Genomic DNA, 230,686 nt, shown 5'->3' with positions numbered 1-230,686 from the left:
GGAGTTGTATCCTGATGATTCAAATTATGATGGGCGTTTACTGCGCCTTAAACAAGAGTACTTCTTTGTTTCTGCTGGACTTCAACGGATCTTGCATCATTATAAAGTAAACAATAGAGGCCCCATCACAGACATTGCAGAATATATAGCCGTTCATATCAATGATACCCATCCAGCCCTTTGTGTACCTGAATTCATGCGTTTATTGATGGATGAAAATGCTGTATCTTGGGACGAAGCATGGGATATTACCGTAAAAGTGATGAGTTATACCAACCATACTCTTTTGTCTGAAGCGCTTGAAAAATGGCCGGAAGAGATGATTCAGACGCTTTTACCGCGAATTTATCAAATCATTAATGAAATTGATCGCCGTCGGACAGAAGAACTACTCCCGCTTGTAGGGGCGCGCTTGGTTCATCATACCCGTATCGTGAAAGACGGACAGATTCATATGGCTAATCTGGCAATTATTGGTTCGCACTCAACAAATGGAGTGGCTAAGTTACATTCGGATCTTCTTAAAGATGTGGAATTGCATGATTTCTACCAGTTATATCCAGAGCGTTTTAATAATAAGACCAATGGGATAGCAGATCGTCGCTGGATCCAGATTTCGAATGAACGTTTATCAAAACTTATTGATGAAAAGATTGGGCAGGAGTGGCGTCATGATTTGATGAAGTTGGAAGCTCTTAAAGCTTTTGTTGATGACGAGGAGCTGTTAGACCAGTTGGCCGCAGTCAAGTTAGAAAATAAAAAAGATCTGGCTACACTCATTGCGGAAAAAAATGGCATTAAAGTTAATCCTGAAGCTATTTTTGATGTTCAAGTCAAGCGACTCCATGCTTACAAGCGTCAGCTTTTAAATGTACTGCATATTTTGAAGCTTTATTTTGATATTAAAGATCAGCCAAATCTGAAGATGGTTCCACGTGTCTTTATCTTTGGAGCAAAAGCAGCACCTGGATACCATTATGCGAAAGCGATTATCAAAATTATTAATGAAATAGCTGTGATGATTAACAAAGACCCAGAAGTTAAAGATCGTTTGAAAGTGGTCTTTATGGAAAATTATAATGTGAGTTTGGCAGAAAACATTATTCCAGCTGCTGATGTGGGGGAACAAATTTCCTTGGCTTCGAAAGAAGCTTCGGGAACTTCAAACATGAAGTTTATGCTTAATGGAGCTTTGACGATGGCAACATTGGATGGAGCAAATATTGAAATTAAAGATGCTTGTGGTGACGAAAATATCTTTATCTTTGGCTTAACGAAAGACGAAGTTTACGAGTACTACAAAAACAGAAACTACAATGCACGGGATATCTATGAACAAAATCCCGTGGTGCATCGCATCTTGAACGCTTTTATCGATGGCACGATTCCAAATATTACGAATGAAGGGCCAGAAATTTTTGATTCACTCACAGCTTTCAATGATGAATATTTTCTTTTACGTGATTTCAATGACTATGTGCGGGCTCAAAAAGAGTTGGAAACTCTTTATAAGGATTCGAGAGCTTGGTCACGTGCGAGTTTGATGAATATTGCTACATCGGGTATCTTCTCCTCAGATCGTACAGTAGGTCAGTATGCAGAGGAAATCTGGTTTATTGAACCTAAAAAATAAATAAAATATTCAGGATATAAGAGGAAAGGGCTTGCCTTTCCTTTTTCGCTTACACTTGAATATGGTAAAATGACTTAAAGGCTACTCGTCCCTTAAAGGGGAGGGGACATAATGTTGGGAGGTTATCTCAACAAGCGGGCGAAAAGGAAACGAAAAAAGATGTATTATTATAATTCTTGGGATGCAGACTTTAAGCAACCCTTTGGAGCCATACGCGTTGGGCAAATTATGAAGGTTAATCTCAAGACCGATAAGGAAAATGTTACTGTTAAGTTCATTATTCGACGAGATTTTGGGGCACGTTCTGAATTTGACATGCAAAAAATAGAGCCAGGTATTTTTAGCTCTTCCGTAAAGTTTGATGTTGGTCAAGGCTTGTATTACTATTATTTTGAAATCAGTGAGCCCACAGACTGGGGCATCACTAAATTTTATTATGGATGTAGTGGGCTTGGAGGCGAGGGTGTACTTTATATGAATGAAAATGATGTCCGCCCTTATCAGGCGACTGTTTTCTCAAAAGCAGATCCGGCTCCAGATTGGTACCGTCAAGCAGTCTTTTATCAGATTTTTCCTGACCGCTTTTATAACGGAAATTCAGATGAAAAAATCAACCATCCAAAACCAAACTCTTTTATATATGCGACTAAGGAAGACACACCGCTTTATGTGAAAGATGAGAAGGGGGATGTGATTCGCTGGGATTTTTTTGGAGGGAATATTCGAGGTATTATTAAAAAAATCTCTTACTTAAAAGAGTTAGGAGTGAACGCACTCTACCTTAATCCCATTTTTTCAGCAACAACAAATCATCGTTATGATACCAATGATTATCTACAAATCGACAGTATGCTAGGTACAGAAGAAGATTTTCAAGAGTTGGTTCATCTCTTGCATTCAGAGAAAATGCATCTGATCTTAGATGGTGTTTTTTCTCACGTAGGAAAAGATTCACGTTATTTTAATATCTCTGGCCAATACGGCAGTGATGTAGGAGCAGCCAAAAATCCTAACAGTCGTTATATCGATTGGTTCAAATTTACGGAATATCCTGTGGATTATAAATCATGGTGGGGGATTAAAGACTTGCCAGAGGTGGATAAAGATAACGCTTCTTTTCGTAATTTTATCTATGGCGAGACAGACTCTGTGCTTGCCAAATGGAACCAGTTAGGAGTTGACGGCTGGAGGTTAGATGTAGCAGATGAGCTCCCAGATAGTTTTATTCGTGGGATACGGAAAAATTTAGCTCGCTATCCAGACACGGTACTCATCGGAGAAGTTTGGGAAGATGCTTCGAACAAGATTTCTTACGGGCATCGTCGTGATTATATTTTAGGCGACAGCTTACATGGAGTCATGAATTATCCTTTTCGTGAGTTGATTATTGGCTATCTTACCTTAGTTAAAAGTGCTCAAGATCTCGCCTATCAGATGATGGTTCTCAGTGAAAATTACCCACAAGATATTTTTTATAATAACTTGAATAATTTAGGTACTCATGATACAGAGCGTATTTTAACCATGGTGGGCGATGAAGCAAATGACTTGGCAGTGGGCATGCTCTTTAGTTTGCCCGGAGTACCCTGTATTTATTATGGGGATGAGGCGGGCTTAACTGGACGAAAGGATCCTAAAAATAGAAAATTTTTCCCATGGGAAAATATTCATGAACCTTCTTATAAGCTTTACAAAGAATGGGCAGCAAAGCGCCGAGGAGAAAAAGCCCTGTATCAAGGCAAGTTTACTCCCTTTTTTCAGGAAAATATTTTGGGAATCTTACGGTATACAGAATCTGAGGCTTTTATTTATGTGATTAATCCCACAGAAGCAGAGGTGACGATTTCTTTTGGAGATATTCATTTTTTACAGAAAGTTGCTTTCAAAGACTTGCTTGAGGAATGCTTGGATAAGCAAGTTCTTCCTGCAAAGTCGGGTAAGGACTTTAAAGTTGTTAAAGTGAGCAATAAAATTTAAGCGAGTAACATAAAAAACCACGCATTTTTAGTGGTTTTTTATGTTACTTTCTTTAACGATGTAGTTTGGACGGTTTTTGGTTTCTAGAAAAACTTTGGCAAGATATTTTCCTATAATACCAAGTGAGAGAAGCTGCAAGCCCCCAAGTAGAAGGACAATTATCACTAAAGTTGGAAATCCAGCGACCGGATCCCCCCATAGGAGAGTACGGATAAAATAGAATCCGCCCATTATAAGTGATGCTATAAAGCTAAGAAAGCCGACAAAGGTAGCAAGGGTAAGGGGTGTATCCGAAAAGTTGACGATGCCATCAATGGAATACTTGATTAAACCCCAGAAATTCCAAGACGTTTTACCTGCTACGCGTTCATGGTTTTCATAAGGAAGATACATTGTTTTAAAGCCAACCCAACTAAAAATACCTTTCGAAAAACGGTTGTGCTCACCAAGTTCAAGGATATTATCAACAACTTGACGCGTCATCAAGCGGTAATCACGTGCTCCATCCACCATCTCAGTATCCGAAATTTTGTTGATGATTTGATAAAACTTTTTGGCGAAAAAAGAGCGAAGAAGAGGCTCTCCCTCTCGTGATATGCGGCGCGTACCTACTACATCATAGCCTTGCAGTATCTTTTCATACATCTCATTTAACATTTGCGGTGGATCCTGCAAGTCAGCATCCATCACGGTGATAAGATCACCATCGGCAGCTTTTAAACCTGCTAATAATGCAGCCTCTTTTCCAAAATTTCTTGAAAAAGAGATGTATTTAATGTTAGGAGCTTGAGAAAGTTTTTTTAGTACCTTTAAAGTTCCATCCGATGAACCATCATCGACAAAATAAAAGACTTTTTCGAGAGGCAAATTTGCGGTTTGCTTATTGACTTCCTCAACGAAGAGTTCGACAGTTTCTTCTTCATTATAGGCCGGAACTACTATTGAAAGCTTCTTCACCGATTTACCTCCCTTTATTGTTACAGTTTAGTATAATATTCTAATTAAAATTACACATATATCATTCTCATAAATTATAACGTAACTAAAGTATTTAAGCAAATTTACAGAGCCTTAAAATTAAGTGCGAGCCTTGTAATTTACTCTGTTTGTAAAAGTGAGAATTATTTTAATTTCAGGATATTTCTTGCACAGAATTAAGGATACAAATAGGTTTTGTAATATATGCAATAAATATTTTAAAAGCCCTAATCACCTGTATTTAAGCACTAAAGTAAGTGATAAAGCCGAAAAATATTTGAATCTTAAATTTATAAACAAATTTCTTTTCGGTCTGCTTTCATAGTGTTACAATGAGATGTAATTAATTTTTGTTAGTCTCGAAAATTGTGTATTTTTACCTTTCTTCGAGCAATAGGAGGCTTTATGTTGACAATTGAAACTCTCGCACGTTTTCAGTTTGGCATGACCACAATCTTCCACTTTTTCTTTGTCCCGCTCTCAATTGGGCTGACATTGATGGCCTTTATCATGGAAGCATTGTATGTCAAAACGGGCGATGAGAAATGGAAAACACGTACTAAATTCTTTGGTACAATCATGCTATTATCTTTTGCTGTAGGTGTCGTAACAGGGATCATTCAAGAATTCCAGTTTGGTATGAACTGGTCGGATTATTCCCGTTTTGTCGGAGACATCTTTGGTGCACCATTGGCTGTTGAGGCCCTGCTGGCTTTCTTCATGGAATCCACTTTCTTAGGTGTATGGATATTTGGTTGGGATCGACTCGGCAAGAAATTGCACTTAGCTGCACTTGGCTTGGTCATGGTCGGAACCTGGCTCTCATCACTTTGGATCTTGGCAGCCAACAGTTTCATGCAAAATCCTGTGGGTTATGAAGTTATTGATGGTCGTGCAACTTTAACGAGTTTTACTTCATTATTGACTAATCCACAGACGACTTTAGAATTTACCCATGTTATCACGGGTGCCTTTTTGACAGGTGGTTTTGCTGTTGCAGGTATCTCAGCCTTTCAAATTTTGAAAAAACGGGAAGTAGATTTTTTCAAACCAGCTTTACGCTTAGGTCTTTTGGTGGCTTTATTAGGAGCCATGGGTAACTTTGTTGCTGGAGATCAGCAAATGCTGGAAGTCCGAAATACACAACCTATGAAATTCTCAGCAACAGAAGGTGTGTACGAGAAGACAGAGGATCCCGCTGCTTGGGACATGGTTGCTTTCTTTAATGAAGCCGACCACAAATCCCTCTTTGGGGTACGTATCCCTTATCTGTTATCTATCCTGACTTATCATCGCCCTTCTGGAGCAGTAGAAGGTATGAATGACATTAATAAAGAGCTTCAGGCCAAATATGGTGATCATCAAAACTATTACCCACCCGTTACGGTACTCTTCTATACTTTCCGTATCATGGCTGGATTAAGTATGTACTTCATGCTTATCTCAGCACTAGGACTTTTCTGGACACGCCGTAAGAAACCATGGATGTACGAAAAACCGGGTATGATGCGCCTGTATGGCTGGTCAATGTTCTTGCCGTTTGTTGCTATTACTTCAGGTTGGCTGGTAACGGAGCTCGGGCGTTATCCGTGGACAGTCTATGGTTTGTTTACGATTAAAGACTCTGTTTCACCGAACGTTTCAGTCGGAAGCTTACTCTTCTCAAATATCGTTTATTTTATTCTCTTCTGTGTCTTAGGGACAATCATGATTATTTTAAGCCGTCGCGTCATGCGTGAAAGTGCGCATAAAGCGGAAACAGCTTATGTTGACTTGGATCCCTTTAGTAGTGCCAATCTCAAAGAGAAAAAAGAAAAGTCTGAATCTAAAGAAGGACAAGAACAAGAAGAGGAGGCTTTGAAATGAGTGGATTACAATTATTTTGGTTTATCTTAATTGCAGTGCTCTTTGGGGGATTTTTCTTCCTCGAAGGTTTCGACTTTGGTGTGGGGATGAGTGTGATAACTTTGGCGCGTAATAAGCGTGAAGTCAATCAAGCAATTGCTACCATCGGTCCCTTCTGGGATATGAATGAGGTTTGGCTTTTGACTGCTGGTGGCGGAATGTTTGCAAGCTTCCCTTACTGGTATGCCTCTCTTTTCTCAGGCTATTACAATATATTGTTATTGATTTTAGCCTGTTTGATCTTACGCGGGGTAACTTTTGAGTTCCGTCACCGCAGTGAGACAGAAAAAGTAGAACGTGCCTGGGAAATTATACTTGGTGTGACAAGCTTTGCTATTCCTTTCTTATTTGGTCTGATGTTTACCAGCTTGATCCAAGGTGTCCCGATGGATGCGCGCGGTGATATCTACGCAAGCTTTACAACTTATGTTAACCCACTGTCTATCGTAGGGGGTGTCGCAGTCGCCTTGATGAGTTTCCTACACGGATTGAACTACATTGCCTTAAAGACAGAAGGTAGCATGCGTAAACGTGCAAATGATTGGGCTAACAAGCTTTACTTCATTCTTTATGCAGGAGAAGTTGCTTTTGCAGTCTTGATTGCACTCTACACTGACTTTATTGAAAAGCATGCGGTTTTGACCATTGGGTTGTTGGCAGTCATTGTACTTCTGACTGTGTTAGCTCATGTTTCAGTATCGAAGAAACGTGAGATGTCCGCATTTTTGTCATCTGGGTTAACATTCTTAGCATTGGTTGCTTTACTTTTCCAAGGTCTGTTCCCTCGTGTGATGATTGCAGAAAATCCTGCTTACAGCATTTTGATAAAAGATGCAAGTTCAACACACTATACTTTGTCAACTATGTCAATAATCACAATAGCAATCTTGCCATTTGTGCTTGCTTACATGGCATGGACTTACTATATTTTCAAAAAACGTGTGAGCGAATAATTGAAAGAAAAGTTCCTTCATAAGGAGCTTTTTATTATATAACTAAGAATGAATTTATAAGCAGTATCAAAGGTTTGCACCTCATATTTTGCTATAATAAAAGTTATTAAATGAATAAGAATAGGTAATTAAAAATGATTGATAGAACTCTATTTACTCTCCCAGGAGTACGTAAGATTCTTCCCGCCCTTGGAGGTCTTGCCTTACTTCAAGCGCTATGTATTTTAGGGCAAGCATTGTTCTTGTCTCAAGCTATAACAGGGCTTTGGCAAGGACAAAAGTTAACAGAGGTTTTGTGGTATATTATAGGCTTTTTTGTGAGCTTTTTTGGGCGTGAAGTGGTTAACTTTTTACGCCAGTATATGCTGGATCGGGTGTCCTACCGTATCGCTTCAAACTTACGTGGTCAAATTCTTTCAAAGGCTTTTAATCTAGGCCCAGCGGTCTCACGAGAAATGGGAACAGGTAACCTCACCTCCACCGTTATTTCAGGTATTGATGAGGTGGAGACATATATCAAACTGGTTTTGTCAAAGGTTTTGAATATGATGATTATCCCCATCCTCTTACTTGTAGCCATTGCTTTCTTAGATTTACAGACAGCCATTGTTTTAGCTATCGCTTTTCCTTTTGCGATTATTTTTATGATTTTGTTAGGATATGCCGCACAAGGCCAAGCCGATAAGCAGTATAAGACATTTCAGATTTTGTCAAATCACTTTTTAGACTCCCTCCGCGGTATTTCTACTCTCAAATATTTTGGACTTTCAAAGACCTATGCAAACTCGATTTTTCAGACTTCCGAACGTTTCCGTAAAGCTACCATGGCAACGTTGCGTGTTGCGATTTTGTCTACTTTTGCCTTGGATTTCTTTGCGACCTTGTCTGTAGCCACAGTGGCCCTCTTTTTAGGACTAAGGTTGATGGACGGTTCCATCCTCTTGTTTCCAGCCCTTGCTGCTTTGATATTAGCACCAGAATATTTCTTGCCCTTACGTGATTTTGCCTCTGATTATCATGCGACCTTGAATGGGAAAAATGCTTATGTGAGTGTGAATGAAGTCTTAAATACTGAAGAACATCTGACTGATGTGCTGCCTGAAGTGATAAGATGGGATGAAAACTCACGTTTAACACTCAGCCATTTAAGTAAAATATTTGAAACAGGGCGTGGTGTTTCAGATATTAATGTTGACATTCAAGGCTTTAAAAAGGTAGCGATTGTGGGTGCATCGGGTTCAGGGAAATCAACACTTTTAAGTATGCTTTCAGGATTTCTTATGCCCAGTGCTGGTGAGATACAACTTAATGAATACCAGTTGACATCGCTTAACGACGAAAAATTCCGTCATTCTTTACAGTTTATTCCTCAAAATACTTATATTTTTGCGGGCACTTTACGAGACAATCTTGCTTTTTATCAACCCGAAGCTTCAGATGAGGAAATTATCCATGCTGCAAGTTTAGCAGGCTTAAAAGATTTACTAGAAGACATAGGCTTAGCAGCACATATCGGTTCTGGTGGACGTACATTGTCTGGAGGGCAAATGCAGCGGGTGGCTTTGACACGGGCCTTTCTCTCTCACCAAAGAAATATACTTTTCTTAGACGAGCCAACGGCTCATCTGGATGTGGAAACGGAATTGGAAATTAAAGAAAATATTCTGCCTCTCTTTGAGAAGAAGTTAGTCTTCTTAGCCACTCACCGACTACATTGGTTGCCTCAGATGGATTTGATACTTGTCTTAAATGAAGGCAAGTTAGAAGCCATAGGCTCACACCAAGAACTCTTGACTACAAATGCTTATTATCAAGAGCTCTTGCAAGAAATGAGAGGCTAGACCACTTAATTGTAAAAGCAATGGAGAAAAAATGAAAAAGATTCTTTTCAATAATGATTGGATCACACCTTTTTTGCGTAAATATCGTGTGGGGATGATTTTAGCGATTATCCTTGGTACCATCACGATGTTTTGTGCAGGTTTGCTTATGTTTTCAGCAGGCTATGTGATTTCGAAATCAGCAACGAAACCCCAAAATATTTTGATAATTTATGTTCCGGTACTGATGGTGCGTGTTTTTGGTATCTCACGACCAGTTGTCCGCTATATCGAGCGCTTAACTTCACACAACTGGATTTTACGTATTACCAGTAACCTCCGTCGAAAACTTTATTTGAGATTGGAGAAATCCGCCATTGGCTTATCTGATCGTTATAAATTGGGTGACTTACTAGGCTTACTGAATGAAGATATTGCCAATATTCAAGACTTATTTTTACGTACTATATTTCCGTTAATGATTGTCGGTAGCTTATCTGTGGCTCTGATCATCGCGTCTGGAGTTTTCTCGATAGCCTTGGCCTTGGGTATTGCCTTTTTCTTAGGTCTTATGGTGATTGTTTTACCCTATGTATCCTTAAAGGTCTCGGCTAAGTATGACCGTGATTTAAAAAACTATCGAAATCAACTCTTTTCCAATCTGACAGATGATATTTTAGGACTGCAAGATTGGGTTTTATCTGACAGAAAGGATGATTTTTTAGGAGACTATCAAGCTTCAGAGCAAGCAGCACGTCAAATACAAGAAAAAATGTTGAGCTATGTACGGAAGCGTAATTTAGTTTTGCAACTTATATTTGCCTTACTTGTTGTTTATCTAATCGTATGGTCAGGAACTAGCTTGCAGGGAGGAGATGCTCCAAACTATATTGCAGCTGTTTCTTTGGCGGCGTTTCCCCTTTTTGATGCGTTTGCTCCTTTATCTGATGCGGTTGTTGAAACACAACGTTATGGTGATTCTGTACAACGTCTCAACGACTTGTCTGATGTTAAGGAAGATGTACGACAAGAAAGGATTTTGGCTACTGATTTACAAATCTCTGAATTAAACTTTGCTTTTGGAGATAAAGTGATTTTTGAAGATTTAAGCCTTCACATTAAAGAAGGAGAACATGTCGCTATTTTAGGACGTTCTGGTGTAGGAAAGTCAACCTTAGCGAGTTTGATACGGGGTGATCTCATCGCCCAATCGGGGCGGATAGATCTTTCAGGTGTTGAGCCAGCCTACGCTAATAACGTCGAAGAAAAAATTGGTGTCATCAATCAAAATCCATATATTTTTAACGCAAGTATCCGCTCTAACCTTAGTTTGGCTCGTTTGGATGCAAGTGATGAGGAAATCTGGAATGCCTTGGACTTGGTTGGACTTAAGAAAATGGTTGCTTCCCTTCCAAACCAGCTCAACGAAGTTGTTGATGAAGCAGGGCAGCGTTTTTCAGGCGGTGAACGCCAACGTTTAGCTTTAGCCCGGATTTTATTATCTGATGTTGAGCTAGTTATTCTTGATGAACCCACAGTTTCGCTTGATCCGATTACGGAAAATCAACTATTACGACTTTTCTTCGAGCGCTTAAAAGATAAAACCATTATCTTTATCACACACCATCTTCTTGGTGTTCAACACATGGATCGTGTCATCTTTTTTGAAAATGGAAAAATTAAACTGGATGACCAACCAGAATACCTTCTTCAACATAATGAAGACTTCCAAAAACTGTATCAAATGGACTTAGGAACTAACGACTTTTAAAAGTCGTTAGTTTTTATATTGACAAAACGAAATAAATATATTAAAATATATTTTGTTAGCTTATTGTTATAATAAACTAATTAAAGGAGAACAACTATGTCAGCAGAAACAAATAAATTACTTCATCTCTTTTCAAAATTATTGCGCAATCCTCAACTTATCATGGCTTTGCATATGGAAAGAATGTCAAATAAACTCGGTGAGAAAAAATCACGTACAGGTGCCCAAGGGCTTTTAGTAGAGCTGTGGAAAGCAGATGGGCTCACAAATGCAGAAATTGCAGAACTTCTTGATATTCGTCCTTCAAGTGTTACAGCTCAAGTAAAAACTTTGGAGCAAAAAGGCTTAGTAAAACGGGTCACGGATGAAAATGACAAACGCGTAAGTCGTGTTTTCTTGACAGAGGAGGGGAAACAAGCCAAAATTGAACGACGAGAAAGTCAAGATGATTTATCAGAAGGTATCTTTGGTACTTTAACTGAAGAAGAACAAACACAGTTAATTTCTATCTTAGAAAAACTAGAAGAAAACAATATTTCACACGAAGATTGTGATTTCCACTTTGGTGGTATGCGACCTGGAGGCTTTGATCCACGAATGATGCACCATATGGGACGAGAGATGGAACAAAAAATGAGAAAAGAAATGCGCCGTCAAATGAGAGATGCGCATAATCCTTGGAACTTCGGTCATAATCCACGTAGCAGAAAAGATGAAAACTGGGATGATTTCTAAGGCAAAGCAAATCAGCCTAAGGTCCTAAATTTTTTGGTAAAATTTAAGGTATAATAGATATATCTTTATTGTAGAAAGAAGAACTTATGCCCGTATTAGAATTAAAAAATATTAGAAAATCCTACTTTTTAGGCAAAGATGAATTTCCCGTCCTTAAAGGAATTAATCTTGAGTTTGAACGGGGTGACTTTGTCAGTCTGCTTGGCGAATCAGGTGGTGGTAAGTCCACATTGATGAATATCATCGGGGGACTTGACCGTGAATATGATGGGGATGTCCTTATTGACGGCGTGGCCCAAAAAGCGAAGAAGGAAAAAGACATGGATGCGTACCGCCGTGATACTATCGGTTTTATCTTCCAATCTTTCAATCTCATTAACTACCTGAGCGTTCTGGACAATATTCTCATTAGTTTAAAAATGACGAGCTTATCTGAGAAAGAACGTATCGAACGTGCGACAGAATTGACCAAGCAAGTTGGGCTCTACGAGCATCGCAAGAAAAAACCTGCCCAGCTTTCTGGTGGCCAAAAACAAAGGGTGGCTATTGCACGTGCTTTGGCCAGTGATCCTGAAGTCATCCTTGCTGATGAGCCAACAGGTGCACTTGATTCACAAAATACCAAAGAAGTCTTAGCACTTTTGCGTCAGATTGCTCAGTCAGGTAAAACAGTTATCGTCGTGACACACTCACAAGAAGTGGCGGACTACGGTACACGGACGATTCGTTTAGCGGATGGACAAATCATTGGTGACGAACGCGATAAACCAGCTTATCCGGTACCTGATGAGGCTAAGTCATTCAAGACTAAAGCACTTTCGTATGGAGATGTGATTAAAACAGCCTTTAAGCACTTTACAAATACGTGGAAAATAAATCTTCTTATCGCTATTGGTACAGCCATTGGTTTATTCTCTGTTATTTTCTTCCTTGGGCTAGGTACTGGGGCAACCAAATATATGAATGATCAGGTTACAAGTTTAGCCAATCCTAATATTATTTCAGTTGTTAAAAGGGACCCTGCTAATAATCAAGGCAAAGATAACGAAGAAGCCTATTCAAAGGCCCAACAAACAATGCTTGGTATCACAGATGAGAATATCAACAAATTGAAAGATTTGGATAATGTAGAGACAGTAGATGCTGGAATAACAAAAGCAGGTGCTGTGACACTGGACTACAGTGGACAGACAACAAGTAGCCAAGCAATTATGTCTTGGACGCCAATGATTCAAACATCAACCTTACATGCTGGGACAGAGCCAAAAGGCAATCAAATTGTTATTTCTGAAGCAGACATGAAGAAGTTTGACCAAAAAGCATTTGAAGCTAAAGATTGGAAAGCAGTCATTGGTAAAACTGTGAAAGTTAGCTTCCAAACTATTGACAAAAATAATGCACCTGTGACTATCACACAAGATATGGAAATCTCTGGTGTCTTACAAGACTTGCCAATGGTTGGGGTTTTAACTTCAACAGAAGCCCTAAAAACAATGCTTTCTGATAATAACATCGATTCGTTGCCAAATATGGCCTATGTGACAGTTACAGACACAGATAAGGTCAAAGATGTAACTAAAGCAATCAATAATCTCAAAGACAATGATAAACTTGTGTTTGCATCTACAAATATCGGTAGTATGCTTGACACAATTACCGATATCACAGGTATCGTTTCCACTGTTTTAGCTGCCATTGCTGGTATTAGTTTAATCGTCTCAATCTTTATGATTGTTGTGACAACTTACATGTCAGTAGCAGAACGTACAAAAGAAATTGGTGTACTTCGTGCCCTTGGTGGTCGTCGTAAAGATGTATCACGTATGTTCACTGCTGAAAGTGTTATCCTTGGATTATCATCAGCTGTGATTGCTATTGGCCTTGCTTTTGCCGGTCAAGCTATCATCAACAAATCACTTCATAGCTTAGTGGGTGGTAATATCGTTCAAATCACTACGGGCCATGTTATCTTTGCAGTGATTATTGCGATAATCATAGCTTTGCTTTCAAGTCTCGCTCCAGCTGCGCGTGCTGCACGTTTGAACACAATCGAAGCCTTAGCTGCGGATTAACATAATAAACAACAGTAAGTTCTGCTTTTGGCAGGACTTATTTTTTATAGACGTCAGACGTAACCACCCAACTGTTCATCATCTAAAAATCTAGCTCTTAAGTTTTTAGATAACAAAACTTATCTGAGACAATACACATTGTCCATAACAGGCCAAATCGTGAAGCGTCAAACACTAAGCCCCATGAGGTTTTGTTAGGCCCTCAGCGAAAAATAATTGTTTTCGTTAAAGGAGGAGTAATTACTAAATGTGGTGTCATGAGTTGTGCTATAATTGAGAAAAAGAAACGAGGGTCAAGTATGGCATATAAAGTTAATTTTAAAGAAGGACAAGTTGAGACTACAGGCTTAGAAAGTTCGCCTGTAGCAGAAAGCTTAGCAGGATTACGTGCGAACGAAGCACGCTATTTCTGGAATAAATATAAGTTTGAGTATATCACTTACCCGGCATCAGAAAAAAAGAAAGAGGTCGCTTGGCTTGAAAAATTATTGAAAGAAGAGCGCGATCTCGTTTTTTCAGCCCCCATTTTAGAAGTGGCAGTTTATGAGAGTGATACACTCTACTGGCCAGAATTTTATTTTGAAGATGGCTTAGTCATCAATGTCCTCTATGAAAAAACGGCAGAAGAAGGGAAAAAACCTAAACATGCTGTAGGTTTCAAACTAGCTTCAGGAATGGAAGTCCCTAAAGAACTTGAAGGAAAATTTAAATTCGCCCGTCAACGTTCAAAGCTAGCGGGAGATATCCGAGGGTCATTTTTTGTTCTGAAACAGGAATGGCTTTAAAGGATACAGACGCTCCATTGAGGATAGAAGCTATTGAAACAGGCCTTACGGGATGAAGTGAGGCCTGTTTTATATAGTGATATGACAGAGGTATGGGAAAGTTAAAGTGATATAAAGATTCCAAATAAAAGTACAAGTATTTTTTCTGGATAATGCTATACTTGAATAAGTAAGACAATAAGGAGGAAATTTGTAGTGGAAAAACTATCAAAAGAAGAGTTGAAACAAAAATTATCCGATATTGAATATGCAGTGACACAGGAAAATGCCACAGAACGTCCTTTTTCTGGAAAGTATGATGACTTCTATCAAGATGGAATCTATGTTGATATTGTCAGCGGAGAGCCGCTTTTTAGCTCTACTGATAAATATGATGCAGGCTGTGGTTGGCCATCTTTTACGCGCCCCATAGAAAAACGAGGAGTTAAAGAAAAAGCAGATTTTTCATTAGGGATGCACCGCATTGAAGTCCGAAGTAAGGATGCAGATTCACACCTCGGGCATGTATTTACAGACGGACCGCAAGATCAAGGTGGCCTCCGTTATTGTATCAATGCAGCAGCCTTAAAATTTGTTCCTGTAGAAAAATTAGATGAAGAAGGATATGGAGAATATAAATCTTTGTTTGAATAAATGATAAACCATTTGATATTTTATTATATTAGATGGTTTTTTTATTCATGACATTTCCACTTTAGGATGCTGAAACTTTATCAGAGAGTACGTTCAGATGAAGTGTGGACTACACTAGAACAGATGCTTTTATTTCCAATATAGAAACACAAATCTTAATATTTATGGTAAAATTACTGGGATTAATTTGAAATACAAAAAACAAATTAAAAACGATATCTCTAGGATGGAGTAAATGAGATAATTTATAAAAAAATATTATATCTATTTAGAAGGAAGAGAAATTATGGCTGATTCGCTGTTCATTCAGTATTTAGAAAAAGATATCTATAGAAAATCAGAAATAGTCACAATGCTTTGGGAAAATGAACACTTAACATCAAAAGAGAAGGCTTTGAATTTACAAGTGACTACAGCAACAATTAAAGCAGATGTGAAAAGCATAAACCAAGAGTATTGTGATTCCCAAGAACCGATAATACTGGCAAATACAGTGGGTTATTATATTCCTAATAAGAAAAAGAAGAATAAAAGAGAGTTTTTGAAGCAAATGTATCAAGATTCCTTGTTTGTTCGTGCTTGTTGCTTCTTTCTCAAAAATAATATTAAACACGTTGATGTTTTTGCAGAAAAAGAATGGATTTCTATAGCAAAAGCTTATAGAGTAAGAAACACTGTAGTAGAATATTTGGCAAGACTTAATATAAGTTTGTCCGACGAGGAAATAATCAATAACGAATGCCGAATTCGCTTTTTAATGGCTTTTTACCAATGGAAAGTTGGTATAGATTTAATTGAAATTATACCTCAGCGGCAACTTATATTTAATCAGTTGTTCAGTGAGATAGAGGAAGTGGAAAAATGCTTGTTTTCACAGTCTTCCAAAGAATATGCCAGTCTTCTCTTACAGCTGAGTTTTAGTAGAGAAAAGAAAACTCCGATATTTTTTGATGAAGATTCTGTACAGATTTTGAAAAAAACTAAAATTTATCAAAGATTATCTGGTCCAATAGAGATATTTTTGAAAAAAAATATGTATAAACAAGTTACAGAACATGAAGTTTTTTATTTTGCGCTTGTCTTTAATATTATGAATGCAAATTATTATGATAATCAAAGACTGAGTGAAACTTATGATTCTTATGCAGAGCTTATTAAAACATCTCCGAGACTCTACTATAAACAACTGGTTGAGAAGTTTGAGACAAAATACAACATATCTTTAGTGTCAGATAGCCTATTTGAAGTTTCTCTCATTAGCTTTTTGAGAAAATGTTTGTTTAATTTGCAAATACTTATTCCCGAAGAGCATTTAGAACGCGGACATATTGCACGTGTTCCCGCAGAATTTTTAGAAGAAATTAAAGAAATTCTAGAAGATTGGAATATGGAAGCTAGACGAAATCTTATTTTCTCTAATGCACACTTTCAATATTTAGCGTCAAAATTATTCTTTGTTCTCAATAAAAAAACACGTCCTAAACGCCTTTTTCTATTGTCTAGCTTTTATGCAGACTACTTACTCGCAAAAGAAGTAATTACACATGAATATGGGGCTTTGGTAAAGATACAGCAGTTTAATCCCCAAATGAAAACAACGGAATATAATAGTGAGGACTTGATTCTTTACGATACTGACTATGATATTTTAAAGAAAATACACTCTAAGAAGTTACAAATAGGTTTTGTTTTTGATCTTGAAGAATTACAAAATATTCGAGAAGAACTTTTTGAATACGAACTGAGTAAAATCACAAATATTGAATGAGGAGAGGAAAGTCAAAAAGTATTGTATAAGCAATACTTTTTTCACTTTCCTTTTCTTTATCTCTTAGACAGTGCAGAAAAGGTTGAGTAGAGGAGTAGAAACTAAAGGTGAGGATGCTTTTATGCTCGTATATAACATTATCTATAAGTTCCAAGGGGACTTATTTTTTATTATAAAAAATTTTACCGTACTGTGCAAAAGTAGATAAAAATATTGGGTATTTCTGGTATATAATAATTTCATCAATAAGAGAGGGGCGCAGATGAAGAAAGATATTGGAAGACAGAAAAGAGCAGAAATTATTTTCATTAACAAAATTGATTCTCGTGATCGGGCTTCTGGTGGGACTAGGAACTCTATCGTTAAAGTATCAACGTGTGTATGGAAATAGTACTTCTACAGCAGTTGGATATGAAGCTATTATAAATAATTCTAGAGAAACTGGGCATTCTGAAAAAATACAACAGAGCACTAGGAAACAAGAAACACAAACACAAACGAATGACATTGTTTCTAAGAGGAATTTACCTGATTTGGGAAGTGAGCACAAGTTAGATCTAATAATTCTAGGAATAGTAGTATGTCTATTTGGAACAATTTTATATTTGAGAAGGAGAGAAAATGATTGAAGGAAAGCAAACAGTCGCAGAGAGTACACAAAGTAGTGAAGAAAAGAAAAAGAAAAAACGATGGTTTCTGTTGTTACTGCTCCTGTTCTTTATCTTTGTAGGTGGTTTCCTTTGGTGGCGCAGTCATTCCTCTAACTTTGATAATAATGCCCACGCCTATGATGACCCCATCCGAGTTGGTAAGCAATGGAAAGCAGGAGATTTAGTTATAGCAGGTTTTGGCGAAGTCCCTGTTAATCATAAAGATAAGAACATAAAAATGACGCTTGGTAATTCTAAAATTAATAAAGCTTATTTTAAATATAAAGTTACCGTTCAAGAAGGTAAGAGAGAGATTACTGTTTTGGATAGTAAACTCATCAAGCCAGGGAATGCAATCACGGAAGTTCCAACAAAAAAATTGTCTCTTAAACCAGGCAAGTATCCTATGACTATTACAACATCTGCTTTTTCTTTGAAAGATGGTAAGTCACCATTGAATGGTTCCTCCGTGGATGCGGTATTAGTAGTGCAATAATTATGGTAATTGAGAGAATAGCCTCTTTTTACAAATAAATAAACAAAAAAGTAAAGGAAACATAAGATGAAAAAAATTGCTACTTTAGGTGCAACAACATTGACTGCACTTACACTTTTAGGCGCAGCACAGCCTTTGGTGCATGCGTCGCAGGTTGTAGAAACGGAAAACCATGTAGCACTAAAAAACAAAGCTACTGTAGCAGAGGCAACTACAGCCGTTAATTATCTGTTCTCAGATGGAGCAGCAGCAACTAAATTAAAAACAAATATGTATAGAGCCGATTTAAAAAGTGCTTTAGATAAGGTTTTGACCTTGGATGATACTGAACCAGATAAGGCTACATTACTCACGAAGATTGGGACAGCTTGGGACTTGCACGGGCCACTTCACGATGTCGATAGTACAAAGAAAATTTTTACCGCAGCATCTGGTAAAGCGAGTGATTATATTGAAAATGTTTTTACAGATTCTACACATACTAAGCTCAAATCCGGCTATGTTACAGCCATTATCGGTTTATCCAAGACGGTTTCTGAACAGTATGTGAATGCTTCTGGGTACACTACTATTGACTGGGAGTATCAAGGCTCATTTACGACATTCTTAGATAATTTAGCTCAAGCTAAAACACTCGCAGATGTCCCGGAAACAGCAGCACAAGACCTTGTAGATGCTTTATTTAAAGATACGACATATGTTGAACTTAATACCGGCACAAAACTAGAGAAGATCGAAGACGCACGTAAAGCAGTTAATGCTTTGAACGACAGTGCTGAAAAAACCGGAATGCTCAAACTTATTGGAGATGCATATGGCATGTACTTCATCGTTGATGCAAACGGGATGACAGCGGGGGATGCTCTAGGAGATAAAGTAAAAGAAAATCCCAATATGAAAACCTTGCATGATTTTGTAGAAGCAGCGACAGATTTTGAAGCAGAGGCGACAAAAGCCCATTCAAACAAAGCAGCAAAGACTGGTACCTATGACTATGTACGCAGTGGCTGGTCGAAGGCCGTAGCGACAGCAGTATCACGCGTTGACTCATATGTTGCGGGTACGGACTTATCTCAAGCAGGCTTGGGCGGTTTCTCAACAGACGTTGCTAACTTGAAAACGGCAGCTTCTGTCATTCAAGCCGATCAACAAGATTTGACAAATGACAAGGTAGAAGTAGAATACAACTATACTGCACAAGCTCCGGGAGAGCCGGGCTGGTATGGTATTGTCCCATCCGCTGTAACTTTAACCGATGCCAACCGAGGCACAGGTGAAGTGGCAAATGTAGAACTAAAAAATGCCACTAAAGTTAGCGGAGCGTACGTCCCTTATGATGGAGGCAAGACAGTTGAAGTCTTTGTCAAGTCAGATAATGGTTACAAACTGAACGACGATCAAGGTGATCCTTCAGTGGATTACAAGATGAACTATGTAGATAATACAGGTACTCATGATGTTGACCAAGATAGTAAAGAACACAAGATTGGTGAACTTAAAGCAGGTAGTGCAACGATTAACTCACATATTGACTTGATTGGAAATGCGACGAAGTCAGGAAGATATGTGGATACTCTTTTCTACCATTTCTCTGAAAAATAATAAAAACAACAATAGAAGGATAATAGAATGAAAAAAATTGTAACTTTAGGAGCCACAATTTTAACGGCACTCACTCTTTTGGGGGCAGTGCAACCCTTAGCGCATGCAAATCAAACTCATGTTACACCGAAACAAACGCAAGTTAAGCTTACTTCCATCCAAAACAAAGATGACGCAGATATTATTAATATTCCAGATGCTAATCTAAAGAAATTACTCAATAATAAAATTGATCCTACACGTCCAGCTACACAAGATATTACAGTTGGAGAAGCTAAAGCCTGTACAGCAGGTATTGCCTATACGGACGCTACAGTTGCTAATCAAATTCATGACCTAACGGGAATTGAAAATTTTGTAAATTTAATACAATTGGGGTTTGCAAGCCAAGATTTTTCAGATGTAAGTAAAATACCCGACTTATCAGGAATGACTAACTTGAATGCATTAAATGCGAGTAATTGTAAATTGAATCAAGGAGGATTTGAAAAAATTATGAATGCAGGCACAGTCAGTAACTCATGGGTATATTTTGACAAAAATCATATTACTGATATGTCGTTGATTGGGGGTCGTACGAGTTGGACAAATTATAAATTGGGTGGTCAAACTGTAGATGAAGCAAGTCAACAAGCTGTTGATGGTAAAGTTGAAATACCAAAACAAAATCTAAAAAATACAGATGGCTCTGCTCCAACTTTAACTATTAGTAATGGTGGAGTAGAAGAAAATGGTAATATTGTTTGGGATAGATTACCAGGTTCTACAACAACTGTAAATTATATTTGGGTAGGAAAAAATACATTCTCAGGTACAGTAACAGTCCCTGTCACTTGGGCAAGCGATGAAGATAAAGCACAAGCTGATGTAAATCTTCTTTTCAAAGATAATACTCGTACAGAACTCAATACTGGTCTAAAACTTCAAAAGATTGAAGATGCTCGTAAAGAAGTTGATGCTTTGAATAATAGCGATAAAAAAACAGAGTTATTAGGGCAAATCGGAGATGCTTATGGCATGTACTTCATCGTTGATGCAAAAGGGATGACAGCGGGAGACGCTCTAGGAGATAAAGTCAAGGCAGATACTAACATGAAAACTTTGCATGATTTTGTAGAAGCAGCGACAGATTTTGAAGCAGAGGCGACAAAAGCGCAAACGACCAAGTCGGCAAATGCTGGTACTTATGACTATGTACGCAGTGGCTGGTCGAAGGCCGTAGCGACAGCAGTATCACGCGTTGACTCATATGTTTCGGGTACGGACTTGTCTCAAGCAGGCTTGGGCGGTTTCTCAACAGACGTTGCTAACTTGAAAACGGCAGCTTCTGTCATTCAAGCCGATCAACAAGATTTGACAAATGACAAGGTAGAAGTAGAATACAACTATACTGCACAAGCTCCGGGAGAGCCGGGCTGGTATGGTATTGTCCCATCCGCTGTAACTTTAACCGATGCCAACCGAGGCACAGGTGAAGTGGCAAATGTAGAACTAAAAAATGCCACTAAAGTTAGCGGAGCGTACGTCCCTTATGATGGAGGCAAGACAGTTGAAGTCTTTGTCAAGTCAGATAATGGTTACAAACTGAACGACGATCAAGGTGATCCTTCAGTGGATTACAAGATGAACTATGTAGATAATACAGGTACTCATGATGTCGACCAAGATAGTAAAGAGCACAAGATTGGTGAACTTAAAGCAGGTAGTGCAACGATTAACTCACATATTGACTTGATTGGAAATGCGACGAAGTCAGGAAGATATGTGGATAATCTTTTCTACCATTTCTCTGAAAAATAAATCTTTTTAATTAAGTGTATGACAATCTAACTTACAATATATAATATAATTCAAATTTTCTAAAAAGATTCTGCATATATAAAAGTAGAATCTTTTAAAATATAAAAGTGTGAGAAAAAACTAGTTTAAATAAATATATAGAATCATGGAGGAGACATGTTCATCAAAAACGAAAGAGAAGTCACTATCTCTAAAAGCGAATACCATGCTGTAAATTTTATGTTTATGGTGTGTGGAATAAGCTTTGGAGTAATTCTTGGCTATATAATGTTTGTTATTTTAAATATACGATAAATGCATATTATCTTTTATGATAGGTAATGATAGGATAAAAGATTATTAATAGCTTTCCTAAATATGAACAATTCGTTGCTTAGAAAACTATTGGGGAGTACAAATTAATCTCATAATATTATAGAAAGTAGTTCGACAAGTTGAACGAGAGATGAGAAAGAAAAAGATAGAGCAGTAATTTCTACTTTATTGTATAAGATTTTGTAATTCTATACGTGAATTGTCTAGACAATTTTCCCGAAAAAAGAGGTTGATTTTGTAAAAAAGATGTTGTACCTTAGTACTCTCAGAGAGAACATAATGAAAGAAACTCTAAAATACTAAGCACTTAATATGGCATATTAAGTTATGAAATAATAGTGCATTCCTATATAAAATCCAGAAATATTTTTTGAAACTAATTCTGGTGTCCTAGAGTCATAGAAGAGGAGAAAATTATGGCAAAGAAAAAAATAAGTGCTCACGTTTTATTAGGAGCTACGCTTTTAAGTGGGGTTAATCCTGCCATTGTTGAAGCTAAAACAGAAGGGAGAGTCACATCGCCAACCATAGAACGTGTGGTTGAGGTTGAAGATACAGAGGTTATCAAAACAGAGGAGGAAACAGAAAATAAAGAAAAAGTAAAAAATAAAAAGACAGTAGCGGATACGAAAAATATGAGTGTAGAAACAGTTCAAACAGAAGAGGTTGCTCTTCCAACAAGCGCTATTTCACTCGATGAGTGGATGCCTGATCCTCTTCTTCAAGAACTAGTCGCAGAACAGTTCGGGATTGATAAGAGTCAACTCACCCAAGATTTTTTGAAAAATCAACAAGTGTATTTTGATTATGCTGAGGATAACCGTCCCTTTTATTTGTCCTCTTATGCTGGATTAGAATATGCGGGAGAAGTTGAACTCTATATTTCTGCTCAAAGCTACAATAGCTCACTCTTTTCTTTAAAAGAAAGTCCAATTTCATGGGATGTACTAGGGACACTGTCGAATTTAAACATTTCTATGGATGGCGACTTAACCGCAATCTTCCCCCAAGGGATTGATATGACGGATGATCGTATTCATATTGACCCTCACAATATATATTTTAGCCATGATGTTTTTCTCAATCAAACCAATTATCAGTCTTTCTATCTGAGTTACACAGACTTAAAATATTTAAATATAAATGGTTCATTCTTTGAGGAGAATACCTACATTGGAAATGTCTATTTTGGCAATGGAGAATATGTACCTAAAATTCTAGATGAGGGAATTGAATTTACTCTTGTTAGTCCGCTTGAGTATTCAACCTTAGCGGGAAAGAATTTTATTAATACAGACGACCAACAGTCCTTTCCTGATGGACCATATTTGCAGTTAGGTTTATCCAATAAATATATCAACTCAAGAATTAACCTTCATTTTGCAATGCCTGGGGGAGATGTTACTTCTCGTTATGTCGACAGTGAGGGAAATGAAATCAGTGATTCTGTTTTATATAGTGGAGGAGTAGGAGAAAATTACACCACAGAGCATAAACAGATCCCTGGTTACATCTTACAGGACATCCAAGGCACAGAGAGTGGAAAATTTACGGAAGAGCCACAAACAATCACTTACGTTTATAAAAACGAGATTCATGAAGAGATTCAAATTAAAGATGTGAAATTAGAAGTGAATCCTGCGATTGCTTGGTTTACTGAGAGTAAAGAAGTACAAACAGAAATGTTCAAACCAATGGTTATACATCCCATCACGCAGCAGAAGCTTGATGTAGAAGCTTTAGAAGCTTTAGGATTTACTCTAAGGTATGAACTATTGAAAGCTCCGCAAATTGGGGAAAATCAAGTTAAAATTATCATGAGCAACGGGGTAGAAGAAAAAGAAGCACGCACTGTTCTTTATCTTGGAGAGCCACAGGTCCGTGTCAATGACAGTAAGTTTATCAAAGCCAGTGAATCTCATGATATGAATTTAGTCAATACACTCGCTCAGTCAACAGTTGAAGTTGTGGCTAATTTTGGACAAGCGCAGCCTGAAAAAGTTGGGCTTTCTCTAGAAATCAAAGATTTTAAAGCTACTGAATATGACCAAAAGAATAAACTTACAGTTTTGGTCAATTTAGGCACTTCCAGTCAAAAACTTGTAGCCGAGGGTGCTTTAAATTTAGGAGAAGAGTCATGGGAATTGTCAGGCCAGCGCCACTATGGTGTAGCTATCCTTTCTCCAACCTACCAGCTTGGTAGTTTAGAACATCGCCTTGCAAGTCATGATACACTTGGACAAAATATTAGGCTATTTCAGGCCACTCCAGCGGGACGAATAGAACTGAGTACAAGTCAATCAGCAGACTTCTTAGCCTTCAAAGAGGCGGATATAACAGCATATAAAGACAGTAATAAACGAGGTGCACAGGAAATAGCTTTTGAATTCGGAAAAAATGAGGGGACTCTACAAAAACACCGGGAAGGTCAAGCCATATTGAAGATTAACTTAGTAGAAAATCCAGTAATAGATGGGACTAATACCTCAAGTAATCCTAAAACTGAGACTACTTATAATGTATCCGATCCTAGAGTGGCGACGCATTCCACACCGACGCTTTTAAGCAGGAGCACTGAACAATCTAGACAAAAACTTGGAGAATTCGGATCCAGAGATCAAAAAATACTAGGTACAATGGGTACACTTGCTCTCGTAGGCTCTGCTTTACTTGTATGGCTTAAAAAGCGGAGATAGTATTTTCATAACAAACTCCTTTCAACTCGCAGTACTTTTAGTTAAAAAAGTCCATGAGAACTTATGAAAATAAAGACAAACATACATAAACATTTACGAAAATTTTAGAGGGGATAGAGTGGTAAAAATATATTACACATTAGCGAATGCTTCTTCAAAAAAAGCATTACAATGGTTGAAAAAACAGAAACTAGATTATGAAAAAATTAATTGGAGTTCTACAACAAAAATGACTCAAAGTGAATTTTTTAAAATTCTTTCATTGACCGAAAGGGGAACCACAGATATACTTGCTCAAAAATCTTTGGCTTATTCGCATTTAGCACCATTTATGAATGAACTGACTCTTGTTGAATTATTGGGATGGGTTAACAGTAATAAAAGTTTACTACGCCTGCCCTTGATTATAGATGATTCTCATTTACAAGTAGGATACAATGAAGAAAACATACGACAATTTATTCCTCAGAATAGGAGAAAAATAAAAAAATTTGAAAGTGATGAGCTTTTTGAGCAGTAATCATTTTAAATATAGTTCAGTTCTGTGAGGGAAAACAGGATTCGTTAGTATGCTAAATGAAAAATAAATATCAGTGCTATATACGATAGTATATGATACCGAAGAAGAAAATAAAACTCCTAGGTAACTTATCTAGGAGTTTTATTACTTGTTAATTTTAAGGGAGGATCTACAGCATTCCGTTATATTGTTCCACCGTACATTTATAATCCTAAAAGAGATTCAAAGCTATTACCAGATGATTAATGCTATAATAAGAAAATGAATTTAAGTCTCAAGATGTTTAGTAAATAAGCGATTGTAGGACTATAAAATTATAATTAACCAAAAAACTAACCAAGCAATTAAAATGTGTGTAATAAAATTTATAAAATAAAGGGTTGCTGATTAAAACTTTTCAGTAGCTTTTTACTTTGCAAATTTTTTAGTATCCTATATTGTACTCATTTAAAAGTTTAAAGAGTGACTGATATGCTCATTTTTTATAACATAAATCTAAACTATTTAGGAAGAGGGAACTATATTTACTTCAGATATGGAGTAATGTAGTATAACTCCAGAATTAGTACAGTATAATAGATAAAAAATAATTTAGTGGGCAAAAGGTGGGCAGAATAAAAATTGATAAATGTATAAAATTAAGTCTCGCTTCTTATATCATTATGTTATCGGAGATATTAGTGTTATACTAAACTAGTTGTAGGTCAGTGCTTATGTCAAAAATTTGTACTTTCCTATGACTTATAAAATATCTAGCTATAGAGCGTAATCTATAGCTAGATTATTTATCAGAAAAGAGGCATCTCTCACATATCGGATGTCTCTTTTCTGTATGATTAGGCATTATACAAATATTTTAATCTATAAGGTTTACATCATTTTAAATATATTAAAAATATTTCAAAAGTCAGTTGAGTTTCTGACTGTTGGCATTTAATTCATGAACGAAGATTTTTTATATCAATTTGACAAAAACAAATAAGCATGATACTATGTACTAAGTAAGTTTAGTCAAAGTTATATATTTTAAATGTTTTCTTTAACCATAATGATTTACAATCTAGTTGAAAGGAAATATATATACTATGACAAAAGGAACAGTAAAATGGTTTAATGATGCTAAAGGATTTGGCTTCATTACAGCTGAAGATGGAGCAGATGTGTTCGCACATTTCTCAGAAATCCAAAGTAACGGCTTCAAAAAACTTGAAGAAGGTGAAAAAGTTACATTTGATATGGGCGAAGGTCAACGTGGACCACAAGCTACAAATATTAATAAAGCTTAATTGTAAGGCACTCTTTGGAGTGCTTTTTTTAACCAAAGCCCAAGGGAGAGTACTATTAGTCTTAAAATATATTGGCGAAAAAATTGTGCTTCTAGTAAGCAGGCACTCTTATGGTTTGAAACGCATAGAATTGCAATAGAATGTATCGAGATCACAAAAATAACTCATAACGAATTAATAAAACTATTATTATTAACGGATGGTGGGTTTGATGATATTTTAAAAAATAGACTTACGATGAAGGGGAAGACAAAAGCAGCTATTAAGACCCTAGATTTAATGTCATTTGAAGAGGCTATAGACTATCTAGAGGAGCATGTGGAAATATTACAAACTCCAATTATTATTGATAAAAACCAACTTTTTGTAGGTTTCAATGGAAGCGAAATACGTCAGTTTATACCAAGTATTAATAGAAAACTCGATATGAGAAGAAATAATGACCAAGGTAATGAAGACTAGGATTATAGAAGGAGAACAATGTTAAGAAATTTTATACTGAAGAGATGTGAAGAAAAAGTTAAAGTTGAAAATAAACAGCTAAGGGGAATTAATAACAAATTACTCAAAAAAGTGAAACGATTGGAAGTAGAGAATAATATCATTAGAAGTAAGTTTATGAATTTAAAATAATACGTTTATTGGGAAATTAGGTTAATTTAGTTAAGTGTGCTACAATGAGGATAGTATTTGAATAACATCCATTAAGGTAGTGGACTTATATAGAACAATGTTACTTTGTGGAGTTTGTTAGCTTTTATTTATTAACGCGGGGTGGAGCAGCTAGGTAGCTCGTCGGGCTCATAACCCGAAGGTCGTAGGTTCAAATCCTACTCCCGCAATATGAAGATGATTTCCCTGCTTCGTCGGGGATTTTTATATATATTGGTTTGGATATAAAATAATAATTTGTTATATATTAAGAAGACGTAGCTTACAAATAAGATAGAATAGCTGATAAAATACATAAATGTAAAATAGACGAGGAATGAAAGGAGGAGATATATGGGAATAGCAAGAACGAAACAACAGATATCAGTAATATTTGAAAAACCATTGAGTTTAGTAAATTATGAATTAGCAACGATGAGGAAAAACATAAATTTTAAAGAATACATATTTGATTCTAGATATAAAAAGCAAACCTATGTGAATATGTACGGCTACTATAAGTATTTAAATTATTGTGAATAACTTTAATTTCAAGTATTGATTGGAAAATTTGTAGTAAGTAGGTTTACTATTTCATTAAAGGATTTTTTACTCAAAAAGAAGTACTTCAGAAAGGATAAGTAAGATGCAAAAAGGAGATATCATTAAATTATCAAACGGACAAAAAGCAACAGTAGTTACAGCAGATACTGATAAATTTAAAAATATTATCATTGTAGAGCTTGAAGATCATGATGTACGGGTGGTTGATCGCGAGACGTTAACCCTTGCACCTGCTAAATACCATGATAATTTCGGCTCTCACAGCAAAATATGGTAATATAAAGCTTTATCTTAAAGTTGTGTTTAGTCCAGTAAACATGGCTTTATAAAAAACATAGCGTAAAAATAACCAAGAAATTAACCAAGCAGTTAATGTGTGTAGATAAAATTTATAAAATAAAGGATTGCTGTTATTTTTTCAGCAATTTTTTACTTTGTAAATGTTTTTTTCTTTTAATATATTTGTGCTTTAGAAACTACATGTAGAATTAACATTTTTAATTTAATTATAGGAAGAAAGTTATTTTTTTATCTTTACATATATGGACTTAGGTAAGAATAAAATGTTAAAATAAAGGAAATGAGATTTACTAGTAACAAAATCTTTATTCAAAATATGAATTTTATAAAAATATCCATTATTGGAGGAGAAAGTGAAGATGTTGGAATGACAATAAAAGTTTTTGATATTAATGAAAATGTGTATGAGGAGCAACTCGTTCCTGAAGACGTCGATAACATCCAAAAGATTTTTAATAAAATTTTTGCTTCAAGTAATACTGATCATCAAAAAATTGAATGTTTTACAAGTGATAGTTCAATAATAAAAAAGTATCATGATAGTGAAAATTTTGATTTGACATTTTTTGCAAATGAATTATTAAAGGCTGAAAAAAAGAAAGATAGTACGAGAAATAAGCAGATTACACGTGGATTTTTATTTGTAAAAAAAGAATCAGATGTTTTGCAACTTTTAAAACTTGAAAGTATAGAGACGATTGACAAAGACCAACATTATAAAATGCGTGATTCTTTTTCAACTGTGTCAAATTATTATAAAGGCTGTCTTTTTTCAGGAAATTTGAAAAATGTGACTGTAATTGATAAGAATACTACAGTAGCAGGTTTTTGGCGTGACAAGTTTTTAGGGTTAGAACTTAATCGAAATGAATATCAGGATTCAATGGAATTGATTTCATTAATTCACGAAGATGAATTGTTTTCCGAACAAATAAAAAATCAGGAAAATTTTCAGGAGATTAAAAGTAAAACTGAAGATTTTTTATTTGGTAATGAAAATTTTGACAAAACCCAACTTGCTGATAATTTACGAAGAAATAATTTGATTGAATTAACAGATTTAAACAAGATTTATTCTGAAGAATCTAAAAAATTGAATGCCCAATTTCAGATTTCAAACAAAGCGATTGCTAAAAGCTATAAAAAAACAATTCAAGTTTCAAAAGAGACTAAAATCTTTACTGATAATTATGCGCAATTGAAGAAGCGGAATGGAATAAAATTTGAGAATGGTAGACTTATTTTAACAGTTTCTGAGGCATTTTTAAAAAATATTCCAGATGAGTTGATGAAATGAGTCCTAAAGGAAATTTTAATTTCACTTCTTTTGAATTTTTAAAAAATCAAATTCCTGACGCTGTATTAGATTTCACAGAAGATAGTATTTTACATAATCAAGAAAATTTATTATTCCTAGAAGAACGTTATATTGAAGAAAATAGCCAATTTCTAAATATCACAGAAAAATTAAGCGAGAAGAAGTTTAACAGTCAGCTTAAAATTTATGAAAATAACAATCTAAAAGAAGTTAATGATTATAGTCAAGAAATTGAATTGTTTAAACTGATATTATTAGAAAATAATATTGATGGATTATCCAAATCTGATTTGATAGTTTCTGTAAAGCATTTTGAAAATTATGAACAAACAGAAAAAGTTAAACTCGTCCAAAATATTTATATTTTAATATTTTTATCAAATGTCATTGAATACAAAAATAATGAATTTGTATTCGAAGTCAAGGGTGATGAAAATAATACTACAGCTAAGTTAGATGATGTAAACACTGATTTGATTGAGTTTTATAATTGGATAGTTGAGAGTAAAGATAACTTGTATACTCGATTAAAAATTATTCGTGAACTTATTCTAAAAAAAGGCTCTTTTAAGCTTAATATCTCTGATTTAAATAGTGCTAAGTCAATGTTTAATCGAATAATCAAGGAGGAAACTGATAAATATTTTGATCAAATAAATATTCTAAAAGATGATTTTTTGCAGTTAAGTGATCAAAAAAGGAAAAGCTATAATTCATTACATATTAAATTCTTAGGGTGGATTAGCTCCATTGGTTTATTTGTATACGAACAGTTGAAAGATAAACCCAGTGAGAATTTGATTTATAACTTGTTTTTTGAGATAAATGACAAAATACGAGTTTTTTTGGTAATTTTTATCTTAGCTTTGATTATTATTTGGGTGATTTTTGTTAAAGAAATGGTGGATAATCAGGAAGAATATGAAAAAATAAAAGATTTTTATACAAAAAAATTGTTTTTAGACGAGAAAGATATTATTTACTATTTGAAGAAGCCTGAGATAAGATGTTCGTATAAAGTTATAGTTATTCTTCTTATAATTTGTTTTTTTGTCAGGATTTTTGTTTGAAATTTTGTAAAGTATTTTCAATGATTATAAATCCATTTGTGATTTATAAGAGAATAGTAGCTTAAATAGTATATACACTTTTGTATAATGAAATAATGTGATTTAACCTCTTTAGTAGTTCTGTGATAGCACATAGATATTTTAGTGGCAAAAGTGGTTAGAATCAAAATTATAATATAAAAAAAGGAGTGGCTGAACTTTAATTTTTGGCAATTTTTTACTTTGTATATCTTGTGTAATGAATTATATATTGTAATTAGTTAGAGTATTACGCTTCTCAATAAGTGCTGATATAATGGTAAAATGAATTTAGGGGCTGAGTTACCCTAGTAAACAGGCAATTATAAGATTAAAGAAAGAAAAGCTAACCAAGAAACTAACCAAGCAGTTAATGTGTGTAAATAAAATTTATAAAATAAAGGGTCGCTAGAAATTTCTAACGATTTTTTATTTTATAAATTTGCGAACATTACAATTCAAAAAAATAAATATAAACAATCATTTATGTTTGACATTATATAAATAATCGTTTATATTTATATACATAAACGATTATTTATATTAAAGGAAGGAGTAATATGGATTATGAAAATATGGTGGTAGGGTTTAAAGCTTTAGCTGAGCCAAATCGCTTGAAGATTGTTGATTTGCTTTCATGTGGGACAAAATGTGCATGCGACCTTTTAGAACACTTTGATTTCTCTCAGCCAGCACTTTCACATCATATGAAAGTGTTAGAAAAAGCTGGAATAATCACAGTTGAAAAAAAAGCAACATGGAATTACTATACATTGAGCGAGGAATTTACACATGATTTTCAAGCTTTATGTAAGTCACTTTTTTCTCATGATGAAGAGACATGTATATGTGGAACAGGGAAAAATGACTGTTCTTGTAGCAAATAAAGAAGGGAATAAATTAAAATGCAAAAAATTGAAATATTTGAACCAGCAATGTGTTGTTCTACAGGAGTATGCGGTCCGTCAGTTGATTCAGAGTTATTACGTATCACAACTTTGATGGATAGTTTAAAAGATAATAAAGAAATCAAAGCATATCGCTATAATTTGACAAGTAATCCTCAAGTGTTTGTTGTCAATGAAACTATTTTGAACCTCCTTCAAAGCAAAGGTAATGAAATACTACCTGTAACTATGGTAGATGGTACAGTGATAAAAACTGGTAGCTATCCAACAATTACAGAACTTCAAGCACACTGTGAAACTCTTGATGAAGTAGAGAATAACACTTGTTGCGATAGCACAGAAGGTTGTTGTGCTGTTGATGAAAAAAAAGAGGTAGAAGTTAAAGCACAAACTAAAGGTTCTTGTTGTGGTGGAAATACAGGATGTTGTTAATTGAGGAGGAATAAATGAAGTTATATAATCCAAAAAATATAGGTTTAACAAAATATCTCTTTTTTACTGGTAAAGGTGGAGTTGGTAAAACAACTTCTGCATGTGCGACAGCCGTTAATCTCGCAGATTCAGGAAAAAAAGTAATTCTTGTAAGTACTGATCCTGCTTCAAATCTTCAAGATGTTTTTCAAACAGAATTAACAAATAAACCAAAAGTAATTGATCAAATTCCAAATTTAAAAGTTGCTAATTTTGATCCTGTCACAGCTGCCAACGATTATAAAGAAAGTATTGTAGGTCCTTATAGAGGAGTTCTTCCAGATTCTGCAGTTGAAAATATGGAAGAACAATTATCTGGCTCTTGTACAGTAGAAATTGCTGCATTCAATGAGTTTGTAGGATTTCTAACTGATAAGTCAGTTGAGAGCGAGTACGACTATGTTGTTTTTGATACAGCCCCAACAGGTCACACTTTAAGGATGCTTGCCTTACCTTCTGCGTGGTCTAATTATTTAGATGAAAATGATACAGGAGTTTCTTGCTTAGGTCAACTTTCTGGACTAGGTGATAAAAAAGATAGCTATGAACAGGCTGTGAAAACATTATCTGACGGTACTTTAACTACCTTAATGCTTGTCACTCGTCCACAAAAAGCAGCAATTCAAGAGGCAAGTAGAGCTTCAAAGGAACTTTCTGATTTAGGTATTCATAATCAAAAATTAATCATCAATGGCCTGTTAGATAGTGCAGACGATGAAATTTCAGAAATTATTTATAATCAACAAAGAAATGATTTGGATAACCTACCTCAAGAATTAAAAGACTACGAACAGCTTTATATACCGTTACGACCATATCATGTCACTGGTTTAGATAAAATACGTGTACTTCTATCTGAAAAACAGCCAGAGATTGCATTAACAAATTCAAACTCTATAGATTATCCAGATATATCCGATATTATTAATGATTTTGTTAAGACGGATAAGAAAATAATTTTTACAATGGGTAAAGGTGGAGTTGGTAAAACAACAATTGCAATTAAAATAGCACAAGCATTGAAAGAACGTGGAAAAAAAGTTCATCTAGCAACGACAGACCCTGCAGACCATCTTAATTTTTATTTAGGTGATACCTCAGGCTTATCTCTTAGTCATATTGATGAAGAGAAAGAGCTTCGAGAATACAAAGAAGAAGTATTAGCTAAAGCACGAGAAACTATGTCAGGGGATGATTTTGATTATGTCAAAGAAGATTTAGAATCACCTTGTACACAAGAAATCGCTGTGTTCCGTGCTTTTGCAGAAATTGTAGAAAAAGCTGATGATGAAATTGTTGTTATCGATACCGCACCAACAGGTCATACATTGCTACTTTTAGAATCTACTCAGAGTTATGCTAAAGAAGTTGAAAGAACAAGCGGTGAAGTTCCTGAAGCAATTCAGAAACTACTCCCTCGTTTACAAAATCCTGATGAAACAGAAGTTCTTATGGTTACATTACCGGAGACAACTCCTGTTTATGAATCTATGAGACTTGCTGATGATTTAGATAGAGCAAATATTGCTCATACTTGGTGGTTAGTTAACCAAAGTATGGTTGTGACTCATACCACGAATGCTGTTTTGAAAGCTAGAGCTTCAAATGAAATCGAATGGATTGAAAAGGTTGCTAAGCTTTCTGATAATAAATATGCTGTTGAAAAATGGCAACCAGACTTTGAAAAATAGGGAAATGGAATATTTCTATGAAAATAATTATTATTGGATCAGTCGCTTCTGGAACTAGTGTAGCTGCTAAAGCACGTCGAAACACAGAAAGTGCAGAGATTACTCTTTATGATAAAGATACTGATATTTCATATGCTGTATGTGGGATTCCTTATGCAATTGGTGGAGAAATAGCAGATTTTGAAGAGTTAACACCACGTGATGCAAAGTGGTTTAAAAAACGCTATAACGTTGATATACACACCTCACATGAAGTATTAAGTATTAATCATTCTACAAAAACACTAACAGTTAAAAACCTATTATCTGGAGAAGTGTTTGAAGATAACTATGATATTTTAGTTTTTGCTACAGGAGCAACATATCGTACTCCTGATGTATTTTCAGGTAAACATTTTGAAAATGTTTTTCAAGTCAGAAATATCAATAGTGGAAAAGAAATCAAATCCTTTATAGAAAATAAAAAACCTATGACTGCTGCAGTTGTAGGGGCAGGGTATATAGGTCTTGAAGTTGCTGAACAACTAAAGGAACGTGGAATTGAAGTTACAATTCTTCAACGTGGTAAACATCCCATGTCACATTTAGACTGGGATATGTCTATTCGTATTGAAGACGAAATGATAAAACAAGGTATTGATTTCCGCCCTGAAGAAACAATACAAACCTTGATTGGTGAAACTCAACTTGATGAAGCAATCACTAGCAAGGGAACAAAAATATCTGCAGATATGTATGTATTAGCAACTGGTGTCCAACCTAATGTATCTCTAGCTCAGTCCATTGGAGTGAAAATTGGAGAAACAGGGGCTATTGCTACAGATAATACACTTCAAACAAATATACCTGATGTATACGCAGTGGGTGATGCAGCTGAGAGCTTCCACATTATTACCGGAAAGCCTACCTATCGTCCTTTAGCTTCTACCGCAAATAAGATGGGTAGAATTGCTGGAGACGCTATGACAGGTGGCCCACTTCGTTTTCAAGGTATTTTAGGAACTGGTATTTTGCGTTTCTTTGATTTAACAATTGCTCAAACTGGATTAACAGAAAAAGAAGCTTTAGCTGAAGGTTATGAAGTTGCAGTACTGTTTAATATTAAGCCAGATAAACCAGACTATATGCACGGTAAAGAAATGGTTATTAAGGCAGTGGCTGATAAGCTCACTCATCGTATTTTGGGTGTGCAAATTATTGGTCCTCAAGGAGTTGATAAAAGAATTGATGTTTTTGCTTCAACAATAACTTTAGGAGTTACTGCAGAAGATTTATTCCACATGGACTTAGCTTATGCACCACCATTTTCTACTACAAAAGACCCAGTAGCATATACAGGTATGGCATTAACCAATGCACTCACAACAGCTCCACTTATTACTCCGCATGACTTAATGGAACTTCAAAAAAACAATGAAAATATTACAATTATTGATACTCGAGCTCCAAAAAGTTATGAAAAAAATCATGTACCTAATGCTATTAACATACCATTAGCAGAGCTCCGAGAAAAGGCTTCAACACTTGATAAAAATAAGAAAACAATTGTTTATTGTAATAAAGGAGTGACAGGCAATGCTTCTCAGAACGTATTGAGAAATGAAGGGTTTAAAGAAGTTTATAACTTATCAGGTGGAAATAAGAATTATCAAGAGTTGGCAAAGAAACAACAAAATTAGGAGAAAAGTAAAAAATGAATCAAGTAACTAAGAAGCTCTCATTCTTAGATCGTTACCTCACATTATGGATTTTTGTAGCGATGGCTGTTGGTGTAGCTTTGGGATATTTTGTACCGAGCGTTGCAACAACAATTAACGACTTATCAATCGGTACTACATCTATACCTATTGCTATCGGTTTAATTCTCATGATGTATCCTCCATTGGCAAAAGTGAAATATGGAGAAATGGGGAAAGTATTTAAAGATTGGAAAGTACTTTTACTTTCTCTTATTCAAAACTGGATTATTGGTCCAGTATTGATGTTTGTCCTTGCAATTGTATTTTTACAAGGTTATCCTAGCTACATGGTTGGTTTAATTATGATAGGACTTGCTCGTTGTATTGCTATGGTTCTTGTTTGGACAGACTTAGCACATGGAGATAGCGAGTATACTGCAGGGCTTGTAGCTTTCAACTCTCTTTTCCAAGTATTCTTTTATTCTATCTTTGCATATTTCTTTGTCACTTTGCTTCCAAAATGGTTGGGATTAGGAGATTATGCCGTACATATCACAATTGGTGAAATAGCAACTTCAGTGTTTATTTACCTAGGGATTCCTTTCATTGCAGGGATTATTTCCCACTTTGGATTGATAAAGCTTAAAGGTAAAACATGGTTTGAAGAAAAATTTATTCCCAAAATAAGTCGTCTTACATTGATTGCTCTTTTATTTACAATTATCATTATGTTTGCAGTAAAAGGAGATAAAGTAGTAGAATTACCACTTGATGTAGTAAGAATTGCTATTCCCCTTCTTTTATACTTTGTCTTGATGTTCTTTATATCTTTCTTTATGTCTAAGAAAATGGGAGCAAGCTATCCAGTAGCAACATCTCTTTCCTTTACAGCAGGAAGTAATAACTTTGAGCTTGCGATTGCTGTAGCTGTTGGTGTATTTGGGATTAACTCAGGTGAAGCTTTTGCTGCTGTAATTGGTCCACTTGTGGAAGTGCCTGTAATGATTGCTTTGGTTAACGTTGCACTTAAAATGAAAAACAAATACTTTGCTGAAAAACGATAGAAGGAGTAGTTTCAAATGAAATTCAAATTTAAATCTCTTTCTTCATTTGAAGAAAAATCATTACCCAATTTTACAGGTGAGAACAATGGTTCTAGCATTATAAAAGAATTTAATAGCATGGATGAAGCAATTAGACATGTAGCAGAAAATCATGGATTTGTAAAAACAGAAGATGAACTTCATTCATTTGTAGTGAGAAGTATTTCTGAGGTTAAATGAAGCTATATAAAATCAAAAGTTGTTAGGATTTTCTAACGACTTTTTACTTTGCAAGTTTTATTTGATAGAATATATTTAAAATATGAAAGATTTAGAAATAGTATGGATATAAGAGAAAATTCTTTGGATTATTTATCAAAAGTTGGAAAAACTTTAAAACCGTTTTATGACTTCGAAACAAAAGTATACGGTTTTCAAAATGAAGGAAAGAGAGCAAAAATTGGCTTTCTTATCATTGGAATCATCTTTATTGTTTGGGGAGTACTAGTAGGAAGTGTGGGTGTTTTTGTAGCTTATACAGAACAAGTTACAACTCAAAATGTATTATCTAGATATATAGTAGCTATTCTACCAATTTTGTTTTTCTGTGGAATAGGTTCATTTTTCTTAATACAGTTTTTCAAGGGGATTAAAAAATATGATACTTTACAAAAGAAAAATAAAGAACTACAACTTTTGAGGGAACAGGATTCTTTAAAATTGAAACCATTTATTCAAAGTTATAAAAAATATGAAGCAGAATTTCCAATAGAATTTTATAATTACAGAGATGTAGCAAGCCTGTATAATTTGATAAAAACACAACAAGCCGATAATTTGAAAGAAGCATTTCAAGTTTTAAGAACTAGAAAATTTCAACAAGAGCAACAACAAAAATTGAATAGTATTCAACAACAACAAAATATAATTCAACGCAAACAAAATTTAGCCTTAGTTTCTCAATTATTAATGAGTAATAAACAAAATACTATGCAAAAAGATATTAATAAATTAAAAAAACGCTAGTTTTAGCGTTTTTTATTTTGTTTGTTTTTTATAATATTCTTCCATAACAAGTTGTTCGAGTAAATGATTATGTGTGGCGTGTGCATATTCTAGTTCTAAAATTAGTTCTTTGGAACTTTTACCTTGTAGATATTTATAGCATTCACTTTGGGTGACAGATAGACCACTACTCATTTTTATGAAGATATTTTTAGAAATTATAGCTTGATTTTTTTGAGAAATAATTGTTTTAAGCTCATAAGAAGCTTTTTTTTCACCTTCTCTAAGTTTTAAAACATAGTCCAGAGCTTGCTGATAGCTCATAGTGAGTATATGTTGGAAATAGTTTAATAATCTATTATGCAACGCTGATTTACTCATACAGGTTTGAGAGCAGATATAGCTAAAAGATGATTTTCGAAGTAGAAATGTTTCCAATTGTTCTGTTGAACAAAAGAGTAGTGAAGCAATAACATTAGCTTCATCTTCAAAGGGTATCATTTCTGATGGGTATACTCCAGAAAATTTTGAAGCAAAAATTAAGTGTTTTTTTTGATTGGTATTATGAAAGTGCAAGTGAACCAATTCATGTAAGATTGTAAAAATTATTCGTTGTTTAGGCATGACTTGATTAAGCATAATTATAATTTTATTGTTATGCTTATTCGGTATAGTTACACCAGATATTTTACTTGCTAGATCATCGTCAAGAAATTTAAATTTTTCATTTCTAACTAGGTCTTTATGCTTAATTAAATCAGTCGAGGGAATAATTTTATTGTTCTTCTTTACTTCAAAGAAAGTAAAAAGAATATCGTATGTATTTTCAAAATAAGAAATAATATCAGAGTATATAATATATTTCTTCTTTTTGTTTGAATAGCATGCAATATCATCTAATAATATTGAAGCCATCTCCATATACTCTTTGTATGATGAAGCACTAACTTTTCTGTACTCAATACTTGCCATATAAAAATTGCTTTCTATTTTTTCCAGTTAGAATCATCATCAAACAATTCTCTCGCAATTTTCATCATATTTTTGACAGATTGATTAAATTTAGCTTGCTCTTCTTTAGTCATATCTTCGCTTTCCATACGAAAAGCAGCAAGAAGTTCGCTTTCTTCTTCAGTTAAGTCATTCTCTATTTTATTTTTTTCACGTCCAAGGAGATAGTCAGTACTTACACCAAAATATTCTGCAATCTCTGCAGTACGTTTAGCTGAAGGAATATTTCCTTTTTTATAGTCATTCAGTGCATTTCTAGGATAACCCAATTCTCTTTCGATTTGATTCAATGATTTAGAACGCTCTGCGGCTAATGATTTTAGTATTTCATAAAACATATTTTTCTCCTAAAAATTTTTTATTAAATATATGATTTATCTCTTGACATTAAGACGGAAATATCCTACAATAATAGGTGTAGGGAAAATCCTACAAGATAAATAAGCAAATAGCCCCAATAAATGGAGCATTTGCAACATTTTAAATAACTCAATTAAGTAAACAAGAAAGTTAAACCTAATTGTGCTACTAATAGTACATGAACACTACTATTATAGCATGAAGAAGTATTTGCTTCAAGTGTGATTAATTGACTGATGGTGGGTACGCAACAGTAAAGTGAGATAATGTGTACAATCTGCAGGTGAATGAAAGATACGACTGAGCGGAGCAACTTCAGAGAGATAGGAGAGCCTAGAAAATCTGAAGGAGTATAAAGGTGGCAGGAAACTGCCCTTTGGGATATAGGATTCATGCTAGCATTATGCAATAGCAGAAGAACTCGTGTGAATCGGAAACCAAACCAACTTTCATTGTGTTTGTTATCCCAAAAGTCCGTGCCTTTCTTGCTCTTGGTGACAAGGGGTTAACAAGTCACTCAAACAAAAAACTAATAAGACTGCTGAGTTTCAGGGTATAATATCCACGCTTTCTCAGCTAAAACAAAAATATTTAAAGAAATAGTGATAATGTTGAACGATTGATTACATTATCTGGATATTGAGTTTCAGGGTATCTTCCACGCTTTCTCAATTCAATCAAAAATATCTAAAGAAAAGAAAGAATATCTGACCTTCTGAAATAATAGATAGGGCTTGTTCTGAAAAACAGTAAAAACTTAAGTCAATGAACAACTAAATAGATTGTGTTTGTTCTTTTTATTTATAAAGAGAAACTTAAGTCAATGAGTTACTCCTAGGGTAATGTTTGTTTTACTGGCAGCAATGTATGATGAAGATATTTTAATAGTATATGTTATAAATTTAAAAAAATCGGCTTTTATAGCTGATTTTATAATGACTGTTAGTTTAATGTAAAACATCTTTGGTTTTCATCAGAGTACCAAAGAAAATATAGGTTCGATTCCTGTACGGTCAATAGTGAATGTCTAAAGGCTTCACACTCTCTTTCTTCTTGGTCGTGGAAAGAGCTTTTTTTGTTTTTCAAACCTTGAACTATTTGCTAGTACGGCAGACGGAGGGCAGTAGTCGATAAGCACTGAAAATCAAAAATATAACGCAAAGATAAAATCTAAAAGAAAGTAGGACAGTTTATAGAGTTATAAAGCTATGGTATAATCAAAGTAGAAAAAGTAAAGGAGATAAGTTATGGCTATGCTGAATATATCACGTGAGGAAATGGTTACCATTTCTAAAAGAGAATATGACGACATGCAGGATGAACTGCGAAAGCTCCGTAATCGAGTTATCCTAGATGGTAAACTTATGGAGGGCTTATCTTCTGCTTACAGAGAAGGGACAGTAGATGCTGATGAAGCATTGGGAAGATTAAAGGTTAAAGATGAACAACGTACGTTTATCGACTAAAGCAGTTCGTGACCTAGAACGCTTAAGGGACTTCCTTTACTATCAAACAAGGTCAAGACAAGTTTTAAGAAAATTTGATAGAGAGTTTGAAAATGCTAAGGATAGTATTTCAAAAAATCCATCAGGTTACCCTTTACTTGAACACAATAAAAAAATACGTAAAAAATACCAATGGAAATATTGGTATTTTTTTATTGATTATTCAGATGAAGTTGTTATTCAAAGGATTTTTCATGAGAGTGAGAACTGGTTGAATAATTTAGAATAAGAGAGGAAACTATTTGACAGAAATTGAGCGACGTTGCAATTTGATATATGATAATTTTCATATGGACTGTTGTTTACGTTATGACCAAAGAACAGCCTTGCAACTGTCGTATAAAAAAGCGATAGATCAGCTACAAAAAATAAAAGCTTCCAGTAATGACTGGGGCTTTTTGAATGCAGAACGAACTTTAACACGTGTTAAAGCAACATATAAAAAATTTATGTTTTAAGTAAATATATATTGAGGTTATGAAAATATGATTTATGATTATTATGAAATGCCAAATGAAGACGAAGAAAATGTTTCTTTAGTGATTATATTAATGGCTATGGTCATTTCAATTGTGTTCTTACCATTAATAATTTTCAAATTCATATTTAACTTGAAAAAAATGATGTCCTAACTTTGTCTGCTATGACATTAACTAGTAAAAATACATTAATCTTAAGGAGAAAAAATGATTAAAATTCCAATTAAAGCAAAAAGTTTCCTAGGTGAAAAAATCACCGTTGATAAAAAAATCGAAATTGTTCCTAAACGTGGTGTTGAATCAGGTTATACCTTATATCATGCCACAAGTAAACTTCATCCAGAAGGCTTTGAAATCCGTGTCGAAGGTTCTAGTGCCGCAAAACCTACACGCCGTCAAGAAGTAGCGTTAACAGGTGTTAAACTGGCACAAGTTCGTAATCGTACTCAAAAAGGAAAGTTTGTTTATGAGTATGTAATTTATGCCGAATCATTGAAACTAGTCTAAAAGGAGAAATATATATGACATTGAAATTAAGTACAGTATTTGAAAAACAAAATGTATTGACTGAAGAAATTGCGGATTTTGATAAAGCGCTTGGGAAATTGCTCTTTATGTCTGCAGAGCCGCAAATGGTTTTTGAAGATTATGAAGCAGAAGGAGGCGAAATCAAGAGCCGTATTACTGAAGAAGTGGATTATTACAATGTGAAATTGTACTCTGAAGCTATGGAAGAACAAATTGAAGTTAAAATGTCTGCATCCACAAAATTTGATGGTATTGACTATGAAGATGAAGTTAAGCTCGGCAATCGTTCTGCTTTCTTCTGGAATGATAAAGAAGTAACGACTTATGCTGGTCAAAACCGTACAAATTACTATGATGGTGTGAAGTTCCGTGCCGATAGTATTGAAAAAGCAAGCAAAGTTAATCACTCCAATCAAACTGCTGCTCCAAAACCTGAAAATAAATCAGAAAATAAAGCTGCAGACCAAAAATAATAGTCTATGGGACAAAAAAATGTGTCTAAGGGTTCTCGTTTAAGACTGTCTGATAAATATGACCGTCAAAGTTTTGTAGGTATTGTAGGGCTTATTTTGAGTAGTCCTAGTGCAGCTTTTTATAAAGATTTGCAAGCAATGGATTCTAAAATGCTCGCTCTTGTTTTGACAGGCGTTTTTTTTGTTGCTTTTTCTTTGGGATTTGGATTGCTTGTATTCACGTATGGTCATTTTAGAAGTTTTTCTATGAAAAATTATAAAAGGCTTTTATTGAATTATCTTGTGCAACACAATCTTATTGAGAAAGTGACGGTTAAAACAGATAAAGGAACAAGGGAACGGCATAAACTTGCTCGAATCTATGTAAAACAGCCCAATTCTTATGAATTACATACTTATTTTCCAATTGATGGAGGGACACATCAAGAAAAATTCTTATCTCTTTCTGCAGAACTCGAAACAACCTTCTTTGCGGACTTTCAAGAACAAAATTTTATTGATGAAAATAGGATTTTGGCTAAAAGGTCTTATGTAGAATATGTGTTTGCGATTGATGGAGAACGAAATAGAATTGGTGTTGATGATGTTGTTATCGATAAGAAATTAGGTTTGAAACTCATGAATGGGGTGTACTGGAATTATGAATCAGACCCACATTTATTGATTGCAGGCGGTACAGGGGGAGGTAAGACAGTACTTTTAATGTCCTTACTCTCAGCCTTGGCTCGTGTAGGCAGAGTGAGTATCTGTGACCCTAAGCGTTCAGATTTTGTCGGTTTAATGGATGTTCCAGTTTTTAAAGACCGTGTTTTCATCGATAAAGAAAGTATGATGAATTGCTTAAGGCAAGCTGTTGAATTTATGGATCAGCGCTATGATACCATGACCAGTCATCCAGAATATAAGCCAGGCAAACGATATTCAGATTATGGATTGCCTCCTGACTTTATTCTTTTTGATGAATGGGCAGCCTTCATTGCAAGTTTATCTTATCAAGAATATGATGAAGTGATTCAATGGGTCACTCAAATTGTCTTAAAAGGTCGTGCTTCAGGTGTATTTCTTATCTTGGCTATGCAACGCCCTGATGGGGAATATCTTAAAACAGCACTACGTGATAACTTCATGAAACGTTTGGCGGTTGGTCGTTTAACGGCTTCAGGTTATCGTATGATTTTTGGGGATGAAAACGAAAAGAAAACCTTTAAATATATTAAAGGGAAAATCGGTCGTGGCTATGTTTCAAATAACGGTGAATTGGCACGTGAATTTTATAGTCCACTTGTGCCTATTGCGGAAGGGTATGATTTTATCTCAGAGCTTGCAAAACTTCCTGTGTTGGGAGAAGTTCAACCTGTTCAGCTAGAAGCACCTCCTATCTCAAATATGGAGCAAGAACGTGCAGAAGCAGGACAATTAGAAGAAAAAACTTATACCATCACATCTTTAAGCCGCAAATTGGAACAGCCAAATAAAACTGTAAAAACAGTGATTGAGCGTTTAGCTGCAGGGGGATTTTCTATTCGAGAGGAAGCTCCTTATACTGAAGATGATTATTATGCCATTCAGGCTGTCTTTTCTGCCAAAGAAGCAGGAGAGTTGACCTTGAATGCGGCTATTGATGAAATCTTGGCGGATGAAGCGGAGTACAAAAAAGATTTTGAGAATTTTAATAAGCCTACGCCTTAGATTCATTCAAAAAAATTGATAAAACCTGCAGTCGGCGGTGCGTAAATTATAGGACTTGTCCGTCTGTCCGAAGGACGACTTGCCAAAGGCAAGCAATTTTCCACGGTCGTACTGCCCTCACAAACGGTAGTGCGTGACAGCAGTTTCCACTTATTAAGGAGCTGTTCTTCTCTATTTGGATTTAATGCGTGCAGTAGCGTAAGCATAGCTCCGTGCGAAGCGTAAGGAGTGAGCGTGCGAATGCACGGAGTGGTGGCGTAAGCCGCCACTCGATAAACCCCCAGAGTGCTAATGAGGGGGGTAAGAAGTGACACTACCTTAACAATCCCAGTAAACAAGCGAGTTCAGCAGGTGTCACCTGTTAAATTATAAGGAGGTTTAATGTTAGAAGAAATTCTTAAAGAATTGAGAAACAATCGAGGTTTAACTCAGTTTGAAGTAGCCAAAGGTTTGGGTGTTACACAACCTACTTATCAGCAATGGGAAACTGGCAAACGTTCACCTACTAGCGAAACGTTATCAAAACTTGCAAACTACTTTGGAGTTACAACTGATAGTTTATTAGGTAGGACAGGCTATGATTTTCTAAAACTTAAAGATCTTCTTAATGTACTTACACCAAGAAATGAAAATCTTGATGTGAAAATTTATTGTTTTGACCCTAATATTGAAATTAGCCCCTTAACGTTTAAAGATGGTAAATTATTGTTCAGTTCCTTTGACCTTTGCTTAAAAGATAATTATTGGTTTGGATTTAAAAACCTAAAAGATGATATTATATCCAAAACTGAAGAATGGCATAATCGTGAAGTTGTTCTTGTAGATACATATCCTCGTAACCGTGTGAATGGTGATTGGTGGCTAATTGCAATTAGATAGTGATTAAATAAATTTTATTAGAAGGAGGTCGACAAAAATTGATGCAAAATCTGTAAGGAAAGGCGCTCATGTTACACAACAATTTATGTCTGATGTTCTTGGTATTTCTCTAAGTTATTATAGAAAAATCGAGAAAGGGATTAAACCTCTTACTCCTGAATTAAAGGAAAAGATAAAAATGGCTTTCTTTAAAAGATTTGATAGTCACTACAAAATTATTGCAACGATTGACTATGTGAATATTCGATTCCAAACTTTAAATGTCAATGAAGTGATAAAAGAAGTTTTGGGTTTAAAAATCGAAAATTTTCACTTGAATGATATGAAACGTTACAATTATCCCTTCTTTCTTAATTATGGGCATATCAATGTTTACTATCATGATAAAGACCCTAAAGCAGGTGTCTTGATTGAAATGAGTGGTCAAGCGTGCCGTGAATTAGAATACGAGTTTGAATATCACCAAAATAAGAAAACATGGTATGACTTCTTTTCAAATGCTATTGATTATGGGTTAAGAAAAGCGCCTGAAAATGAAAATTTTGTAAAAGTAACACGTTTTGACTTGGCACTTGATGAACAGTATAACGAAAAAGAAGGAAACTTCGATTTGTTTAGCTTATTGAGTGCTGCACGTGATGGACGGTGGAACGGTCGTAAAAAAAGTTATGCGGCTATTTTGGGAGGAAGAAGAACTGCAGAGGGATTAGTCAATGATGGCTTATCTCTTTATTTTGGCTCAAAACGTACACACTTATTTTTTCGTTTCTATGAAAAAGATTATGAACGTGCAGAACAAGAAAAAGTTTCAGTCGAATCTGTTCGAGATCTCTACGGTTTAAAAAATCGTTATGAAATAGTCATGCGTAAAGAAATTTCTAATGCTTTTGTGGAGCGTTTTGTCAATGAAAATTTTAATTTTGCGGAAGAAGGGGTCAAGTTGATTAATGATAACTTGACCTTTTATGATAAAGAAGGCAATTTGGATATGGACTGGTATAAGTTGATGGGAACAATGAATGCTTATCACTTTACTGTGCAGCCTGAAGAACCTGATGTCAATAGTATGTTTCATTGGTTTGAAAATGGTGGACCTGCTTCAACATATTTATTATTGAGTAAATATGATGAAATGATGGGAGATAGTCGTTTACAAGAAATCATAGAATCTGCGGAAATAACAGAAAGAAATGAAAAAATACTGGAACAACTCGAACTTATCAAAGGAGGTTAGCCATAGAAACTAATTTGAAATACTTTCACAAAATGCAGGAAAAGCGGCTTTCAAATCATGCAAGATTGCTGAAGATAACTTTAAGCAGTTATACGTTTGATAAAGAAAAGTATAATAATAAAGTTCATGATTCTTTGTACTTTCAACTTATTGATGAAGAATCGGCTTTAAAGACTTTAGATGAAATAGGCTTAATGTTTCCTCATGAAGCGCAACTTTCAAGAAAAAGTTATTATGAAAAACATAAAAATCAAAAAATAGGAACATTGCCCTATGGTTATAGGTTAGCTATTTATTTTTTAATTGATAATGGCTATGCAGAAGCTGTTTTGTAGAAAGGAGAGCCATTATGAATATTATGGATAAAATCTTAATAATCATTTTATTATTTAACTTGATATTGAGTAGCTTAAAAGATAGGGATAAAGTACGGTTATTTTTATGGGCAGCTGTACTTGTAATGCAAATTCTTAGTATTTTAAGTGAGGTATTGAAATGATAACAGATGTAATTTTTACTGCTTTTCTAGATTTCTTAGGTACGCCAATAGCAATACTAATAATTATTTTATTGATTATATCTGTTATTGTTAGAGATATGTGATAGTGAATAAAAATCTCTTAAAAAAGAGTAAAGCTGAAGTAATGAGCAGCTTTTCAAAATAAAATAATAACATTCAAAGTAAGAGAAGAGATAATCTCTATTTTTTATTTAGAACGGAGGTCAAAGTGTTATTTTATCAGAGAAAGAATATACGGAATTAATGGAAAAAATTCAAGCTGGAGGAGAATTGACTGATCGAGAATATCGTTTAATATTTTCTAGCTTGGATAAACGCCTAGGTTACAATGCAGACGGTACAAGCCGTATTATAGAAGTTTTTGCGGAACGTTGGACTGCTGAAATTTTTGGATAAACATTTTTTATTGAATAATTTCAGATGTGTGAAGGCAAAATCAGAGGAGGGAAAAAATAGAAAGAATAGGAAAAAAATATGCCAACACTATCACAAGAAATTAAATCACTTCAAGCAGAAGTAAACGACATTGAAGCACTCTTTGCTGCAGGAAACGCTTTTCAAGAAGCAGCTCAAAAGCTTAAAGGAAAAGGTAAAGTTTTACGAACAGTTGAAAATGACACAACAATTTTGGACGATACAATTGAAATTATTGCAAATCGCACAAATGATGTCATTAAAAACTTGGTTAAAGCTTCATCATCTTACAATTTTTCAAAAAAATCTTTCAATGAATTGAAAGCAAAACTTGAAGATGTACAAGCGCAAGCTCGCCGTAGCGCAAAATAAAAAAACAGCGAAAATAGTATAAAAAATGGGTGGGATTTTGCTTTCACACATTTGAAATTATATTAAAAAAAGTACCGTTAAACCCTGTATTTACAAGGGGAAAATGGTATAATAGTTATATAAATAAAGCCGAGCAATAATAGCTTCTCGAAGGTGTGGATTTGGGCAAAAACACCGTTTATTTTCAATAAAAAATGAAAATGGAGAAACTCTGATGAAATTAAACAAAAAACAAACTATTGTAGGTGTTAGCTTGGCAATTCTTTTGCTTGGTGGTGCTGCAGGCGCTACATATTCTCATAATGTTAAAGCTGAAAAGGCTAAACAAGTCCAACAGGAGAAAGAGAAAAAACAAGCAGATAAAGAATTATTGATAAAAGCTAAAGCAAGTCTTGCTGAAGCACAAAAAAATCCTAGTGCTAATAATTTAGAACTTGCTAAAAAAGCTATCTCTCAGGTAAAAGATGATAAAGCAGCTCAACAATTAACGAAAGAATTAGACGGTATCAAAAATCGTGTGAAACTTGAAACGGAAGCTAAAAAAGCAGTCGCAGATTATCAAAAGGATGCTACAAATGCAGATAAATTGAAAAAAGCACAAACTACTGTATCAAAATTGACTTCTGATTATAGCAAGACTTTAAAAGCAAAATTGACAAAAGATATTGCAGCTTCAAAAGCACAGGCAGATAAAGCTAAAAAAGCAGAAGCAGCTAAGGTTGTATCTTCTGATGTAAAATCAGTCGATAATTCTAATAAGACAACAAAAAGTAATAATTCAGAAATAAATCAATCACAAGCTGAAAATTCAGTTGTGACTGATCCTGCCCCTGTAAATAATGGTGCAGCTACAAATGATAATGTTAATGCTTATCAACCTACACCTCAAACTCCACAAGCTCCTTCAGGTGGTGGCAATTCAGGAAGTGGAAACACTTCAAATCCTAATCCACCAAGCACAGGTGGCGGTAATACAGTAACTCCACCAACAGGAGGAGGTAACTCAGGCGGTAATGGCAATACAGGTGGAAATAATGGGGGTGGAACTGTAACTCCTCCTCCTGCGGAAACATTTACTGGATGGGTAAGAAGAAATGGTGTCATCGTCTGGTCACAAGGTGGTTTTAGCTCTTTAGCAGAAGCAGGTCGTGCAGCTGCAGCTTGGGCTAATGCACATATGGATTTTGATGGTGATTGGTCATCAGGTGCTTATTAATTAATATAAAAAAGAAAGCGGTAGTTTCTTATGAAACTGCCGTTTTTTATATTCAGCCCTCAATCAAGGCATAAAAAGGATTTTAGAATGGGGGGGATAATAATTTAATAACTAATCTAAAGCGTGAAAAGCACGCTTTTTTGTTTTGTGTAGAATCAAAAAGAAAAATAGGAGAAAATGATGTCGAAATTCAAAAAGAAAAAATTACAAAAAGCTCTCACAGAAGAAAAAAATACACGTTTCCGTATGCATAAAAGAGGGAAGCATATGGTCACAATGTCTATGCTTGTACTCACTGTAGGTGGTTCTCTCGCAGGTCTTGCACAAGCAGATGTTTTAAATATCAGCCCATTTTCAAGCCCTGCACGTTCAATCTCACTTCCTGATAAAGGGCCAGTCAACTATAAGTTTTCAGGTACTGGTACGGTCAAATGGTCGAACGGTCATGAAGCTTCCGCAAACTTTATGGAAGTTAATGGTGCAACAACGTTCTGTTTGGAGCCATTTGTAGATGTCTTTAATGGTGCTTATGCGACTAAAGCAGGTCAAAATGAAGCAGTCTATAAGTTATGGAATGAGATGACAGAGTATCAACGTAATCTCATTAATAACATTACTTACATTGGTGAAGTGAATAATGCAGAAGCAGATAAAAACATTAACCTTGCGACACAGTTTGCTATGTGGCTCGTTGAAGCAGGTCAAAATGAGGTTTCAGGACTGCTTCCTAAAGTTTCAGAAGTTGACACTTCAAAATTGAATAACGTTGTTGGTGGACATAAAATTACAGGCTTAGAGTCTACTGGTGCGGATATTAATAAGGTCATTGAACATGCGACAGTTATTCTTAAGCAAGCAGTCGCAAGCTCTAAAAATCCAGATTTTAACCCTAATCCTTTGACAGTTGTTGCAGGTTCAAGTGCAACTGCCACAGATAAGGCAGGAGTTATTGCAGGAAATGCAGGGGGCTATGGTACACCTTTTGATATGATACAAGCTTCAAAAGGACTTACGGCTAAACGAAATGGAAATTCTTTGGAAGTTTCTGCTACTCCTAGTGCGATTGGAGATAATGGTTCAGTTAAAGTTAGAAACTACATTAATGAAGATTTTCAACCTAGCTATATTTACGGTACAATCAATCCAGACAGTACCGTAGGACAAACACTTTTTGCAACTTCTGACCCTGCCAATCTGAAAGGGGAATTGAAAGTTAAAACTATTGGTCTTGGTAAGTCAACCCTTCTGAAACAAGACGCTGATACTGGCTCTGCTGAAACACAAGGTGCTGCACATCTTGAAAACTCTGAGTGGGGGTATTTCTATAAGTCAGACGACAAACCAGTTACTTGGAAAGATGGTTATGAAGGCTATCCTATTACTGCAGTCGCAGGCGAAAAAGTCGCAGGTGATAATGTCGTCCTTCGTATGACGGATGTTTCTAAAGGAATTAGTGTTAAAAACTTGAAATTCCCAGATAAAGTTTACATCAAGGAAACAAAAGCACCAGAAGGCTATGAGCTTTCAACGAAAAAATATGATGTTGAATTTGATGAAAATGACAAGTTCGATAAAGATACTAAAAATTACATTGAAGAAGCCACAGCCAAAGACCGTGTAGGTAAGTTTGGGGTGGTTTGGTCAAAAGCACAAGATGTCAATGGTTCACTTACTGGATTGAATGGTGCAGTCTTTGAAGCCAAACCAATCAATGATACAAAAGGTGAGCCTGTAAGAGTGACTTCTAAAGCAGTCACTGACCCTAGCACAGGGATTACAACCAATGGTGTCGTAGATTTCAAAGATTTACTTACTTTTGGGGATTATGAGTTTACAGAAGTTGAAACACCAGATGGCTTACAACCGATTAATCCATTTACGGTTACGCATACGACAAATCGTGATAAGGACGGTAACATTGCAAGTTATACGTTTGTCTTTAAAGATACAGTCACAGGTCAAATTATCTCTACAAATGATGTTGATGTGTCACACATGACAGATAACAATATCATGTTCAACTTGAACCTTGGTACGTTTACAGACAAACCAGAAGAAAAACCAACACCAACCATTACGACTACTGCTAAGGATAAAGCAGATGGTGATAAGACACTTGGTGTAGGTCAGGCACAAGTTACAGATATGGCTCAAATGTCAAATCTTCCTGCTTCTAAAGAGCTGAATCTCAAAGGTAAAGTTGTTTACAAAGATTCAGGTAAAGAAGTAAAAGATGATAAAGGTAAAGCTATTACTGCAGAAAAGAAATTTACAACGGACGAAAACGGTAGTGCCACAGTTCAGTTGGATTTCCCAGTCATTAACACGGTGAAAGACCAAAACAAAGATTATACCGTCACTGAGCTTGTCACAGATGAAGAAGGAAACAAAGTCGTTGAAGAAAACAACTACAAAGACAATCCTTCTCAAACGGTCAAAGTAGATGAAGCAGATGGGCATACGGAAGTTCAGGATAAGGAAATTACGCCTGAAACAACCACAGTGACGGACAAATTCTTCTATGAAGGCTTGGTTAAAGGCGATACTTACACGGTTAAAATCACACAAGCTTATGACCATAACTTGAAAAAAGTAATTGATGTAGACGGTAGTTTGACATTCAAAGCTGAAGATACTTCAGGTACTGTGGAAGTTCCTGTCAAAGTAGATGCGAAGCAATATGCAGGGCATAAGATTACCTTCTATGAGGACGCATGGCATGGTGAGAAACCAAATGAAGAAGAGCCACCACTGATCTCTCACCATAACAAAGATGATGAAAAGGAAACATTTACAGTGAAAAAACCTGAAACACCTAAAAAAGAAACACCAAAAACTCCTGACACTCCAAAGAGTATTCTCCCTTCAACAGGTGAAGAAAAAGCTGTTTGGAGCTTAGTAGGTATTGGTGCAATCCTTGTAGCATTGGGAGTAGCTCGTCGTGATAAAATTAAAGCCTTCTTTAACAAAGATAAAAAATAATAAATATTGACCGTAAGAATCGGTGAAGTGGTGGGATGGTGGAGTAAAAAAATATGGAGGTAACATTTGAAAATTTATGAACTGGCAAGAGAATTGGGTGTGGATAGAGAAGCGCTCCTTTTTTTTGCTCAAAATCAAAAAATTGAAGTCAAAAGTATCGCTGCAGAGTTAACATCTGAAGAAAAAGATTTGCTACTTTTGGCTTTTGATGAAGCAGGAGAAAAATTAGAGCCTGTGATACCTGAAGGACTGATAACAACTGGTGCGACAGGTAAAGAAGAAGGGGCAGGGAAACAAAGTATTTTTAAGGGATTTTTCTCTGGTTTAAAAAAATATGAGAAAAAGCCCAAAGAACCTGAAATTCCCAAAACTAAAACAGTAAAAGAAGGTAAAGCACTGCGTATTTACCGTCTCGTTGTTATCCTGATTATTGGTTTATTTGTAGGATTAGGTTATTCCGCTTACAATGCCAATGTTCAAGTTACTGATTTGACACAAAAAGTTAACGAAACTACTCAAACCTTAGGTGAAAATCAAAAAGCTGTATCAAAGGAAAATGAAAAGTTACTAGAGCGTGTGAAAGTTTTAGAAAATGGAAATAAAAAGTCAGAATCTACTTCAAAAAGTACGGATAAGAAGGCTTCAACTCCTAAGGCTAAAACACAACCCTCTCAAAATAAAAAATAGAAAGTTGGATTAAAATATGAATTTTGATGATATTAAGGCAGGATTTGTTGTTCTACTTGCTGTTATTGCAGGGATTATGATTTTTAAACATTGGAAAAATGGTGCATGGGTGGAAATCATCTCTGTTCTTGCTATTGGTGGTATTATGTGGGCGTTGTTCACAGGGAAGGATATATTTGCCATTATGTGGGACTTTATCACAGCTATCCTAAAAGTCTTTGGCGTAAATATTGCGTGATTGCCTATGGAAAAACAACATTATGATTATGCGATAGGTTTAGAAACACCTTATTGGATTCAAGAAATCAGACTGCGAGGCAAAGTCTATTGGACTTTCCAAACACCCTTATCTGTGCCTTTTTTAGGGGTTACAGCTTTGAGCGTAGTTGCGGTTTTTCTTTTTATCCATCCGCTACTTCCAGTTCTTAGATACGTTCCTTTTGTACCTGTTGCTTTGTGTACAATATTACCTTGGTTTATAGGTAAATCTTATGTAGAAAAAGAGCCTGACGGTAAAAAAATGCATTACTATATTTATGGTGTGTTTCGCTTTATTAAAAATTTTGGTTTTGATAAACGTTGTATTTATGCTGAAGAACGGAGGGAAGAAGTGCAAGAAAAGATTGTATTTGAAAAAGTTATGCTTTAAATAGAGCTAGAAAGAGGAATATGAAACTTAGTTACCCAATTGAACAATATAAGGAGAATTTAGTATTAACCAAAGAAAGAGAAGTGATGGCTTTTTACACGATCCCTTACTTTTCTTCTTCTCCGATTAATTTCAAGAAAAAGAAAGAAACAAAGGAAACAATAGAAAAAGCGGTAAGAAAACTTATACCGAACGCCTATTTTGAACTTTCTTTAGTATCACGTGATTTTCTTTTGGAAGAAAAAATGTCAGACCTTGCAAAAACTTTTGTATCTGAAAATAAAAAATCTGGAGAAGTTTATCTTAAAGAAATAACGGAACGTTATACAAAAGAGATGGAAATCCCTTATAAGTATTTTTGGTTGCTAGGGGTCTATATCTCTAAAGAAATGAAAGATATGTCTTTCAAAGAACTTGTGAAAAATGCAATCACAAAACAAACTGCAGCGTTGATGAACGCTTTTGGACGATACGTTCAGGTGGGAGAAGATTGGGCAGAAAATTGGTATCATGCAGAAATGGAATTGAGACAAACTCTTTCACCATTGAAACCTGTACCTTTATCTGATGACCAAACCTACTATTATCAAAAGCTGCAGTTCCTGCCTTACATTCCACATTTGTATATGGATGTTTTAGAATCACGTACTATTAACAATATTACAGATACCATGATTTATGCGAATAATATGGGAGAGTTACAGTTTGTAAGTCCTTATGGTACAAGCTATCTCACTATATTACCTATTGGAAAGTCCAATGGACTTTTGAGCAATAATCATATTGGTGAAGTTGTGCAGTCTTTCAACTTCCCTATTGGCTTAAAAATAAAAGCTCATTTTCCTGATATGAAAAGCTCATTCGGTTATAAATCTAAAATGAGCCAAAGTTTAGTGCGTTCCAAAACGATTATGCGTGAGACTGCAAATACAGGAAACGTTATGCACGACCGTATTATTATTGGGCGTAAAGGTTTAAACGATATGGCAAAAAAAGTTCAAGCGAAAGAGCCTATTATTGAATATGGCGCTTTTTTATTTATCGCAGCTTCAAGCCGTGAACAATTAAGAAGTCGTGTAAAAACAGCCATCAGTGCGTTTGAAAATAAATTTGTATTGGAACGAGCACGTATGGATCAAGCTTATCTTTTCCAATCGTTACTTTATGGTGCAAAATTAGACCGCACGACACGTTTTTGGTATCACTCTTCAGATTCTGCAGGTTTTTCTCAACACTTGCCTTTTACGACAACAAAAAGTGGGTCGGATTCAGGTTTTCCTTTAGGACGAGTAGATACAAATTATCACAAGTGGGAAGATTTAAACCAAGCTATTCATGCTTCAAGAAATATTGTCCTCTATAACCCTATGCTTGCCAATAAAGAGGGGATTGCAGGAAAGGTGACTAAAAATCTTTTAACGACAATCACAGGTATGACAGGTTCTGGGAAGACAATTCTTGCACAAAATCAATTCTTACAAAATGTACACTCTAAAATTAAGACACTTTATATTGACCCTAAGCACAACATCAGGGCACAATGGCTGAGTGTATCGCAAAATCCAGTATGGCGTAAGAAAAATCCGGAACTGGCAGCGGTAATTGATAGTATTAACTTTGTAACACTTGATTATCAAAAACCAGAAAATGAAGGTGTTCTTGACCCTATTGTGTTTTTGAATCCAGAAGATGCTTTGACAGTGGCTAAAACCATGCTTAAGTATTTAGGAGAGGGTACGTGGAAGAAAGAAGAAACAACAGCTATTTCTAAAGCTGTAAAGGCAGTTGTGAAACGTAAAATTGAAGGTGAAACAGTTGGCTTTATGCACGTGATTGATATTTTGAGAGATTCAAAAAATGAAGCTGTACAAGCTGCAGGGGAATATCTTTTTGAAGCAGTCGAAGGTTCTATTTTATCTTTAGCTTTTTCTTACGGTAATGTTGAAGGGATTTCTTTTGAAGAACATGCTACACTTTTAGAAATTGCGGACTTAGAACTTCCTGAATCAGATTCAGATGATGAACTTTCAGAAGAAGAACGTAATTCTGTTGCTTTGATGATGGCTTTAGGTACATTCTGTAAACGATTTGGTTCAATGAATGACCAAGAAGAAACGGTTGAATTTATGGATGAAGTTTGGGTAATTATGACTTCAAAAGAAGGAAAACGAATCATCAAGTCCATGAAACGTGTCGGTCGTTCCCAGAATAATAAGCTTGTTCTTATTTCACAGTCGGTCAATGATGTGAAAGATTCGAACGATACCACAGGTGCAGGTGAACGTTTTTGTTTCTATGAGGACGGAGAAGAAGAACAAATTTTACGTACCTTGAAATTAGAAGTTAATGAAACCAATATCCAATGGATTAGAAACATGAATCAAGGACAATGTGTGTATTTAGATGTCTTTGGGAACATCAACCGTATTTCAATTGAAATCCCTGAAGCGTGGTTAGAATTATTTGCACCTAACAATGATTCAGAACAATCTCAGTTAGAAAAACAATACCAAAAACGTTAGGAGGTGAAATTATGAATTTTAGTGTCTTATATAAAAGCATAATGAACTATGGTATTTATCATGAAACTGTACATGGTAAAATTGTTGAACCAGTTCCTATGTTTTGGAATTTCATCTCAGGTATAATCATCGGTATGCCGTTTCAGCTTTTCCAAATTCAGGCGCTTATTGTTAGCTTTCTTACAAATCTTCTTAACATTTCGGGATCCTTGAAATCTGTTCAAGTCACCATGATGAACAATGCTAAAACAATCTTTCTAGGGTTTATTGGTGGTTCAAATGGAACAATAGCACAGGCTTCAGGAGCAGGGATGTTACTTGCGATTACAGGTTTTTACCTGTTTTATCAATATACCAATGGTAAGGGCAATTTTATGCGGTCATTCATTCATCTGATGGCAGTTGTTGCGACTATGTTTTTCTTTTTTGGAAATTTTACAGTAAGAACACCAAACGGACAGTTCAAAACTGAAATGGGTGGACAAATCCTATTTGATACAGTAACCAATGTTGCGGATACTGCCAAAAAAGAGATTAACAATGGTATGACTGGATTTTCGAATGCGGAACAGTCAGGTGATTTTATTGAGAATTATGTGGTTAAACCTACCGCAAACTTTATTAATACAGGTAATCCTGCCGGTGTAGTCGATTCTGAAACAGGAAAAACATTTGACTATGATAAAGCAAAAGGCAGCGGAGGTCAAGCATATGTAGATGACCTTGCAAAGGGCTCAAAAGGTAATCCTTACCTTAAAAATGATGGCAAACAGCTTGGCTTTCAAATTGCTGCAGGCGTTATGGGTGGTATGAATTTATGGATATATTCTGTTCCTATAATTGCAGTGAATTCAACTATATCTGCACTTTCACTCTTGGTATGCGTGTTTATCATTCTTATCCCTTTGAGCGCTCTATTGAGTTTTATTCCGTGGTTTAGAAATGCCTTCTTTACGACAATAAAAACAACGCTTGGTTTATTGGTTGCACCGTCTATTTTAAGCGTTATGCTTGGTTTTCTCTTTTTCTTAATGACACAAATTGATTATGGTGTTTTAAGTATGATTATTGGAAAACCTCAAACCAATTTAGAAGCTGCAGTATCAGGGTTGGGTAGTATTGAGTTCCTTATATTTTTACCAGTAGTTTTTATCTTGAAAATAGTATTCATGATTGTATTATGGAAAAATCGTTCAGGGATTTCTCAAAAGATTTCAGGTACAAATATGGCTGCAGGAAATGCGGAGCTTTCCCATATGAAGATGGAGTGGGAAAATCTTAAAAATGGATTTAAAGAAAAAGCAGAAGGTGGTGCTAAGGTTGCGGTAGGAGCTGCGACAGAAAATCCAGCACTTATCGCTGATGGGGCTTCCATGGTTGCGCCTAATATGACGAATGGCTTTAATCGTTTCCAAGATATGAAAGAGCAACGTTCTGAAGAAATACCAGAACCAGAAGTTGAAGAAAACAAAGAAGAAACTTCAGAAAATATGCAAGTGGATGAAATCCCTTCAGAAGAAAGTCAAGAGATTGAAGTACCGTCTGAAGTAGATGTGTTCCCAGATGAAGTGGATAGTTTAGAACCAGAGCATACAGAAAACTTTATTTCTGAAGAAAATCAAACCATTGAAACGCTTGAAACAGAAGAAACAGATGAACCAGTGGATGTTCAGAATTTACAAGATGATTCCCTTGTTGAAACATCATTCGCGATGGAAGAAACGCCTGTTAATGATGATGTAGTGATTGATGAAAAAGATTTAATCAGTTGGGAAGAAGCGAGCCATGATCTCCAAGAAGTGAGGGTATAGCATGAAGAAAATAGGGTTACTTATTGCAGGAGTTCTTACTTCTGCATTTATTTTCTTTGGATTGATACTGGTATTGTTTAGTTCAATGTTAAGTATTGGAAGTCAAGAAGATACACCAGATATTTCAGGAAATGGTACACCACCAGTCACAGGTCAAGCCCTTGAAGTGGCGACAAAAACGTATCAGCACTTGATGAAAGAACACAAGTTTACTTCGGCAGGTGCTTCAGGGGCGCTTGCGGTAGGTCAGCGTGAAAGTATTTTTGACCCACAAGCTATCAATCCTGCGGGAGGTGTTGCAGGACTTTTCCAATGGTCTGGATGGGGGAGTTTTATTAATGGCGACCGAATTCATTCAGAAGGTTCGATTCAAGGCATGGACTTGTCTACTCTGACACTTGATAATGAGTTTAAACTAATGGATAAAGAGTTAAATGGTTCTTATTCAAAAGTAAAAACATTATTAAGCAAATCCAAAGACCCTGTACAGGCAGCCAAAGATTGGTCGCTTTACTATGAAGGTGTTAGCCTATCAGATGGGCAAACAAATTTGGAGATGATTTCTCAGTTAGCGAATCAATGGTACGCCTACTTTAACGGTTCAGCTTCTTCAGGAGGAGATATAAAGCTCCTTAACGATGTACTTGGTCAAAAGGTAGGTACAGGACAATGTTATGCTTTATCGGATTACTATGTGAATAGTATTAGCGGTTTTCATCTTCAAGGGTTGTGTGCCTTTAATATTGGTTCAGACAATTTTAGTGCATTTACTTCTCACGGTTGGAAGGTCATTATGAAACCAAAAGCGAGTGAACTTGTAGCAGGTGCGGTTGTCAATTGGGGTTTTGGACCAGTCGCAGGTTCGGCAAGTGAGAATCCTTACGGTCATACTGGTGTCATCAGTACAGTAAAAGGAAATAGTTTTACCACCTATGAGCAAAATGTAGGGGGTGTACAAATTGTTCAGAAAATGGATAGAACATGGGATGACAGTATTACAAACATTGCCATACCACCACAAGGAGATAAAAAGTGAAAAAAGTAAATTTATTAATATTTGGAGTTTCCTCATTATTGTTACTTTCAGCTTGTGGCAATAATGAAATTGTTAAGCCAGATAAAGTAGAAGTTTCATCTTCGCAACAAATAAAAAAATCATCTTCAGATGAAAAGATGGAATCGAATAAACCTTCTAAAAGTACATCAACTTCTGAAGATAAATTTGAAGCAGCAAAAGCAAAAGATGTAGTCGGAGAATTTCTTGGCAGTTATTACAATTATGATTCAGAAAACAAGCGTAATGAATTGACGAAAGCTTTTTGTACTTCAGAGGTTCAGAAGAAGCTGCACTTAGTCAAAGTGGATAAAGAAATAAAAATGGAATCATCCATTATTTCTTCAGATATTTATGAAGGAGAAGAAGGACAATACTTGGCTTTGATTACCTATTCGCTTAATGGCAATCAGGTGACACCACAGGTATTAAAAATAAATGTGGAGCAAAAAAACAATCATTATTTAATCTCTAGTGTTGATTTTCCATTAATGAATTGAGGAGGATATTTTGAGTACAAATAGAATAAGAGATGAATCATGAGGTTCATTTCATATAAAGATTAAGAAGTAAAGACTTGTCGTGGAACAAGTCTTTTTTGTTTTAAAGGAGAAGATATGGAAACACCAAAAATATATATTGTAAACTTAAGTAGCTACAATAATGGTAATACAAGGGGCAAGTGGTACGAACTGCCAGTTGATATGGGAAGAGTTGAACGAGAATTGCAGCTTGATCCAGAGCATGGGGAAGAATATGCAATTCATGATTTCGAAAATTTTTATGGATTTTCAGTAGGCGAATACTCTTCTATTAGTGAACTTAATGATTATGCGGAAAAACTAGAAGAAATCTCCGATTTAGACCATATCAAAGAATTTCTGGAAATATATTCAATAGATGATATTATTTCTTGTAAAGATGACTTGGAATTTGTAGAAGCTGAAGATGATGAAGATTTAGCTGCAGAATTGGTTGCACAAATGGGAGGAGTAGAAACTCTAAGCCAAGCAACTTTAGAACAGTATTTCAACTATGCAGCTTATGGTCGTGACTTAGCAATAAGTGATTATTCTCAAACATCACATGGCTATGTACGTAACATTTAAGAAATTAGTTTAGGCAGTGTTAATTGCTACAATGTAAAAATAAAATCGGTGAATATTAAGGACGAGAGAAATCTTGTCCTTCTTTTTTTGTATAAAGGAGGGAGAAAGTGTTAGTAGATTTAAAAACTAAGTATCAGCTTGCGACTATTTTTCAATGGTCTGTGAAAACAGTAGAAAAACATTTAACTGAAATGTCTAAAACGGAATATTCAAAATATATTTTAGAACCAAGTAGGGATTTAAGGCGTATCAGTTTATCAGGATATTATCAATTCATGAGATATAAAGAAGAGCAACACAAGAAAATGTTATAATCAATACACACACATTTTCTTGCTTGTAAGAGGAAAAAAGATGTTTTATAAAAAATTAGCAAGCGGAAAATATCGATATTTTGAGAAATATTTTGATGAAAATCAAGGAAAGTGGCGACAAGTCACGGTAACTATGTACTCAAAAAGTCGTGCTTCACAATCTGAAGCTAAAAATAGATTGAATAAAAAAATAGAAAAAAGTTTATCAAAAAGCGAAAAAAAGAATGTACTATCTGTTCAAGAAATATATACAGAATGGCGACAGTTAAGAAATGAAGAGATAAAGGCTTCCACTCGTAATGTCGAGGAGAATGCTTTTAAAAAGTTTATAAGAAAATTTGGCAATAATAATATTTCGGAGATTACTTCACAGAAAATACAGCATTTTCTTTTAAACTCAGGGCTTTCAGGGGCAACAAGATCCTTACGTAAATCTTACTATAAACTATTTTTTGAGTATGCTGTAGGGATGGGGTATATAGAAACCAATCCTATAAGTCAAGTTATTTTACCTAGAAGTAGGGCTACACTGGAGGAGATTCAAAGAAAGCAAAATAAATTTTTGACTACAGAAGAAATGAAGATAGTCCTTAATTATATTTCTAAATATGATATACATGATAGAAAAAGATTGTTATTTGAATTTTTGTTTTTAACTGGATTGCGCATAGGCGAAGCTCTTGCATTGAGATGGCAAAATGTAGATGTAGAAAATAAATTATTAGATATCCATCATACATTAAATTGCCATGGTTACGTGCCTAATGATCGTCAACTATTATCTCCTAAGACAATTTACTCTTATCGTACAATTTCAATAAATGACAGATGTGTTGAAATATTAAAGTATTTCCATAAGACAATGTCAGATGATGAATTTCTTTTTTTAAGCAATAGAGGGAAAATTTTTAACACAAATCACCTAACTTATGTGTTTAAAAAAATGTGTCGAGAATGTTTAGGAGAAGAAACTGAAAATCGTAAATATAACTTACATATGTTAAGACATTCTCATATCACTTTGTTGGTTGAAATGAATGTACCTATTAAACTTATTATGGAGAGAGTAGGACATTCTGACGAGAAAATGATTTTACAAGTCTATAGCCATGTGACTAAAAATATGAAAGAAAATTTAGACGAGAAGTTAAATAATTTGTCTGTATAAAAACTAACCAAATATTAACCAAAAGTAATAGGAAGTGAGAGGATTTGGAAGGAAAATAAAGTTTTTCCAATAAACTATAGATTGGGAAATGGGAGTATATAGTAGTATGGGGGCGCTAAAGCAGAGCAAGCATGATATAATAAGTATATGAACACTGAAACGAGAGAAAAACTAAGAGTTGCTTCCCTCTTAGCTATGAATGCGGGATTTATGGATGCTTTTTCCTTTTTCCATTTTAATGGGCGTTTCATAGGTATGCAGACGGGGAACATGATACAAGCAGCTGTATATTTAGCCAAAGGTAACTTTGTACGTGTGGCGGATTTTATGATTCCGGTTCTCTTCTTTTCTTGTGGCGTGATATTTAAAAATATTTATGCCTATTATTTGAGAAAAAAACATAAACCAGATACCATTTATCTGCTTTTACTGCAGTGGTCTGGAATAACTATTTTCACACTGCTTTATGCGACAGTTTTGAAGTTGCCCGTTTCTATCTTTGTCGGCTTTCTATCCTTCTTTATGGCGATTCAGCACGACACGTTTAGTAAAACGAGAGGGCTTCCTTATGGGAGTATCATGATGACCGGTAATTTGAAGTCAACCATGGTTAATTTAACCAACTATACCTTGACCCATGAACGACAATATTTGCAGAACTTTAAAGTATTCGCGAGTTTGGTTGGAGCCTTCTTCTTAGGGACAATACTCGGAACTTATAGTGCAGATATCTTTGGAAACTGGACCTTGCTTGTGTCTAGCACCTTTTTAATTATTGTTTACTTTATGTTGAGATTTGAAAGAGAGGAAAAAATATGAAATTAACAGCACTTGGTGTCTGGGGAGGATATCCAACCCGCGATGCCGGAACAACATCGTATTTATTACAAAGTCAAGATGGCTTCAACCTTTTACTGGATGCAGGCTCACGTGCGGTAACTGAGCTTGAACATGAGCTTTCTCCTAATGATTTGGATGCCATCATTTTGAGCCACTATCATGAAGATCACATTGCTGACCTCGGGGCCTTACGTCAATACCGTCAACTGCAAGCAGATAAACCAGATATCTTACCCATCTATGGTCATGATGAGAATGAATATGAATTTTCAAAACTCACTTTGGAAAATGTCAGCAAGGGGATTGCATACGATATAGAAAAGGGCACTTCTCTTGGCCCCTTTGATATTCAGTTTTTGAAAACGGTCCACCCAGTCACTTGTTATGCGATGCGTATTGTAGAGCGAGAAACAGGTGAGGTTTTGGTTTATACTGGCGACACTGGATATTTTGACGCACTTGTAGAATTTTCAAAAGATGCGGATATCTTGCTTGCGGATGTTTACTTTTTCCGAGATAAAGCCAATATGCCTAATCACTTGTCCAGTGTGGAAGCAGGAAAGATTGCAGCTCAGGCAAATGTCAAACGGCTTATCTTAACTCACCTACCCCAAGTTGGTGATTTAGAAGTACTGCGTGATGAAGCGCAAGAAATTGCAGGAGATATTTCCGTAAACTTAGCTCGACCACATGAGAGATGGACGGTGTAATGGAGTTTAGTCAGGAAGAAAAAGAGTACTTTATGGGTCAGGCCTTGATTGAGGCCGAAAAGGCAGCAGCAAATGAAGAAGTCCCTATTGGTGTAGTTATTGTCCATGAAGGTAAAATCATCGCACGGGGCTTCAATCGACGTGAGCTGGATGCACGTGCCACTCACCATGCCGAGATTTGTGCGATTGAAGCAGCAAATGAAGCTGTCGGTAATTGGCGTTTGCTTGACTGTGCTTTATTTGTCACGATTGAACCCTGTGTCATGTGTGCGGGAGCTATCGGCTTAGCTCGAATACCTGAGGTTTACTTTGGCGCAACCAACCCTAAGTTTGGGGCGACAGTGAGCTTGTACCAAATACTGGAAGATAAACGTCTCAATCATAGAGTCTCCGTTGAAGGAGGAGTTTTGGAAGAAGAATGTGCAAATATCATGAAAGATTTTTTCCAAAATCGAAGAAAAAAAAATAAAGAAAAAAAAGAACAGAACTAACTGTTCTTTTTTTGAAAAAACGTCAAGCTTGCTTTGTAAAATAAAGGATATTTTGCTAACATAGACAAGAACTAATAAAAAGACTGAGGACAACATAATGGAAGTAGAAAAAACACCAAAACAACGTTATAAAGAAGAAACAGCACCTTACCGAGCATGGTTAAATAGTATCAGTATCCCTATTGGGCTTATCGTACTTTTTCTTGCTGTCTTCTTTGGATTTACCATTAATGCAGCGGGCATGATTATTTTTGTCTTTGCTATTATTACTCATGTAAATTATAAACGTATTCACGCATCTAAAATCTGCCATGTGGCACCTATTTTATATTATGTTTATAATGTTTTATCTATTTTTTATCTTATCAGTATCATTGCTAATCCTCAAGGTAGTCCTCTTGCGGTCGTCCTTTCTCTACTGAATTTTATATTATTAATCTTAGTTATTGTCTTTTATTTTATTGGAGCCAATGCAATTAAAAAGCAATTTCCCACAATGAAAGAGGACTACGAACGCGCAGTGGCAATCTATAAATCAAAAAAATAAAAATTTAAAAGAGTTTTCTCACGGCCACAACTTGTCAAAATAAGAAGAAGTATGTTATAATAAATTTCGGAGCAATAAGTTTCTTACGAAGCGTGTCAGGACCTGACGGTAGCAGCACTAAGTATGGGACTTATGTGCTCTTTTTTGTGCTCACAATTAGAGGAAAGAAAAAAGCCTGATAAGTATATAAACTTATTAGGCTTTTTACGGTATGTTAAAAAGTGAGTTTAATTACAAAACAGATATTGTTGTAACATTTATGAAAAAAATGAGATAATTAATATAATATAAAAATAAATAATAAGTAGAAAGGAAAGAAAATGGATAAACGACAAAAGATTGCACATACAGTGATTAGAACAGCAATGTTAAGTGCCGCCTTAGGAGGAAATACCAAAGGGTTAGGGAAGATTCTGGCCAAAGCTGAAGATACATCGACTGGGGCGCATCTGGCTTTACAAGTAGAAGCCGCAAGCGAATCAGACACAGAATTTTTAGATCGCTTGATGCAAACTCAAGACAAAATAGTGTCACTTGTTTCGGAGTATTCAGCAACTTGGTCAATGGAGGCTGAAGCAAGGTTCAGTGAGGCAATTGCGGCATACAATACGGATGTGTCAGCTTATAATACGCGACTTGCTGTCTTTAACGCAGATAAGCAAAACTATGAAGCCTTAAAAACACTTGCAGATCGTGATGCGCTTGAGGCGATTATTGAAATGCTGGAACAAGAGTATAAAGCCTTGAATATGGCTTATGACATCTTACTCTCCGACTACAAGGCCTTACTTTGGACACAAGAGCAACGTGATAACTTTTTTGGTTCTGACGGTGATATTACCGCCTGGATACTGGCAGAAATGGGCTACAACTATGAGGGAAACCAACTCTATAAAGTAAATTATACTTACAACCCATCCGAATGGCGCAGAGTTTTCTCGGTACCAGAAGGGCATGCCTGGAGCACAAAGGGGTTTGCTGATATTTTTGATATGAGCATCTCTCCTCAGGGAATAGAGGGTGCTTTGCCTATACCTTCTTTCTGCGCTTACTTAGGATCACATCATTTTTCAGGTGAGGGAGAAATGAATACGGGGATTGGTTACTTGCTTGATGTAAATCCTTTTGACAATAACTTTGCTGCACAAGGTGGACGAGATATGACACCAGAGCAGTATAAACGTATCGTCTCAGCTTATAATTATCTTGTTGATGCTTATGGTCAACTTGATGGCGAATATCGGGTAATTACACAGGTTATCACATGGATGCTTTTAGATGAGCAATTTAACTTTAACTCAATCATGGAAGGAGATGGAGGTACACTCGAAGTTCTTGAGCAAAATGGTCATGATCCAATATATGGTGGTTTAACTGCGAGAGAAAAAATTGTCATTGAAGACGTACTGGTAGCAGTAAATAACGGCTATCAAGGTCTAGGTCAAATTTACGCTTTTCTGTATCTCGTGGGAATAAATGAAGATGGGACAACTTTATCAGATCCGATTCAAGCACAGCCTCAGATAGTACCTATATATACAGTTGATGTCCCGAATGTTACTGAATTTTTAGCACCTGACCTTGCAACAATGGATATTTCCTTACTAGAAGACGAAGTAGACCCACCTGTCAAAGAAAAAGAAGAAGAAAAAGTTAGGCCTGAAACGCCACCTGTTGAGCAGAACAAAAAAGATGAACCAAAAGTTGCGCCTAAAGCGCCTAAAGTGAAAATTGAGGAAGAAGTTAGTCCAGAATTACCTACTGATTTACTTACAAGTGAAGAGGAGAAGAAAGTTGAGGCTCTTCCTACTGTTTCTGAAGTTTTAGAAGAAACTACTGATTTACCAGACACAGGTGAAAAAGATCCTTTGACAATAACAGGGGCCCTAGGCCTGACAGCTTTGATGCTGGCATTGTACAGGATGAAAAAGAAGGATAAGCATACATTATAATCAATAATTAAAAAACAGAAAGTATCCTAGCAAGGGTTTGATACTCTCTGTTTTTTTGATTTATTGAATCTTATCTTAAGGATTTTTTTCGAGTAAAATTTGCTTTATTTCTCTGAGTTCTCTTTTGGCTCGGCTTACATCAAGTGCAGATGAAACCATGCTCCCTACTAGGAGATAGTTTTCATCTTCGGAAAAGGCTGAATATACTACCCCATACGTATAGTCATCAAGTCCTATAATTACTTTTTTCAAATGTTTTTCCTGAAACAACTAATAAGCAGTAGGAAAGATGTGCCTATTGAACTACATCACTCTACAACTATTTGTTTTGGATTTCCCGCACTTCCTGAAAAGTCAATGCTTAAAGTGTGCGTGGCTTCATCAAAGTTCATGCCCTCGCTCATTGAAAGAATCTGCTTGAAATCTTTTGACAACTGGATATGAGCTATCTCATTGATTTGAGTTGGATTTGCAATGGTGTATGTGGTTTTAGACTGCTTTGTTTGCTTTAACAAGGAGATAGGCTTGTCCGTTGTGATGTCTGCTATGGTACCTCCTGTAGCAGCCCAAAAATTAATTCCTAAATAACCAGCATTCTCCATTTGCACAGCTTGAATACTTTCAGTGTTTTCAAGAATTTTAAGGGCATTTTCTTGAGTATAGTTTTTAAGACTTTCTTGCGTTGCTTCTGGAAGAATAACATAAGCATAGCTAGCATTTTGAGGATGCTGCCCGTGGTTTATCAAGAATTTACGATATTCACCGTTATAAATTTTGTTACTTGGAAAGGCGCTATTGATATCACTATAAGTTCCTGTTCTTTTTTCACTTTGCACAGTAATGTCTGAAGAATCAGGGAAATAATAACCAATCGAAGCATTTTGATGGTCTGACTGCAGGAGCAGCCAATCTTTTTTACTTACTTCCAAAGCATCAGAGATAGGGCCCTTGTTCGAAAACACTTGATATTGGTATGACTCATTAAGTAAGCGATTGTCAACAACTGTTTCAATTGATGCTTCAGTGTCACCATTAATTCCTGCACCCAAAGCAACTGTCTGGTCTTCAAGAACAAACCATGATTTTTTAGCACGAAGATTCATCGGAAGGACAGCACCGTTGTTTTTGGTACCTTGTTTATTAAGTGCCATTCCCATCACGGCTTCATTTTCTGAAGCTACTCCCCCGACCCATGATTCGGGAGAAGTTACAGTAGTAAAAGATGAATTTTCATCTTGAAGTGTCACAGTATCCACGGTTGTCCCCGGCAATCGATAGGGATCAACAGTTGGCCAATAGTTGTTACTGAATTGGACGCCGTCGTTATTATAGAGATAAAACATGCCATCAGCTGTATGCCAACCACGTTTGTTTTCACCATTACCTGCTTCAAAAGAAGAAGTACGTTTGGAGTACAAACTGAGACTCGTCATATAATTTGGATTACTTTGAACAAAACGGTCCATTGAGGCGAAAACTTTTGTTCCCGTAAATGGAAGCGTGTCTCCAGTAATTGCAGTATTTGCCATTAAAGAAAGGGTCAGTTGTAAATCATTATAGTCTCTTGTGTTATTGAGATAATAATCAGGATTTGCTTGCATCCAATATTTCACTGCTTCTTGCAGTTTCTTTTAACTTTCTACAGGTGCTAAATGAGTAACGATAAGCAAATTATACATTGTGGTTGAACCGTAGCCCATCTGCGTATCTTTTGGTGCGCGTGATATGGAGCGCCCATTGACACCTGGAAGCATTGCTCCTTGATAAATGAGGGGGATAAAAGATTGTTCAACAGTAGAGACAAATTTTGAGACAGTTTGACTGTCCATTTCAAAGCCTGAACCTTTTGTGATGGCAAGAATTTGCCCGACACCTTTAACAAGAACATTCCCGTAAGAACCGGTATAAGGGATATTATTGTGTTGAATAAAAGAGCCATCAGGATAGAAACCATCACCTTTGGTGACGGTTTGAAAGACTTCTTTAATACTGTTTGAAGCCAGTTCGATTTTACTTTCATCTTTTTGTAAAATTCCTAGTCCAAGCACGGATAAGGCTAAATCTGTTCTATTTGCACCTGTAGTCGTAAAATTAGGAATAAAAGCTAAATCAACAAATACATTTTGTGCTTTAGTATAGAGTTGCTGATAGGGATTAGGGATATAGGACTGGATTGCTTTGGTATATTCTTGTATTTTATCTGTTGGTAGTATATCACCAATAATCATTAAACTGCCAATAAATTTTTGGGGGATACCAACTTGCCAATCCCACCAATTGCCATAGTATTTTTGTCCATTAAAGCCTTTTTGATGCACCATAAAATCAAGGCCAGACTGAATATCAGTGAGCAGTTCTGTATTGAGATAGTAATCTGTCCCTTTAGTGCCATAAGCCTGTGAGAGAAGGTAGAGGTTAGAAAATTGGGTCGTTAGATTTGCAGATGCGGTATCACCAGCTTTCAAAGGCCATAAATCTTTTCGATTAGGGCTACGATCCATACTTTGGTAAAGGGTTTTAGCATCCTTGGACAAAGTACTTACATATTGGACGAGTGCTGAATTGTTTGAATCATAATTTTCAGTAACTAATTGTTGTTTCCACTTGTCACGTAAGTTTATAAATTGTTGCGCATCTAAAATTTCAGGTATGCTGTTCACATCTCCAGCTTTTATCGATAAGAGTGAAAGCTGACTTAGATTTCCAAAAAGTCGTAAACCTACGAATCCGGTCCAGTCCCCATTAATGGTTGAACCATCACTGTAAGTGACGTGGGGATTATCATAGATTATCTTCCCATTAAGATAAGCTTTAACACTTGTACCCTGATAACGTAGAAGTAGCTTATAGGTTTGCCCAGAAACTAGACTTTGACTGTGTATATCTGTAATCCATTTGCCACCTGGCTGACCAAGTTGCCAGTTGCCATTATTCATATAAGCAAATGACTGATAATTTTTGGTGCTTTCTGCGCCAGCGCGAAAGGCTAGTCCAAAATTTGTTTGTCCATTGTATACAAAAGTTACTTGCACATCTCCAGAACTACGATTTCCTGCATCTGTATTGAGCGAAATACTCTCATATCCTGTACTGAGCTTTTGATTGGCTACAGTCAGTTGTCCTTGATTGATTTTTCTATCGGCTTGACCAACAAGATCCTTCCATGTCCCCAGTTGATTACAGAAATCAGAAGTATAGCTTTCTGCCCTAGCTTGTTGACTGAATGTGAAAGTTATCGAAATATTCACAAGTAAGAAAGCAATAAAATAAAATAGTTTTTTTATCATTCCATGTTCTCCATACATTTATTCATTTTCCTAATACTCTTTTAAGGTAACCTAAAAGAGATTTAGAGCAGTTGTCCTAAATCTTTCCAATGTTTTCAGCTCAATCCTCCTATATTAAGTAGTATAATTTAACATGTTATCTCATCTATGGGTTAGTATATAATATGTTAAGAGCTTTGTCAATGAAAAAGATAGCGCTTACTGCTGAGTCGATTGCCAGTTACAAAATTATAAAATAAGAGAGATAATATAAAGTTTCTTCCTAACGTTAAAAACTAATTTTCCTAAACAAAGAATTTCTTGCTATTTTCTCAAGTAAAAGTTATAATATAACATGTTAATATATTAAGAAAGGTTGAGTTATGAATACGAATAAAGAAAAACTAATTCAGCTCGGTCAGAATATAGACCAAGCTTGGCTGGATAGACAAATAAAGAAAATTATTTCAAAAATTGAAAGAAACATGGAACGTTTTGGCACTGATTTCCCCTCAGCTTGCGCCACCGATGGGAAATATCGTATCAAAGGAAATGACGACTGGACCAATGGCTTTTGGACAGGGATGTTAGCTTTGGCTTATGAACATACAGGAGATTCAAAATTTTTACATCTGGTAGAGGCCAACATGGTAAGTTTCCAAAAAAGATTAGAGGACCATTTTGTGTTAGACCATCATGACATTGGCTTTCTATATAGTCTGTCAGCGGGAGCGGCCTACAAGTTAACTGGAAATAAGACTTATCAAGCCACATTCATTCAAGCAGCAGATGTCTTGCTTCACCGTTTTCAAGAAAAAGGCAACTTTATTCAAGCATGGGGCAAGTATGGAGACCCTAAAGAATATCGTGTCATTATTGATTCATTCATCAATCTCCCCTTGCTTTTTGCAGCTACGGAATTTTCGGGTAAAACGATTTATAAAGAAGTAGCACTAAAGCATTATACGACTTTACTCAAAACCGTTTTCCGTGACAATGCGAGTACTTATCATACTTACTATTTTGATGTACAAACGGGCCAACCTGCATATGGAGCTACACATCAAGGGCATAGTGATACATCAACTTGGGCGCGTGGGCAAGCTTGGGCTATTTTAGGTATTCCGCTTAATGAAAGCTATGTTCATTCCGCTATTTTTCCTGAGGTATATCCTTCTGTGGTGGAAGTTTTCTTGAAAAACTTGCCTGAAGATCTTATCCCATATTGGGATTTTGATTATACGGATACAGAACCATCAGCTAAAGACAGCTCAGCTGCTGCCATTGCAGCGTGTGGCTTCTTAGAAGCAGCTCAGCAAAAAGCTTATCCTGAAGCAGAAGGTATTGCGAAGGGACTTGTTTATCAGATGGGAGAACTTTACACAGAGGCAACAGAAGAGAATGAAGGCTTACTGCAACATGGCGTATATGCTTTTGCAGAAGGTAAAGGTATTGATGAACCTAATCTTTGGGGAGATTATTTCTACTTTGAAGCGCTCATGCGCTTAACGAATGGCAATTGGAACCGATACTGGTAAGGAGAAGTAGTGAAAACATTTCAAGTAAAAGAAGAATTTATGCTGGATAACCAGCCAGTTAAAATAATAAGTGGTGCTATTCATTACTTTAGAATCCCCCAAAGTCAGTGGGAAGACAGCCTTTATAACCTGAAAGCACTGGGTGCAAATACTGTGGAAACTTATATTCCTTGGAATATTCATGAACCTGAAGAAGGAGTATTTGATTTTGAAGGCATGAAAGATATCCATACTTTCGTCAAACTGGCTGAAAGTTTAGGACTCATGGTTATTTTACGACCTTCTGTTTATATCTGTGCAGAGTGGGAATTTGGTGGCCTGCCTGCCTGGTTACTGAAAGGACCAGAAATGCGACTTCGCTCCACAGATTCACGATTTATGACCAAGGTTGAAAACTACTTTAAGGTTTTGCTTCCTTATATATCATCTTTGCAAATCACTGCAGGCGGTCCTGTCATCATGATGCAAGTTGAAAACGAATATGGTTCTTATGGAATGGAGAAGGATTATCTTCGCCAAACGATGTCACTTATGGAAAAATATGGGATTAATGTACCCTTGTTTACTTCAGATGGTGCCTGGCAAGCAGCCCTTGATGCGGGTTCTTTGATTGAAGATGATGTTTTGGTCACAGGAAACTTTGGGAGCCGTTCCAAAGAAAATGCGGCAGTGCTCGCGGACTTTATGAAAGAACACGGTAAAAAATGGCCGCTCATGTGTATGGAATATTGGGATGGCTGGTTTAATCGTTGGGGAGAACCAATCATTAAACGTGAGCCACAAGACTTAGCAGATGAAGTTAAAGCTATGCTGGAGATTGGTTCGCTTAATCTTTATATGTTCCACGGTGGTACTAACTTTGGCTTTTATAATGGATGCTCTGCGCGTGATACGGGAAATCTACCGCAAATCACCAGCTATGATTACGATGCTCTTCTGACAGAAGCAGGTGAGCCAACAGCCAAATATTATGCAGTTCAAAAGGCAATCAAAGAAGTGTGTCCAGAAGTTTGGCAAGCGCAGCCTCGTGTCAAGGAGGTCGCAAACCTTGGTACTTTTAAAGTTTCAGAGAGTGTGTCTTTGTTTAAGACCAAAGACAGCATGATGAAGGCTTTAACCACAACTTATCCTCTCACCTTAGAAGAAGTAGGCACAGGATATGGTTATATGCTTTATTCTACTGCTTTGAAAAACTATGGCAAAGAGACCAAGTTAAAGATTATTGAAGCAAGCGATCGCTTGGAAATCTATCTAGATGGTGAACACAAGCACACACAATACCAAGAAGAAATTGGTCAAGAAATATTGCTTGATGTAGCGGAAAATCAAGAAGAGATTCAAGTGGACTGTTTAGTAGAGAACTTAGGGCGTGTCAACTATGGCTTTAAGTTTAATCATCCAAGTCAACGAAAAGGAATCCGTGGTGGTATGATGCACGATATACATTTTCATCAAGGCTATACCCATTATCCATTAGATTTTTCTGCAGAACAGTTAAGTGGAATTGACTTTAGTGCGGGAAAAAATCCAGATCACCCTTCTTTTTATCGTTTTAATATCAACTTGACCAAGGTGTCAGATACTTTTATCGATTGCTCAAACTATGGTAAAGGTGTAGTTATTGTGAATGGCAAGAATCTGGGGCGCTATTGGAACCAAGGGCCTGTGTATAGTTTGTATTGTCCTAAGGACTTCCTTTACGAAGGAGAGAATGAAGTTCTTGTGTTTGAAACAGAAGCTGTAGAAGTTACAAGTTTAAATTTTTCAAGCCAACCGGTATTTGATACACTAAAACAAGAATAAAAACAGAAGTAAAAGTCGATGCTATTCGGCATCCACTTCTATTTTTGTTTTAAAGTATTTCCAATGTTTGTAACTGACGATATATTCAGCAACACTCTTATCCACAAGATAAGTGTGTTTGACTTGTTTAACCACAGGTTCCCGGAAACTTAAGTTGAGCGCATTTAACAGCTCACTTTCATCCGGAAAAATAATTTCATTTGTTTCGACAGAGGACATGGAATAAAGATCTATGCCAAAGTCTTTGTTCACTCTCTCATAGACACTCGAATAGTCTTCCAAATGAGCTGAAACAGGTTCTTTGACTAAAGTTTTGGGGAGGTGTGTAAAGTGTAAGAGAAAAGGTGTGCCATCGAAATAACGTACCCGAACGATTTTATAATAACTTTGGTCTGCACTAAGTCCAAGTTCTTTTAGGATTGTAGACTCATTTTCCTCTTTTATTGACAAAACCTTGACTGTTTCATGATCTTGAGAATGCAATTCAATATCTGAGAACTTAACATTTTGGGAAATTTTTGATTTAGAAACGTAGGTTCCTTTTCCTTGAACACGATAGAGGTAACCCGCACTGGTTAATTGATTTAAAGCTTTCACTGCAGTGATGGAACTTACTTCATATTTTCGTTTAATATCGGCTTCTGAGTAAAATTTATCTCCAGGGATAAATTTATGATTTTTGATTTCAGATAATAAGTCTTGCTTGATTTGTTCATACTTTGGAATCAATAGAAATACTCCTATCTATATAACTTATATTAGAATAATAACATGTTAAGTTAGAATATGCAAGCTGTATATACAAGGCTTTATAACGCACTTTAACGGGGATTTTACAAAAAAATATGTAACCGTGTACATTTTCTCTTGACAAGCTACTTAATATGTTATATACTGATAATGCAAGAAGATAACATGTTAAATAAAAGAGCGCTTGCGTGATTGATAAGGAGTCAAATGAGAAACATAGTATTGATTAGCCATGGTTCGATGGCTGCCGGGGTGAAAGAAAGCCTCGAGATGATCATCGGACGGCAAGAACAGATGCACGTGGTAAGTATGCCCGAGGATAGTGATAATATCCAGTTTGAACAAGAACTATTAGAAAAAATGGAGACATTAGAGGGTGAAACTTTAATCATTGCCGATTTACTTGGAGGAACACCTTGTAATGTGGCGTTAAAACATTTTACAGATAATGATGATGTTTCAATCATCGCTGGAATGAATCTCTCTCTTGTTTTAGAAGCTGCAGTGAGCGATACTGCTTCAGCTGATGACTTGGTTACTTCTAGCAGAACAACGCTTGTGAATGCGAAAAACATGCTGAATGAAGCAAAGGCCCAAGAAGCAGTAACGCTTAATTTGAAAGACTATTCGGAGTATCAAGGTAAAGCAAAAATCGTTAATACGCGCATTGATGAGCGCTTGATTCATGGACAAGTTGCGGGGATTTGGTCCTCAAGTTTGGGAACACAACGCATCATTGTTGCAAATGATGAAGCAGCCACAGACGACTTGCAGAAATCATCATTACGTATGGCTTGTCCATCAGCAATGCGTCTCTCTGTTATCCCAGTAGCTCAAGCAGCAGAAAATATTAATGCGGGAAAATATGGCTTACAACGGATTTTTCTCCTCTTTAAAAAGCCTGCCGATGTTTTAAAATTTATTCAAGCAGGTGGGAAACTTGAAAGTCTCAATGTAGGGAACATGAGCTATAAAGAAGGCTCAAAAGAAGTTACAAAGAGCATCAAAGTCATGCCTGAAGAAGAAAATATCTTCCAAGAAATAGCCGCTGGTGGCGTTAAAATCACGGCCCAATTAGTCCCAAGTGAGCCAGCCGTTGACTTTATGGAAAAACTTAACAAAATAGGAGAACGATAAAATGCATTTAACAGTCCTACAAATCATTTTAATTACAATTTTTGCTTTTATTGCAATCAATGATTCATTGATTTCGAATTCGTTAACTCAGCCCGCCATTGCCGGTATGATTTCTGGTTTAATCATGGGTGATTTGAAAACTGGTTTAATGGTCGGTGGTACCCTCCAGCTTATGCGCTTAGGTATTGCAGCCTTTGGTGGAGCTTCTGTACCTGACTATTTCACAGGTGCCGTACTTGGTACAGCTTTTGCTATTATTTCAGGGAAAGGTGCAGCTTATGGTATTGGTTTAGCTGTTCCTGTCTCCCTCCTGATGCTCCAACTCGATGTTGTGGCACGTTTCTGTAATGTTTTCCTGCTCCACCGAGTAGACAAAGCCATTGACAAAGAACAATACGGCCGTATCCCACGTTTGGTTCTCTCAGGTTCATTTCTTTGGGGACTTTCTCGTGCAATTCCAATTTTACTCATGCTCATCGTGGGTGACGCTGCTGTAACAACCTTGACCAATGCAATGCCGGAGTGGTTGATGACCGGCCTTCAAGTTGCTGGGGGCACATTGCCTGTGGTCGGTGTAGCGATACTTCTACGTTACTTGCCAACTAAACAATATATCCCCTACCTTATGGTCGGCTTCTTCCTTGCAGCATATTTACAAGTTCCTATGATGGGGATTGCAATTGTCGGAGTAGTCGCAGCACTCTTGGTGTTTAAACGTGACAGCGCAAAACCTGCACAAGCTGCGGCAGGCACAACAAATGGCCAAAACTTTGAAGGAGGCTTTGACGGTGATGAATAACAATAAAGAAATAGTTACAAAAAAAGATTTAAATAAAATTAGCTGGCGTTATATCTTGGGGAGTCAGCTCAACTGGAACTATGAACGTATGATGAGTTCAGGTTATCTTTACGGTATCATGCCTGTTCTCAAAAAGCTTTATAAAGACGATAAAGAACTCAAAGATATGGCTAAAACACATAACCAATTCTTCAATACCAATGCTATTTTTGGCAACTTGATTATGGGGATTGATGTAGCCATTGAAGAAAAAGAAGGTTACAAAGCGAAGGAAACTGTGGCGGCTTTGAAAACAGCCCTCATGGGATCGCTCGCAGGAGTCGGAGATTCACTTTTCCATGTTATTTGGGGAACCATTTTTGGTTCGGTTGCTGGAACCTTAGCTCAACAAGGCTCAACTGTTGGCTGTCTCCTTTGGATTGCTGCAAATATTGCCTTACTCTTTGGTCGCGCTGCCTTGCTTCCACTCGGGTACAAGCAAGGGGTTAAGTTAGTAACCACTTTAAAAGATAAACTCTCTGCTTTTACTAATGCAGCAACTGTTTTAGGGGTGACTGTAATTGGTGCCTTGATTCCAACCGTTATCAAAGTAGCTACTCCACTGGTTTATACAAATAACGGTGTCAAGCTAGAAATGCAAGCGACATTAGATGGTATCTTGCCAGCCTTAATCCCAGTTCTGCTCACTTTGTTGACTTACTGGATGTTGGGCCAAAAGAAACTGAACTCGACACGTGTTATCTGGCTGGTCTTAATTTTCACGATTGTCCTCAGCGCACTCGGTATCTTGGGCTTACCTGTACCACCAGCAAAATAAATATTACACACATTGTATAAGGCATCCGTCTTGCACGGTGTGTGAAGAATTTTCGGATGACTTACCTCACTTACACAATTCCGAGTCATTGGAAAATTTTTCATAGACCGTATAAGCACAAAAGGTTCATATTGCATATGAACCTGCTTTTTAATAAGAAAAGGAATAAAAGATGACAGATAATATTTTAAAATTATTCAGCATGAAGGAAAAAATTGTCCTCATCACAGGAGGCGCACATGGGATTGGGTACTCTCTTGGTATTGCTTACGCCCAAGCAGGCGCAAGGATTGTTTTTAATGCGAGACATCAAGCGGGGGTTGAAGCAGGACTAGCAGCCTACGAAAAAGAAGGAATTAAGGTTTATGGCTATGTCTGTGATGTCACAGATGAAACAGCAGTGGCGACTATGATACAGCATATTGAAGAAGAAGTAGGAAGCGTAGATGTTTTGGTGAATAATGCAGGCATCATCGCACGGCAGCCCATGCTTGACATGACGGCAAGCGACTTTCGTCAGGTTGTGGATGTTGATCTCACTGGTCCTTTTATCATGTCCAAAGCTGTTCTTCCTGCGATGATTCAAAAAGGAGGCGGCAAGATTATCAATATCTGCTCTATGATGTCGGAGCTTGGCCGTGAAACTGTTTCGGCTTATGCAGCAGCTAAGGGTGGCCTGAAAATGCTGACGAAGAATATCGCCTCTGAGTATGGTAAGTACAATATCCAATGTAATGGTATTGGCCCTGGATATATTGCTACCGAACAAACGCAGCCTCTGCGTGAACGACAAGTTGATGGTTCTCGTCACCCTTTTGATGCTTTTATTATGGCTAAAACACCGGCTGAGCGCTGGGGAGAACCGGAGGATTTACAAGGTACAGCTATCTTCCTTGCCTCAGCTGCTTCCAACTTTGTCAATGGACATATCCTGTATGTTGATGGCGGAATTCTTGCCTATATTGGCAAACAACCTGAATAAAGAAAACTGAGGAACAAAGAATGATAAAAATTGAATTGCTTAATAAGGACAAAGAAAATATTTCTGGAAAATTCGACCACGAGAAAGAGTATGCACCATTGATGGCGCAAGGAGACCAATTATGCGCCCTAGGAATCAAGGAATATGAGTATCAAGCGGGAGACAAGATTCGTGTTACAGTAGATGAAGCTCCAGGCTATTATATGGTTCAGCTCGATGAAACACTTGCTCCATCACTCCTTTATTTTACTCAAGAAGAATGGTTATATGAAATCCCTTTAGCAGAAAATTTGCGTAAGTCCTCTGTTGATACGGCATTCAAATCCGCGCGCCATAGTTTGACTGTGCGTAAAGCTCAGCCTTTTGAAATTGCAAACTATCAAAATCTTTCTTTTAATCCGCATGACCAAAAAGAGTCTTCAGGAATCTATCCACATGCTTCGGCCAACGTCGAGACACGTGATGAGTCGGTCTTTTTCGCAAAAAATGCCATAGATGGCAAGCTGGCCAACCTGTCCCATGGTTCTTATCCTTTTGCCTCATGGGGGATTAATCAGCAGGCAGATGCAGAATTAAATATTGATTTTGGGCGTAATGTTGAAGTAGATCAGCTGAACTTACTTTTCCGCTGTGATTTCCCACATGACAGTTATTGGCAAAGTGTACAAGTTACATTTTCTAATGGAAATTGTTTGACCTTTGACACAGAAAAGTATGCAGAATTTCAAAACTTTAAATTTTCCACACAGCAGACCACTTTCCTCAGATTGGGGCATTTAAAAAAAGCACTGGATGATTCGCCTTTTCCTGCGCTGACACAAATAGAAGTTTTTGGTAAAAATAGCCTTATATAATAAAAAGAGATAAAATGCTAGAAAAGAAATTAAATAATTTAAACTGGGACAGTTATGAAGATATATCGATTGGTTTGAAATTAATGCTTGAACCCCTCAAAGAAAAAATGAACGGTTCTGGTCATATTGACTTAGGGAACAGTCATGGTGCTATTTATGATGAGGAGACAAGTCAGATGGAAACATTTAGTCGTTTAGTCTGGGCGATTGGACCTTATCTAAGTCAAAATAAAGATAAATTTTTAAAAGAAGAAATTCATGCTTCCTTTGTAGCTGGAGCAGATCCTACAAGCAAGCATTATTTTGGCAAACTCGCGGACTATGATCAAAAATTTGTCGAAATGGCAGCTTTAGCGACCTGTTTGCTGCTCAATAAAGACACCCTCTGGCAAGAGTTTAGCACGCAAGAAAAAGAAAATATAGCCCGTTGGCTGCTCCAAATCAATGAAAGCAAAATCCCTAAAAATAACTGGCGTTTTTTTCGTATCTTGGTTAATGTTACTATGAAAAACTTAGGTATGTCTTATTCACAAGAGATAATCAACCAAGAGTTTAGTTTCATAGACAGTTGTTATCAAGGAAAGGGCTGGTATTGTGACGGTAAGGAAAGTCAGCTGGATTATTATATTCCTTGGGCTTTTCATTACTATAGCTTGCTCATCTCAAAATTTTTACATCCTCTTGAGGATGCAGAAAGGATAAGAGAGATTAGAAAAAGAGCGACTTTATTCGCGCAGGATTATCAGTATTGGTTTGACTGTAAAGGACGAGCGGTACCTTTTGGACGAAGTCTGACTTATCGTTTTGCACAAGGAGCTTTTTGGTCTGCCTTAGTTTTTGCAGATGTGGAAGCTTTGCCTTGGCCCAAGGTTAAAGCTCTCTTTTCAAACCATATGCAAACCTGGTTGCGCGAGGCAATTTTTACTGAAAATGGTATCTTGAATGTCGGCTACGCTTACCCTAATCTCAATATGGCAGAAAGTTATAACGCAGCAGGATCCTCTTATTGGGCTTTTAAGGCTTTCTTACTTTTAGCAGTGGATCAGAATCACCCCTTTTGGCAAGCCGAAAAGCAGTCACTACACTTATCACGAAAGCGAACAGCTTCTAAAGAAATGCGGGCTTTCGTTGAACACAGCGCCCATTCTGAACAAGTCCTGTTTTATCCAGCGGGACAGTTTATCGAAAATCAGAGTCATGCACCAGCCAAATATGGCAAGTTTGTTTACTCGTCACAGTTTGGCTTTAGTGTACCCAAAGGCGCTTATTTTTACGCTGAAGGTGCCTTTGATAACACGCTAGCTTTGAGCGAAGATGGTTTTTATTTTCGGGCTCATGCGCAAGACGATACCTTTGAAATCTTCGAAGATCGTGTGGTGCATTACTGGTCGCCCATGCCAGCCGTTCACATCAAAAGTACGATTATTCCTTTAGGTCAAGCTCACCTGCGTATCCACGATATACAAACGGACAAAGCATTGTTTGTAGCAGAAGGCGGTTTTTCCACAAAGATTGAAGGCAGCTCAACTTTTTCTGATGATAAATTTGCTCAGATAGACTCGCCATTAGGAATAAGTAGTATTAGAGCCATCAAAGGGTATGATGAGGCACAAATTGTTCGCCCAGAAGTGAATACAAATGTGCTGTATCCACGCAGTCTTTTCCCTAGTCTTCAGGGAAAGATTCAGCCCGGTCAACATCGCTTGATATGTTTGGTTACTGGAACAACAGCACTAAAGCAAGGTTAAAAAAGGAGCATAGAAAGTGAAAAATATCTTTTTTCTTATTATTTTTTTTCAAAGTATCGTATAATAAGGGCATATGACTAAAAAAGTAACGATCAACGATATCGCAAAGTTAACTGGGGTATCAAAATCAACGATATCCAATTTTTTAAATGGTAAATTTGCAGGGATGTCAGAGGAGACACGGCAACGGATTCAAGATAAAATTGAAGAACTCGACTATCGTCCGAATCGTCAAGCGCGTGCTTTAAAGTCCAGTTATTCTTCACTCATCGGAATCTCAGTGACTGACATTTCCAATCTTTATACGTCACGTTTATTAAAAGGGATGATGGAAAGATTGCAAAATACCAAGTACTATACGCTTATCATGAACTCGGACCTCGATGAGGTGTATGAACAATATAATATCGAAAAATTATTAGACGAGAAAGTTGACGGTATCATCCTTCAGCCTCTTAAAGCTAGCGCGGACGATTACAAGACGATTGATACAGACTTGCCTCTAGTCCAAGTCGACCGCTACCTTCAACCCCTTACTTGGCCAGCTGTTGTCTCTGATAATCGTGAGCAATCCAAAATTCTGGCTGAGAAGATTGTCAAAGAAGGATATCAAAGAATTATCATTTTAACTCCGCCAATGAAGAATTCTTCAACCCGCCTAAAACGCTACGAAGGAATCAACGAGGCAATAAAAGATACAGACATTGAGCTGGAAGAAGTATTTACTGAGGAAGTTAAAGATCTCTTTACCAGTGATCCAGCGATTTGGGAAAAGATTGAGCTTTTCTGTAAAGATGATAAAAAGACAGTCATCTATGCCTTTAATGGTGGTCTGCTTTATGGAGCTATTAAAATCCTAAAAGATAAGCAAATTGCGGTGCCAGAACAAGTAGGAGTGGTAGGTTATGATGACGGTGCTCTGGGAGAGCTTATTAGTCCAGGGCTGACTGCTATTGTTCAAGATCCCGTAAAGATAGGCTATACAGCTGCGGATCTTTTAGTGAAAAATATTGAAGCCAAAGCGCAAAAAGCAGAACTTACAGTTGTTAACTCCGATCTAAAAATCAGACATTCACTTTAAAATATCAGAGGAAAAATATCCTTTGGTGTTTTTTTTATTTTTTAAACTTGACAAAACAACTGAAAGCGAATACAATAGGTATTAGTAAATCGGTTTAGTAAATCGGTTCATTAATTTTAAAAATCACGAATAAAAAGGAGCAGCAGATGAACAATCAAACAATGGACACCCGTTATACACACTCCCCAAAGGATATTGCGCAGTTTACAACACAAGAGCTACGCGAAGAATTTGCAGTAGAGACAATCTTTGAACCTAACTTTATTCATTTGGTTTATTCGCACAATGACCGCTTGATTTTTGGCGGAGTTGAGCCTACAGAAGAACCTTTGGAAATCGTCTTAGACAAGGTATTGGGTGTTGAGTATTTCTTAGAACGCCGAGAACTTGGTGTTATTAACATTGGTGGTGACGGTAGCATTATTATCGACGGACAAGAAGATGAAGTTTTGCATCGTGATGGCTACTATATCGGAAAAGGGACGAAAGAAGTTATCTTTAAATCCAAAGATCCGCAAAACCCAGCAAAATTCTACGTAGCCTCAGCGCCAGCACATCAAAAATATCCGAATAAGAAAATCGCTTTGGCCAATATCAATCCTTTAACCCCAGGAGATGACGAACATATGAATAAACGTAAAATCAATCAATATGTTCATCCAAACCAAGTTGAATCTTGCCAACTCCAAATGGGTTTAACATCACTTGCTCCTGGCTCTGCATGGAACACAATGCCGTGTCATACGCATGAGCGTCGTATGGAAGCTTATCTGTACTTTGAGTTGCCAGAAGACAATGCCATTTTCCACTTTATGGGTAAACCTGAGGAAACAAAACATTTAGTGCTTCAAAACGAGCAAGCAGCAATCAGCCCAAGTTGGTCTATCCACACAGGAGTCGCCACAAGTAATTACTCCTTTATCTGGGCAATGTGTGGCGAAAATATCACTTATGATGATATGGATATAGTCCCAATGAACGAACTTAAATAATAAAAAATAAGCAAAAAAAGAAAGAGAAAATTATGACTGAGAATATTTTAAATGCCTTTTCACTTAAAGGAAAAATCGCCCTCATAACAGGAGCGACTTACGGTATCGGCTTTGCCCTTGCATCAAGCTACGCCAAAGCAGGTGCAACCATTGTATTTAATGACATCAACCAAGAAGCAGTTGATCGTGGTATGGCAGCCTACAAAGAAGAAGGTATTACAGCGTACGGTTATGTTTGTGATGTGACAGATGAAGCAGGAATTAATGCCATGGTTGAGCAAATTGAAAGGGAAGTCGGTATCATTGATATCTTGGTCAACAATGCTGGTATCATCAAACGTACACCGATGATTGAAATGTCAGCTGAAGATTTCCGTCAAGTGATTGATATTGATTTGAATGGTCCATTTATCGTTTCTAAAGCTGTTATTCCGGGCATGATAAAGAAAGGCGGCGGAAAAATTATCAATATCTGCTCAATGATGTCAGAGCTAGGACGTGAAACTGTTTCTGCTTATGCCGCTGCTAAAGGTGGCTTGAAAATGCTGACGAAGAATATTGCTTCGGAATACGGTAAATATAATATCCAATGTAATGGTATCGGCCCTGGCTACATTGCAACACCTCAAACAGCCCCATTACGTGAGTTACAAGAAGATGGTTCACGTCATCCTTTTGATTCATTTATTATTGCCAAAACGCCAGCAGAGCGTTGGGGCGAAGCAGAAGATCTTGAAGGTCCAGCAGTCTTTTTAGCTTCTAAGGCTTCTGACTTTGTCAACGGACATATCCTCTACGTCGATGGTGGAATCTTGGCCTATATTGGCAAGCAGCCATAAAATAAAGAGCTGAACTTTGGAGAAAGAATTATGCCAAAATTTATAACAATAGGTGAACCTCTGGTTGTGATGGCCTCGCAAGACATGGATGTCAGCTTAGATGAGGCGGTGCATTTCAAGAAATACCTCGCGGGAGCAGAATTTAATGTTGCACTTGGTATCAAGCGTTTAGGTCACAGTGCAGGATACGTATCCAAAGTTGGCGCAGATACTTTTGGACGGTTTATCACTGAGGCTGCACAAGAAGCGGGATTGGATACGCAAAACTTGATTTGCGATGAAAACTTTTTGACGGGTGTTTATTTGAAACAATACGTCAGTACGGGGGATCCGGTTACTTCCTATTTTCGGAAAAATTCAGCAGCTTCAAACTTAAAGATGGACGAAATTGATTTGTCTGCTGTAGCGGATGTTCAGCTTGCACATCTTTCAGGTATCTTTCCAGCATTATCGCCAACAACACTTCAAACTTTTAGAGAATTTAATGAGAAGCTTCAGGAAAACAAGGTCTTCACAGTCTTTGACCCGAATCTGCGACCAGCGCTTTGGAAAAGTCAAAAAGAAATGGTAGATACTCTCAATAACTTAGCGAAGAACAGCCAGATAGTTTTACCAGGTATCAATGAAGGTCAGATACTCATGGGTTCAAGTGATCCAGAAAAAATTGCTGATTTTTATTTGAGTCAAAGCAATTTTACCGAAAGTGTCGTGGTGAAACTTGGATCAGCAGGTGCATTTGTTAAAACGAAAGCAAGTGATACTTATACGGTTTCTGGCTTTAAAGTAGATAAAGTCGTTGATACAGTAGGTGCAGGTGATGGCTTTGCTGTCGGCTTAGAATCTGCTTTGCTTGAAGGAAAAACACTGGAAGTTGCTGTGCATCGCGCTTGTGCTATTGGGGCTTTGGCGGTCCAAAGTGCAGGAGACAGTGAAGGCTATCCCGATCGTGAGCAGTTAATTGAGTTTTATAAGACATATAATTATCAAGGAGATTTATAATGCAGAGAGCAGACTTGTTAGAAAAGGTAATTAAGTCGGGCGTTGTTTCAGTGGTACGTGCTAACAGTGTCGAAGATGCCATCAAAATAGTAGAAGCAGTTGTAGACGGCGGGATTAAAAGCATTGAGCTGACTTATTCAGTGCCTCGCGCAAATGACGTGATTGCAGACCTTGTAGCTACATATGCAGGAACTGATGTAATGATTGGTGCAGGGACTGTTTTAGAAGCGACCTCAGCACGATTGGCTATTATTGCAGGTGCGCAATTTATTGTGAGCCCAACTTTTAACAAAGAAGTTGCCAAAATCTGTAACCTGTATCAAATTCCTTATATTCCAGGAGTTATGACACCGCTAGAAGCACAGACGGCGATGGAATATGGCTCTGAACTCATCAAACTCTTCCCTGGTGATATCGCTGGCCCAGCTATGATCAAAGACCTTAAAGGGCCATTTCCTTATATCAATGTGATGCCCTCTGGTGGTGTCAATGAAACAAACGTAGCAGAATGGTTTAAAGTCGGAGCGAGTGCTGTAAGTGCAGGAGGTGGTGTGACAGCTCCTGCCTTAACGGGTGATTTTGCAGGCGTTAAAGTGAATGCTGAGAAGTTTATGCGTGCGTATGAAGCAGTAGGAAAATAAAAGAAAAGCTTATATCGTATTGATATAAGCTTTTTTTACTTTCATTCCTTTTTTAAAAGAATTTGTTTAATTTCCCGAAGTTCTCTTTTAGTACGGCTTTGATCAAGTGCTAATGATATGACACCAAGAGCTAAGAAAAAATTTGCGATTTCGGATAGGATTGTAAATAATTCAGTCATTGATTAACGCCCGAGTCAGTCCACTCGCCCCGAATAAACATAATACTCCTCAACATCATCCTCCAAAACTTCCGCATTATTATTCCAAGTGAAGCGCTCTGCTGCGATTCTTTTTAAGCCTTTTTTCTCATAAAACGGATAGTTGGAGTAGCTGTCAGTTAGTAGGAAGAAGGTTTTTGCCTTATTTTTCTTTAGGTAATCAAGGAAAAGCTGATAGAGTTTGCTTCCAATGCCCAAACCTTTATAGTTTTCGTTCAAGATTAAGAGGTTTAAGGTAGCATCAAACTTTTCATCGTTTTGCTGTATCAGCCGTTCATTTAACTTCAGGGTTTCCAAGTAAAAGTCAAAAACGGTTTCTGGTTTTCCTTGGTTGATAATTAAGCTCAGTGCTTCAAGTTGCCGATATCGTATCCGACTTTTAGGGAGTAAGTCAGGCGTAAGAGCTGCAGTTGCTACACCAATAATTGTTTCTCCATCTTTAGCCACGAAAATTTTAGAGGAATTCAATAGAACTGTTTCAAGAAAAAAGTCAGCCATAGGCAAGACATTTTCTTGTTTATTCCAATCTTGATAAGCCCATGTGTCAATAATCAATTGGTTGATATGCGCAAGTTCTTTTTCATTTATATCCACCAATTCTGTAAATATTACGTTGTCTTTATTCATGTTTTTTTCCCACGATAGCGTTTGTTACAGTGACTTGTGCCACTAAAACCTCACGCGCATCTGTAAACTTAATCTCCCAGACGTGCGTGCGCCCACCTTTGTGCAAAAGAAGACCTTGGGCAAAGAGCATTCCTGATGCTTTAGTCGGGTTCAAATGGTTGCCATTGACCGCTTGGCCGACAGCAAAATGAATATCATCAAGCAAGAGATTACTTGCCATACCAGCAGAAATCTCAGCAAAGGCAAGCGTTGCACCACCATTCAAGAAACCTTGGGGCTGTGCGTGAAAATCGTTTAAAGCCATTTGGGCAGTAAAACCTGTTTGAGTTAAAGCAACGTTTTGAATGCCCAGTTGTTCAATCATAGTCATCGAAATATCTCCTTTTTCACAGTATAATGCTCAAGTGCTTCATGATTAATAGTTACGCCCAAGCCTTTACCACGAGGCCTTTTCATTTTTCCTCGGATAAATTTAAGCCCCGGTATAATTAAATCTTCTGGAAAATAATAGGCCGAATCTGACAGATCCCCTGGCATAACATTATCACTCAAGGTTGCCAGTTGCGCATGCAATATCTTGGAAATGCCACTTTCGACCATACTCCCAATCCAGAAAGAAATGTCATGCTGACGGCAAAAATCAATAGCTTCCTTTGTCTGATAAAGTCCACCTAGACGTCCAATCTTGATGTTAAGCATTTTGTGCCCTTTCAAAAGTGCGACTTGTTTCAATTCATCCAAGTTCTGAACATTTTCATCGAAGCAAATAGGCGTAGAAAGTTCTGGCATTATTGCTTGATAATCAGAGATATTGTTGGTTGAAAGAGGCTCCTCAATACAGACGAGGCCTAGAGAATCTAGCTCTTTCAGTTGATTCAAGTTATTAAAACCATAAGAGCGGTTCGCATCAACAGCCCATTGGACCTGTGGATAGCGACTAACAGCAAATCGAATGCGTTCAAAGCCATCCTCAGGCTTGATTTTGAGCTTTATTCTTTGAACGCCATCTGCCAGTAATCCCTCTATTTTTTCTGAAAGTTCTTCACGTGGGATGTCTCCCAGAACAGCTCCACGCGCTAAGTTATCTTCTAAAGGTTCTGGAAAAAGGGAAGCAATGGTGTTCTCTTCTCTTGCTTTATAATACAGATCTAACAAAGCGTTTTCCAACCCAGCCATTGCCATAGGTAATGGAGTTTCAAAAAAGCTATGAATCTCAAAGGGATGCTCAAAAGTGGTAGCCAATACTTTTGGGATATAAAACTCTGCTAGCTGTTCCCACGAACGCTCAAATGTTTCTTGGGTATAAAAGGGCGTGGTAAAACTCACACACTCTCCGTATCCATAATTTCCATTAATATCTTCAGCAATGATAATGATTGTATCACGCAATTTGAGCTGTCCTTTAGCTGTTTTAAAGTTGAAGTTCATGGGTAACTGAACATGTTGGAGACTAATCGATTTAAGCTTCATTTTTAAGATTTTTCCTAAGAATTTTACCTGAGGCATTTTTGGGTAACGCATTTAACTTTATGATTTGTCGGGGGAGCTTATATTTGGCCAACTTGGTACTGAGAAAGTCAAACACTTCTTGGCTTTCAGGAGTACCCGCATAGAAAAGTAGGGGCACTTGTCCCCAAGTTTCATCTTGCTGTGGCACAAGGGCGCATTCGATAATTCCTGGTAAGCTGTAGAGTAAATCCTCAACCTCTTTGGGATAAATATTTTCCCCGCCTGAGATGATGATATCTTTGCGACGGTTGAGGATGTAAAGGAAATTGTCTTCATCAAGATAGCCAATATCACCAGTGTTGAAAAGTTGAACGTCTTCTTGATAGAGATAGCCCTTCATGAGCATCGGTGATTTTAAGTGGATTTCGCCCGCTTGCTCGGCATCAGAATGTGAAATTTCAATCTCCACCCCGGGAAGTGCTTGACCTACCGAAGTCAGCTTGTCTGGATGTTCCAAAATATTGAAAGTAACAGACTGAGAAAAAGTTTCAGTCATCCCATAAGTTTTGTACACAGGTAAACCTTGTGCGAAACAAGCCTGTATCAAAGGCTGTGGAATAAATTCGCCCCCTAATAAGATGACACGAATATTTTTTGGAGAAATTCTCTCATAAACACGTTTGAGCATAGTGGGAACCATGGAAGCCATGTTCACAGAACTGTCATTGATAAGGCTGAGGAGCTCTTCTTCATCAAAAGAAGCGCGGATGGTTGCCTGTGTTGCATTATAAAGACTTCTCATGATGATGGATAAACCACTCACATGAAACATCGGAAGCATAACCAGCCAGTTATCTTCAGGGAGGACGCCCATAGTAGCAGCAGAAGCAGCCACATGTGCCGCAATCATTTTCCAAGTGATAGGTACTGATTTGAATTTTCCAGTTGTCGCACTGGTGTTCATGATAACTGCGATTTTATCAGGAGCTGGCTGCCAATTAAGCACAGCTGAGCTACTTTCTAAGCTGACAATTTCAGAAAAAGCTAAATCAGCAGGAAAGTTTTGCTGGTCAGAAGCGATAAGAAGCTCAACATCGAGTTCGGTAAGTTGCTCTTTGATTTCAATATCGGTCAGATGCGTATTGAGCAAGAGGACTTCCTTGTCCAAAGCCAATAAAGCAAAGAGGACGATTGCCATTTCTGGCGAATTCTCTGAAAGAAGAGCTAGGCGGTTTTGCCTAGCTATTTCTTTGTTTAAATGTTGGGCTGTCTGAACAGTTTTATCGTAGACTTCTTTAAAAGTCAGTTGATTTAAGAAAAGTTTGTTTGGCGATTTTTCAGCCTGTTCTTTTAACCATTTCATCGCTTATGGGAATTTAGGGAATTGATCAAAGTCAGGTTTGCGTTTTTCTTTGAAAGCGTCACGCCCTTCTTTAGCTTCATCACTGAGGTAGTACATAAGCGTTGCATCACCCGCAAACTGTTGCAAGCCAGCGAGACCGTCTGTTGCCGCATTCATTGAGCCCTTAAGCATGCGAAGTGCCATTGGTGACAAGGCAAGCATTTCTTCAGCCCATTTAACTGTTTCATCTTCAAGTTGATCAAATGGTACAACAGTGTTGACCATGCCCATATCCATTGCTTCCTGCGCAGTGTATTGACGGCAGAGGAACCAGATTTCACGGGCTTTCTTTTGGCCGACCATAGCTGCCAAGAGTCCAGCACCATAACCTGCATCAAATGAACCAACACGAGGCCCTGTTTGACCGAATTTAGCATTTTCAGAAGCAATGGTCAAGTCACAAACAATGTGGAGGACATGTCCGCCACCGATTGCGAAACCATTAACCATGGCAATAACAGGCTTAGGTGTGATACGGATAAGATGCTGCAAGTCTAAAACGTTAAGACGAGGAATTTGGTCTTCACCAACATATCCACCATCGCCACGCACTTTTTGGTCACCACCAGAACAGAAGGCTTCTTTGTCTTCGCCTTGTCCATGGTTCGCTCCAGTTAAGACAATGACACCTACAGAAGTATCATCACGAGCCACAGTAAATGCATCGATAAGTTCGACAACTGTTTTAGGACGAAAAGCATTACGAACTTCAGGACGATTAATCGTGATTTTTGCGATACCGTTATAAGTTTCGTAAATGACATCTTCATACTTGCGGTCTAAAGCAAGCCAGTTATATTTTGACATAGTTTGTCTCCTTTTTTAGTGTTTATTCATTCATTATAGCATGGTTTTACCCTGCAAATGAGTCGTTAAGATTAAATTAAAGTGCTCAGGAAGTTCCAGATGTACATTGTGTCCCGCACCTTCAACGATCAAGCATTGTGTATTTTGACGTGTCATAAAGCTTCTCGCAATTTGTGAATACTTTTCATCCAAAGCACCTGTAATATAGAGCAGAGGAAATTTCAAAGTTTGGAGGGCTTCAGAGATATCGGGAAGAGATCCTTGTCCCGTTGCCCTCAAAGTATGTGCTAAAGCATGGGGATTGTTGAGGGCGCGGCTGGACCAAACTTTATCTTGAAGCTTTTGAGGCAGTTGTTTTTGACTTTCAAAGATGGGCAGAGAACCCCAGTAGTCTGCGAACCAACGTGCACCATTCTTTTCGATTTGAGCTGCTAATTGAGAGTCAGACTGTTGGCGTTTCTCACGTTGAACAGGATCAGAAATCCCTGGTGCTGCCGATTCGAGAATGAGTTCATCGATTGGTTGTTCAGGGAAAAGATGCGCAAACTGTAAGGCAATCCGTCCGCCCATCGAATAACCTAAGAGCGTGTAGCTTTTTCCGTGAAAAAGAAGAGCTACCAGTTCTTGAAGCTGTTGACAGATACTGGAAAGACTATAATTGTCTAAGGCTTCAGGTTTACTTGACTCCCCATGACCTATCAAATCTAAAGCAAAGATTTGATAACCAGTGATGTCTAAACTTTCCCACGTGAGCGCAGATTGACTAAAGCCGTGCAAGGCTAAGAGTGGCTTGCCCTCTCCGTGTACTCTGACATGAAAGTGATGGGCTCCAATCTGAATATATCTATCTTCAAATATCATAAAGCGTATATTTCTTGTGTAATTCTAGGCTTACATCCTTATCTGTTTTGACTTCCAACAGGTGCATACCTTTTTCGGCCAAACTTTGGTTAAATATTTGCTCAAAATCTTGATAGTCCGTGACCAGATGATAATCAAGTCCCATCAACTGAGCTAACCCTCCGAAATCGAGCCCATGTGGTGTCGAAAAGAGGTAGTCAAAGTGAGGTTGTCCTTTTTGAGCTAAGTGATGGAAAATACCACCACCATCATTGTTAAAGAGGACAATGGTCAAGTCCAACTGGTGAGTTTTACCAACTATCAAGCCATTAATATCGTGAAGCATGGAGAGATCACCCGTTAAGAGTACAGTGGGTTTCCCAGCTGTAGAAATCCCTAATGCCGTTGATTCTTGCCCATCGATGCCATTTGTACCCCGATTTCCTAAAAGATGGATATCCGCTTCCTGACTGCGCCAGAAGTAGTCAACATCTCGAATCGCCATGGAGTTTGAAATCAAGAGCTGTGAGTGGTCTGGAAGAAGTTTTTGCAATATGTGAACGTAACGTCCCTCAAAAGGAGCAGTTTCTTTTTCGACAGTACTTAGCTTTTGACGCATCACTTTTTGGAGCTCCTGCCACTTCGAAAGATGTTCTGAAGCATTCGACACAGGTTTCACAGCCTGACAAAAAGCATTAATATCGGCTTGGATGACTTGGGTTGTTGTTTGACTGGGATTACGATAGTCTAAAGCAGCATCAATTTGGATGTATTCTGCAGCTGGATTTTGACCAATCAGTTGCAGCACACGCTTAGAAACAGGAATTTGGCCAAACTGCAGGAAGTAATCGACTTTTAGTGATTTTATAAGCTGAGGATGAGCTAAAAAAGCATCATAGGCATCAATAATATTTGGATGGTTAAAATTACGTAAATTAGAAAGGGGATCAGCTAATATCGGAGCATTGAGCTTCTCCGACAGTGACAAGAGTGATTTCTGATAGTCGGAATTACTGTCCGGTCCTGCAAAGATGAGGACATTGCCCTTTAATTCTGGGATAAATGTGGGCTGCAGCTTACCTTTATGCAGTGAAAACTCTTTTCGTCCCTGTGGATAATTTTCAGGGCTTAAGTCAGGGATTAAAGGCTCACTGATGGGGACATTGATTTGAACAGCAGCAGCAGGAGGGTTTACTGCTGCCATAAAAGCGCGCTGTGCAACTTTGCGGGGATAAGTCCAAAAATTAATCTCGGTTGGTCTATTCAACTCTTCATAATGATTAACAAATTTACCAAAATAATCCGTCTGATTCACAGTTTGAGCTGCCCCGACAAATTGCAAATCATTGGGACGATCGGCACTGAGAACTATTAAAGGTATGCGGCTGTGTTTGGCTTCGGTAATTGCTGGCAAGTAATGTGCAGCAGCCGAACCAGAAGTACAGATGAGAACAACGGGACGCTGTTGTGACTTTGCAATGCCTAAAGCAAAGAAGGCAGCTGAGCGCTCATCAATGTTTACGTAGGTATCATATTTTCCATATTCTTCAAAAAGCATCGCAAGAGCCGTTGAGCGAGAACCAGGGCTAAACACGGCTTCTTGTACTCCCAAAAGGTAAAGTTCATCGACTAGTGGAGCTAGATATTCATTGTTCATCTTCAAGTGCCTCAAGTATTGTTTTTAATTTTATCTTTGTTTCATCAAATTCAGAACGGCAATCAGAGTCAGCGACAATGCCGCAGCCCGCATAAGCATAACAAGTATTCTCCATAAAAAGTGCAGAGCGAATGGCGACGATGAGTGTTCCGTTGCCATACTTGTCAATAAGGCCAAGCGGTGCAGCATATAAACCGCGTTCGTGTTTTTCATTTTCCCTTAAGAAGGAGAGAGCGGGCTGACTTGGCTCTCCCCCTAAAGCGGGTGTCGGGTGAAGATGCTTGGACCAGTCTATTATGGAGTGCTGCTTATCTGTAGTTGTAAGAAGAGTGCGCAAGTGATAGATATTTTTCAAAGCCATTGTACTGGTTTCACCGATACTGACATCTGATGATTTTTCTAGCATTTTTTCTTTGATTTTCTGGACAACTATTTGATGTTCAAGGCGATTTTTAGGGTCCTTCAATAACAGTTCTGCAGCATGCTTAACAGTTCGTGGCATCGTTCCTGCCAAAGCGTAACTCAGAATTTTATCCCCTTCTTTTTGGACCAATATTTCAGGAGATGCACCTAGGAAAGTTTTACCCGCTTTATGATAAGCAAAGACAAAAGCACCAGGGTTATTTTGCATCAGGCGCTTAATAATAGCTTCGATTTCAAAGGCACGCGAAGCAGTAAACTTTATTTCACGCGAAGCGACGATTTTTACCGTTTTCCCGCTTGTGATGCTTTCCTGAAGTTTATTGTAAAGCTCCTGCCAGGATGGATAATCATCAGGCTCTTCTTTGTAGTTATTTTTATTTTCTTTAATTTCTTCATCTTTCATATCAGGAAGATTGTCACAAGTTAAGACATAAGATTCAGTTGGCGTTTGAACAAAATAATGCTTAAAAGCAACAAGTTCATTACCGAAATCTTGCCAAAGTTCACCCTCTACTTCATTAAAAAAGCTTTGGCTGTAGAAGACATAGGGATAGTTTTCAATATCTTCTTCTTGAAGAGTGGTCAGTCTTTCACTCGCAATAATTAAAGTTTGCTTCTGGCTATCGTACCAAAAAAAACGCTCACTTGGGTCAGGAAAGGCAGACCAAAAGGCAAGCGGATGCTTTAAGTTGAGATTTTTCCGTCTATAATTCATAGTAATGAAATTATATCACAGATGAAGGAAGGAACGTGTTATAATAGGCTTGTTAAAAAAAATAAAGAAAACTGGAAAGCCTAAATGAATATCTATGTGAAGCTTGCTAAACAGCAAGAAATAGAAACGACAAGACTTCGGCTTCGTCCTTTTTCGATGAAAGACACAGAGGACATGTTTGAATACAGCTCTGTAAAGTCTAATCTGGAATTCGTTTTCCCCGCTCATCGCACAAAGCTACAGGTTGAAGCATTCATTGCAAATCATTTTATGAAACAACCGCTTGGGAAGTGGGCGATAGAGTTAAAAACTGAGCAAAAAATGATTGGTTTTATCCAGTTTACAAAGTTAGCTGAGCAAGACTCTGAACTTTCTTATGTTCTGAATAAAAACTACTGGAAACAAGGCCTGATGACTGAAGCACTTGAGACGCTGACCGACATCTGCTTGCATGAGATTGGTTTAAAAGCAATTTCACTCCATTGCGACAGTAGAAATTACGGCTCTATCCAAGTGGCTAAAAAAGTAGGTTATAAAAGAGCAGGGCAATACAAAGCCAGCAACCAATATAATATAGGTCGTATCTCACAATTTGAAAAATATACAATAAAAAATGGAAACAGTTAGTAGGAGTATTTCATGTCTAAACACGAAGAAATTCTAACTTATATAGAAAAACTTGACATTGGGAAGCAGGTCAGTGTACGTGGAATTGCTAACCGCTTAAAAGTAGCAGATGGTACTGCTTACCGTGCCATAAAAGAAGCTGAAAATCGCGGACTCGTAGCAGTTAACGATCGCTCTGGTACAATTCGGGTCTCAATTAAAGGTCAGAAAAGGAGCAATAAACTTACTTTTGGAAAAATTGCAGAAATAGCCAGCGCGGAAATTCTAGGTGGACATGCTGGACTTGATGTTGAATTTAGCCGTTTTTCCATCGGTGCAATGCAACCCGAAAGTGTCAAAAAATTTCTCATGAAAAACAGTTTGATGATTGTCGGTGATCGTAAAGACATTCAAAGTATGGCGCTTCATGGACAAAGCGCAGTGCTTGTTACAGGTGGTTTTGATGTGGACAAAGATGTCATTGACTATGCCAATGAAATGGGTATACCATTGATGCGCGCAACTTATGACACCTTTACTGTGGCTAACCGCATCAGTCATGCCTTGGCTAATGAGTTGATTAAAAAAGATATTATCACTGTAGCAGAAATCTCGCACGATCATCGACCAGCACTTCGAGAAGAAGATACGGTCAAAGACTTTATGGAAGTGATGAAGCGGACTAATTTGAGTCGCTTTGCTGTTGTTAACCCACACCGCGTCGTAGTTGGAGTGATAAGTATGCGCGATATCGCTCATAAAAGTCTGGATACACAGATTAATAAATTGATGAATTACCCCGACGTTGCTAAGCAAAAAATGACAGTTGCGAGTATTTCTCAAAAAATGATACACGAAGGCTACGATATAATGCCAATTGTGAACAAAGATTATACTTATGCAGGTGTGGTCACTAAGTCAGAAGTTTTGGAAAGCCTGCAAAGAAGTCAAGAGGAGAGCCAAGTCACTCATACTTTTAGTGAAGATATGTCCAGTAAAATCAGTGAAAAAGGGTCTGCTTATACTGTTATGATTGAACCTCTCATGGTTAACAATGTGGGGAATATCTCTAGCGCTGCCTTGAGTGAGATTGTGACCATTGTGGTTCAGAGAACATTGGATAAAAGACGGCGAAGAAATGTCATTCTAGAGTCTATAAATTTACACGTGATGGGTACAGTTGCTATTGATAATCTTTTGGAAATTTATCCAAAAGTGATCAATGAAACACGTCTAGGAGCAGTTGTTGATATCGAAATTTATTATATCAATACCATCATCGCAAAAGCTGTCGTCAATCTACAAATTACATAAGGAAAAGAAGATGAAAGAAATTATTACAAAAATCAAAGAATACGATACGATTCTTATTCACCGTCATAAAAATCCAGATCCCGATGCACTCGGTTCACAATGCGGACTTCGTGCCATTTTAAGAGAGAATTTTCCAGAGAAGAAAATCTATGCGGTCGGCTATGATGAGCCGACTCTGACATATTTAGCAGAAATGGATCAGGTAGAGCTTGATTCTGGAACATCTTATCTCAGCATTATCTGTGATACAGCCAATACTCCCCGCATTGATGATGACCGCTGGCAAAAAGCAGATTATGTCATCAAAATAGACCATCATCCAAATGAAGATGCCTATGGGGACTTGCTTTTAGTGGAACCTGAACGCAGCTCGGCCTCCGAAATCATTACTGACTTAGCTTTGACAGAAGGGTTAGCTCTGAATACTGAAGCAGCACGTCTTCTTTACGGCGGAATTGTTGGGGATACGGGTCGCTTCCTTTATCCTGCTACATCAGCGCAAACCCTGTATCTCGCGAGTAAGCTGGCTGAATTTGACTTTGATAGACCAGCACTGGGACGGGAAATGACTTCCTTTGATATGAAGGTGGCACGTTTACAAGGCTATGTTTATGAAAACTTAGAAATTTCCGAAAATGGTGCAGGCCGTGTGATTTTGAGCAGAGAAGTATTGGATAAATTTAACTTGCGTGATGCTGAAACTTCAAGCATTGTGGGTACACCAGGTAGTATCCGGGACGTAAAATCATGGGCTATCTTTGTGGAACAAGCTGATGGACACTATCGTGTACGTATGCGTTCGAAAACAGTTCCCATTAATGAGATTGCCAAAAGACATGATGGGGGCGGACATGCTTTAGCCTCAGGGGCAAATTCATATTCTTTAGAAGAAAACGAACAAATTTGGCAAGAGTTACAAGATAATCTAAATTAAAAAACTGATGGATAGAGTATCCATCAGTTTTTTTTAATTTTCAACAAAGTTCTTAAGTTTATCACCCGTTAAACCACCATTCAAGCCAATGAGCAGTTTAATCCGCGCTTTTTGTGAATTTACCTCAGGCGCAAACATAACACCTGCATCTGCTAACCTAGAGCCACCCCCTTCATAAGCATAGACGGGTTCGGCAATACCATTGAAGCAGCGTGACACGAGAACAACAGGGATATTAAGCTCCACAATTTTCATCAATTTTTGAGAAGCAGTTGGAGGGAGATTTCCTGCACCTAGGGCTTCAATAACGAGACCATCAAGACTACTTAGATCAAAAAGGTCAAAGACTTCCCCCGTCATACCTGCATAGGCTTTGACGATAGGTACTTTTCCTTCAACTGAAGAAACATCAAGGTGCTGATTTTCACCATCCGTATGGAAATAAAAAAGCTTATGCTTTGTAGCTAAGCCGACAGGCCCATGGGTTGGTGTCTGAAAAGTTGAAACATTCGTTGTATGAGTCTTAGTAACGTAACGTGCAGAATGAATCTCGTCATTCATAACGACGAGGACTCCACGATTACGAGAGGCATCATCTGCAGCGACACGAAGAGCACTCAGGAAGTTATAAATGCCGTCCGTGCCTAATTCATTGCTTGATCGCATTGCGCCAGTAAGGACTATCGGCATGCCACGAGGAATCGTTGAATCCAAGAAGAAAGCTGTTTCTTCAAGAGTATCTGTACCATGGGTGATAACAACACCATCAAATTCTTCATGATCAAAAGCTTTATTAATCCGGGTTTTAATCAACAGCATTTCTTTTGGTGTAATATGCGGACTTGGGAGATTAAAAATATCTTCCGTAATTACATGAATCGAGTCAAGGTGCATATCCACAGAATTCATGGGATTAACTGCGTTAGGAGCAACATGTCCATCGGCATCCTCAGCCATGGATATAGTTCCACCAGTATGCAACACTAAAATCTTTTTCATTACTCATAATTCCTTTCGAACTTCCATAAATTAAATTTATTATAGCATATTCTATAAAGTGTGCACCTCCACAAAAATAAAAATAACTGCTTTTTTTACTGCAAAAATTAGTGGAATTTCTCAAAGATTTGCCTTGAAAACAGGTAGTATTCATGGAATTTCAGAGGAAAAACCTGTATAATTAATAAGATAGAAAGTCTGAAAAGCAAAAGAAAAAACAGACCAAAAGCAAATTTAACACGTAGAATTTATATAAGGCAAGATAATGGACATAAAAGCAGTATTTTTTGATTTAGATGGCACACTTTTTACAGGTACAAGATCTGTTGCTCCAAGTACAAGGGTGGCGATTGATGAATTAAAACGTAAAGATATATTAGTAGGGATTGCCACAGGGCGAGGCCCTGCTTTTGCGTTACCTTTGATGGAAGAGCTCCATTTAGACTTTGCTGTAACTTACAATGGTCAATATATATTCACGCCGAAAGCAGTTTTGCATGCCGAAGAAATCGATAAGAGAACCTTGCGTAAAATCGTACGCTTTGCTAAAGATAATCACCGTGATATTTCATTGGGAGCCGCACATGGGGTTAACGGCTCAAAACTTTTAAAGTTTGGTGAGACGCGCGTGGCAGGTATCATTTCGGGGATACTGCCTTCTGGTACCTCAGGCATTGCTAGAAATAGTTTCAAGCATATAGTACGTCGGGTAATGCCTCAATCTAACTTTTTAAGTATTTTACGTGAGCCAATTTACCAAGTAATGATGGTGGCTACCGAATCGGAAACAGAAATGTTGGAAAATGAATTTCCTAATTTAATGATTACGCGTAGTAACCCTTATTCAGTAGATATGATTCCTTGTAATTCAGGAAAATTACGTGGTATAAAAATGATTGGCGAACAGTATGGCTTTGATGAGCAGCAAGTTATGGCATTTGGAGATTCTGAAAATGATTTGGAAATGCTGACACATGTGGAGTATGGTATTGCTATGGGTAATGCCTCAGACCATGTCAAAGAAAAGGCTATTCATGTCACAACAAGCAATAATCATGACGGAATAGCGAAAGCTCTAGCACATTATGGTTTGATAGATTTTTCTACAACCAATAACTTTATTTCACGGGACCAAAACTTTAATAAAGTCAAAGAATTCCATAAGATGATGGATGGGCGGAGTCAAGAAATTCCTCGCGCATTTCCGCCGATGGAAGCTGGCTATCGGGCTGGGTTCAAAGTAGAAGAGATTGTAGAATTCCTCTATGCCTCAGCGAATGGTGACATAGATAAGTTTGATGAATTAACACAAAATATGCATGCAGATATCGATAAGGCTGTAAGTAAGGTTAAACGTAAAGCTAAGGAAGAAGCACCCTTGATTGGAGAAGTGGATGCGTTGATTGACCTGCTTTATTTTACTTATGGTAGCTTGGTGCTTGCCGGTGTAGATCCTTATGATATCTTTAATTTCGTCCATGCTGCAAATATGGGCAAAATTTTCCCAGATGGTCAACCGCACTTTGATCCCGAAACACACAAGGTTTTGAAACCCGAGGATTGGGAGGAAAAATATGCCCCCGAAGGAAAAATTGAACGTGAGTTAGAAAGACAGAAAAGAATCGCCTTGCGGAAAGCACGTTTGCGTGAAGAAGATAATAAGAGAAAATAAAAATATTAAATCGCTGCACGGCGGTTTTTGTCTATTCTATGTTTGGGCCCCAAACTCCAAATAAAAAATATGTTATAATGGAGCAGATATAAGCAGATGATTAGGGAGTTTTAGGTAAAAATGAATAAGTTTAAAGCGGTGATTTTTGACATGGACGGTGTCCTCGTTGACACAGAACAATTCTATGCTCAAAGACGCGAAGAATTCTTTAGCAGTCACAAAATTTCAATCAGCCATATGAATCATTCAGATTTCATTGGAGGAAATATGCGAGAAATCTGGCCGCAGATTTTAGGGGTGGACTTTGATCAAGAAGAAGCTGCAATTTTACATGCTGCTTATCTGGATTCAAAAAATAAAAATCCTCTACCTTACAAAGACTTACTTTTCCCTGATGTTAAAGACGTTTTGGATGCTTTGCAAAATGACCATTTTAAAATTGGTCTTGCTTCAAGCTCTTCCATGCAGGATATTAATGAAATGATCAGTACACATGGTTTACGCTCTTATTTCCAGTCAATTCTTTCAGGAAACGATTTGAAGGCAACTAAGCCGGATCCAGAAATTTATCAATTAAGTATGAAAGCTCTCGATGTTAAGCCTGAGGAAACTTTAATTATTGAAGATTCGGAAAAGGGTATCACCGCGGGTAAAGCTGCAGGGGCAACGGTATGGGCGATCAAAGACACACGCTTTGGGATGAATCAATCAGCTGCCGATGCGTGGTTTCCTAATTTGACAACAATTAAAGAAGCGCTGGAAAATAACTAAGTAGACTTATATAAAATCATGAAGGAGTAGAAAATGAAAATTGTACAGAGGTTTTCACCAGTAACAATTGTGCTAGCTATGGCTATCGTGCAAGCATTGGAAAGTTTCTTGCTTATCTTTTCAGGTTCACGATTGGTGGCAGTGTTCTACCTTTTTCTTATGAATGTCATTATCACAACGGTTATTTTGATACAAGCACGAAATTACCGTTTAAGAAGAGTAGAATTCATCAGAAAAATTAATGATGAAGCAGAAAACTCCCTTAATGCAACACTGGACAATATGCCCATTGGGGTTATCCGTTATAATAAAGACACCTATGAACCAGAGTGGTTTAATCCGTTTATTGACTTGATTTATCATGGTGATGATCGTGTTCTCGATAAAGATGAAGTAAAAGAAATTATTCAAAAGTATCATGATGAAAGAAATCAATTTTTTACAATTGAGAAGAAGAAATATTTTATTACTCTTGATGAGGAAAAAAACCTTCTTTATCTCGCAGATGCTACATCCGAGGCAAATAGTCGTGAAAGTCTTCAAGAAAGCCGTGCCGTAATTGGCAGTATTTCTGTTGACAACTATGACGATGTTACTGATTTGATTACGGATAGCGAACGCACTAAAGTAAATAGCTTGATTGCGAGTAACTTAGAGAGCTTTGCTATTAAATATGGCGTTTATTTACGCCGTGTATCAAGTAGCCGTTATTATTTTTTCTGTGACTATCGTATTTTAAACAGAATGATCGAAGATAAGTTTTCTTTATTGAAAGACTTTCGTAAGAATTCCGCTGAGAGTAAGATACCGCTAACTTTATCTGTAGGTGTTTCTTATGGATGGAATGATTTTCCTAGTATTGGGAAAACTTCCCTTAATAATTTGGAGCTTGCCTTAGTTCGTGGGGGTGACCAGGCTGTTCTGAGAGAAAATACTCCCCAAGCTAAAACCGTTTATTTTGGAGGTAACTCCCAAAGTCGCACTCAAAAATCAAGAACACGCGCACGGGCCATCTCGACAGCACTCCAAACGATTATCAGTGAAAGCGAAGATGTCTTTATCGTAGGGCACCGCTTCCCAGATATGGATGCTCTTGGGGCAGCCATCGCGATGAAAAACTTTGTCAATATGTCTGGCAAAGAAGCTTATGTGGTATATGACCCAGAGCAACTTATGCCTGAAGTAAGTCGTGCAATTGATTTAGTAAATGAAACAGAAGAAGGATATGCGCATATCATTAAGCTTGATACGGCCTTTGATATGAAAACTCCTAATTCTTTATTGATTATGGTTGACCATTCGAAGACAAGTCAAACTTTAAATCTTGATTTTTACAAATCATTTACTAAACTGGTAGTTATTGACCATCACCGACGTGACGATGACTTCCCTGAACATGCTCTACTTTCATATATTGAATCTAGTGCAAGCTCAGCTAGTGAATTAGCTGTTGAATTATTGCAGTTCCATGAATATAACGCTAAAATGACCGTGACTGATGCCAGCATCGCCCTCGCAGGAATTGAGTTAGACACAAAACACTTTACGAAAGCGACGACATCACGTACCTTTGAAGTGGCAGCTTATCTACGCTCCCAAGGTGCCGACAACAACTTGATTAAAGGAATTTTAGCGACAGAGTTTGAGAAATACAAAAAAATTAATGAAATTATTCTCAATTCAGAGTTTGTCGCTCCAGGTGTTGTTGTAGCTTTAGGTAAACCAGAACATAAATACGATAATGTTGCTACAGCTAAAGCAGCAGATACCTTATTGGATATGGCAGGAGTTCAGGTTGCTTTTGCGATTACAAACCATCAAAATGGTTATGTATCGATTTCTGCCCGATCATTTAAAGATTATAACGTTCAGACTATCATGGAAGCTATGGGCGGCGGCGGACATTTTAATGCAGCCGCAACTCAAATATATGAACGAAATATTAGCGAAGTCAAAGAAGACCTAATAACAGTAATTAAGGAAAGAGAGAACGAACAATGAAAGTAGTATTTTTATCAGATGTAAAAGGACAAGGAAAAAAAGGCGAAATCAAAGAAGTACCGACAGGCTATGCAAATAATTTTCTTCTTAAAAAAAATCTAGCTAAAGTTGCAACAAGTGCAGCTGTGGCAGAACTTCAAGGAAAGACTAAAGCGAAAGAAAAGGAAGAAGCCGAAGAACTTGCTGCAGCAAAAGAGTTGAAAAAATTCCTTGAAAAAGATGATGTCATGGTTGAAATCAAGATGAAGGTTGGGACTACAGGTCATACATTTGGTGCTGTGGACAAAGCAGACATCGCTAAAGCACTTCAAGGACAGTTGGATGTCAAAGTTGATAAACGTAAGATTCAATTGATCAATAAAATTCAAGCTCTTGGAATTAAAGATGTTCCAATCAAATTGCATCGTGATGTAACTGCTATAGTGAAAGTCAAAGTAAGCGAGAGATAAAAATGCCTGATATTGATATTATCAAAGCACCACCACAAGATTTAGCCGCCGAACAAGCTGTTTTGGGGGCTATTTTCCTCGATAGTGAACGCTTGATTGAAGTAAAAGAATTCCTCTCAACGGATGACTTTTATAAAAATGCGCATAAGATTATTTTTCGCGCAATGGAACATTTGTCAGACAATCGTGAAGCTATAGATGTTTTGACCGTGCGCTCACTCCTTGAAAATCAAAATGATTTGGAAACCATCGGGGGTATTGCTTACATCGCTGAGCTGGCAACGGCTACACCGACGGCAGCTAATGCCTCTTATTATGCAAAGATTGTCGCTGAGAAGTCTTTATTACGCCAGCTGATTAATAAATTAACACAGAGTGTTGAAAAGGCTTATAGCCAAGAAGATCCAGCTGAGGACGTGCTCGCCGAAGCAGAGAAAGCCTTGATTGATGTCCAGCAAGGACGGAATACATCAAGTTTTCGTCGCATTTCAGAAGTTTTGTCAATGAATCTGGATGACTTGGAAGAGCGGGCGAAGCAAAAGTCAACGATTACTGGTATTGCTACAGGCTATCCAGCCTTAGATGCAATGACAACAGGTCTGCACGAAGAAGAGCTAATTATTCTTGCGGCGCGTCCCGCCGTTGGTAAAACAGCCTTTGCCCTTAATATTGCACAGAATATTGGAACGAAGCAAGATAAAACAGTCGCTATTTTCTCTTTGGAAATGGGTGCTGAAAGTTTGGTTAACCGGATGCTTGCGGCCGAAGGTACGATTGAATCGCATAACTTACGTACCGGTCAGCTTAATGATGAAGAATGGAACCAGTATTTTATTGCTATGGGAACACTCTCGAAGGCGAGTATCTATATTGATGACACACCTGGTATTAAAATCACTGAGATCCGTGCACGATCACGTAAACTCGCCCAAGAAACCGGAAACTTAGGATTGATTGTCATTGACTACTTGCAGCTCATTTCTGGTACTGGACGTGAAAATCGTCAACAAGAGGTCTCTGAAATTTCTCGTCAGTTAAAGATTTTGGCAAAGGAACTCAAAGTTCCTGTTATTGCCTTAAGTCAGCTTTCACGTGGGGTCGAACAACGCCAGGATAAACGTCCTGTACTATCTGATATACGTGAATCTGGATCTATTGAACAAGATGCTGATATTGTTGCTTTCCTCTACCGTGATGATTATTATGATCGTGCGGGCGCAGACGATGAGGATGATGGGTTTAATGAAGTTCCAGAAATTGACAATAAAGTCGAAGTTATTATCGAAAAAAACCGTTCAGGAAGTCGTGGTACTGTGGAATTACTCTTCCTGAAAGAGTATAATAAATTTGCTAGTATCGATAACCGATATGCAGACTAGCATTTCTAGTGCTATTCATGTTATAATGGATAAGATTTAAAATTTAAAATGGTAAGCTAGGCGGAAAACGCCTGTCTTTGCATTTCTAGAGAAAAATTGGAGAGTAAAATGGATAACCAAAATCAAAGCCAAGAAGTAGGAAAAATCGTAGATATTAGAAAACAAGTTGAAGAACATGTTGGCCAAACCATTGAAATTACATCACAATTTGGACGTAAACGTGAAAACCGTCATAAAGTCAACCTGATTGAAACTTATGCTACTCACTTTGTGATTGAGAACATCCCGGCTCGTGGGCCAAAAACAACAGAGTCTTATCAATATGCTGATATCCTGACTCAAACTATTTTGATTCACTACCCAAATAAATAATTAAAATCCCGCGGCGATTCTATTCTTGAGAGAGTGAATTTCTTGCTTCAGGATTCCAACCTCACTCAACAATAATTTGTTTTGTAAAATCCAAAGAAAGGAGAAAATATGACATCTTCAAGCCTCTCAATGATACCTGTCAAAGGTGGTTCAGGCAATGCTTATGTCGGCGAAAGTGATAATAAGCGTGTTTTTATTAAAAAAAATTGTAGCCCTTTTTTGACGAGTGTCTATCTTGAAGGTATTACGCCACAAGTCCTGTGGACAAAGCGTACAGCAGAAGGTGACATGTTAGCTGCACAACCTTGGATTAATGGTCATACATTGAAACCTGATGAAATGAATGATCATCGAATCGGACAAATTTTGCGACATCTACACCAAAGTGAAAAACTCATTGAGGCGTGTAGAAAGTTAGGAAATGAGGTTATGCTTCCAGCAGATCTCTTGGATCAGGTACTGAGTAAAAGTTCAATCTTTGAGACAAATGGTTTTTTAGCAAATGTAGTTGTTGAGCTATCAGAAAATCTTCCTGAGTTAGAAGCAAAGGATATTACAGTTGTCCATGGAGATGTGAACCATAAAAACTGGCTGGTTGATGATGAGAGTGATAAGGTCTATCTCGTAGATTGGGATACAGTGCTTTTGAGCAGTTCACTGGTTGACATTGCGCATGTTCTGACCCACTACATAGAACCAGAAAATTGGGAAGAATGGTTGAAACATTCAGGATATGGCTCTTTCCCGAATATGGAAAAAGATCTGATATGGTATGGAAAACTCTCTTTTCTACGCCAAATATCAGAATATATGGCAAGGGATCAACTCAAGGAAACGGAGCAAGAAATAGCACGTTTTCAGAATTTTTGTCGTTTGTTTTAAAAAATTAGATAATGAAATAGGAGGCTTGCCTTCTTATTTTTTCAATAAATAGGAGAAAAAATGCGCGTAAGAAACCGTAAAGGCGCTGCTGAACACTTAGAAAATAACGCACATGTTGTTGTGGAAAACCCCGCAGACTTTAAAGGCCGTTGGGCGGAACGCTTTGGGAATGACCATCCCATTCATATTGAAGTTGGTTGTGGTAAAGGTGGTTTTATTACCGGGATGGCTGCTCAAAACCCTGATATAAACTATATTGCTATTGATATGCAACTGTCTGTTTTATCCCATGCCCTAGATAAAGCTCTAGAAGCGGAATTACCTAATGTACAGATGATGCTGGTTGATGGAGCAGCATTAACAGAATATTTTGAAGATGCAGAAGTATCAAGAGTTTATCTGAATTTTAGTGATCCATGGCCAAAAACACGCCATGAGAAACGCCGTTTGACTTACAAGTCGTTCTTAGAAACTTATGAACAAATCTTGCCAAAAGAAGGAGAAATTCATTTCAAAACCGACAATCGTGGACTTTTTGAATATTCCTTAGCAAGTATGAGTCAATATGGTATGATTTTAGAAAAAGTATGGTTGGACTTGCATGCAGATGAAGAATTTGCCAAAGTCAATGTAATGACAGAATATGAAGCAAAATTTTCAAGTAAAGGGCAAGTAATTTACCGTTTAGAAGCAAAATTTCCAAAGAGAGGTTAAGCCATGAGATGTCCAAAATGTCAATCTGAATCATCGAGAGTAGTTGATTCACGTCAAGCAGACAACATGATCCGTCGTCGCCGTGAATGTGAAAGCTGTGGCAATCGCTTCACAACTTTTGAACGTATTGAAGAAATGCCACTTTTGGTCATTAAACGTGACGATACTCGCGAAATATTTAACAGAGATAAAATTATTACAGGTGTTGTACGTAGTGCACGTAAACGTCCCGTGAGTAGTGAAGCCATCGAGAAGCTGGTTGATCGGGTGGAACAAAGAGTACGTAAATTAGAAAAAAATGAAGTACATACAGAAGTGATTGGCGAGTTCGTTATGGAAGAATTAATGGATTTGGATGACATCACTTATGTACGTTTTGCTAGTGTTTATCGCTCATTTAAAGATGTAAGTGAATTAGAAGATTTACTTAAAAATATTACCAAAAAAGATTAAGAAAGCTTTAGTTTAAGAGAAAAAGGATTAAATATGAGACCAGGCGATTCATTTAGTATTCTAAATCGAGGAAAAATCAGCTTTGATGCCGATACTTTTTCGCTACTTTACTTGCCAATTATTGGGCGAGATGCTTTTGGACTTTATCAACTCTTGCGCGTTTTTTCAACGGGCAAGATTTCTCATTTTTTGGAGTACCTTGATTTTGGTCTTAATCCCTTCATTGATGCCTTAGATAAACTTTCAGGTATAGGACTGGTTCGGGTTTTTGACAAACAACCTGGCTATCTTTTAGAAGTCAAGAGTCCCTTGAATTTTGAAGAATTTTTGGCGGATGACTTCTATAAACAATTATTAATTTCTCGTATTGGAGAAAATAAAGTCAATGCTCTGGCTACTAAAAATGAACCAGATGCTTTAGAAGTTACTAAAAAATTTCATGAAGTCTATTCGGTGAAGTTTGAACCTACCTATACCGTCGCACAAACGGAAAGGTTTGATCTGAGTTCCTTTAAAAGCATTATGGAAAATCAACATTTGACTTTTGCCAATGAAACTCAAGATATTCTTGTGCTCTATAGTTTAGCTGAAAAATTTGATTTGAACTGGTATGAACTTTTTAAAGCAGCAGAACGAACGGCTAATGCAGATAAAACTTTGAATACAGCCAATCTTACGAGAATGTTAGCTGGTAAGTCAGAACCTTTGCCAGCACTGTCTGAATTTCCTCAAGGCTTCCAAGATTTGATTGTTATTAGTAAAGAAGTTAGCCCTAGAGATTTCCTAACCAAACTTAAGCAGCAGGCTGGCGGATATGCTTCACAAGAAGAAATAAAAATCCTTAATAATCTAAGCAAGCAAAATATTGTGGATGAAGTTCAAAATATTTTGATACACTATGTCTTGATTCAGCAAGAAAATTCTAGTCTTAATGCGCGTTTTGTAAATACTCTGGCTAACGACTGGCTTCGACACAAGGTTTATAATGCAGAAGCTGCAGTAAAACGTATCTTAGCGCGTCAACAGCAGGCAAAAGAAAAACAAACCTCTAATAAGACACATAAAAGTCAAGGAAAACTGGTGAAAAAAGCACCTGAATGGTCAAATGCAAGTTATGTCAATACGACCAGTGCAGAAGAAATTGCAAAGTTTGAGCAATATAAAGCTTCACGTCGTAAGAACAAGAAGGAGAAGTGAACATGGAATCAATCGGAGAACTTTTAAGTAAGCGCCCAGATGTGCGCGGAAACTTTGATAAACTTGTGGCTGAAGTGATGAAAAATGAGCAAGTTCAGGCTTTTATTTCAGAAAATCAAATGACTGAAGATGAAATTCAACGCAGTTATTCCAAATTTTATGAGTTTGTTAAGGAACGTAAAAAATTCGAAGAACACGAGAAGATGGCAGCAGAAGGTTATGAGCCAGTTTTAACCATGAATCACGGTTATGCAGATGTAGCCTATCAGACAACGGCAGAGCTTGCGGCTCGTCAAGAAGCAAGCAGCCAGTTACGTCGTGTCAAAATTATTGGTCTCCCTAAAGAAATGAAGCATATTGATTTTTATGGAGATGTCTTCACTGATAATCAAAATCAATTTGATCTGTTTCGCAAGGTTGAGAACTTTATTGATAATTTTCCTCAAGAAAAGGGACTTTATATCTATGGGGATTTTGGTGTCGGAAAATCCTTTATTATGGCTGCTATGGCTAATGAGCTTTCTTCTAAAAAAGGCGCCTCAACGACATTATTGCACTATCCAACTTTTATTTCGGATTTAGATTTTGACAATGCCAAATATTGGGTTAATGAAATCAAAAAAGTTGAAGTCTTAGTTTTAGATGATATTGGTGCTGAGATGAATAATGCTTGGGTACGAGACAGTATCCTTCAAGTTATTTTACAGCACCGTATGCAGGAAAATCTACCAACATTTTTCACATCAAATTTAAATATGGCTGAGCTTGAATTGCATTTGGCTGAGACAAAAAAGACAGATGAAATATGGCCAGCCAAGCGTGTTATGGAACGCGTAAAATATTTAGCCTCTGAGGTTCATCTAGAAGGAGTGAATCGTCGTCATGAATGAAACAATCAATTTGATGATGCAACACAGTTCAGTTCGTAACTTTACGGATGAAAAAATTCCAGAAGAAGTTTTAAAAACAATTATTGATGCTGGCCGTGCGGCGCCTAACTGGAAAAACTTCCAATCTTATTCGATTATTGTTGTACAATCCCAAGAGCAAAAAGATGCCATTTTTGCACATCAACCACAGAAAGCAATTAAAAATTGCGCAGCATTCTTAGTTTTTGTAGGGGATTTAAACCGAGCTCAAACGGCAGTACAAATGAATGGTGGAGCTTTTCAACCCGAGGGTGTAGAATCACTTCTAATTACATCTGTGGATGCTGCAGTAGCAGGGCAAAATGCCTTACTTGCAGCACAGTCATTGGGCTATGGTGGAGTAATGGTTGGTTTGATTCGTGACCAATCTGCTGAACTGTCCAAAATCTTGGAGCTGCCGGATTATACGTATCCCATTTTTGCTATTGCTTTAGGTAAAGCAGCACGTGTAAATCCTGTGAAACCTAGATTACCCCACGATGCTGTGGTTTTCCCAGAAAAATATATCCATCAAGATGAAGAAGTGATTCGTCAGTATGATAAGCTTCAGGATGATTATGCAGGTGCTCGTCGTTTGAATTCGACTTGGTCAAGTCGTATGGCTGACCAGTGGGGGAAACCAGAAATTAGCTCCTCTACGGAAAACTTGAAGGAGAAAAAACTTCTATGAAGAAAATTTTAGCTCCCAAGTTATTAGCAGAACTGGATAGTGTAGAATTTGCTGATTTAGAAGACAATGAAGCTTATCAAGTAGAGCTTAAAAATCAGGAGATTTTGATAGAAAACCGCCAATTATTTAGTGGTTGTCGTTTGCAAAACATTAGTTTTGAGCTTTCCGTAACAGCAGATTTAGAATTTACGGATTGTGTTTTTGAAAAGTGTGATTTTTCTAATCTTGCTTTTTCCAAATTTGGTTTTTATCGTTGTCTTTTTAAAGACTGTAAATTATTAGGAACTGAATTTACAAATTCTTTCTTACAAGATGTACAGTTCCAGAATAGTCTTCTCAACTATGTGAACTTTTCAAGTGCACGGTTGAAAAGTGTGTGTTTCTCAGATAATATGATGAAAGAAAGTCTTTTTATTGCTTGTCAGTTTAAACAGGTCAAATTTGAAGGAAATGATTTAGAACAGACGAATTTTTGGGAAACCTCACTTTCAGGTATTGACTTTTCAACAAATCAGTTTGAAAGACTCGATGTAAGTCCAGAGCTGGCCAAAAATATCAAAGTCAATTTGAGTCAGGCTTCTTTTTTTGCTGCTTTGCATGGGATTGATATTGTTTAAGTCTTTAATTTTCGAGACTTTTTCTTTCTCAATCCGTTGGAGTATATCAACTAAATACAAAATCGCTTTTTCATTAAAGCGATTTTTAAAATAGGCAAAATTAAATTTTTAAGGAACAGTCCAATCTTTAAAGAAAACGTTTTCTTGTTTTGGACTTAAGTTGTGATTTTACCTAAAAAAATTACGCTATAATTTAAATGTGAGGAAAAAAGATGCTTAGTTATAACTTAGATATCCTACTATTTTCAGAAAGACGTTTCTGGAAACTTGAAAAAGTCCTTGAACTTACGGGCCTTCACGCGCAAGAATTTCAAAGACAACTTGTTGAGCTCAATAAGACATTGCAAGAGCGAAACCAAAGACCCTTAGAATTTAAAGATGAGGTATTAGCCCTTCCCGAGAAAATAGAAAACTTTGAAGAAATTCGGTTTAAATTGCAAGAAAATGCACTTACACTGAGTGAATCTAAAAGACAATGTCTCATTTTTCTGCTCAGCTTTTCCCAACTCTCTTCATTATCTATTAGTGATTTCCAACTTCTTCTTAATGTCAGTCGAAATACTATTTTATCCGACATTAAAAAATTGCGAAACCGCCTAGCGAAAACAAATCTTAGCTTGGAATACTCACGTAAAGCAGGCTTCTGTTTATTAGGTGATGAACAAGAATTACGTCGCACAGCTTGGAACTTTTTGCAAGTACTGAAAGATGAGGAAGATTATTATGTTCTCTCCAAATATCTGAATAATAAAAATCAGTTGTTTATTTATGAGATAGGACAAAAAACGAGTCTTTTTATGGAAGAGCTTAGCGTTCAGGTGGTGCATAGCCGTTATATTCCCATGCTGATTTATCTTGCCCTACTTCAAGCACGTCTTGGGAGCCAAGACCTGTTTCAGCAAAATTTGAAAGAAATTGAAGCTCTCATAATGGCTATGAGTGACGGCAATTTTGAAAAAAAAGGTTTTGATTTCCTTTACCGTATCGGTTTTGAAATCATGGAAAATGTTATGAAATTAACAGCAGTAGAGTTCGAAGATTTTACAAAGACTTTTTCTGCTTTGCGGGCGCATCTTGTTCCAGCATATTTTCGTCTAAAGTATCATTACGAGATTGATAATGTCCTTTTAACCAAAATCAAAACAGAATATGCCTCACTATTTGAATTAATGGATTTGGCCTTAATGCCTCTTCGTGAAGCCTGTGGTGAAATTTCGGAAGGAGAACGTGCCTACTTTGTAATTCTTTTTGGAGGAGAAATTTATAAGAAAAAATATACACAAAACATACGAGCTATTGTTTTATGTGTGAATGGGATTAGCTCCAGTTTGATTATGCGTAAACGGTTGGAAAATATGTTTCCGAGTATGACCTTTCTTCTGAGCTCAGCTGCTTCAGACCTAGACAAAATTCCTGCAAGTTCTTATGACATTATTTTTTCAACTGTTCCTGTTCTAACGGAAAAGAAACTCTATGTGATGTCTGCATTTCCAGATATTGAAGAAGAAACAAAGCTTTATAATCAAATTTCACAAGATTTTGATTTGCCAGGTTTTTATAAACCCAATGCTCAAGCCATCCTACGTGCTATAGAGCCCTATGTTGACATTAAAAGCAATGCCACTAAAAAGCAACTGACGCGCATCATAGATCGCAAACTTAATAATAAAAAAACAGAAAGTGAGGCATTAGGAGTAATGCTTTCAGATTTATTAACTAAAGAAAAAATACAATTTACAGAACAAAAGCTGGATTGGAAATCGGCAATCGAGCTTGCTGCTCAGCCTTTACTCACTCAGGGTGAAATTGAGGAATCCTATATTTCCGCGATTATTAACCGTGTAGATGAGTTTGGCCCTTATATTGATCTTGGTATGGGGATTGCGCTGCCTCATGCTCGTCCAGAAGATGGTGTAAATAAGCTAGGAATGTCCTTCTTAAGATGTGACCAGCCTGTTTATTTACAAGATGATCCAAAGCATGAAATTAAAGTATTTATTGTGTTAGCAGCAATCGATAATGAAACACATCTCAAAGCATTATCAACCCTGACACAGATTTTATCAAATAAAGAAGAATTAAATAAAATGCTCACGGCAGAGACGGTAGCAGAACTTGAACAAATATTTTCAGAAAAAGAAGGAGAATAATATGAAAATCGCATGTGTATGTCAATCAGGATTAGGAACAAGCTTCATGGTACAAATGAATCTACAAGCACTTTTACAAGAGATGGGCTTGGACATCAATGAATTTGAATTGGATCATATGGATGTAGGTTCAGCTACTCCTGACTCAGCCGACTATTTCTTTGTAGAAGCCACTTTGACGACAGCATTACCAAATCTTCCGGAAGAAAAAATTGTTCCTCTCTCTTCAATTATTGACCGTGAGGCAGCGCGTGAAGCTCTGGTGAAGGTGTTGGATGAAAGAGGAATTGCGCACAGCTGATCCAAATTTGAAAAATAATTTGAAAAAATAAACTTAGGAGAACAAACAAAATGAATGGAGTTTTAAACTTTATTGTCTCTGTCGCGACAACACCCGCTCTTTTGGTCGGATTGATTGCGATGCTCGGTCTTATTTTACAAAAGAAACCAGCTACAGCTGTTATTCAAGGTTCTGTCAAAACCTTTGCTGGATTCTTAGTTTTAGTTGGAGGAGCCGGAATCTTAGTAGGAGCTCTTGCACCCTTTGCCGATATGTTCCAACATGCCTTCCATGTGAAAGGGATTGTTCCAACAAATGAAGGCGTCGTTGCTCTAGCTCTTGTTGAGTATGGCACACCAACAGCATTGATTATGCTTGTCGGGATGATTGTGAATATCTTACTGGCACGTTTCACAAGATTTAAATATATTTTCTTGACTGGCCAAGCAATGCTGTATGTTTCTTGTATGGCAGCAGTTATTCTTGTTTCTGCAGGTATGGGGGAAAGCTGGCAGACAATCCTTCTTGGAGGAATTTTTGAAGGGACACTCTTAACAGTTACACCAGCACTGTGCCAACCTTTCATGCGAAAGATTACAGGAACAGACAACGTAGCTATGGGCCATACCGGGAACATGGGCTATGCTCTTGCGGGTTGGTTAGGAAAAACGTTTGGAGATTCTGATCCAGAAAAATCAACCGAAAAACTTAATATTCCTAAATCACTAGGTTTCTTACGTGATTCAACTGTTTCGATTTCATTATTGATGGCGGTTGTCTATATTCTTTTGGCTATTGCTGCAGGTCCTGCTTATGTAGAAGCAGAACTGTCTGGAGGGACAAACTTTGTTATCTTTTCATTGGTTCAAGCTGGAACTTTTGCTGCCGGTTTCGTCGTCGTCCTGCAAGGGGTACGTATGATTTTGGCAGAAATCGTTCCTGCATTCCAAGGGATCGCACAAAAATTAGTACCTAACTCTAAACCCGCCTTAGATGTTCCAATCGTCTTTCCCTATGCACCAAATGCGGTATTGATTGGTTTCTTCGTTTCATTTATCACAGGCTGCTTGTCAATGGTTGTCATGCTCGCTATGGGGATAACAGTTATCATTCCAGGGGTTGTAGGACATTTCTTCTGCGGAGCAGCTGCAGCTATCTTTGGTAATGCTAATGGTGGACGTCGTGGTGCCGTAATCGGCTCTTTCGCAAACGGCCTCCTCTTGTCTTGGTTGCCACTTTTCATTATTCCATCACTCGGAGCTTTCGGTGCAGATGCATCAGCAACCTTTGCGGATACGGATTATCTGATTCCAGGTATTGTTATCGGTCGTGTTGGGGAAATGGGATCCGGGGCAATTACTGCACTTATCCTTGGTTTCTTGGCTATCGTCTTAATACTGAGTGCAGTCTTGAATGCACGCGACAAATCAAAAGCCTAACCTAATGTAAACGTTTACAAAAATCAGCTTTCGTTCAGGAAAACTGATTTTTTAGTAAAGTGAAAATAAAAAACGTTTTCAATTATGTTATAATATAATGTATTATTAAAAGATTAAATGGAGATAAATATGTTTGACTACACTGATCAATTGGCTGTAAATTCAATCCGTACATTGTCAATGGATGCAATCCAAAAAGCAAACTCTGGCCACCCAGGTTTACCAATGGGTGCAGCACCGATGGCTTACGTACTTTGGAGCAAATTCTTGAACGTGAACCCACAAACAGGACGTAAGTGGTCTAACCGTGACCGTTTTGTACTGTCTGCAGGTCATGGTTCAGCAATGCTCTATAGCCTTTTACACTTGGCAGGTTACAAAGTATCAATCGAAGATTTGACAAACTTCCGTCAATGGGAATCAAAAACTCCAGGACATCCAGAAGTGAACTGGACAGATGGTGTAGAAGCAACTACAGGTCCTTTGGGGCAAGGTATTGCTAATGCTGTAGGTATGGCAATGGCTGAAGCTCATTTGGCAGCTACATATAATAAACCAGGATTTGAAATCGTTGACCATTATACATATGCCCTTAACGGTGATGGTGACCTTATGGAAGGTGTCTCACAAGAAGCAGCTTCTTTGGCAGGTAAATTGAAACTTGGAAAACTTGTTCTTTTCTATGACTCAAATAATATCTCTCTTGATGGTGACTTGGATAAGTCATTTATTGACGATATTAAAATGCGTTTTGAAAGCTATGGTTGGCAACACCTTTTGGTTAAAGATGGCAATGATATGACTGAAATCGCAGCAGCGATTGAACATGCAAAAGCTGAAACAGACAAACCAACAATTATCGAAGTGAAAACTGTAATCGGTTATGGCTCTGAAAAACAAGGAACATCTGCTGTTCATGGCGCTCCTCTTGGTGCTGAAGGTATTGCATTCACTAAAAAGGCTTACGGCTGGGATTATCCTGAATTCACTGTACCTGAAGAAGTAACAGAACGTTTCCGTCAAACGCTTAATACGCGTGGTGAAGCTATGGAAAAAATCTGGAACGATACTTTCGAAGCTTATTCTGAAAAATATCCAGAACTTGCCGAACAATATGTTAAAGCTTTTGAAAATGAAACACCTGAGTTAGATTTAACAAAACACGAATTAGGCTCAAGCAAAGCATCACGTGTCACATCACAAGAAGCTATCCAAGAACTTTCAGCACAAATGCCAAACCTTTGGGGTGGCTCAGCTGACTTATCAGCTTCAAACAACACAATGGCTAAAAATGATACAGACTTTATGCCAGATAACTATGCAGGCCGTAACATCTGGTTTGGTGTCCGTGAGTTTGCTATGGGAGCAATCATGAATGGTATCGCTCTTCATGGTGGTTCACGTGTATATGGTGGGACTTTCTTTGTCTTCAGTAACTACATGTTGCCAGCAGTACGTATGGCCGCTTTGCAAGAATTGCCAGTAACATACGTATGGACCCATGATTCTATCGCTGTTGGTGAAGATGGTCCGACACATGAGCCTGTAGAACAATTAGCAGCAGTACGTTCTATGCCAAACTTGGACACTATCCGACCAGCAGACGGAAATGAAGTGATTGCTGCATGGCGTCGTGCAGCTTCAAGCAAAGATCGTCCAACAGCACTTGTCTTAACACGCCAAAACTTACCTGTACTTGAAGGCACAGCGCAATTAGCAGAAGAAGGTTTAAACCGCGGCGCTTACATCCTCTCTAAAGAAGAAGGTGAGTTAGAAGGCATTATCATCGCTACAGGTTCAGAAGTTGCACTTGCTATGGAAGCTAAGAAAGAACTTGGCAAGGGTATTCGTGTTGTCTCTATGCCATCAATGAATATCTTCGATGAGCAATCGGCTGAATATAAAGAAGAAATTCTTCCTAAAAATGTTTGCTGCCGCTTAGCTGTGGAAGCAGGAACAAGTTTTGGTTGGGCTAAATATATTGGCTTGGCAGGAGCTACTGTAACAGTAGACACATGGGGAGCTTCAGCTCCAGCAAGTGTTGTCTTATCTGAGTATGGCTTCACAGTTGAAAATGTTGTGAAAACATATAAAGAAATGAAAAACTCTTGCTCTAAATAAAGATAAATACTGAATCTACTCATCAAAAGTAAAATTATGTTATAATGAATTTATGCGATGAGTCGATTATCTACTTAGGTAGATTATTGAAGCACAGGAGTTCTGGAACATTGAGTTGTTCGTGCAGGAAGCATGAGAACTTGTCAGCGTGTGTGAACCTCTCTGACACAACGCAAGTTGCCTGAAAAGGCCTCCTCTTTGGGGAGGTCTTTTACTTTGAAAAAAGATAAGAAAGCTCTTGTTTCCTTCTGAATTAGTGATATAATATACTCGTATGAAGCTACTTATTATAATTTAGGAGAAACTATTGAGCGTAAAGATGTACAGTCTTTTTGATGTTGAAGGAGATGCTGAATCTATCATATCTTATACAGAACATGCAATGTTACTGGAAGGTAAGACTTCAGAGGAAATCGCGATGTATAAGGCTGAAGTAGAAAACTGTGATTATCACTCTCTTGTCAGTGTATCTGTGAGTATGTTGGATGAACTTAATGGTATACACACTCGACAAGAAGTTAGGCATATAGAATAATGTAAGAAAAAACGAGTAACTAACAGTTTAAAACTGTTAGTTTTTTTATAAAGAAATCTATATTATTCTTTTAAAGTTATTTGAGTTTTGTTAGAATAAGTTGTCTAAGTTTTTCACAAAACTTGATATTTAGTTTTTAAGGAGAAATAAATGATTCAACTTAATATAGATGCCAGACTTTATGATTTGGCCACACAATATCCTAAAATAGTGGATATCATGGATGAGCTGGGCTTCCATGAAATAAAAGTCGCTGGTATGCTTCAAACTGCTGGACGCATGGTGACGATCCCAGTGGGAGCGAAAATGAAGCATATTGATTGGGATGAAATTGTTCGAGTATTTGCTGCAAACGGGTTTGAGTTTACTGATGAGGGAGATAAATAATGGAGGTTCAGGCAAAAAAATCAACCACTATTGACCGTCAAAAAAGGATTGTAGAAATATTAACATTATTGCATGAGGGCGGCTCTTTTGAAGAGGCCAAAAAAATTTTTAATGAAGAATTTGATGGTGTTGATGTTTCAGAGATTACGAGCGCCGAGAAGGCTCTCATCCAAGGTGGATTAAATCCTTCAGAAATTCAACGCTTGTGCAATGTCCATGCTGCAGTATTTAAGGGTTCCATTAAAGAAATTCATCAGTCTTCTTTAGAGGAAAATACGCCAGGACATCCTATTCACACTCTAAAATTGGAAAATCAAGTGATAACTTCATTGCTGAATGATGAGATACGTTGGGTTTTTGCGAAGATTGAAAAAGGTGACTGGTCCTTAAAGAATCGCCTACTTGCAGCTGTTGAAGATTTGTACAATATTGATAAACACTATACTCGCAAAGAAACTTTAATCTTTTCTTTTATGGAAAAATATGAAATTACAGCACCACCAAAGGTAATGTGGGGTGTAGATGATGCTGTACGTGAAATGATTAAAGAAACAATTGATTATCTGAAATCAGATAAAGTAGCATTGAATCCTTTGCGTGACTTACTTGAAGATATGACCACTGAAATCGAGGAAATGATTTTTAAAGAAGAAGCAATAATGATTCCTATGTGCTTAGAAGTATTTTCTTTAGACGATTGGGAACAAATTGAGCAAGATTCGACAGAAATTGGTTATTCCTTTATCGCCGAACCTCTAAAATGGAGAGCTTCAAAAGAAGCGCGTGATAAAGAAGAAGAACGTGAACCAGCACGTTTAGCAGCGATTGAGTCCGCAAAAGAGATGACATCTGCAATTGCGGCAGATACTACTAATGAGATGGTAAAGCCTAAGCGAATTAAGCGCCAATATGACTGGGAGAAGGCTAAGGGAGATGGTGTGGTTGTCCTTCCAACAGGAATTATGCATTTAAATGAACTGACTGCTTTATTCAATGTCCTTCCTGTAGATTTAAGCTTTGTCGATCAAGATGATATTGTTCGCTTTTTCTCTGGGGGAGAGCGAATCTTCCCCCGTGCGAAATCTGTTATTGGGCGTCGTGTTATCGATTGTCATCCGCCTAAATCGATGGATGCCGTGGAAAAGATTTTAAAGGACTTCAAGGAAGGAATAAGGGATCAAGCAGACTTTTGGATTGATTTACACCGGTTTAATAAAAAAGTATACATTCGTTACTTTGCGATGCGTGATGAAGAAACAGGAGAATATCTTGGCTGTTTAGAAGTTTCTCAGGATATTACAGCTATTCAAAACTTAGAGGGCGAAAAACGCTTAGATGGACACGATCAAACACCTTCAGAATATGAAAACCAAGTAGCCAAATCGATGGACAAGGCTAAAGGTACTGAAATGCCTGAGTTCGTGAAAAAAATGCTCGCTGAAAAAGCAAAAAACGAGTAAAGTTTATGTTTCGAGAAAATATGAGAAAACGAAAGATAGCTCAAGTTTTCTTGAATATTGGATAATTTACTGGAGTGCCTACCTTTTGGGATGGGCACTTTTTAGTGTTTTCAAGTAGTTTGTATTTTGGTACACTTTGTGAAGTTCGTGAATTCACAAACTTCACAAGCGCTTACAAAAGTATTATAAGGTAAGTGTGCTAAACTATTATTGTAAAAACTTTTACAATAAAAAAAGGAGATTTTCCAACATGAAAATCGTTATTATAGGCACAAATCACGCCGGCATTGCCGCTGCAAATACATTGTTAGACAACTATTCAGGCCACGAGATTGTGATGATAGATCGTAACAGCAATATGAGTTATCTAGGCTGTGGAACCGCACTGTGGGTTGGTCGTCAAATTGAACAACCTCATGAACTCTTTTATGCACGTCCAGATGATTTTGAGACAAAAGGAGCGAAAGTATTGACTGAAACAGAAGTTTCATCAATTGATTTTGAGGGGAAAAAAGTACATGCTACAACAAAATCAGGAGAAGAGTTAGTTGAAGAATATGATAAGCTTATTCTTGCCATGGGTTCTCGTCCAATCATTCCTAAAATTCTAGGTAATGAACTATCTGGGATTCATTTTCTAAAACTTTTCCAAGAAGGACAAGCAGTTGATGAAGAGTTTGCGAAAGAGGAAGTAAAGCGTGTAGCAGTTATCGGTGCAGGCTATATTGGAACAGAAATTGCAGAAGCGGCACAACGTCGCGGAAAAGAAGTATTACTTTTTGATGCAGAATCAACCTCTCTTGCTTCATATTATGATGAATCCTTTGCTCAGAGAATGGATGAAAATCTTTCAAATCACGGTGTTGAGCTGCATTTTGGTGAAACTGCACAAGAATTTAAAGGAACAAATGGGCATGTTTCGCAAATTGTAACCAATAAAGATACTTATGATGTTGATATGGTTATAAATTGTATTGGTTTTACAGCAAACAGTGCCCTTGCAAGTGATAAACTTGATACTCTAAAAAATGGAGCAATTAAGGTCAATAAACATCAACAAACAAGTGACCCTAATGTCTATGCAGTTGGAGATGTAGCCACAATTTATTCTAATGCTTTACAAGACTTCACATATATTGCCTTGGCTTCAAATGCTGTACGTTCAGGAATTGTTGCAGGACATAATATGGGCGGGAATCCTTTGGAAGCTCCTGGTGTACAAGGCTCAAATGGTATTTCGATTTTTGGCTACAATATGACTTCAACAGGTTTTTCCGTGAAAGCCGCTCAAAAGTTTGGCTTGGATGTAGCCTATACAGATTTTGAAGATAAGCAAAAAGCTTGGTTTTTACACGAGGATAACGATACCGTCAAAATTCGTATTGTTTATGAAAAAGAAAGCAGACGAATTGTCGGCGCACAATTGGCGAGTTATAGTGAAATTATCGCAGGTAATATCAATATGTTTAGCTTAGCGATTCAAGATAAAAAAACAATAGATGAACTCGCACTTCTAGATTTATTCTTTTTACCGCATTTCAATAGCCCTTATAATTACATGACAATGGCTGCTTTAAAGGCTGAGTAATCGACAGATATAGAAGTCATTTAAAACAAAAATCACTAAGTTTTTTACTAGTGATTTTTTCATTTGTTTCATTTACATTTGTTCAATATTATATAATGTTATATAATAGAAAAAAATTAAGTGTAGTAACTGGAGGAAGGTTTAGTGTTAAAATATTTAGACGAAGATGATTTTAAAAAGCTTAAAATCTTATATTATTTAGAAAATCATCACCTTTCGACAGTACTTTTTGACGATTTAATTGAAGAATTAAAAATTAATAACTACCAAGTAAAAAAACTATTAACAGAAATAAAGACAGAAATAAAAGCTTGGAAATTAGAAAATCACTATCTTATTGACTTACATACACAAAAAAGTTATGTCCGTTATGAAAGAAAAACTCAAGGCAACATAATGTTACTCTTAAATCATTATGCAAAGCGTTCCCAGATGCAGGCCCTTGTCAGAGCAATATTTACAGAAGAAGTTAATAAAATATCTGACTTAGAAGAAGTTGTCTTTTTATCTAAATCTGCGACTTATAAACTCGTTAAAAAGTTTTCGGAGTTATCTGTAGCGTATGGGATATCCATTGATAAAAATATGAAATTTTCAGGTGAAGAATGGATGATCAGAGAATTTCTTTATAACTTTTATCTTTCTTTGTATGGTGATCTTTATCAAAGTTTTTCCAAGGATGTCTCAAATGATCTTAAACAAATGTTGAGAAACTTGGAAAAAATAGAAGGGCTCTTCTCACAACCGTTAAGTCTAACAGATAAGACTAAAATACTCTATCGTCTTTTTGTAATCTATACTCGAAATTATCTAGGAAATAAAGCACAAGTCACTGGTTTTATGAAAGTTAACGGTGATTTTGTATGGCCTATACAAGAGCTTCTAAGTGATTTTTTAGACGAATCAGTAGAAGAAGTACTTGATGAAGCCTATGAACTCCTTTATTTTCTCTCAAGTGAAGGCATAGCTTCGGTGTGCAATTTTGAGCTACCTGAAAATGTAAGAAGATTGACAGGACTTTTCACTAAGACCTTCATTGATAAATTTTCTGGACATGAATTTGAGATAAATCAGAAAAAAACACAGGCTGAATTAAACAATATCCATCTCCGACTACTTATCTCTTTAAGAGCAAACTTTGATTCATCCAGCCTAAATGATTTCAAGTTTATGGGAGAAAATTATGAAGAAATAGAATTGTTCTGTCGAAATTTTGCAGATCAAATGCTTTTAGATACACAATATAGAAATTTATTTCAAGAAAAGCATGAGGCACTTATCCGCGAATATATGTTTTTGCTCTTATGCTATACGACAGTACATAAGACGAGACGGTCGGTTAAAATATGTGTCGATTTTTCCTATGGTATATCCTATAATCGCTATATACTAGAAAATATAATGTCCTTAGGATTCTTAAATATTGAAGCCAGTTTAGGAAGAAACGACGAAAATATTGATATTTACTTGTCAAATCTCCCTTCACTAGAAGTAGATGCAGAGCAGATTATTTGGGCATCTCCACCAACATCTTATGACTGGGAATTTTTTGGTAATTGTGTAGTAAAAATCAAGAAAGACAACTTCAACGCCTAGTTGTTTTTTTATTTTTTTTTGAAAATGGAAAAAAAGAATGACTTCTTGAATTCTAAATGTTAAAATTATCATAAATAGATGCTTAGATGAGGGAAGATTCCTATGAAGAGAATTATTAGAAAATTATCAGTTATATTTGTATTGTCGTTATTCTCATTTAGTTTTATGAGTGTTTCAATTTCTGCTGCTACTTATGAAGGTTATGGACAAACGGGATTTTATGGTGAATATCAGCCAGCTAAAGATACAATTAAGAGCTTACCTCCTGAGGAATTAGTAGCATCGGGAATGTTAGAGAGTGAAAAAATACCAGATGCAGGAGATTCCTCATTCCTTACGTATCTTCTCTTGGCTTTATTACCGCTTCTCCTAGGTGGAATCTTGATAAAACATTTGAAACAAGAAAAATATAGAAATTAATATAGACGGGAAATCACTAGAAAGGAGAAGTGTTGAATATAAAAGTTTTAATTTTTTTAATATGTCTTTTCACCTCTATTCACATAACTCAAAGAGTAAGTGCTGATGAAAATACAGTGGATTATAATAGTAAAGCAGGTATTGTCTATCTTCCTTTTAGTGGTGTAACTCCTCCAGTTAATCCTGAAAGTCCTAATACTTCAGTAGACCCAATAAATCCTGATGGTACAAAACCTAACCAAGGTACAGGGGGCGAGCTTTCAATCGACTTTGCAAGTAGCCTTGATTTTGGTATGAATGAGATTTCAAATAAAAATCAAGTTTATTTCGCCCAAGCGCAAAAATATTATAAGTCCTCATTAATTACTCCCAATTTCATACAAGTAACAGATAACCGTGGGACTTTAAAAGGTTGGACTCTAAAGGTTTATGAAAAAGTACAATTAAGAGCTCAGAAAGCACCTAAATATGAAGAATTAAAAGGAGCTTCTATGTCCTTTTTGAAGCCAACATTAGTAACAAATGGTGACGCAAAGTCACCCAAATCTTATGAAGTGATGGACTTAATACCAGGAGTGGAAACACTAATTGCACAAGCAGATTCTGGGGAAGGTGGAGGCACTTGGCTAGTTCGTTGGGGAAGTAAAAAAGAGTTGTTCAAAAAAGAACTTCTTGCAGGGGAAGAGAATATAGAAAGATATTTTACCTCAGCCGTGAGTCTCTATGTTCCTGGTTCAACGCCTAAAGAAGCAGCCGATTACCGTACAAATTTAACATGGATACTAAGTGAGCTTCCAGATAATCAATAAAATATAAAGGAGTATCTTTGATGAAAAAAACAAATAGAGGAGCGACAAAGATTACTTATTTGTTTGTCTGTGGGTTAGTATTATTATCTTTTAGCTTAACAGGACCAGGTGCACAAAGCACATCTGAAGCAGCAGAAGTGCTAAATCCACTTTCGCCAGAATCGAAAGTGACACCTCAGGAGCCCGAAGCGATACCTGCTCCGAAACCTCCATTAAAATCAGAAGAACCTAAGAAGGAACCTCATAAACCTGTTCATAAAGAGGAAGAAAAGAAGAAAGGTAAAACAAGGAAAAAGAAAATCTTTTTTGCGCCAGATACTACCGTTGCACTTGAAAATTCCCAAAAAGTAAGAATACTAGACGGTGAATCTTCTTTAACAACAAGTACTGGGAAAGTTCTTTCATGCATGTCGGGAAGACTTCTCTTTGGGACTAGATAGCATATAATATTATGAAAAGCAAAAAAATCACCAAATGGATGATTTTTTTTTACTTTAATAAAGAGAGTTATAACTTCCAAATATAAATTAAAAATAATACAGTCATAACCAGTGTAATGAACAAAGGTAAAAGAAATTTTATCCAATAAGACTTGGTATGCGCTTCTTTGATGACTTTTTGTTCATGAGTAAAGGAGGCTTGAAGGTGTTGAGAGGGGACAGTTACTTTTTTGGCAGTAACAAGGACTCGATAAGGTGTTTGGGTAGCTGTATTACAAGTAATCAAATAGAGGTAATTTGCTCCCTTATCTTGTAGGGCCTCCAGATCTGTTTCTTTAATAATACGATTGGACTCCACCTTATAAACATAATATTTATCAAAATATCGAATGTAAATTTCGGCATCTTTTTTTAACTCTTGAACACCACCAAAAAGGAGGCTGGAGTCATATTGGACATGATGCCCAATTACTGTCAAAGTTTGCTGGCTCGGGTCACGTTTTGGAAAAAGGCTGACAGTTCCTTGCGCCATATTATCTTTTGTTAACCCTACAAAAATTGGTTGGCTGACAGAAACACTGGGAGCAACAATTTGCCCAATAGCCGCATTGTTTTGTTTGCCATAAGCATTAATAACATCTTGCAAATCAGGAGCCTTAATTGTTTCAGAATCAGGGATAACACGAGGCAGGTTATTTTTTACGACTTCCGTTTTTGTCAGCTGAGAATGTGTTGCTATTCCAAAATATTTAGAAAAAGGAACAGAAAGAGTTCCTAACATTAAAAGAATAAGGATAGTAATTAATATTTTTAAGTGTGGTTTCTTCATTTTTATTCATTTCTTATTTTTTTTCAATCATAACAAAATGAAAATATTTTGTAAATGTATTTTCGATGCTTAGAGAAAAATTGTATAAAATAATATTTGCGAAAAGAAAAGGCATAAGCAGTAAAACATTGATGTTATCTACTTTAACATCTTCTTTTTTTATTTTTTTTTTTGAAAAAAATAAAAAATAAAAAAATCATTAAACTAAGATTGACTTACGTACAAAGGGTGTGATTAAATAGATTTGTGGTTTAAGGTGATTGACGTCTAACTTTATTTCCTCAAATTAATAAAAACCCAAAGAGTTGGAGGTGTAATGTTAAAGAAAATTTTATTTTTGATTGTTTTCCTACTGACGACTGGTTCTGGGATGCTCCACGCGTCTGCAGACAAGGTAACTTACAACAATCGTGATAGCATTGGATTTGTCGGAAAATATGATTTAAATGATCAAGAGAGAAAAAATCAAGAAAAAAATAATGGTTTAACTTTATCTGAAAATAAACAAATTGGAAAAATCATTCCAAGTGCGGGAGATTCTAGCCCGTTGCCACAGCTCATGTTCTCTATATTAGGAGGAGCACTGCTAATATACAGCACACAAAACCTTATTAGATATAATAATCATAAATTACAAAGAATTAAGGAAGAAATATAAACTCATGAATAAACTTATGTTAAAATCAACTGCAACACTTGCAACTTTAATGGTCATTACTCCTATCGCGACGAGCACTGTTTTTGCTGCAGATGCTAATTATCCAACCTCAGGTGATTTAGAATTTGTAACGGGAGATACGGGCACTAAACCAGTGGATCCAACAGATCCGGGTAAACCGGTTATACCGGAAAATCCTGATCCAGGAAAACCAGTTACTCCGCCGGTAGAAGTAACAAAAGGACTGAGTTTAGACTTTGCATCAAGCTTGTCTTTTGGAAAACAAAAAATTAGTTCAACGACTGAAACTTATTATGCACATGGACAAAAAATAGTTGATGGAAGTGGAGCGGTAACAGGTATCGTACCAGATTATGCACAAGTTACTGATGTGCGCGGGTCGTTTGCAGGATGGACACTTTCTGTAGCAACAGATGCACAATTTAGAGAAAATGGCACTGATATTACAACCACGCCTGAAGCTAGTGCGCCACTGGGGACATATTTAACAGGTGCAGAGCTTAAGTTTAGTAAGGGTGCAGGAAATGGTACAGTAACGGCTGCCAAACCATCAAATATTAATGCATCAGACTTTACACTAAGTACCTCTGACCAAGTCGTGATGGCAGCAAAAGCCAATGAAGGAATGGGTACTTGGACATATGCTCTAGGTGCTACGGCTGACTATGATGCGAGTGCAACTGCTCAAGATGCAGTTGCAACTAAGTCACCGATAACTCTTACTGTCCCCGGAAGTACAGCTAAAAAAGCAGCAGCTTATACTACAAGTCTCATCTGGAAACTTTCTGACACGCCAGGCAATTAACAACCAGTTGATGAAAGGCAGGTAGAATGAGAAAAGAACTGGTATATGGTATAGCTTTGTTTTTAGCTTCTACAACTATCATTATTTCTTCCGAAAATATTAGAGCTGACTCCGAGAGTTATCAAACGTCTGGAGAAATTGGTTTTACACCAGGAAAGGAAATAACTCCACCTGTTAATCCAGGGCCAAATAATCCCGGTTCTGCTGTTACTCCAATCTGGCCAGATGGCAAGACACCTTCTCCAGGGACCCCAGGTCCCTTATCTATTGATTATGTATCATCTTTTGACTTTGGAATTAATAATATCTCGACTCAAGATAGAACTTACTATGCGAAATCACAAAGATATATAAATTCCAATCTTGAAACTCCTAATTATATTCAAGTCACGGATAATCGTGGAACAACTGCAGGATGGACTTTGAAAGTTATAGAAAAGGCTCAGTTCCGTCAAGAAAACGTCTCTGCAAAACACCGCGTTTTAGAAGGGGCAATGATTTCTTTGAAAAATCCCGAAGCAGTCTCAGCCAATGAAGACGCTGCACCAAAAATTCAAGAAATCAATAACCTCGTACCTGGTAAAGAAACAGTTGTCGCAACAGCAGAAAAAGGTGCTGGAGTAGGGACTTGGACAATACGATGGGGAAGTAAACTCGTAAAACAAAACGCACTTAACAAAGAAGGAAACGTAGTAAAAGAAAACTTCAATACTGATGTCCAACTTTACGTTCCCGGAAAAACAATTAAAGATGCGGCTTCTTATACGACTCAGTTAAAATGGATACTCTCTGAGTTACCTCAGAATAGTTAAGTATATAGTAAAACAATAAGGAAAAACGAATATGAAAACGAAAAAAATTATTTCTCTTACAGCACTGGCATTAATTATGTCATCCACAGGGGCTTCAACTGTCTTTGCAGCTGATGGTGGAACATACGACTCAAACGGAGTAATCACCTATACTCCGTCAACCAAACCAACCGATCCAGTGGATCCAACCGATCCTACAAAACCAGTTACGCCCATTGACCCAACTGATCCAACTGGACCAAAGCCAGGCACGAATGGTCCGCTTTCTATTGACTATGCCTCAAGCTTTGACTTTGGTAGTCAAGAGATCACATCTTCAGATAAGACTTACAATGCTAAAGCAAATCCACTTTCGGATGGTTCAACTCGTCCAAACTGGGTTCAGGTTACAGATAACCGTGGGAGTTTAGCGGGCTGGTCTCTGTCTGTTCAAGCAACAGAATTTACAAATGGTTCAACTGGTACTGGATCAGTACTAACGGGCGCTAAAATGACACTGTCAAATGGTAGAGTAGTTACAAACTCTGAATCCCCTGCAAATAAATCAGTTTCTTCAGTTACTTTAACACCAGGTGCTTCTTCAGGGACAATTCTTGGTGCGACAGCAGGCAGTGGATCAGGTACTAACCTTCTTGCATGGGGTGATGATACAACCAAAGATTCATCAGTATCTTTATTTGTCCCAGGTAAAGCAACAAAGCTAGCTACAACTTATAAGTCTACTCTGACTTGGACATTGACAGACACTCCAGCAAACTAAGATAAATATTTTATCATTTATAAAGAGAAGCTTACCATAGACGAAAGCTTCCTAAAAATTATATTTTCTTCTTTCTCATTCAATAAAAGAAGAAAATAAGCAATTATTTATTATATTATTATTCGAAGTTAAAATATTATTATCGAGGTTAAAGGAAATATGAAAAACTTAAAAAAATGGGCAGTCTTTACACTAGTACTAAGTGGAATAATAGCCTTTGGCAAACCAGCTTTTGCAAATCAATTTAATTTTAGTGTTAAAGCTGTATTACCCGAAAATCAAGCAAGCAAAGCATCCTATTTTGATTTGCTAATGAAACCAGATCAAGAACAAACACTCTCTGTTGAGTTGAGTAATTCAACAGACAAGTCTGTTACTGTTGAACAGGGCTTAGCAAGTGCTACAACAAATTTAAATGGAGTAGTTGAATACTCTCCAAATAATATAAAAGCTGATTCATCCTTAAAGTACAACATGAAGGATTATGTGAATCTTGATAAAGAAATCGTCTTACCACCTAAAACGACAAAAACGGTAAAGATTAAAGTGAAAATGCCTGCTACAAGATTTAAGGGTTATATGGCTGGTGGGTTAACTTATAAAGAAAAACAGAGTGAGAAGAAGACCTCTGACTCCAAAGGAATCAGTATTCAGAACGAATATGCTTACGTTATTGCTCTTTTGATGAGTCAAGAAAGTGAAAAAGTAGCGCCTGATCTTAAATTAACCAAAGTAGCTCCAGGTCAGGTAAATTATCGGAACGTAATCAATGCCAACTTGCAAAATCCAACAATGGGTTATCTGAATCAAATGCAGCTATCAGAAACGATTAAAGGAATTGATAATCCGAAGCTTGTATATAAATCAAGTAAAGAAATGATGCAAATGGCACCTAATTCCAACTTTGATTACCCTCTTTCATTGAATGGAGAAAAACTACAACCAGGTAAATATCAGTTGAAAATGACTGTTCATGGACAGAAAGATGAAAATGGTAAATACGTAGTTAAAGACTCAAAAGGAAATGAAACGAGATACAAATATGAATGGAAATTTACTCAAGATTTTGAAATTACAGCTGATAAAGCACGTGAGCTTAACCAGAAAGATGTCACGATAAAACAAGATAATTCTTGGATTAAATGGTTGATTATTGCGCTTATCATCCTCGTTCTTATACTTATACTTTTCTTTATTTTATGGAAACGTCGTAAAAAAGAAGAAGATGAAAAAACAGCACGTATTGCAGAACTTGAGAAAAAGTTAGATGAAAAAGAGAGTAAAAAATAAAGAAAATACGCATAGTTTTGGGAAGACATAAGCTTACCGTAGATTCAAAGATAGGAATGAACTAAATGAAGAAAAAAGTTAATAAATGCTTACTCCTATTCTTAGTAATCTTTTTATGGGTACTAGTGACTGGGGAAAAAGCCTATGCTCAAGAAAATGGTGGTGCGGATTTTTCCACGAAGCCAATATTTGAAAAACATCAGACCGATGATAAGTTAGGCTACTGGCGATTAGATGTTAAAGGTGGTCAAGAAATTACTATATATATACAAATAAATAATGGTAAGAATAAAAACACATTTGATATAACTTCTAATCAGGCGATTACTAATTCCAATTTTGTTATTGATTACAGCTTGAAAGAAGAAGAAACAAAGGATTTTCTTTCTCGTTCAACAGGATTTGATTACTACCGAAATATTTCAATAGGAGAAAGTACTGGGAGTAGGGTGGTAGTTCTAGAACCTGGTGAAATAAAAAAAGTTCCAATAAAAATTAAAGTACCTAAATCTTGGGCAGATAAAATTGCAATAGGGGGTATCAATGTTACTCGCCGGGCAAATGATAAAGAAAAAAGTCAAAGTTTACTGAATATTTATAGTTCAGCTTTTGCTCTTATTCTCCAATCTGGCGCACAGGCTAAATCGTCTGATCTCTCCCTTTCTCCAGGTAAATTAAATATGGATGAGCAGTCTGTTCGTATTCAAAATAATAGTGATACACTACAAGAAAAAACAAAACTTCATGCATCAATCAAAGATAAAAGAGGGGTAATTTACTCAAGCCTAGACTATGCTTCAGGAGCAATCGTTCCCTATGCTGATGTCAACTTAGATTTGCAAATGGAAAAAAAGCTGAAAAAAGGAAATCAGTACGAACTGAACATAGAAACAGAACAGGGATCTAAAAATCTAAAAGAAGTCTATCTGCTTGAAGTAGACAATAAAGGTAGTGTTAAAGCTACACCTCAGACAGGAAAAAACAAAGAAAACAATCAACAAAAATACTATCTATGGATAGGAGTTGCTACTCTTAGTGCAACAGCAGTAGGATTAGTCTTTTATGGATTAAATAAAAGAAAAGAGAAGAAATGAAAGAAAAAATGAAATTCATTGCAGTTATTGCTTTGACTATCATTAGTGCTGTACAACTTGATAAAGTCTGTGCAGATACCCAAATCGATAACAATAATGGAAGTGCCAATACTTATATCAATGTTACTGCACCTACTACTGATAATTTATATCTCACTCTCGCTCCAGACTTTAATTTTTCTAATACAGAATCTTCTACTAGAGGCCCCATCACTGTTGCAGGAACAGAGCCATACAACATTGTCAATATTACAGGTACTACTAGGGGTTATAATTTACAGCAGAAGATAAGTAATTTTACAGCAATGATTAATGGAACTCCTACGGTATTACCTCTAAAATATTTTAAAATAAGCGTAGCAGATAATGCCACAGGCACTATTAAAGGAAATAGTGGTGTAAATGTTCTTGGGCAAGCAGGAAGAGTCTTGACTGGTCAGCCCAATGCCCAAGGGAACCAAAAGAGTGGAAATGCAACTGCGGAAATTGAATTAGATACCACGCAAGTAATAAAGCCAGGCGCTTACCAAGCAACTATTACAAACACGCTCGTTCAGGGATTATAAGGAAAGTAAATATATGAAATTCAATAAAAAATATCTAACTGCCTCCTTTATGGCGGGCATGGTCTTGACTTTGGTAGGTATGGGAGAAAAAGCAGAAGCGGCAGTATTGACCGGGAACACTGACACCAATGGAGCAGTAACTGGGACAGCAGGGGCCACTTATTATAGTACCAACAGTTGGAAAGACATGATGGATACTTATCGAGCTGTTACCCCAGGAGCAGCATCAAACAATACTGTTTATTTTAATATAGTAGGAAATGTGGCAGGGGATACCAGTATTGGGGGTTATGGCTACTCAAGTACCTCAAACACAAACAGCGGCGTTTCAATTTCAGAGGGAAAGAGCTTATCTATTAATGGAAATGGTCATACTCTTTACTTAGATTCCGACACTAATTATACAACAGCAGGTTCAGGTTCAGGCGCAGGTGCAGGCTACATTCGTGGACCTTTTCGTGTCCCCAATACTGGTGTCAGCAACTCTACGACTTTAGCAGTCAAAAATGTCTCAATCATAAATAATATAACGGGAGGGATCTTTCAGTCCGTGGGCACTGGGGGTTCAGCACCAACATTTATTTATGAAGATGTAACAGTAACGAATGGAGTGGCTCGTGCGGCAGCTCAGCCCATCCGTAATGACAATGGAAAAATATTATTTTATGGAACAAATACTTTCAATATCCAGCAAGATAATAATATGAATACTGTAGGATTGACAGGGGCCGATAATCAAGGAGAATGGATTCAGGGAGGAAAATGGGTAGAAGTTGTTACAGGTACTACCACCTTAAACCAAAACTGGGGATATGATCAACCTTACTATACCTACTACAACAATTCACATACGATGAAAGTTTCTGATGATGCTCATCTCGTTTGGAATTTAAATGATACATATTGTATGTATTACGATGATGGAAATAGTGGCCCGATGGTTTGGGATATAGGAAATGGTGCAGCTTTTGATATAAAAGGGACGGCGGCTACAGCAGCTAGATACTCTGGTGGCTGGTTCTATGGCGTAGCAAATAACTCATGGACGGTAAATGTTGGTAATAACGGTAGACTTGCTGTAACAACTGGCGGTGGAAGTATTAATGTCAACGGCTTTACAGGTACAAGAGTTGTTAACTGGAATATTGGCCAAAATGCTACCTTACTTTTGAATAATTTGAAGACATCTGGAAGCTTGGTCTATGGAAGTCCTGGAACTGGAAGTGGTATTACACTTAATGATCCAAAAGTTGTTACCCTAAACACTGCTGGTGGATCCGTATTTGACCCTACTGTTAATGCGAGTAACAATTTCCCCGTAACGATAACGGGGAATGGATTACGAACTCACGCTTCCACTACAGCAGCTACCTTTGACACCAACTTTTTAGATTTAGTCACACCAAATCAAAATAATTTAACCACCGGTGATATCTGGTATAGAAAAAATACAGGTAGAATAACGGGACTGGGAGCCACTGCAAGTTCTACTTTAATACCTAACAATTATTCAAGTTCTGATTTATTAGCGATGAAAACGGCGAAATATATCTCATGGTATCAACCTCTCGGGTTCTGGATGAATTCTGCGAAATCATCGATGGAGAGAACATTTAATGTTTCATTAAACCCTAATGATGTCAATGGAACCCCAGCTAATGGTGCTTGGTCAAACTTAATTAATGGGAATGCCAAACAAACTTTAGTTGTGGGTGATGATAGGGGTCAAAATCCTAGTTTCAACCTTACTGTAACCATGATACAGAATAATTTTGCGGACAATATTGATTACTATTGGAGTGACCCAGCAAATTCTGGAAGTAATAAAGAATTAGGTACAGGAATGGCTGTGTCAATTGCTTCAGTTACATCGGATACAACTTTACCATCTTACATTAGTATGGCTAATGCCGGCCAGGATTATACTTTAAATGTCCCCGCTACAGCAGGGATAAAAATTAAAGCAAAAAATACACTCTTGACACAATCAGGAACGCCCTCAGGGATTTTTAAATATACGATTTCAGATGGACCAGCTTAAGAGGAGGAGAAAAAATGAAACGTTTTTTTATAATGTGTGCAGTTTTATCAATCGCTCTTCCTAGTGTTGTGGGAACATATAAAGTTTCTGCAGCGGTGCCAGTTATAGCGCCTAAGGCTACGATAACTATAACAGAGAAGCTTGCAGCTAAAAATATAATTATTTCAGAAAGTGTTGCTAAAGATTTAACAAAAAGCCAACTTCAATCTCTAATGGAGGTGCATGCAGCTGATTTATCAGGCTTACAGCTTGATGGAAATACACTTAACACGGCGAATGATGGCCTAAAAGGAAAAGACTTCCTCGATATCCCTGTGACATGGACGACGACCAATGAGACGGTAAATGTACATCTTGTTGTGGTAGCAGATGAAGCAGTTATATCACCTGATGCACAGAAAGCAGTGAATGCCTATGCTGTTACGATGGGAAAAGAAGAAGCCAATGCAATTGGACTTAACAGTGATCAAGCGTCTTTAGATATTTATACTCGTGCAAAAACTTATAAATCAGATGGGACTACAAGTAAGGCAGCTTTAGATGATGCTACGTCTTATTTTAATGCATTAAAGAATGCAGAGTCCAATGACGTAATTAATATTACATATAATTTTTCTGAATCAGATAAAACTGTATCAAAAAATGTAGCAGTCACCGTTTTTAGTGGAAGTTTGAATTTCACCAGTGCGCCAGCAACCATGGATTTTGGCCAATTAAAGGTTAAACCAAGTAGTATAATCGACTTTCCTAATTATAATCAAGATGTAATCGTGACTGATACAAGACAAAGCTCGACAAATACGGGATGGACTATGTTTGTAAAAGAAAATACTCCATTAGTAGAAATAGACAACTCGGGGACAGTTGTTTCTGGTGGCCACTCTTTAGCAGGTGCTCTCTGGTTCAGTAATGATGGTGTTACCAAAACGATGCTCTCAACAAATAATGCAATCGTTCAAAGCCAAGCAAGTGGTACAAATGGTGGAATATTTAATATTAGCCAAAATTGGAATGAGACATCCAAAAAAGGAATCCATTTAGAAGTTCCTGTTACACAACAGTATGTAGCAAAATATCACGGAGAAGTAACTTGGACCCTCTCTGATGTACCAGGTAATTAATGAAAACTTCTTTTCTTTTGAGTACATGAACAAATAACTAAAGGAGCTTAAAGTAAGCTCCTTTTTTGAGTGGGAGTAGCCAATATAGATGTGAAGAATTTTTAAAAAGGGGAGAGAAAGGCTAAACTGAAAAGACATGTTATAATGAAGCCATGTTAATTGTTTTAATAATATTGATGGTGCTCATATTATTGGTTCTTATTATTAGTTTAGGTCTATTTATCTTCATTGAAAATAAAAATAGAAGTATTTGGGTTTCTCAACCAGAAGCAGATGTTTCTCTCTATCCAGAATGGTATGCTTTTATGCAAGCTGAAAAAAGGAATGGAAATTAAAAACGCATAATGGGCTTACATTGAAGGCGTGGTATCTACCTGCGGAAAAGGCTACTGATAAGACAATTTTATTAGCTAATGGTTATAAATCTGTAAGAGACCGCTATGGTGCATTTGGCTGGCTTTTCCATGACTTAGGATACAATGTTCGTATGCCAGACTATCGTGCCGGAGCTCAGAGCCCTGGAAAATATATTGGTTTTGGATGGTTAGACCGCTTAGACAATAAGGCTTGGATTGAAAAAATTGTTACTAAAAATCCTCATAGTCTAATCGCTATGTTTGGTATATCTATGGGGGCTGCGGCTACGATGATGGTTTCAGGAGAAAATCTTCCAAATAATGTTAAATGCTTCATCGAAGACTGTGGCTATGACACCGTGTGGAATGAATTGACACATAAAGCAAAGTCCGATTATCATTTACCACCATTCCCCTTAATTTACCTTCTCTCTTTTTGGTCAAAACTGTTTGCGGGCTATGATTGGAAAGAAGCATCAGCCGTCAATCAGCTGCGTAAAAATAAAAAACCGTTCTTATTTATACATGGTGATCAAGATACATTTGTTCCCCCAGAAATGGTCTATCGAAATTATGAAGCGACTCAGGGTCCAAAAGAAATCTATATTGCCAAAGGTGGGCGACATGTCAGGTCTTATGAAATAGATAAAGAAAAATACAGAGCAGTTGTGGAGTGTTTTTTAAACAAATATTTTTAATTTAGAAGAAAGCGAGATTATCTTATGTACAATGCTGCAGAAAATATAGAAGCTTACATTGCTCAAGCCCCAGATTCCCAGCTTTTGAGGCAAGTTCTATGTATGGTTCAAAATGTTTATCCAAAAGAAAAGTTCCGATACTTTGATAATGGTAAAACTTTTGCATCAATATCTCTTGGTAAAAATTTCTTTCCTAGCCCAGGATATGAAGAAGCTGGAGCAATCAATATTACTTCGCAAAAGAATTATGTAGCTATCTATTTTTATTCTGACAATCCTATATGGCAAACACGGTTGCCTAAATCAGCTGTTGGAAAAGGATGTTTACGTATAAAAAACCAAATATTTTTAGAAAAATACGAAAAAGAAGTACTCGAAATTTTAAAAAATATAAAGCTTGATAAACCGCATGATAAGGGCTGTTGACTAATATTTGATTGATTTTTTGTGAGCTTTGAGTTATACTTATAGTAAGTATTCTCGGTAGGGATTGGAATGCCAATCCCTTTTATTACGAAATAAGAAAGGTTTTAATTAATAAATAAATGGCAGATATAAAAATTACACCCTTAGGTGGTGTACGTGAATTTGGTAAAAATATGTACTTAGCAGAGGTCAACGAACAAATTTTTGTTCTTGATGCAGGTTTAAAGTATGCTGACAGTGACATGCTTGGGATTGACTTTGTTATTCCAGACATTGACTATCTAGTTGAAAATGCAGACCGTGTTGCAGGTATTTTCCTGACACATGGACATGCGGACTCTATAGGAGCTTTGCCTTATATTGTTTCAGAATTACGCGTTCCAGTATTTGGAAGTGAATTGACAATTGAGCTTGCTAAAATCAATGTACGTAACTATGATGGCAGCAAAAAATTTAAAGACTTCCACATTGTTAATGAAGAAACAGAAATTGACTTTGGTCAAGCTGTTATCTCCTTTTTCTCAACAACGCACACAATCCCAGAATCAATGGGTATTGTTATTGGTACGGACTCAGGAAATATAGTATACACTGGTGATTTCCGCTTTGACCCAGCGGTCGCCCCAGGCTATCGTACAAACATGCGTAGACTTGCTGAAATTGGTGGAAGCAATGTTCTTGCTTTGCTTTCAAGTTCGCCAAATGCTTTGTCCACAGCGCAATCAGCAAGTGAGCATGAAATCTATGAAAAAATTTACGATACGATTGATGAAGCAGCTGGTCGTGTGATTATTGCTTGTAATGCGGGTAACCTTGGTCGTATTCAACAAGTTGTTGATGCGAGTATCAAACTTGGACGCCATATCGTCTTTACTGGCCAAGATATGGATCAAATCGTTGAGACAGCAACTCGCTTGAAAAAATTGCAAATCGAAGACAAAAAAGCAATTATTAAGCCAAATGAAATCAGTAAATATGCTGATGAAGAGCTTGTGATTATCGAAACAGGTCGCATGGGTGAACCTTTAAAAGTTCTTGGCGACATGGCACATAAACGTCATAAATGGGTGAAAATCAAAGAAGGAGATGTGGCTTTTGCTGTAACAACTCCTTCGGTAGCCTATGAAACTTTGGTTGCTCGTATTGAAAATGATGTTTATCGTGCTGGTGGCGTGATGAAGATGTTAGGTGGTGACCTCAAGGTTTCTGGTCATGCTAACGCGCGTGACTTGCAGTTTATGCTTGATATTTTGCGCCCGAAAAATCTTATACCAATTCAAGGTGAATACCGTGAGTTACGTGCCCATGCAGAGTTGGCAATGGAGATGGGCATTCTTCCAGAACATATCTTTATCGCTAAAAAAGGAGAGTCTGTATCTTTCAATAATAAAGATGAGATGATTCCTGCAGGTGCTGTTCCAGCAGAAAATGTGATGATCGATGGTTCAGGTATCGGAGATATTGGTTCAGTTGTTTTACGTGACCGTAAAGTATTATCAGAAGATGGAATCTTCATAGCTGTGATTACAATCAGCAAGAGTGACCGCAAAATTGTGAGTCAAACACGTGTGCATACACGAGGTTTTGTTTATGTCAAAACATCACGTGATTTGATGAAAGATGCTGGTAATCTTGTGAATGAAACTGTGGAAAAATATCTTGCAGGATCAACTTTCGACTGGTCAGAATTAAAAGGTGCTATTCGTGATGCTCTAGGAAAATTCCTCTACAATCAAACACGTCGTAAACCAGTTGTTTTACCTGTAGTAATGGAAGCACGCGCTCCCCAAGAATTGACACGTCGTTATAAGAGTAATAAGAAAAAAGCAAACAAAAGTGCTGAAAAAGCTGAATAAGTAGTTTTCTGTCAGTTAAATTCAGGCAGGATTAGGAAAATATCATATAGTAAAGGCACGTCTTTTACTATATTTTTTTGAAAATAGAAAGCTACCCCCAGACAAATAAAAAGAGGAGAGTTAATTAAGCAAGGCATGCCAAAAAATTTAAAAAAATTAACAGCTCTACAGATTATCTTTATTGCATTCTTAACGCTTGTAATTGTTGGAGGTACTCTGCTTAGCTTACCTATTTCTTCAAAAACAGGACAGTTTACACACCCGATTGATGCACTGTTTACAGCTGTTTCTGCCACCTGCGTGACCGGGTTAACTGTAATTGATACAAGTGCCCACTGGTCTCTCTTTGGTCAAGTTGTATTGCTACTTTTGATAGAGATTGGGGGGTTAGGATTTATGACCTTGGTTGTCAGTATTTTCTTGCTACTCAATCAAAAAATGTCTCTCAAATCTCGTCTGATTATTCAAGAGTCTTATAGTTTATCTGATATTAGCTCAGGTGTGCGTGTTGTTATTAATGTCTTGATTATTTCCTTCATGATTCAGTTTTGTGGTAGTGTCTTGCTATCTTTTGCTTTTGTACCTAAGTTTGGTTTAATTAAAGGTATTTGGTATAGTGTCTTCCATGCCATATCAGCTTATTGTAATGCTGGTTTTGACTTGTTTGGAAACTCGCTGATGCTTTATGAACATTCGCCTTATGTTCTAATGGTTATTGCTTCAATGATTGTTTGTGGTAGTTTAGGATTTATCGTTATGATGGACCTGCTTAATTATAAAAAACAAAGAAAATTATCACTTCACACAAGATTAGCCCTTACAACTACAACTTTTCTTATTTTTGGTGGAATGTTGCTCTTTTTGATTTCAGATTTTGAAAGTGTAAGTAATAATCCGTTTATTTTTACCATGCAGAGTCTTTTCCTCTCAATTTCTCAGAGAACAGCTGGTTTCTCTATTCAAGAGTATCACTTGTTCAGTCAAGCCAGTATTTTTCTTACAATTATGTTGATGATTATTGGGGGGACATCTGGTTCAACCGCAGGGGGACTTAAAACCACGACCATTGGTGTTTTGGCTCTAAATGTTCGGTCTATTATTAAGCGTGACAAACATACAAGTTTTAAAAACAGAACAATTCCTCAAAGTGTAGTCAAACAAGCTTACGAGTCTGTTTTTCTCTATTTCTTTATGATGGTTATTGCAACATTTGCTTTACTTTTAACTAATCCGAGATTCCGTGTGGATCAGCTTTTATTTGAAGTTGTATCTGCGCTATCTACCGTTGGTTTGAGTATGGGAGTTACCCCCGATTTGAATGTTCCCGGAAAAATTATCGTAGGAATACTTATGTTTATTGGTCGAGTTGGGGTATTTACGATAATTTACTCTCTGAATGCCAAAGATAGTCATGAATCACTCTATAAATATCCAGAAGAAAAGGTAATGGTAGGTTAATATGAAATCATTTGTTGTTATAGGTCTGGGACGCTTTGGGTCTGCGGTTGCTAAAACTATTGCAGAAACAGAAGCAGACTTGCTTGTTATTGATCAAAGTGAAGATCGAGTCAATCTCTTTAAGGACATTGTTCCTAACGCGATTATTGCCGATGCAAAAGATGAGCGCGTGTTAGATGAGATTGGTATACAAGATTTTGATGTGGCTATTGTGGCTATCGGGGAAGATATCCAATCTTCCGTATTAGTAACAATGCTTGCTAAGGATGCAGGTGTACCACAGGTCATCACTAAAGCGGTGGATAAAAATCACTATCGTCTTTTGGAAAAAATCGGGGCAGATCGTGTTGTTCTTCCAGAGGTAGAAATGGGTCGCAAGATAGCGGAGAGCTTGATTTTTGAAAATATTAGTAATGTTGTAGACATAGCTGAAAATATTGAGTTTGCCGAAGTCAAGGTATGCTCAAGAAAAATGAACAACCGTGTTATTTCGGAAATACCTGATTTCAGCCAGTATGATTTGAATATCAGCTACGTGAAGCATATCAATGGCAAAGTGGAGATTGCTTCTGGTGATACGCGCTTGATGATTGGCGATTCCTTATTTGTTATTGGCCGACCTGAGGACATTAAGAAACTTTCGGAAGAAAATTAATTAAAAGTAGCGCACAGCAGTAAATATTCTCCGACTTAGGGCTGATTTAACTTTTAAAGTAAAAATGGTATAATAACCCTGTTTGTAAGAGATTTAAATAAAAAGCACCTTTGTCTTTACTAGTGAGAGGTGTTTGGTAGAATATGATATAATGAAATTAACTGAATAAAATAATAGGACTGGAATAAAAAATGGCTTTTGAAAATTTAACAGAACGTTTGCAAAATGTCTTTAAAAATTTGCGCGGAAAAAAGAAAATTACAGAACAAGATGTAGCGGAAATTACAAAAGAAATCCGTGTGGCTCTTCTTGAAGCCGACGTCGCTCTTCCTGTAGTGAAGAAGTTCATTAAGGCGATTCGCGAGCGTGCGATTGGAACAGAAGTTTCAGAGGCACTTAACCCTGCTCAACAAATCATCTCTATTGTCAATGAAGAATTGACTAAGATTTTAGGTGGTGGCGAAGCAGAATTACTTAAGTCACCTAAAATCCCAACTATTATTATGATGGTTGGTCTTCAAGGGGCTGGTAAAACAACTTTTGCAGGTAAACTAGCGAAAAAACTTAAAGAAGAGCAAAATGCTCGTCCAATGATGATTGCGGCCGATGTGTATCGTCCAGCAGCCATTGATCAGTTAAAAACGCTTGGTGAGCAATTAGATATTCCCGTTTACGATGAAGGAACTGCGGAAAAGCCAGTCAATATCGTTAAGAATGGTCTAGCTCGTGCTCGTGAAGAACGTAAAGATTATGTTTTGATCGATACAGCAGGTCGTTTAGAGATTGACGACAAACTGATGAACGAATTGCAAGAAATCAAGGCACTTGCTGAACCAACCGAAATTCTTTTGGTTGTTGATGCTATGACAGGTCAAGTTGCAGCTCAAGTGGCTAAAACATTTGATGAAAAGTTAGACATCAGCGGTGTAATTATCACTAAACTTGATGGCGATACACGTGGTGGTGCGGCTTTATCTATTCGTGAAATCACAGGCAAACCGATTAAATTTACAGGTACTGGTGAAAAACTGACTGATTTGGAAACATTTTATCCAGATCGTATGAGCTCACGTATCCTTGGTATGGGGGATATGCTGACGCTAATCGAGAAAGCTCAAGCGCAGTTTGATGAAGAACAGTCAATGAAAATGGCTGAAAAAATGGCCGAAAACCGCTTTGACTACAGCGATTTCATCGACCAGTTAGATCAAGTGACTAATATGGGCCCAATGGAAGAAATCATGAAGATGATTCCGGGGATGTCACAAATGCCAGGTATTGAAAATGTAAAGGTAGACCCTAAAGACATCGCCCGTAAGCGTGCTATTGTTCTTTCAATGACGCCAGCAGAACGCCAACTTGAAGCTGAACTTTCACCCGCACGTCGCCGCCGTATTGCCGCGGGATCGGGTAACAGCTTCATTGAAGTCAATAAGTTTATCAAGCAATTCAATCAATCCAAAGACATGATGCAAGGCATTATGAATGGTGATATGAATTCTATGATGCAACAAATGATGGGCGGAGCTGGCGGTAAGATGCCAAATATGAAAAATATGCCTGGGGGGACACCAGATATGTCTGCTTTAGGGGATCTTCAAGGTCTTATGGGAGGCGGTGCCTCTTCTGGAACGCCAGATATGAGCTCTATGTTTGGCGGAGGCATCAAAGGAAAAGCTACCCAATTCGCGATGAAACAAGCCATGAAACGTGCACAGAAAAAAATGAAAAAAGGGAAGAAAAAATAGTAACAAAAGATACATCCTAAGATGTATCTTTTTGTATGCTAAACATGATATAATTTAGAAACTTGAATATGTGAAAATACAACTTTTTAATAAATGGAAAGTTGAAGGATGGGGAATTATGGAACAGTATCAAAAGTTTATAAAAAATGAAAAACTCAGAAGATGGGTGGTTTTGGCATTTTTAATTGCCGTCCTCTATTTTGTGAGAAGTATACTGCCTTTGATGCTCCTTACTTTTGTCTTCAGTTACTTGGCTTACCGCTTTGTGAGTTTTATTGAAAGAAAAATAAAATTGCCGGGAAAAGTGAGTGGCTTTATTCTTTATGGGCTTATACTTTTCCTTGTTTACCTGGGTATTACGGAATATATTCCTGTGCTTATCAACCAAATCACCCATCTTGTGAATGCGGTGAGCAAGTTTTATCAGAGTAACAGCAAGGGTGAGAGTGCCTTGATGGACTCTATTTATACTCTTTTTAAGGAATATAATCTTGCGGACAAGCTTCAGAGTAGTCTGGGAACCTTAGTAAACTATTTAACGAGTTTTGGGAAAGGACTATTGATTGTCGTTTTTGCTTTTTTGATGAGTTTCTTTTTCACCATTGATCGGAATGAGACCAATAAATTTTCTAGTCTCTTTCTTAAGAGTGATTTCTCATGGTTTTTCGAAGATATTTATTATCTTGTGAGTAAATTTTTCACAGGATTTGGTGTTGTATTAGAAACCCAGTTCATTATCGCTTTAGTCAATACAGGATTAACTATCCTAGCCCTAAGCTTCATGGGTTTCCCTGAACTCTTGAGTTTAGGAGTAATGATTTTCTTGCTTAGCCTTATTCCTGTTGCGGGAGTTTTAGTATCTTGTATTCCCTTATCAATTATTGGATATTCTATTGGTGGTATACGTGATGTTATTTTTGTTTTACTAACGGTGGCTCTTATCCATGCTCTGGAGTCGTATGTGCTTAACCCGCATCTTATGGCGCATAAAACAAAAATTCCTATGTTTTATACTTTTGTGATTCTATTCTTGGGCGAACATTTTTTCGGCGTCTGGGGTTTAATTGTGGGTATTCCACTTTTCAACTTTGCTCTAGACTTACTTGGTGTCAAGGAAATACCTCTAAAAAATATCAAAAAATAATTAAAAGTGAGTTGGTTTTTCTGACTCACTTTTAAAGTGGGAAGACAGAGCTATAAAAATAGTCAGTAAAATGTTATAATTACAATGCATACTTTTTCTCTTTTACTAAAAAGAAGAAGTTGATGAATAAGGAAAATGAACTTATTACTGATAAGAAAAGGATAAAAAAATAAATGACACTACCTACAGTAGCCATTGTCGGCCGACCAAACGTCGGTAAATCGACTATTTTTAACCGTATTGCTGGGGAACGTATCTCAATTGTTGAGGACATTCCTGGAGTAACACGTGACCGTATTTATGCCACAGGTGAGTGGTTGAATAAAAAATTCTCACTCATTGATACTGGGGGAATTGAACTTTCAGATGAGCCTTTCATGACACAGATTCGTGCCCAAGCGGAAATCGCTATGGAAGAAGCTGATGTTATTGTTGCCGTTGTGGATGGTGAAACTGGAATTACTGACGCCGACGAGAACGTAGCACAAATACTTTATCGTACAGATAAACCTATAATCTTGGTTGTGAACAAGGTTGATAACCCTGAACGCCGCATGGAAATCTTTGACTTCTATTCACTTGGGTTAGGAGAACCTTACCCAGTTTCTGCTGTTCATGGTTTAGGAACGGGTGATGTACTTGATGCAATCATTGAAAACCTACCGATAGAAACAGAAGAAGAAAACCCAGATGTTATCAAGTTTAGCTTGATTGGTCGTCCGAATGTTGGTAAATCAAGTTTGATTAATGCTATTCTTGGAGAAGATCGTGTTATTGCTAGTCCCGTGGCTGGTACAACCCGTGATGCAATTGATACAAGCTTTACTGATGCCGAGGGTCAAGAATTTCTTATGATTGATACTGCAGGGATGCGGAAGTCTGGTAAAATCTATGAGAATACAGAAAAATATTCTGTTATGCGTGCGATGCGTGCGATTGACCGAAGTGATATTGTTCTCATGGTTATCAATGCAGAAGAGGGTATTCGTGAGTATGATATGCGTATTGCTGGATTTGCTCATGATGCAGGTAAAGGTATTCTTCTTGTGGTTAATAAGTGGGATACACTTGAAAAAGATAACTATACAATGAAAAAATTCGAAGACGATATTCGTTGGAAATTCAAATTCTTGGACTACGCACCTATCGTCTACGTTTCAGCTAAGACTGGACAACGTCTCCATAAGTTGCCAGATATGATTAAGGAAATTCATCATTCACAAAATCTACGTATCTCAAGTTCTGTTTTGAATGATGTCATCATGGATGCTGTAGCGATTAATCCAACACCAACCGATAAAGGTAAACGTCTGAAAATCTTCTATGCAACACAGGTTGCGGTTAAACCTCCAACATTTGTTGTTTTTGTCAATGAAGAAGAACTTATGCACTTCTCTTATATGCGTTTCTTAGAAAATCAAATCCGTAAGGCATTTGTCTTTGAAGGAACTCCAATCCATTTGATTGCACGTAAACGTAAATAATTTGAAAAGCTCGAAGGCAACTTCGATGCTTTTTATTCTAATGAAAAAATGATATGATACCAATATAATAGTAAAGAAAAGGGTTTCAATTTAAATTAAGGATAAATTTATGGATATAAGAAAAAAACGAAAGATTATTGCCATGGTATTTACAGCTATGATCTTAGCAGGAACTGGTTATGCTCATGCAGCATCAGCAGCACAAGTCAACGTTTATCGGCTCTATAACAAAGTATCAAAAGAACATTTGTATACAGCAAGTAAGTATGAGTATAATACCCTTCCAACTCTGTCTAGTGACTGGGTGAGGGAAGGAATAAACTTTAAAGAATATGACACACCAGTGAGCGGGTCAATAGCGGTGAATCGAGTATATAACCCACGATCAGGAGAGCATATATATACAAAAGATAGTTATGAAGTTAAAGTGTTAACCAGCCAGAAAGGCTGGAGATCAGAAGGTGTTGCTTTTTATGCACCACGAACTAGTACAAAACCTGTTTATCGTTTGTTTAATGCTGCAGCGGGACTAGGGGCACACTTTGTGACGGCAGATAATTATGAGAAAAATAGCTTAGTAGCACGTAATTGGAAGTATGAGGGAGTTGCTTGGTATCAAGCAGTCAATACAGGAGGCTCAGGCGGTGGAAATACAGGAGGTTCTGCTAATGATGCAGACTCTAACGCTACTGTTCCTGAAGGATATACAGCAATCAAACCTTTACCAAACTTAAGTACCTATTCACAAAATGGCACTTATCCATGGGGGCAATGTACCTGGTATACTTACTATAGAGCTAGACAATTGGGCGTAAATTTTGGAACTTCTATGGGAAATGGTGGTGACTGGCAAAAAGCAAGTGGTTACCAAGTTACCATGAAACCAAGGGCGCGTACAGCTGTAAGCTTTAGTCCAGGACAAGCAGGCGCGGACAGAACTTATGGACACGTAGCATTTGTAGAGCAAGTCAGGAGTGATGGGTCAATTCTGATTTCAGAGTCAAATGTCATAGGTCTAGGAAAGTTGAGTTATCGCACTTTTACTAAAGCTGAAGCAAGTAAGTTTCATTATGTTATTGGCAAATAAAAAAGAGTCAGTAATCTGACTCTTTTTTATCATAAATTAATAACCGAGTATTATATGAGCAACAAGTGGAGCAAAGATGACATACATAATACCAGTTACACCTATAGCCAAGGCTCCCATGGCACCTTGTACTTTGCCGAGCTCGATAGCGGTTCCTGTGCCGACAGCATGGCCTGTCCCACCAAGTACTACTCCTTGTGCCACAGGGTCTTTAATTCTAAAAAGTTTCATAAGAGGTACACCCAGTACACTTGTTAGAATACCAGTAACGACGACCACAACAACCGTTATAGTGGTTACGCCCTGCATTTTTTCAGTGATACCAATAGCCATAGCGGTTGTTACAGACTTTGGGAAAAGTGAGAGAGCAGCTAATTTTGGAAGTCCAAAAAATTTCAATAAAAGCGCAGTGATTACAGTATTAATAAAAGCTGCAGCAGCAATACTTATCAAAATCGAACGTGCATGGTGTTTCATGAGTTGAAAAGTTTTGTATAAAGGTATGCCTAAGGCAACAGTTGAGGGGCCGATAAGATCATTTAGAATACTTCCCCCTTTATAGTAATTTTCGTAAGGGATTTTCGCCACTACTAAAATTAATATAATAACTAAGGTTGCGAAGAGTAAGGGATTCGTCCACGGTTTACGTATATTTTCATTGATGCGCACACCTATAATAAAAATTAAAATTGTCAGTGTTACACCAAACAGAGGGCTTGAAGTAATTTCATTCATTATTGCATCCCCCTTTTATTTTTCAACAATTCAGGATCAAGATAATCTCCTTCATATTTGACTTTAATAAATTGCACCAGATGCCCCAAGACGAATACATTAATTGCAAGAGCAACAAGCACGATGAGAGAAATTTGCCACCAATATTCAGAAATCAAAGACCATTTGGCCATGATTCCAACTCCAGCTGGTAGGAACAAAATTGTCATGTTGTTTATCAAGAAGCTTCCAACCTCGTCCACATCAGTAAATTTTAGAACTTTAAACTGTAAGGCAAGAAACAAAAAAATCATACCAAGAATACTTCCAGGAACAGGAAGTTGTAAGCTATTTGAGAGGGTGTCCCCTACAAAGGAAAAGCCAAAAATAATAAGTAATTGAAAATAAATTTTCATATAAATCTCCTATAAATTGCACTCTTTTTATCATAGACCTTTAGTTCCAGATTTTCAAGAATTTTAAGGACGGTGGACAAAGAAAGAAATAATTTTTCAATAATTGCTTGTAGGAGAGAAATACCCCTTGACATTAAGCAAAAATATGCTATAATTATGTTAAATAAAAAACTAATAGAAAGGAGCGTTCGAGAGGACGCTCCTTCTGTGTTGTTTTCTGAAAGGAGAAAAGATGTCAGAAACCCTTGTAAAAACAGTAGAAGAATTCATCTTGCCTCACCTACCAGAAGAGTTTGAACTTGTCGATGTTGAGTGGGAAAAGCTTGGCGGAGATATGGTTTTGCGTATCTTGGTAGATAAGGCTGAGGGAATTACTATTCAAGAGACAGCAGATTTGAGTGAAATACTTTCGCCATTGCTGGACACTATTTCACCAGATCCGTTTCCAACTGAAGGCTACATGCTTGAAGTTGCGAGTCCTGGTGCTGAGCGACCATTGAAGAAGCCAGAACATTTTCAAAAAGTCATCGGTGAATATGTACTTGTAAAACTTTATCAAAAAATTGAAGGCGAAAAAGAATTTGTTGGGGATTTGCTGAAGTTTGAAGATAACACCTTGACTATAGAATATATGGATAAGGCCCGCAAGAAAACAGTTGAAATTCCTGCCGAAAAGGTATCAAAAGCCACGACTTTAGTGAAGCTTTAAAAATACCTATAAGCGGTGAGAGTCGTGCTCTCAAACTAAAATTAAAATAAAATATTTTCCAAAAAACTCAAGAAAGAGGAAAAAACAAAATGAGCAAGGAAATGCTTAACGCCTTTACAATGTTAGAAGAAGAAAAAGGCATTAAACAAGAGATTGTTATTGAAGCTATTGAGCAAGCTATTACAGCCGCTTATAAGCGTCAATACGGTCAAGCACAAAATGTGAAAGTTATTTTCGATGATAAAAAAGGAAACTTTAATGTTTACTCAACACGTGAAATAGTTGACGAAGTTTTCGACAGTCGTCTTGAAATCTCACTTGAAGATGCTCAAGAACTTAACCCACATTATGAAATTGGCGATAAAATCATGTTTGAAGAAAAGCCAAAAGATTTTGCCCGTACAGCTGCTGGTGCTGCGAAACAAGTGATTATGCAAAAAATGCGTGAAGAAGAACGCACAATCATTTACAATGAGTACAGCCGTTACAAAGATGAAATCATCATGGGTACTGTTGAAAAAGTTGATGCGCGAGCAGTATACGTTAATTTGGGTCGTGTAGATGCTCTTTTGACAGCAAAAGATCGTATCAGTCAAGAAAACTACCATGTCGGTGATAAGGTGAAAGTCTATGTTACAGATGTTCTCTTGACACCAAAAGGTACACGGGTTTTCATTAGCCGTACAGCACCAGACATGCTCAAACGCATGTTTGAAAAGGAAATTCCGGAAGTTTACGATGGAACAGTAGAAATCAAATCTGTTGCTCGTGATGCTGGTGATCGTGCTAAAGTCATTGTGGAAAGCCATGACGAAAACGTTGATGCTATTGGTACAATGGTTGGTGCTAAAGGTGCACGTATCCAAGGAATTATCCGTGAACTTGCGGGTGAAAAAATGGATATTATTGAGTACAATGCAGATAAAGCAACATTGATTGCTAATGCGCTTAAACCTGCACGTATCGAGCAAGTTGCTATCCGTGAGGATGGTTCAGCTATTGCTGTTGTTGCTCAGGACCAACTGTCATTAGCTATTGGTAAACGCGGACAAAACGTTCGTCTTGCTGCGCATGTAACGAACTGCAAAATCGATATCAAATCAGAAGAAGATTTCCAAAAGGAAATGGCTGAACTTGATGCAGTAGTCGAAGAAGTAGATGAAATTATAGAAGAAGTTGCTGAAACTGCCTCATCAGAAGAAGCAACAACTGAAGAATAAGCCTATGAAACAAAGAAAGACTCCCATGAGAAAGTCAGTAGTTTCTGGGGAACAAATCGCGAAGCGAGACCTCTTGCGTATTGCTTACAATAAAGAAGGTCAGATTTCGATTGATCCCACAGGTAAGGCCCATGGCCGTGGTGCTTATATCGCCTTATCTAATGAAGAAGCACAACTCGCTAAGAAAAGACACGTCTTTGATCGTACCTTTAGTGCAAAGATCGCGGATGAGTTTTATGACGAATTAATAAAGTATGTTGAACACCAAGTTGCTCGCCGCGAACTAGCAGAGGCTACTTATTCGGCAGACTTGGCACCGGACTACGACTAATATGGATAATACAAAACAAGTATCAAACTTACTCGGTCTCGCAAAGCGCGCAGGAAAAGTAATCACAGGAGAAGAATTAGTTGTTAAGGCCATTCAAAATGGTAAAGCAAGTTTAGTTTTTGTCGCTCATGATGCTTCAGAGAATTTGATCAAAAAAATAACCGATAAATCAAGTTACTATGAGGTAAGTGTATCACAAGTATTCTCAGTAAATGAACTGTCAATAGCAATCGGCGCTAACCGAAAAGTGTTAGCTATTGCTGATGATGGATTTGCAAAGAAAATGGAGAGCCTTATGACTAACTAAAAATAAGGAGGACAACATTGTCTGATAAAAAACGTATTAATCAAATCGCAAAAGAAACAGGATTGAAAAATGCTGATCTTGTGTCAGCAGCACAAGCATTGGGTTTAGCTGTCAAAGCTCACTCAAGTTCAGTAACCGAAGCAGAAGCTGAAAAAATTATTGCAAATGTAAAATCAGGTACACATGCAACCGAGTCGGCTCCAACTTCAGCTCCTGAAAAAGCTGCTCAACCAAAAGCGAAAGCATCTAAGAAAAAAGAGGATTCACCTCGTACATTTGCAGGAAAAGCTATCGTTGAAGATCCAGCAATTTTGGCACGTATCAAAGCAAAAGAAGAAGCTGAAAAAGCTGCTAAGGCAGAAGCGGAAGCTGAAGTGAAGACTGAGCCAAAAGTGAAAGAAACACCAGAAGTAAAACAAGAAAAAACAGCGCCAAAAGTAGAGAAAAAGTCAGATGCTCCAGCTCCAGCAGCTAAAAAGCAAGAAGAAAAAACTACTGAGCCAGTGAAAGAAGAACCTAAAAAAGCATTGGATAATAAAAAACCAAGGATTCAAATCAAAGTCGTAAAACGCGCAGAAGATATCAAAAAAGAAGCAGCTAAAAAAGATGCTGCCCGTCAAGAACGTCGTCAAAACGATCGTCGTGGCAACAACGATAACCGTCGCGGTGGACAACAAGGACGCAATCAAAATGATAACCGTCGTAACAACGATAACCAAAATCGTGGTGGTGGTAATAAGTTTGAAAGCAAGCCTTCAACAGAAGTTTTCTCAGCCCCTGCAAATTCAGGCAAGAGTAACAATCGTCGCGACCGTGATCGTAAGAAAAATGACCATGATAAGTCTTCAGACGGCCGCCGCCCAGGTGGACCACTCCGTGTCAATGATAATCGTAACCAAGTACGTAATGCACGAAATTCAAACTGGAATCAAAAAGGCCGCCGTGGTGGAAGAAACCAACAAGCAGCTACTCCGGTTTCAACACGTAAATTCCATGAATTACCAGAAGCAGTAGAGTATGCTGAAGGAATGAACGTTCAAGATATCGCAAAAGCAATCAAACGTGAACCGGCTGAAATTATTAAAAAACTCTTTATGATGGGTACAATGGTTAACCAAAACCAATCATTGGATGAAGATACATTAGAATTAATCCTCATGGATTACGGTATCACACCTGTTAAAAAAGTTGAAGAAGATGAATCTGATATCGAACGTCTCTTTGTTGAGGAAGGTTATCTTAATGAAGACGAGATGGTAGAACGTCCAGCTGTGGTTACTATTATGGGACACGTTGACCATGGTAAAACAACTTTGCTTGACCGTTTCCGTGAATCACGTGTAACTGAAGGCGAAGCTGGAGGTATCACGCAACATATTGGTGCTTATCAAATCAAAACAGGCGATAAGAAAATTACTTTCTTGGACACTCCAGGACACGAAGCTTTCACTAGCATGCGTGCACGTGGTGCTTCAGTAACCGATATTACTATCTTGGTTGTTGCTGCTGATGATGGTGTTATGCCTCAAACTATCGAAGCTATCAATCACTCAAAAGCTGCAGGTGTTCCAATCATCGTTGCAATTAACAAAATTGATAAACCAGGTGCAAACCCACAACGTGTTATTCAAGAATTAGCTGAATACGGCATAATGTCACAGGCATGGGGTGGAGAATCTGAATTCGTTGAAATCTCAGCTAAATTCAATCAAAATCTTGATGCTCTTTTGGAAACTGTCTTGCTTGTTGCAGAAATGCAAGAACTTAAAGCAGATCCTACAGTACGCGCTATTGGTACAGTAGTTGAAGCCCGTCTTGACCAAGGACGTGGTGCAATCGCAACACTATTGGTTCAACAAGGTACACTTCATGTTCAAGATCCAATTGTTGTCGGTAATACTTACGGACGTGTACGTACGATGACAAATGACTTAGGCCGTCGTATCAAGGAAGCTTTACCATCAACACCAGTCGAATTGACAGGTCTCTCTGATGTACCTCAAGCGGGTGATCACTTTGCCGTCTTTGAAGACGAAAAATCTGCTCGTGCGGCAGGTGAAGAACGTGCGAAACGTGCACAATTGATTAAACGTCAAAGCACACGTCGTGTCAGTCTTGATAACCTCTTTGATACTCTTAAAGAAGGACAAGTTAAGACAGTTAACATCATCATCAAAGCAGATGTACAAGGTACAGCTGAAGCAATGGCTGCTTCATTACAAAAAATTGATGTTGAAGGCGTAAAAGTTGATATCGTCCATGCTGCAGTAGGTGCTATCAGTGAGTCTGATGTCTCATTAGCAGCAGCTTCAAATGCGATTATCATTGGTTTCAATGTTCGTCCTACAGGTCTTGCGCGTGAGCAAGCAGAACATGAAGATGTAGATATTCGTCTTCACAGCATCATCTATAAAGTCATTGAAGAAATTGAAACAGCAATGCGTGGTATGCTTGACCCAGAATACAAAGAAGAAATCATCGGTGAAGCAATTGTCCGTGAAACCTTTAATGTTTCTAAGGTTGGTACTATTGCTGGGTTCATGGTTATTCGTGGTAAAGTACAACGTGATGCCAGCGTTCGTGTAATTCGTGACGGTGTTGTAATCCATGATGGCGCTATTGCTAGCTTGAAACATTATAAAGACGATGTAAAAGAAGTCGGAAATGCACAAGAAGGTGGTTTGATGGTTGAAAACTTTAACGAAATTCTTGTAGATGATACTTTCGAAGTTTACAAAATGGTTGAAATTAAACGCTAAGATTATTTCAATAAAAAAATAAAAAAAGGAGAATGAGTATGGGCACTTCCTTTCGTAGTGACCGTGTGGCGGTCGAAATCCAACGTGAAATTAATGATATTTTACGTCATAAGATTCGCGACCCACGCGTTCAAGATGTGAATATTACCGATGTTCAAGTGACAGGTGATTTAAGCCAAGCTACTGTTTATTATAGCTTGCTTTCAAATCTTGCCAGTGACAATGAAAAAGCTAAAAAAGGTCTGGAAAAAGCTACAGGACTTGTTAAGCGTGAGTTAGCACAACGTATGACTATGTATCGTATCCCAGATTTGAAGTTTGCCAAAGATGAATCTGTCGAATATGGTTCAAAAATCGACGAACTTCTCCGTAATTTGGATAAACCAGAATATTAATAAAAAATTAAGTCTTCCAATTTTGGGGACTTATTTTTTTATTAGAAAATCTGAAAAAATAGTTATACTATGCTATAATCTAATAAAAATACATTTATTAATAAAGGAGTGAGTATGACAGCAAAAAATAATACCGGAGGGATGAGCTCCGTAATTGCCGCTCTAGGTGCCAATGTTCTCGTGGCTATCAGCAAATTTATTGGCTATTCTCTCAGTGGCAGTGCGGCCATGTTAAACGAGAGCATTCACAGCTTAGTCGATTGTGGAAATCAAATTTTGCTACTCTTCGGAGATAAAAGAGCTAAAAGAGCACAAAGCCAAGTGCATCCTTTTGGTGAAGCACGTGCTAAATATTTTTTCAGTATGCTCGTTGCAACTTTTCTTTTCTTTGGTGGTGGTGTAATTGGTGTCATGGAAGCTTATGATAAGTTGGTTCACCCAGCACATGAAGTCAATAATCCACTTATCCTAATTATTATTTTACTCTTTGGTATGCTCATTGAGGGAAGTTCACTTCGCATTGCTTTTAAAGAAATAAAAGAGCTCAACACGGAGAAATTACCACTGTTTCGTTTCTTACACGAGAGCCGTCATAGTGAGATTTTAGTTATCTTTGCAGAAGATTTTTGTGCTATTATTGGCTTACTTTTAGCGCTTGGAGGTACAATTTTAACCTTTGTGACCGGTAATCCTTTCTATGATGCCATGTCAGGTATTTTGATTGGAATCTTACTCATGGGGGCTGCAATCTACTTGGTACGTGAGTTTTATAGTTTAATTGTTGGTGAAAGTGTTACTGCTTCTGATTTGGAAAAAATTACTCGTGTTTTTGTCCGTGAGACAGTGAAGAAGTTGATCGATATAAAAACAATCCATATCGGTCCGACCGAAATTATGATTGCAGCAAAAATTGATATTCCGTCTCAATTTGAAGCACAAAGTTATGAAATTATTAATGATATAGAGCGAGAAATACGACAAGAAATCCCTGATAAAAAGGCTTATATTTATATTGAAGTAGACGAGTTTGATCAAAACTATAGACATGAAGTGAACAATAATCTGTCTGATATACGATAAATATGAAACAACACTTGATGGATAGAATAGCTGACAAGTTACATATAGAGGGTGTTCATCCTGCCTTTATTTTAATGATCTGGGAACTATTACTTATCATTACTTTATTACTCCTCCTTTCCCTCATCGTCTTTCAAATACCAAACACCTTACGGAACTTTAATTTTAAATATTAAAATCTTGGGCAAGAGTAAGGAAAAAAATCATTTCGTTAGGCAAAATAAAGGGCTTTTGTGCTATAATTAACGAAGTATTATTAGACGAATGAGGAGAAAAAATGTCAATAGAACCATTATTTTTAGATTCTGTATTGCAAGAGAAACTCTGGGGTGGCGATCATCTCAAATCTTTTGGCTATGATTTGCCTTCTGATAAAATTGGAGAATACTGGGCGATTTCGGCTCATCCACATGGGGTATCAACAATAAAAAACGGACAGTTTGCTGGGGAAAAGTTAGATAAGATTTTTAACCAACACCGTGAACTTTTTGGTAATACTGAAGAAAAAGTATTTCCACTTTTGACAAAAATTTTGGATGCCAACGATTGGCTCTCTGTTCAAGTTCATCCGAATGATGAATACGGAATGAAGCATGAGGGTGAACTCGGAAAAACTGAATGCTGGTATATCATCTCAGCAGAAGAAGGTTCTGAAATCATCTATGGCCACAATGCTAAATCACGAGAAGAACTTGCAGAAATGATCCAATCTGGTGACTGGGATCATTTGCTTCGCAAAGTAAAAGTGAAAGCTGGGGACTTCTTCCATGTGCCAGCTGGAACGATGCACGCTATCGGGGCAGGGATTGTTATCCTTGAAACTCAACAATCAAGTGATACAACATATCGTGTATATGATTTTGATCGTAAAGATGATCAAGGAAATCTTCGTGAGCTGCATATTCAGCAGTCTATCGACGTACTCCACATTCCAGGTGACCAAACACCGGAAAATAAAGTCAAAGTTGTTAAAGAAGATAACGCAGACTTGACAACTTTAGTAAAATCAGAGTTCTTTGATGTTTACAAATGGTCAATCCACGGTACACAAGCTTTTGAAGCAACTGCCGATTATATGCTAGTGTCAATTCTTGATGGTGAAGGAGAACTCATCGTTGCAGATAAGGTTTACCCGTTAGCAAAAGGTGATCACTTTATACTTCCAACAGGTATTGATAAATGGGAACTCAAAGGCAATATGGAAATTATTGCAAGTAATCCCGTAGCACACTAAAAAGACGTCCTTATGGACGCTTTTTTTATAAATTTTTAAGACATCATCTGTTAAGTAGAAAGAGACAAAAATGTAAAGAGTTGAATCAGTTCAAAAAAGCACAGAGGGATAAAGACCAAACTCTGTTGAAATAATTTAATAAAGAAAGCAGAGTGATTTCTAGCTTTTTTTATTCAAAAAAGTACAAGGTGTCTAAAATGAGCTGAGCAAATTTGAAAACGTTATATATTAGGATTATAATTAAATTATAAAGAATAATTAGAAAAGGAGAATAGAATTATGCGTTACACAAATGGAAACTATGAGGCTTTTGTTCGACCTAGAAAACCCCAAAATGCAGATAAGAAGTCTGCTTATATTGTAGGTGCAGGCCTTGCTGGACTAGCTGCTGCGGTCTTCCTTATCCGAGACGGTCAGGTGGCAGGAAATAGAATTCATATTCTAGAGGAGCTCTCTCTTTCTGGCGGTTCTTTGGATGGATCTTTTATTCCTCATGATGGCTTTGTCACTCGGGGCGGTCGTGAGATGGAAAATCATTTTGAATGTCTATGGGATCTTTTTCGATCTATACCAAGCTTAGAAGTGGAAGATGCTTCAGTGTTGGATGAATTCTATTATTTAGATATTGATGATCCTAATTCATCAAACTGCCGACTTATCGAAAATCGTGGAGAACGAGTGGCTGATGATGGTAAATTTACTCTAAGCAGACAAGCTCAGGATGAAATTGTCAAACTTTTCATGGCTAAAGAAGAAACTTTGGTAGGAAAAAAAATAGAGGATGTCTTTGGTGAAGAATTTTTTGAATCAAACTTTTGGCTTTACTGGTGTTCAATGTTTGCTTTTGAAAAATGGCATTCAGCTATTGAAATGCGTCGTTACATCATGCGCTTTATCCATCATATCAAAGGGCTTCCAGACTTTACAGCCTTGAAATTTACAAAATATAATCAATACGAATCTTTAGTAAAACCATTACTTTCATTTCTAAAAAATCAAGGAGTGATTTTCCAATACGAAGCACAAGTAGAAAATATTGAAGTTGATTTTTCTAATAATAAAAAAGTAGCCAAGAAAATTATATTCGCAGATGGTAAGACACAAGAACTCTCAGAAGATGATTTAGTCTTTGTCACAAACGGTTCGATTACTGAAAGTTCAACACAAGGTAGTCCAACCGAAGCGGCACCTGTTAATAAAGATCTGGGTGGGGCTTGGAAATTGTGGAAGAATCTTGCAGCACAATCTCAAGAATTTGGTAGACCAGAAGTTTTCTGCGACACTATCCCCGATGAAAGCTGGTTTGTTTCAGCAACGGTAACTTGGAAAAATCTTAAAATACAACCATATTTAAAAAAACTTACACACCGTGACTTGCGAACAGGAAAAGTAGTTACTGGAGGAATCATCACAATTAAGGATTCTAACTGGTTGATGAGTTTCGCTACACACCGTCAACCACATTTTAAAGAACAAAAAGATAATGAAACTGTAACCTGGGTTTATGGACTCTTGTCGAAGACTCCCGGGAATTATATTAAGAAGCCTATCGAAGAGTGTACAGGTGAAGAAATCACGCAAGAGCTTCTTTATCATTTGGGAATGCCTGAAGAAGAAATCCAAACTTTTGTTAAGGAAAACACGCACACAATTCCCGTTTATATGCCGTTTATTACTTCTTACTTCATGCTACGTGAACCTGGGGACCGTCCGCAAGTTATTCCTGAAAATTCAGTTAACTTGGCCTTTATTGGGAATTTTGCTGAAACAGAAAGAGATACAGTATTTACAACAGAATACTCAGTACGTACAGCTATGGAAGCTGTCTACCAATTTTTAAATGTGGAACGTGGTGTCCCCGAAGTGTTCGCCTCAGCGTATGACTTGCGAACTTTAGCAAGCTCTGTTTATTATTTATCAGATCGGAAAAAATTATTAGACGCAGACCTACCACTCCTCAAAAAAGAATCTTTGAAATTTGGCTTGAAGAAACTAAAAGGAAGCTATCTAGAAGATTTGCTGAAGGATGCGGGTTTGATTTAATAAATAGTAGTTTTGTTTCATTTCATTTTGGCTTGAGCTAACTTTAAGAAAGAAACAGTATAATACATTTATTCCAATAAAATTTTTTTCATAAAACTCCTACTCTTCCATGTAAATGGGAGAGTTTTTTATTATTATATATCTAGAGTCGCATTTCTGTATGACTCTATGGTATAATATATTTTGAAAGCAGAACTGCTTTTATTTGGAGAATTACTCAAGAGGCTGAAGAGGTACGCTTGGAAAGTGTATAGGTGGGTAAAACCATGCGTGGGTTCGAATCCCATATTCTCCTTACTTAGATTATTAAAAAAATCTCTCTTGCTTAAAGAGAGATTTTTTTGTTTGATGATCCCTGCCAGGTTCGAACTGGCGATTCAGACTTAGGAGGTCCGGGTTATATCCAATTTAACTAAGGGATCAGAACGACTCCTTTTGTAAGGAGCCAATATTATTATTTTTTATCTGCTTCAAAGACGATACCCGCACTTTGGCGCATCATGTAGCTTGTTTCAGAGACATCTTGAGCCAAGTGATGTAAGTCTTTATAGAGCGAATAGGCTGCAGGAGTAGAAATTGTTTCAATGATTTCCGCAAAATGAAGTGCTTCATCATAAAGTGAATGTTTTGGAGGTGTAATCTTAATCACTTCTTTGCTGCCATCAAATCGAATAAATTTAGCAGAAGTAATGGCATTCACGCCGTCCAAAATCAGTGTTCCTTCATCTGTATAAATTTCACTTGTGAGGTAGCTATTCAAATTCCCCGCACATTTTATTGCAACTTTAAAGTCACCATAGTTTAAGCTACCAACACCAGATAAATCTACGCCACTCGGTAAGATGACTGCATCATAGCAGGCAGATTGTGGTTTATCAAACCAGTAAACAGCTGCGTAGAGTAAGTAAACACCTAAGTCGGCAAGTAAACCACCAGAGAATTTACTGTTGAATTTATTCGGGATTTTTCCAGCTAGGAGTGCAGGCATTTTTGAAGAATATTTTGAATAAGTAAAATCTGCCCCAACTATTTTTTTATCTGCTAAGAAGAGATTAATTGTTTCAAAAGCTTTTTCATGAATATTACGCGCAGCTTCGAAAAAGAGAACTTTATGCTTATCTGCTAATGTAATAATTTCAGCTAACTCTTGTGGATTAGAAAAGGCAGGCTTCTCAACAATCACATTTTTTCCAGCTAAAATAGCTGCTTTTGCTTGCTCAAAATGTATAGCATTAGGACTAGCAATGTAGATGATATCCAAATCATGTTTGAAGAAATCATCTAAACTATCATAAAGCTCCACATCGTCGAAGTCCTCAGTAAATGATACTGCACTTTCGAGATTACGCGAATAAACAGCTTCAAGACTATATTTTTTTGTAAGGTAGGCAGCTTCTACAAATGATCCACTAATCCATCCTGTACCAACAATTCCAAGTTTAAGCATTGTACACCCCTTTTCCAATCTGAAAATTATTAAGTCTATTATAGCAAATTTTTTAATAAAACTCATTAAAAACCAAATTTAGAAATAATTTCATAGATGAAGCTCGTTGGCTTTTATGATAGAATATATAGAATAACATAATGTCCATGAAAAAATTATGGATATTTAAAGTATGGAGAAGTAATTTTGAAAAAACCATTGATTATCGGTGTAACAGGTGGCTCAGCCAGCGGGAAAACCAGTGTATCTCAGGCTATTTTGTCTATGTTTAAAGATGAAAACATCGCCATGATTGAGCATGACAGTTACTATAAAGATCAATCACAACTCACATTTGAAGAACGCACAAAAACCAACTATGATCATCCCCTCGCTTTTGATACAGACTATCTCATCGCTCAACTGAAGGAGTTGCAAAATGGTCGTGCTGTTGACATTCCAACTTATGATTATGCTAATCACACACGAAGCGAAAAAACTTATCGTCAAGAACCTGTGGATGTTTTGATTGTCGAAGGAATCTTGGTTCTAGAAAATGAAAAACTGCGTAACTTAATGGATATCAAAGTTTTTGTTGATACGGACGATGATGTGCGTATCTTAAGACGTATTCGTCGTGATATCGAAGAACGAGGGCGCACTTTGGATTCAGTAATTACGCAATACATGGATGCTGTTAAACCAATGTATCATCAATTTATTGAACCAACAAAGCGTTATGCTGATGTTATTATTCCTGAAGGTGTATCCAATACTGTTGGTGTGGATATCTTGACAACGAAAATAGCCAGCATTCTTCACGGAGAATAAACGAAGTGTTAAAAGCAATGCGTATTGCTTTTTTTTATTATCAGTAATTGTTCTTTATGTATGGAGAGACAAATAGGATTTTATCCTTCACAAACACAATATAGAAAAAAACGTTTACATGAGGATACAATTTTTTGTGCGTTTGTGATATAATCATTATTGAAATTCTAAAAATAGTAAAAGGAAAAATTATGGAACTCTTTGAATCGCTCAAACAAAAAATCTCTGGAAAAGGCCTACAAATCGTCTTTCCAGAAGGAACAGATGCTCGTGTCCTTGGCGCAGCTAACCGTCTTTACGCAGATAAATTAGTCACACCTGTATTTATCGGGAATATCTCGGAAGTAACAGGAACTTTGATTTCACGTGGTATTAATCCAGACGGTTTCCAAATCTATGACCCATTGAACTGTGAACGTTTCGATAAAATGGTAGAGATTTTTGTTGAGCGTCGCAAAGGGAAAGTAAGTGAAGAACAAGCGCGTGAAATCTTGAAAGATCCAAACTATTTTGGAACAATGCTTGTTCATATGGGTATTGCTGACGGTATGGTTTCAGGAGCAATTCACTCTACTGCAGAAACAGTACGTCCTGCTCTCCAAATTATTAAAACTAAGCCAGGTGTAAAATCTGTATCTGGGGCCTTTATTATGGTTCGCGGACGTGATGATAACGAAAAATATATCTTTGCTGACTGTGCTATTAATATTGACCCAGATGCACCTACTTTGGCAGATATTGCTGTCGCTTCTGCAGAAACAGCTAAACTCTTTGATATTGATCCAAAAGTGGCGATGTTATCATTCTCTACTAAAGGTTCAGGTAAGTCAGACGATGTAACTAAAGTAGTTGAAGCAACAGCTTTGGTCAAAGAAGCACATCCAGAACTTGATGTGGATGGAGAACTTCAGTTTGATGCAGCCTTCTCTCCTGCTGTAGCCCGTCAAAAATCACCAGATAGTTCAGTTGCTGGCCGTTCAAACGTATTTATTTTCCCAGATATCCAATCAGGAAATATTGGTTACAAAATTGCTCAACGTTTGGGGAACTTTGAAGCAATCGGTCCAATCTTGCAAGGCTTGAATGCACCAATCTCTGACCTTTCTCGTGGAAGTAATGAGGAAGATGTTTATAAACTTGCTATTATTACAGCTGCTCAAGCACTTAAATAATATTTAAGTTTTCAAAAATCATAACTTTTGTTATGATTTTTTGTTTTGAATACAAGGTGTTGCTTTTAGTGTTAATTTAAGCTTATAGTTATAAAATATAATCATCAAAACAACGGAGAAAAGATGAAACGAGCGAAAATTTGTGCCTTAATTGGGAGTGTTTTTACGACCCTTATTGCTGTATTAATGATATTTGCCTTTATTCGATTCATAATTAACTGGGAGGCAAAAGGTTTAGAGTTGACTCTGTCTGTTGCGGGACACAGTGGAATTTTTCTATTGAAACTTTTTGCGTTGCTCCTTGTCGTTATCATATCTATCATGATTGTGAATTGGATCGCCTTTATTCGTATGGATAGACCAACTGGGGGGCTTTGGCAACTTTATCAATTAGTGATTGGAAGCTTTTATATCCTTGCTTCAATGGTCAATTTATATGTGATGGTAGTTGCCTTACCTTTAGGACTTTGTTTTGTACTGGCTTTTGTGCTGGCACGTATGGATAGCTTATGAGAGAGTTTGCAGCAGCAGACTCTTTTCCTTTGCGGTTTACACCAAAAAGATACAAAAATTTGGTATAATAACTAAGTTAATAATAAAATTAGGAGGATTATTTATGTTTGAGCTTCAAACTAAGCTTAAAAATGAATTTGGTATAAAATTTGCCGACGAAGAACTGTTAAAAATAGCTTTTACTCACTCGAGCTATACGAATGAAGAACGCCTCCCAAAGGTTGCAAACAATGAACGTTTGGAGTTTTTGGGAGACGTCGCTCTGTCTTTAATCATCTCAGAATATCTTTATCGTACTTACCCAGATAAACTTGAAGGTGAATTATCGAAGATGCGTTCAAGTATTGTACGTACAGAATCTTTAGCTAACTTCTCGCGGCAATGTGAATTTGGTCGGTTTTTACTGTTAGGTAACGGTGAGGAAAAAACTGGTGGACGAAATCGTGATACGAACTTAGAAAACTTATTTGAAGCTTTTTTGGGCGCTCTTTTCTTGGATTCAGGGATGGAAGAAGTAAGGCATTTCATCGACCGCGTCGTTATCCCTCATGTAAAAGCAGATGACTATTTTAAAGTCATTGATTATAAGACTAACTTGCAAGAAGTCTTGCAAATGGATGGAGAGACACTTATCGAGTATAAAATCTTGGAAGAAACTGGTCCAGCCCATGCGCGTGAGTTTGTTGCGGCAGTTTATAATAATGGCAAAGAACTGGGGCGTGGACATGGAAAATCAAAAAAAGTCGCTGAACAAAAAGCGGCAGAAAATGCAATAAAAGGTCAAATTCATGTATCTTAAGAAAATGGAAATAGTCGGCTTCAAGTCTTTTGCCGACCGTACAAAAATTGAATTTGATCAAGGCGTGACAGCAGTTGTAGGGCCCAATGGCTCTGGTAAATCAAACATTGTCGAAGCACTTCGATGGGTCCTAGGTGAGCAATCAGCTAAGTCACTTCGTGGTGGTAAAATGCCCGATGTTATTTTTTCTGGAACAGCTAAAAGAAAACCATTAAATTATACAGAGGTCATTGTAACATTTGATAATTCTGATCAGTATCTTACGGGGCATGAAGATGAAAAAGAAGTATCTATCACGCGTCGTTTGTACCGTAACGGAGATTCTGAGTTTTTAATCAATGGGCGAAAATGTCGCTTGAAAGATATCCATGAACTCTTTACAGATACAGGTTTAGGAAGAGATTCACTTTCTATTATTTCGCAAGGCCGTATTGAATCTGTCTTTAATTCCAAAGCTGAGGAACGTCGTGCTATATTTGAAGAAGCCGCAGGTGTACTCAAGTATAAAACCCGCAGAACGGAAACAGAAAGTAAATTAAAAACAACGCAAGATAACCTTGATCGTTTAGAAGATATTATTTTTGAACTTAATGGACAGTTGACACCATTGCGTGCACAGCGCGATGTGGCACTTCGTTTTCAGACTTTAGAAGCCGAACGCTCAGAACTTGCTCTTTCTGTGCTGATAGCCCAGCTCCTAGATGAAAAAGAAAAATACGAGAAAGCAAAGCAAGACTTGGAAATAACTGAGTCAAAATTGGAGGAGCTAAAACTTCAACAAAAAGACTATGAAGAAGAAGTTGTAAGCCTTAAAAGAACACGTCTAAAAGTAGAGAATGAGCAAGAAAAACTTCAGCAAAACAGTTTAACACTCACGGAGCTAAAAGCGGATCTTCAACATAAAATTGAAGTTTTTGATTTGCAAAAGTCTTCTTCAGAAAAAACAGCAACAGAGCGTCAAGCGCGTATCGATGAGCTGGGGGCGAAGTTGCTTGCAGCAAGACAAAAAAGCGAAGAAGTTGGCAATAAAAAAACTCAACTTATCGAAAATGAAGCCAAAACACAGAAACAGCTTCTAAAATTAGAAACAGAACTTTCACGTTTTTCTGAAAGTCCAGAAAGTTTATCTGAACGTCTTCGAGAAGATTATTTAAAACTTGTCCATCATGAGGCAGAGTTATCTAATAACTTAACAAAAAATAAAGCAGAACACGAAAATATCTCGCATCGGCTCACAGAGACCAATGAAAGTGCTCGAGAAAACTCAGAAAAGCTCCAAGCTATAACAGTAGAGCTAATGAATGCTGAAAAAGCATTGACTGAGTCCACTCAAACTATGCAGCTCTTAGAAAAAGAACTGGAAGAAAAAACAGCTACAGAAGCTCAATATGCTGAAAATGAACGTCAAGGGCAAAATGTCATGTACGATCAGATGCAACAGCTGAGCCGCTATAAAGCTGATCTTGCGAGTATGGAGAACATAAGAGATAGTCACAGTAATCTTTTTCAAGGAGTGCGCGCTGTGATGACTCAAAGTCAACAGTTGGGGGGGATAGTTGGCGTTGTTGCTGATCTTCTAACTTTTGATAAAAAATATACAACAGCAATTGATATTGCTTTAGGCGGTGGAAGTCAAAATATTATTGTTGAAGATGAAAAGGCAGCAAAAGCAGCTATTTCCTATCTACGGGAAAAGCGTTTAGGTCGTGCGACTTTCTTACCTTTAACAACAATTAAGCCACGCGAGATAAGAGATTATGGGCGCTTGGTGAACATGGAGGGCTTCATTGATACTGCTCTAAATCTGGTGAAGTTTGAACCGCGTTTACAAAGAGCAATGTCTAGTTTGTTATCAACGACAGCAATTGTAGACACTGCAGAACATGCAAGTCAGATCGCTCGGGCAATGAACTACAATATCCGTATTGTCACATTGGATGGGACTCAAATTAATCCGGGTGGTTCATATTCTGGAGGAGCAGCTAAGCGGAACAGTACGACATTTACAAGTACTGAAATTGAACATTTAACTGAAACAATTTCTATAGCTGAAAGCAAGCTAAAGAAATTTGAAGAAAAGTTGTATAAACAACAAGGGGCAAGACGAGTTCTGAATGAGCAAATGGAAATTTTGCGCTCTGAAATCCAAGAAAGACGACTTTCCGAGCAAGCGTTGCAATTGCAAATTAAGCAGCTCACAGAACGTCAGTCAGATTTGCAAGCTTTGGTTGAGGTAGCAGAAAAACCAGATGCTCAACAAGAACTACAAAATCTGACAAAAGAAAATGAGAAGATTTCCCTTGAATTAATGCAAATTTCAGAAGAAAAGCAAGCATTGGATGCTCAGCTAGAAGAAGTAAAATCCAATAGCGAGAGCTTTAACGTGCTTAAAAATCAGAAGAGTAACGCTTTCCATGAGACAAAAATGGCTCTTTCTAATTTGAAGAATGAGTTGCGCTTTGTACAAGCAGATTTAGATCGACTAGCTGAAGAATGTTCAGCTATTGAGGCTGAGAGAGGAAAACTTGAAGCTATAGCATCAACTCAAATTGATGAGAAAAGTCGTGATCAATACGCCAACCAGCTGGAAGAAACTGAAATTAAACTTCAAGAAAGTAACGTGAAGCTCGTAAGTTTACGTTTTGAGCGAGATGATTTACAAGCTCAAATGGAAGAACTTGAAGAACAAAATCGTGAATTACTTGAACAAAATCAGACACTTAATAATCAAAAAGCACGTCTGGAAGTGAGAATTGAACAGTCAGAGAAACTCTTGCGTAATCGTCAAAACACCTTGTTTACAGAATATGAGATGAGTTTTGACCAAGCAAGGAGTGAGGCTAAAGTTCTTGAAAACTTGTCAGAATCAGAGCATCAGCTTAGCCAACTTGAACGACAAATACGTGCTTTAGGGCCTATTAATTTAGATGCAATTAGCCAATTTGAAGAAGTGAATACGCGTCATACATTTTTAAGTGGGCAGAGAGACGATCTTTTAGAAGCAAAAGAGATGCTTCAAGGCACCATTCAAGAGATGAATGAAGAGGTTGAGATACGCTTTAAAACAACTTTTGAACAGATCAGAGAAAGCTTCCAGCTGACTTTTTCACAAATGTTTGCTGGAGGGGAAGCAAATCTAGAATTGACCAGCACAAACCTGCTTGAAGCAGGGGTAGAAATTAAGGTTCAGCCTCCAGGAAAAAAACTGGCCAGTCTAAACTTGATGTCTGGTGGAGAAAAAGCTTTGACAGCTTTGGCCTTGATTTTTGCAATACTGCGGGTAAGAACGGTTCCGTTTGTTGTTCTTGATGAGGTAGAAGCAGCTCTTGATGAAGCGAACGTTAAACGCTTTGGAGACTATATGAATCATTTCGATAATTCTAATCAGTTTATTGTGGTCACTCATCGTCGTGGTACAATGGCGGCGGCCGGTACTATGTACGGTGTGACAATGGCAGATGCAGGGGTCTCTAAAGTCATTTCTGTTCGATTAGACGATAAACTTTAAAAGAATATCAAAATATGCTACAAAAAGCTTAAGCTTAGCTCAAGGCTTATTTGGTAGAATTATTCCCAGTGTAAAAAAAAGGAAACTATTCTTGTGCAAAGGAAAAACAAATTGAGGTTAACCTTGAAAAAATTATTCAAAAGCTTTAATACACGACTAGGGCTAGTCTGCTGGTCGACCTTCTTCATTTGGGTTAAAACCATGATTGCTTATTTTGCTGTCTTTAATGGTTTGAACTCTTCGAAACTTGCGGATTATTTATTAGTCATCGTCAATCCAATTGGCTTCACGGCAATTTTCTTTAGTTTAATATTGTTTGTTAAAAGAAAACAACTTTTTTATCTCGGTATGCTCTTGATGAACCTGATTGGAAATCTACTGGTTTATGGTAATATTCTTTATTACCGTGAATTTTCGGATTTTCTTACCTTGAACACGTTAACAGGTGGAGCAGGCATGGTTGGAAAAGGCTTTGACCTTGGAGCTATCGCTGTTTCATGGATTGATATCATTTTTTGGCTTGATCTTGTAGTCATCCTTGTTCTTTTTCTTACTAAAAAGATTAGGATGGATGAGCGTCGCCCAACTAACTTGTTTGCTTTCAAGGTTTTCAGTATTTCCGTTATGATTTTTGGACTGAATTTTTGGATGGCAGATTTAACGGAGCATCGCTTAGTTTCTCGCCAAGCGCAGTATGATGCGACGTATGTGGTCCGTTATTTAGGCCTTGGCCCTTGGTTAGCCACAAACAGTTGGTATACTCATGTCTCAAATGAAACACGAGCTATGGCTTCAAAAACGGATTTTACTAAAGTTCAAAAATACATCCAAAAAGATCGCTATCTTGCACCAAATGCTCAGATGTTTGGCATAGCGAAAAACCGTAATGTGATCGTTATTCACCTCGAATCTTTGCAGCAGGATGTCATCAACATGAAGGTAAATGGAGAAGAAGTAACTCCTTTCTTAAATTCTCTCTATAACAATAATCCTTCTGTCTATTCTTTCTCTAACTTCTTTAACCAAGTGGGGCAAGGTAAGACATCAGATGCAGAGACCATGCTGGAAACTTCCACTTTTGGTTTGTCATCGGGCTCACTTTTCTCAAGTTTAGGAAGTACACAAACTTTCCAAGCTATGCCAGCCATTTTGGATCAAAAGGAAGGCTATTCTAGTGCAGTATTTCACGGTAATGTTGGCTCTTTCTATAGCCGTAATAATGTTTACCGTAATATGGGATATCAAAATTTCTTTGATCAATCTTTCTTTAATCTCACTTCCACGAATTCAACAGCTTGGGGTGTAAAAGACAAGTACTTCTTTGCTGATTCTATCCCTTATCTTGAACAGTTGCAACAGCCCTTCTATGCTAAATATTTGACCGTTACTAACCACACACCTTACACAGGACTTGAAGACTATGAGATGAATCCGAAACTCTTGGCAGGAGGTTCAGGTAACTCTGTGGTTGATAATTATTTCTTAACCGCAAATTATTTAGATTCCTCAGTTAAAGACTTCTTTGATTATTTGAAAAAATCAGGTCTTTATGAAAAATCCATAATCGTTCTTTATGGAGATCACTATGGTATTTCTGGTTCAGATACAAAATATTATGCGCCATTCGTCGGTAAAAAGGCAGAAGACTGGACCGAGTATGATAACACAATGATGCAACGTACACCATTTATGATTGATATACCAGGGCAAACAACAGGCCATATCAATGATGAGTATGTCGGTGAGATTGATGTCATGCCAACTTTGGAGCACTTATTAGGGATTTCCACTAAGGATTTTATTCAATTTGGTCAAGATATATTTGCCCCAAATCGTGAAAAATTTGTCGCTCTAAGAAACCGTGGTTTTGTTACGCCAACCATTACTAAATCAAGTGCAACAAGCTCTGTTTATCATGATACTAAAACAGGTGAAGTCTTGAAGCTGACCGAGAGCCAGCAGAAATATGTTGATAATATTCAAGAAAAAGTTAATAAAATGCTCGATATGTCAGATACTTTCAATACAGAAGATCTTCTTCGTTTCTATACTCCACCTGGATTTGAGCCGGTACAACCAGGCAACTATAGTTACAATGTAACTTCAACGAGAGAACGTCTGAAAAAGGAACAAGAAGTTCTGAAGGCACGTTCTACATCGCTTCTTTCGGAAAACCAAGGGGTATCTTCTGTAAATCTCTTTAGGGATCCCGTATTGGCAGCGAAAAAAGCTCAAGAAGAAGCCGCAGCTGCTGCAGCAAAAGATAAAGAAAAAGCAAACACCAAAACCTCATCTTCTACGGATAAAAAAGTTGAGAAAGGAAAGTAAAATTTTATGAAATCTGGATATTTTCAGCCTTTAACAAATGTTTATAAAATAGCTTGGATATGGTGGGTGATTCTCCTTTCTTTCCAACAAGTACTTTACTATGAAAATAATCTTCGGATAAATTGGTTTCAAATAGCAATCCTCATATTTCTGGTCTTTGCTTTCTACTTTTTAGTTAGACAACGTCGCTTTTTTGCAGCAGAAGATGCTTTGCACTTTTCTCGCGATTTTCGTTTAGGAATGCTTAAAATAGATATGACTTACATGAGCTCGGTTAAAGTTACACCCAGAACAGTACGTTTTATCTATGTTGGCAAGGAATATCACTTTGTTGTATTGGGCAAATCCAATCAGCTTTTACAAAATGTTTTAAAGGAAAATAATGTTGAATACACTACATCAACACTTAAAAGATCCACGAAAGTGTAAGATCTTTTGGTCTCTTCTCTTTGGCCTCATTTGGCTGGGAACAAATATTTATGTCGTCATGGAAACACCCGCTTGGAGTGAAAAGTATATCACAGCTTTTATTCTAGGAAATATCTGTATGTTTATCGCAGCTGGCTATATGATTTTTGTCTATCGCTCAGTCAAGAAAATGGATACACTTACAGAAAATAAAATCCAGCATTACTATAAAATGTCAATGTGGGTTTTAGGGCTGGCAGTTTTGCTTGTGCCTTTTTTCTTTCTGATACATGTTCCAGACAGTGCGCATGATTGGGATTTCTTCGTCATCTTTAGAAACAGTATGCAATTAAATGGTCGTCCATTTACAAATCTCCCAATGACAGAAGATGAATTATTGTATTTCTTACGCTATCCAAACAATCAATTCTTTGGCATTGTTTATAATACAATCTTTGCTCCATTTACAAGCTATGTGTCTAAAATTTTAGCCACTACAGTGGTGGCGGCCGTCTTTACGAGTTTATCTGTATTAGCGGGATCTTTATTGATTAAAAAGATTTCGAATATTAAGATGGCTTTAATTTATAATTTGGTTGCCTTTGGTTTTGTTCCATTTTATATCTATGGTGCTCAACTTTACACAGATACAGCCTCATTACCTTTTGTTATCTTCGGCTTACTCTTTATGGTTTATGCCCTTAAATCAGAGAAAACAAGCAAGATGATTGCTTGGTGGATTGCGGCATGCTTAGTTGTCTTTTTAGGATATAGTATAAAACCTACGGTCTTTATTCCGATGGTTGCCGTTTTTTGCTTCCTCTTACTTAACCGTAAATGGAAAAAGCTTGTCATTCTCTTGCCTATTGCAGCTATCCTCTTTGTTGGAGTACATCAAGGAGTTAAGGCAGTTATTGCGAATGAACCCGCCTTTTCAGCAGAAGCGAATGATCGTTATAACTTGCCATTGATTCACTGGGTAACGATGTCCTTTGATCCCATCAATAAATATGGAGGATTTAACCCGGATGTTTTAGCTTATTCACAGTCATTTACAGATGTTGAATCTAAGAAAGAGGGAATTACGCGTCGCTTTGTAGACAATCTACGTGAGGCTGGTGTATCAGGTACTCTATTACAGCTATGGCGTAAGATAATGTATACATGGTTTAACGGGGACCTTAGTGGCTTCTTTTACACCTATCGTCATTCTAATCCTTTTGTTTTCCGCTATTTTGACTGGACGAGTTTTGCCCCAGAAGAAGGTAACATTACAGGCTGGCTATTACTTAAAGCAGCACAAACGCTTTATTGGTTGGCTATCGTCCCACTTATGTGGTATGAGATTTTCTTAGGAGTCTTTAAGAAACATAAGACAGAGTGGTTTATTATTGGACTATCGATGGTGGGCCAAACAGGGTTCCTCTTGCTTTGGGAAGCAAATTCACGCTACCTTTATAACTTTGCGCCAATAATGCTTGTTTTGGCAACAATGGGCTTGGTTGATTTTATTAATCGCTCTAGGAGGAAAAATGGAATTTCTGAATAAAAGCATGTATCGTATTTTGCTCTGGCTTTTTGCAGCAGCATTGTTCATCATGACTATACAGCCTTTTACAGATGCTGGTTTTGTTGAACCAATTTCTGTATTCTTACTGGCTGGTTTGCTCTTTTTCATTCTCCGTTTTGCCTATCAAAAATTTCATAAAATGAATAAAAAAGGCTTGAAAATATTTATTTTCGCCTTTTTTGCGATTTTTATTCTCATTCAGATTGTTTCTGTCACTCAGGTACATCTGATGGTTTTTGGTGATCCATGGCATATTCAAGCACAAGCTACACGGATTATGCAAGGAGATATGATTTGGGATGTATGGATTCGACAATATCCCAATCTCTTACCTTTAGTTGCTCTAAATGTAGGCTTCATGAAACTGGCTCAACTGTTAAATGTTTCTTATTATTTAATTTTTTATAGCTTCAATATCCTTATCAATACAAGTATTTGGATTTTGCTGGTTCATTTTCTTTGGAAGAAAAGAGAATCCCTTGCGGCCTTTGTGGCCTTAATCATGGTGATTCTTCCTATGAACTATGACTTTCTACTAAGAGTAGGTTATTCAGATGGTTTTGCAATTTTAGTTTTACTCATTATTGCGCTTCGTTTTGATAAATTACAGAAAACAGAATCCTTTGGGCCATGGCAGTTTATTAGTACGGTAGTTTTGTTTACCGTCGCTTATTTGGCCCGTCCAAATGTAATTATTATTCTGATTGCGTTAGGTATCCTTGGCTTGGTGGCTTTCAACCAGCGCAAGAAATATAAAAAACTATGGCTGTCTATTAGTAAATTAATCCTTGCCTCAGTGATAGGTATTATTCTAGCAATGGGAGTAACACTAGGCTTAGCTAGTGCTATGCAGTATGATTTAAAAGGACCAGATGTTTTTCCGACGGTAAATTGGATTTATGAAGGACTAAATACGGAATCCATGGGGGAATGGACGCCTGTGGATCGTGATTATACACTGAATCATTTTGGCTTTGAGACTGCAAAAGAGGCAAATATTGCAGGAATAAAGGAAAGATTGGCTCATTTAGGTAAAGAGCCTTGGATGATTCCCGTCCTATTTATAGCAAAATTTGGCCAGCTCTGGTCCTGCGGAACTTTTGCAACTGCGACGGATTATCAACTCTTCTCTGGTTACTTTAACTGGACCAAAGGCCCAGGGTGGTTGATTGATAATATCGGTGCTATTAATATCTTTATTTCAACCTATGCTAAAGCTCTTATGGCTGTGTTCCTCTTAGCTATCGTCTGCCGACTTTGGAAATCGAAAGAAGAAGAAATATCTACTTTTTCTTTAGCTATTTTGACGACGATGGGTATTACTCTTTTTCATACGTTACTATGGGAAGTTAAGCCCCGTTATCAGTTTATGACTTTTGCTTTGGTAATACTTGCAGCTGCTCTTAGTTTTGATAAAATCTTTTCTGAAAAAACAAGCTTCAAACCGGAAAAAGGGAAGAGTAAAATTTTGAGAGTGGTTTATCCAGTGCTGGCCCTTTTATCACTGGGACTGATGCTCACTTTGATGCAAGCACAACCTAAACAAAAAATTGTAGTTAATGCTCAACAGCATTCTGTGAATCATTTTGGCTATAGCAAGGGAAGCATTGAGCTACCTGCCGGAGAGAGCATTTCTCAGCCTTTTGATTTAACGACTTCTGCAAACCAAATTGATTTTAATTCCTATGCAAATATGGAAATGAAGTTAATTATTGAGAAAAAAGAAGGAAATGAATGGAAAAAAGTCGGAGAACAGGCCATACTTGCGGAAGAAGCTATGACCGTTTTGAAAACAGAGATGGCAGCAGGAAATTACCGTATGCGTGTTCAAAACATCCAGAAAGTTCCTGTTACTGTGGCATTGATGACTAACACAGAAAATCTAGATTATCCTCATTTGATTAAGCTTCCGAATAGTGAGCAAGCTTCTTTTGGATTCTCTATTTCTCAAAGTCAGCCAAAGACAAAATTCCCCTTAGGTTTAATCATCAGCTTTGCTGTGATTTATTTATTAGGCTATTTTGTTGTCTTGACTGTGGTAAAAAATAATGATTAAATTCTTTTTGAAAAAAATAATTCTGCCCTGCTTGGTTGCAGTGGCAGCTTTTGTTATTATGGATAATAACGCCCGTTTTTATCATGAGCCCTTAGCTATTATTGAAGAAGCAAAGACAGTTGAGAAGACGAACTTAAATGATAATTTCGGCAATAAAGATATAGAAATCCAGCAAAATCTTACAGTAAGGCTGCTTAACACTCAGCAAAAAGATAAGGTTTTGCAGTTGAAAAATACTACCAATCAGTCCCAAGTCACGGGACAGCTCTATCGTCAAAATCAAAAAATTCTTTTACGCAAAAGTGTGGGCACAATGCAGATTGTAGGGCAAAAGCGGGATGCTATTATTGTGAGTCTTGCTGTCCTCTTTGTAGGATTAATGTTGAGTTTTATTCGTTGGCGTGCCTCCCTCTTTCTGTTTGCCTCGCTCTTGCTGAATCTTCTTTATTTTGTTCTCGCTTTGGCATTTGATATTCATTTTGCTTCTGTTAATGCTTTGATTACTTTTTCATGCCTCGCTCTTGTCTTTGCAGTAAGTTCATTAGGTTTTGTCCTTGGTTTTACCCGACAGATGTTCTTTACTTTATTAACGACTATTTTGACAAGTGTACTAACCTTTTTACTCACAGTTTCTGTTCTAAAGATTACGGGAGATTCAGGTGTACATTTTGAAAACATGAATTATGTAACCCAAAATCCTACGCTCTTTTTCTTTGTGGGAGCAATAATAAGTGTACTGGGTGCCATTATGGATGGTACAGGCGACATCGTTGCTGGTTTATTTGGTCTTTACCGTCAAAATCAAGTGAATGCCATAAACATGACGCAAAAAGATTACATTAAATCAGGAATGGAGATTGGAAAAGAAATCATTGGAACATTAACGAATGTTTTGTTTATGATCTTCATGGCAGAAACTTTTCCTATGACCTTACTCTTGTTGAAAAATGGAAACACATGGAATTACATTGCCGGAACGGCACTTAATCTGGGGCTTTTACAGACAATAATATCGGCTATCGGTATTGTTCTAGCTGTTCCCATTACCGCAGTGGTTACCAGTTTTGCCCTAAGAAAGGAAATGATAAATGAATAGTTTGCTTGTTCTCTTTATTATTTTGACTCTCCTGCTTATCCTAGTTTCGGGGATGGAAGGTTTACGGAATCTTTTTGGCTTGGCTATAAACTTTGTTTTAATTTTTGCTATGATAACGATGATGGCTTGGGGCATGAACACTTTTATCTTATTAGGCATTGTTTCTATTTTAATTTTAGCGGTCGCCATTTATATGTCTTCGGATGATAATATGGTGACAAATATCTCTTTCAAGACAAGCTTAATAGTTGTTTTCTCTCTCTTTTTAGTTGCTGTTCTCGTTCAGCATTTGGGTAATCTTCAAGGCTTTGCTATTGAGGATACCGAGGAGCTAGAAGAATTATCATTAGCTATTGGTTTAAATTTTTCGAACGTCGCAATTGTCGTGATGGTTATATCCATGTTGGGAGCAGTAGCCGAAGCGGCCATGGCACTCGTTGCTAGCTTATCTGAAGTTGTAGAACAAGATGTTAAAATGACAATGAATCAGTTTAAACAGCAGCGCATTATTATTTCTCAGCAAATTTTAGGTACAGCTGTAAATACATTGTTTTTTGGATTATTAGGTTCCTCTCTTAGTCTTATCTTGTGGTTTGTAAGGCTTCACTATAGCTTTGCAGAAATTATAAATTCTAAGTTATTGATGGCAGATATGGCAGCCATGCTTTTAGGGATGATTGGAATTCTTTTTGCCATTTGGCTGTCAGGCTATTTTGTCGAAAGGGAATTTGGAAAAACAGAAAAACTTAAATATTAAAAACATGTAAATGTTCTTCCGAATAAGTTGCGTATAAGAAATATCATGATACAAAAGAAATGTTATTGAAAAATTAAAATGTTTATGATATATTATAGACATGAATAAAAATATTTTAGATGGAATTGCAGATCACCTACATATTAAGGGCTTAAATCCTCTGCTTACTCTTATTATTTGGGAAATGATTTTGTTAGGCTCTATGAGTTTGCTAATCATGCTTATCCTGTCCTTGGTTTGATAGCAAAACTTACAAAAAACTTTATAAAATATAATCTTTGTAGAAAAATTTAATTATAAAAAAATCATATCCACAAACTTTATTTGCTATGGATATGATTTTTTTATATAGAGCAGTGAGTTTAAATTTTTTATTTCTCTAAAGCCGCAATTTTTTTCTCTAGGGCTGCGATTTCTTTTTCTAACATTTCTTTTTGAGTAGCGTCTTCGGCGCCTTGGAGTTCTTTTTTCAATTGTACTAAAGATTCTTTTTGATAGCCGACAAGCTCCTTTTTCTTGTCAGAAATTTGCTTTAAGACTTTCGCTTTATCATCCTGGTTAAGTGGTTCATAGGCGGGAAGCTTCTCCTTACGGAAATAATCAGCTAATAAACTTATGGGAGTTGTATTTTTGTCTTTCATAAGTTTATTTTTCCAAGAGGAGTCATAACGATCTAAAAGAAAACTCGCCATAGCTCCTACATCATAGGACTCGTCGACTGTTCCAGCTGATTTAGTATAAGATTGGGTTTGTTTTCCTAAACTTTGTATAGCTTTATTTATATCTTCATCAGTTTTGAGCTGCTCGGGAAAGTAAGTGTAAATCGAGGTCATGAGTTCTAAGTAGTGTGCTGTGCCCTCGGTTCGATCCCAGTACTGAGCTCTATCGAAGTCTGTTTTGTTTTTTTCTTTATATTGATTGTAAGTTGCAAGAGCTTGAAGAACGAAATTTTTATCTTTAGGATGTTCAATAGCGGCCATCAACTCTTTGATTAATTGATGACGTATAAGACGAGCATCGACATCCTCAAGATGTTGGTCCTTTTTAGTACCTAACTCCGTAATTTGCTCATTAGATAACTTATCCCATTTATCTTGCTCAAAAATGTGGAAGTTCTCGTGTAGAGCAAAAACTAGTGCATCGTACGAGCCTAAGTGGGGACGGCTATTCCAGGTTTTCTTATCTTTGAGTGCGGCAGCATTGAGTGAAAAGTACATGCCTCCCCCTTTTAGATTTTTACCCTGAACATTATAGCTACTATCAACACCAAACTTTCCAAACTGTTTGCCATAGTATCCCCAAGTTCCTGGAGTTTCGGAACGGTCTACATTCATTTCTTTGGCTTCTTTTTCAGAGAAGTCACTGATTTGACCATCTGGAGTAATTTTCCACATGGCTTTACTGTCCGTATCCTCTAAAACTACGGGTATCTGCGTAATCGCATTATTTGGCCAAATTTTTTCAGCAACTTGATTATACTTTTTTAATTGCTGAGCAAAAAGAGGAATGAAATCTTTCACAGTTTCTGGTTGTTTTTTATTAGCGATAAAGTTAAAGCTACTTGTATCTTCTTTCTTTTTATTTTGCTCGATTTTTTTAACCTCTGAATTATTCTTTGCTTCATTGTGGGAGCATCCCACAAGTTGAGTACTTAATACTATAATGCCGACTGCTGTGATAAAAGTTGCTTTTTTTCTTACCATATGATTCTCCTTATAAGTTAATTTTATGCTTTTTAGCATACCAATATGCATCTAATTTTAAACAAAAGTTATCAGTTGTTTTTATGCTAATTGACGATAATGTTGATGTATCTTGAAGTTCCTTTCTCTAAATAATTATTTTCCCAATAAACTTATAAGTTCTACTCATAGTATTTATACGTAAAAAGATTGCAAGTTTCACTCTACAATAATAAAAGAACATCAGCTTATCTAAAACTGCTTTTCAACTTGCTTTTTTGATATAATATAAGCATGACAAATGATATAAAATTGATCGCTTTAGATCTTGATGGGACATTACTTAATAGTGCGAAGGAGATTTCTGCGCCAAATATTGAAGCTATCCAAGAAGCACGTCAGAAAGGAGTAGAGGTTGTCTTAACAACTGGACGTCCTCTGGCAGCTATTCAACCCTTTTTGAAAACTTTGCAGATGCTAGATTTTGAAGATTTTAGTATTACTTTCAACGGTGGTTTAGTTCAGCGCAATACGGGGGAGATTCTCTCTAAGAAAGTTTTGAGCTATGAGGATGTGCGTTTGATTAAACAAGAGACGGATGCGTTGGAAATCCCTTGTGATGTTCTTAGTGACGATATTGTTTATGTAACTGAAAGTGCTCGCCAGTCACAGTATGGCTTTATTAATAGTCTCTTAGAGTTTCATCCTGTAAAATTTGAACAGCTGTCTCAAAATGCTATCTATAACAAAATTGTTTCTTGTACAGATGCAACATTTCTTGATGCACAGATTCCGAAATTTCCGAAGACTTTATTTGAACAGTTTGAGATATTTAAAACACGGGATATTCTGTTAGAATTTATGCCAAAAGGTATAAACAAAGCCTTTGGACTTTCAAAACTCATCGAACAACTCGACTTAACCCCTGATAATGTTATGGCTATGGGCGATGAGGAAAATGATTTGAGTATGATTTCATGGGCAGGCTATGGTGTTGCTATGGGCAACGCGGTGCCGACAGTTAAGAATGAAGCAAATATTATATCAAGCTTTACAAATGATCAACATGCAGTAGCAGAAGTGATTCAAGAATATGTTCTATAGGAGGAAATATGGGCTTATTTGACCGTTTATTTGGTAAGAAGAAAGAAAATGAAGAAGTTGTTGAGACACATGTAGAAAATGTTGAGGAGACAGAAGAAAACGCGCAGACGGAAGAGGTGAAAGAACCTGTTACAGAACTTGTAGAAGCAGAGGTAACTCCTGAGCAAGCAGAAGACTATTTAGTAGAAACCGAGCCTGAAATAGTGGCTGAGCTTGAAGAATCTTCAACAGACACTGAGGAAACTCAAGAGCTATTTCAAGAAGAATCAAAGGAACTTGAAGAAGAAATCAAGGAAATTGAAGCTTCAGAAATAGAGTCTATCACTGAAGAAAAGGACGAAGAACAAGCTCCTGAAGTTGCAACAGAACCAGAAGTTGAAGAAAAAGAAACTAATATTGAAGAAAAGTATGACAAATCACTAGAGAAAACACGCAAGACTTTTGGACAACGTTTTAACGCTTTTTTGGCTAACTTCCGTTCCGTGGATGAAGAGTTCTTCGAAGAACTTGAAGAAACTTTGATTATGTCCGATGTTGGTGTGGACTTAGCTTTAGAGATTACTGAAGAATTACGGAATGAAGCAAAGCTTGCGAATGCAAAATCACAAGAGGCTCTTCGTCAGTTAATCGTTGAAAAAATCGTTGATAAATTTGATGATGAAAAAGTCCCTTCTAATTTAAATCTACAAGATGATTTAACTGTTTTTCTCTTTGTAGGAGTGAATGGGGTTGGTAAAACGACCACAATTGGTAAGCTTGCCAATCGCTACAAAAAAGAGGGTAAGAAAGTTCTCCTTGCGGCAGCAGATACCTTCCGAGCAGGCGCAATTGATCAGCTTGTCGAGTGGGGGAACCGTTCAGGTGTTCCCGTTGTGACGAAGCCTGCAGGATCTGATCCAGCCAGTGTTGTTTTTGATGCGGTAGTTAAAGCCAAGTCGGAATCTTACGATATTTTGCTGATTGATACAGCAGGTCGTCTGCAGAACAAAGATAATCTGATGAAAGAGCTTGAAAAGATTGGAAAAATTATTAAGCGTGAACTACCAGCAGCTCCACATGAAGTCATCTTGGCTTTGGATGCCACTACGGGGCAGAATGCCATCCAACAAGCTAAAGAGTTCAGTGCAGTAACACCAATAACGGGTATTGCTCTAACGAAGTTGGATGGGTCAGCTAAAGGGGGAATAGTTCTCTCGATTGTACAAAGCTTAAAAATACCTGTGAAACTTGTCGGACTTGGTGAAGGGATTGATGATCTTACTGATTTTGATGAAGAATTCTTTGTGCGCGGTTTATTTAAAGAGCTTATTTAAAAAGTGGCCATCAGTAATGATGGCTTTTTTATTGAGAAAAGGCTGGTTTTGTCTAAACTATCGGGACTTGAAAAAAAATGAAATTCACGATAAAATGGTAAGGTCTAATTAGAGAACTGTTTTATATAGAAAGGCAATCATGTCGTATTCAAATTTGAAGTTATTTGCACTCTCATCTAATCAAAAATTGGCTGAAAAAGTCGCAAAAGAAATTGGTATCCAAGTTGGGAAATCACGCGTGCTCACTTACAATGACGGGGAAGTCGAAGTCAAAATCGATGAAAGTATCCGTGGAGAACATGTATTTATCCTCCAATCAACAAGTGCTCCAGTTAATGAAAACTTAATGGAATTGTTGATTATGATGGACGCTTTGAAACGTGCAAGTGCTGCCTCAATCAATGTGGTAATGCCTTACTATGGCTATGCACGTCAAGACCGTAAAGCGCGTGCACGTGAACCAATCACATCAAAATTAGTAGCAAATATGATTCAAATCGCTGGCGCCGATCGCTTAATAACTTTTGACTTACATGCTGCTCAAATTCAAGGTTTCTTCAATATTCCTGTAGATCACTTGATGGGTTCTCCATTAATTGCAGATTATTTCCGCCGTCATGGGTTTGCAAACGGAGATGATTTAGTTATCGTTTCACCAGACCATGGTGGAGTAGGTCGTGCACGCAAACTGGCTGCTTTCTTAAAAGCACCAATTGCAATTATCGACAAACGTCGTCCACGCGCGAATGTAGCTGAAATCATGAATATTATTGGTGATGTTAAAGGGAAAAAGTGTATCTTAATTGATGACATGATTGATACAGCTGGAACAATTACATTGGCTGCCAATGCTTTGAAAGAACTTGGTGCCACTGAAGTTTATGCTTCATGTACACACGCTGTATTATCTGGCCCTGCAATTGAACGTATCGAAAGTTCAGGAATTAATAAACTTGTAGTCCTTGATACGATTGAGATACCAGATGAACGCCGTAGTGATAAGATTGTTGAAATTTCTATCGCTCCATTGCTTGCTGATGCAATCATCCGTATCCACGAAAAACGCCCATTATCGCCGCTTTTCGAATTGCACATCCCTACTGAAAATTAAGAGTAAAGTGGCCAGAAGGTCACTTTTTTGAAAAATGGAAATAGATAAGATAAAAGAACTTTACCGTGATATACCAGCAACTGAGCTAAACGAGCGGGAACGGAGTTTGGTTGCACTCCTTTCAACGACAAGTACGGATTTTTGGGATTTGCCCACAGGTCGTTTTCGTCTTTTACAGTTTTCTGTTTCTGATTTTTCAGAACTTGAAGAGAACTTACGCTTTATCTTACCCGATATAGTCAGACATGATGCTGAAAAACAGTTGGTTATTGAAAAGTATACAGGAAACAACTTAAGTAAGTCAGAGCTCTCAGATAGTTTACAAGTTTTATCTCAAGATATGGGAGAAAAAATTCAGTATTATATTGGAAGCTTTGTGCTAAACGATGAACTTCCTGACACCTATGAGGAGGAGTTACGCTTTTTTAGCCAAAACTCTCGTTTTAGTGAATTTACCATTTCGCAGGGGTTGAACTTAGTAGACAGCTTGTTGCTTGATAAGATAAAAGATGATTTACTTCAGAGTCCAGAAGACCAAGAACTGGTTCGGGCACTCTATAAAACGCATGGTAACCAAGCTGCTGCAGCAAAAATACTGTATGTACATCGAAATACACTACTTAACAAGATGAAAAAATATGAGCATAAATATGGTCTCCAGCTCAGTGGGAGTGATCTCGTCTTAGCCTTCAACTTGCTATAAGGTGCTAATCAAGAATGAAAAGCTTGGTAATTTTTTGGTATAATAGAATTTGATATTTGAAAAAAGAATTTATAAAAAACTTTAAGGAATGAAATATGGAATATAAACACACTGACATTGAAGCCAAATGGCAAAAATATTGGGCTGATAATAATACTTTCCGTACCGGAACAGACAAAAGCAAGCCAAAGTTTTATGCGTTAGATATGTTTCCTTATCCATCAGGAGCAGGACTACACGTAGGACATCCTGAAGGATATACTGCTACAGATATCCTTAGCCGCTACAAACGTGCACAAGGTTATAACGTTCTTCACCCAATGGGCTGGGATGCTTTTGGTTTGCCTGCTGAACAGTATGCTATTGATACAGGAAATGATCCTGTAGAATTTACAGCGAAAAACATTGCTACATTTAAACGCCAAATTAACAGTCTTGGGTTTAGTTATGACTGGGAACGTGAAGTAAATACCACTGATCCAGAATTTTACAAATGGACTCAATGGATTTTCACTAAACTATACGAAAAAGGCTTAGCTTATGAAGCAGAAGTAGCTGTAAACTGGGTCGAAGAGTTAGGTACGGCTATTGCCAATGAAGAGGTTCTGCCAGACGGTACTTCTGAGCGTGGAGGTTATCCAGTTGTACGTAAACCAATGCGTCAATGGATGTTGAAAATCACAGCTTATGCCGAACGTTTGCTCAATGATTTGGAAGACCTTGACTGGCCAGAGTCAATCAAAGAAATGCAGCGCAACTGGATTGGAAAATCAGTCGGTGCTGATGTGAACTTTAAGGTCGACGGAACAGAGGAGATGTTCTCTGTCTTTACGACACGCCCTGAAACGCTCTTCGGTTCAACTTTTACCGTCCTTGCTCCAGAACATCCATTAGTAGAGAAAATTACAACAGCAGAACAAGCACAGGCTGTTGAAGACTATAAACACCAAGCTAGTCTAAAGTCTGACTTAGCGCGTACAGATTTAGCTAAAGATAAGACAGGTGTGTGGACTGGTGCTTATGCGATTAACCCTGTAAATGGCAAGAAAATGCCAATCTGGATTGCAGATTATGTGTTGGCAAGCTATGGTCACGGTGCAGTTATGGCCGTGCCAGGTCACGATGAACGCGACTGGGAATTTGCGAAAGTCTATGATTTAGAAATTGTCCCTGTATTTGATGGTGGAAATGTGCAAGAAGCTTGCCATATAGAAGGTGGAAGAATTATTAATTCTGACTTCTTGAACGGTATGGAAAAAGAAGAAGCTATTGAAAAAATGGTTGCTTACCTTGAAGAAAAAGGTATTGGTTCACGTAAAGTAACCTATCGACTTCGTGATTGGCTCTTTAGCCGTCAACGCTATTGGGGTGAGCCAATCCCAATTATTCATTGGGAAGATGGAACAAGTACAGCAGTTCCAGAAAATGAGTTGCCACTTGTCTTACCAAAAACTTCTAATATTAAACCTTCAGGTACTGGAGAATCTCCATTGGCAAACCTTACGGATTGGTTGACTGTTACGCGTGAAGACGGTGTAAAAGGTCGACGTGAGACTAATACTATGCCACAATGGGCAGGATCTTCTTGGTATTACCTCCGCTATATTGATCCGAAAAATAGTGAAGCTATTGCGGATCCAGAACTTATTAAAGAGTGGATGCCAGTTGACATTTATGTTGGAGGGGCAGAACATGCGGTCCTCCACTTGCTCTATGCTCGTTTCTGGCATAAAGTACTCTTTGACTTAGGTGTTGTTCCAACAAATGAACCTTTCCAAAAACTCTTTAACCAAGGAATGATTTTGGGAACTTCATATCGTGACAGCCGTGGTGCTTTAGTTGCTACAGATAAAGTTGAAAAACGTGATGGTTCTTTCTTTAATATTGAAACAGGTGAGGAACTTGAGCAAGCACCAGCGAAGATGTCTAAATCTCTGAAAAATGTTGTCAATCCTGATGACGTTGTTCAACGCTATGGTGCAGATACCTTACGTGTATATGAGATGTTTATGGGGCCTTTGGATGCAAGCATCCCATGGTCTGAAGAGGGTCTTGAAGGCGCACGCAAGTTCCTTGATCGTGTGGTCCGCTTGTTGAATAACAGCACAATCACAGAGGAAAACGATGGCAGTTTAGATAAGGTTTACAATGAGACTGTGAAAAACGTTACAGAACGTTTGGACCATATGTTATTTAACACTGCTATTTCGCAATTAATGATTTTTGTTAACGCAGCGAATAAAGCAAAATCACTTCCACTTGAATATGCTAAAGGTTTTGTTCAGCTCTTAGCTCCATTTGCTCCTCATATTGCAGAAGAACTTTGGGTGGAACTTGGCAATGAAGCAGGGATATCTTATGTGGCATGGCCAACTTTTGATGAAAGTAAACTTATTGAAAATGAAGTAGAAGTTGTGGTACAAATCAACGGTAAACTCAAAGCAAAAGTCAAAGTTACAAAAGATCTGCCAAAAGATCAACTTGAAAAGGTGGCTTTGGACGCAGTTGAGATTGAAGGAAATATCGTTAAGGTTATTGCGATTCCAAATAAATTAGTAAATATTGTTGTAAAATAATTATCTATAAGAGTAAAGTTCTACGACTTTACTCTTTTTGTGCTTTAAACAGCTCTAAAGAAGCAAAAATACAGGATTATTTTACTATTTTTGCTACAATATGAATAGTTTTTGCTGCGAGTTATAGAACAGCAAAAAGTGAAGAAGAAAGAGAAAATAATGGCTTTTTATACAACAAATGACGGTGTTCAAATTAATTATCATAGCTACGGTGAAACAGAAAAGCAAGCTTTAGTCTTTATCAATGGCTACTCAGCGAGCGAGGTTACGTGGGCCTTTCAGGTGGATTTTTTCGTAGCAGCAGGCTATCGCGTCATTACTTATGATCATCGTAGTCATGGATACAGTCAGGATGTAGATTATGGAATGACCTTGCACCGCTTAGCGACTGATTTGGAAGAGCTTATGGTTTATTTGCAGTTAGAGAAACCAATTTTGATTGGTCACTCTATGGGAGCTGCAACTATTATGGCTTACGAGGAACTCTTTACGGACGCTAAATTGGCAGGAATAGTTACGGAGGATCAGGCCCCCACATTTATGAAATCAAAGGACTGGCTAGGTGGAAATACTGGTAAAACTCTGGCAGAGCTCTCTGATTTTATTAGAGATTTTCCACGTACAAAACTTACGAACCGCCAGCTAACTGATCAAGTTAAACGTGTACTGGGTAAAGGAATGCTACCCTTTAATTTTCAAAAACATCAAGCTTTATTGCAAAACGTAATCACCCAAGATTGGCGTCAAAACTTGACAAGAGAGCGCGTGCCTCATCTTTTCTTTGCAGGAGGACATTCGCCTATCTTCCCTGCAGAGCATGCACAGGCTGCACGGAATTTACAGCACAATGAACAGTCAGAAGTAAGTGTTTTTCCTGATTGTGGCCATATTCTGCATGTTGAAAATATTGAAGCATTTAATCAAAAACTCCTTGAGTTCATTCAAAAAATTGTATAAAAAAAGCAGAGTAATCTCTGCTTTTTAATTTGTATTGGAATTATTTTTTAGAGTGAGCTGAGCTTCCCGAGCAGTCAAATATTCTAAGAAAATTATTTTGAGTAAAGCGGCTACGGGAACTGCTACAAACATGCCCAGTATACCAAAATAAGCCCCGCCTAAAGAAATGGAAATGATGACGATAATAGGATTGACATTTAAAGCGCCACTCATTAGTTTGGGACCAATAATATTCCCATCGATTTGTTGCAGGATAATAAGCATGATAATCGTAATCATCCCGGCTTCTAAACCGCCAGTAAAAAATGCAATAATCATAGCAACAATCGAAGCAAAGATTGATCCAAAGTAAGGTATCATATTACCAATACCAATAAGTAAACCTAACGCAACAGCAAAAGGATTATGGGCGAGACCAGTAAAGTGTAATATGGTGAGTAATAAGGTTGATAAAATCCAGATAATACAGGCATCAAGGAATTGTGTGGAGATAAACTTATAGAAAATGATATCGGTTTGTCTGAGGTAATATTTGATGGTTTTCAGATGTTCTTGCTTGGTAGAAATACGACCGATACGTGAAATAATCTGTAAAATACTTTGCTTATAAAGTAAAAGATAGATGGAAATGATTATACCTACAACGACACGAAAGACCTGAGAAGCTAAGCTAAAAGTAAAGGTGCTAAGTGATTCAATGCTGCTTGTAATATAACGTGTAGCATCTTGAGCAGTAAAATTATTGACAAAATAGCGAAGAGAATCTTCAATATTAAAAATATTGTCCAACTCTTGGAACTGATTGCTATTTAACCAATGGGAAATATTTTGATAGATCGCCGGCAAGAGACGGATGAACTCTAGTAAGTTGGCAATAACTATGGGCACCAGATAATAGACAATAAAAAAGCACAGAAGTAGAAGAATCATATAAGTAATAAGGATGCTTATTTTTCTTGCTTGACGATGTATGAAGGGAGATTTCGCACGTTTTAGTAGTGATATTATACGAGTAGTAGGCTTATTTAAAAAATAAGCAATACCTGCTCCGATAAATAAGGGAGAGAGAACTTGTAAAAAAACTCCAATATTTTTAGTGATTACACCAGCATTCGATATAAGAGTGTAAAGAAAAAAGAGTACAATAAAGAAAAGTAAGCCGTTAAGCCAAAGGTTCCAATTGATTTTTATTTTTTCCATGGGAGATTTGTCCTTTCGGTTGACTTTAATTAAGACACTCTTTTTATTGTAATATCATTAGAAAATTCTGTCAAATGTTTTAAGAAAAAACATGGAAATATTTTCCATGTTTCTGAGATAAAGGGTTATATTTGTTTTAATTACTACGATAATCAACGATTTCAATATGTGGTGCTATTTTTTCACCATCCCCCATTATTTCAATCAAATGGTTAGGTGTAACACGGACTTGCATATTTTGGTCAAAATACATCTTCCCCCACGCTTTACAGTAAATATCGCCTAAGGGGGAAGAAATTTTTCCATCAAAAACCGAAGGAACTCCTCCTTTATCTACCGCAACAATCCGATACCGTGTAATACCACAGCAACTACTTAAAATTGTTTCATTACTTAAGGTATGGTCAAAGTCTAAAACAAAATCAGCAGGTTTATCACTAATCATAGCCATTAGCCGTTGAGTGACGTTCTCGTCAAATGTAATTTTCATAGGTATATTGTACTACGAAGAGATGCGAAATGCACATCATTCGTTTGTGATTATTTTTTCTTAAATTTAAATTTATTAAAGAATCAAAATAAAAAACTCATCAAAGTGGTTTTATTTGTTCTTTTATTCATGAAAAACTAACTTGCCCACTTTACAAAGCAGCATGAAAGCGATATAATGTTAGATGGAAATTTTTTTCATTATTATATTACTAGTAGGAGACCGATTTTAAATGACTAAGAAAAAAATCGTAGTCATCGGTGGTGGTGTTGCTGGGGTTCATGCAACACGTGAGCTTTCGAAAAAGCTTAAAGCAAATGCTGACATCACTTTGATTGACAAACACAGTTATCATACATCTATGACTCAACTTCATGAAGTTGCAGCAGGACGTGTGCCATTCACAACAGTTCAATACGACCTCCAAAAACTTTTGGGAAAACGTAAAAATGTGAGCCTTGTAACTGATGCAGTTGTCAGTCTTGATAAGGAAAACAAGAAGGTTATCACTGAACATGGAAGCTATGATTATGACTATGTAGTTGTAGCTCTTGGTGGGGAACCTAATGATTTTGGTGTACCTGGTGTTAAAGAACATGGTTTCACACTTTGGTCACTGGAAGATGCTATGCGCATCAAACGTCAACTTGAAACTGTTGTCCAATTTGGTTCAACAGAAGTTAATGACGAAAAACGTCGTGCACTTTTGACTATCTCTGTTGCCGGTTCAGGATTTACAGGTATCGAAATGGCTGGTGAATTGATTGACTGGCGTAAAAAAGTTTCAACAGATTGGAAAATTCCTGAGGAAGAAATCACAATCAACGTCGTTGAAATGATGCCAACAATCCTTAATACTTTGGATCGTAAGCAAGCAGATAAAGCACATGCATATCTTGAAAAGAAAAATGTTCATGTGTTGACAAACCACGGTATTGTTGAAGTGGCAGAAGACCATATCAAAGTAAATGTTGGCGGTCGCGATGAAGAAAAAGTTGCTAAAGAAATCCCAACACACACATTGATTTGGACTACAGGTGTCCAAGGGAATACAGCAGCTAAGACTAATCTGAATGAAACAGAACGCGGCCATCGTCTTCAAGCTAATGAATTCATGGAAGCTGTCGGTTATGAAGATAAAGGTATCTACGTAGCTGGTGACGTGTCTGGTTATATTGAACCAGATACTGGTCGTCCAACACCACAAATCGTTGAAGCGGCTGAGCAAACAGCTCACACAGCAGCTTCAAATATCATTGCTGATATCAATGGTGGCAGCAAACATAAACATGAAAGCAAATACCAAGGAACAATGGTTTCTATTGGTTCAACTTGGGGTGTTGCTAAAGTCGGAAGCATGCGTTTGACAGGCTTCTGGGCAATGCTGATGAAAAACATCGTTTACTTTATCTATACCTTGCAAATCCGTTCAGCACATTACTTCTGGCGTTATGCTATGGATGAAGTATTCCGTACAAAAGATGGCCGTAACTTCATGCGCGGTCACACTTCACGTTTAGGTAATGTTCTCTGGGCTGTACCCCTTCGTATCTTCTACGGTCTTGTTTGGCTGACAGAAGCGATGAAGAAAATTGTGGGTGAAGGTCAACTCTTCAATCCAACAACTTGGTTCGGTAAAGGTTCATGGTTTACAGACGACCTTAAATTCCCATTTGCTTGGTTGCAAGAAGTTCCTAAGCATGCCGATGCTGCTGCTGGCGCAACAGGCGAAGCTGCTACTAAAGCAGCAGATGCTGCTGCAGGTGCAACAGGCGCGGCTGCTAGTGGTGGAGCAGAAGCTGCTCACAAAGCAACAGAATGGGGACTCTCATACGCTTATGGAACAGATCCAATGCCCGTACTTGAAAAAGTACCACACTGGATGGAACCTATCTTTAAATTCATGATTCCAAATCGTGAAGTTGCTTTATTCATGCAAAAATTCATGTCTATCGTTGAAGTATTACTTGCTCTAGCGATTATCTTCGGTCTCTTTACTTGGATCGCTTCAGCAGTAACTGCAGCATTGACAGTAATGTTCGCTCTATCAGGTATGTTCTTCTGGGTAAACATTTGGTTCATCCCAGTAGCAATTGCCTTGATGAACGGTTCAGGACGTGCGTTTGGTTTAGATAAATGGGTTCAACCATGGATTCAAAAAATACTTACGCAGGTATGGTATGGTAAATCTCGTTCAATCTATAAAGGACGTTAATTTTAAAAATAGCTCGCTAGAGCTATTTTTTATTTCTGAAATTGATTCTTGAGCACTTATCCGCTATAATATAGATTGTTCATACTGTCTGGAAAAGATGAACACTCTAAGGAGAATTAAACGGCCAGTACGTTTGATTGCTCAAAAAACAGAGAAACCATAGTGAAGGATAACCTAAACGCTTTATGACATTAAAAACTTTTTTAGAACTTGTTGAAATTAAAACCAAAATTGCCAGCATATTTCCCTATATTATTGGCTTACTTTTTAGTCTGAGCTATTTTAAAACATTTAATCCTGGACTTTCACTCCTTTTTTTACTGGCTATGCTTATCTTTGATATGACGGTAACAGCGATTAATAATTATCAGGATTTTCAAAAAGCGAAAGATGAAATTTATCAACAACAAGAAAATATTATTGGTAAAGCCAATCTAGCTCCTCTTGTTGTCAGAAATTTGATATTGTTCATGGTCTTTGTAAGTCTGTGCTTAGGTTTCCTTTTGGCTTATTTTACGGGATGGCTCTTTTTGCTATTGGGTGGAATCGTCTTCTTTATCGGTGTTTTTTATACTTATGGTCCGATTCCTCTTTCTCGTATGCCATTGGGTGAGATCTTTTCTGGTGGAACGATGGGTTTTGGAATTTTTGCAATGGTGGTCCTCATCAATTGTGCAGAAAATCCCATCTTCAAACTTGATCTTAACTTTGCGGCAAATTCGTTTGTGCTTTCTGGAGATATGATGGGGGCTATAGCAATGGTTGTTGCGAGTTTACCTTTAGTCTTCACGATTGCAAATATTATGCTGGCTAATAACTTGCGTGATTTGGATACAGATATTAAAAACCATCGTTATACTTTAGTATATTATATTGGACGTAAACAAGGTATTCAGCTTTTTCAATTGCTTATGTACGGTGCGTATTTCTTCATTATTTTAGGTTTTTTTATTGGAATTTTTGAATGGCCAACATTACTGACTTTCCTTTCCTTTCCGATAATTCAGAAGAACTTAAAACAACATGCAGCAGAAGTCCCTGCTCCTCATAGCTTTGTTTATTCTTTAAAAAATATGGTTTTATTTAACAGCTCATATGCCTTGTCTCTCCTTCTGTCGCTTCTTTGGCAAGCAGTGACAAAATAACTTAAAAAAGGTAGTTTCCTCTTTGGAACTACCTTTTTGTATGCTGAGTTTATTTTTGACCTGCCGCAAGTTCACGTTCAAGAGCCAATCTTTGAACTTTCATTGTGGCTGTACGAGGGATCGCATCATAGTCCATAAGGAGAGGTTCATTTAGGAAAGGCATATCAATGATGGAAGACCACCAAGCTTTCCAGTCCATCTCTTTACCTTCGGCAAGCGCCAAAATAGGTTGAGGATGTCCAGAAGCATCACGGATAATAATTACTTCGTCCAGAAAGTCATGTTGGTCGAGGAGGAGATCTTCAATGGCTAAGTTTGATTCCACCTTGTCGATGAGATCCACTTGACGGTCATAGAGGAAGAGCACACCGTCTTCATCCATAATCCCCCAGTCACCTGTATCCCACCAGTCGCCATAAACTTCTTCAGCAAAACGACTGTCCTCTTTATAATAAGTTAATGCACGCCCTTTAGAGAGGAAATGAATATGACCAGGTGTGCCTGCCGGAACAACATTTCCGTCCGCATCAGTTACACGTGCTTGGGAGAGACCAGGCATACCGATACCCATTTCACGTGCATTTGTAGTAGGTAAGGTAGTAAGGCGATGTTTTTTCCAAATCATTGGGCCACATTCAGACTGACCATAGATTTGTAAGAAAACAGGATTTTCTTCTGTAGAAGCAGCGAGGAAAGTATGCATCGTATCTTTGTTAATCGCATCAAAAGTTGAGTGGAGATAACGAATAGAAGCAAAAGCCTCGGGTGTTTCTTTCACCACATTTGCCAAACGTACAAAATGGTTTGGATGTGTTTCGAACGCCGTAGGACGATATTTTTCAAACATACTAAGCACAGTATGTTTTTCTAAATTAGAAAGGGGCATAAGGTCAAAACCAAAAGTCATGGCTGAGGATATACCAATGTTAAAGCGGGAATGGACTGGTGAAATGTGGAAGGCTAACAGTGAAGACTTATCTGGCATCCAATCCATAACTGTACGCTGTAAGACCCAACGCCAGCCCATAGAATTAGCAGAGTGAGCGATCAGTTTCGGAATCCCAGTAGTACCTGATGTATGTGTGAGATAAGCGATATCATCTGTCGCTAGTTGTTGATTGCTCACCTCAGGGCTATTATTGTTTGAAGCAAAGTCAGAGACGAAGAGTTTGTGGCCTTTGTTTACATTTTTCAATTCATGAACGACGGAAGCTGTATCTTCATCAAAAATGAGCCAAGGATTTTCAAGACGAGCAGCAAGAGTATCCATTACTGGTATAGAAAAGTGATGGGAAATCATTGCAGGGATGGCCCCAAGATAAGACACAGCAATAGCAAGAAGGTAAGTATCAAAAGCACTTGATTTAAAAATAATTACCTTGTCTTCTTTTTTTATTCCTAAAGCTGCCAGATTATAAGCTTTTTGTAAGACTGCTTCGTGAACGCTTTGATAACTTGTCTCAAGCTCTAATTCAGGGAAAGCGTTTAACTTCTTGTCGAAAATAAAACGACTTTGGGGAAATTGTTGGGCCGATTCTTTGAAATTTACATAAAGATTCAGTGGTTTGTGTTGGAATTTCATAAAATATCTCTTTCTATTTTTCTAAAGTTTATTATATCACAAACTCATTCATCCAAATGAAGAAAAATAAATTTATTTTCTATTTTAATGAGTAGAGAATTGTCTGAAAAGTCTTAGTAAAATCGTAAAATTAGCAAACTTATCTTTTTGCTACAAATCCAGTTATAGATAGTATTGAAAGCGTATTAGTGTTATAATGACTTTAGAATAAATAGTTTCGTTTAATTAAGTCAAATAATTAAGCGGAAATGGCTTTGCTGAGCAAAGTTGCGGAGGAAATATGGAAAATTTACGTTACAAAAGTGTATTTGACATTATTGGCCCTGTGATGGTTGGGCCCAGTAGTTCACACACAGCAGGTGCTGCACGTATAGGTAAAATTATTCGCTCAATTTTTGGGGAATTACCTGACAAAGTAGAAATTCATCTCTATGAGAGTTTTGCTAAAACTTATCGTGGTCATGGGACAGATGTGGCGCTGGTTGCAGGAGTACTTGGTATGGATCCTGACGACCCACGGTTACGTGATGCCCCACGTATTGCTCATGAAGAAGGGATGGAAGTTACCTATGTTCCTCATCCTGAAGATAAGGCAGAACATCCAAACACCGCGCGTCTAATTTTAAAAAAAGGTAATCGTGACATGAGTGTCACAGGGATTTCTATTGGTGGCGGATTAATTCAAGTTACAGAGTTAAATGGTTTTGATATTTCGCTATCTGCAGGTATGCCGACCTTTGTAATCGTCCACCAAGATGCGCCAGGAATTTTGGCAAGATTGGGAGCTATCTTTGAAAAACATGATATCAATGTTGCGCAAATGAACCTCACCCGTGAAGCTAAAGGGGAAAAAGCAATCATGATTATGGAAGTTGATAGTGTCGATGTAGAAGAAGCTTTTGAGGAAATGAAACAAATTCCTAAACTTTCTGCTGTAAATTTCTTTAAATAAGGGGGAAGTATGTTTTCTAATGTAAAAGAATTGCTTGAAGATGCAAAATCATATCCATCAATCGCTGAATTGATGATTGCAGAAGAAATGGAACAAACTGGTGCCAGTCGTGAACAGATCATCGAAATGATGGAGCATAACCTAGCAACCATGATGTCTTCAATTGAAGAAGGATTATTGGGCCATAAGTCAACAACAGGACTCACTGGTGGTGATGCCAAAAAGATGGATGAATATATCAAATCAGGGAAAGCAATTTCAGGTGATGTAATCCTCGGCGCAGCGCGTGATGGTGTAGCTGTAAATGAGGTCAATGCCCAAATGGGACTAATCTGTGCAACACCAACCGCTGGCTCAGCCGGATGTTTGCCTGGTGTATTATCAGCAGCAACTAAAAAGTTAGGTTTGACGCACGAACAGCAAGTTGAATTTATTTTTACTGCTGGAGCCTTTGGTTTGGCTATTGCCAATAATGCAACCATCGCAGGTGCTGAAGGGGGCTGCCAAGCAGAAGTCGGCTCGGCATCAGCAATGTCCGCAGCAGCCTTGGTGATTATCGCAGGAGGTACAGGAGAACAAGCGGGCATGGCTTTAGCACTGACCTTGCAAAATATGCTGGGATTGATTTGTGATCCCGTAGCAGGGCTTGTTGAAATTCCCTGTGTGCATCGTAATGCCATGGGAGCCTCCCAAGCTATGATTTCTGCAGATATGGCTTTAGCCGGAGTTAAAACGGTTATTCCAGTGGATGAAGTTATAACATGTATGTATAATGTTGGGCGTTCATTGCCTTCTGCTCATCGAGAAACTGGTGAAGGCGGATTAGCAGCGACGCCAACAGGACGTGAAATCATGGAACGTATCTTTGGTGGTGAAAAATAACAAAGTGTGTATTATTAAAAAAACCTTTTTGAGGCTACGGCTTGCCTTAAAGGTTTTTTTTATTTATAATACAGAGTTGAGACTTGACATTTATAGTTTACAGTTGTAAACTATATGTATGATACTTAAATAGTAAGGAGCGCCAATGAACGAAACAGAATTTAATATATCTAATGCAGAATTGATTGTGATGCGTGTTATCTGGTCGCTCGGTGAAGCACGAGTTGATGAGATCTCTTGTCAAATTTCGCCCGATTTGGATTGGTCTTTAGCAACGGTTAAAACCTTGCTGGGACGCCTAGTGAAAAAAGGAATGCTAAGTACAGAAAAAGAGGGGCGTAAGTTTGTTTACCATCCTCTAATGGCAGAATGTACGGCTATTCAAATGATGGGACAGTCTTTGCTTGAAAAAGTTTGTGAAACTAAACAAGTAAAACTCTTAGCCGATATGATCGCCTTGTCTAACTTGACTGCAGAAGATGTAGCAAGCTTACAAGAAGCGTTGACAAATAAAGTAACAGTTCAAGAAACAACTTGTACCTGTTTAGAAAATTTTAATTCTTGCAGCTGCCAACATGCCAGCTGAGAAGGGGGAAGAAGGATATGGAAAAAGAAAAGTTTGAAATAAAAGGTATGACTTGTGATCACTGTGTGATGCACGTAACTTCAGCACTTGAAAACCTTGAAGGTGTAAAATCAGCTAAAGTTTCTTTAAAGAAGAACGAAGCATTAGTTAAATTTGATGCAGACATTACTCCTGTCGATCAAATGGCACTAGCTGTCAAAGATGCTGGTTACGAATTAGTAAGATAAGAGGACTGTCCCAGCGGACAGTTTTCTCTAAGTAATTAAGTTTACAACTGTAAACTATAAAAGGAGTATAAGATGAAAAGCCAAAACTTTGTCATAACAGGTATGACTTGTGCTAACTGTGTAAATACGGTGTCCAAGGCACTTAATAATACAGAGAAGATTCAAGAAGCTACTGTTAATTTAGCTACAGAAAAAGCTAAAGTTGTTTTTGATGAAAATTTAAGTGACCAAGATATTATCAAGATTGTAGAAAAAGTAGGGTATGGTGCAATCGTCAACGATAAAGCACACCAAGAAAAAATTGCCGCACAAGCACAGAGACGTGATCGTAATTTACGTCTGTCTCTTATTGTGTCAGCAGTATTAACCTTACCTTTAGTGCTGGCAATGTTTGAAGGAATTCTGGGAACACATTATCTTATGTTTTTACATAATCCTGTTCTACAACTTATTCTAGCTACCCCTGTACAATTTATAATTGGGGCGCGCTTCTATATAGGTGCTTACCATGCGCTGAAAAATGAAAGTGCCAACATGGATGTTTTGGTGGCTTTGGGAACAAGTGTTGCTTATTTTTCAAGTTTAATTTTAGCCGTCTTTATGGGTCAACTGAATGCCCTAAACTTTGAATCTGCTATGGTTATTATTACCTTAGTTGTCTTAGGTAAAGTCCTGGAGCACAATGCTAAAGAGAAAACTACTCAAGCTATCACACGTTTAATGAGCAGTCGTGTCAAAATGGTGCATACTGAAAAAGGTGAAGTACCACTTGAAGACGTCCAAATCGGTGATGTTATTCAAATCTTTCCCGGAGAGAAAGTTCCTTTAGATGCCATGATTCTTAAGGGCAAAGCCTCATTTGATGAAAGTCATCTTACGGGTGAATCTTTGCCTGTAGTCAAAGGGGACGATGAGACTTTGTTTGAAGGGACTGTAAATCTAGATGGTTCAATCAAGGCGGTGGTTGTCCGTGATGTTAAGGATTCGACGATTTCTCGTATGGTCGAAATGATGGAAGAAGCTCAAGCTTCTAAGCCAAATATTCAAAAATTTGCGGATAAACTTTCAAGTATCTTCGTTCCAATCGTTTTAGTTATTGCATTGTTGACATTCATTTTGACTTGGATTTTTACAGGTGTATTACTTACTGCCATCATGCATGCCGTGGCAACATTAGTCATAGCTTGTCCTTGTGCACTTGGTTTGGCAACGCCCACTGCGATTATCTCAGGAACAGGTTTAGCTGCAAAACATGGATTGCTCCTAAAAAATGCGAATGCTTTAGAACTTACCAATAGTATAAAAACGGTTTTCTTTGATAAAACGGGAACAATTACCACAGGTGAATTTGAGTTAGCGAATTTTGACGGAAGTTCAGAAGAGTTTAAAATACTGGCTAGTTTAGAAAGTCGTTCTAAACATCCTTTGGCACAAGCTGTGCATGCTGAAGAAACATATGAAGTAGAAAAACTTCAAGAAATTGCGGGACGAGGACTTTCTGCCGAAATTAATGGACGCAAATATTTTGCAGGGAATGCAAAACTTATGGAAGAGCAGGGTTATCAATTTGCCGAAAGCTCCGATACTGTTATTTACCTAGCTGATGAAGAAAAATTACTAGCAACCGCTACATTTAGTTCAGCAATTAAATCAGAAAGTGTTCAAACAGTATCTGAATTGCAAAAAGCAGGGATCCGAACAGTAATGTTGACAGGTGATAATGAAAATTCGGCTAAGAAGATACAAAAAATTGTAAACTTAGACGAAGTAAGAAGTAACTTGTCTCCTGAAGAGAAAGCTCAAATTGTGCAAAGTACTCCTGATTCGATTATGGTCGGCGACGGTATTAACGATGCAATTGCTCTGGCAAGTAGTACTGTAGGTGTTGCTATGGCCACTGGTTCAGATATTGCTATGGAAGCAGGGGATGTGACCATTATGGGCGGAAAACTTCATAAGCTGCTTGATTTGTTTACCATATCGCGTAAAACCTTACGCAAGATAAAGCAAAACTATTTCTGGGCCTTTATTTATAATGTGATTGGTATTCCTTTAGCCGCATTTGGACTCCTCAATCCAATGTTAGCAGCTGCAGCAATGAGTTTGTCAAGTGTTTCGGTAATTTTAAATTCTTTACTTTTGACCAAATCAAAGATTTAAGGAAAGAATGTATCAAAGTACAAAAAAGAAAAATTCACTTTTGTTCGTGAATTTTTTTCATATTAAACGTATAATAAGAGAAGATGAATTTAGAAGAAAAGCTTAAGGAAATCTTTGGTTACGAAAATTTTCGCCAGGGTCAAAAACAGATTATTGAACAAGTTCTTAAAGGAACAGATACATTAGGTATTTTACCGACAGGTGCAGGGAAGTCGATTTGCTATCAGCTTCCTGCTCTTTTACAAGAAGGGGTAACTTTGGTTGTTTCGCCGTTGATTTCTCTCATGAAGGATCAGGTGGACCAGCTGAATATTGCGAATATCCCAGCCACCTTTATTAATTCAACCGTAGATGACCAAGAAACACGTTTTCGTATGGCTCAAGTTGAAAGTGGTGAGGTTAAAATTTTATTTGTTGCACCTGAACGCTTTGAACTTGAATCATTTAATTACTTTCTACAACATTTGCCTATTGACCTTGTAGCTATTGATGAAGCTCACTGTATTTCGCAGTGGGGGCATGACTTTAGGCCCTCATATGTTACTTTTGCGGAACGCTTAGCTGACTTACCAACAGCACCTACCATACTCGCATTGACAGCTACAGCAACTCCTCGTGTAGCAAAGGATATTCAAGATTTACTCAGGATTTCACCAGAAAATACAGTAAAAACGGGATTTTTACGTGAAAATTTGCGATTTGAAGTTGTTAAAGGGAAAGATAAGCGGGATTTTCTGAAGTCCTATTTAAAAAAACATCCAGACGAATCAGGAATTATTTACGCCAATACCCGCAAGGAAGTGGAAGAAGTAACAGAATGGCTCAATCGTAACCATTTTCCAGCCAAGCGTTACCATGCAGGTTTATCAGAAAGAGAACGGCAGAATAATCAAGAAGATTTTCTTTATGATGATGTTCAGATTATGGTTGCTACAAATGCCTTTGGTATGGGAATTAATAAAAGCAATGTTCGCTTTGTTATTCATTATGGTATGCCTGCAACGATTGAGGCCTACTATCAGGAAGCGGGTCGAGCGGGACGTGATGGTTTAGATTCGGACGCAATTTTGTTGTTCTCACCTAACGATGTACGTTTGCGCAATTTTTTGATCGAGCAAGGTGAGGGAAGTGATTCACATAAAGAGCAGGAATACGAAAAATTAAGGCAGATGCAAGCCTATACCAGTTCTGAAACCTGTTTGCAAGGCTATATCTTACAATATTTTGGTGATCAGGGTGAAGACTGCCATAAGTGTTCTAATTGTTTGGATGATCGAGAACGTACTGAAGTAACTCTAGAAGCACAGAAAGTTATGTCCTGTATTATCCGGATGGAACAACGCTTCGGAAAAACAGCTGTAGCCCAAGTCTTGGTGGGCTCAAAGAATAAGAATTTAGCACGTTGGAATTTTGAAAAGTTGTCTACTTTTGGCATTATGAAAGGTTATTCTCAAAAAGCAGTTGGAGAATTGATTGACTTTTTGGTGGGAGAAGGGTACTTGGTAGTATCTGCAGGAAAATATCCTTTACTTGGTGTCTCCCAACGGGGTATAAAAGTTTTACAAGGTAGTGAGAAAGTTTGGCGACGAGCAGTATTAAATCTAGATAAGCAGGCTTCAGTATCAGATGAGATATTTAATACAGACTTATTTGAAGACTTACGCACTCTTCGACTTGAGATTGCCAAAGAAGAAGGTGTTCCACCTTTTATGATTTTTTCAGATGCCTCATTGAAAGATATGACTCGTATCATGCCCCAAGAAGAAGAAAGTTTCTTAGAGGTGTCTGGGGTGGGTCAAGTAAAATTAAAAAAATATGGTGCAGCTTTTTTAGAAGCTATAAAAGAGTATAATACACAAGAATCATAAGATAAATAGAAAAGTCATTTTGCTTTTCTATTTTTTTTTATAAAAAACCTCTTGACAAATGTAAGCGTTTAATTTAAAACATAAAACAACTAGTATATACTATATTGTATATAAAATAAAAGGAGGTATATATGTGGGGAATTATTGCAACATGGCGGATGGCACATGATGGAGTCTGCGAAGCAGAGAAGCTACTGGATAAAGGAGGGAAGGCCAGTCAAGCCTTGGAAATGGCTATAAAAAAGGTTGAAGATTATCCCTTTTATAAATCTGTAGGTTACGGAGGTCTACCAAATGAAGCTGGCATATTAGAAATGGATGCAGCCTATATGGATGGAGACTCTTTCAAAATCGGAGCAGTAGCCGGTATTACAGACATCGCCAATCCAATATCTGTGGCCAAGTCCTTATCTGAAGAGAAGTTCAACAGTATGCGTGTGGGAAGTGGTGCCAGACAATATGCGATTGAAGCAGGCTTTGAGCAGAAAAAAATGCTGACAGAGCGTGCACGTAAGATTTGGGAAAGACGTTTAGAAGAAATGCAACGCACAGGTCTTTCCGCTTATGATGGACATGATACAGTGGGCATGGTTGCACTTGATTCCCATCAAACAATGGTGGCCGGGACTTCCAGCTCAGGACTTTTTATGAAAAAAAAAGGGCGAGTTGGTGATTCTCCATTGTCTGGATCGGGCTTTTATGTAGACAGTAAAATTGGAGGAGCAACAGCAACGGGGCTTGGAGAAGATCTCATGAAAGGCGTACTTTCTTACGAAATAGTCCGTTTAATGGGTGAGGGATTGAGTCCCCAAGAAGCTTGTGATCAAGCCGTATATTCCTTTGAAGACAAACTGAAAGAAAGATACGGAAAAGCAGGAGCTTTCTCTTTGGTTGCCTTGGATAAAACAGGAAATTGGGGTGTCGCAACCAATGTAGAATTTACATTTAGCGTAGCCACAAATAAGCAAAAACCGGCCATTTTTATTGCACATCCGGCCGATAATCATAAAACCCAGATAGAAGCGATTAGCCAAGAATGGCTAGATGCTTATGAAAAACGAATCAAAGCACCTATTGAATAGGTAAAAGGAGAAAATGATGTTTTCAAAACTTGAAAAAATTATGTTGCCCTTAGCAGAAAAAATTGGGCGGAATAAGTATCTTATCGCTATAAGAAATGGTTTCTTGGTATCTACACCACTCTTGATTGCTGGTTCTTTCTTCCTTCTCTTAGCGAATTTCCCAATTCCTCAGTGGATTAACTTTTTAGAAACAACAGTGATTAATAGCAAAACAGGAACGACTTTGGCTGAGATGATTACGAAACCTGCGGATGCGACATTTACTATTATGGCTGTTTTTGCGGTTGTAGGTATCGGTTATTCATTTGCCAAAGAAATTAAGGCTAATCCAATATTTGGTGCAGCAGTTACTCTAATGTCTTGGTTTCTACTTATGCCCTATTCTGTCACAGGCGAGGTAACCGTTGAGGGGGTTGCAAATCCCGTGTCAGCGACATTAACAGCTCTACCCCTTTCGTGGGTAGGAGCGAAAGGAATCTTTATTGGTATAATTTGTGCTTTTGTTTCAGTTAATCTTTATCAATTTGCTGTTAACAAAAAATGGGTGATTAAAATGCCAGAGGGAGTGCCACCGATGGTTGAAGATTCTTTTGCTGCTTTGATTCCTGGCGCCTTTGTTATGGTTATCTTTTTTGCACTTAATTTGGTTCTGAATATTTTGGGAACGAATGCTTTCGACTTGGTCTTTAATTTCCTGCAAATCCCTCTTTTGCATCTGGGCGATACAGTTTGGGCGATGATTATTGCTTATATCTTCCTCCATGTTTTTTGGTTCTTTGGAGTTAACGGAAGCTCAGTTGTTGGAGCTGTCTTTAATCCAATTCTTTTGACCCTTTCTCTGGAAAATGTAGATTATTTTAAAAATGGTACAGGTGCACCACACATTATCAATGCGCAGTTTCAAGATTTGTTTGCCACATTTGGTGGCGCGGGATCAACGCTTTCACTTTTAATTGCTATGCTGATTGTCTGTCGGTCAAAACGGATTAAGGAATTGGGAAAATTAGCCTTAGTACCCGGTATTTTTGGCATTAATGAGCCGATTATCTTTGGGTTGCCAATTGTATTGAATCCACTTATCTTTATTCCCTTTGTCTTAGTTCCAACCTTTAACATTATTGTTTCATATATTATGATGAATCTTCATCTCGTTCCAATCACTAACGGTGTATTAATTCCTTGGACAACGCCGATTATTATTTCTGGTTTCTTAGCAACCAACTGGGCGGGAGCACTTTTACAGTTCGTCTTGCTCATTATTGGGGTCTTTATCTATATTCCATTTATTAAGATTATGGATGTACAATATATGAATGAAGAACGTCAAGCAGCAGATGCAGAGCTTGATGCAATCACAGACGAAATGCTCAGTTTTGATAATTTATAGGAGAATCTAATGAGACTAGTAATGATATTGAATCAAATTCAAGCAGGAGTGGGTACTAAGGACGATGTGAAGTTTCCTTTAACTGCAACAAAAGAAGTTATTGGCCCCGGAGTAACACTCAAACCTCTGCTTACCGATAGCGAGCAGAATTTATTAGTTACTATCTATATGGGAGAGCAGACCTACACCGACTCTCCAGACATTATTCGAAGAAAGATCAAGGGGATGTTGGAGCGCCTGAATATCGAAGGTGTAATATGTGGGCCCTCTTTCAACTACCCAGAGTTTTCTAAAATGTCTTTAGAGTTAGCTCAATATATTCAAGAGGAGATGAAGTTGAAAGTCATCTGCGCCATGTCTGAAGAAAATGAAAGTTTAATATCTGCTTATAAGGAAGAGATTGATATTGTAAAAATGCCTAAAAAAGGTGGCGTAGGATTAAATGAGTCTTACAAAACAATCTGCAAAGTGTTGAAAGCCAAAGAGAATAATAAAGGACGAGAAACATATAAACAGCTGATATATTAATAAATTTGTACTTAGAGTAAAGGAGCAGGTCATGTATAGGACAGAAATTGAGCAAGAATGGGAGGAATACGTTTCCCTGTTAAGAGGGGCCATTGCTATTCCAAGTGTTAGAGGGATTCCGGAAGCTGAGGCACCTTTCGGTTGTGAACCACGTCGTGCTTTGGATTATGTTCTAAATGAAGCAGCAAAATATGGGTTAAAAACAAAAAAAGTAAAAAATGCCATGGGTTACGCTCAGCTCGGAGAGGGAGAAGATTACATAGGTATTGTAGGGCATCTAGATGTGGTCGCTGCAGATGGCCCAGGCTGGCTCTCTCCAGCTTTTAAACTCGAAGAACGCAACGGCTTTTTCTATGGTAGAGGGGTTTTAGATAATAAAGGGCCTATCTTATCTTGCTTATTTGCTTTGAAACTTTTAAAAGAAAGAAATTTTAAACCTAGAAAACCAATTCGTATTATTTTCGGAACAGATGAAAAAAGTGGCTCAGCTGACATTCCTCTTTATCTATCGGAAGAACGGCCACCTGTTTTTGGTTTTACACCTGATTGCAAGTTTCCAGTGGTCTATGGAGAACGTGGTGTTGTCGCTGTGGAATTGATGACTAGCTTTTCGCCAAAAGAAATAGCGTCCATAGATGTTTTTCAGGGAGACATGGCTAAGGAGTTTGTTCCAGATGAGGTTAGTATTTCTATCGAAGGTGAAAAGTACATAGGCTACGGGCAACGCACCCCCAGTAATGCGCCAGAGTTAGGAAAAAATGCTATCACTGCTCTGGCCGATTGTCTTCAAAAAAAACTGCCAGAAAGTGACTTACATTCTTATTTTTCTTGGCTGACAGAAAGTTTTCATGAAAAACATTTTGGTCAAGGATTAGATATTGACTTTTCAGACCAAGAAAGTGGACGTTTGATATTAACACCTTATGCAATTCAAAAGATTGGAGATTCTATTTGTTTATCTGTCAGTATCCGTTATCCAGTGACGATAAAGGAAGACCAGGTTATAGAGAGTCTAATCAAACATCTTTATAAAGATACGGAACTGAAAATTGTTCGAAGCATGCCTGGTACGTACTTTGATAAAACAATGCCCGAAATTAAAGTGTTATCTGATATTTATGAGACTGTCACAGGGTTAGATGGCAGCCCTGTAACCACAACGGGGGCAACTTATGCGCGATCTATGCCTAATATTGTTGCTTTTGGCCCTTCATTTCCTGGCGAGAAGGGGATTGCGCATAAAGAAAATGAATATATGAATATTGAACACCTTAAACAAATGATCGAAATATATATGAAAAGTATTGAAGAGCTCTGTCAATAAGAAACTTTGAAAAACAAGATAAGCGTGATAAAATAAAAGTAATGAATACCGAAAAAAATGGAAGCAAAGCTAAGTTTCGAGCTGTTTCTCAAGAAATAGAAAAAAGAATTGATAAAGGCGTGTATGTTTCTGCTCAAAAACTCCCATCAGAATATGATTTAGCATTAGAATTTGGGGTAAGTCGTTTAACTGTCCGCAAAGCTATGGAAGATCTCATCAACAAGCAGATTGTCATCAAGAAAAAAGGCAAGGGTGCCTATGTCATCGAACAACCCAAAATACAAAGTGGAGGTATGGGTTTGAAGTCCTTTACTGAAGCGGCAAAAGCTATGGGAAAGGTCGGACAAACCCGCCTCCTTCATTTCCAAAAATTGGAAGAAGTTCCTGAAGAAGTGGTACAGGCCTTATATACTGTGTCTGATTTTGTTGAGCTAAAACGCTTGCGTCTGCTTGATGACGAACCGATGACCTTAGAAAAACTTTATTTTTCAGAGCAGCTCATTATAGGAGCAACTGAAAAGGAACTTACCGGTTCCCTGTTTTCGATGATTGAAAAAAAGGTCGAAATTGGCTATTCTCATCAAGAAATCGAAGCCATACTTGCCACAGAAGAACTAGCCAAACTCTTAGAAGTTAAAGTCAACAGCCCGATTTTCCGCGTCCACTCCACAGCCTTTTCTTTAGATGCGCGCCCTATTTTGTATGATATATCTTATTATCGCGCAGATAAATACTCTTTTAAAAACACGCTAATTCGTCAACATTGAGCATACAAATATGTAAAAAAACAGCACTCAGTGCTGTTTTTTTCTGTAAAGGAAATCATAACCAACAAATAGAAGGAGACCAGCGACGAAGCAAGCAATTCCAGCTTTGAGCCCTTGAGGAAAGAAGTGTAATTCTACTTTATGTTGTCCAGCAGGGGCATTAACTTTCATAAAGCCCTCTTGTGCCTTATCTAGTCGCACGGTTTTACCATCCAGTTTCGCAGACCAGCCCTTATCATAGGGAAGCGTCAGAAAGATTTGTCCCGACTGGCTTGTATTATAAGTGAGTGTGACCCCATTTTTGGTTTGCTCAGTTTTGACATCTGCTTTTTTTAAGCTGTCCATAGCAGCTTGATATTTATCTATATTTAAGGCTAAAAATCTTGTTGTTTTGAAAGAAACTTGCGAGTTCTCGGGGAAAGAGATGCTCACTTGGACCTTCGTCTCTTTATCAAATTTTCCAAGATTGTAGAAATTACCAACATCATTACTGTTGACATTATAAGCATGCAGTACTTTTTTACCAGAGCTGATAGTGATATTAGTTGTTCTAGAGTTTTGATTTAAATAGCTGACATCAGGGAGTTCAAGATAAGCCTGACTGCGAGCTGGTACAGTGATACCATAAGTTACAGATACGCCACCGTCTTCTCCGACTTTCCGGACAAGAGTAACTTGATCTTTACTCCCCGATATCGTACTATTACTTGTCTCAGAATCTACATAGAATTGAGTAAAATATTTGTCCTTTCGATTCGTCAGCTGATTGAGGAAGGCTTCTTGGTTAGGGATGATGTCTTTCTCGGATTTCTTGAGATTAACATCCTTAAAAGCACCCTGAACAAACAGTCCTAAAGATTGGGCATTCTTATTTTCAAACAAGGAGGGTTTAATCTGATTAAAACCATATTTTTCCAGTTGAAATTGATTAATATTGTAATGAATAGAAAGAAGAGAGTCCATAATTAAAGTATTTTCAGGATAGCGTAAGTTGAGATAAGTACTATCAGTATGGAAACCCAGTAAGCCCATTACTTTACTAGAATTACTGTTGCGTACAGAAGAAAATTGGGAAAGTGCATTATAATTGTATTTCATCCCATCGTTTGCAGTGTCAGGCACTGTATTTTCTGTTCGGACAAATGCCTTATCAGTTCTAGAGTGAATATTTGTGACCAATGGATTGATAAAATTCGTTTGAGTATTATAGTACTTTCTGCTTGCAAAATTCCATTCTTTCTTAATACCTGAAAGTTGATAATAACTGTTCAAACCAGCTTCTGTAATCATAAATAAGAATAGGACAAGAGCTAAAATACGCCAATTGAGCCACTTTTTAAAGAAAGACAAGACCACAAGCAAATAAGCAAGTGCAAAAAGTAATGTAAGTGCAAAATGTAGAGTATCGAGATAAGAATACTCTCCCCATATTGCAGTAGCAACAAAAGTGACACCAAGGAGTGTGAAAGGAAGTAAAAACATCCATAATTTTAGTTGTTTGAAGCGCGTGAGAGCCTCACAAGCCATGATTAAGATGAGCAAAGAAAATAGGAAAGCATAACGATGTAAAAACATGTTAGGCGAGTGCATGCCTTGCCAAGCTAAATCAAGAATTTGCAGATAAAAGGAAGCGATAAGAAAGGCGAGCAAAATGCCAAAAGATATTTTTGTACGCCATTTTATTTTGGGAAGGAAGAAAAAGGTCATTGCTAGAAGAAGAGGGAAAAGCCCAAGATAAATCATGGGAACAGCATCATACTGCGTGGTGTCATAAGTTCCGATAAAATTTTTAGCAAAGAGGTCAAAAACAGCAGAGTTCTGGGTCCAAAGACCGTTTATTTGTGATAAGGCCTGCGTATTATTCGCTTTGAGATCAAGGTACATAGGCAAAAGCATAACTAGGCTTGTTAAAGCAGCTAAAGTAGAGGTAACAGCAAAATCTAAGAACTTTTTCCAAGACCATTTTTCAAATGTAGAACGCACTAAGAAATATAGCACTAAAAAAATTGCGACCATGAAGCCAAAATAGTAATTTTGAATAAACAAAAGACTTAGGCTAATGAAATAAAGACGGCGTTTCCCAAAGTCCTGAAGGGAGTGCATTCCCCAAATAATTAAGGGAAGCCAAATAAAAACATCAAGCCACATAATGATTTCAATTTGACTGGTTAAAAAGCTCATTAAGGCAAAGGAAGTAGATAAAGCAAGTACGAGGAGAGAAGGAAGCTTCTTATACATATTCTTCACTGCAATATAGCTTGAAAGTCCAATAGACCCGAATTTTAAAAGGGTTATCAAATAGAGAGCATCAGGCATGTTGTGGACATTGAAAAAGTAAGTTATGGGCATGAAAAAACTACCCATATAGTAAGCTGAAAAAGCATAGAGATTAAGGCCTAAACCATTGGTAAAAGTATAGAGAAAGCCTAAGTTTCCATTATGGAGGATATCACGATAGAGTGTATGAATAGCAACGTATTGATGATAAGCATCACCTGCTAAGGTTGAAACATCACTCCCCCAGTAAATTCCTAAAGAAGCAAAAGCTATACCTAGCAAGCCAATTGGCAAAACAAAACTGCCAATCATCAACCAAATATTTTTCTTGATAAAATCAAACATACTCTTATTATAACGAATTTACAAAAGAAAAACTGGACTAACCCAGTTTTTCTTGTAATTCTTTAGCGATTTCCTCTAGACGATTATTTTTGTTGACCTGAGGAATTTTGTAGCCAATAAAATAAGGTGAGGTAATGAAACGAGGAACTATTTTACAGATGTAGCGTTCACTCTCGGGCATTTTATAAAAGAAGAGGTTATAAGAATCACAGCGTCCATTCATATAATCTTCGAGCAAATAATGCGTGATAGTCTGAACTCTATCAGCCAAATGGTCAATATTGGCTAAATTAGTGATAATGACATTAAACTCAACAAACCCCATAATTGGTCGTGTGGAAAGTGTAATATCCACACTGTTGTGCTTAATCGTTACCCCTTCAAAATTCTCAGGTGAAATGTGTTCATAGCCGTCAGCGTCTTCTAAACCCACGATTTGCATGTGAGGATGACGAAGTGTCCCACCAGAATGCGGGCCGAAGTTTTTAAACATTAATACAGACTGATACTTAGGGTCATCCAGCAATTTTTGCCAGCACTCAAAAGCAAAGCGGAAAACTTGACGATTTTCTTCTACAGAATATGTGGAAATATCGCCCAAGTGTTTATCAGATTCAATAATAACTGTCATTAAGGAATTCTCGACAGTAGGAAATTTGTTTTTTAGCCAAATTTTATGCTTCTGTATGTCTAAAATGTCTTTAAGATTTGGAGTATCACAAAAAGGACAAACTCTCTTTGTTTCTGCCAAATTTGCATATTTGTTTTTATTAATTTCCATGTTAAAAATCAGGGGATTATCAGTGTGTTCAATCATAATTTTATTATAGCATTTCGCAGTCTATTTATTTCGTAAAAAAACTGGTATAATAAATCGTTACCTATTATTTACTTCAGCCTTCAACTGAATGTAAGCTTTTTTGTTTTTCTAAAGAAAAATAGGAAATCTAAATAAAATAGAAAGAGATGGTGAACAAATAATGGATAATTCAAAAACAAGAGTCGTCGTTGGTATGTCCGGCGGTGTCGACAGTTCGGTTACAGCATTAATGCTGAAAGAACAAGGTTATGACGTCGTTGGTGTCTTCATGAAAAACTGGGATGATACTGATGAAAATGGTGTCTGCACAGCAACGGAAGATTACAAAGATGTAGCGGCAGTAGCAGATCAAATCGGGATTCCTTACTATTCTGTCAATTTTGAAAAAGAATATTGGGATCGTGTATTTGAATACTTCCTTGCCGAATATCGTGCAGGACGTACTCCCAACCCAGATGTTATGTGTAACAAGGAAATTAAGTTTAAAGCATTCCTTGATTATGCGATGGAACTTGGAGCTGACTATGTTGCAACCGGGCACTATGCCCGTGTAACCACAGATGAAGACGGTACAGTCCACATGCTCCGTGGTGTGGATAATAATAAAGATCAAACCTACTTCCTCAGTCAACTGTCACAAGAACAACTTAAGAAAACAATGTTCCCACTGGGACATTTAGAAAAACCCGAAGTACGTGCCATTGCAGAACGTGCAGGTCTAGCTACAGCCAAGAAAAAAGACTCTACTGGAATCTGCTTCATTGGTGAAAAGAATTTTAAAGAATTTTTGACAAACTATCTTCCTGCAACCGCAGGAAAAATGATGACTTTAGATGGTGTAGAAATGGGTACACATGCTGGACTTATGTACTATACTATTGGTCAACGTGGAGGTTTGGGAATTGGTGGACAACATGGACAAACAACAAGCGATCCTTGGTTTGTTGTGGGTAAGGACTTGAGTAGCAATACACTTTATGTAGGTCAAGGCTTTCATCATGAGCATCTCTATTCCGATAATTTGACTGCAAGTGAACTCAGTTTCACGCGTCCAATGCCGGAAGAATTTGAAATGCATTGTACTGCTAAATTCCGCTATCGTCAAGAAGATACGGGTGTAACCATCTCTGTTAAAGGTGACAAGGTCGCTGTTAAGTTTGATGAACCCGTGCGTGCCATTACACCAGGACAAGCAGTAGTCTTTTACGATAAAGATGAATGCCTTGGAGGCGCATTGATTGACTTTGCTTATAAAAATGGTCAAATTATGCAATATCAATAATAAAAGATAAAAAACGTGAGCCAAACTCACGTTTTATTTTGTACACTTTTTTATTTTATTATAATCAAAAAATTATTTTTACCCTATTAGACTCATCAACTTACTTTTAAGATTAAAACAACTAAAAGAAAACGTTTCCTTTCGGAAGAAATGAACAAAGGAATAGTTAAAACTTCTCTGCAAATGTTGTTAGCATAAGTACAGAAAGCCCTTGTAAATATTTATGGGCACTCTTTATAAAAAAGAAGAAAAAAAGTATTAAAAAGCTTTCATTTCTCTCATAGTTGTGATATACTAAGTCATAAGACTGTAGACAGTCAAATTGTTGGAGGAATTTTTTTACAAATGAATGAATTTGAAACATTGTTAAACAGCGTTGAGGACGTTAAAGTACGTGACGTCGTAAAGGGTGAAATCCTTACTATCGAAAACGGGCAAGCAACAGTTGCTATCGTTGGTACAGGTGTTGAAGGTGTCCTTACACTTCGCGAAATCACAAACGACCGTGATGCTGATATCAATACATTCGTAAAACCTGGTGATATTCTTGATTTGCTTGTTATCAAACAAATCGTTGGTAAAGACGCTGAAGGTGCAAATGTATACCTTCTTTCATTGAAACGTCTTGAAGCTCGTAAAGCTTGGACTGAACTTGAAGGTAAAGAAGGCGAAATCCTTACTGTTAAAGTAACGAAAGACGTTAAAGGCGGACTTTCAGTAGATTATAACGGTGTCCGTGGATTTATCCCAGCGTCTATGATTGATACATACTTCGTTAAAGATACTAAGAAATTTGTTGGTCAAGAAATTGAAGCAAAAATTATCGAAATCAACGCATCTGAAAACCGCTTCATCCTTAGCCGTCGTGCTGTAGTTGAAGCTGAAACTATCGAAATGCGTAAAGAAGCTTTTGCTCAATTGAACGAAGGCGATATCGTTGAAGGTACTGTTTCACGCGTTACTAACTTTGGTGCATTCGTTGACCTTGGTGGTATCGATGGACTTGTTCACGTTTCTGAACTTAGCCACAACCGCGTTAAACGTCCATCAGACGTTGTAAAACCTGGTGATAAAGTTGAAGTTAAAATCTTGAAACTTGATGAAGAAGCTGGTCGTCTTTCACTCTCTCTTAAAGCTACACAAGCTGGCCCATGGGAACAAGTTGAAGAAAAAGCACCAGTTGGCTCAACTGTTGAAGGAACTGTTAAACGTCTCACTGACTTTGGTGCATTCGTAGAACTCTTCCCAGGCGTTGAAGGACTCGTTCACGTTTCACAAATTTCTTGGGAACGTGTTGAAAATCCAAAAGACGTACTTAAAGTTGGTCAAGTTGTGAACGTTAAAGTTCTCGATGTTAAACCTGAAGAAGAACGTATCTCACTTTCAATCAAAGCATTGGAAGAAGCTCCAGCTCGCCCAGCTCGTAACAACGATGATGGTGAAAAACGTGACCGTAAACCACGCGCTCCACGTAAAGCAGCTAAACCAAGCTACGATCTTCCTGAAACTCAAGAAGGTTTCTCACTCGCAGACTTCCTCGGAGAAGACTTCGACATCAACGATTTGTAAGAAAATCTCTAGAAAAGTCGCAATGCGACTTTTTTTGACTCAATATCTGAGGGATATATTCTTCCATAATTTGAATAGAAAAACACCTGAATTTTAATTATTCAGGTGTTTTTCTATTCAATTAAGGATAGTTTACGTTGGTTGCGAAAGCTTAAAGGATTTCTGCAAGATACAGGAGATTTCTTTGATTTAATTCTTCTTAACTCAAACGAAAAATTGTGAATAAGAAAACTATGTTAAGATGAAATAAATTTTATTAGAAAAGAGAAAACGGATGATGAGGAAGAAAAAACAGCTGGCTATTGGGATAATGGGTGTGGCTTTGCTGGGATTAGGAAGTTTGGGAGTAGGTCAAGCCAAAGCCGAATCTTTGGATAACTTGAAAGCAAGAATGGCAGAACATGTAAAGAAATTAGAAAGAAGCAGTCGCACCGCAGATTCTAAGGAAACAAGGAAAATGGAAAAAGAACTGGAAGATATGTACCTTAAGTTGGTAGAACAAGAAAATGAAGGAAAATAACATCATGGAAAAGATTGATAATTACCAGTTGTTTCAGATAAGACAGATCGCACACGTGCACGATATGGTAGATGGACATGGCGGGATGGTGTGATTGCTATTACAAATAGAGGGATTTCAGGAAGTTGGCATGCGGGGATAGTAGCACCTCAGTATCCTAAAGTTACAGCAGAATCTTCACCAAATACAAATGGCGTTAGATTTCAATCTAATTTTGAAGGTCGCGGAAAAGTAGGCAAATATAATGTCTGGCAAACGGGTGTAAAGTCAACGTCTGTTTCACAAGACTGGCACGCAGGCCATTGGGCGGGGAGACAAGCTGGAAAGCCCTATAACTTTAACTTCTATCGAACCAACAATAGAAATAGTTTTTACTGTTCACAGCTCGTTTGGGCAGCCTATATGGATGTTGCCAAAGTTAATCTCAATACTTCGGCTTATGATATCCCAGGCGCACGTGCTATTCATCCTTCCGAGTTACTTTATAATAATAAAGTCCAGCTGATTTATCGTGCAAAATAAGAAAAAAGTATCCTACAATGAAAAAAATAATATTACTAGTCCTAGCAGCTGTCTTACTCTCTTTTAGTGCTGTCTTTTTAGTCCAAAGAAATAGCTTAAAAGGAGAGCAGACCTTTAAAACAAATAAAAAAATTAACTTTTATATCATGTCATCTAAAAAGATTGTAGGCTTTGAGAGAACCGCTAAAGGAGCCAATAAACTTTCAGAAGACAAACTGAAACTAGGAGAAGAGACCGCAACCCATAATCTCCAACCTGATTCTAAAGATAACCATTTCTTCCTTTTCGAAGACTTCACCCCAGCACCTTTTCCTAGAGGCCCACAAACCGTTATCAGTTTAGATATTGAAAATGGAAAGCTATCGAAAGCAGAATATCCTGAAGGTCCAATTACAGGAGCTGGATTTGACGGAAAGTTTTATTATCCTCTGACTAGCCAACCTGAGGGAGGTTCGATTCACAAATATGATAAGTCGAAAACTCTAAAGAAGCAATTCAAATTTCCCGCTATATCTGGTAACGTGATGCATGCTGCAGCAACAGATAATAAAAACCTGTATGTGTTGAATAGTACGATGAATGAAGGAGATAAATCCACACACAATAATATTGTGATTTTTTCAAAAAAGGATTTAAAGAAGGTAGATGAAAGATTAATCATCAATGCAAACTCTGCTATAGCAAATTCAGAAGCTTTTATAGATATAAAGTTGATAGGAGATAAATTTTATCTGACAAATACGAGTTATCGCTTGAAAAGCAATCCTTACGAGCCAACCCCACAAGATAAACTGGTTATCCTCGATAAAAAAAGTTTGGCCCGAACGGAAGTTAGTTTAGGAAAAAATGAGCCTCACAAAATAGCAGTGTCTCATGACGAAAAAACGTTAGCGATAAGCCATGCGAATGATGGATTTGAAAACTCAATGATGATAAGTTTCTATAATATTGATACCCAAAAAACCAACCATCTAGAACTTGACAAAACACTCATGGAGAACTTCTCTAAAGAAGATATGCTAATTAATGTTGACTTTGATAAAGAAGGCAAAGTTTGGATTTTAACTTGGAAAAACCTGCTTGTCTATGATTTAGAGAAAAAAGAAAAAGTTTTCGGACTGAATTTAGAAAAATATGGCTTGGAATACTCTCATTTACTGGCTTTGAAGAAATAAAAGCTATTTTACACAAAAATATGCTCTCTCTTTTTGTTGCTCATTCTTATTAAAAATGATATTATAATTTTAAGCAACCGCTTGCGTAAAATTAAAAAGGGGAACTAAAGAATGAATAAACAAAATTGGTGGCAAGAAATTGTGATGTATCAGATTTACCCGAGAAGTTTTCAAGACAGTAATGGAGACGGTATCGGTGATATTCAAGGTATTATTTCACGTTTAGATTATCTCGAGAAGTTAGGGATTGGTGGAATATGGCTTAGTCCTGTTTACCAATCTCCTAATGATGACAATGGATATGACATTTCTGATTATGAAGCCATCATGGATGAATTCGGGACGATGAGTGATATGGAGCTCCTTATATCAGAAGCAGAAAAACGGGGCATTAAGATTATTATGGACCTTGTTGTCAACCATACGAGTGATGAGCATCCATGGTTTGTTGAGGCACGAAAATCTGAGAAAACGAAATATCGGGACTACTATATTTGGCGGGAAGCACCAGCGGACGGAAGTCTACCTAATGATTTGAAATCAATATTTGGTGGTCCAGCTTGGCAATGGGATGAAGCAGTCGGACAATACTATCTTCACTTGTTCAGTAAAAAACAACCAGATCTTAATTGGGAAAATGAAGACTTACGGCAAGCTATTTATGAAATGATGAATTTCTGGATAGACAAAGGCATTGGTGGTTTCCGTATGGACGTTATTGATTTGATTGGTAAGCAACCAGATCAAGGTGTTACAGGAAACGGACCTAAATTACATGACTATTTGAAGGAAATGAATCAGGCGACTTTTGGAGATAAAAATCTGCTGACAGTGGGAGAAACTTGGGGAGCAACGCCTGAAATTGCAAAGCAATATTCAAACCCTCAAAATAAAGAACTTTCGATGGTGTTTCAATTTGAACATATTGGCTTAGATGAAGCAGAGGGAAAAACCAAATGGGATGTAGTTCCGCTAGAGATTGGAAAACTCAAAGAGGTTTTCAGCAAATGGCAAACTGAGTTAGGAGATGAAGGCTGGAATTCTCTCTTTTGGAACAATCATGACTTACCACGCATTGTCTCACGATGGGGAAATGATCATGAATATCGAGTCGAATCTGCAAAAATGCTAGCTATATTGCTACATATGATGAAAGGTACACCTTATATCTACCAAGGTGAAGAGATCGGAATGACCAATAATCCGGTAGAAGATATCCAACAAATAGATGATATCGAAAGTCGAAATATGTACTTTGAGAGGTTAGAAGAAGGTTACAGTAAAGAGGATATTCTGAGTTCTATCAATGCCAAAGGTCGTGATAATGCACGCACACCAATGCAGTGGAATGATACAGCTTCTGCAGGTTTTACTACAGGACATCCTTGGCTAGCGGTAAATCCTAATTATAAGCAAATAAATGTGGAAACTGCTCTGCAAGATGACAGTTCTATCTTTTATACCTATCAGAAATTAATTGCTTTACGTAAAGAAAACCCAATTATCGTGTGGGGCGAATTTGAACTGCTAGAAGAAACGGCTGAAGAAGTTTTTGCCTATATTCGCTCTTATCAAGATGAAAAATGGCTAGTCGTAGCCAACTTTAGCTCAACAGAAAATAAGTTTTCCTCATCATTTGACATGGGAGAAGTAGTAATTCAGAACTATCCACATACTATAAAGGATGTGGGAGAAATCATACTTAAACCTTATGAAGCCTTTGTTGTAAAAATTAAATAGAGATAAAATAATCCGACCAGTCAGAGTGTCCGGATTATTTTTTTGTGCAATTTTTAACAGAAAAACATTTACATTTAAATTGTTGACAAATGAAAAAGAATTACTTATAATAAAAGAAAGCGTTATCAAAATATTGACAGATAAATTAAGGGGTGCAAAAAATATGAAATTTGGAATGATTGGCCTAGGAAAAATGGGTTATAACTTAGTGAAAAATGCCGTCGACCACGGGATAGAAGTTGTGGCCTTTGACCAGGATAATGCAGCGGTCACTGAAGCAGAAAAATTTTCCGACAAAATTACTCCTGCTCGAAGTTTAGAAAATTTTATAAGTGAACTGCCTCATCCTAAGATAGTATGGGTGATGTTACCAGCAGGAGAACCAACAAATGCAACGATTGACACGTTATCTGAACGTCTTGGCGCAGGTGATATTCTTATTGATGGCGGGAATTCTAATTATAAGGATAATTTGAAGCAAAATGATCAGCTAAAAATGAAGGGAATACATTTCTTTGATGTAGGAACTTCTGGGGGCATGGCAGGTGCACGTTCAGGTGGTAATTTTATGATTGGTGGCGATGATGAAGAAGCTTGGAAAATAATAGAACCTCTTTTTGAAGCATTGGCACAAGAAGATGGCTATCTTTATACTGGAAAATTAGGGAGTGGACATTATTTGAAGATGATTCATAATGGTATTGAATATGGCATGATGCAGGCTATCGCTGAAGGGTTTGAAATTTTGGAAGCTTCACCTTATGAGTATGATTATGAGGCGGTAGCTAAACTTTGGAATCATGGCTCCGTTATTCGTAGCTGGTTGATGGAGCTGGCTGAAGCACAATTTGCTCAAGATCCTAAATTAGACGAAATTGCAGGAAAAGTTGCTGCCTCTGGAGAAGGGAAATGGACCGTGGAAGAAAGTTTAGATTTAGAAATCCCAGCTCCGATTATCGCTTTATCTCTTATGATGCGTAATCGTAGTCTGCAGGAAGACAGTATGACAGGGAAAGTTGTTGCCGCTTTACGCAATGGTTTTGGTGGACATGCAGTCGTTGAAAAATAAGGAGAAAAAATGGAATATTTGATTGGACTTGATTTAGGAACAACTGCGACGAAAGCTGTGCTCTTTAAAAAAGACGGAGAAATTGTAGCAAGTAGTAGTCATGGGTATACGCTTTATCGGGATTCCAGTGGTATGGCTGAGGAAGCTTTAGAAGATATTTTTGAAGCCGTTTTGATTACGATACGTGAAGTTTCAATCCATCTCGAAGAAGAGGACCAACTCTTAGCCGTATCTTTTAGTACACAGCTGCATTCTTTGATTGCTTTTGATAAAAATTGGGCACCGCTCACAAGAGTCATTACTTGGGCTGATACACGTGCGGTCGCTTACACTGATGCATTGAAAGCTTCAGGACAAGGATTGGAAATTTACAAAAGGACGGGCACACCGATTCATCCAATGGCTCCTTTGTCTAAACTCTTATGGCTGAGGAAGGAAAAGTCAGAGATATTCAGAAAGGCCGCTCATTATCTGGACTTAAAAGGTTATATTTTTCACCGTCTTTTTCAAAGCAATAAAATGGACTTATCCGTAGCTACTGGCACCGGAATTTTCAATATTCATAGTCTGGAATGGGATAAAGAAGTTTTGGAATTGACGGGCGTTTCAGAAGACCAACTGCCTCAGGTGGTAGAACCTTACGAAATTGATCAAGGCATGCCATCAGAATACGCTAAGAAGATGGGGATACCACAAGAAACGAAGTTTGTGTGGGGTGCTGGTGATGGGCCCTTATCCAATCTAGGGGTAAATGCTATCAAGCCAGGGGTTGCGGCTATTACAATCGGTACATCGGGAGCTATTCGTGTCGTGACTGATAAACCGCGTGTTGATGCAAAGGCAAGAACTTTTACTTATGCTTTAGATAAGGACCATTGGGTAGTTGGAGGTCCGGTTAATTCTGGTGGTGATGTCTTTCGTTGGATACGTGATCAGATTTTTGATGGAGAACTCACTTTTGACGAAATTACGGATATAGCTTCGCAAATTCAGGCGGGAGCAGAGGGCTTGCTTTTCCATCCTTATCTGGGTGGGGAACGTGCACCAATATGGGATGCAAATGCACGTGGCTCATTCTTTGGACTAAACCATGGACACAACCGTAACCATATGGCGCGTGCAGTATTAGAAGGTGTCATGTTTAATATTTATATGGTTGCTCTGAGTTTGATTGAAGTTACCGGAGACTTAAGACAGATTCAAGCTACAGGAGGTTTTGTTAGTTCTGAACTGTGGACACAAATCTTGGCAGATATATTTGAGCAACCCATTAATGTTCCAGAGAGCAGGGAAGCGGGTTGCTTAGCCGCAGTAGTAATGGCAGAAAAAGCTTTGGGCCTAATTGATGATTTGGGCGTGGTTGAACAGATGATTGGCTCCAATGCAACATATGAACCCAATAGGGAAAATTTCACCTCTTACCGAGAATTGTCGATTTTGTTTGTACAATTGGCGCGCAGTTTTGAAGAAAGTTACAAGGCAATCGCTGACTACCAGCGGAAATAAAAGTTAGGAGATTTTTATGGATTTACTTATCGTCTTAGTTGGAGTACTAATTTTACTTTTCTTGATTGGAAAAGCAAAGTTGAATACTTTTGTATCTCTTGTTATCGTTTCATTTATTGTTGCGATGATGCTTGGAATAGACTTAGCCAAAATCCCAACGTCAATTGAGACAGGTATTGGAGGACAACTCGGTCACTTAGGAATTATCTTTGGTTTTGGTGCGATGCTTGGTCGATTAGTGGCTGATGCTGGAGGGGCTTACCGTATTGCCCATACTTTAATTGATAAATTTGGTCAAAAAAGAATTCAGTTTGCCGTAGTTTTGGCTTCATTTATTATCGGTATTGCACTTTTCTTTGAAGTCGGAATGGTTCTTTTAATTCCTATTATCTTTGCTATTGCTGCCGAGCTGGCAATCCCAATTCTTTATTTAGGTATTCCAATGGTCGCCGCCCTCTCCGTCGCTCATGGTTTCCTTCCACCTCACCCTGGACCAACAGCTATTGCTGGTGTTTATGGGGCTAATATGGGACTTGTTCTCTTGTATGGCTTCATTATTGCTGTACCTTCTGTCCTGATTGCAGGGCCGCTGTTTACAAAGTTTGCTAAAAAAATGGTTCCAGATGCCTTCACAAGAAAAGGAAATTTGTCTACTGTAGGAGAGTATAAAGAATTTAAACTCGAAAATACACCTTCTTTCTTGTCTTCAACGCTCACTTCACTGATGCCCGTCCTTTTAATGGCTGTTTCTACTTTATATGTGATGCTGGCTCATGGGGGGAAAACGCCAAAGAATCCTAGCGCATTAGATAATATAATCGCTTTTATTGGTAGTCCCGATGTTGCTATGCTTCTTTCATTACTTATTGCTATTTTTACCATGGGAATTTTCCGTAAGATTCCAATGAAGAAGTTGATGACATCCGCAGAAGCTTCTATTAAACAGATTGCGATGATGCTCTTGATTATTGGTGGTGGCGGAGCCTTTAAGCAGGTGCTTATTGATGGTGGTGTAGGTGATTCTGTGGCTCAAATCTTCCAAGGTAGCCATTTGTCACCATTGGTTTTAGCGTGGTTGATTGCTGTTGTTCTCCGCTTGGCATTGGGGTCTGCAACTGTCGCTGCACTGACAGCAGCAGGGCTTGTTCTGCCATTAATGGCAGCAACAGGTACAAATCCAGCCTTATTAGTTATTGCTACTGGGGCGGGCTCACTTTTCTTTAGTCATGTTAATGATGCAGGTTTCTGGATGTTTAAAGAATATTTTAATTTAACTGTCAAAGAAACTTTATTGACATGGTCGCTTTTAGAAACCTTGATTGCCGTTGTGGGGCTAGTGGGTGCACTTATCTTGAATGTTGTTGTATAGTAAAAAAGCCATTAGATTTTCTAATGGCTTTTTCTTATATATTTTGGGTTTTAGAAATCAAATCTTGAGCTTTTATATCCGTGGCCTTCTTTACACCAAGTCCCGTAAAGGCACTGATGAGAGAAAAGACAGGAGAGAATAAACTAAAGAAAACAAAAGGCAAGTATGTTAATGTCGGAACGCCAAATGTACTAGCAACAAAACTTCCAGCAATTCCCCAAGGAATCAAGTAGTTAATAACGGTTCCACCATCTTCAAGTGTACGACCTAAAACGACGGGGTCAAGGTTTGCCTTTTTGTAGACTTCTTTAAAAGCATTCCCAGGAAGAATTACAGAGAGAAACTGTTCCCCGATAAAAATATTTACACCAATACTGGTAAATAAAGTTGTTGTAATCAAGCTTTTTGGTGAGGAAAGTTTATGTGCAACTCTATCCATGACCGTCGAAACAAGGCCTGTTTTCATGAGAAGTCCACCCAGCGATAAAGTGAGGATGATTAAAGATACAGTAGGCATCATACTTTCAATTCCGCCACGAGAAAGTAAGAGATCGATTTCTTGATTTCCTGTTGCTGACTTAAAACCAGAATCAATCAATAAACCTAAATCTGTGATTTTTGTACCAGGTTGTTGGATGAAAATCATCACTAAAGCAACACCAATATTCAAGAGTATAGTAAGGATAGCAGGTATTTTTTTCCAAGCACAGACAAACATGAGAAGTATAGGAAGAAAAGCCCAAGCTGAGATAGAGAAGTTCGCGTGTAAAACTTTAGTTACTTCATCAATTTTGTCCAAACTTGCTGCTTGATGAGTCACACCTAAGAGAGCAAATAGAGTCAAAGAAACGATAAATGCTGGGAGTGTTGACCACATGAGGTTTTTAATGTGTTTAAACAAATCAGCATCAACAACGGCAGCAGTGAGATTTGTAGATTCAGACAGTGGCGACATCTTATCTCCAAAGACGGCACCGGACACGATCGCACCAACGATTAAAGCAGGGTTGAGTCCGAGAGTTACACCGATGCCGAAGAAGGCAATACCGATCGTTGACATCACGGTGAAGGCACTTCCTACAGCACTACCAACAATTGCACAGACAATAAAGACGGAGGGAACAAACCACTTTACGCTAATAATGTTAAATCCGACAACCATAAGGGTAGGAATAATCCCGGCTTGAATCCACACAGCGATTAGAGAACCAACTAAGATAAAGATAAAGATAGGTATTATACCAGGTTTGATGCCAGATACGATTCCATCATGAATAGTGTCGAAAGGCAGACGCTTTGCAGACATATAGATGAGGATGATACCAATAGCAAAGAGAATGGCGATGTTTGGTGCCACTTTAAATCCAATAACGGAGACAGCGATGGTGGCGATAACTATAGTGAGCATGATACTGGCTTCCATCATGCTGGGTTGATTTATTTTTTTCATATTTTATTCCTTATAGATTAACTTGTATTTAATAATTGTTTAAGTTGTTTTGTTAAACAATATCGGATAATTCCTCCACAGGATAAATTACTTACTGTCTGTGAACACATCTCTTTCCTCCTTTTTATAATAAAAAAATCCGCCACTAGCTTATTACAAGCTAAGGGCGAATTTCTCCACGGTACCACCTTATTTTTAAAACAATAATTGTTTTTCTTTAAAATATCATTAAGTTATGTAAGCTCATCTTAGTGTAATTCAACAAATAGATCTGATCGGTTCGCAGCAACCACCGACTTTCTGAACAGGGAACTATTTCCTACTGGGTTAAAATGTTTTTTAGCTTATGTACAAGAATATATTAAAGATTTAGATTTGTCAAAAATATTTACTCAAAGACTTAAAAAAATCCTTAAAAGGATAAATATTTATAAGTTTACTCTTTTAATCGTTTACTAATCCTTGCAAAAAATCTTAGGATTTGCTATAATCTCTATAACCTTTAAGTGTGTCCAGAGAGGCAGGCAAGGTCAGAATCTTGAATGAACTTAAATAAAAGTATATTATAGAGTATTTTCTGATACCTTCCCTAGCCCTTGGACTAGGGAATTTTTCTATATTGGAGTGTTTTATGGCAAAAAAAGAAATCATTGATGAAATCACAATGAAACGTGCGATTACACGTATTACTTATGAAATCATTGAGCGAAACAAAGAACTGGATAAACTGGTCCTTATTGGAATAAAAACCCGTGGAGTATACTTGGCACAACGTATTCAAGAACGTTTGGCTCAGTTGGAAAATATTGACATGCCTTTAGGTGAGTTAGATACACGTCCTTTCCGTGATGATAAAAAAGCAACGGAAGATACCACAGAGATTAATGTAGATATCACAGGAAAAGATATAGTACTGGTAGACGATGTGCTTTATACAGGGCGCACCATTCGTGCAGCAATTGATGGTTTAGTAGAACGTGGCCGCCCTGCGCGTGTTCAACTTGCCGTACTTGTTGACCGGGGACACCGCGAATTACCTATTCGCGCGGACTACGTTGGGAAAAACATTCCGACTTCTCAGGGAGAAGAAATTATTGTGAATATGACAGAGATCGATGGTGAAGACAGCATCTTGATCAAGAAAGAAGAGGCATAATCGTGGCGAGTAATACAGATATTCTTTTAAAAGTTGACGAGAAGCCAAAAGGCGGACAATGGTTTGGCCTATCTTTCCAACACCTCTTTGCCATGTTTGGCTCAACTGTATTGGTTCCGATTCTGGTCGGTATTGATCCAGCAATCGCTTTACTTAGTTCAGGGCTGGGCACACTAGCACATATGTCTGTTACACGCTTTAAAGTTCCAGCTTATATGGGTTCTAGTTTTGCCTATATCGGAGCAATGCAGCTTTTGATGAAGCAAGGTGGCATGCCCGCAATTGCTCAAGGTGCTTTAACTGGTGGTTTAGTTTACTTGCTTGTTGCGATTATTGTTCGCTTTGCAGGTCAGGGATGGATTGATCGTGTTCTGCCTCCTATTGTTGTAGGCCCGATTGTTATGGTTATTGGACTTTCATTGGCTCCCGTAGCTATCAATGACTCCATGTATACAAATCCTGGAGCGATGACGGGTTATAGCTTGCCTTTCTTAGCAATATCGATGATTACTGTGATGGCTATTGTTATTTTCAGCATCTACGGTAAAGGTTTCTTGTCCGTTGTTCCTATCCTGCTCGGAATTGTGACAGGATATGTTGCAGCTATTATCATTGGTAAAGTTACAGGCCAAAGTATCGTTGATTTTTCAAATGTTGCACAAGCTAACTGGTTGTCACTTCCAACCATGGAAATTCCGTTTCTAAGTTATAAATGGGCATTTTATCCTTCTGCTATCTTGACTATGGCACCTATAGCTTTTGTTACCATGACTGAACATTTTGGACACATCATGGTGTTAAATTCTTTGACTGGCAAAGACTATTTCAAAGAGCCTGGTCTTGACCGAACTTTAGCTGGTGATGGTGTGGCACAGGTTATTGCGTCATTTATTGGTGCGCCGCCTGTAACTTCATACGGTGAAAACATCGGTGTAATGGCCATTACAAAGATTCATTCTATCTATGTTATCGCTGGAGCAGCAGTACTTGCAGTAATTGTAAGCTTCATTGGAAAATTGACAGCCTTGTTGACTTCTATCCCGAGTCCTGTTATCGGCGGTGCTTCTATTGCACTCTTCGGGGTAATTGCAGCGAGTGGTTTGAAAATCATTGTGGAGAATAAAATCAACTTTGACATCAAACGTAATCTATTAATCTCAAGTGTCGTACTCGTCATCGGTATTGGCGGTATGGTACTTGATATCACGCAAAATCTACAGATTTCATCTGTAGCGATTGCTACTATTATTGGTATTGTGCTTAATCTGGTTCTACCAGAAGAAGCTTAGTATAGAGATTTGCTTTGGGAAAGACAAATCTCGGAGCAAATCATTGTCGTTCATCAACATTTAAAAAATCGCACTACAGAGAGAGTGCGATCAGGGTAAAGGAGACCTATAATGTCAGTAACAAATGGTTTAGTAAGCTTGTCAAATTTGACAAGTATGGAAGTTCTATCAACAGAAGAAGTGATGGCTTTAATCAAACGTGCTTCTGAATTTAAAAAAGGGACAGCAAAATTTGAAAATGATCGTCAGATTTTCACTTCGAATCTCTTTTTTGAAAACAGCACACGTACACATAATTCTTTCCACATTGCCGAGCGTAAATTAGGATTAGATGTCCTTGAATTTGATGTCGGTACAAGTGCGCTTAGCAAAGGTGAAACACTATACGATACAATTTTAACCTTAGACGCACTTGGCGTTGAAGTTTGTGTGATTCGCTCTTCTGAAGAACATTACTACGATCAGTTGATTAATTCAGACAGTATCAATTGTGCAATCGTTAATGGTGGTGATGGTAGTGGCCAACACCCAAGTCAATGTTTGCTTGATTTGATGACGATTTATGAAGAATTTGGTAAGTTTGAGGGCTTGAAGATTGCTATTTCAGGTGATCTTACACACTCGCGCGTCGCCAAATCAAACATGATGATGCTCAATAAATTAGGCGCCCAAATCTACTTCACAGGACCAGAAAAATGGTACAAAGAAGAAGAGTTTGGTGCGTATGGAAGTTATGCTCATCTTGATGAGATTTTGCCAGAACTTGATGTCCATATGTTACTACGTGTACAATATGAGCGCCATACTGCTGGAGATATTATCTCGAAAGAAGATTATCATGACCGATACGGCTTAACTGCAGAGCGTGCAGGACAGCTCCGTGATACGGCAATCATTATGCACCCAGCGCCCGTTAATCGCGATGTTGAGATTGCTGATAGTTTAGTCGAATGTTCTAAGAGCCGCATCGTTCAGCAAATGACGAACGGTGTTTACACACGTATGGCTATTTTAGAAGCTGTATTGCGTGAGAAAGCTTAGAAATATTGGAGGAACCTATGAAACGACTGTTAATATTGGAAGATGGAACGATCTTTGAGGGGCAAGCAATTGGTGCCAGCTCAGATATAACTGGTGAACTTGTCTTTAGTACAGGAATGACGGGTTACCAAGAGTCTATTACGGACCAATCCTATAATGGGCAAATTTTGACTTTTACATATCCATTAGTTGGAAATTATGGCGTCAATCGTGATGACTATGAATCTATTCATCCAAGTTGCAAGGCGGTCGTTGTGAGTGAAGCAGCTCGTCGTCCTTCAAATTGGAGAATGCAGATGTCCTTAGATGAATTTTTAGAGGCAAAAAATATTCCGGGTATTGCAGGAATTGATACGCGTGCCTTAACAAAAATTATACGCCAGCATGGGACAATGAAGGCAGCTTTAGTAAATGCCAAAGACGAAATTGACCATCAGATGAGTCAACTTAAAGCTACGGTATTACCCAATAATCAAGTTGAAAAAAGCAGTACACTCACTGCGTATTCTTCCCCAAATACAGGAAGAAAGGTAGTTGTAGTTGACTTTGGACTCAAGCATTCAATTTTACGTGAGCTTTCTAAACGTAACTGTAATATCACAGTAGTTCCTTACAATACAACTGCAGAGGAAATCTTGGATATGAATCCAGATGGTGTGATGCTTAGTAATGGCCCAGGCGACCCAACAGATGTGCCTCAAGCTGTGGAGATGATTCAAAATATCCAAGGTAAACTTCCTATTTTTGGAATCTGTCTAGGGCATCAACTTTTCAGTTTGGCCAATGGTGCTACAACCTATAAGATGAAATTTGGACATCGAGGCTTTAATCATGCTGTGAGAGAGATTGCCACAGGAAGAATTGACTTTACAAGTCAGAACCATGGTTACGCTGTTTCAGGAGAAGATTTGCCAGAGGATCTTTTGATTACTCATATGGAAATCAATGATCAATCGATTGAAGGGGTTCGCCATAAACGCTATCCCGCTTTCTCAGTGCAGTTCCATCCAGACGCAGCACCTGGCCCGCATGATGCGAGTTACTTATTTGATGATTTCATGGATATGATGGATGAAGATCAGAAATAAAAATAAAGGACAGTTTAAATAGACTGTCTTTTTTTATTTTTTAAGGTATGCCAGTGTTTAAAATTGTATTATTTTATGAAAGCTGATATAATTTTACCTATAAAACAAAAGGACTTTTTTATGAAAATTTCACAAACGTATTCTATTACTCTTATTGCTTTAGGAGCTGCTATAGTTGCAGTTTTGTCACCTCTAGCTATTCCTGTGGGTATTGTTCCTATTACTTTACAAACTCTGGCTATTGGGCTGATTGCTACACTCTTACAGCCACGTGAAAGTTTTTTTGCACTGCTCACTTATCTTGTTTTAGGAGCAGTAGGCTTACCTGTTTTTGCTGGTGGAGCCTCAGGCATGGGTGCTTTATTTGGACCAACAGGTGGATTTTTATTTTCTTTCATTTTAGTTGCACCTCTCCTTTCTTATTTTCTCTTGAAAACAGAGCGAAAATTCATATCAATTTTATTAACGAATCTTGGCGCTCAATTTTTGATTCTCGTCTTAGGGACTATTTGGCTGAAATTTTTTATTGGCGCTTCTTGGGGTACTGCTTTTAGTGTTGGATTTCTTCCTTTTATTCTTGGTGCGATTATCAAAGCAGTGATTGTAGCAGGAGTAGCAGTCGCATTGTTGAATATTCTTTTTAAAACCAATACATATTTTTCAAAATAGTTTAAACTCGGAACTTTCCATATCGGAAAGTTTTTTTAGATAAAGAAGAGCAATATATGAGATATAAACAAAGAGATGCGTCACTTAAGACACATCTCTTTTGATTATTTCTTGAAAAACTGTTTTGTTTACAGTTTGAGAACACTCGGCAATTCTATAAAGTGCATTTCTTTGTAGAAGTTGTATTTTAGGTAAAAGGGCTTGATTATTTTTCAGATATGTACTAATAATCTTATTCGGATCAAAATCAATATCATCTGGAGGAAAAGAAATTAAGCTAGAGCCCGAATAATCTCTTGTGGTAAGTTTTCCTTCCTCTATATGAAAAGTTCGAGCTTTGGGCACTCCATTACTGTAAAAGGCAATGACTGCATTATAGGCTACTTTCTTGGCTAATAACCCAGCCCTTTTATCTTTGTAACGGTCTAAGGCAGTTGTAAGAAAGCTCTGGGCTTGCTGGGGGTCAAGTTGGGGCTGATAATGAATTTGAACCAGGATTTCTTCGGTAATTTTATGATAACCAGTGATACCTATCACAAAGCCCTTTGGACTTACATAAAACTTTTTAAAATGTCTCCGAATGGCTTGACCATTTTCTGTAATTTGTCCATCGGATAAGATAGAAATGAACTCTCTGGTCAGTGCTAAATTAAGAAAGCTCATTTATTTTACAAACATAGCATCGCCAAAGCTGAAGAAGCGGTAATGCTCATCAATTGCATGTTGGTAAGCTTCTAAAATAAAATCTTGTCCAGCAAAAGCAGCAACCAGCATAACTAAAGTAGATTTTGGTAAGTGGAAATTTGTATTGAAAGCATCAACCACTTTCCATTGATAACCAGGTTTGATAAAGATGTCTGTCCAACCAGAGTCGGCTTGAATATCACCGTCGAATTTAGTACCAATGGTTTCCAAAGTACGGATCGAAGTTGTGCCACAAGCGATTACACGGTGTCCTGAAGCTTTGACTGCACGAAGTGTTGCTGCTGCCTCCTCCGAGAGTTGATAGAATTCACTGTGCATTTGGTGTTCATCAATATTGTCTACACTTACAGGGCGGAAGGTTCCTAAGCCTACATGTAGCGTTAGCTCAACGATGTGTACACCTTTAGCACGAATTTGGTCTAATAGTTCGGGTGTGTAATGCAAGCCTGCTGTTGGAGCAGCTGCAGAACCATTCTCTTTTGCAAAGACTGTTTGATAACGTTCTTGATCTTCTAGTTTTTCATGAATATAAGGTGGAAGTGGCATTTCTCCTAAGCTTTCCAAAACTTCGAGGAAGATACCATCATAACTAAATTCAACGATACGACCACCATGCTCGAGTTCCTCAACAACCGTTGCTTTTAAGCGACCATCCCCAAAAGAAAGTTCTTGCCCAACGCGCATGCGTTTAGCGGGTTTTGCGAGGGTTTCCCATTGATCCCCTTCAGTATTTTTAAGAAGCAAGAGTTCTACATGCCCTTGTGTCTCAGGCTTTACTCCATAGAGACGAGCAGGGAGGACACGCGTGTTATTAAGAACCAGAGCATCCCCAGGGTTAAGCTCATCTACTATATCGTAGAAATGTTTGTCGTCCATTGAATGCGTCTCTTTATCAAGGATTAAGAGACGTGATTCAGAGCGTTGTTCCAGTGGAGTTTGGGCAATGAGTTCTTCAGGTAAATTAAAATCAAAATCATTAATATTCAAAATATTTTTTTCTTATCGTTTATAAAAGTAAAAACTTTTAAGATAACCTTTCTTATAATAGAATACAATACATGCGATGTATAGTCGCTTCATATTATACCACTTTTAGAAAACTTTTTTTATAAACTTACTCGTGATATTTTTTGTATAAAATGAGAAATCAAAGTATATAAAAAGACCCTGAAAGGTCGGGATACATCAAAATATATTTAAGTAATATTTTTACTCTTATAATAAGCATCCAAAACATTTTTGAAGAATTGGCGGTCTCGCTCTTCAATAACTTCTGTTTTATAAAAAAGTGCTTCATCAATTAAACTATCCAAATTTAGGGATAATTTATTTTTGTAGGTAGTATCTATATCAGATTTATCTACCCCAAAAAAATCTGCCATTCTTTGAATGACACCTTGCGAAGGCATGATACGCATATTGAGGTAATCAGATAAAGTGGATGGAACAACTCCAATTTTAGCAGCGAAATCTTTTTGTTTCACTCCACTTTTCTGAATATATTTTTTTATATTGGCTGCGATAATGGCGCGTTGTTCTTGATTTTCCATGAACTTATTATAGCGTGAAATAGGGCAGTAATCAAGAACAAAAGCTAAGTTGCCTCTTTATTATTCGTTAAAAACGTATTATAATTATAATGTTTATATGTAATTTACAGTAAAATTAAGATGGGAGTTCTAATGATTCAGCGTTCTTTAGAAGAACTGAGAAGAGAAAAAAACTTGTCAAAAAAAGAGTTGGCTTACAAACTAGGTATGGATGTCGATTGCTTAGAGCGTTTAGAAAAAGATTCTTCTCATGTATCGCAGGAAAAGTTAGAAAGGATATTGGCTCTTTTTAACATCACTTATGATGAAATCGTTTTAGGGAAGAATAACCAAACTTAAATACGTCAAAAACGAACATAAGGGTTTGTGCCTATTTCTTCAAGCATTATTACATTGTAAAGTTTCTTTAGGGAATTATTTAATAATGTGAAATTATTTACGAGTGAGAGCTGTATTATTATAAAAAAAATATTATAATAAGAAAGGGAAAATATTAAAAGTATGAGAAAACTTAACCAGCTGGAAGGAATAACAAGTGAAGGTCAGTAAAATAAAAGCCCAATTTTTATCCAAAAAATTTGAAATGCTACCCGTGAAAAGTAGTCTCAACAAGGCAAAATCATTAATTAGCACCAATGAAAAGGAAAAAAAAGATTTCTGGGCCTTGCGTAATGTAAGTTTTGAAATACACGAAGGAGAATGTGTTGGGGTCATCGGTCTTAATGGTGCAGGTAAATCAACACTTTCAAATATCATCAGTGGACAAATTGCCCAGACAACAGGGCAAGTAGAGATAAATGGAGACGTTTCAATTATTGCGGCGCATGCTGGCTTGCAGAATAACCTTTCTGGACGTGAGAATATACGTCTAAAAGCACTGATGGTCGGGATGAAAAATAAAGAGATAAAAGCGAAGATGGATGAAATCATCGCATTTTCTGAGTTAGGCCCTTTTATCGATCAACCCGTTAAAACTTATTCATCTGGTATGAAAGCAAAACTTGGTTTTTCTATTATGGTGCATCAGGATCCAGATATTATGATTATTGATGAAGGATTATCAGTAGGGGACAAAACCTTTGTTGATAAATCACAAAAGAAAATGTTTGAATTTCGTGACAAGGGTAAAACAATTTTATTGGTTTCACATGATATGAGAACCATAAAAGAATGGTGCGATCGGGTCATATGGTTAAACTACGGAGAGGTTAAGCAGTATGGAAAGCCCGAGGAAGTGCTTCCAGAATATGAAAAATTTGTGCGTTGGTTTAAGGGGCTTTCTAAAAAAGAGCAAGAGAATTACAAACAAGAGCAAAGGCAAGCACAATTTAATTATTCTGTTGAAAGTCTAAGAAAAGAAATTATAAGTCAAAATCCCTCGAGAAGCCGTCGAGTAACACGAGAAGTTACAGAAGTTTTGAGAAATAAGAAAGATAATCATAAGCTTTCTTTCATCTCCAAAATTGTGTTGGGATGTTGTGCATTTGTTTTTATATGGATTACCTTAGTTTCTTTAAGTAACACGACTTTAAGAGAATCTATTGCACATCCAGTAGAGCTTTTCACTCAACATCTTTTTAAAGCAAAGCATTCGTCTGTAGAAAATAGAAACAGTAAGCAGCACAGTAAAGAAGAAATGACAACTTCTTCAAGTGTTCCCTCAAGTTCTATATCGGAAAATGCAACAAATCAGTCAAATAGTGAAGTTCATAGTTCAAGTGAAACTACAGCGAGTTCGAGTTCTATCCCTCAAACCACTTATGAGGTACAAGCAGGAGAATCCTTAGGGAGCATTGCAGAAAGTAAGGGTTTAACTGTGGAGGAAATACAAACAGCCAACCCAGATATCGATTTTAATATCATTCAACCAGGACAAACAATAAACTTACCTGTCTCAGGAGAATTCACAACGGCTCAAACAGGTGAAGGAGTAATACAATAATGCAAGACGCTATTCTTTATCTTAAAGAACAAGTTAAATATTTTCCGATAGCTATTAATCTATCAAAATACAGTACTAAAAGCACCTCAATGCAAAGCAGGTTTGGAAGAATCTGGGAAATTCTTGATCCATTGGTACAACTGGCAATCAACTATATAATCTTTGGAGTACTCATGCAACGTTCGGCTCCGGATGGATTGCCACCTCTTTCTTGGATGTTTATCGGTATGGGGGTGTACTCTTTTATGCAACACGTTATCGTAACGGGTGCAAAGAGTGTGTCCACCCAGTTTAAGACAACAGCAAAAATGAAGTTTCCAGTGAGTATTATGCCGACAGCCTCCATGTTTGGCTTTTTAACGGAGCTTTATATCATGGTTGGTATGGGCCTAGTTATTGCAATGTTTTCGGGATATTATCCCTCACTATATTGGTTGCAATTATTATATTATTTCCCTATGTTGATACTTTTTTCATTAACAATGGCCCTTGTGTGTTCTTCGATAGAAGTTGTTTTTCCTGATTTTAAATTCTTTTTGAACTATATTTTCAGATTTTTAATGTATGGCTCAGGTGTAATTTTTTCTTTGAATCATTTTAAAATAATTCCTCAAATTTTAATCCAGTCTCAACTGATAAACCCTTTTTACTATCTTATTGAAGGCTTTAGAGACATTGCTTTTGGGAGAATGTGGTTTTGGGAAAAAGGGATGTATAACTTGAGTTTTATTCTATTGTTAATAATTTTGCTTACAATTGGAGCAAATATGCATATGAAGATTCGCGATAGAATTTCAGATTATTTATAAAATAAGAATTTAGAAATGAGTAGACGGTGGAAGTATTATTTATCAATAATAAATTAGGATACGATTATCAGATTGAGAGTGAAGGTGAAGGAATATCAATTATTAGTAGTGACGGAAGTTTAAAATATTTTAAATTTAAAGATGCTCCTTTGAGGGAAGGCAACCTGCAGATAAACGAAAAAATAATAGCACAAATTTCTTTTTGCTCCACTCACTTTTTTTATATTATTGAACAACAAAATCATTTATTCTCATTCCAACAAAAAATTAGAGATAAAAATAATTTTTTTGATGAGAATATTGTAGTTTATGATAAACATCTTACAATTAATAAAACAGGGATTGCTACAACCTCTATTTATATTAATGAAGGTGAAAAACGTTTATTGGGTAAGAGAGTAAATGGAATTCTTTCGAGAAAGCAACAAAATGAGTGGTATGCCCTCAGGCTTCCAATAAAAAACAAAAAAATTCTTGGATCAATAAAGTATGATAATCGTGCTGTTTTTATTACTTATTATCCCAATAAAGGAAAAGTCTCTCTATCAAAAATATTTCTTGAAGAAATAGATATGAGGATGGAACAAGTAAATATTAAAAACAGATCAAATATTGAATTTATATATAAGAATGAAAAATATAATTTTGATTTTAGAAAAAACGAAAAAAAACATGGAATTAACCTAAGAGGTTCCAAAGTAAAGCTTGATCCCGGTCTAGTTCTCAAGTTAAAAATCAATAAAAGAGTCTTTTATATATATTCTTATAAAGGGAAAAATTATTTGACTTGTATTGCAAAAAAAGCTTACAGCATTAAAACAGACCTTAAAATATCATTTGTTAAAGACTCGGTTATTATATATGGAAAATATAGTAATACTTATAAGAAAACTACAGGAATGTATGATTATATTTACATTAAAGGAAATGATCATCCTATTTCGAGATTTAGAAGACTATCTACTAATCGCGGGAAAAGTCTTGCTTATGCAAAAATACCAATAGAAGTCCTTACGAATACGGAAGAAATTCACAGAGGACTTTATTTAGGCAGTGAATCAGAAAAATTATATCCTCTTTATATGAAAAATAATTTAAAAGAGGACTTTGAAGTTTTTGCACGAAAAAAGTTAAATAATAATATCATGCTTTTCAGAGGAAATGTGGGTGGAGGTACAAGTTGTACCATATTACCTTTTTCAGAGGAATATTCTTTATCCAATGTCCTCAAGCAAAGCATTGCAAGTCTTACCAGTAAAAAAGTAGGTAACATGCCTATAAACTTGTACTTTGAAAAATTTTCAAAAAAGGCAGACGAATCCGCAATTAAAGTTTTTGATAGAGTTTTATCAGAGAATACACTTTCAAAAAACTATTTTATTTTAGATAAAAGAAGTAAAGATTTTTCAATGCTTAAAGAAAAATATGGGAAAAATTTAGTAAAAAAATATTCTTTGAAGCACTATCAACTCATATATAAAGCAGACAACTTCATTAGTACGGAATTTTCAAATCATGTCATTAATGATAGGATATTCCTCAACAAACTCAGAAGTAAAATCACTGAAACTCCTTTGATATTTTTACAGCATGGAATTATGTTTGCTAAGCCAATTGAAAATCCAATGGCCGCGGGTTTTCATAAAAAAAATATAAAAATAAATTTAAAAAAAGTTATTATTAGTTCGGAATTAGAGGCGAAAGAATTCTACAAAGTAGGCTATCGACCTGACGACCTTTTGCTTAGCGGTCTAGCGACTTTTGATAATCCAGTAATTAATGACTTAAAATATTATTCTTATATGCCAACTTATAGATATTGGGAAGAGCATTTAGTTTATGAAAATAAGCTAGAAAAAACAAGTTATTATCGGGACATCATTTCGGTCATTAAAGCCTTTGAAGAAAATAATTTATTAGATAAGTTATTGATTGTGCCCCATAATAAATTTGCCAATTATATTGTTGATCACTTTCCAGACTATAAAAATAATATTTGTACGAATCCCTCAGAAGCTCTAACTTTATCAAAAATTTTCATATCCGATTACTCTAGTGCCATATATGATGCCATCAATCGAGGAGCCTATCCGATTTTTTGGTGGAAAGAAAAAGAGATGTTGATAGAAAAATATCAAGCAAAACCTTCGTTAGATGAAAAGACAGCACCAGGACCAATTGCTTACAATGAGCAAGAACTTATTGAACATATCATTAATGCTGAGAAAAATGAATATAAATTAGAAGAAATTTTTGAAAATAAGTATAGAAAAATAAATAATTTTTCAGATAATAATAATACTGAGCGTATTATTAATTATTTAAAAACAGAGAATATTATTTGAAAATGGGAGAAATATTATGTCAGGAAAATACGTAGACAATGGTTCAGATAAGTTAATAATCGTATTTCAATCTGCTGGTAGAGTTCCGCAAGAAGCTATATCATCATATCTTAATAATGATATAACAGATGAAGAAATTAGACGATATCATGAAAAGTATAATTGGTTTAATTGGACTAAAAAAATAGAGGAAGCAGATTTTTATTATATTGAAGATCATTATTCGGGAATATATGGTTGGTACCTCAGTGATTTTGGAAAAAATATTATAGGCACTATCCAAGAAGAAATTAAAAAAGTTGTAAACAAGAAAAAATATCAGATGGTGATTTCTTTTGGAAGTAGTAAGGGAGGAACAGGAGCCTTAATACATGGTTTATTAAGTCCTTATATAAGTAAGGTATTTAGTTTAGTACCTCAAATAGATATTAATGAATATGTTAATAAACATCTTCCGATGCTTAAGCCTCTTATTTATGCGGATAATAGGGAGAGTATAAATGAAAATATCATGAGTGACATAAATAATTTTATTGATCCTTTGAATATAACGCGAAAAAAAACAATTTTCTTTTATACAGGGGTTTCAGATGAGCAATTTAAAGAAACAAAGCGTTTTTCAGAGAAAATAGCTAGTGATAAAGTTTCATCTACCCTAATAATTAATGTTGAAAAGAAAAAACACTCACCGATGGTTATGGATAATGTAGACTTTATTGAAAATTTGTTAAAGAGTATCCTCTCCAATAAACGTACAAAAGATAAAAATCTTTTTCAGTTAGAGTCTAAAACATTTCTATATTTAGGTAAATAAAAAAATTCAAGGAGAAAAAATGAAAAAAATAATGCTCGTATTTGGTACAAGACCAGAAGCAATTAAAATGTGTCCTTTAGTAAATGAACTGAAAAGCCGCTCGAATTTAGAGGTAAAAGTTTGTGTAACAGGGCAGCATAGAGAAATGTTAGACCAAGTTTTACATGTTTTCAATATAAAACCAGATTATGATTTGGAAATTATGAAAGATAATCAGACATTATTTGATGTGACTTCAGCTATTTTAATGAAAATAAAACCCATCCTGGAAAAGGAAGAACCTGATGTTTTATTGGTTCACGGTGATACAACAAGTACATTTGCAGCATCATTAGCGTGCTTCTATCTTCAAATTCCTGTTGGTCATGTGGAAGCGGGATTACGTACTTACGATATTTATTCTCCATTCCCAGAAGAATTTAATCGTCAAGCTGTAGGCTTAACGGCAAAATTTCACTTTGCACCCACTGAAATTTCGCGTCAAAATTTAGTAAAAGAAGGAAAAAATATTTCCGATATTTATGTGACTGGAAATACTGCTATTGATGCGTTAGCTACAACAGTAACTGAAGACTACAAACACGAACAATTGGAATGGGTAGGAAATAGTCGTCTTATAATGATTACTGCCCACCGTAGAGAGAATTTGGGTAAACCAATGGAGCAAATGTTCCGAGCTATTCGTAGAATAGTTGAGGAACACGATGACGTCAAGGTGATTTATCCCATTCACCTTAACCCAAAAGTTAGAGAAACTGCTAAAAATATTTTAGGGGATAATGAGCGAATTCGCTTAATTGAACCCTTAGAGGTTATTGATTTTCATAACTTTCTTGCGCGAAGCTACATGATTTTGACAGATAGTGGTGGCATTCAAGAAGAAGCTCCATCATTAGGTAAACCAGTTTTAGTAATGCGAGATACTACAGAACGGCCAGAAGGTATTAAAGCAGGAACACTGAAACTCGTAGGAACTGAAGAAGAAACGATTTATAAAGAGTTTAAAACTTTGTTAGAAGATGAAAAAGAATACGAGAGAATGAGCCAGGCGAGTAATCCTTATGGCAATGGGACTGCTTCAAAAAATATTACAGATATTTTGATCGAAAAATTATAACACCTTTCTTTCAGTAAATAACCCATATTTCGTAGGTAAATGATAAGATGCAAATAGAAAAATGACGAAGACAACAGTTAAGACTATCAAAGTTTCTAAAACAAATATTAAAATTAAGATTAAAGCATCTGAAAATATTTTAAATGCTACATTACATGTTCACTCACGAAAAGATAATAAGTTTTCCTTTAGTGTATCTCCTCATCATACAAGTTCTAAAATGTGTACTTTTATTTTCTCATTGCGTGACATCTCCCCTTTTAATCTATACTATGACTTTTACCTAGAATATCAGAACGAGAAGGGCGAGCAGCAAACTGAGAGAATCCGTAATAGTACAAGAAAACAGCGACTGGCAATTAATTTACTCCATTTGAAATATCAAGCGTTAGTATATGATTATAAAAAATATTTGATTACAGCTTATTTTGCTGTTGGAGGGTATTTAGCTTTACAGATTCGGGAAGCAGATGAGTATGATCATATCCGTTATAGGTTGAAAGAAGCAGTGGCTCTGTTTCTTATTCCTTTTACTTATTGGTATTACAAAGATGCCAAGCTTATATATGAAAAATTTTCCAATTATGCGCGTGATAATTCTTTTTATTATTTTTCCTATGTACAAAATAAAAGGAGAAGTAAAATTTTCTATATTATCAAAAAAAATTCTCCAGATATAGAAAAACTTTCCCAATATAAAAAAAATACAGTTTATTTTATGAGCATTAAGCATATTCTTTTGATTATTGTTTCAAAATATTTTATTGCTTCAGAGTCTAAAGGACACGCATACGCATGGAGACACAATCAAAGCATTGCTCGATTTTTTCTCAATAAAAAACCGTTTGTTTTCTTACAACATGGGGTGCTGGGTTTGAAAAAAATAGATCGAACTTTTTTCGCCAATAATAAATTGAATCATGCTGATTTATTTATTACCAGCTCAAATGTGGAGAAAAGTATCGTCTTAGATTGTTTAGGATATGAGGAAGAACAGATTGTTCTCACAGGATTAGCACGTTGGGATAATAAGATAGTCCCAACGAAAGAAAGAAAAATATTTCTTATGCCAACGTGGCGTACACACTTAGAATTATTATCGCATGAATCTTTTTTGGAAAGTGACTTTTATAGAGAGTACCATAAGTTAATACACTCTAAATCTTTAGAAAAAATTTTACGTGAGTATGATTATTCCTTATATTTTATGATGCATCCTAAATTTATCCAATTTGAAAGATATTTTACATCAGATAGTGAGTGTATAAAAGTACTGTATCAAAATGAGCATCCGCTTGATAAGGAATTACGAACAAGTGAACTGGTTATCACTGATTATAGCAGTATCATGTGGGATGCCCTTTATTATGATATTCCTACACTTCTTTTTCAATTTGACCAACAGGAATATTTAAATCTGCAAGGCAGCTATCTTGATATAGAAAAAGACTTATCAAAAATAGTAGTACATAATGGGGAAGATTTACTCCAAAAAATAGAAGAATATATTGTTGAAAAAAAAGCTCCGAATATTTCGAACTATCGAAACAAATATTTTGCTTATTTTGACTCTGAAAATTCAAAAAGAATTGATGAAGCAGTTAAAAACTGGGAGGGGAAATATCAATTTGTATCTCCTTTAAAAAAATTTTTAAAATGGAAAACTAAACGATAGATTGGTAAACAAATGAATAAAGAAAAAAGAGTTCTCGTCGCAGGAACTTTCGATATCCTCCATGAAAGTCACGTGGACTTGCTACGCAATGCAAAGAATCTTGGCGATAAACTTATCGTGATGTTATCTACAGACGAGTTTAATGCAGAAAAAGAAAAAAAGGCTTATCAAGAATATGCGACCAGAAAGTATATCTTAGAGTCCATTAGATATGTCGATCTTGTCATTCCTGAGCAAACATGGGAGGATAAGTCCCTCTATATTGATATGTTTGATGTCGATATTTTTGCTATGGGTGATGATTGGAAAGGGAAATTTGATTTCTTGAAAGACGAATTTCCAAATCTCAATATTATGTATTTTCCTCGAGGGAAAACATCATCAACAAGTATAAAAAAAGATTTGGGAAGACTGTATGTTTCTGACATTAACGTGGAAAATAAATGAACGATATAAAAATTCTCTTCTCAAAATTAGGAATAGCGAGCAGCCCCCTTAAATTAATAAAATTAGTGAAACAAGCTGACCACTTGTTAAAGAAGCATCAAAACAATTATCCTAATGATAAAAAATCCGATGACTTATACTTGAAAGTGGATGAGACTTTATATATTCTTCAAAAAAAGAAATTTGCTAAGACAGAAAATTTACCACAAAAAGCTAACTTTATGATTGTAACTGAAGATGCAATAGCTAATAGTTTAGCTATTTTAGGAGAAGCAAGAGATAAAGATATTAATTGCTTACTCAAAGCCTTAAAAAGAAACAAAAAGATAGAGACTTGTCAAAAAATAATGGATGAAATAGCAGAAGACTTTTCTACAAACTTAACTATAAACCATTTCATTAAAATAGTAGGTAGCAAGTTATTTTAAAGTAAAATGAAAGGAAGAAACATTGATTTTATTAGCCAGAGTAAGACTATTTGTTATTAGAATGATAATGTATCCGTTCCTTTATATTTTGGGGAAGGTTTTAAAAACGGATTCCAAAATCATATTATTCTCTTCTTTTAAGGGTAAATCCTACTCAGGTAATCCAAGATATCTCTTTGAATATCTAAGGAAAACGGATAAATTTTCAGATTATGATTGTGTTTGGGCTTTTAAAAATGAGTGTTTTATTGAGGGTGCCAAAACAGTCAAATTCAATTCGTTAAAATATTACTACTATCTTACTAAAGCAAAATATTGGATTTTCAATTCTAAAATGGCGCCTTATTATTATAAAAAGCCTGATCAAATTTACCTGCAAACTTGGCATGGTGTTCCTTTAAAGCGTTTAGGACACGACATTGTCGATAATGGATCCACTTATTATCGAAGTAAGCAAAGTTATAAGTCAATGGTAAAAAGCTATGATAAAGACAGCGAACATTGGGATTACCTTATAGCTTCAAGTCCTTTTTCCAGCCAAGTATTTGAAACAGCCTTCGCTTTTCCGACAGAAAAGATGCTTAATGTAGGATATCCTAGAGTGGAATATTTGTTGGATTCAGAAGCCTCAAAAGTTTTGGCTTTAAAAAAGAAGCATAAACTCCCAACGAATAAGAAAATCATCCTTTATGCTCCCACTTGGCGAGATCATTCATTTGGAAGCTCTGGCTACACATTTGAGTTAAATGTTGACTTCTACAAATGGAAAAGGAAGCTGGGCGAGGATAGTGTCATCCTGTTTAAACCCCACTATCTGATTTCAAATACCTATGAGGTTCCTGATGATTTGAAGGACTATGTTTTCCTCATGAGTGCCAATCAAGATATTAATGATGCTTATTTAATGAGTGATATTTTAATTACTGATTATTCAAGTGTTTTCTTTGACTATGCCCAGCTCCAAAAACCAATTTATTTTTATATGTATGATTTTGAACATTATGCTCAAGAATTACGAGGATTTTATCTTAACGTTCCTGAAGATTTACCTAATGATGTCGTAAAAACAGAAGAAGAGCTTCTCGAAACACTTCAGGATAATTGTTTTGATTACCAAAGGCTACAAGATTTTAACCAAAAATTTAATCCATGGAATGATGGAAGAGCGTGTGAAAAGATTATAAGAAAGGTTTTTAATGAAGTTTAAATCCATTACTTTGATAACTCTTTTAGCTTTATTTTATCCTTTCACCTTTCTTTTTCGCGTAAAGCAAAACCGTATCACTTTTATCTCACTCGAACATGACAATCTGTCTAAAGATTTTAAAATACTGCATGACAACTTAGT

The 230,686-nt window shown here is 37.1% G+C and carries 211 protein-coding genes, 3 tRNA genes, 1 other RNA gene and 3 pseudogenes (2 of these 218 cut by a window edge); 188 read left to right on the top strand and 30 right to left on the bottom strand.

The features are described from left to right. Together I6G50_RS05710 and I6G50_RS05705 are read left to right on the top strand one after the other, a co-directional pair. A protein-coding gene (locus I6G50_RS05710; RefSeq protein ID WP_197908212.1) for a glycogen/starch/alpha-glucan phosphorylase crosses the window boundary here: on the top strand, positions 1-1,633 show its 3' portion. It extends 767 nt beyond the left edge of the window; only the last 1,633 of its 2,400 coding nucleotides appear in the window; the start codon falls outside the window, past its left edge; its stop codon occupies positions 1,631-1,633. Between the two features lie 159 nt (positions 1,634-1,792). After that, positions 1,793-3,610: a glycoside hydrolase family 13 protein gene (locus I6G50_RS05705; protein WP_197908211.1), complete on the top strand. Its 1,818-nt coding sequence runs from the start codon at positions 1,793-1,795 to the stop codon at positions 3,608-3,610. Positions 3,611-3,637: 27 nt separating this feature from the next. On the opposite strand, the gene I6G50_RS05700 is transcribed toward I6G50_RS05705, so the two are convergent. Continuing rightward, positions 3,638-4,567, bottom strand: a complete 930-nt coding sequence (locus tag I6G50_RS05700) for a glycosyltransferase family 2 protein (protein ID WP_081166175.1) — start codon at positions 4,565-4,567, stop codon at positions 3,638-3,640. A gap of 426 nt (positions 4,568-4,993) precedes the next feature. Between I6G50_RS05700 and I6G50_RS05695 the strand changes: the two genes are divergently transcribed. The 29 genes from I6G50_RS05695 to I6G50_RS05555 all read left to right on the top strand — a co-directional run bounded on the left by I6G50_RS05695 (position 4,994) and on the right by I6G50_RS05555 (position 37,134). Continuing rightward, complete coding sequence (locus I6G50_RS05695; protein ID WP_003135882.1) at positions 4,994-6,454, top strand: cytochrome ubiquinol oxidase subunit I; 1,461 nt, start codon at positions 4,994-4,996, stop codon at positions 6,452-6,454. Then, positions 6,451-7,446, top strand: a complete 996-nt coding sequence (gene cydB / locus I6G50_RS05690; RefSeq protein WP_197908210.1) for a cytochrome d ubiquinol oxidase subunit II — start codon at positions 6,451-6,453, stop codon at positions 7,444-7,446. Before I6G50_RS05695 ends, cydB begins: the two co-directional genes overlap by 4 nt. 134 nt (positions 7,447-7,580) lie before the next feature. Beyond that, positions 7,581-9,287, top strand: a complete 1,707-nt coding sequence (cydD, locus tag I6G50_RS05685; protein WP_197908209.1) for a thiol reductant ABC exporter subunit CydD — start codon at positions 7,581-7,583, stop codon at positions 9,285-9,287. A gap of 31 nt (positions 9,288-9,318) precedes the next feature. After that, positions 9,319-11,037, top strand: a complete 1,719-nt coding sequence (gene cydC / locus I6G50_RS05680) for a thiol reductant ABC exporter subunit CydC (RefSeq protein ID WP_197908208.1) — start codon at positions 9,319-9,321, stop codon at positions 11,035-11,037. A gap of 96 nt (positions 11,038-11,133) precedes the next feature. After that, entirely contained in the window at positions 11,134-11,772 is a 639-nt protein-coding gene (locus tag I6G50_RS05675) for a MarR family winged helix-turn-helix transcriptional regulator (RefSeq protein WP_197908207.1), read from the top strand. 86 nt (positions 11,773-11,858) lie between these two features. Further along, complete coding sequence (locus I6G50_RS05670) at positions 11,859-13,844, top strand: ATP-binding cassette domain-containing protein (RefSeq protein WP_197908206.1); 1,986 nt, start codon at positions 11,859-11,861, stop codon at positions 13,842-13,844. Between the two features lie 299 nt (positions 13,845-14,143). Next, positions 14,144-14,629 (top strand): phage tail protein, encoded by a 486-nt coding sequence (locus tag I6G50_RS05665; protein WP_081166196.1) that lies wholly within the window; start codon positions 14,144-14,146, stop codon positions 14,627-14,629. A 195-nt stretch (positions 14,630-14,824) separates the two neighbouring features. Beyond that, entirely contained in the window at positions 14,825-15,262 is a 438-nt protein-coding gene (msrB, locus tag I6G50_RS05660; protein ID WP_197908205.1) for a peptide-methionine (R)-S-oxide reductase MsrB, read from the top strand. A gap of 286 nt (positions 15,263-15,548) precedes the next feature. Continuing rightward, complete coding sequence (locus tag I6G50_RS05655; RefSeq protein WP_197908204.1) at positions 15,549-17,030, top strand: helix-turn-helix domain-containing protein; 1,482 nt, start codon at positions 15,549-15,551, stop codon at positions 17,028-17,030. Between the two features lie 275 nt (positions 17,031-17,305). Then, entirely contained in the window at positions 17,306-17,659 is a 354-nt protein-coding gene (locus I6G50_RS05650) for a hypothetical protein (RefSeq protein ID WP_042753201.1), read from the top strand. Then, positions 17,652-18,176 (top strand): hypothetical protein, encoded by a 525-nt coding sequence (locus I6G50_RS05645; RefSeq protein ID WP_197908203.1) that lies wholly within the window; start codon positions 17,652-17,654, stop codon positions 18,174-18,176. The genes I6G50_RS05650 and I6G50_RS05645 overlap by 8 nt, the downstream gene beginning before the upstream one ends. Positions 18,177-18,242: 66 nt before the next feature. Further along, positions 18,243-19,778, top strand: a complete 1,536-nt coding sequence (locus tag I6G50_RS05640; protein ID WP_197908202.1) for a toxin Cry1Ac domain D-VI-related protein — start codon at positions 18,243-18,245, stop codon at positions 19,776-19,778. Between the two features lie 27 nt (positions 19,779-19,805). Continuing rightward, positions 19,806-21,578 (top strand): toxin Cry1Ac domain D-VI-related protein, encoded by a 1,773-nt coding sequence (locus I6G50_RS05635; protein WP_197908201.1) that lies wholly within the window; start codon positions 19,806-19,808, stop codon positions 21,576-21,578. 731 nt (positions 21,579-22,309) lie between these two features. After that, positions 22,310-24,589, top strand: coding sequence for a MucBP domain-containing protein (locus I6G50_RS05630; protein WP_232252336.1), 2,280 nt, complete (start codon positions 22,310-22,312; stop codon positions 24,587-24,589). A gap of 118 nt (positions 24,590-24,707) precedes the next feature. Continuing rightward, positions 24,708-25,109 (top strand): ArsC/Spx/MgsR family protein, encoded by a 402-nt coding sequence (locus tag I6G50_RS05625; RefSeq protein WP_042753162.1) that lies wholly within the window; start codon positions 24,708-24,710, stop codon positions 25,107-25,109. A 1,085-nt stretch (positions 25,110-26,194) separates the two neighbouring features. Beyond that, the gene (locus I6G50_RS05620) at positions 26,195-26,395 is read left to right on the top strand and encodes a cold-shock protein (RefSeq protein WP_014025159.1); all 201 of its coding nucleotides are present in this window, start codon (positions 26,195-26,197) and stop codon (positions 26,393-26,395) included. 54 nt (positions 26,396-26,449) lie between these two features. Next, complete coding sequence (locus tag I6G50_RS05615) at positions 26,450-26,857, top strand: ArsC/Spx/MgsR family protein (RefSeq protein WP_306723676.1); 408 nt, start codon at positions 26,450-26,452, stop codon at positions 26,855-26,857. A 306-nt stretch (positions 26,858-27,163) separates the two neighbouring features. After that, positions 27,164-27,237 (top strand) — tRNA-Met (locus tag I6G50_RS05610). 163 nt (positions 27,238-27,400) lie between these two features. After that, a complete protein-coding gene (locus I6G50_RS05605) occupies positions 27,401-27,589 on the top strand; it encodes a hypothetical protein (RefSeq protein WP_086582699.1) in 189 nt (62 codons plus the stop codon). A 103-nt stretch (positions 27,590-27,692) separates the two neighbouring features. Beyond that, the gene (locus I6G50_RS05600) at positions 27,693-27,887 is read left to right on the top strand and encodes a bacteriocin (protein WP_086582698.1); all 195 of its coding nucleotides are present in this window, start codon (positions 27,693-27,695) and stop codon (positions 27,885-27,887) included. Between the two features lie 303 nt (positions 27,888-28,190). Further along, positions 28,191-29,207 (top strand): hypothetical protein, encoded by a 1,017-nt coding sequence (locus I6G50_RS05595; protein ID WP_232252335.1) that lies wholly within the window; start codon positions 28,191-28,193, stop codon positions 29,205-29,207. Continuing rightward, the gene (locus I6G50_RS05590; protein ID WP_197908200.1) at positions 29,204-30,298 is read left to right on the top strand and encodes a hypothetical protein; all 1,095 of its coding nucleotides are present in this window, start codon (positions 29,204-29,206) and stop codon (positions 30,296-30,298) included. Before I6G50_RS05595 ends, I6G50_RS05590 begins: the two co-directional genes overlap by 4 nt. Positions 30,299-30,876: 578 nt before the next feature. After that, on the top strand, positions 30,877-31,203 hold the full coding sequence (locus tag I6G50_RS05585; RefSeq protein WP_197908199.1) for an ArsR/SmtB family transcription factor: 327 nt from the start codon (positions 30,877-30,879) through the stop codon (positions 31,201-31,203). A gap of 18 nt (positions 31,204-31,221) precedes the next feature. After that, positions 31,222-31,656: an arsenite efflux transporter metallochaperone ArsD gene (arsD, locus tag I6G50_RS05580; protein ID WP_165719672.1), complete on the top strand. Its 435-nt coding sequence runs from the start codon at positions 31,222-31,224 to the stop codon at positions 31,654-31,656. Positions 31,657-31,670: 14 nt separating this feature from the next. Then, positions 31,671-33,386, top strand: a complete 1,716-nt coding sequence (arsA, locus tag I6G50_RS05575; RefSeq protein WP_197908198.1) for an arsenical pump-driving ATPase — start codon at positions 31,671-31,673, stop codon at positions 33,384-33,386. Positions 33,387-33,403: 17 nt separating this feature from the next. Continuing rightward, positions 33,404-35,065 (top strand): FAD-dependent oxidoreductase, encoded by a 1,662-nt coding sequence (locus tag I6G50_RS05570; RefSeq protein ID WP_197908197.1) that lies wholly within the window; start codon positions 33,404-33,406, stop codon positions 35,063-35,065. 14 nt (positions 35,066-35,079) lie between these two features. Then, entirely contained in the window at positions 35,080-36,129 is a 1,050-nt protein-coding gene (gene arsB / locus I6G50_RS05565; RefSeq protein ID WP_197908196.1) for an ACR3 family arsenite efflux transporter, read from the top strand. 15 nt (positions 36,130-36,144) lie between these two features. Continuing rightward, positions 36,145-36,348: a hypothetical protein gene (locus tag I6G50_RS05560; RefSeq protein WP_197908195.1), complete on the top strand. Its 204-nt coding sequence runs from the start codon at positions 36,145-36,147 to the stop codon at positions 36,346-36,348. Between the two features lie 102 nt (positions 36,349-36,450). Further along, entirely contained in the window at positions 36,451-37,134 is a 684-nt protein-coding gene (locus I6G50_RS05555) for a hypothetical protein (RefSeq protein ID WP_197908194.1), read from the top strand. Between the two features lie 12 nt (positions 37,135-37,146). On the opposite strand, the gene I6G50_RS05550 is transcribed toward I6G50_RS05555, so the two are convergent. Both I6G50_RS05550 and I6G50_RS05545 read right to left on the bottom strand, forming a co-directional pair. Continuing rightward, entirely contained in the window at positions 37,147-38,085 is a 939-nt protein-coding gene (locus I6G50_RS05550) for an ImmA/IrrE family metallo-endopeptidase (RefSeq protein ID WP_197908193.1), read from the bottom strand. 14 nt (positions 38,086-38,099) lie between these two features. Further along, entirely contained in the window at positions 38,100-38,462 is a 363-nt protein-coding gene (locus I6G50_RS05545; RefSeq protein ID WP_197908192.1) for a helix-turn-helix domain-containing protein, read from the bottom strand. Between the two features lie 958 nt (positions 38,463-39,420). On the opposite strand from I6G50_RS05545, the pseudogene I6G50_RS05540 reads away from it, so the two are divergent. The 30 genes and pseudogenes from I6G50_RS05540 to I6G50_RS05390 all read left to right on the top strand — a co-directional run bounded on the left by I6G50_RS05540 (position 39,421) and on the right by I6G50_RS05390 (position 64,629). Then, positions 39,421-39,501, top strand: a pseudogene (locus I6G50_RS05540). Positions 39,502-39,731: 230 nt separating this feature from the next. After that, the gene (locus tag I6G50_RS05535; protein WP_014025142.1) at positions 39,732-39,950 is read left to right on the top strand and encodes a hypothetical protein; all 219 of its coding nucleotides are present in this window, start codon (positions 39,732-39,734) and stop codon (positions 39,948-39,950) included. After that, on the top strand, positions 39,925-40,218 hold the full coding sequence (locus tag I6G50_RS05530) for a type II toxin-antitoxin system RelE/ParE family toxin (RefSeq protein ID WP_197908191.1): 294 nt from the start codon (positions 39,925-39,927) through the stop codon (positions 40,216-40,218). The genes I6G50_RS05535 and I6G50_RS05530 overlap by 26 nt, the downstream gene beginning before the upstream one ends. A 13-nt stretch (positions 40,219-40,231) precedes the next feature. Continuing rightward, entirely contained in the window at positions 40,232-40,447 is a 216-nt protein-coding gene (locus tag I6G50_RS05525) for a hypothetical protein (protein ID WP_014025140.1), read from the top strand. A 228-nt stretch (positions 40,448-40,675) separates the two neighbouring features. Continuing rightward, positions 40,676-40,975 carry a hypothetical protein gene (locus tag I6G50_RS05520; RefSeq protein ID WP_014025138.1) on the top strand — a complete coding sequence of 100 codons (300 nt, stop codon included), beginning with the start codon at positions 40,676-40,678 and terminating at the stop codon, positions 40,973-40,975. Between the two features lie 14 nt (positions 40,976-40,989). After that, the gene (locus I6G50_RS05515; RefSeq protein ID WP_197908190.1) at positions 40,990-41,469 is read left to right on the top strand and encodes a DUF961 family protein; all 480 of its coding nucleotides are present in this window, start codon (positions 40,990-40,992) and stop codon (positions 41,467-41,469) included. 6 nt (positions 41,470-41,475) lie between these two features. Next, positions 41,476-43,158, top strand: a complete 1,683-nt coding sequence (locus I6G50_RS05510) for an FtsK/SpoIIIE domain-containing protein (RefSeq protein WP_197908189.1) — start codon at positions 41,476-41,478, stop codon at positions 43,156-43,158. A 381-nt stretch (positions 43,159-43,539) separates the two neighbouring features. After that, the gene (locus tag I6G50_RS05505; RefSeq protein ID WP_197908188.1) at positions 43,540-44,037 is read left to right on the top strand and encodes a helix-turn-helix domain-containing protein; all 498 of its coding nucleotides are present in this window, start codon (positions 43,540-43,542) and stop codon (positions 44,035-44,037) included. 85 nt (positions 44,038-44,122) lie between these two features. After that, positions 44,123-45,271, top strand: a complete 1,149-nt coding sequence (locus I6G50_RS05500; protein WP_197908187.1) for a replication initiation factor domain-containing protein — start codon at positions 44,123-44,125, stop codon at positions 45,269-45,271. 32 nt (positions 45,272-45,303) lie between these two features. After that, positions 45,304-45,606 (top strand): hypothetical protein, encoded by a 303-nt coding sequence (locus tag I6G50_RS05495; protein WP_197908186.1) that lies wholly within the window; start codon positions 45,304-45,306, stop codon positions 45,604-45,606. Positions 45,607-46,034: 428 nt separating this feature from the next. Beyond that, positions 46,035-46,187 (top strand): hypothetical protein, encoded by a 153-nt coding sequence (locus I6G50_RS05490; RefSeq protein WP_197908185.1) that lies wholly within the window; start codon positions 46,035-46,037, stop codon positions 46,185-46,187. A 78-nt stretch (positions 46,188-46,265) separates the two neighbouring features. Continuing rightward, positions 46,266-46,577 (top strand): hypothetical protein, encoded by a 312-nt coding sequence (locus I6G50_RS05485; RefSeq protein ID WP_153924491.1) that lies wholly within the window; start codon positions 46,266-46,268, stop codon positions 46,575-46,577. A 214-nt stretch (positions 46,578-46,791) separates the two neighbouring features. Beyond that, complete coding sequence (locus I6G50_RS05480) at positions 46,792-47,793, top strand: hypothetical protein (RefSeq protein WP_197908184.1); 1,002 nt, start codon at positions 46,792-46,794, stop codon at positions 47,791-47,793. Between the two features lie 180 nt (positions 47,794-47,973). Continuing rightward, positions 47,974-50,775 (top strand): VaFE repeat-containing surface-anchored protein, encoded by a 2,802-nt coding sequence (locus tag I6G50_RS05475; protein WP_197908183.1) that lies wholly within the window; start codon positions 47,974-47,976, stop codon positions 50,773-50,775. Between the two features lie 66 nt (positions 50,776-50,841). Continuing rightward, positions 50,842-51,462, top strand: coding sequence for a hypothetical protein (locus I6G50_RS05470; RefSeq protein ID WP_197908182.1), 621 nt, complete (start codon positions 50,842-50,844; stop codon positions 51,460-51,462). A gap of 16 nt (positions 51,463-51,478) precedes the next feature. Beyond that, the gene (locus I6G50_RS05465; RefSeq protein ID WP_014025126.1) at positions 51,479-51,700 is read left to right on the top strand and encodes a hypothetical protein; all 222 of its coding nucleotides are present in this window, start codon (positions 51,479-51,481) and stop codon (positions 51,698-51,700) included. Positions 51,701-51,706: 6 nt separating this feature from the next. After that, positions 51,707-52,111 carry a conjugal transfer protein gene (locus tag I6G50_RS05460; RefSeq protein ID WP_197908181.1) on the top strand — a complete coding sequence of 135 codons (405 nt, stop codon included), beginning with the start codon at positions 51,707-51,709 and terminating at the stop codon, positions 52,109-52,111. 20 nt (positions 52,112-52,131) lie between these two features. Beyond that, positions 52,132-54,633 carry an ATP-binding protein gene (locus I6G50_RS05455; RefSeq protein ID WP_197908180.1) on the top strand — a complete coding sequence of 834 codons (2,502 nt, stop codon included), beginning with the start codon at positions 52,132-52,134 and terminating at the stop codon, positions 54,631-54,633. Positions 54,634-54,644: 11 nt separating this feature from the next. Continuing rightward, entirely contained in the window at positions 54,645-56,444 is a 1,800-nt protein-coding gene (locus I6G50_RS05450) for a hypothetical protein (RefSeq protein ID WP_232252333.1), read from the top strand. A 1-nt stretch (position 56,445) separates the two neighbouring features. Further along, positions 56,446-57,480: a phage tail tip lysozyme gene (locus I6G50_RS05440; RefSeq protein ID WP_197908179.1), complete on the top strand. Its 1,035-nt coding sequence runs from the start codon at positions 56,446-56,448 to the stop codon at positions 57,478-57,480. After that, entirely contained in the window at positions 57,477-57,998 is a 522-nt protein-coding gene (locus tag I6G50_RS05435; protein ID WP_040086661.1) for an EF0163 family protein, read from the top strand. The genes I6G50_RS05440 and I6G50_RS05435 overlap by 4 nt, the downstream gene beginning before the upstream one ends. 117 nt (positions 57,999-58,115) lie before the next feature. Then, positions 58,116-58,607 (top strand): antirestriction protein ArdA, encoded by a 492-nt coding sequence (locus I6G50_RS05430; RefSeq protein WP_046401221.1) that lies wholly within the window; start codon positions 58,116-58,118, stop codon positions 58,605-58,607. Between the two features lie 107 nt (positions 58,608-58,714). Further along, positions 58,715-58,921, top strand: a complete 207-nt coding sequence (locus tag I6G50_RS05425) for a hypothetical protein (protein ID WP_014025118.1) — start codon at positions 58,715-58,717, stop codon at positions 58,919-58,921. Between the two features lie 40 nt (positions 58,922-58,961). Then, positions 58,962-60,089 carry a tyrosine-type recombinase/integrase gene (locus tag I6G50_RS05420; RefSeq protein WP_014025117.1) on the top strand — a complete coding sequence of 376 codons (1,128 nt, stop codon included), beginning with the start codon at positions 58,962-58,964 and terminating at the stop codon, positions 60,087-60,089. A 147-nt stretch (positions 60,090-60,236) separates the two neighbouring features. Beyond that, entirely contained in the window at positions 60,237-60,908 is a 672-nt protein-coding gene (locus I6G50_RS05415) for a YoaK family protein (RefSeq protein ID WP_003135668.1), read from the top strand. Beyond that, positions 60,905-61,639 (top strand): MBL fold metallo-hydrolase, encoded by a 735-nt coding sequence (locus I6G50_RS05410; RefSeq protein ID WP_197908178.1) that lies wholly within the window; start codon positions 60,905-60,907, stop codon positions 61,637-61,639. Before I6G50_RS05415 ends, I6G50_RS05410 begins: the two co-directional genes overlap by 4 nt. Next, positions 61,639-62,130 (top strand): tRNA adenosine(34) deaminase TadA, encoded by a 492-nt coding sequence (gene tadA / locus I6G50_RS05405; RefSeq protein WP_003135664.1) that lies wholly within the window; start codon positions 61,639-61,641, stop codon positions 62,128-62,130. Before I6G50_RS05410 ends, tadA begins: the two co-directional genes overlap by 1 nt. A gap of 97 nt (positions 62,131-62,227) precedes the next feature. Next, positions 62,228-62,677, top strand: coding sequence for a hypothetical protein (locus I6G50_RS05400; protein WP_197908177.1), 450 nt, complete (start codon positions 62,228-62,230; stop codon positions 62,675-62,677). A 58-nt stretch (positions 62,678-62,735) separates the two neighbouring features. Further along, an RNA gene (ffs, locus tag I6G50_RS05395) (signal recognition particle sRNA small type) lies at positions 62,736-62,833 on the top strand. Between the two features lie 164 nt (positions 62,834-62,997). Then, positions 62,998-64,629: a hypothetical protein gene (locus I6G50_RS05390; RefSeq protein ID WP_197908176.1), complete on the top strand. Its 1,632-nt coding sequence runs from the start codon at positions 62,998-63,000 to the stop codon at positions 64,627-64,629. Between the two features lie 75 nt (positions 64,630-64,704). Here the strand turns inward: I6G50_RS05390 and I6G50_RS05385 are convergent, their stop codons facing one another. Both I6G50_RS05385 and I6G50_RS05380 read right to left on the bottom strand, forming a co-directional pair. Continuing rightward, on the bottom strand, positions 64,705-64,881 hold the full coding sequence (locus tag I6G50_RS05385) for a hypothetical protein (RefSeq protein WP_197909433.1): 177 nt from the start codon (positions 64,879-64,881) through the stop codon (positions 64,705-64,707). 56 nt (positions 64,882-64,937) lie between these two features. Further along, positions 64,938-67,916 (bottom strand): annotated as a pseudogene (locus I6G50_RS05380) (polysaccharide lyase 8 family protein). A 362-nt stretch (positions 67,917-68,278) separates the two neighbouring features. Between I6G50_RS05380 and I6G50_RS05375 the strand changes: the two are divergent. Continuing rightward, a complete protein-coding gene (locus I6G50_RS05375; RefSeq protein WP_197908175.1) occupies positions 68,279-69,433 on the top strand; it encodes a glycoside hydrolase family 88 protein in 1,155 nt (384 codons plus the stop codon). A 9-nt stretch (positions 69,434-69,442) separates the two neighbouring features. Further along, positions 69,443-71,236 (top strand): glycoside hydrolase family 35 protein, encoded by a 1,794-nt coding sequence (locus tag I6G50_RS05370; protein WP_197908174.1) that lies wholly within the window; start codon positions 69,443-69,445, stop codon positions 71,234-71,236. A gap of 21 nt (positions 71,237-71,257) precedes the next feature. On the opposite strand, the gene I6G50_RS05365 is transcribed toward I6G50_RS05370, so the two are convergent. Continuing rightward, a complete protein-coding gene (locus tag I6G50_RS05365; RefSeq protein ID WP_003135653.1) occupies positions 71,258-71,965 on the bottom strand; it encodes a GntR family transcriptional regulator in 708 nt (235 codons plus the stop codon). Between the two features lie 228 nt (positions 71,966-72,193). Between I6G50_RS05365 and I6G50_RS05360 the strand changes: the two genes are divergently transcribed. The 11 genes from I6G50_RS05360 to I6G50_RS05310 all read left to right on the top strand — a co-directional run bounded on the left by I6G50_RS05360 (position 72,194) and on the right by I6G50_RS05310 (position 82,875). After that, entirely contained in the window at positions 72,194-73,123 is a 930-nt protein-coding gene (locus tag I6G50_RS05360; RefSeq protein ID WP_197908173.1) for a PTS mannose/fructose/sorbose transporter subunit IIAB, read from the top strand. 1 nt (position 73,124) lies between these two features. Next, positions 73,125-73,922 carry a PTS mannose/fructose/sorbose/N-acetylgalactosamine transporter subunit IIC gene (locus I6G50_RS05355; protein WP_003135649.1) on the top strand — a complete coding sequence of 266 codons (798 nt, stop codon included), beginning with the start codon at positions 73,125-73,127 and terminating at the stop codon, positions 73,920-73,922. Further along, complete coding sequence (locus I6G50_RS05350; protein WP_003135647.1) at positions 73,915-74,739, top strand: PTS system mannose/fructose/sorbose family transporter subunit IID; 825 nt, start codon at positions 73,915-73,917, stop codon at positions 74,737-74,739. Before I6G50_RS05355 ends, I6G50_RS05350 begins: the two co-directional genes overlap by 8 nt. 172 nt (positions 74,740-74,911) lie before the next feature. Beyond that, complete coding sequence (locus I6G50_RS05345; RefSeq protein ID WP_197908172.1) at positions 74,912-75,721, top strand: gluconate 5-dehydrogenase; 810 nt, start codon at positions 74,912-74,914, stop codon at positions 75,719-75,721. 20 nt (positions 75,722-75,741) lie between these two features. Further along, positions 75,742-76,575, top strand: coding sequence for a hypothetical protein (locus tag I6G50_RS05340; protein WP_003135644.1), 834 nt, complete (start codon positions 75,742-75,744; stop codon positions 76,573-76,575). Between the two features lie 14 nt (positions 76,576-76,589). Continuing rightward, entirely contained in the window at positions 76,590-78,323 is a 1,734-nt protein-coding gene (locus tag I6G50_RS05335) for a DUF2264 domain-containing protein (protein WP_197908171.1), read from the top strand. A gap of 73 nt (positions 78,324-78,396) precedes the next feature. Further along, complete coding sequence (locus I6G50_RS05330; protein WP_197908170.1) at positions 78,397-79,404, top strand: LacI family DNA-binding transcriptional regulator; 1,008 nt, start codon at positions 78,397-78,399, stop codon at positions 79,402-79,404. 146 nt (positions 79,405-79,550) lie between these two features. Continuing rightward, positions 79,551-80,396 carry a 5-dehydro-4-deoxy-D-glucuronate isomerase gene (gene kduI, locus I6G50_RS05325; RefSeq protein ID WP_197908169.1) on the top strand — a complete coding sequence of 282 codons (846 nt, stop codon included), beginning with the start codon at positions 79,551-79,553 and terminating at the stop codon, positions 80,394-80,396. Between the two features lie 32 nt (positions 80,397-80,428). Beyond that, positions 80,429-81,235 carry a gluconate 5-dehydrogenase gene (locus I6G50_RS05320; protein WP_081166232.1) on the top strand — a complete coding sequence of 269 codons (807 nt, stop codon included), beginning with the start codon at positions 80,429-80,431 and terminating at the stop codon, positions 81,233-81,235. A gap of 30 nt (positions 81,236-81,265) precedes the next feature. Next, positions 81,266-82,234 (top strand): sugar kinase, encoded by a 969-nt coding sequence (locus I6G50_RS05315; protein ID WP_197908168.1) that lies wholly within the window; start codon positions 81,266-81,268, stop codon positions 82,232-82,234. Then, entirely contained in the window at positions 82,234-82,875 is a 642-nt protein-coding gene (locus tag I6G50_RS05310; protein ID WP_197908167.1) for a bifunctional 4-hydroxy-2-oxoglutarate aldolase/2-dehydro-3-deoxy-phosphogluconate aldolase, read from the top strand. The genes I6G50_RS05315 and I6G50_RS05310 overlap by 1 nt, the downstream gene beginning before the upstream one ends. Before the next feature lie 194 nt (positions 82,876-83,069). Here I6G50_RS05310 and I6G50_RS05305 read toward each other — a convergent pair whose 3' ends face one another. Genes I6G50_RS05305 through I6G50_RS05270 form a run of 8 tightly spaced genes read right to left on the bottom strand, consistent with a single transcriptional unit; the run spans position 83,070 to position 91,013 of the window. Further along, positions 83,070-83,720: a GNAT family N-acetyltransferase gene (locus tag I6G50_RS05305; protein WP_197908166.1), complete on the bottom strand. Its 651-nt coding sequence runs from the start codon at positions 83,718-83,720 to the stop codon at positions 83,070-83,072. Then, complete coding sequence (locus I6G50_RS05300) at positions 83,713-84,090, bottom strand: PaaI family thioesterase (protein ID WP_197908165.1); 378 nt, start codon at positions 84,088-84,090, stop codon at positions 83,713-83,715. Before I6G50_RS05300 ends, I6G50_RS05305 begins: the two co-directional genes overlap by 8 nt. Next, positions 84,087-85,190, bottom strand: a complete 1,104-nt coding sequence (gene menC / locus I6G50_RS05295) for an o-succinylbenzoate synthase (protein WP_197908164.1) — start codon at positions 85,188-85,190, stop codon at positions 84,087-84,089. Before menC ends, I6G50_RS05300 begins: the two co-directional genes overlap by 4 nt. Next, the gene (gene menE / locus I6G50_RS05290) at positions 85,180-86,532 is read right to left on the bottom strand and encodes an o-succinylbenzoate--CoA ligase (RefSeq protein WP_197908163.1); all 1,353 of its coding nucleotides are present in this window, start codon (positions 86,530-86,532) and stop codon (positions 85,180-85,182) included. Before menE ends, menC begins: the two co-directional genes overlap by 11 nt. 3 nt (positions 86,533-86,535) lie before the next feature. Then, positions 86,536-87,378 carry a 1,4-dihydroxy-2-naphthoyl-CoA synthase gene (gene menB / locus I6G50_RS05285; protein ID WP_003135630.1) on the bottom strand — a complete coding sequence of 281 codons (843 nt, stop codon included), beginning with the start codon at positions 87,376-87,378 and terminating at the stop codon, positions 86,536-86,538. A gap of 33 nt (positions 87,379-87,411) precedes the next feature. Further along, positions 87,412-88,239: a 2-succinyl-6-hydroxy-2,4-cyclohexadiene-1-carboxylate synthase gene (gene menH, locus I6G50_RS05280; protein WP_197908162.1), complete on the bottom strand. Its 828-nt coding sequence runs from the start codon at positions 88,237-88,239 to the stop codon at positions 87,412-87,414. Beyond that, positions 88,229-89,875: a 2-succinyl-5-enolpyruvyl-6-hydroxy-3-cyclohexene-1-carboxylic-acid synthase gene (menD, locus tag I6G50_RS05275; protein ID WP_197908161.1), complete on the bottom strand. Its 1,647-nt coding sequence runs from the start codon at positions 89,873-89,875 to the stop codon at positions 88,229-88,231. The genes menH and menD overlap by 11 nt, the downstream gene beginning before the upstream one ends. Then, on the bottom strand, positions 89,865-91,013 hold the full coding sequence (locus I6G50_RS05270) for an isochorismate synthase (RefSeq protein ID WP_197908160.1): 1,149 nt from the start codon (positions 91,011-91,013) through the stop codon (positions 89,865-89,867). Before I6G50_RS05270 ends, menD begins: the two co-directional genes overlap by 11 nt. 84 nt (positions 91,014-91,097) lie before the next feature. On the opposite strand from I6G50_RS05270, the pseudogene I6G50_RS05265 reads away from it, so the two are divergent. The 3 genes and pseudogenes from I6G50_RS05265 to I6G50_RS05255 all read left to right on the top strand — a co-directional run bounded on the left by I6G50_RS05265 (position 91,098) and on the right by I6G50_RS05255 (position 93,867). Then, a pseudogene (locus I6G50_RS05265) lies at positions 91,098-91,660 on the top strand (GNAT family N-acetyltransferase). After that, a complete protein-coding gene (locus I6G50_RS05260; RefSeq protein ID WP_003135622.1) occupies positions 91,653-92,933 on the top strand; it encodes a DRTGG domain-containing protein in 1,281 nt (426 codons plus the stop codon). The pseudogene I6G50_RS05265 and the gene I6G50_RS05260 overlap by 8 nt, the downstream one beginning before the upstream one ends. Before the next feature lie 10 nt (positions 92,934-92,943). Further along, positions 92,944-93,867 carry a DHH family phosphoesterase gene (locus tag I6G50_RS05255; protein ID WP_197908158.1) on the top strand — a complete coding sequence of 308 codons (924 nt, stop codon included), beginning with the start codon at positions 92,944-92,946 and terminating at the stop codon, positions 93,865-93,867. Between the two features lie 33 nt (positions 93,868-93,900). Here I6G50_RS05255 and I6G50_RS05250 read toward each other — a convergent pair whose 3' ends face one another. Further along, the gene (locus tag I6G50_RS05250) at positions 93,901-94,866 is read right to left on the bottom strand and encodes an asparaginase (protein WP_081166313.1); all 966 of its coding nucleotides are present in this window, start codon (positions 94,864-94,866) and stop codon (positions 93,901-93,903) included. 265 nt (positions 94,867-95,131) lie between these two features. Here I6G50_RS05250 and I6G50_RS05245 point away from each other — a divergent pair, with 265 nt between their 5' ends. From I6G50_RS05245 to I6G50_RS05125, 25 genes are all read left to right on the top strand, one after another. Further along, a complete protein-coding gene (locus I6G50_RS05245; protein ID WP_197908157.1) occupies positions 95,132-96,538 on the top strand; it encodes a Cof-type HAD-IIB family hydrolase in 1,407 nt (468 codons plus the stop codon). Between the two features lie 120 nt (positions 96,539-96,658). Next, positions 96,659-97,309, top strand: a complete 651-nt coding sequence (locus tag I6G50_RS05240; protein WP_003135618.1) for an HAD family hydrolase — start codon at positions 96,659-96,661, stop codon at positions 97,307-97,309. 33 nt (positions 97,310-97,342) lie between these two features. Then, positions 97,343-99,310, top strand: coding sequence for a DHH family phosphoesterase (locus I6G50_RS05235; protein WP_003135616.1), 1,968 nt, complete (start codon positions 97,343-97,345; stop codon positions 99,308-99,310). Continuing rightward, positions 99,307-99,759, top strand: coding sequence for a 50S ribosomal protein L9 (rplI, locus tag I6G50_RS05230; RefSeq protein ID WP_003135614.1), 453 nt, complete (start codon positions 99,307-99,309; stop codon positions 99,757-99,759). The genes I6G50_RS05235 and rplI overlap by 4 nt, the downstream gene beginning before the upstream one ends. A 2-nt stretch (positions 99,760-99,761) precedes the next feature. After that, positions 99,762-101,138, top strand: a complete 1,377-nt coding sequence (gene dnaB / locus I6G50_RS05225) for a replicative DNA helicase (protein WP_003135612.1) — start codon at positions 99,762-99,764, stop codon at positions 101,136-101,138. A gap of 108 nt (positions 101,139-101,246) precedes the next feature. Beyond that, entirely contained in the window at positions 101,247-101,510 is a 264-nt protein-coding gene (locus I6G50_RS05220; protein WP_003134126.1) for a Veg family protein, read from the top strand. Positions 101,511-101,618: 108 nt separating this feature from the next. Further along, positions 101,619-102,392 carry a phosphotransferase family protein gene (locus tag I6G50_RS05215; RefSeq protein WP_003135610.1) on the top strand — a complete coding sequence of 258 codons (774 nt, stop codon included), beginning with the start codon at positions 101,619-101,621 and terminating at the stop codon, positions 102,390-102,392. A gap of 60 nt (positions 102,393-102,452) precedes the next feature. Beyond that, a complete protein-coding gene (trmB, locus tag I6G50_RS05210; RefSeq protein WP_081166321.1) occupies positions 102,453-103,106 on the top strand; it encodes a tRNA (guanosine(46)-N7)-methyltransferase TrmB in 654 nt (217 codons plus the stop codon). A 3-nt stretch (positions 103,107-103,109) separates the two neighbouring features. Further along, the gene (gene nrdR / locus I6G50_RS05205; protein WP_042753160.1) at positions 103,110-103,559 is read left to right on the top strand and encodes a transcriptional regulator NrdR; all 450 of its coding nucleotides are present in this window, start codon (positions 103,110-103,112) and stop codon (positions 103,557-103,559) included. 33 nt (positions 103,560-103,592) lie between these two features. Next, positions 103,593-104,756, top strand: a complete 1,164-nt coding sequence (locus tag I6G50_RS05200; protein ID WP_197908156.1) for a DnaD domain protein — start codon at positions 103,593-103,595, stop codon at positions 104,754-104,756. A gap of 2 nt (positions 104,757-104,758) precedes the next feature. Next, positions 104,759-105,646 carry a primosomal protein DnaI gene (gene dnaI, locus I6G50_RS05195; RefSeq protein ID WP_197908155.1) on the top strand — a complete coding sequence of 296 codons (888 nt, stop codon included), beginning with the start codon at positions 104,759-104,761 and terminating at the stop codon, positions 105,644-105,646. Next, positions 105,639-106,355: an NADPH-dependent oxidoreductase gene (locus I6G50_RS05190; protein ID WP_197908154.1), complete on the top strand. Its 717-nt coding sequence runs from the start codon at positions 105,639-105,641 to the stop codon at positions 106,353-106,355. Before dnaI ends, I6G50_RS05190 begins: the two co-directional genes overlap by 8 nt. Beyond that, the gene (locus tag I6G50_RS05185; RefSeq protein WP_081166333.1) at positions 106,352-106,972 is read left to right on the top strand and encodes a pentapeptide repeat-containing protein; all 621 of its coding nucleotides are present in this window, start codon (positions 106,352-106,354) and stop codon (positions 106,970-106,972) included. The genes I6G50_RS05190 and I6G50_RS05185 overlap by 4 nt, the downstream gene beginning before the upstream one ends. 212 nt (positions 106,973-107,184) lie before the next feature. Continuing rightward, positions 107,185-109,122, top strand: a complete 1,938-nt coding sequence (locus I6G50_RS05180) for a BglG family transcription antiterminator (protein WP_197908153.1) — start codon at positions 107,185-107,187, stop codon at positions 109,120-109,122. A 1-nt stretch (position 109,123) separates the two neighbouring features. Next, positions 109,124-109,423, top strand: a complete 300-nt coding sequence (locus I6G50_RS05175) for a PTS sugar transporter subunit IIB (RefSeq protein ID WP_042753159.1) — start codon at positions 109,124-109,126, stop codon at positions 109,421-109,423. 50 nt (positions 109,424-109,473) lie between these two features. Continuing rightward, positions 109,474-110,841 (top strand): PTS ascorbate transporter subunit IIC, encoded by a 1,368-nt coding sequence (locus I6G50_RS05170; RefSeq protein ID WP_197908152.1) that lies wholly within the window; start codon positions 109,474-109,476, stop codon positions 110,839-110,841. A gap of 129 nt (positions 110,842-110,970) precedes the next feature. Continuing rightward, positions 110,971-112,962 (top strand): transketolase, encoded by a 1,992-nt coding sequence (gene tkt / locus I6G50_RS05165; protein ID WP_197909385.1) that lies wholly within the window; start codon positions 110,971-110,973, stop codon positions 112,960-112,962. Between the two features lie 319 nt (positions 112,963-113,281). Next, positions 113,282-113,497, top strand: a complete 216-nt coding sequence (locus I6G50_RS05160; protein WP_003135591.1) for a hypothetical protein — start codon at positions 113,282-113,284, stop codon at positions 113,495-113,497. 150 nt (positions 113,498-113,647) lie between these two features. Continuing rightward, complete coding sequence (locus I6G50_RS05155; protein ID WP_197909384.1) at positions 113,648-113,884, top strand: DUF1858 domain-containing protein; 237 nt, start codon at positions 113,648-113,650, stop codon at positions 113,882-113,884. Continuing rightward, positions 113,884-115,344: a DUF438 domain-containing protein gene (locus I6G50_RS05150; RefSeq protein WP_197909383.1), complete on the top strand. Its 1,461-nt coding sequence runs from the start codon at positions 113,884-113,886 to the stop codon at positions 115,342-115,344. Before I6G50_RS05155 ends, I6G50_RS05150 begins: the two co-directional genes overlap by 1 nt. Before the next feature lie 250 nt (positions 115,345-115,594). Beyond that, the gene (gene nox / locus I6G50_RS05145) at positions 115,595-116,932 is read left to right on the top strand and encodes a H2O-forming NADH oxidase (protein ID WP_197909382.1); all 1,338 of its coding nucleotides are present in this window, start codon (positions 115,595-115,597) and stop codon (positions 116,930-116,932) included. Positions 116,933-117,076: 144 nt separating this feature from the next. Next, positions 117,077-118,528, top strand: coding sequence for a helix-turn-helix domain-containing protein (locus tag I6G50_RS05140; protein ID WP_197909381.1), 1,452 nt, complete (start codon positions 117,077-117,079; stop codon positions 118,526-118,528). 102 nt (positions 118,529-118,630) lie between these two features. After that, positions 118,631-118,948, top strand: a complete 318-nt coding sequence (locus tag I6G50_RS05135; protein ID WP_197909380.1) for a hypothetical protein — start codon at positions 118,631-118,633, stop codon at positions 118,946-118,948. 32 nt (positions 118,949-118,980) lie between these two features. Further along, positions 118,981-119,757, top strand: coding sequence for a WxL domain-containing protein (locus tag I6G50_RS05130; protein ID WP_232252382.1), 777 nt, complete (start codon positions 118,981-118,983; stop codon positions 119,755-119,757). 20 nt (positions 119,758-119,777) lie between these two features. Continuing rightward, positions 119,778-120,197 carry a hypothetical protein gene (locus tag I6G50_RS05125; RefSeq protein ID WP_197909379.1) on the top strand — a complete coding sequence of 140 codons (420 nt, stop codon included), beginning with the start codon at positions 119,778-119,780 and terminating at the stop codon, positions 120,195-120,197. A 67-nt stretch (positions 120,198-120,264) separates the two neighbouring features. Here the strand turns inward: I6G50_RS05125 and I6G50_RS05120 are convergent, their stop codons facing one another. After that, positions 120,265-121,026 carry a class A sortase gene (locus I6G50_RS05120; RefSeq protein ID WP_197909378.1) on the bottom strand — a complete coding sequence of 254 codons (762 nt, stop codon included), beginning with the start codon at positions 121,024-121,026 and terminating at the stop codon, positions 120,265-120,267. A gap of 316 nt (positions 121,027-121,342) precedes the next feature. Here I6G50_RS05120 and I6G50_RS05115 point away from each other — a divergent pair, with 316 nt between their 5' ends. From I6G50_RS05115 to I6G50_RS05025, 19 genes are all read left to right on the top strand, one after another. Next, a complete protein-coding gene (locus tag I6G50_RS05115; protein WP_197909377.1) occupies positions 121,343-121,684 on the top strand; it encodes a hypothetical protein in 342 nt (113 codons plus the stop codon). Between the two features lie 4 nt (positions 121,685-121,688). Continuing rightward, positions 121,689-122,510 (top strand): WxL domain-containing protein, encoded by an 822-nt coding sequence (locus tag I6G50_RS05110; protein ID WP_197909376.1) that lies wholly within the window; start codon positions 121,689-121,691, stop codon positions 122,508-122,510. 26 nt (positions 122,511-122,536) lie between these two features. Further along, the gene (locus tag I6G50_RS05105) at positions 122,537-123,322 is read left to right on the top strand and encodes a WxL domain-containing protein (protein ID WP_197909375.1); all 786 of its coding nucleotides are present in this window, start codon (positions 122,537-122,539) and stop codon (positions 123,320-123,322) included. Between the two features lie 31 nt (positions 123,323-123,353). Further along, a complete protein-coding gene (locus tag I6G50_RS05100) occupies positions 123,354-124,082 on the top strand; it encodes a WxL domain-containing protein (protein ID WP_003135577.1) in 729 nt (242 codons plus the stop codon). A 159-nt stretch (positions 124,083-124,241) separates the two neighbouring features. Further along, complete coding sequence (locus I6G50_RS05095) at positions 124,242-125,372, top strand: DUF916 and DUF3324 domain-containing protein (RefSeq protein WP_197909374.1); 1,131 nt, start codon at positions 124,242-124,244, stop codon at positions 125,370-125,372. Positions 125,373-125,437: 65 nt separating this feature from the next. Then, positions 125,438-126,466, top strand: coding sequence for a DUF916 domain-containing protein (locus I6G50_RS05090; RefSeq protein ID WP_197909373.1), 1,029 nt, complete (start codon positions 125,438-125,440; stop codon positions 126,464-126,466). 8 nt (positions 126,467-126,474) lie between these two features. After that, positions 126,475-127,032 (top strand): hypothetical protein, encoded by a 558-nt coding sequence (locus tag I6G50_RS05085; RefSeq protein WP_232252381.1) that lies wholly within the window; start codon positions 126,475-126,477, stop codon positions 127,030-127,032. 13 nt (positions 127,033-127,045) lie between these two features. Further along, a complete protein-coding gene (locus tag I6G50_RS05080) occupies positions 127,046-129,073 on the top strand; it encodes an RTX toxin (protein WP_197909371.1) in 2,028 nt (675 codons plus the stop codon). Between the two features lie 14 nt (positions 129,074-129,087). Then, a complete protein-coding gene (locus I6G50_RS05075; protein WP_197909370.1) occupies positions 129,088-130,194 on the top strand; it encodes a WxL domain-containing protein in 1,107 nt (368 codons plus the stop codon). A 152-nt stretch (positions 130,195-130,346) separates the two neighbouring features. After that, positions 130,347-130,529: a hypothetical protein gene (locus I6G50_RS05070; protein ID WP_197909369.1), complete on the top strand. Its 183-nt coding sequence runs from the start codon at positions 130,347-130,349 to the stop codon at positions 130,527-130,529. A gap of 20 nt (positions 130,530-130,549) precedes the next feature. Next, positions 130,550-131,248, top strand: a complete 699-nt coding sequence (locus I6G50_RS05065; RefSeq protein ID WP_197909368.1) for an alpha/beta hydrolase — start codon at positions 130,550-130,552, stop codon at positions 131,246-131,248. Positions 131,249-131,350: 102 nt separating this feature from the next. Beyond that, complete coding sequence (locus I6G50_RS05060; RefSeq protein ID WP_232252380.1) at positions 131,351-131,674, top strand: DUF1801 domain-containing protein; 324 nt, start codon at positions 131,351-131,353, stop codon at positions 131,672-131,674. Between the two features lie 119 nt (positions 131,675-131,793). After that, positions 131,794-133,530 (top strand): ribonuclease J, encoded by a 1,737-nt coding sequence (locus tag I6G50_RS05055; protein WP_081166388.1) that lies wholly within the window; start codon positions 131,794-131,796, stop codon positions 133,528-133,530. A 135-nt stretch (positions 133,531-133,665) separates the two neighbouring features. Then, positions 133,666-134,988: a TrkH family potassium uptake protein gene (locus I6G50_RS05050; protein WP_081166391.1), complete on the top strand. Its 1,323-nt coding sequence runs from the start codon at positions 133,666-133,668 to the stop codon at positions 134,986-134,988. 1 nt (position 134,989) lies between these two features. After that, entirely contained in the window at positions 134,990-135,643 is a 654-nt protein-coding gene (locus I6G50_RS05045) for a potassium channel family protein (RefSeq protein ID WP_003135562.1), read from the top strand. 191 nt (positions 135,644-135,834) lie between these two features. After that, entirely contained in the window at positions 135,835-137,391 is a 1,557-nt protein-coding gene (gene ffh / locus I6G50_RS05040; RefSeq protein ID WP_081166393.1) for a signal recognition particle protein, read from the top strand. 118 nt (positions 137,392-137,509) lie between these two features. Beyond that, a complete protein-coding gene (locus tag I6G50_RS05035) occupies positions 137,510-138,535 on the top strand; it encodes an AI-2E family transporter (protein WP_197909366.1) in 1,026 nt (341 codons plus the stop codon). Positions 138,536-138,708: 173 nt separating this feature from the next. Further along, positions 138,709-140,019, top strand: coding sequence for a ribosome biogenesis GTPase Der (gene der, locus I6G50_RS05030; protein WP_003135558.1), 1,311 nt, complete (start codon positions 138,709-138,711; stop codon positions 140,017-140,019). Positions 140,020-140,128: 109 nt separating this feature from the next. Beyond that, a complete protein-coding gene (locus I6G50_RS05025; RefSeq protein ID WP_197909365.1) occupies positions 140,129-141,106 on the top strand; it encodes a CHAP domain-containing protein in 978 nt (325 codons plus the stop codon). 36 nt (positions 141,107-141,142) lie between these two features. Here I6G50_RS05025 and I6G50_RS05020 read toward each other — a convergent pair whose 3' ends face one another. Together I6G50_RS05020 and I6G50_RS05015 are read right to left on the bottom strand one after the other, a co-directional pair. Then, positions 141,143-141,841, bottom strand: coding sequence for an LrgB family protein (locus I6G50_RS05020; protein ID WP_003135556.1), 699 nt, complete (start codon positions 141,839-141,841; stop codon positions 141,143-141,145). Next, the gene (locus I6G50_RS05015; protein WP_197909364.1) at positions 141,841-142,236 is read right to left on the bottom strand and encodes a CidA/LrgA family protein; all 396 of its coding nucleotides are present in this window, start codon (positions 142,234-142,236) and stop codon (positions 141,841-141,843) included. The genes I6G50_RS05020 and I6G50_RS05015 overlap by 1 nt, the downstream gene beginning before the upstream one ends. A 232-nt stretch (positions 142,237-142,468) precedes the next feature. Here I6G50_RS05015 and rimP point away from each other — a divergent pair, with 232 nt between their 5' ends. From rimP to I6G50_RS04960, 11 genes are all read left to right on the top strand, one after another. After that, positions 142,469-142,945 (top strand): ribosome maturation factor RimP, encoded by a 477-nt coding sequence (gene rimP / locus I6G50_RS05010; RefSeq protein WP_197909363.1) that lies wholly within the window; start codon positions 142,469-142,471, stop codon positions 142,943-142,945. Positions 142,946-143,034: 89 nt separating this feature from the next. Further along, positions 143,035-144,165, top strand: coding sequence for a transcription termination factor NusA (gene nusA, locus I6G50_RS05005; protein WP_003135553.1), 1,131 nt, complete (start codon positions 143,035-143,037; stop codon positions 144,163-144,165). 4 nt (positions 144,166-144,169) lie between these two features. Further along, a complete protein-coding gene (rnpM, locus tag I6G50_RS05000; RefSeq protein WP_042753157.1) occupies positions 144,170-144,496 on the top strand; it encodes an RNase P modulator RnpM in 327 nt (108 codons plus the stop codon). Between the two features lies 1 nt (position 144,497). Beyond that, positions 144,498-144,803, top strand: coding sequence for a YlxQ-related RNA-binding protein (locus tag I6G50_RS04995; RefSeq protein WP_003135551.1), 306 nt, complete (start codon positions 144,498-144,500; stop codon positions 144,801-144,803). A 17-nt stretch (positions 144,804-144,820) separates the two neighbouring features. Next, complete coding sequence (gene infB, locus I6G50_RS04990; protein ID WP_197909362.1) at positions 144,821-147,562, top strand: translation initiation factor IF-2; 2,742 nt, start codon at positions 144,821-144,823, stop codon at positions 147,560-147,562. A gap of 38 nt (positions 147,563-147,600) precedes the next feature. After that, positions 147,601-147,957 carry a 30S ribosome-binding factor RbfA gene (rbfA, locus tag I6G50_RS04985; RefSeq protein WP_003135548.1) on the top strand — a complete coding sequence of 119 codons (357 nt, stop codon included), beginning with the start codon at positions 147,601-147,603 and terminating at the stop codon, positions 147,955-147,957. Positions 147,958-148,071: 114 nt separating this feature from the next. Continuing rightward, a complete protein-coding gene (locus I6G50_RS04980; RefSeq protein ID WP_081166404.1) occupies positions 148,072-149,037 on the top strand; it encodes a cation diffusion facilitator family transporter in 966 nt (321 codons plus the stop codon). 2 nt (positions 149,038-149,039) lie between these two features. After that, positions 149,040-149,213: a hypothetical protein gene (locus I6G50_RS04975; RefSeq protein ID WP_197909436.1), complete on the top strand. Its 174-nt coding sequence runs from the start codon at positions 149,040-149,042 to the stop codon at positions 149,211-149,213. A 101-nt stretch (positions 149,214-149,314) separates the two neighbouring features. Further along, positions 149,315-150,271 (top strand): mannose-6-phosphate isomerase, class I, encoded by a 957-nt coding sequence (gene manA, locus I6G50_RS04970; RefSeq protein WP_197909361.1) that lies wholly within the window; start codon positions 149,315-149,317, stop codon positions 150,269-150,271. Between the two features lie 279 nt (positions 150,272-150,550). Continuing rightward, positions 150,551-152,314: an oleate hydratase gene (locus I6G50_RS04965; protein WP_197909360.1), complete on the top strand. Its 1,764-nt coding sequence runs from the start codon at positions 150,551-150,553 to the stop codon at positions 152,312-152,314. Between the two features lie 207 nt (positions 152,315-152,521). Further along, positions 152,522-152,609, top strand: a tRNA-Ser gene (locus I6G50_RS04960). A gap of 54 nt (positions 152,610-152,663) precedes the next feature. Here the strand turns inward: I6G50_RS04960 and I6G50_RS04955 are convergent. Then, positions 152,664-152,736 (bottom strand) — tRNA-Arg (locus I6G50_RS04955). 32 nt (positions 152,737-152,768) lie between these two features. After that, entirely contained in the window at positions 152,769-153,761 is a 993-nt protein-coding gene (locus tag I6G50_RS04950; protein ID WP_197909359.1) for a Gfo/Idh/MocA family protein, read from the bottom strand. Between the two features lie 186 nt (positions 153,762-153,947). Here I6G50_RS04950 and udk point away from each other — a divergent pair, with 186 nt between their 5' ends. The 12 genes from udk (at position 153,948) to I6G50_RS04890 (ending at position 169,019) form a co-directional block, all read left to right on the top strand. Further along, complete coding sequence (gene udk / locus I6G50_RS04945) at positions 153,948-154,571, top strand: uridine kinase (protein ID WP_003135541.1); 624 nt, start codon at positions 153,948-153,950, stop codon at positions 154,569-154,571. A 191-nt stretch (positions 154,572-154,762) separates the two neighbouring features. Continuing rightward, on the top strand, positions 154,763-155,743 hold the full coding sequence (pta, locus tag I6G50_RS04940; RefSeq protein ID WP_197909358.1) for a phosphate acetyltransferase: 981 nt from the start codon (positions 154,763-154,765) through the stop codon (positions 155,741-155,743). Positions 155,744-155,866: 123 nt separating this feature from the next. Further along, positions 155,867-156,256, top strand: a complete 390-nt coding sequence (locus tag I6G50_RS04935; RefSeq protein WP_197909357.1) for a hypothetical protein — start codon at positions 155,867-155,869, stop codon at positions 156,254-156,256. A gap of 103 nt (positions 156,257-156,359) precedes the next feature. Next, a complete protein-coding gene (rnc, locus tag I6G50_RS04930; protein WP_003135535.1) occupies positions 156,360-157,055 on the top strand; it encodes a ribonuclease III in 696 nt (231 codons plus the stop codon). After that, positions 157,045-160,563 carry a chromosome segregation protein SMC gene (gene smc, locus I6G50_RS04925; RefSeq protein WP_197909356.1) on the top strand — a complete coding sequence of 1,173 codons (3,519 nt, stop codon included), beginning with the start codon at positions 157,045-157,047 and terminating at the stop codon, positions 160,561-160,563. Before rnc ends, smc begins: the two co-directional genes overlap by 11 nt. Positions 160,564-160,656: 93 nt before the next feature. Then, positions 160,657-162,891, top strand: a complete 2,235-nt coding sequence (locus I6G50_RS04920; RefSeq protein ID WP_197909355.1) for an LTA synthase family protein — start codon at positions 160,657-160,659, stop codon at positions 162,889-162,891. Positions 162,892-162,897: 6 nt separating this feature from the next. Beyond that, on the top strand, positions 162,898-163,320 hold the full coding sequence (locus I6G50_RS04915) for an EbsA family protein (RefSeq protein ID WP_003135530.1): 423 nt from the start codon (positions 162,898-162,900) through the stop codon (positions 163,318-163,320). Further along, entirely contained in the window at positions 163,274-164,848 is a 1,575-nt protein-coding gene (locus tag I6G50_RS04910; protein WP_081166428.1) for an ArnT family glycosyltransferase, read from the top strand. Before I6G50_RS04915 ends, I6G50_RS04910 begins: the two co-directional genes overlap by 47 nt. Further along, positions 164,832-166,925 (top strand): hypothetical protein, encoded by a 2,094-nt coding sequence (locus tag I6G50_RS04905; protein ID WP_197909354.1) that lies wholly within the window; start codon positions 164,832-164,834, stop codon positions 166,923-166,925. Before I6G50_RS04910 ends, I6G50_RS04905 begins: the two co-directional genes overlap by 17 nt. After that, positions 166,918-168,021, top strand: a complete 1,104-nt coding sequence (locus tag I6G50_RS04900; RefSeq protein WP_197909353.1) for a YibE/F family protein — start codon at positions 166,918-166,920, stop codon at positions 168,019-168,021. The genes I6G50_RS04905 and I6G50_RS04900 overlap by 8 nt, the downstream gene beginning before the upstream one ends. Next, positions 168,014-168,778, top strand: coding sequence for a YibE/F family protein (locus I6G50_RS04895; RefSeq protein ID WP_197909352.1), 765 nt, complete (start codon positions 168,014-168,016; stop codon positions 168,776-168,778). The genes I6G50_RS04900 and I6G50_RS04895 overlap by 8 nt, the downstream gene beginning before the upstream one ends. A 100-nt stretch (positions 168,779-168,878) precedes the next feature. After that, entirely contained in the window at positions 168,879-169,019 is a 141-nt protein-coding gene (locus I6G50_RS04890; RefSeq protein ID WP_180376117.1) for a hypothetical protein, read from the top strand. A 130-nt stretch (positions 169,020-169,149) separates the two neighbouring features. On the opposite strand, the gene I6G50_RS04885 is transcribed toward I6G50_RS04890, so the two are convergent. Continuing rightward, positions 169,150-170,481 (bottom strand): hypothetical protein, encoded by a 1,332-nt coding sequence (locus tag I6G50_RS04885; protein ID WP_197909351.1) that lies wholly within the window; start codon positions 170,479-170,481, stop codon positions 169,150-169,152. A gap of 273 nt (positions 170,482-170,754) precedes the next feature. Between I6G50_RS04885 and I6G50_RS04880 the strand changes: the two genes are divergently transcribed. From I6G50_RS04880 to I6G50_RS04855, 6 genes are all read left to right on the top strand, one after another. Further along, positions 170,755-171,564, top strand: coding sequence for a Cof-type HAD-IIB family hydrolase (locus I6G50_RS04880; RefSeq protein WP_003135520.1), 810 nt, complete (start codon positions 170,755-170,757; stop codon positions 171,562-171,564). 8 nt (positions 171,565-171,572) lie between these two features. After that, entirely contained in the window at positions 171,573-172,877 is a 1,305-nt protein-coding gene (gene ftsY, locus I6G50_RS04875) for a signal recognition particle-docking protein FtsY (RefSeq protein WP_197909350.1), read from the top strand. A 139-nt stretch (positions 172,878-173,016) separates the two neighbouring features. Beyond that, entirely contained in the window at positions 173,017-173,988 is a 972-nt protein-coding gene (locus tag I6G50_RS04870; RefSeq protein WP_003135518.1) for a ribose-phosphate diphosphokinase, read from the top strand. Between the two features lie 34 nt (positions 173,989-174,022). Further along, positions 174,023-174,691 carry a helix-turn-helix domain-containing protein gene (locus tag I6G50_RS04865; RefSeq protein WP_197909349.1) on the top strand — a complete coding sequence of 223 codons (669 nt, stop codon included), beginning with the start codon at positions 174,023-174,025 and terminating at the stop codon, positions 174,689-174,691. Positions 174,692-174,786: 95 nt separating this feature from the next. Then, positions 174,787-177,267, top strand: coding sequence for a leucine--tRNA ligase (gene leuS / locus I6G50_RS04860; protein WP_197909348.1), 2,481 nt, complete (start codon positions 174,787-174,789; stop codon positions 177,265-177,267). 159 nt (positions 177,268-177,426) lie between these two features. After that, entirely contained in the window at positions 177,427-178,224 is a 798-nt protein-coding gene (locus I6G50_RS04855) for an alpha/beta fold hydrolase (protein ID WP_197909347.1), read from the top strand. Positions 178,225-178,248: 24 nt separating this feature from the next. Here the strand turns inward: I6G50_RS04855 and I6G50_RS04850 are convergent, their stop codons facing one another. Further along, complete coding sequence (locus I6G50_RS04850; RefSeq protein ID WP_197909346.1) at positions 178,249-179,424, bottom strand: AI-2E family transporter; 1,176 nt, start codon at positions 179,422-179,424, stop codon at positions 178,249-178,251. Positions 179,425-179,560: 136 nt separating this feature from the next. Next, entirely contained in the window at positions 179,561-179,914 is a 354-nt protein-coding gene (locus I6G50_RS04845) for an iron-sulfur cluster biosynthesis family protein (RefSeq protein ID WP_197909345.1), read from the bottom strand. A gap of 232 nt (positions 179,915-180,146) precedes the next feature. Between I6G50_RS04845 and I6G50_RS04840 the strand changes: the two genes are divergently transcribed. Together I6G50_RS04840 and menA are read left to right on the top strand one after the other, a co-directional pair. Next, positions 180,147-182,129, top strand: a complete 1,983-nt coding sequence (locus tag I6G50_RS04840; protein WP_003135512.1) for an FAD-dependent oxidoreductase — start codon at positions 180,147-180,149, stop codon at positions 182,127-182,129. 185 nt (positions 182,130-182,314) lie between these two features. Then, complete coding sequence (menA, locus tag I6G50_RS04835; RefSeq protein WP_197909344.1) at positions 182,315-183,274, top strand: 1,4-dihydroxy-2-naphthoate polyprenyltransferase; 960 nt, start codon at positions 182,315-182,317, stop codon at positions 183,272-183,274. A 49-nt stretch (positions 183,275-183,323) separates the two neighbouring features. Here menA and I6G50_RS04830 read toward each other — a convergent pair whose 3' ends face one another. Next, entirely contained in the window at positions 183,324-184,856 is a 1,533-nt protein-coding gene (locus I6G50_RS04830) for a class I adenylate-forming enzyme family protein (RefSeq protein ID WP_197909343.1), read from the bottom strand. Positions 184,857-185,136: 280 nt separating this feature from the next. Between I6G50_RS04830 and sdaAB the strand changes: the two genes are divergently transcribed. From sdaAB to I6G50_RS04775, 11 genes are all read left to right on the top strand, one after another. Continuing rightward, positions 185,137-185,808: an L-serine ammonia-lyase, iron-sulfur-dependent subunit beta gene (gene sdaAB / locus I6G50_RS04825; RefSeq protein WP_081166462.1), complete on the top strand. Its 672-nt coding sequence runs from the start codon at positions 185,137-185,139 to the stop codon at positions 185,806-185,808. A gap of 9 nt (positions 185,809-185,817) precedes the next feature. Beyond that, positions 185,818-186,690 carry an L-serine ammonia-lyase, iron-sulfur-dependent, subunit alpha gene (gene sdaAA / locus I6G50_RS04820; protein ID WP_081166464.1) on the top strand — a complete coding sequence of 291 codons (873 nt, stop codon included), beginning with the start codon at positions 185,818-185,820 and terminating at the stop codon, positions 186,688-186,690. A gap of 145 nt (positions 186,691-186,835) precedes the next feature. Beyond that, on the top strand, positions 186,836-187,276 hold the full coding sequence (locus I6G50_RS04815) for a CopY/TcrY family copper transport repressor (RefSeq protein WP_003135504.1): 441 nt from the start codon (positions 186,836-186,838) through the stop codon (positions 187,274-187,276). Positions 187,277-187,293: 17 nt separating this feature from the next. Continuing rightward, entirely contained in the window at positions 187,294-187,503 is a 210-nt protein-coding gene (locus tag I6G50_RS04810) for a heavy-metal-associated domain-containing protein (RefSeq protein WP_081166467.1), read from the top strand. A gap of 72 nt (positions 187,504-187,575) precedes the next feature. Next, entirely contained in the window at positions 187,576-189,663 is a 2,088-nt protein-coding gene (locus I6G50_RS04805; protein WP_197909342.1) for a heavy metal translocating P-type ATPase, read from the top strand. Between the two features lie 83 nt (positions 189,664-189,746). After that, complete coding sequence (gene recQ, locus I6G50_RS04800) at positions 189,747-191,531, top strand: DNA helicase RecQ (RefSeq protein WP_197909341.1); 1,785 nt, start codon at positions 189,747-189,749, stop codon at positions 191,529-191,531. Between the two features lie 131 nt (positions 191,532-191,662). Further along, positions 191,663-192,613, top strand: coding sequence for a N(4)-(beta-N-acetylglucosaminyl)-L-asparaginase (locus I6G50_RS04795; RefSeq protein WP_197909340.1), 951 nt, complete (start codon positions 191,663-191,665; stop codon positions 192,611-192,613). Between the two features lie 13 nt (positions 192,614-192,626). Further along, the gene (locus I6G50_RS04790; RefSeq protein ID WP_197909339.1) at positions 192,627-194,000 is read left to right on the top strand and encodes a PTS sugar transporter subunit IIC; all 1,374 of its coding nucleotides are present in this window, start codon (positions 192,627-192,629) and stop codon (positions 193,998-194,000) included. Positions 194,001-194,009: 9 nt separating this feature from the next. Next, positions 194,010-194,528: a GrdB-related putative oxidoreductase gene (locus I6G50_RS04785; RefSeq protein WP_197909338.1), complete on the top strand. Its 519-nt coding sequence runs from the start codon at positions 194,010-194,012 to the stop codon at positions 194,526-194,528. A 31-nt stretch (positions 194,529-194,559) separates the two neighbouring features. Further along, positions 194,560-195,852, top strand: coding sequence for a Sapep family Mn(2+)-dependent dipeptidase (locus I6G50_RS04780; RefSeq protein ID WP_197909337.1), 1,293 nt, complete (start codon positions 194,560-194,562; stop codon positions 195,850-195,852). Positions 195,853-195,893: 41 nt separating this feature from the next. Beyond that, positions 195,894-196,619 (top strand): GntR family transcriptional regulator, LSA1692 subfamily, encoded by a 726-nt coding sequence (locus I6G50_RS04775; RefSeq protein WP_081166484.1) that lies wholly within the window; start codon positions 195,894-195,896, stop codon positions 196,617-196,619. A 27-nt stretch (positions 196,620-196,646) separates the two neighbouring features. Here the strand turns inward: I6G50_RS04775 and I6G50_RS04770 are convergent, their stop codons facing one another. Together I6G50_RS04770 and I6G50_RS04765 are read right to left on the bottom strand one after the other, a co-directional pair. After that, positions 196,647-199,241, bottom strand: coding sequence for a YfhO family protein (locus I6G50_RS04770; protein ID WP_197909336.1), 2,595 nt, complete (start codon positions 199,239-199,241; stop codon positions 196,647-196,649). Positions 199,242-199,278: 37 nt separating this feature from the next. Then, entirely contained in the window at positions 199,279-200,058 is a 780-nt protein-coding gene (locus I6G50_RS04765; protein ID WP_003135493.1) for a DUF4931 domain-containing protein, read from the bottom strand. Between the two features lie 160 nt (positions 200,059-200,218). On the opposite strand from I6G50_RS04765, the gene mnmA reads away from it, so the two are divergent. From mnmA to I6G50_RS04720, 9 genes are all read left to right on the top strand, one after another. Continuing rightward, on the top strand, positions 200,219-201,343 hold the full coding sequence (gene mnmA, locus I6G50_RS04760) for a tRNA 2-thiouridine(34) synthase MnmA (protein WP_042753152.1): 1,125 nt from the start codon (positions 200,219-200,221) through the stop codon (positions 201,341-201,343). 345 nt (positions 201,344-201,688) lie between these two features. Further along, the gene (rpsA, locus tag I6G50_RS04755; RefSeq protein ID WP_003135489.1) at positions 201,689-202,912 is read left to right on the top strand and encodes a 30S ribosomal protein S1; all 1,224 of its coding nucleotides are present in this window, start codon (positions 201,689-201,691) and stop codon (positions 202,910-202,912) included. A 274-nt stretch (positions 202,913-203,186) separates the two neighbouring features. Continuing rightward, positions 203,187-203,432, top strand: a complete 246-nt coding sequence (locus tag I6G50_RS04750; protein WP_197909335.1) for a hypothetical protein — start codon at positions 203,187-203,189, stop codon at positions 203,430-203,432. 90 nt (positions 203,433-203,522) lie between these two features. Further along, complete coding sequence (locus I6G50_RS04745; RefSeq protein ID WP_197909334.1) at positions 203,523-203,954, top strand: YiiX/YebB-like N1pC/P60 family cysteine hydrolase; 432 nt, start codon at positions 203,523-203,525, stop codon at positions 203,952-203,954. A gap of 17 nt (positions 203,955-203,971) precedes the next feature. After that, positions 203,972-205,129, top strand: a complete 1,158-nt coding sequence (locus tag I6G50_RS04740) for a hypothetical protein (RefSeq protein ID WP_197909333.1) — start codon at positions 203,972-203,974, stop codon at positions 205,127-205,129. Positions 205,130-205,240: 111 nt separating this feature from the next. Next, positions 205,241-206,869: a glycoside hydrolase family 13 protein gene (locus I6G50_RS04735; RefSeq protein WP_197909332.1), complete on the top strand. Its 1,629-nt coding sequence runs from the start codon at positions 205,241-205,243 to the stop codon at positions 206,867-206,869. Positions 206,870-207,032: 163 nt separating this feature from the next. Then, on the top strand, positions 207,033-207,938 hold the full coding sequence (gene gnd / locus I6G50_RS04730) for a phosphogluconate dehydrogenase (NAD(+)-dependent, decarboxylating) (protein ID WP_003136822.1): 906 nt from the start codon (positions 207,033-207,035) through the stop codon (positions 207,936-207,938). A 9-nt stretch (positions 207,939-207,947) separates the two neighbouring features. After that, positions 207,948-209,444, top strand: coding sequence for a gluconokinase (gene gntK, locus I6G50_RS04725; protein ID WP_197909331.1), 1,497 nt, complete (start codon positions 207,948-207,950; stop codon positions 209,442-209,444). 16 nt (positions 209,445-209,460) lie between these two features. Next, positions 209,461-210,813 carry a gluconate:H+ symporter gene (locus I6G50_RS04720; RefSeq protein ID WP_197909330.1) on the top strand — a complete coding sequence of 451 codons (1,353 nt, stop codon included), beginning with the start codon at positions 209,461-209,463 and terminating at the stop codon, positions 210,811-210,813. A 34-nt stretch (positions 210,814-210,847) separates the two neighbouring features. On the opposite strand, the gene nhaC is transcribed toward I6G50_RS04720, so the two are convergent. Further along, positions 210,848-212,263: a Na+/H+ antiporter NhaC gene (gene nhaC / locus I6G50_RS04715; protein WP_197909329.1), complete on the bottom strand. Its 1,416-nt coding sequence runs from the start codon at positions 212,261-212,263 to the stop codon at positions 210,848-210,850. 631 nt (positions 212,264-212,894) lie between these two features. On the opposite strand from nhaC, the gene pyrR reads away from it, so the two are divergent. The 5 genes from pyrR (at position 212,895) to I6G50_RS04690 (ending at position 217,506) form a co-directional block, all read left to right on the top strand. Continuing rightward, the gene (gene pyrR, locus I6G50_RS04710; protein ID WP_003136818.1) at positions 212,895-213,419 is read left to right on the top strand and encodes a bifunctional pyr operon transcriptional regulator/uracil phosphoribosyltransferase PyrR; all 525 of its coding nucleotides are present in this window, start codon (positions 212,895-212,897) and stop codon (positions 213,417-213,419) included. A gap of 2 nt (positions 213,420-213,421) precedes the next feature. Then, positions 213,422-214,708 carry a uracil-xanthine permease family protein gene (locus I6G50_RS04705; protein ID WP_003136817.1) on the top strand — a complete coding sequence of 429 codons (1,287 nt, stop codon included), beginning with the start codon at positions 213,422-213,424 and terminating at the stop codon, positions 214,706-214,708. A 111-nt stretch (positions 214,709-214,819) separates the two neighbouring features. Next, on the top strand, positions 214,820-215,749 hold the full coding sequence (locus I6G50_RS04700) for an aspartate carbamoyltransferase catalytic subunit (protein WP_197909328.1): 930 nt from the start codon (positions 214,820-214,822) through the stop codon (positions 215,747-215,749). Positions 215,750-215,766: 17 nt separating this feature from the next. Beyond that, the gene (locus tag I6G50_RS04695; protein WP_197909327.1) at positions 215,767-216,837 is read left to right on the top strand and encodes a carbamoyl phosphate synthase small subunit; all 1,071 of its coding nucleotides are present in this window, start codon (positions 215,767-215,769) and stop codon (positions 216,835-216,837) included. Positions 216,838-216,957: 120 nt separating this feature from the next. Further along, entirely contained in the window at positions 216,958-217,506 is a 549-nt protein-coding gene (locus I6G50_RS04690) for a biotin transporter BioY (RefSeq protein WP_197909326.1), read from the top strand. An 84-nt stretch (positions 217,507-217,590) separates the two neighbouring features. Here I6G50_RS04690 and I6G50_RS04685 read toward each other — a convergent pair whose 3' ends face one another. The 3 genes from I6G50_RS04685 to I6G50_RS04675 all read right to left on the bottom strand — a co-directional run bounded on the left by I6G50_RS04685 (position 217,591) and on the right by I6G50_RS04675 (position 219,761). Further along, positions 217,591-218,169: a hypothetical protein gene (locus I6G50_RS04685; protein ID WP_197909325.1), complete on the bottom strand. Its 579-nt coding sequence runs from the start codon at positions 218,167-218,169 to the stop codon at positions 217,591-217,593. After that, on the bottom strand, positions 218,170-219,198 hold the full coding sequence (gene queA / locus I6G50_RS04680) for a tRNA preQ1(34) S-adenosylmethionine ribosyltransferase-isomerase QueA (protein WP_003136811.1): 1,029 nt from the start codon (positions 219,196-219,198) through the stop codon (positions 218,170-218,172). It lies immediately after the preceding gene. A 209-nt stretch (positions 219,199-219,407) separates the two neighbouring features. Beyond that, a complete protein-coding gene (locus I6G50_RS04675; protein WP_081166516.1) occupies positions 219,408-219,761 on the bottom strand; it encodes a helix-turn-helix domain-containing protein in 354 nt (117 codons plus the stop codon). A 132-nt stretch (positions 219,762-219,893) separates the two neighbouring features. Here I6G50_RS04675 and I6G50_RS04670 point away from each other — a divergent pair, with 132 nt between their 5' ends. The 11 genes from I6G50_RS04670 to I6G50_RS04620 form a co-directional block, all read left to right on the top strand. Further along, positions 219,894-220,100, top strand: a complete 207-nt coding sequence (locus tag I6G50_RS04670; protein WP_081166519.1) for a helix-turn-helix domain-containing protein — start codon at positions 219,894-219,896, stop codon at positions 220,098-220,100. Between the two features lie 196 nt (positions 220,101-220,296). After that, positions 220,297-221,703, top strand: a complete 1,407-nt coding sequence (locus tag I6G50_RS04665; protein ID WP_197909324.1) for an ATP-binding cassette domain-containing protein — start codon at positions 220,297-220,299, stop codon at positions 221,701-221,703. Next, entirely contained in the window at positions 221,703-222,512 is an 810-nt protein-coding gene (locus tag I6G50_RS04660) for an ABC transporter permease (RefSeq protein ID WP_197909323.1), read from the top strand. Before I6G50_RS04665 ends, I6G50_RS04660 begins: the two co-directional genes overlap by 1 nt. Positions 222,513-222,538: 26 nt before the next feature. Further along, entirely contained in the window at positions 222,539-224,857 is a 2,319-nt protein-coding gene (locus tag I6G50_RS04655; RefSeq protein ID WP_197909322.1) for a CDP-glycerol glycerophosphotransferase family protein, read from the top strand. A 16-nt stretch (positions 224,858-224,873) separates the two neighbouring features. Next, positions 224,874-225,671, top strand: coding sequence for a hypothetical protein (locus I6G50_RS04650; protein ID WP_197909321.1), 798 nt, complete (start codon positions 224,874-224,876; stop codon positions 225,669-225,671). Positions 225,672-225,690: 19 nt separating this feature from the next. Further along, entirely contained in the window at positions 225,691-226,788 is a 1,098-nt protein-coding gene (wecB, locus tag I6G50_RS04645) for a non-hydrolyzing UDP-N-acetylglucosamine 2-epimerase (RefSeq protein WP_197909320.1), read from the top strand. Positions 226,789-226,849: 61 nt separating this feature from the next. After that, complete coding sequence (locus I6G50_RS04640) at positions 226,850-228,463, top strand: CDP-glycerol glycerophosphotransferase family protein (RefSeq protein WP_197909319.1); 1,614 nt, start codon at positions 226,850-226,852, stop codon at positions 228,461-228,463. Between the two features lie 12 nt (positions 228,464-228,475). Continuing rightward, on the top strand, positions 228,476-228,910 hold the full coding sequence (gene tagD, locus I6G50_RS04635) for a glycerol-3-phosphate cytidylyltransferase (protein ID WP_197909318.1): 435 nt from the start codon (positions 228,476-228,478) through the stop codon (positions 228,908-228,910). Beyond that, a complete protein-coding gene (locus tag I6G50_RS04630; RefSeq protein WP_003136800.1) occupies positions 228,907-229,338 on the top strand; it encodes a hypothetical protein in 432 nt (143 codons plus the stop codon). Before tagD ends, I6G50_RS04630 begins: the two co-directional genes overlap by 4 nt. Before the next feature lie 22 nt (positions 229,339-229,360). Further along, a complete protein-coding gene (locus I6G50_RS04625; RefSeq protein WP_232252379.1) occupies positions 229,361-230,545 on the top strand; it encodes a CDP-glycerol glycerophosphotransferase family protein in 1,185 nt (394 codons plus the stop codon). Next, on the top strand, positions 230,535-230,686 hold the 5' end (the start) of the coding sequence (locus I6G50_RS04620; protein ID WP_197909317.1) for a CDP-glycerol glycerophosphotransferase family protein. 997 nt of this gene lie beyond the right edge of the window; the window shows 152 of its 1,149 coding nt (coding positions 1-152); the start codon lies at positions 230,535-230,537; its stop codon lies beyond the right edge, outside the window. Before I6G50_RS04625 ends, I6G50_RS04620 begins: the two co-directional genes overlap by 11 nt.

Origin of the sequence: Lactococcus garvieae, assembly GCF_016027715.1 — a bacterium.
Lineage (GTDB): Bacteria > Bacillota > Bacilli > Lactobacillales > Streptococcaceae > Lactococcus > Lactococcus garvieae_A.
Note: the sequence above shows the minus strand (reverse complement) of the source record. Positions and strands in the feature narration are given on the sequence as shown.

What these genes read in the sequence shown, in the direction of transcription:
- I6G50_RS05300 (WP_197908165.1), bottom strand. Translation starts at nt 84,090, where the DNA reads ATGACTATGATTGAACAACTGGGCATTCAAAACGTTGCTTTAACTCAA.
- I6G50_RS04910 (WP_081166428.1), top strand. Translation starts at nt 163,274, where the DNA reads ATGTTGAATACACTACATCAACACTTAAAAGATCCACGAAAGTGTAAG.
- I6G50_RS05390 (WP_197908176.1), top strand. Translation starts at nt 62,998, where the DNA reads ATGGATAAACGACAAAAGATTGCACATACAGTGATTAGAACAGCAATG.
- I6G50_RS05170 (WP_197908152.1), top strand. Translation starts at nt 109,474, where the DNA reads ATGAATGGAGTTTTAAACTTTATTGTCTCTGTCGCGACAACACCCGCT.
- leuS (WP_197909348.1), top strand. Translation starts at nt 174,787, where the DNA reads ATGGAATATAAACACACTGACATTGAAGCCAAATGGCAAAAATATTGG.
- ftsY (WP_197909350.1), top strand. Translation starts at nt 171,573, where the DNA reads ATGGGCTTATTTGACCGTTTATTTGGTAAGAAGAAAGAAAATGAAGAA.
- I6G50_RS05120 (WP_197909378.1), bottom strand. Translation starts at nt 121,026, where the DNA reads ATGAAGAAACCACACTTAAAAATATTAATTACTATCCTTATTCTTTTA.
- I6G50_RS04915 (WP_003135530.1), top strand. Translation starts at nt 162,898, where the DNA reads ATGAAATCTGGATATTTTCAGCCTTTAACAAATGTTTATAAAATAGCT.
- I6G50_RS05135 (WP_197909380.1), top strand. Translation starts at nt 118,631, where the DNA reads ATGAAGAGAATTATTAGAAAATTATCAGTTATATTTGTATTGTCGTTA.
- I6G50_RS05475 (WP_197908183.1), top strand. Translation starts at nt 47,974, where the DNA reads ATGTCGAAATTCAAAAAGAAAAAATTACAAAAAGCTCTCACAGAAGAA.
- I6G50_RS05630 (WP_232252336.1), top strand. Translation starts at nt 22,310, where the DNA reads ATGGCAAAGAAAAAAATAAGTGCTCACGTTTTATTAGGAGCTACGCTT.
- kduI (WP_197908169.1), top strand. Translation starts at nt 79,551, where the DNA reads ATGAACAATCAAACAATGGACACCCGTTATACACACTCCCCAAAGGAT.
- I6G50_RS05440 (WP_197908179.1), top strand. Translation starts at nt 56,446, where the DNA reads ATGAAGAAAATAGGGTTACTTATTGCAGGAGTTCTTACTTCTGCATTT.
- I6G50_RS04980 (WP_081166404.1), top strand. Translation starts at nt 148,072, where the DNA reads ATGACAGCAAAAAATAATACCGGAGGGATGAGCTCCGTAATTGCCGCT.
- pta (WP_197909358.1), top strand. Translation starts at nt 154,763, where the DNA reads ATGGAACTCTTTGAATCGCTCAAACAAAAAATCTCTGGAAAAGGCCTA.
- I6G50_RS04965 (WP_197909360.1), top strand. Translation starts at nt 150,551, where the DNA reads ATGCGTTACACAAATGGAAACTATGAGGCTTTTGTTCGACCTAGAAAA.
- I6G50_RS05415 (WP_003135668.1), top strand. Translation starts at nt 60,237, where the DNA reads ATGAACACTGAAACGAGAGAAAAACTAAGAGTTGCTTCCCTCTTAGCT.
- I6G50_RS05175 (WP_042753159.1), top strand. Translation starts at nt 109,124, where the DNA reads ATGAAAATCGCATGTGTATGTCAATCAGGATTAGGAACAAGCTTCATG.
- I6G50_RS05480 (WP_197908184.1), top strand. Translation starts at nt 46,792, where the DNA reads ATGAAATTAAACAAAAAACAAACTATTGTAGGTGTTAGCTTGGCAATT.
- I6G50_RS05050 (WP_081166391.1), top strand. Translation starts at nt 133,666, where the DNA reads ATGCCAAAAAATTTAAAAAAATTAACAGCTCTACAGATTATCTTTATT.
- menC (WP_197908164.1), bottom strand. Translation starts at nt 85,190, where the DNA reads ATGAAGCTTAAATCGATTAGTCTCCAACATGTTCAGTTACCCATGAAC.
- I6G50_RS05605 (WP_086582699.1), top strand. Translation starts at nt 27,401, where the DNA reads ATGGGAATAGCAAGAACGAAACAACAGATATCAGTAATATTTGAAAAA.
- I6G50_RS05505 (WP_197908188.1), top strand. Translation starts at nt 43,540, where the DNA reads ATGTTAGAAGAAATTCTTAAAGAATTGAGAAACAATCGAGGTTTAACT.
- nrdR (WP_042753160.1), top strand. Translation starts at nt 103,110, where the DNA reads ATGAGATGTCCAAAATGTCAATCTGAATCATCGAGAGTAGTTGATTCA.
- I6G50_RS05070 (WP_197909369.1), top strand. Translation starts at nt 130,347, where the DNA reads ATGTTAATTGTTTTAATAATATTGATGGTGCTCATATTATTGGTTCTT.
- I6G50_RS04805 (WP_197909342.1), top strand. Translation starts at nt 187,576, where the DNA reads ATGAAAAGCCAAAACTTTGTCATAACAGGTATGACTTGTGCTAACTGT.
- I6G50_RS04795 (WP_197909340.1), top strand. Translation starts at nt 191,663, where the DNA reads ATGTGGGGAATTATTGCAACATGGCGGATGGCACATGATGGAGTCTGC.
- I6G50_RS05620 (WP_014025159.1), top strand. Translation starts at nt 26,195, where the DNA reads ATGACAAAAGGAACAGTAAAATGGTTTAATGATGCTAAAGGATTTGGC.
- I6G50_RS05260 (WP_003135622.1), top strand. Translation starts at nt 91,653, where the DNA reads ATGTCTAAACACGAAGAAATTCTAACTTATATAGAAAAACTTGACATT.
- I6G50_RS05220 (WP_003134126.1), top strand. Translation starts at nt 101,247, where the DNA reads ATGGATAACCAAAATCAAAGCCAAGAAGTAGGAAAAATCGTAGATATT.
- I6G50_RS05105 (WP_197909375.1), top strand. Translation starts at nt 122,537, where the DNA reads ATGAGAAAAGAACTGGTATATGGTATAGCTTTGTTTTTAGCTTCTACA.
- I6G50_RS04995 (WP_003135551.1), top strand. Translation starts at nt 144,498, where the DNA reads ATGGATAATACAAAACAAGTATCAAACTTACTCGGTCTCGCAAAGCGC.
- I6G50_RS04670 (WP_081166519.1), top strand. Translation starts at nt 219,894, where the DNA reads ATGATTCAGCGTTCTTTAGAAGAACTGAGAAGAGAAAAAAACTTGTCA.
- I6G50_RS05595 (WP_232252335.1), top strand. Translation starts at nt 28,191, where the DNA reads ATGAGATTTACTAGTAACAAAATCTTTATTCAAAATATGAATTTTATA.
- I6G50_RS05420 (WP_014025117.1), top strand. Translation starts at nt 58,962, where the DNA reads ATGTTTTATAAAAAATTAGCAAGCGGAAAATATCGATATTTTGAGAAA.
- I6G50_RS05090 (WP_197909373.1), top strand. Translation starts at nt 125,438, where the DNA reads ATGAAGAAAAAAGTTAATAAATGCTTACTCCTATTCTTAGTAATCTTT.
- I6G50_RS04855 (WP_197909347.1), top strand. Translation starts at nt 177,427, where the DNA reads ATGGCTTTTTATACAACAAATGACGGTGTTCAAATTAATTATCATAGC.
- nhaC (WP_197909329.1), bottom strand. Translation starts at nt 212,263, where the DNA reads ATGAAAAAAATAAATCAACCCAGCATGATGGAAGCCAGTATCATGCTC.
- I6G50_RS05600 (WP_086582698.1), top strand. Translation starts at nt 27,693, where the DNA reads ATGCAAAAAGGAGATATCATTAAATTATCAAACGGACAAAAAGCAACA.
- I6G50_RS05185 (WP_081166333.1), top strand. Translation starts at nt 106,352, where the DNA reads ATGAAGAAAATTTTAGCTCCCAAGTTATTAGCAGAACTGGATAGTGTA.
- I6G50_RS04935 (WP_197909357.1), top strand. Translation starts at nt 155,867, where the DNA reads ATGAAACGAGCGAAAATTTGTGCCTTAATTGGGAGTGTTTTTACGACC.
- I6G50_RS05095 (WP_197909374.1), top strand. Translation starts at nt 124,242, where the DNA reads ATGAAAAACTTAAAAAAATGGGCAGTCTTTACACTAGTACTAAGTGGA.
- I6G50_RS05055 (WP_081166388.1), top strand. Translation starts at nt 131,794, where the DNA reads ATGGCAGATATAAAAATTACACCCTTAGGTGGTGTACGTGAATTTGGT.
- I6G50_RS05100 (WP_003135577.1), top strand. Translation starts at nt 123,354, where the DNA reads ATGAAAACGAAAAAAATTATTTCTCTTACAGCACTGGCATTAATTATG.
- I6G50_RS05515 (WP_197908190.1), top strand. Translation starts at nt 40,990, where the DNA reads ATGACATTGAAATTAAGTACAGTATTTGAAAAACAAAATGTATTGACT.
- cydB (WP_197908210.1), top strand. Translation starts at nt 6,451, where the DNA reads ATGAGTGGATTACAATTATTTTGGTTTATCTTAATTGCAGTGCTCTTT.
- I6G50_RS05495 (WP_197908186.1), top strand. Translation starts at nt 45,304, where the DNA reads ATGCAGGAAAAGCGGCTTTCAAATCATGCAAGATTGCTGAAGATAACT.
- menE (WP_197908163.1), bottom strand. Translation starts at nt 86,532, where the DNA reads ATGAAATGGTTAAAAGAACAGGCTGAAAAATCGCCAAACAAACTTTTC.
- I6G50_RS05510 (WP_197908189.1), top strand. Translation starts at nt 41,476, where the DNA reads ATGGGACAAAAAAATGTGTCTAAGGGTTCTCGTTTAAGACTGTCTGAT.
- I6G50_RS05520 (WP_014025138.1), top strand. Translation starts at nt 40,676, where the DNA reads ATGATTAAAATTCCAATTAAAGCAAAAAGTTTCCTAGGTGAAAAAATC.
- I6G50_RS05430 (WP_046401221.1), top strand. Translation starts at nt 58,116, where the DNA reads ATGGAAACACCAAAAATATATATTGTAAACTTAAGTAGCTACAATAAT.
- I6G50_RS04790 (WP_197909339.1), top strand. Translation starts at nt 192,627, where the DNA reads ATGATGTTTTCAAAACTTGAAAAAATTATGTTGCCCTTAGCAGAAAAA.
- gntK (WP_197909331.1), top strand. Translation starts at nt 207,948, where the DNA reads ATGGAATATTTGATTGGACTTGATTTAGGAACAACTGCGACGAAAGCT.
- I6G50_RS05115 (WP_197909377.1), top strand. Translation starts at nt 121,343, where the DNA reads ATGTTAAAGAAAATTTTATTTTTGATTGTTTTCCTACTGACGACTGGT.
- pyrR (WP_003136818.1), top strand. Translation starts at nt 212,895, where the DNA reads ATGGCAAAAAAAGAAATCATTGATGAAATCACAATGAAACGTGCGATT.
- I6G50_RS05545 (WP_197908192.1), bottom strand. Translation starts at nt 38,462, where the DNA reads ATGTTTTATGAAATACTAAAATCATTAGCCGCAGAGCGTTCTAAATCA.
- I6G50_RS05200 (WP_197908156.1), top strand. Translation starts at nt 103,593, where the DNA reads ATGAGACCAGGCGATTCATTTAGTATTCTAAATCGAGGAAAAATCAGC.
- menA (WP_197909344.1), top strand. Translation starts at nt 182,315, where the DNA reads ATGACATTAAAAACTTTTTTAGAACTTGTTGAAATTAAAACCAAAATT.
- I6G50_RS05400 (WP_197908177.1), top strand. Translation starts at nt 62,228, where the DNA reads ATGGAAGTAGAAAAAACACCAAAACAACGTTATAAAGAAGAAACAGCA.
- dnaB (WP_003135612.1), top strand. Translation starts at nt 99,762, where the DNA reads ATGCCTGATATTGATATTATCAAAGCACCACCACAAGATTTAGCCGCC.
- arsA (WP_197908198.1), top strand. Translation starts at nt 31,671, where the DNA reads ATGAAGTTATATAATCCAAAAAATATAGGTTTAACAAAATATCTCTTT.
- I6G50_RS05500 (WP_197908187.1), top strand. Translation starts at nt 44,123, where the DNA reads ATGTCTGATGTTCTTGGTATTTCTCTAAGTTATTATAGAAAAATCGAG.
- tadA (WP_003135664.1), top strand. Translation starts at nt 61,639, where the DNA reads ATGGAGTTTAGTCAGGAAGAAAAAGAGTACTTTATGGGTCAGGCCTTG.
- sdaAB (WP_081166462.1), top strand. Translation starts at nt 185,137, where the DNA reads ATGGAAAATTTACGTTACAAAAGTGTATTTGACATTATTGGCCCTGTG.
- rplI (WP_003135614.1), top strand. Translation starts at nt 99,307, where the DNA reads ATGAAAGTAGTATTTTTATCAGATGTAAAAGGACAAGGAAAAAAAGGC.
- I6G50_RS05155 (WP_197909384.1), top strand. Translation starts at nt 113,648, where the DNA reads ATGATTCAACTTAATATAGATGCCAGACTTTATGATTTGGCCACACAA.
- I6G50_RS04810 (WP_081166467.1), top strand. Translation starts at nt 187,294, where the DNA reads ATGGAAAAAGAAAAGTTTGAAATAAAAGGTATGACTTGTGATCACTGT.
- smc (WP_197909356.1), top strand. Translation starts at nt 157,045, where the DNA reads ATGTATCTTAAGAAAATGGAAATAGTCGGCTTCAAGTCTTTTGCCGAC.
- I6G50_RS05465 (WP_014025126.1), top strand. Translation starts at nt 51,479, where the DNA reads ATGAATTTTGATGATATTAAGGCAGGATTTGTTGTTCTACTTGCTGTT.
- I6G50_RS05485 (WP_153924491.1), top strand. Translation starts at nt 46,266, where the DNA reads ATGCCAACACTATCACAAGAAATTAAATCACTTCAAGCAGAAGTAAAC.
- I6G50_RS04750 (WP_197909335.1), top strand. Translation starts at nt 203,187, where the DNA reads ATGATGAGGAAGAAAAAACAGCTGGCTATTGGGATAATGGGTGTGGCT.
- I6G50_RS04740 (WP_197909333.1), top strand. Translation starts at nt 203,972, where the DNA reads ATGAAAAAAATAATATTACTAGTCCTAGCAGCTGTCTTACTCTCTTTT.
- I6G50_RS05375 (WP_197908175.1), top strand. Translation starts at nt 68,279, where the DNA reads ATGAATACGAATAAAGAAAAACTAATTCAGCTCGGTCAGAATATAGAC.
- I6G50_RS05340 (WP_003135644.1), top strand. Translation starts at nt 75,742, where the DNA reads ATGATAAAAATTGAATTGCTTAATAAGGACAAAGAAAATATTTCTGGA.
- ffh (WP_081166393.1), top strand. Translation starts at nt 135,835, where the DNA reads ATGGCTTTTGAAAATTTAACAGAACGTTTGCAAAATGTCTTTAAAAAT.
- I6G50_RS05190 (WP_197908154.1), top strand. Translation starts at nt 105,639, where the DNA reads ATGAATGAAACAATCAATTTGATGATGCAACACAGTTCAGTTCGTAAC.
- I6G50_RS05670 (WP_197908206.1), top strand. Translation starts at nt 11,859, where the DNA reads ATGCCCGTATTAGAATTAAAAAATATTAGAAAATCCTACTTTTTAGGC.
- I6G50_RS04650 (WP_197909321.1), top strand. Translation starts at nt 224,874, where the DNA reads ATGTCAGGAAAATACGTAGACAATGGTTCAGATAAGTTAATAATCGTA.
- I6G50_RS04630 (WP_003136800.1), top strand. Translation starts at nt 228,907, where the DNA reads ATGAACGATATAAAAATTCTCTTCTCAAAATTAGGAATAGCGAGCAGC.
- I6G50_RS05355 (WP_003135649.1), top strand. Translation starts at nt 73,125, where the DNA reads ATGCATTTAACAGTCCTACAAATCATTTTAATTACAATTTTTGCTTTT.
- trmB (WP_081166321.1), top strand. Translation starts at nt 102,453, where the DNA reads ATGCGCGTAAGAAACCGTAAAGGCGCTGCTGAACACTTAGAAAATAAC.
- I6G50_RS05655 (WP_197908204.1), top strand. Translation starts at nt 15,549, where the DNA reads ATGGCTGATTCGCTGTTCATTCAGTATTTAGAAAAAGATATCTATAGA.
- I6G50_RS04885 (WP_197909351.1), bottom strand. Translation starts at nt 170,481, where the DNA reads ATGGTAAGAAAAAAAGCAACTTTTATCACAGCAGTCGGCATTATAGTA.
- I6G50_RS04735 (WP_197909332.1), top strand. Translation starts at nt 205,241, where the DNA reads ATGAATAAACAAAATTGGTGGCAAGAAATTGTGATGTATCAGATTTAC.
- I6G50_RS04690 (WP_197909326.1), top strand. Translation starts at nt 216,958, where the DNA reads ATGAAAATTTCACAAACGTATTCTATTACTCTTATTGCTTTAGGAGCT.
- I6G50_RS05255 (WP_197908158.1), top strand. Translation starts at nt 92,944, where the DNA reads ATGAAAGAAATTATTACAAAAATCAAAGAATACGATACGATTCTTATT.
- I6G50_RS04640 (WP_197909319.1), top strand. Translation starts at nt 226,850, where the DNA reads ATGACGAAGACAACAGTTAAGACTATCAAAGTTTCTAAAACAAATATT.
- I6G50_RS04775 (WP_081166484.1), top strand. Translation starts at nt 195,894, where the DNA reads ATGAATACCGAAAAAAATGGAAGCAAAGCTAAGTTTCGAGCTGTTTCT.
- menH (WP_197908162.1), bottom strand. Translation starts at nt 88,239, where the DNA reads ATGATATTTGAAGATAGATATATTCAGATTGGAGCCCATCACTTTCAT.
- I6G50_RS04770 (WP_197909336.1), bottom strand. Translation starts at nt 199,241, where the DNA reads ATGTTTGATTTTATCAAGAAAAATATTTGGTTGATGATTGGCAGTTTT.
- I6G50_RS04950 (WP_197909359.1), bottom strand. Translation starts at nt 153,761, where the DNA reads ATGCTTAAACTTGGAATTGTTGGTACAGGATGGATTAGTGGATCATTT.
- I6G50_RS05245 (WP_197908157.1), top strand. Translation starts at nt 95,132, where the DNA reads ATGGACATAAAAGCAGTATTTTTTGATTTAGATGGCACACTTTTTACA.
- I6G50_RS05590 (WP_197908200.1), top strand. Translation starts at nt 29,204, where the DNA reads ATGAGTCCTAAAGGAAATTTTAATTTCACTTCTTTTGAATTTTTAAAA.
- I6G50_RS05555 (WP_197908194.1), top strand. Translation starts at nt 36,451, where the DNA reads ATGGATATAAGAGAAAATTCTTTGGATTATTTATCAAAAGTTGGAAAA.
- I6G50_RS05560 (WP_197908195.1), top strand. Translation starts at nt 36,145, where the DNA reads ATGAAATTCAAATTTAAATCTCTTTCTTCATTTGAAGAAAAATCATTA.
- sdaAA (WP_081166464.1), top strand. Translation starts at nt 185,818, where the DNA reads ATGTTTTCTAATGTAAAAGAATTGCTTGAAGATGCAAAATCATATCCA.
- I6G50_RS04850 (WP_197909346.1), bottom strand. Translation starts at nt 179,424, where the DNA reads ATGGAAAAAATAAAAATCAATTGGAACCTTTGGCTTAACGGCTTACTT.
- I6G50_RS05045 (WP_003135562.1), top strand. Translation starts at nt 134,990, where the DNA reads ATGAAATCATTTGTTGTTATAGGTCTGGGACGCTTTGGGTCTGCGGTT.
- I6G50_RS04905 (WP_197909354.1), top strand. Translation starts at nt 164,832, where the DNA reads ATGGAATTTCTGAATAAAAGCATGTATCGTATTTTGCTCTGGCTTTTT.
- I6G50_RS04720 (WP_197909330.1), top strand. Translation starts at nt 209,461, where the DNA reads ATGGATTTACTTATCGTCTTAGTTGGAGTACTAATTTTACTTTTCTTG.
- I6G50_RS05695 (WP_003135882.1), top strand. Translation starts at nt 4,994, where the DNA reads ATGTTGACAATTGAAACTCTCGCACGTTTTCAGTTTGGCATGACCACA.
- I6G50_RS04900 (WP_197909353.1), top strand. Translation starts at nt 166,918, where the DNA reads ATGATTAAATTCTTTTTGAAAAAAATAATTCTGCCCTGCTTGGTTGCA.
- I6G50_RS04700 (WP_197909328.1), top strand. Translation starts at nt 214,820, where the DNA reads ATGTCAGTAACAAATGGTTTAGTAAGCTTGTCAAATTTGACAAGTATG.
- I6G50_RS05020 (WP_003135556.1), bottom strand. Translation starts at nt 141,841, where the DNA reads ATGAATGAAATTACTTCAAGCCCTCTGTTTGGTGTAACACTGACAATT.
- I6G50_RS05570 (WP_197908197.1), top strand. Translation starts at nt 33,404, where the DNA reads ATGAAAATAATTATTATTGGATCAGTCGCTTCTGGAACTAGTGTAGCT.
- I6G50_RS05530 (WP_197908191.1), top strand. Translation starts at nt 39,925, where the DNA reads ATGAACAACGTACGTTTATCGACTAAAGCAGTTCGTGACCTAGAACGC.
- I6G50_RS05450 (WP_232252333.1), top strand. Translation starts at nt 54,645, where the DNA reads ATGAATTTTAGTGTCTTATATAAAAGCATAATGAACTATGGTATTTAT.
- I6G50_RS05250 (WP_081166313.1), bottom strand. Translation starts at nt 94,866, where the DNA reads ATGAAAAAGATTTTAGTGTTGCATACTGGTGGAACTATATCCATGGCT.
- I6G50_RS05125 (WP_197909379.1), top strand. Translation starts at nt 119,778, where the DNA reads ATGAAAAAAACAAATAGAGGAGCGACAAAGATTACTTATTTGTTTGTC.
- I6G50_RS05180 (WP_197908153.1), top strand. Translation starts at nt 107,185, where the DNA reads ATGCTTAGTTATAACTTAGATATCCTACTATTTTCAGAAAGACGTTTC.
- recQ (WP_197909341.1), top strand. Translation starts at nt 189,747, where the DNA reads ATGAATTTAGAAGAAAAGCTTAAGGAAATCTTTGGTTACGAAAATTTT.
- I6G50_RS05455 (WP_197908180.1), top strand. Translation starts at nt 52,132, where the DNA reads ATGAAACTTAGTTACCCAATTGAACAATATAAGGAGAATTTAGTATTA.
- I6G50_RS04840 (WP_003135512.1), top strand. Translation starts at nt 180,147, where the DNA reads ATGACTAAGAAAAAAATCGTAGTCATCGGTGGTGGTGTTGCTGGGGTT.
- I6G50_RS05345 (WP_197908172.1), top strand. Translation starts at nt 74,912, where the DNA reads ATGACAGATAATATTTTAAAATTATTCAGCATGAAGGAAAAAATTGTC.
- I6G50_RS05085 (WP_232252381.1), top strand. Translation starts at nt 126,475, where the DNA reads ATGAAATTCATTGCAGTTATTGCTTTGACTATCATTAGTGCTGTACAA.
- I6G50_RS05235 (WP_003135616.1), top strand. Translation starts at nt 97,343, where the DNA reads ATGAAAATTGTACAGAGGTTTTCACCAGTAACAATTGTGCTAGCTATG.
- I6G50_RS05080 (WP_197909371.1), top strand. Translation starts at nt 127,046, where the DNA reads ATGAAATTCAATAAAAAATATCTAACTGCCTCCTTTATGGCGGGCATG.
- I6G50_RS04765 (WP_003135493.1), bottom strand. Translation starts at nt 200,058, where the DNA reads ATGATTGAACACACTGATAATCCCCTGATTTTTAACATGGAAATTAAT.
- I6G50_RS05240 (WP_003135618.1), top strand. Translation starts at nt 96,659, where the DNA reads ATGAATAAGTTTAAAGCGGTGATTTTTGACATGGACGGTGTCCTCGTT.
- I6G50_RS04975 (WP_197909436.1), top strand. Translation starts at nt 149,040, where the DNA reads ATGAAACAACACTTGATGGATAGAATAGCTGACAAGTTACATATAGAG.
- arsB (WP_197908196.1), top strand. Translation starts at nt 35,080, where the DNA reads ATGAATCAAGTAACTAAGAAGCTCTCATTCTTAGATCGTTACCTCACA.
- I6G50_RS05305 (WP_197908166.1), bottom strand. Translation starts at nt 83,720, where the DNA reads ATGAATAAAGACAACGTAATATTTACAGAATTGGTGGATATAAATGAA.
- I6G50_RS05640 (WP_197908202.1), top strand. Translation starts at nt 18,243, where the DNA reads ATGAAAAAAATTGCTACTTTAGGTGCAACAACATTGACTGCACTTACA.
- I6G50_RS05035 (WP_197909366.1), top strand. Translation starts at nt 137,510, where the DNA reads ATGGAACAGTATCAAAAGTTTATAAAAAATGAAAAACTCAGAAGATGG.
- I6G50_RS05315 (WP_197908168.1), top strand. Translation starts at nt 81,266, where the DNA reads ATGCCAAAATTTATAACAATAGGTGAACCTCTGGTTGTGATGGCCTCG.
- menD (WP_197908161.1), bottom strand. Translation starts at nt 89,875, where the DNA reads ATGAACAATGAATATCTAGCTCCACTAGTCGATGAACTTTACCTTTTG.
- I6G50_RS05490 (WP_197908185.1), top strand. Translation starts at nt 46,035, where the DNA reads ATGGAAAAAATTCAAGCTGGAGGAGAATTGACTGATCGAGAATATCGT.
- I6G50_RS05075 (WP_197909370.1), top strand. Translation starts at nt 129,088, where the DNA reads ATGAAACGTTTTTTTATAATGTGTGCAGTTTTATCAATCGCTCTTCCT.
- I6G50_RS04870 (WP_003135518.1), top strand. Translation starts at nt 173,017, where the DNA reads ATGTCGTATTCAAATTTGAAGTTATTTGCACTCTCATCTAATCAAAAA.
- I6G50_RS05060 (WP_232252380.1), top strand. Translation starts at nt 131,351, where the DNA reads ATGGTTCAAAATGTTTATCCAAAAGAAAAGTTCCGATACTTTGATAAT.
- tagD (WP_197909318.1), top strand. Translation starts at nt 228,476, where the DNA reads ATGAATAAAGAAAAAAGAGTTCTCGTCGCAGGAACTTTCGATATCCTC.
- I6G50_RS04895 (WP_197909352.1), top strand. Translation starts at nt 168,014, where the DNA reads ATGAATAGTTTGCTTGTTCTCTTTATTATTTTGACTCTCCTGCTTATC.
- I6G50_RS04780 (WP_197909337.1), top strand. Translation starts at nt 194,560, where the DNA reads ATGTATAGGACAGAAATTGAGCAAGAATGGGAGGAATACGTTTCCCTG.
- I6G50_RS05705 (WP_197908211.1), top strand. Translation starts at nt 1,793, where the DNA reads ATGTATTATTATAATTCTTGGGATGCAGACTTTAAGCAACCCTTTGGA.
- nox (WP_197909382.1), top strand. Translation starts at nt 115,595, where the DNA reads ATGAAAATCGTTATTATAGGCACAAATCACGCCGGCATTGCCGCTGCA.
- I6G50_RS04830 (WP_197909343.1), bottom strand. Translation starts at nt 184,856, where the DNA reads ATGAAATTCCAACACAAACCACTGAATCTTTATGTAAATTTCAAAGAA.
- I6G50_RS05160 (WP_003135591.1), top strand. Translation starts at nt 113,282, where the DNA reads ATGTACAGTCTTTTTGATGTTGAAGGAGATGCTGAATCTATCATATCT.
- I6G50_RS05585 (WP_197908199.1), top strand. Translation starts at nt 30,877, where the DNA reads ATGGATTATGAAAATATGGTGGTAGGGTTTAAAGCTTTAGCTGAGCCA.
- I6G50_RS05360 (WP_197908173.1), top strand. Translation starts at nt 72,194, where the DNA reads ATGAGAAACATAGTATTGATTAGCCATGGTTCGATGGCTGCCGGGGTG.
- wecB (WP_197909320.1), top strand. Translation starts at nt 225,691, where the DNA reads ATGAAAAAAATAATGCTCGTATTTGGTACAAGACCAGAAGCAATTAAA.
- arsD (WP_165719672.1), top strand. Translation starts at nt 31,222, where the DNA reads ATGCAAAAAATTGAAATATTTGAACCAGCAATGTGTTGTTCTACAGGA.
- I6G50_RS05635 (WP_197908201.1), top strand. Translation starts at nt 19,806, where the DNA reads ATGAAAAAAATTGTAACTTTAGGAGCCACAATTTTAACGGCACTCACT.
- I6G50_RS05270 (WP_197908160.1), bottom strand. Translation starts at nt 91,013, where the DNA reads ATGAATTATAGACGGAAAAATCTCAACTTAAAGCATCCGCTTGCCTTT.
- manA (WP_197909361.1), top strand. Translation starts at nt 149,315, where the DNA reads ATGTCAATAGAACCATTATTTTTAGATTCTGTATTGCAAGAGAAACTC.
- I6G50_RS04890 (WP_180376117.1), top strand. Translation starts at nt 168,879, where the DNA reads ATGAATAAAAATATTTTAGATGGAATTGCAGATCACCTACATATTAAG.
- I6G50_RS04880 (WP_003135520.1), top strand. Translation starts at nt 170,755, where the DNA reads ATGACAAATGATATAAAATTGATCGCTTTAGATCTTGATGGGACATTA.
- gnd (WP_003136822.1), top strand. Translation starts at nt 207,033, where the DNA reads ATGAAATTTGGAATGATTGGCCTAGGAAAAATGGGTTATAACTTAGTG.
- I6G50_RS05460 (WP_197908181.1), top strand. Translation starts at nt 51,707, where the DNA reads ATGGAAAAACAACATTATGATTATGCGATAGGTTTAGAAACACCTTAT.
- I6G50_RS04785 (WP_197909338.1), top strand. Translation starts at nt 194,010, where the DNA reads ATGAGACTAGTAATGATATTGAATCAAATTCAAGCAGGAGTGGGTACT.
- I6G50_RS05310 (WP_197908167.1), top strand. Translation starts at nt 82,234, where the DNA reads ATGCAGAGAGCAGACTTGTTAGAAAAGGTAATTAAGTCGGGCGTTGTT.
- menB (WP_003135630.1), bottom strand. Translation starts at nt 87,378, where the DNA reads ATGTCAAAATATAACTGGCTTGCTTTAGACCGCAAGTATGAAGATGTC.
- I6G50_RS05645 (WP_197908203.1), top strand. Translation starts at nt 17,652, where the DNA reads ATGATTGAAGGAAAGCAAACAGTCGCAGAGAGTACACAAAGTAGTGAA.
- I6G50_RS04660 (WP_197909323.1), top strand. Translation starts at nt 221,703, where the DNA reads ATGCAAGACGCTATTCTTTATCTTAAAGAACAAGTTAAATATTTTCCG.
- tkt (WP_197909385.1), top strand. Translation starts at nt 110,971, where the DNA reads ATGTTTGACTACACTGATCAATTGGCTGTAAATTCAATCCGTACATTG.
- I6G50_RS05550 (WP_197908193.1), bottom strand. Translation starts at nt 38,085, where the DNA reads ATGGCAAGTATTGAGTACAGAAAAGTTAGTGCTTCATCATACAAAGAG.
- der (WP_003135558.1), top strand. Translation starts at nt 138,709, where the DNA reads ATGACACTACCTACAGTAGCCATTGTCGGCCGACCAAACGTCGGTAAA.
- nusA (WP_003135553.1), top strand. Translation starts at nt 143,035, where the DNA reads ATGAGCAAGGAAATGCTTAACGCCTTTACAATGTTAGAAGAAGAAAAA.
- I6G50_RS05320 (WP_081166232.1), top strand. Translation starts at nt 80,429, where the DNA reads ATGACTGAGAATATTTTAAATGCCTTTTCACTTAAAGGAAAAATCGCC.
- I6G50_RS05025 (WP_197909365.1), top strand. Translation starts at nt 140,129, where the DNA reads ATGGATATAAGAAAAAAACGAAAGATTATTGCCATGGTATTTACAGCT.
- I6G50_RS04685 (WP_197909325.1), bottom strand. Translation starts at nt 218,169, where the DNA reads ATGAGCTTTCTTAATTTAGCACTGACCAGAGAGTTCATTTCTATCTTA.
- cydC (WP_197908208.1), top strand. Translation starts at nt 9,319, where the DNA reads ATGAAAAAGATTCTTTTCAATAATGATTGGATCACACCTTTTTTGCGT.
- I6G50_RS05410 (WP_197908178.1), top strand. Translation starts at nt 60,905, where the DNA reads ATGAAATTAACAGCACTTGGTGTCTGGGGAGGATATCCAACCCGCGAT.
- I6G50_RS04815 (WP_003135504.1), top strand. Translation starts at nt 186,836, where the DNA reads ATGAACGAAACAGAATTTAATATATCTAATGCAGAATTGATTGTGATG.
- I6G50_RS05535 (WP_014025142.1), top strand. Translation starts at nt 39,732, where the DNA reads ATGGCTATGCTGAATATATCACGTGAGGAAATGGTTACCATTTCTAAA.
- rbfA (WP_003135548.1), top strand. Translation starts at nt 147,601, where the DNA reads ATGGGCACTTCCTTTCGTAGTGACCGTGTGGCGGTCGAAATCCAACGT.
- I6G50_RS05330 (WP_197908170.1), top strand. Translation starts at nt 78,397, where the DNA reads ATGACTAAAAAAGTAACGATCAACGATATCGCAAAGTTAACTGGGGTA.
- I6G50_RS05150 (WP_197909383.1), top strand. Translation starts at nt 113,884, where the DNA reads ATGGAGGTTCAGGCAAAAAAATCAACCACTATTGACCGTCAAAAAAGG.
- I6G50_RS05675 (WP_197908207.1), top strand. Translation starts at nt 11,134, where the DNA reads ATGTCAGCAGAAACAAATAAATTACTTCATCTCTTTTCAAAATTATTG.
- rnpM (WP_042753157.1), top strand. Translation starts at nt 144,170, where the DNA reads ATGAAACAAAGAAAGACTCCCATGAGAAAGTCAGTAGTTTCTGGGGAA.
- I6G50_RS05215 (WP_003135610.1), top strand. Translation starts at nt 101,619, where the DNA reads ATGACATCTTCAAGCCTCTCAATGATACCTGTCAAAGGTGGTTCAGGC.
- I6G50_RS04845 (WP_197909345.1), bottom strand. Translation starts at nt 179,914, where the DNA reads ATGAAAATTACATTTGACGAGAACGTCACTCAACGGCTAATGGCTATG.
- I6G50_RS04695 (WP_197909327.1), top strand. Translation starts at nt 215,767, where the DNA reads ATGAAACGACTGTTAATATTGGAAGATGGAACGATCTTTGAGGGGCAA.
- rimP (WP_197909363.1), top strand. Translation starts at nt 142,469, where the DNA reads ATGTCAGAAACCCTTGTAAAAACAGTAGAAGAATTCATCTTGCCTCAC.
- I6G50_RS05110 (WP_197909376.1), top strand. Translation starts at nt 121,689, where the DNA reads ATGAATAAACTTATGTTAAAATCAACTGCAACACTTGCAACTTTAATG.
- I6G50_RS05335 (WP_197908171.1), top strand. Translation starts at nt 76,590, where the DNA reads ATGCTAGAAAAGAAATTAAATAATTTAAACTGGGACAGTTATGAAGAT.
- rpsA (WP_003135489.1), top strand. Translation starts at nt 201,689, where the DNA reads ATGAATGAATTTGAAACATTGTTAAACAGCGTTGAGGACGTTAAAGTA.
- I6G50_RS04865 (WP_197909349.1), top strand. Translation starts at nt 174,023, where the DNA reads ATGGAAATAGATAAGATAAAAGAACTTTACCGTGATATACCAGCAACT.
- I6G50_RS04675 (WP_081166516.1), bottom strand. Translation starts at nt 219,761, where the DNA reads ATGGAAAATCAAGAACAACGCGCCATTATCGCAGCCAATATAAAAAAA.
- I6G50_RS05015 (WP_197909364.1), bottom strand. Translation starts at nt 142,236, where the DNA reads ATGAAAATTTATTTTCAATTACTTATTATTTTTGGCTTTTCCTTTGTA.
- rnc (WP_003135535.1), top strand. Translation starts at nt 156,360, where the DNA reads ATGTTTGAGCTTCAAACTAAGCTTAAAAATGAATTTGGTATAAAATTT.
- I6G50_RS05665 (WP_081166196.1), top strand. Translation starts at nt 14,144, where the DNA reads ATGGCATATAAAGTTAATTTTAAAGAAGGACAAGTTGAGACTACAGGC.
- cydD (WP_197908209.1), top strand. Translation starts at nt 7,581, where the DNA reads ATGATTGATAGAACTCTATTTACTCTCCCAGGAGTACGTAAGATTCTT.
- I6G50_RS05350 (WP_003135647.1), top strand. Translation starts at nt 73,915, where the DNA reads ATGAATAACAATAAAGAAATAGTTACAAAAAAAGATTTAAATAAAATT.
- dnaI (WP_197908155.1), top strand. Translation starts at nt 104,759, where the DNA reads ATGGAATCAATCGGAGAACTTTTAAGTAAGCGCCCAGATGTGCGCGGA.